Origin of the sequence: Nostoc sp. UHCC 0302 (assembly GCF_038096175.1) — a bacterium.
Lineage (GTDB): Bacteria > Cyanobacteriota > Cyanobacteriia > Cyanobacteriales > Nostocaceae > UHCC-0302.
This window is the reverse complement of the sequence record NZ_CP151099.1, coordinates 4386265-4616950: the sequence shown is the minus strand read 5'-3', so window position 1 is coordinate 4616950 and position 230686 is coordinate 4386265. Positions and strand designations below refer to the sequence as shown.

200 protein-coding genes, 2 tRNA genes and 4 pseudogenes (2 of these 206 running past the window's edge) are annotated in these 230686 nt (G+C 41.3%); 98 read left to right on the top strand and 108 right to left on the bottom strand.

The genetic code is table 11. The annotated features are described in order from the left end of the window. The 3 genes from WKK05_RS20035 to WKK05_RS20025 all read left to right on the top strand — a co-directional run. Positions 1–1284, top strand: the 3' portion of a protein-coding gene (locus tag WKK05_RS20035) for a polysaccharide biosynthesis/export family protein (protein WP_341524852.1). Its footprint begins 267 nt before the window's first position; the window shows 1284 of its 1551 coding nt (coding positions 268–1551); the start codon falls outside the window, past its left edge; its stop codon occupies positions 1282–1284. Between the two features lie 339 nt (positions 1285–1623). Next, entirely contained in the window at positions 1624–3285 is a 1662-nt protein-coding gene (locus WKK05_RS20030; RefSeq protein ID WP_341524851.1) for an alpha/beta hydrolase, read from the top strand. A 473-nt stretch (positions 3286–3758) separates the two neighbouring features. Further along, a complete protein-coding gene (locus tag WKK05_RS20025) occupies positions 3759–4601 on the top strand; it encodes an SPFH domain-containing protein (protein WP_341524850.1) in 843 nt (280 codons plus the stop codon). Here WKK05_RS20025 and folP read toward each other — a convergent pair. Together folP and tpiA are read right to left on the bottom strand one after the other, a co-directional pair. Beyond that, positions 4598–5458 (bottom strand): dihydropteroate synthase, encoded by an 861-nt coding sequence (gene folP / locus WKK05_RS20020; RefSeq protein ID WP_341524849.1) that lies wholly within the window; start codon positions 5456–5458, stop codon positions 4598–4600. The two genes, WKK05_RS20025 and folP, sit on opposite strands and share 4 nt — an antisense overlap. 251 nt (positions 5459–5709) lie before the next feature. After that, entirely contained in the window at positions 5710–6435 is a 726-nt protein-coding gene (gene tpiA, locus WKK05_RS20015; RefSeq protein ID WP_341524848.1) for a triose-phosphate isomerase, read from the bottom strand. A 459-nt stretch (positions 6436–6894) separates the two neighbouring features. Here tpiA and WKK05_RS20010 point away from each other — a divergent pair, with 459 nt between their 5' ends. Together WKK05_RS20010 and WKK05_RS20005 are read left to right on the top strand one after the other, a co-directional pair. Then, positions 6895–8379 (top strand): GTP-binding protein, encoded by a 1485-nt coding sequence (locus WKK05_RS20010; RefSeq protein WP_341524847.1) that lies wholly within the window; start codon positions 6895–6897, stop codon positions 8377–8379. 334 nt (positions 8380–8713) lie between these two features. Further along, positions 8714–8860 carry a hypothetical protein gene (locus WKK05_RS20005; RefSeq protein WP_341524846.1) on the top strand — a complete coding sequence of 49 codons (147 nt, stop codon included), beginning with the start codon at positions 8714–8716 and terminating at the stop codon, positions 8858–8860. Between the two features lie 811 nt (positions 8861–9671). On the opposite strand, the gene WKK05_RS20000 is transcribed toward WKK05_RS20005, so the two are convergent. After that, positions 9672–11336, bottom strand: coding sequence for a mechanosensitive ion channel (locus tag WKK05_RS20000; RefSeq protein ID WP_341524845.1), 1665 nt, complete (start codon positions 11334–11336; stop codon positions 9672–9674). Positions 11337–11688: 352 nt separating this feature from the next. Here WKK05_RS20000 and WKK05_RS19995 point away from each other — a divergent pair, with 352 nt between their 5' ends. Continuing rightward, positions 11689–12141 (top strand): SRPBCC family protein, encoded by a 453-nt coding sequence (locus WKK05_RS19995; RefSeq protein WP_341524844.1) that lies wholly within the window; start codon positions 11689–11691, stop codon positions 12139–12141. A gap of 73 nt (positions 12142–12214) precedes the next feature. On the opposite strand, the gene WKK05_RS19990 is transcribed toward WKK05_RS19995, so the two are convergent. Next, on the bottom strand, positions 12215–13039 hold the full coding sequence (locus WKK05_RS19990; RefSeq protein ID WP_341524843.1) for a SirB1 family protein: 825 nt from the start codon (positions 13037–13039) through the stop codon (positions 12215–12217). Between the two features lie 1010 nt (positions 13040–14049). Here WKK05_RS19990 and atpD point away from each other — a divergent pair. The 4 genes from atpD to WKK05_RS19970 all read left to right on the top strand — a co-directional run bounded on the left by atpD (position 14050) and on the right by WKK05_RS19970 (position 18884). Next, positions 14050–15498, top strand: coding sequence for a F0F1 ATP synthase subunit beta (gene atpD / locus WKK05_RS19985; RefSeq protein WP_341524842.1), 1449 nt, complete (start codon positions 14050–14052; stop codon positions 15496–15498). Between the two features lie 141 nt (positions 15499–15639). Next, positions 15640–16053, top strand: a complete 414-nt coding sequence (atpC, locus tag WKK05_RS19980; RefSeq protein WP_341524841.1) for an ATP synthase F1 subunit epsilon — start codon at positions 15640–15642, stop codon at positions 16051–16053. Between the two features lie 359 nt (positions 16054–16412). Continuing rightward, positions 16413–18521: a flotillin family protein gene (locus WKK05_RS19975; RefSeq protein WP_341524840.1), complete on the top strand. Its 2109-nt coding sequence runs from the start codon at positions 16413–16415 to the stop codon at positions 18519–18521. Positions 18522–18752: 231 nt separating this feature from the next. Further along, on the top strand, positions 18753–18884 hold the full coding sequence (locus WKK05_RS19970) for a hypothetical protein (protein ID WP_341524839.1): 132 nt from the start codon (positions 18753–18755) through the stop codon (positions 18882–18884). Positions 18885–19115: 231 nt separating this feature from the next. Here WKK05_RS19970 and minE read toward each other — a convergent pair whose 3' ends face one another. The 7 genes and pseudogenes from minE to WKK05_RS19935 all read right to left on the bottom strand — a co-directional run bounded on the left by minE (position 19116) and on the right by WKK05_RS19935 (position 25118). Beyond that, positions 19116–19388 carry a cell division topological specificity factor MinE gene (gene minE / locus WKK05_RS19965; protein WP_341524838.1) on the bottom strand — a complete coding sequence of 91 codons (273 nt, stop codon included), beginning with the start codon at positions 19386–19388 and terminating at the stop codon, positions 19116–19118. A gap of 35 nt (positions 19389–19423) precedes the next feature. Continuing rightward, a complete protein-coding gene (gene minD / locus WKK05_RS19960; protein WP_341524837.1) occupies positions 19424–20230 on the bottom strand; it encodes a septum site-determining protein MinD in 807 nt (268 codons plus the stop codon). Positions 20231–20448: 218 nt separating this feature from the next. Beyond that, a complete protein-coding gene (gene minC, locus WKK05_RS19955; RefSeq protein ID WP_341524836.1) occupies positions 20449–21534 on the bottom strand; it encodes a septum site-determining protein MinC in 1086 nt (361 codons plus the stop codon). 50 nt (positions 21535–21584) lie between these two features. Continuing rightward, entirely contained in the window at positions 21585–22928 is a 1344-nt protein-coding gene (locus tag WKK05_RS19950; RefSeq protein WP_341524835.1) for a four-carbon acid sugar kinase family protein, read from the bottom strand. Positions 22929–22968: 40 nt separating this feature from the next. Next, the gene (locus tag WKK05_RS19945; protein WP_341524834.1) at positions 22969–23631 is read right to left on the bottom strand and encodes a hypothetical protein; all 663 of its coding nucleotides are present in this window, start codon (positions 23629–23631) and stop codon (positions 22969–22971) included. 40 nt (positions 23632–23671) lie between these two features. Continuing rightward, the gene (locus WKK05_RS19940) at positions 23672–24169 is read right to left on the bottom strand and encodes a DUF29 domain-containing protein (protein WP_341524833.1); all 498 of its coding nucleotides are present in this window, start codon (positions 24167–24169) and stop codon (positions 23672–23674) included. Positions 24170–24217: 48 nt separating this feature from the next. Beyond that, positions 24218–25118 (bottom strand): annotated as a pseudogene (locus WKK05_RS19935) (IS982 family transposase). Between the two features lie 94 nt (positions 25119–25212). Here WKK05_RS19935 and WKK05_RS19930 point away from each other — a divergent pair. The 4 genes and pseudogenes from WKK05_RS19930 (at position 25213) to WKK05_RS19915 (ending at position 29325) form a co-directional block, all read left to right on the top strand. Beyond that, positions 25213–26363: pseudogene (locus WKK05_RS19930) on the top strand (IS630 family transposase). 482 nt (positions 26364–26845) lie between these two features. Continuing rightward, positions 26846–27808 (top strand): orange carotenoid protein N-terminal domain-containing protein, encoded by a 963-nt coding sequence (locus tag WKK05_RS19925; protein WP_341524832.1) that lies wholly within the window; start codon positions 26846–26848, stop codon positions 27806–27808. Between the two features lie 212 nt (positions 27809–28020). Next, entirely contained in the window at positions 28021–28641 is a 621-nt protein-coding gene (locus WKK05_RS19920) for a pentapeptide repeat-containing protein (protein ID WP_341524831.1), read from the top strand. A 96-nt stretch (positions 28642–28737) separates the two neighbouring features. Next, positions 28738–29325 (top strand): Uma2 family endonuclease, encoded by a 588-nt coding sequence (locus tag WKK05_RS19915; RefSeq protein WP_341524830.1) that lies wholly within the window; start codon positions 28738–28740, stop codon positions 29323–29325. Between the two features lie 43 nt (positions 29326–29368). Here the strand turns inward: WKK05_RS19915 and WKK05_RS19910 are convergent, their stop codons facing one another. From WKK05_RS19910 to purS, 3 genes are all read right to left on the bottom strand, one after another. Further along, positions 29369–31291: a hypothetical protein gene (locus tag WKK05_RS19910; protein WP_341524829.1), complete on the bottom strand. Its 1923-nt coding sequence runs from the start codon at positions 31289–31291 to the stop codon at positions 29369–29371. A 360-nt stretch (positions 31292–31651) separates the two neighbouring features. Beyond that, positions 31652–32329 carry a phosphoribosylformylglycinamidine synthase subunit PurQ gene (gene purQ / locus WKK05_RS19905; RefSeq protein ID WP_341524828.1) on the bottom strand — a complete coding sequence of 226 codons (678 nt, stop codon included), beginning with the start codon at positions 32327–32329 and terminating at the stop codon, positions 31652–31654. 193 nt (positions 32330–32522) lie between these two features. Continuing rightward, entirely contained in the window at positions 32523–32801 is a 279-nt protein-coding gene (gene purS, locus WKK05_RS19900) for a phosphoribosylformylglycinamidine synthase subunit PurS (RefSeq protein ID WP_341524827.1), read from the bottom strand. Positions 32802–32946: 145 nt separating this feature from the next. On the opposite strand from purS, the gene WKK05_RS19895 reads away from it, so the two are divergent. Beyond that, complete coding sequence (locus tag WKK05_RS19895) at positions 32947–33351, top strand: Fur family transcriptional regulator (RefSeq protein ID WP_341524826.1); 405 nt, start codon at positions 32947–32949, stop codon at positions 33349–33351. 39 nt (positions 33352–33390) lie between these two features. Here the strand turns inward: WKK05_RS19895 and WKK05_RS19890 are convergent, their stop codons facing one another. Both WKK05_RS19890 and WKK05_RS19885 read right to left on the bottom strand, forming a co-directional pair. Continuing rightward, entirely contained in the window at positions 33391–34398 is a 1008-nt protein-coding gene (locus WKK05_RS19890) for an SPFH domain-containing protein (protein WP_341524825.1), read from the bottom strand. A gap of 180 nt (positions 34399–34578) precedes the next feature. Further along, positions 34579–35013 (bottom strand): NfeD family protein, encoded by a 435-nt coding sequence (locus tag WKK05_RS19885; RefSeq protein WP_341524824.1) that lies wholly within the window; start codon positions 35011–35013, stop codon positions 34579–34581. A gap of 231 nt (positions 35014–35244) precedes the next feature. On the opposite strand from WKK05_RS19885, the gene WKK05_RS19880 reads away from it, so the two are divergent. Further along, positions 35245–37203, top strand: a complete 1959-nt coding sequence (locus WKK05_RS19880; protein ID WP_341524823.1) for a protein phosphatase 2C domain-containing protein — start codon at positions 35245–35247, stop codon at positions 37201–37203. Between the two features lie 843 nt (positions 37204–38046). Here the strand turns inward: WKK05_RS19880 and WKK05_RS19875 are convergent. Next, the gene (locus tag WKK05_RS19875) at positions 38047–38232 is read right to left on the bottom strand and encodes a hypothetical protein (RefSeq protein WP_341524822.1); all 186 of its coding nucleotides are present in this window, start codon (positions 38230–38232) and stop codon (positions 38047–38049) included. 852 nt (positions 38233–39084) lie between these two features. Between WKK05_RS19875 and WKK05_RS19870 the strand changes: the two genes are divergently transcribed. Further along, positions 39085–39306 carry a ferredoxin-thioredoxin reductase variable chain gene (locus WKK05_RS19870; protein WP_341531131.1) on the top strand — a complete coding sequence of 74 codons (222 nt, stop codon included), beginning with the start codon at positions 39085–39087 and terminating at the stop codon, positions 39304–39306. A 5-nt stretch (positions 39307–39311) separates the two neighbouring features. Here WKK05_RS19870 and WKK05_RS19865 read toward each other — a convergent pair whose 3' ends face one another. The 6 genes from WKK05_RS19865 to WKK05_RS19840 form a co-directional block, all read right to left on the bottom strand. After that, positions 39312–39533, bottom strand: a complete 222-nt coding sequence (locus WKK05_RS19865) for a hypothetical protein (RefSeq protein ID WP_341524821.1) — start codon at positions 39531–39533, stop codon at positions 39312–39314. A gap of 87 nt (positions 39534–39620) precedes the next feature. Next, a complete protein-coding gene (locus WKK05_RS19860; RefSeq protein ID WP_341524820.1) occupies positions 39621–40412 on the bottom strand; it encodes a YdcF family protein in 792 nt (263 codons plus the stop codon). A 374-nt stretch (positions 40413–40786) separates the two neighbouring features. Continuing rightward, positions 40787–41284 (bottom strand): hypothetical protein, encoded by a 498-nt coding sequence (locus tag WKK05_RS19855; RefSeq protein WP_341524819.1) that lies wholly within the window; start codon positions 41282–41284, stop codon positions 40787–40789. A gap of 100 nt (positions 41285–41384) precedes the next feature. Continuing rightward, a complete protein-coding gene (locus WKK05_RS19850; protein WP_341524818.1) occupies positions 41385–42926 on the bottom strand; it encodes an AAA family ATPase in 1542 nt (513 codons plus the stop codon). A 99-nt stretch (positions 42927–43025) separates the two neighbouring features. Continuing rightward, positions 43026–43622, bottom strand: a complete 597-nt coding sequence (locus WKK05_RS19845; protein ID WP_341524817.1) for a 50S ribosomal protein L25/general stress protein Ctc — start codon at positions 43620–43622, stop codon at positions 43026–43028. Positions 43623–43768: 146 nt separating this feature from the next. Then, positions 43769–45112 (bottom strand): adenylosuccinate synthase, encoded by a 1344-nt coding sequence (locus tag WKK05_RS19840; RefSeq protein WP_341524816.1) that lies wholly within the window; start codon positions 45110–45112, stop codon positions 43769–43771. Positions 45113–45350: 238 nt separating this feature from the next. On the opposite strand from WKK05_RS19840, the gene WKK05_RS19835 reads away from it, so the two are divergent. Continuing rightward, positions 45351–46400, top strand: coding sequence for an adenosine deaminase (locus WKK05_RS19835; RefSeq protein WP_341524815.1), 1050 nt, complete (start codon positions 45351–45353; stop codon positions 46398–46400). Positions 46401–46555: 155 nt separating this feature from the next. Here the strand turns inward: WKK05_RS19835 and WKK05_RS19830 are convergent, their stop codons facing one another. Then, on the bottom strand, positions 46556–46891 hold the full coding sequence (locus WKK05_RS19830) for a rhodanese-like domain-containing protein (RefSeq protein ID WP_341524814.1): 336 nt from the start codon (positions 46889–46891) through the stop codon (positions 46556–46558). 227 nt (positions 46892–47118) lie between these two features. Between WKK05_RS19830 and mutL the strand changes: the two genes are divergently transcribed. Next, positions 47119–48828: a DNA mismatch repair endonuclease MutL gene (gene mutL / locus WKK05_RS19825; RefSeq protein ID WP_341524813.1), complete on the top strand. Its 1710-nt coding sequence runs from the start codon at positions 47119–47121 to the stop codon at positions 48826–48828. Between the two features lie 48 nt (positions 48829–48876). Here mutL and nagZ read toward each other — a convergent pair whose 3' ends face one another. Then, positions 48877–49974 carry a beta-N-acetylhexosaminidase gene (gene nagZ / locus WKK05_RS19820; protein ID WP_341524812.1) on the bottom strand — a complete coding sequence of 366 codons (1098 nt, stop codon included), beginning with the start codon at positions 49972–49974 and terminating at the stop codon, positions 48877–48879. A gap of 417 nt (positions 49975–50391) precedes the next feature. Between nagZ and pds the strand changes: the two genes are divergently transcribed. The 4 genes from pds to WKK05_RS19800 all read left to right on the top strand — a co-directional run bounded on the left by pds (position 50392) and on the right by WKK05_RS19800 (position 54410). Next, entirely contained in the window at positions 50392–51831 is a 1440-nt protein-coding gene (gene pds, locus WKK05_RS19815) for a 15-cis-phytoene desaturase (protein WP_341524811.1), read from the top strand. Continuing rightward, positions 51815–52747 (top strand): 15-cis-phytoene synthase CrtB, encoded by a 933-nt coding sequence (gene crtB, locus WKK05_RS19810; protein ID WP_341524810.1) that lies wholly within the window; start codon positions 51815–51817, stop codon positions 52745–52747. The genes pds and crtB overlap by 17 nt, the downstream gene beginning before the upstream one ends. A gap of 106 nt (positions 52748–52853) precedes the next feature. Then, positions 52854–52945, top strand: a tRNA-Ser gene (locus tag WKK05_RS19805). A 196-nt stretch (positions 52946–53141) separates the two neighbouring features. Beyond that, positions 53142–54410, top strand: coding sequence for an ABC transporter substrate-binding protein (locus WKK05_RS19800; protein ID WP_341524809.1), 1269 nt, complete (start codon positions 53142–53144; stop codon positions 54408–54410). A 56-nt stretch (positions 54411–54466) separates the two neighbouring features. Here the strand turns inward: WKK05_RS19800 and WKK05_RS19795 are convergent, their stop codons facing one another. Together WKK05_RS19795 and WKK05_RS19790 are read right to left on the bottom strand one after the other, a co-directional pair. After that, complete coding sequence (locus WKK05_RS19795) at positions 54467–55297, bottom strand: hypothetical protein (protein ID WP_341524808.1); 831 nt, start codon at positions 55295–55297, stop codon at positions 54467–54469. A 500-nt stretch (positions 55298–55797) separates the two neighbouring features. After that, positions 55798–56736 (bottom strand): serine hydrolase, encoded by a 939-nt coding sequence (locus WKK05_RS19790; protein WP_341524807.1) that lies wholly within the window; start codon positions 56734–56736, stop codon positions 55798–55800. Between the two features lie 6 nt (positions 56737–56742). On the opposite strand from WKK05_RS19790, the gene WKK05_RS19785 reads away from it, so the two are divergent. From WKK05_RS19785 to WKK05_RS19775, 3 genes are all read left to right on the top strand, one after another. Beyond that, a complete protein-coding gene (locus tag WKK05_RS19785) occupies positions 56743–57474 on the top strand; it encodes a C40 family peptidase (RefSeq protein WP_341524806.1) in 732 nt (243 codons plus the stop codon). A gap of 78 nt (positions 57475–57552) precedes the next feature. Continuing rightward, a complete protein-coding gene (locus WKK05_RS19780) occupies positions 57553–58566 on the top strand; it encodes a glycosyltransferase family 2 protein (protein WP_341524805.1) in 1014 nt (337 codons plus the stop codon). A 69-nt stretch (positions 58567–58635) separates the two neighbouring features. Further along, the gene (locus WKK05_RS19775; RefSeq protein ID WP_341524804.1) at positions 58636–59865 is read left to right on the top strand and encodes an MFS transporter; all 1230 of its coding nucleotides are present in this window, start codon (positions 58636–58638) and stop codon (positions 59863–59865) included. A 44-nt stretch (positions 59866–59909) separates the two neighbouring features. Here WKK05_RS19775 and WKK05_RS19770 read toward each other — a convergent pair. Next, a tRNA-Arg gene (locus WKK05_RS19770) sits at positions 59910–59983 on the bottom strand. Between the two features lie 37 nt (positions 59984–60020). Between WKK05_RS19770 and moaC the strand changes: the two genes are divergently transcribed. From moaC to WKK05_RS19750, 4 genes are all read left to right on the top strand, one after another. After that, entirely contained in the window at positions 60021–60527 is a 507-nt protein-coding gene (moaC, locus tag WKK05_RS19765; RefSeq protein ID WP_341531130.1) for a cyclic pyranopterin monophosphate synthase MoaC, read from the top strand. A 100-nt stretch (positions 60528–60627) separates the two neighbouring features. Then, positions 60628–60885 carry a hypothetical protein gene (locus WKK05_RS19760; RefSeq protein WP_341524803.1) on the top strand — a complete coding sequence of 86 codons (258 nt, stop codon included), beginning with the start codon at positions 60628–60630 and terminating at the stop codon, positions 60883–60885. Positions 60886–61006: 121 nt separating this feature from the next. Next, a complete protein-coding gene (locus WKK05_RS19755) occupies positions 61007–61315 on the top strand; it encodes a DUF3181 family protein (RefSeq protein ID WP_341524802.1) in 309 nt (102 codons plus the stop codon). A 360-nt stretch (positions 61316–61675) separates the two neighbouring features. Further along, positions 61676–61885: an acetyltransferase gene (locus WKK05_RS19750; protein ID WP_341524801.1), complete on the top strand. Its 210-nt coding sequence runs from the start codon at positions 61676–61678 to the stop codon at positions 61883–61885. A 108-nt stretch (positions 61886–61993) separates the two neighbouring features. On the opposite strand, the gene WKK05_RS19745 is transcribed toward WKK05_RS19750, so the two are convergent. Both WKK05_RS19745 and cobW read right to left on the bottom strand, forming a co-directional pair. After that, positions 61994–62464 carry an ABA4-like family protein gene (locus WKK05_RS19745; RefSeq protein WP_341524800.1) on the bottom strand — a complete coding sequence of 157 codons (471 nt, stop codon included), beginning with the start codon at positions 62462–62464 and terminating at the stop codon, positions 61994–61996. A gap of 133 nt (positions 62465–62597) precedes the next feature. Continuing rightward, positions 62598–63659, bottom strand: a complete 1062-nt coding sequence (cobW, locus tag WKK05_RS19740; protein ID WP_341524799.1) for a cobalamin biosynthesis protein CobW — start codon at positions 63657–63659, stop codon at positions 62598–62600. A gap of 106 nt (positions 63660–63765) precedes the next feature. Between cobW and WKK05_RS19735 the strand changes: the two genes are divergently transcribed. The 3 genes from WKK05_RS19735 to WKK05_RS19725 all read left to right on the top strand — a co-directional run bounded on the left by WKK05_RS19735 (position 63766) and on the right by WKK05_RS19725 (position 66281). After that, entirely contained in the window at positions 63766–64014 is a 249-nt protein-coding gene (locus WKK05_RS19735) for a tetratricopeptide repeat protein (protein WP_341524798.1), read from the top strand. 255 nt (positions 64015–64269) lie between these two features. Then, positions 64270–66105 (top strand): tetratricopeptide repeat protein, encoded by a 1836-nt coding sequence (locus tag WKK05_RS19730; RefSeq protein ID WP_341524797.1) that lies wholly within the window; start codon positions 64270–64272, stop codon positions 66103–66105. Positions 66106–66164: 59 nt separating this feature from the next. Further along, positions 66165–66281, top strand: coding sequence for a hypothetical protein (locus WKK05_RS19725; protein ID WP_341524796.1), 117 nt, complete (start codon positions 66165–66167; stop codon positions 66279–66281). 326 nt (positions 66282–66607) lie between these two features. Here WKK05_RS19725 and WKK05_RS19720 read toward each other — a convergent pair whose 3' ends face one another. Then, a complete protein-coding gene (locus WKK05_RS19720) occupies positions 66608–67324 on the bottom strand; it encodes a heme oxygenase (biliverdin-producing) (RefSeq protein ID WP_341524795.1) in 717 nt (238 codons plus the stop codon). 463 nt (positions 67325–67787) lie between these two features. On the opposite strand from WKK05_RS19720, the gene glmM reads away from it, so the two are divergent. The 9 genes from glmM (at position 67788) to WKK05_RS19675 (ending at position 79073) form a co-directional block, all read left to right on the top strand. Continuing rightward, on the top strand, positions 67788–69260 hold the full coding sequence (gene glmM, locus WKK05_RS19715) for a phosphoglucosamine mutase (protein WP_341524794.1): 1473 nt from the start codon (positions 67788–67790) through the stop codon (positions 69258–69260). A 301-nt stretch (positions 69261–69561) separates the two neighbouring features. Beyond that, positions 69562–70302, top strand: a complete 741-nt coding sequence (locus WKK05_RS19710; RefSeq protein WP_341524793.1) for a glycosyltransferase family 2 protein — start codon at positions 69562–69564, stop codon at positions 70300–70302. 232 nt (positions 70303–70534) lie between these two features. Further along, positions 70535–72181 (top strand): hormogonium polysaccharide biosynthesis protein HpsL, encoded by a 1647-nt coding sequence (gene hpsL, locus WKK05_RS19705; RefSeq protein WP_341524792.1) that lies wholly within the window; start codon positions 70535–70537, stop codon positions 72179–72181. Between the two features lie 10 nt (positions 72182–72191). Beyond that, positions 72192–73343, top strand: a complete 1152-nt coding sequence (locus tag WKK05_RS19700; protein ID WP_341524791.1) for a glycosyltransferase family 4 protein — start codon at positions 72192–72194, stop codon at positions 73341–73343. 39 nt (positions 73344–73382) lie between these two features. Beyond that, the gene (gene hpsN, locus WKK05_RS19695; RefSeq protein WP_341524790.1) at positions 73383–74363 is read left to right on the top strand and encodes a hormogonium polysaccharide biosynthesis glycosyltransferase HpsN; all 981 of its coding nucleotides are present in this window, start codon (positions 73383–73385) and stop codon (positions 74361–74363) included. Between the two features lie 64 nt (positions 74364–74427). Then, a complete protein-coding gene (gene hpsO, locus WKK05_RS19690) occupies positions 74428–75603 on the top strand; it encodes a hormogonium polysaccharide biosynthesis glycosyltransferase HpsO (protein WP_341524789.1) in 1176 nt (391 codons plus the stop codon). A gap of 201 nt (positions 75604–75804) precedes the next feature. Next, positions 75805–76992 (top strand): hormogonium polysaccharide biosynthesis glycosyltransferase HpsP, encoded by a 1188-nt coding sequence (hpsP, locus tag WKK05_RS19685; RefSeq protein WP_341531129.1) that lies wholly within the window; start codon positions 75805–75807, stop codon positions 76990–76992. 172 nt (positions 76993–77164) lie between these two features. Then, positions 77165–77803: a peroxiredoxin gene (locus tag WKK05_RS19680; RefSeq protein ID WP_341531128.1), complete on the top strand. Its 639-nt coding sequence runs from the start codon at positions 77165–77167 to the stop codon at positions 77801–77803. A 274-nt stretch (positions 77804–78077) separates the two neighbouring features. Beyond that, positions 78078–79073: a folate-binding protein gene (locus WKK05_RS19675; RefSeq protein WP_341524788.1), complete on the top strand. Its 996-nt coding sequence runs from the start codon at positions 78078–78080 to the stop codon at positions 79071–79073. Positions 79074–79097: 24 nt separating this feature from the next. On the opposite strand, the gene WKK05_RS19670 is transcribed toward WKK05_RS19675, so the two are convergent. The 6 genes from WKK05_RS19670 to WKK05_RS19645 form a co-directional block, all read right to left on the bottom strand. Continuing rightward, positions 79098–79997 carry a DUF5331 domain-containing protein gene (locus WKK05_RS19670; protein WP_341524787.1) on the bottom strand — a complete coding sequence of 300 codons (900 nt, stop codon included), beginning with the start codon at positions 79995–79997 and terminating at the stop codon, positions 79098–79100. 67 nt (positions 79998–80064) lie between these two features. After that, on the bottom strand, positions 80065–80394 hold the full coding sequence (locus WKK05_RS19665) for a (2Fe-2S) ferredoxin domain-containing protein (RefSeq protein WP_341524786.1): 330 nt from the start codon (positions 80392–80394) through the stop codon (positions 80065–80067). Positions 80395–80589: 195 nt separating this feature from the next. Further along, positions 80590–81564: a cysteine synthase A gene (locus tag WKK05_RS19660; protein ID WP_341524785.1), complete on the bottom strand. Its 975-nt coding sequence runs from the start codon at positions 81562–81564 to the stop codon at positions 80590–80592. 75 nt (positions 81565–81639) lie between these two features. Beyond that, positions 81640–81795 (bottom strand): hypothetical protein, encoded by a 156-nt coding sequence (locus WKK05_RS19655; RefSeq protein ID WP_341524784.1) that lies wholly within the window; start codon positions 81793–81795, stop codon positions 81640–81642. Positions 81796–81911: 116 nt separating this feature from the next. Then, a complete protein-coding gene (locus tag WKK05_RS19650) occupies positions 81912–82532 on the bottom strand; it encodes a transposase (RefSeq protein WP_341524783.1) in 621 nt (206 codons plus the stop codon). 165 nt (positions 82533–82697) lie between these two features. Then, complete coding sequence (locus tag WKK05_RS19645; protein WP_341524782.1) at positions 82698–83051, bottom strand: hypothetical protein; 354 nt, start codon at positions 83049–83051, stop codon at positions 82698–82700. Between the two features lie 169 nt (positions 83052–83220). Here WKK05_RS19645 and WKK05_RS19640 point away from each other — a divergent pair, with 169 nt between their 5' ends. The 3 genes from WKK05_RS19640 to WKK05_RS19630 all read left to right on the top strand — a co-directional run bounded on the left by WKK05_RS19640 (position 83221) and on the right by WKK05_RS19630 (position 88442). Further along, positions 83221–83613 carry a hypothetical protein gene (locus WKK05_RS19640; protein ID WP_341524781.1) on the top strand — a complete coding sequence of 131 codons (393 nt, stop codon included), beginning with the start codon at positions 83221–83223 and terminating at the stop codon, positions 83611–83613. 359 nt (positions 83614–83972) lie between these two features. Beyond that, complete coding sequence (locus WKK05_RS19635; protein WP_341524780.1) at positions 83973–86054, top strand: dynamin family protein; 2082 nt, start codon at positions 83973–83975, stop codon at positions 86052–86054. Between the two features lie 141 nt (positions 86055–86195). Then, a complete protein-coding gene (locus WKK05_RS19630; RefSeq protein WP_341524779.1) occupies positions 86196–88442 on the top strand; it encodes a dynamin family protein in 2247 nt (748 codons plus the stop codon). A 175-nt stretch (positions 88443–88617) separates the two neighbouring features. Here WKK05_RS19630 and WKK05_RS19625 read toward each other — a convergent pair whose 3' ends face one another. Beyond that, entirely contained in the window at positions 88618–89106 is a 489-nt protein-coding gene (locus tag WKK05_RS19625; protein WP_341524778.1) for a hypothetical protein, read from the bottom strand. Between the two features lie 164 nt (positions 89107–89270). On the opposite strand from WKK05_RS19625, the gene WKK05_RS19620 reads away from it, so the two are divergent. Further along, the gene (locus WKK05_RS19620; RefSeq protein ID WP_341524777.1) at positions 89271–91241 is read left to right on the top strand and encodes a serine/threonine protein kinase; all 1971 of its coding nucleotides are present in this window, start codon (positions 89271–89273) and stop codon (positions 91239–91241) included. 563 nt (positions 91242–91804) lie between these two features. Here WKK05_RS19620 and WKK05_RS19615 read toward each other — a convergent pair. From WKK05_RS19615 to WKK05_RS19595, 5 genes are all read right to left on the bottom strand, one after another. Further along, positions 91805–92446 carry a heterocyst differentiation related protein gene (locus WKK05_RS19615; protein ID WP_341524776.1) on the bottom strand — a complete coding sequence of 214 codons (642 nt, stop codon included), beginning with the start codon at positions 92444–92446 and terminating at the stop codon, positions 91805–91807. Positions 92447–92694: 248 nt separating this feature from the next. Continuing rightward, positions 92695–93513 carry a tryptophan synthase subunit alpha gene (gene trpA, locus WKK05_RS19610; RefSeq protein WP_341531127.1) on the bottom strand — a complete coding sequence of 273 codons (819 nt, stop codon included), beginning with the start codon at positions 93511–93513 and terminating at the stop codon, positions 92695–92697. A gap of 278 nt (positions 93514–93791) precedes the next feature. Next, a complete protein-coding gene (locus WKK05_RS19605) occupies positions 93792–94103 on the bottom strand; it encodes a DUF3007 family protein (protein WP_341524775.1) in 312 nt (103 codons plus the stop codon). 24 nt (positions 94104–94127) lie between these two features. Further along, positions 94128–94340, bottom strand: a complete 213-nt coding sequence (gene ndhL / locus WKK05_RS19600; protein WP_341524774.1) for an NAD(P)H-quinone oxidoreductase subunit L — start codon at positions 94338–94340, stop codon at positions 94128–94130. 65 nt (positions 94341–94405) lie between these two features. Then, positions 94406–95704: a DUF1835 domain-containing protein gene (locus WKK05_RS19595; RefSeq protein WP_341524773.1), complete on the bottom strand. Its 1299-nt coding sequence runs from the start codon at positions 95702–95704 to the stop codon at positions 94406–94408. Positions 95705–97219: 1515 nt separating this feature from the next. Here WKK05_RS19595 and WKK05_RS19590 point away from each other — a divergent pair. Together WKK05_RS19590 and WKK05_RS19585 are read left to right on the top strand one after the other, a co-directional pair. Then, positions 97220–97648, top strand: coding sequence for an Rrf2 family transcriptional regulator (locus WKK05_RS19590; protein WP_341524772.1), 429 nt, complete (start codon positions 97220–97222; stop codon positions 97646–97648). A gap of 198 nt (positions 97649–97846) precedes the next feature. Then, on the top strand, positions 97847–100444 hold the full coding sequence (locus WKK05_RS19585) for a chloride channel protein (RefSeq protein ID WP_341531126.1): 2598 nt from the start codon (positions 97847–97849) through the stop codon (positions 100442–100444). A gap of 147 nt (positions 100445–100591) precedes the next feature. Here the strand turns inward: WKK05_RS19585 and WKK05_RS19580 are convergent, their stop codons facing one another. Continuing rightward, positions 100592–101521: a lysylphosphatidylglycerol synthase domain-containing protein gene (locus WKK05_RS19580; RefSeq protein ID WP_341524771.1), complete on the bottom strand. Its 930-nt coding sequence runs from the start codon at positions 101519–101521 to the stop codon at positions 100592–100594. Positions 101522–102178: 657 nt separating this feature from the next. Here WKK05_RS19580 and WKK05_RS19575 point away from each other — a divergent pair. Further along, positions 102179–102736 carry a DUF6658 family protein gene (locus WKK05_RS19575; RefSeq protein WP_341524770.1) on the top strand — a complete coding sequence of 186 codons (558 nt, stop codon included), beginning with the start codon at positions 102179–102181 and terminating at the stop codon, positions 102734–102736. Between the two features lie 98 nt (positions 102737–102834). Continuing rightward, positions 102835–103428: a hypothetical protein gene (locus WKK05_RS19570; RefSeq protein ID WP_341524769.1), complete on the top strand. Its 594-nt coding sequence runs from the start codon at positions 102835–102837 to the stop codon at positions 103426–103428. Between the two features lie 66 nt (positions 103429–103494). On the opposite strand, the gene larC is transcribed toward WKK05_RS19570, so the two are convergent. After that, positions 103495–104775 carry a nickel pincer cofactor biosynthesis protein LarC gene (gene larC, locus WKK05_RS19565; RefSeq protein ID WP_341524768.1) on the bottom strand — a complete coding sequence of 427 codons (1281 nt, stop codon included), beginning with the start codon at positions 104773–104775 and terminating at the stop codon, positions 103495–103497. A gap of 136 nt (positions 104776–104911) precedes the next feature. Between larC and WKK05_RS19560 the strand changes: the two genes are divergently transcribed. The 3 genes from WKK05_RS19560 (at position 104912) to WKK05_RS19550 (ending at position 108086) form a co-directional block, all read left to right on the top strand. After that, positions 104912–105571 carry an L-threonylcarbamoyladenylate synthase gene (locus tag WKK05_RS19560; RefSeq protein ID WP_341524767.1) on the top strand — a complete coding sequence of 220 codons (660 nt, stop codon included), beginning with the start codon at positions 104912–104914 and terminating at the stop codon, positions 105569–105571. 406 nt (positions 105572–105977) lie between these two features. Continuing rightward, entirely contained in the window at positions 105978–107198 is a 1221-nt protein-coding gene (locus WKK05_RS19555) for a HetZ-related protein (RefSeq protein ID WP_341524766.1), read from the top strand. A gap of 411 nt (positions 107199–107609) precedes the next feature. Further along, complete coding sequence (locus WKK05_RS19550) at positions 107610–108086, top strand: PD-(D/E)XK nuclease superfamily protein (RefSeq protein ID WP_341524765.1); 477 nt, start codon at positions 107610–107612, stop codon at positions 108084–108086. On the opposite strand, the gene WKK05_RS19545 is transcribed toward WKK05_RS19550, so the two are convergent. Further along, on the bottom strand, positions 108058–108915 hold the full coding sequence (locus WKK05_RS19545; protein ID WP_341524764.1) for a DNA adenine methylase: 858 nt from the start codon (positions 108913–108915) through the stop codon (positions 108058–108060). The genes WKK05_RS19550 and WKK05_RS19545 overlap by 29 nt on opposite strands. Before the next feature lie 164 nt (positions 108916–109079). Between WKK05_RS19545 and WKK05_RS19540 the strand changes: the two genes are divergently transcribed. The 3 genes from WKK05_RS19540 to WKK05_RS19530 all read left to right on the top strand — a co-directional run bounded on the left by WKK05_RS19540 (position 109080) and on the right by WKK05_RS19530 (position 111145). Beyond that, positions 109080–109286, top strand: a complete 207-nt coding sequence (locus WKK05_RS19540) for a DUF751 family protein (RefSeq protein ID WP_341524763.1) — start codon at positions 109080–109082, stop codon at positions 109284–109286. A gap of 135 nt (positions 109287–109421) precedes the next feature. Continuing rightward, complete coding sequence (gene rbfA, locus WKK05_RS19535; RefSeq protein WP_341524762.1) at positions 109422–109832, top strand: 30S ribosome-binding factor RbfA; 411 nt, start codon at positions 109422–109424, stop codon at positions 109830–109832. Positions 109833–110908: 1076 nt separating this feature from the next. Further along, positions 110909–111145, top strand: coding sequence for a DUF4327 family protein (locus WKK05_RS19530; RefSeq protein WP_069073690.1), 237 nt, complete (start codon positions 110909–110911; stop codon positions 111143–111145). A gap of 453 nt (positions 111146–111598) precedes the next feature. Here WKK05_RS19530 and WKK05_RS19525 read toward each other — a convergent pair whose 3' ends face one another. Continuing rightward, complete coding sequence (locus tag WKK05_RS19525) at positions 111599–111952, bottom strand: hypothetical protein (RefSeq protein ID WP_341524761.1); 354 nt, start codon at positions 111950–111952, stop codon at positions 111599–111601. A gap of 532 nt (positions 111953–112484) precedes the next feature. On the opposite strand from WKK05_RS19525, the gene WKK05_RS19520 reads away from it, so the two are divergent. Beyond that, positions 112485–113387, top strand: coding sequence for a cation diffusion facilitator family transporter (locus WKK05_RS19520; protein WP_341524760.1), 903 nt, complete (start codon positions 112485–112487; stop codon positions 113385–113387). An 80-nt stretch (positions 113388–113467) separates the two neighbouring features. Here WKK05_RS19520 and WKK05_RS19515 read toward each other — a convergent pair whose 3' ends face one another. Further along, positions 113468–113866, bottom strand: a complete 399-nt coding sequence (locus WKK05_RS19515) for a response regulator (protein ID WP_341524759.1) — start codon at positions 113864–113866, stop codon at positions 113468–113470. 385 nt (positions 113867–114251) lie between these two features. Between WKK05_RS19515 and WKK05_RS19510 the strand changes: the two genes are divergently transcribed. Genes WKK05_RS19510 through WKK05_RS19500 form a run of 3 tightly spaced genes read left to right on the top strand, consistent with a single transcriptional unit; the run spans position 114252 to position 120056 of the window. Then, on the top strand, positions 114252–116510 hold the full coding sequence (locus tag WKK05_RS19510) for an ATP-binding protein (RefSeq protein ID WP_341524758.1): 2259 nt from the start codon (positions 114252–114254) through the stop codon (positions 116508–116510). Positions 116511–116514: 4 nt separating this feature from the next. Then, positions 116515–116970, top strand: coding sequence for a response regulator (locus WKK05_RS19505; RefSeq protein WP_341524757.1), 456 nt, complete (start codon positions 116515–116517; stop codon positions 116968–116970). Between the two features lie 2 nt (positions 116971–116972). Further along, entirely contained in the window at positions 116973–120056 is a 3084-nt protein-coding gene (locus WKK05_RS19500) for a PAS domain S-box protein (RefSeq protein WP_341524756.1), read from the top strand. A 9-nt stretch (positions 120057–120065) separates the two neighbouring features. On the opposite strand, the pseudogene WKK05_RS19495 reads toward WKK05_RS19500, so the two are convergent. The 11 genes and pseudogenes from WKK05_RS19495 to WKK05_RS19445 all read right to left on the bottom strand — a co-directional run bounded on the left by WKK05_RS19495 (position 120066) and on the right by WKK05_RS19445 (position 127740). Continuing rightward, positions 120066–120580: pseudogene (locus WKK05_RS19495) on the bottom strand (DUF29 domain-containing protein). A 64-nt stretch (positions 120581–120644) separates the two neighbouring features. After that, positions 120645–120956 (bottom strand): DUF4282 domain-containing protein, encoded by a 312-nt coding sequence (locus WKK05_RS19490; RefSeq protein WP_341524755.1) that lies wholly within the window; start codon positions 120954–120956, stop codon positions 120645–120647. Positions 120957–121222: 266 nt separating this feature from the next. Beyond that, the gene (guaA, locus tag WKK05_RS19485) at positions 121223–122845 is read right to left on the bottom strand and encodes a glutamine-hydrolyzing GMP synthase (RefSeq protein WP_341524754.1); all 1623 of its coding nucleotides are present in this window, start codon (positions 122843–122845) and stop codon (positions 121223–121225) included. Positions 122846–123084: 239 nt separating this feature from the next. Beyond that, the gene (cbiD, locus tag WKK05_RS19480; protein WP_341524753.1) at positions 123085–124200 is read right to left on the bottom strand and encodes a cobalt-precorrin-5B (C(1))-methyltransferase CbiD; all 1116 of its coding nucleotides are present in this window, start codon (positions 124198–124200) and stop codon (positions 123085–123087) included. A 79-nt stretch (positions 124201–124279) separates the two neighbouring features. Further along, complete coding sequence (locus WKK05_RS19475; protein ID WP_341524752.1) at positions 124280–124504, bottom strand: DUF433 domain-containing protein; 225 nt, start codon at positions 124502–124504, stop codon at positions 124280–124282. Next, complete coding sequence (locus WKK05_RS19470) at positions 124476–124973, bottom strand: GNAT family N-acetyltransferase (RefSeq protein ID WP_341524751.1); 498 nt, start codon at positions 124971–124973, stop codon at positions 124476–124478. Before WKK05_RS19470 ends, WKK05_RS19475 begins: the two co-directional genes overlap by 29 nt. 202 nt (positions 124974–125175) lie before the next feature. Next, positions 125176–125427 carry a hypothetical protein gene (locus tag WKK05_RS19465; RefSeq protein WP_341524750.1) on the bottom strand — a complete coding sequence of 84 codons (252 nt, stop codon included), beginning with the start codon at positions 125425–125427 and terminating at the stop codon, positions 125176–125178. After that, positions 125414–125602 (bottom strand): hypothetical protein, encoded by a 189-nt coding sequence (locus WKK05_RS19460; RefSeq protein ID WP_341524749.1) that lies wholly within the window; start codon positions 125600–125602, stop codon positions 125414–125416. Before WKK05_RS19460 ends, WKK05_RS19465 begins: the two co-directional genes overlap by 14 nt. Positions 125603–125695: 93 nt before the next feature. Continuing rightward, positions 125696–125992, bottom strand: coding sequence for a hypothetical protein (locus WKK05_RS19455; protein WP_341524748.1), 297 nt, complete (start codon positions 125990–125992; stop codon positions 125696–125698). Positions 125993–126071: 79 nt separating this feature from the next. After that, positions 126072–126668 carry a DUF3177 family protein gene (locus tag WKK05_RS19450; protein WP_341524747.1) on the bottom strand — a complete coding sequence of 199 codons (597 nt, stop codon included), beginning with the start codon at positions 126666–126668 and terminating at the stop codon, positions 126072–126074. Between the two features lie 826 nt (positions 126669–127494). Next, positions 127495–127740 carry a Calvin cycle protein CP12 gene (locus tag WKK05_RS19445; protein ID WP_341524746.1) on the bottom strand — a complete coding sequence of 82 codons (246 nt, stop codon included), beginning with the start codon at positions 127738–127740 and terminating at the stop codon, positions 127495–127497. 378 nt (positions 127741–128118) lie between these two features. On the opposite strand from WKK05_RS19445, the gene WKK05_RS19440 reads away from it, so the two are divergent. After that, complete coding sequence (locus WKK05_RS19440) at positions 128119–129336, top strand: FIST N-terminal domain-containing protein (RefSeq protein WP_341524745.1); 1218 nt, start codon at positions 128119–128121, stop codon at positions 129334–129336. A gap of 81 nt (positions 129337–129417) precedes the next feature. Here WKK05_RS19440 and WKK05_RS19435 read toward each other — a convergent pair whose 3' ends face one another. After that, positions 129418–130518, bottom strand: coding sequence for a metallophosphoesterase (locus WKK05_RS19435; protein ID WP_341524744.1), 1101 nt, complete (start codon positions 130516–130518; stop codon positions 129418–129420). Between the two features lie 358 nt (positions 130519–130876). Here WKK05_RS19435 and trmB point away from each other — a divergent pair, with 358 nt between their 5' ends. The 3 genes from trmB (at position 130877) to kefC (ending at position 134211) form a co-directional block, all read left to right on the top strand. Beyond that, on the top strand, positions 130877–131530 hold the full coding sequence (trmB, locus tag WKK05_RS19430) for a tRNA (guanosine(46)-N7)-methyltransferase TrmB (protein WP_341524743.1): 654 nt from the start codon (positions 130877–130879) through the stop codon (positions 131528–131530). Between the two features lie 160 nt (positions 131531–131690). Then, complete coding sequence (locus WKK05_RS19425; RefSeq protein ID WP_341524742.1) at positions 131691–132326, top strand: NAD(P)H-dependent oxidoreductase; 636 nt, start codon at positions 131691–131693, stop codon at positions 132324–132326. After that, the gene (kefC, locus tag WKK05_RS19420; protein WP_341524741.1) at positions 132319–134211 is read left to right on the top strand and encodes a glutathione-regulated potassium-efflux system protein KefC; all 1893 of its coding nucleotides are present in this window, start codon (positions 132319–132321) and stop codon (positions 134209–134211) included. Before WKK05_RS19425 ends, kefC begins: the two co-directional genes overlap by 8 nt. 179 nt (positions 134212–134390) lie before the next feature. On the opposite strand, the gene WKK05_RS19415 is transcribed toward kefC, so the two are convergent. The 9 genes from WKK05_RS19415 to WKK05_RS19375 all read right to left on the bottom strand — a co-directional run bounded on the left by WKK05_RS19415 (position 134391) and on the right by WKK05_RS19375 (position 146064). After that, positions 134391–135554, bottom strand: coding sequence for a hybrid sensor histidine kinase/response regulator (locus WKK05_RS19415; protein WP_341531125.1), 1164 nt, complete (start codon positions 135552–135554; stop codon positions 134391–134393). A 208-nt stretch (positions 135555–135762) separates the two neighbouring features. Next, positions 135763–136209: a response regulator gene (locus WKK05_RS19410; RefSeq protein ID WP_341524740.1), complete on the bottom strand. Its 447-nt coding sequence runs from the start codon at positions 136207–136209 to the stop codon at positions 135763–135765. Further along, complete coding sequence (locus WKK05_RS19405) at positions 136163–138460, bottom strand: ATP-binding protein (protein WP_341524739.1); 2298 nt, start codon at positions 138458–138460, stop codon at positions 136163–136165. Before WKK05_RS19405 ends, WKK05_RS19410 begins: the two co-directional genes overlap by 47 nt. Positions 138461–138956: 496 nt before the next feature. Beyond that, positions 138957–140516, bottom strand: coding sequence for a phospholipid carrier-dependent glycosyltransferase (locus tag WKK05_RS19400; protein WP_341524738.1), 1560 nt, complete (start codon positions 140514–140516; stop codon positions 138957–138959). A 103-nt stretch (positions 140517–140619) separates the two neighbouring features. Next, entirely contained in the window at positions 140620–141174 is a 555-nt protein-coding gene (locus WKK05_RS19395; RefSeq protein ID WP_341524737.1) for a GNAT family N-acetyltransferase, read from the bottom strand. A gap of 184 nt (positions 141175–141358) precedes the next feature. Beyond that, positions 141359–143848 carry a phosphoenolpyruvate synthase gene (gene ppsA / locus WKK05_RS19390; protein WP_341524736.1) on the bottom strand — a complete coding sequence of 830 codons (2490 nt, stop codon included), beginning with the start codon at positions 143846–143848 and terminating at the stop codon, positions 141359–141361. Between the two features lie 407 nt (positions 143849–144255). After that, positions 144256–144957, bottom strand: coding sequence for a Uma2 family endonuclease (locus WKK05_RS19385; protein WP_341524735.1), 702 nt, complete (start codon positions 144955–144957; stop codon positions 144256–144258). Between the two features lie 263 nt (positions 144958–145220). Then, positions 145221–145586 (bottom strand): hypothetical protein, encoded by a 366-nt coding sequence (locus tag WKK05_RS19380; protein ID WP_341524734.1) that lies wholly within the window; start codon positions 145584–145586, stop codon positions 145221–145223. 151 nt (positions 145587–145737) lie between these two features. Further along, on the bottom strand, positions 145738–146064 hold the full coding sequence (locus WKK05_RS19375; protein WP_341524733.1) for a hypothetical protein: 327 nt from the start codon (positions 146062–146064) through the stop codon (positions 145738–145740). Positions 146065–146212: 148 nt separating this feature from the next. On the opposite strand from WKK05_RS19375, the gene WKK05_RS19370 reads away from it, so the two are divergent. Next, entirely contained in the window at positions 146213–147238 is a 1026-nt protein-coding gene (locus WKK05_RS19370) for a serine/threonine-protein kinase (RefSeq protein ID WP_341524732.1), read from the top strand. Positions 147239–147350: 112 nt separating this feature from the next. After that, positions 147351–148703 carry a serine/threonine-protein kinase gene (locus WKK05_RS19365; RefSeq protein ID WP_341524731.1) on the top strand — a complete coding sequence of 451 codons (1353 nt, stop codon included), beginning with the start codon at positions 147351–147353 and terminating at the stop codon, positions 148701–148703. A 99-nt stretch (positions 148704–148802) separates the two neighbouring features. Here WKK05_RS19365 and WKK05_RS19360 read toward each other — a convergent pair whose 3' ends face one another. The 3 genes from WKK05_RS19360 to WKK05_RS19350 all read right to left on the bottom strand — a co-directional run bounded on the left by WKK05_RS19360 (position 148803) and on the right by WKK05_RS19350 (position 150077). Beyond that, positions 148803–149273: a type II toxin-antitoxin system VapC family toxin gene (locus tag WKK05_RS19360; protein ID WP_341524730.1), complete on the bottom strand. Its 471-nt coding sequence runs from the start codon at positions 149271–149273 to the stop codon at positions 148803–148805. A 253-nt stretch (positions 149274–149526) separates the two neighbouring features. After that, positions 149527–149724: a hypothetical protein gene (locus WKK05_RS19355; protein WP_341524729.1), complete on the bottom strand. Its 198-nt coding sequence runs from the start codon at positions 149722–149724 to the stop codon at positions 149527–149529. 14 nt (positions 149725–149738) lie between these two features. Next, positions 149739–150077: a hypothetical protein gene (locus tag WKK05_RS19350; protein WP_341524728.1), complete on the bottom strand. Its 339-nt coding sequence runs from the start codon at positions 150075–150077 to the stop codon at positions 149739–149741. A gap of 71 nt (positions 150078–150148) precedes the next feature. On the opposite strand from WKK05_RS19350, the gene WKK05_RS19345 reads away from it, so the two are divergent. Further along, positions 150149–150322: a hypothetical protein gene (locus WKK05_RS19345; RefSeq protein ID WP_341524727.1), complete on the top strand. Its 174-nt coding sequence runs from the start codon at positions 150149–150151 to the stop codon at positions 150320–150322. Here WKK05_RS19345 and WKK05_RS19340 read toward each other — a convergent pair. Together WKK05_RS19340 and trpS are read right to left on the bottom strand one after the other, a co-directional pair. Then, complete coding sequence (locus WKK05_RS19340) at positions 150304–151233, bottom strand: methylenetetrahydrofolate reductase (protein ID WP_341524726.1); 930 nt, start codon at positions 151231–151233, stop codon at positions 150304–150306. The two genes, WKK05_RS19345 and WKK05_RS19340, sit on opposite strands and share 19 nt — an antisense overlap. Before the next feature lie 59 nt (positions 151234–151292). After that, positions 151293–152303: a tryptophan--tRNA ligase gene (gene trpS, locus WKK05_RS19335; protein ID WP_341524725.1), complete on the bottom strand. Its 1011-nt coding sequence runs from the start codon at positions 152301–152303 to the stop codon at positions 151293–151295. A gap of 171 nt (positions 152304–152474) precedes the next feature. Between trpS and WKK05_RS19330 the strand changes: the two genes are divergently transcribed. Further along, on the top strand, positions 152475–153239 hold the full coding sequence (locus tag WKK05_RS19330; protein WP_341524724.1) for a DUF429 domain-containing protein: 765 nt from the start codon (positions 152475–152477) through the stop codon (positions 153237–153239). 43 nt (positions 153240–153282) lie between these two features. On the opposite strand, the gene glgP is transcribed toward WKK05_RS19330, so the two are convergent. Together glgP and WKK05_RS19320 are read right to left on the bottom strand one after the other, a co-directional pair. Continuing rightward, a complete protein-coding gene (gene glgP, locus WKK05_RS19325; RefSeq protein ID WP_341524723.1) occupies positions 153283–155847 on the bottom strand; it encodes an alpha-glucan family phosphorylase in 2565 nt (854 codons plus the stop codon). A 626-nt stretch (positions 155848–156473) separates the two neighbouring features. After that, positions 156474–156800: a hypothetical protein gene (locus tag WKK05_RS19320; protein ID WP_341524722.1), complete on the bottom strand. Its 327-nt coding sequence runs from the start codon at positions 156798–156800 to the stop codon at positions 156474–156476. Positions 156801–157500: 700 nt separating this feature from the next. Here WKK05_RS19320 and WKK05_RS19315 point away from each other — a divergent pair. The 4 genes from WKK05_RS19315 (at position 157501) to WKK05_RS19300 (ending at position 162666) form a co-directional block, all read left to right on the top strand. Beyond that, a complete protein-coding gene (locus tag WKK05_RS19315) occupies positions 157501–157695 on the top strand; it encodes a hypothetical protein (RefSeq protein ID WP_341531291.1) in 195 nt (64 codons plus the stop codon). 462 nt (positions 157696–158157) lie between these two features. After that, on the top strand, positions 158158–158841 hold the full coding sequence (locus WKK05_RS19310) for an acyltransferase (RefSeq protein WP_341524721.1): 684 nt from the start codon (positions 158158–158160) through the stop codon (positions 158839–158841). Positions 158842–159368: 527 nt separating this feature from the next. Next, positions 159369–159485 (top strand): photosystem II reaction center protein I, encoded by a 117-nt coding sequence (locus WKK05_RS19305; RefSeq protein ID WP_190730213.1) that lies wholly within the window; start codon positions 159369–159371, stop codon positions 159483–159485. A gap of 409 nt (positions 159486–159894) precedes the next feature. After that, positions 159895–162666: a DUF3769 domain-containing protein gene (locus WKK05_RS19300; RefSeq protein WP_341524720.1), complete on the top strand. Its 2772-nt coding sequence runs from the start codon at positions 159895–159897 to the stop codon at positions 162664–162666. A gap of 112 nt (positions 162667–162778) precedes the next feature. Here WKK05_RS19300 and WKK05_RS19295 read toward each other — a convergent pair whose 3' ends face one another. Further along, positions 162779–164311 carry a SagB/ThcOx family dehydrogenase gene (locus WKK05_RS19295; RefSeq protein ID WP_341524719.1) on the bottom strand — a complete coding sequence of 511 codons (1533 nt, stop codon included), beginning with the start codon at positions 164309–164311 and terminating at the stop codon, positions 162779–162781. Positions 164312–164597: 286 nt separating this feature from the next. Between WKK05_RS19295 and WKK05_RS19290 the strand changes: the two genes are divergently transcribed. The 4 genes from WKK05_RS19290 to WKK05_RS19275 all read left to right on the top strand — a co-directional run bounded on the left by WKK05_RS19290 (position 164598) and on the right by WKK05_RS19275 (position 168553). After that, a complete protein-coding gene (locus WKK05_RS19290; RefSeq protein WP_341524718.1) occupies positions 164598–165434 on the top strand; it encodes an alpha/beta hydrolase in 837 nt (278 codons plus the stop codon). A gap of 93 nt (positions 165435–165527) precedes the next feature. Next, the gene (locus WKK05_RS19285) at positions 165528–167252 is read left to right on the top strand and encodes a serine/threonine-protein kinase (RefSeq protein ID WP_341524717.1); all 1725 of its coding nucleotides are present in this window, start codon (positions 165528–165530) and stop codon (positions 167250–167252) included. A gap of 231 nt (positions 167253–167483) precedes the next feature. Further along, on the top strand, positions 167484–167984 hold the full coding sequence (locus WKK05_RS19280; RefSeq protein WP_341524716.1) for a helix-turn-helix domain-containing protein: 501 nt from the start codon (positions 167484–167486) through the stop codon (positions 167982–167984). A 2-nt stretch (positions 167985–167986) separates the two neighbouring features. Next, complete coding sequence (locus WKK05_RS19275; protein WP_341524715.1) at positions 167987–168553, top strand: IS630 family transposase; 567 nt, start codon at positions 167987–167989, stop codon at positions 168551–168553. 88 nt (positions 168554–168641) lie between these two features. On the opposite strand, the gene WKK05_RS19270 is transcribed toward WKK05_RS19275, so the two are convergent. Beyond that, entirely contained in the window at positions 168642–168875 is a 234-nt protein-coding gene (locus WKK05_RS19270) for a PIN domain-containing protein (protein ID WP_341524714.1), read from the bottom strand. Positions 168876–169324: 449 nt separating this feature from the next. Here WKK05_RS19270 and WKK05_RS19265 point away from each other — a divergent pair, with 449 nt between their 5' ends. Then, on the top strand, positions 169325–170560 hold the full coding sequence (locus tag WKK05_RS19265) for an MFS transporter (RefSeq protein ID WP_341524713.1): 1236 nt from the start codon (positions 169325–169327) through the stop codon (positions 170558–170560). A gap of 167 nt (positions 170561–170727) precedes the next feature. Here the strand turns inward: WKK05_RS19265 and WKK05_RS19260 are convergent, their stop codons facing one another. Beyond that, entirely contained in the window at positions 170728–171141 is a 414-nt protein-coding gene (locus tag WKK05_RS19260) for a hypothetical protein (protein ID WP_341524712.1), read from the bottom strand. A gap of 493 nt (positions 171142–171634) precedes the next feature. On the opposite strand from WKK05_RS19260, the gene WKK05_RS19255 reads away from it, so the two are divergent. Then, complete coding sequence (locus WKK05_RS19255) at positions 171635–172042, top strand: type I restriction-modification enzyme R subunit C-terminal domain-containing protein (protein ID WP_341524711.1); 408 nt, start codon at positions 171635–171637, stop codon at positions 172040–172042. Between the two features lie 328 nt (positions 172043–172370). Here the strand turns inward: WKK05_RS19255 and WKK05_RS19250 are convergent, their stop codons facing one another. The 4 genes and pseudogenes from WKK05_RS19250 to WKK05_RS19235 form a co-directional block, all read right to left on the bottom strand. Then, positions 172371–172829, bottom strand: a complete 459-nt coding sequence (locus WKK05_RS19250) for a DUF4383 domain-containing protein (protein WP_341524710.1) — start codon at positions 172827–172829, stop codon at positions 172371–172373. 173 nt (positions 172830–173002) lie between these two features. Continuing rightward, the gene (locus WKK05_RS19245; protein ID WP_341524709.1) at positions 173003–173197 is read right to left on the bottom strand and encodes a hypothetical protein; all 195 of its coding nucleotides are present in this window, start codon (positions 173195–173197) and stop codon (positions 173003–173005) included. A 2-nt stretch (positions 173198–173199) separates the two neighbouring features. Beyond that, on the bottom strand, positions 173200–173505 hold the full coding sequence (locus WKK05_RS19240; protein WP_322738879.1) for a helix-turn-helix transcriptional regulator: 306 nt from the start codon (positions 173503–173505) through the stop codon (positions 173200–173202). Beyond that, positions 173502–173708 (bottom strand): annotated as a pseudogene (locus WKK05_RS19235) (type II toxin-antitoxin system RelE/ParE family toxin); the annotation flags it as partial. The pseudogene WKK05_RS19235 and the gene WKK05_RS19240, both read right to left, overlap by 4 nt. 850 nt (positions 173709–174558) lie before the next feature. Between WKK05_RS19235 and WKK05_RS19230 the strand changes: the two are divergent. Beyond that, positions 174559–175965, top strand: a complete 1407-nt coding sequence (locus WKK05_RS19230; protein ID WP_341524708.1) for an APC family permease — start codon at positions 174559–174561, stop codon at positions 175963–175965. 25 nt (positions 175966–175990) lie between these two features. On the opposite strand, the gene WKK05_RS19225 is transcribed toward WKK05_RS19230, so the two are convergent. The 5 genes from WKK05_RS19225 to WKK05_RS19205 all read right to left on the bottom strand — a co-directional run bounded on the left by WKK05_RS19225 (position 175991) and on the right by WKK05_RS19205 (position 185212). Then, positions 175991–179572, bottom strand: coding sequence for an NB-ARC domain-containing protein (locus tag WKK05_RS19225; protein ID WP_341524707.1), 3582 nt, complete (start codon positions 179570–179572; stop codon positions 175991–175993). 484 nt (positions 179573–180056) lie between these two features. Then, on the bottom strand, positions 180057–180845 hold the full coding sequence (locus tag WKK05_RS19220) for an ABC-2 family transporter protein (RefSeq protein WP_341524706.1): 789 nt from the start codon (positions 180843–180845) through the stop codon (positions 180057–180059). A gap of 44 nt (positions 180846–180889) precedes the next feature. Next, positions 180890–181870: an ATP-binding cassette domain-containing protein gene (locus WKK05_RS19215; RefSeq protein WP_341524705.1), complete on the bottom strand. Its 981-nt coding sequence runs from the start codon at positions 181868–181870 to the stop codon at positions 180890–180892. A gap of 421 nt (positions 181871–182291) precedes the next feature. After that, positions 182292–183938, bottom strand: a complete 1647-nt coding sequence (locus WKK05_RS19210; RefSeq protein ID WP_341524704.1) for an AarF/ABC1/UbiB kinase family protein — start codon at positions 183936–183938, stop codon at positions 182292–182294. A 209-nt stretch (positions 183939–184147) separates the two neighbouring features. After that, the gene (locus WKK05_RS19205) at positions 184148–185212 is read right to left on the bottom strand and encodes a mannose-1-phosphate guanylyltransferase (RefSeq protein ID WP_341524703.1); all 1065 of its coding nucleotides are present in this window, start codon (positions 185210–185212) and stop codon (positions 184148–184150) included. 115 nt (positions 185213–185327) lie between these two features. Here WKK05_RS19205 and WKK05_RS19200 point away from each other — a divergent pair, with 115 nt between their 5' ends. Both WKK05_RS19200 and WKK05_RS19195 read left to right on the top strand, forming a co-directional pair. Then, entirely contained in the window at positions 185328–186845 is a 1518-nt protein-coding gene (locus WKK05_RS19200) for an LCP family protein (RefSeq protein ID WP_341524702.1), read from the top strand. Between the two features lie 64 nt (positions 186846–186909). After that, complete coding sequence (locus WKK05_RS19195; protein WP_341531124.1) at positions 186910–187416, top strand: pentapeptide repeat-containing protein; 507 nt, start codon at positions 186910–186912, stop codon at positions 187414–187416. A 17-nt stretch (positions 187417–187433) separates the two neighbouring features. On the opposite strand, the gene WKK05_RS19190 is transcribed toward WKK05_RS19195, so the two are convergent. Then, positions 187434–190979, bottom strand: coding sequence for a GAF domain-containing protein (locus WKK05_RS19190; protein WP_341524701.1), 3546 nt, complete (start codon positions 190977–190979; stop codon positions 187434–187436). 320 nt (positions 190980–191299) lie between these two features. Between WKK05_RS19190 and murJ the strand changes: the two genes are divergently transcribed. Both murJ and WKK05_RS19180 read left to right on the top strand, forming a co-directional pair. Beyond that, complete coding sequence (gene murJ / locus WKK05_RS19185; RefSeq protein WP_341524700.1) at positions 191300–192967, top strand: murein biosynthesis integral membrane protein MurJ; 1668 nt, start codon at positions 191300–191302, stop codon at positions 192965–192967. Between the two features lie 153 nt (positions 192968–193120). Continuing rightward, on the top strand, positions 193121–193642 hold the full coding sequence (locus tag WKK05_RS19180; protein WP_341524699.1) for an outer membrane beta-barrel protein: 522 nt from the start codon (positions 193121–193123) through the stop codon (positions 193640–193642). A gap of 66 nt (positions 193643–193708) precedes the next feature. On the opposite strand, the gene WKK05_RS19175 is transcribed toward WKK05_RS19180, so the two are convergent. From WKK05_RS19175 to WKK05_RS19165, 3 genes are all read right to left on the bottom strand, one after another. Then, entirely contained in the window at positions 193709–194836 is a 1128-nt protein-coding gene (locus tag WKK05_RS19175; protein WP_341524698.1) for an amidohydrolase family protein, read from the bottom strand. Between the two features lie 129 nt (positions 194837–194965). Then, positions 194966–195094: a hypothetical protein gene (locus WKK05_RS19170; protein ID WP_341524697.1), complete on the bottom strand. Its 129-nt coding sequence runs from the start codon at positions 195092–195094 to the stop codon at positions 194966–194968. 155 nt (positions 195095–195249) lie between these two features. Beyond that, on the bottom strand, positions 195250–196599 hold the full coding sequence (locus tag WKK05_RS19165) for a glutamine synthetase family protein (RefSeq protein WP_341524696.1): 1350 nt from the start codon (positions 196597–196599) through the stop codon (positions 195250–195252). Between the two features lie 91 nt (positions 196600–196690). Here WKK05_RS19165 and WKK05_RS19160 point away from each other — a divergent pair, with 91 nt between their 5' ends. Next, positions 196691–197920 carry a damage-control phosphatase ARMT1 family protein gene (locus tag WKK05_RS19160; protein ID WP_341524695.1) on the top strand — a complete coding sequence of 410 codons (1230 nt, stop codon included), beginning with the start codon at positions 196691–196693 and terminating at the stop codon, positions 197918–197920. A gap of 280 nt (positions 197921–198200) precedes the next feature. Here WKK05_RS19160 and WKK05_RS19155 read toward each other — a convergent pair whose 3' ends face one another. Next, entirely contained in the window at positions 198201–198545 is a 345-nt protein-coding gene (locus WKK05_RS19155; RefSeq protein WP_341524694.1) for a hypothetical protein, read from the bottom strand. A 119-nt stretch (positions 198546–198664) separates the two neighbouring features. Between WKK05_RS19155 and WKK05_RS19150 the strand changes: the two genes are divergently transcribed. The 3 genes from WKK05_RS19150 (at position 198665) to WKK05_RS19140 (ending at position 202494) form a co-directional block, all read left to right on the top strand. Next, complete coding sequence (locus tag WKK05_RS19150) at positions 198665–200485, top strand: ABC transporter ATP-binding protein (RefSeq protein WP_341524693.1); 1821 nt, start codon at positions 198665–198667, stop codon at positions 200483–200485. Positions 200486–200568: 83 nt separating this feature from the next. Beyond that, positions 200569–200826 carry a hypothetical protein gene (locus WKK05_RS19145; RefSeq protein WP_341524692.1) on the top strand — a complete coding sequence of 86 codons (258 nt, stop codon included), beginning with the start codon at positions 200569–200571 and terminating at the stop codon, positions 200824–200826. A 99-nt stretch (positions 200827–200925) separates the two neighbouring features. Then, positions 200926–202494: a metallophosphoesterase gene (locus WKK05_RS19140; protein WP_341524691.1), complete on the top strand. Its 1569-nt coding sequence runs from the start codon at positions 200926–200928 to the stop codon at positions 202492–202494. Positions 202495–202542: 48 nt separating this feature from the next. Here WKK05_RS19140 and WKK05_RS19135 read toward each other — a convergent pair whose 3' ends face one another. Beyond that, entirely contained in the window at positions 202543–202980 is a 438-nt protein-coding gene (locus WKK05_RS19135) for a hypothetical protein (RefSeq protein WP_341524690.1), read from the bottom strand. A gap of 122 nt (positions 202981–203102) precedes the next feature. Next, entirely contained in the window at positions 203103–205364 is a 2262-nt protein-coding gene (locus WKK05_RS19130; protein ID WP_341524689.1) for a cation:proton antiporter, read from the bottom strand. 319 nt (positions 205365–205683) lie between these two features. Between WKK05_RS19130 and WKK05_RS19125 the strand changes: the two genes are divergently transcribed. Continuing rightward, on the top strand, positions 205684–206445 hold the full coding sequence (locus WKK05_RS19125; RefSeq protein WP_341524688.1) for a class I SAM-dependent methyltransferase: 762 nt from the start codon (positions 205684–205686) through the stop codon (positions 206443–206445). Between the two features lie 174 nt (positions 206446–206619). Here the strand turns inward: WKK05_RS19125 and WKK05_RS19120 are convergent, their stop codons facing one another. Together WKK05_RS19120 and WKK05_RS19115 are read right to left on the bottom strand one after the other, a co-directional pair. Next, positions 206620–206916 carry a hypothetical protein gene (locus tag WKK05_RS19120; protein ID WP_341524687.1) on the bottom strand — a complete coding sequence of 99 codons (297 nt, stop codon included), beginning with the start codon at positions 206914–206916 and terminating at the stop codon, positions 206620–206622. A gap of 28 nt (positions 206917–206944) precedes the next feature. Continuing rightward, positions 206945–207412: a VOC family protein gene (locus WKK05_RS19115; protein ID WP_341524686.1), complete on the bottom strand. Its 468-nt coding sequence runs from the start codon at positions 207410–207412 to the stop codon at positions 206945–206947. Between the two features lie 77 nt (positions 207413–207489). Here WKK05_RS19115 and WKK05_RS19110 point away from each other — a divergent pair, with 77 nt between their 5' ends. Then, positions 207490–207963, top strand: a complete 474-nt coding sequence (locus WKK05_RS19110) for a DUF4385 domain-containing protein (protein WP_341524685.1) — start codon at positions 207490–207492, stop codon at positions 207961–207963. Positions 207964–208082: 119 nt separating this feature from the next. On the opposite strand, the gene WKK05_RS19105 is transcribed toward WKK05_RS19110, so the two are convergent. From WKK05_RS19105 to WKK05_RS19080, 6 genes are all read right to left on the bottom strand, one after another. Beyond that, complete coding sequence (locus WKK05_RS19105; RefSeq protein ID WP_341524684.1) at positions 208083–208469, bottom strand: DUF5615 family PIN-like protein; 387 nt, start codon at positions 208467–208469, stop codon at positions 208083–208085. After that, on the bottom strand, positions 208453–208674 hold the full coding sequence (locus WKK05_RS19100) for a DUF433 domain-containing protein (protein ID WP_341524683.1): 222 nt from the start codon (positions 208672–208674) through the stop codon (positions 208453–208455). Before WKK05_RS19100 ends, WKK05_RS19105 begins: the two co-directional genes overlap by 17 nt. Before the next feature lie 81 nt (positions 208675–208755). After that, complete coding sequence (locus tag WKK05_RS19095) at positions 208756–212613, bottom strand: tetratricopeptide repeat protein (protein ID WP_341524682.1); 3858 nt, start codon at positions 212611–212613, stop codon at positions 208756–208758. Positions 212614–212655: 42 nt separating this feature from the next. Further along, complete coding sequence (locus WKK05_RS19090) at positions 212656–213675, bottom strand: aldo/keto reductase (RefSeq protein WP_341524681.1); 1020 nt, start codon at positions 213673–213675, stop codon at positions 212656–212658. A gap of 26 nt (positions 213676–213701) precedes the next feature. Next, positions 213702–214043 (bottom strand): c-type cytochrome, encoded by a 342-nt coding sequence (locus tag WKK05_RS19085; RefSeq protein ID WP_341524680.1) that lies wholly within the window; start codon positions 214041–214043, stop codon positions 213702–213704. A 55-nt stretch (positions 214044–214098) separates the two neighbouring features. Then, on the bottom strand, positions 214099–214323 hold the full coding sequence (locus WKK05_RS19080; protein WP_341524679.1) for a hypothetical protein: 225 nt from the start codon (positions 214321–214323) through the stop codon (positions 214099–214101). 225 nt (positions 214324–214548) lie between these two features. Between WKK05_RS19080 and WKK05_RS19075 the strand changes: the two genes are divergently transcribed. Then, positions 214549–215355, top strand: coding sequence for a histidine kinase (locus WKK05_RS19075; protein WP_341524678.1), 807 nt, complete (start codon positions 214549–214551; stop codon positions 215353–215355). 189 nt (positions 215356–215544) lie between these two features. Here the strand turns inward: WKK05_RS19075 and WKK05_RS19070 are convergent, their stop codons facing one another. The 4 genes from WKK05_RS19070 to WKK05_RS19055 form a co-directional block, all read right to left on the bottom strand. After that, complete coding sequence (locus tag WKK05_RS19070) at positions 215545–215736, bottom strand: YqaE/Pmp3 family membrane protein (protein ID WP_341524677.1); 192 nt, start codon at positions 215734–215736, stop codon at positions 215545–215547. Between the two features lie 147 nt (positions 215737–215883). Continuing rightward, positions 215884–216282 carry a phage holin family protein gene (locus WKK05_RS19065; RefSeq protein ID WP_341524676.1) on the bottom strand — a complete coding sequence of 133 codons (399 nt, stop codon included), beginning with the start codon at positions 216280–216282 and terminating at the stop codon, positions 215884–215886. Between the two features lie 252 nt (positions 216283–216534). Next, a complete protein-coding gene (locus WKK05_RS19060) occupies positions 216535–216876 on the bottom strand; it encodes a 2Fe-2S iron-sulfur cluster-binding protein (protein WP_341524675.1) in 342 nt (113 codons plus the stop codon). A 117-nt stretch (positions 216877–216993) separates the two neighbouring features. Next, complete coding sequence (locus WKK05_RS19055; protein WP_341524674.1) at positions 216994–219153, bottom strand: Tex family protein; 2160 nt, start codon at positions 219151–219153, stop codon at positions 216994–216996. Positions 219154–219392: 239 nt separating this feature from the next. On the opposite strand from WKK05_RS19055, the gene WKK05_RS19050 reads away from it, so the two are divergent. Next, positions 219393–219647, top strand: coding sequence for a hypothetical protein (locus WKK05_RS19050; RefSeq protein WP_341524673.1), 255 nt, complete (start codon positions 219393–219395; stop codon positions 219645–219647). A 229-nt stretch (positions 219648–219876) separates the two neighbouring features. On the opposite strand, the gene WKK05_RS19045 is transcribed toward WKK05_RS19050, so the two are convergent. Next, complete coding sequence (locus WKK05_RS19045; RefSeq protein ID WP_341531123.1) at positions 219877–222042, bottom strand: polysaccharide biosynthesis tyrosine autokinase; 2166 nt, start codon at positions 222040–222042, stop codon at positions 219877–219879. Between the two features lie 1796 nt (positions 222043–223838). Here WKK05_RS19045 and WKK05_RS19040 point away from each other — a divergent pair. The 7 genes from WKK05_RS19040 to WKK05_RS19010 all read left to right on the top strand — a co-directional run. Next, a complete protein-coding gene (locus tag WKK05_RS19040) occupies positions 223839–225188 on the top strand; it encodes a glycosyltransferase family 4 protein (RefSeq protein WP_341524672.1) in 1350 nt (449 codons plus the stop codon). Between the two features lie 745 nt (positions 225189–225933). Continuing rightward, on the top strand, positions 225934–226362 hold the full coding sequence (locus WKK05_RS19035) for a hypothetical protein (protein WP_341524671.1): 429 nt from the start codon (positions 225934–225936) through the stop codon (positions 226360–226362). Between the two features lie 41 nt (positions 226363–226403). Next, a complete protein-coding gene (locus WKK05_RS19030) occupies positions 226404–227246 on the top strand; it encodes an ABC transporter permease (protein WP_341524670.1) in 843 nt (280 codons plus the stop codon). Positions 227247–227261: 15 nt separating this feature from the next. Then, positions 227262–228551 carry an ABC transporter ATP-binding protein gene (locus WKK05_RS19025; protein ID WP_341524669.1) on the top strand — a complete coding sequence of 430 codons (1290 nt, stop codon included), beginning with the start codon at positions 227262–227264 and terminating at the stop codon, positions 228549–228551. A gap of 31 nt (positions 228552–228582) precedes the next feature. Beyond that, positions 228583–229095 (top strand): acyltransferase, encoded by a 513-nt coding sequence (locus WKK05_RS19020; RefSeq protein ID WP_341524668.1) that lies wholly within the window; start codon positions 228583–228585, stop codon positions 229093–229095. 346 nt (positions 229096–229441) lie between these two features. Then, positions 229442–230476, top strand: coding sequence for a Gfo/Idh/MocA family oxidoreductase (locus tag WKK05_RS19015; RefSeq protein WP_341524667.1), 1035 nt, complete (start codon positions 229442–229444; stop codon positions 230474–230476). After that, positions 230473–230686, top strand: the 5' end (the start) of a protein-coding gene (locus WKK05_RS19010) for a DegT/DnrJ/EryC1/StrS family aminotransferase (RefSeq protein ID WP_341524666.1). Its footprint extends 896 nt past the window's final position; only the first 214 of its 1110 coding nucleotides appear in the window; its start codon is at positions 230473–230475; its stop codon lies off the right edge, out of view. The genes WKK05_RS19015 and WKK05_RS19010 overlap by 4 nt, the downstream gene beginning before the upstream one ends.

Below are 230686 nucleotides of genomic sequence, written 5' to 3'. Positions count from 1 at the left end.
GGAGGTGGCGATCGCATACGCATAAATGTATTTGAAGTACCAGAATATACGGGTGAATATCAAGTACCTCCTGGGGGAGCAGTCAACTTACCTTTAATTGGCAGTGTATCCGTTTTGGGATTAACAACCGAACAAGCTGCTGATGAAATTGCTAGAAGATACTCTCGCTTTCTCAAGCGTCCTTTAATCTCAGTCAACTTATTATCACCTCGTCCCATAAATGTTTTCGTTGCTGGAGAGATAACACGTCCAGGAGCTTATACTCTGAGTTTAAGCGGAGGCGCAGGAGACAATCCAGGTGTACAATATCCCACTGTCTTAGCTGCGCTCACCGCAGCGCAGGGGACACTTGGAAGCGCGGATATGACTCAAGTCAAATTACGGCGTAAGATAGGACGTTCTTCAGAGCAAGTAGTCACCCTCAACTTGGAGGAACTGATTAAAACAGGCTCATTAACGCAAGATATTACCTTGCGGGATGGTGACACAATAATCGTGCCAACAGCAACTACATTCAACTTGGCGACAGCACGCAATATAGCTGCCGCTAACTTTGCCGCCAGCCCAAGTACACCCCGTACAGTAGCGATTGTGGGTGAAGTTAATCGTCCTGGCTCGTACCTGGTGAGCTCAGGTAGCACAGATGGGCAGGCGGGCGGAGCTACAGGTACTGGACTGCCAACTATTACGCGGGCAATTCAACTAGCTGGGGGAATTACACCACAAGCTGATGTTCGGACTCTCAAACTCCGCCGACCGACAAGAGCCGGTACAGAACAAACTATAGATATCAATCTCTGGCAACTATTGCAGAGTGGTGATATCAATCAAGACTTAATTGTGCAAGACGGAGATACAATTGTTATTCCTACGGCCACTGAGATCAACGTAGCAGAAGCGACTCAATTAGCTACTACTACTTTATCTCCTACACGCATTCAAGTTGGTGTGGTAGGCGAAGTTAAAAAACCAGGAGCTGTAGAGATTCAACCTAATAGTTCTTTAAACCAAGCACTACTGGCTGCGGGCGGATTCAACGATAATAGAGCTAGCAGAGCTACTGTAGATTTAGTTCGGCTCAACCCTAATGGTTCTGTGACTAAACGCGAAGTCAAAGTCGATTTTGCTCAAGGAATTAATGAGCAAACTAATCCCATACTCCGTAATAATGATGTTATTATAGTTAGCCGTAATGGCATAGCTAAAACTAGTGATACTATCAGTCCTATATCAGGGATTTTAGGCACATTTATAAATGTTGTGAGGTTCTTCACAGGATTTTAGATAAGGCTGCAACCTGGGGATGCTGGGCAACACTTCCCGCCCCAGTCTTGCATTATCATTCCATCTCAACGGAAAAAAATGATAATCAAGTTATGAAATACGCAAGTTGAAAATTAGGTCTATTTTTTTAAAAAAGCTATAGCAATCCTGTTTAATTTGTGAGATTTGAAAACCACCGATTCCCAGCTTATTTGATAAGTTGGGAATCTAGTTTTTTATAAATGCTTGAGGATTGCTATATCAATTGTAAAAGAAAAAATGGGTTAACCTAAAATAGATGTCAGCAGTGAATTTTCCCAGGTGCTGATAATCGGTTTTTTCCCAGTAAGGGTAACTTCTATGCAGTTTCAGTTTGGCAAACATCTATTTAAGGCATCTTTATTACAAGGATTACTCTACAGTTTGACCTTGGGTATGAGTTTGAGCGTGGGAATCTCCTCAACTTTAGCAGCAGAAAAAGTTACTATCCGCCTCGGGCCATTTCAGCAATCTCTAGCGATCGCTGATTTAGAAAAATTTGCCAAAACTGGTAAACTCCCAGAAAACCTAGAAATCTATAGCTCTTTATTAACGCCGCAAGTACGAGAATTATTAAATCAGCGGCTGCGAGTAGATCCAGCATTTGCAGACAAATTCGTTGATGAATTGGTGCGATCGCCACAAGGCAAACAATTAATTACATCCTTAGGAGGGGCAATACCTGGGAGTACGGTAGAAAGTCTGCAAACAGCTCTTAACCTTGCTCTGCGTCAATACAATGGTTTGAGTGTAGTTGGTTTCTTGCAAGCTTACCCAGAAGAGAATGTTAACGTCGACGCAACTCAAGCTCTCCAACTTGCAGTGAAATTCAATGCCAATCAATTCCAGAGTCAAGCCCTTGGCAGTTTGTTAGAACGGGAGTTATTAGTAAAAAGTGATACACCCTTTAAACCTGCGTTTGATCCAGCTGCGATGGGTAAACAAGCAGTTGAGCAAAACACACTCACCTTACAAGACAGACAACGCAACCGGAGTATTCCAGTAGAAATTTATTGGAGTAGGGGTGATGATGTGCAAGCACCACTAGTAGTCATCTCCCACGGCTTTGGATCTGACCGCAGATTTATTAGCTATTTAGCGCGTCATTTAGCTTCTCACGGCATCACCGTAGCAGCAATTGAACATCCTGGTAGTAACGCTGTCGCTGTCAATAACGCCTCAGATCAAGTCAACTTGTCGCAACTCCTACCAGCTAGGGAATTTATTGACCGACCAAAAGATATCAGCTTTTTACTTAATGAACTAGCAAAACTAAATATTCAATCAGGGCCACTTCAAGGAAAGTTCAACACTGAGAAAGTAACTGTCATTGGTCATTCTTTAGGAGGTTATACCGCCTTAGCTTTAGTGGGTGGAGAGTTAGACTTAGAAGCATTGCGGCAATTTTGCAAAACTTCTCTTTCGGTTGGCGACTCCCCTGCTGATTGGTTACAGTGTGCCGCAGCTAGTTTAAAAGAGAAAAAATTACAGTTGAAAGATGAGCGAGTCAAAAGTGCGATCGCTCTCAATCCGTTAGTCGGGAAACTGTTTGGTAAAAATGGTCTTACCAAAGTTACCAACCCAGTATTAATCTTAACCGGAACCGAAGACACTCTTACCCCATCCCTGACTCATCAAATAGAACCTTTTACCCAGTTGCGAGGTTCTAAGTATTTATTAACTGCCATTGGTGCTACTCACTTAAGTATTACCGATCCGGCATATCCCGTGAGTGCAGCTACCACCATCGTCCCAGAAAAGCGAGGCGAAGAAACTAATTCTCTGCGCCTATTGATGCGGGGTGTGACTCTCGCATTTATTAAACAACTCACACCAGAAGCTAAGATTTACCAACCATTTCTGACATCAGCTTACGGTCAATCCTTTTCTACACCAGAATTACCCCTACGTTTGAATTCTGATTTACCAGCAAATATCAAACCTTGGTTGAGTTTAGCCATAAAGCGATTTGTCACAGGTTAAAGTTAAATTTCTCCACGGACTATGATTTAATCTGAAGCCTTTAGGTATGGAGTTTCACGTGTTGCACCAAATGTTTTATTGCGATTTGTGTAGGAGGGCAATGCTTCCTCTGCGCTCAAACCCTTATTTTTACGTTGGAGATATTGCCCACCATACGATTTATTGAGAATGGTGCAAGATATTTATAAGTGAAAATTTAATTTTCAGGCATACCGTGTAAATGACAACTAATCATGTAAGTAAAGATAGTGGCAAAAGTACTCCTTGCCAGCTTGTTATCAAGGTGCTTTAATAGCGATCGCATTCCGCTAAACTGTGCTGCTTACATAAGCCTGACAAGACACCCAGGGACTTGTCTACAGACATCACAGCTGGTGTTCATAAAATTACAGATTCAAAACATTAGACTGAAGTAGGACAAGGTAGTACCATGTCCTTTAAATTAAATCTCCAAAAGCTGAATAGGAGCATATATGGAGCCAATCATTGCTATAGTCTTAGCCCTTATAGGTTATGCCTTGGGTTCGGCAAAACTGATTAATCAAGGTAATGAAGCCCTAGTGGAACGTCTGGGACGGTATCATCGGAAACTTAGACCCGGACTCAACTTTATAGTTCCCTTGGTCGATCAGATTGTGATGGAAGATACCACACGCGAGCAGATTTTAGACATTAAGCCTCAGAACGCAATCACTAAAGATAATATCTCCCTCGAAGTTGATGCTGTCGTGTTTTGGCGCATCAGAGATATTGAGAAAAGCTTTTACGCAATTGATAATTTGCAAGAAGCGCTAAAAAATCTGACTACAACTACCCTCCGGGAAATTATTGCTCAGAACTCCTTGGATGAGACCAATATCTCTAGAGCGGAAATGGACAGAGCAATCTTAGACCAACTCAATCAAACCACGGTAGATTGGGGTGTTGAGATTATGCGCTTGGATATTCAGAGTATTACACTCCCTGAAAGTGTGCGGAGGTCAATGGAAGAACAGCGGGCGGCTGAAATTAGAAGCCGCGCTGTGATTGTAGAAGCAGAAGGCGAAAGACAAGCCGCAATTAAGAAAGCTGAAGGAACTATGACTTCAGTGCAAATAATTGCTCAAGCTTTACGTTCCAATCCTGAAAGTAAGGATATTCTGCGATATCTTGTAGCCCAAGATTATGTAGACGCTAGCCAAAAGCTTGGTGAAAGCAATAATGCCAAAATTGTCTTTGTAGACCCAGCCAACTCAACTGAAATGTTTCAGGAATTGATTGCCGATTCGGCAATTGTTGAAGGTAATGGCAAAAAATCCGAAAATGGCAATACCTAAGATTGACGCTGCACTTCTTGTCGGAAGAGAGCATCGGCTACTTGCGACACATCACGCATTTGTGAAACATCGTGAACTCGGAGAATATCAGCGCCATTAAAAATAGCAGCACAACACGCCGCCGCCGTTCCCCAGACTCGTGCTTTCGGATCTGGTTGATTTAAAATCTGACCGATGAAACCTTTACGGGATGGCCCTACTAAGATAGGACAGTTGAGTGGTTGAAGCGATCGCAAGCGGCGAAAAATTTCTAAATTTTGTTCATAGTTCTTAGCAAAGCCAATTCCCGGATCAATAATAATTTTCTTTGAGTCAATGCCCGCATCTGTTGCAGCCCCAATTTGCCTTGCCAAAAAACTATAAATCTCTGGAATCAAATCCTGATAATCAGTTTGTTTTTGCATTGTCTCTGGGGTTCCACGGATATGCATTAAAATAATCGGCACACCCAGATTCGCTACTGTTGACAACATTTCTAAGTCAAAAGTGCCGCCAGAAATATCATTAACTATATCTGCTCCAGCTTCTACAGCAGCCTTTGCCACAGAAGCCCTAGTTGTATCTACAGAAATCGGTATATAAATTTCTGGTCGGATAACCTGCAACACTGTTAATACGCGCTCAAGTTCTTCTGCCAGAGTTATTTGCTTTGCCCCTGGTCGAGTTGACTGACCACCTACATCTATAATGTCAGCACCAGCAGCTACTAGCGCTTGTGCCTGTGCTAAAGCCGCAGAAGTAGTATTAAACTCCCCGCCATCACTAAAGCTATCAGGCGTGACATTTAAAATGCCCATCAGATAAGTCCGCTGTCCCCACTCAAAACAGCGTTGCCGAATTATCAAATTACTTGGCATAAATACTTTCTTACTTGGAAATCAGAACCCAGAATTCAGAATAAATTGATACAGCAAAATTCAGAATTCAGCAGTCAGAAGTAAAAAAGTCTTTATATCTGGGTTTTAGACTCAGATACTGTACTTACTTTACTTGCAAACTGCTGTATTATTCTGACTCCTGATTCCTGTACAGACGCGTAGACGCTCGAAGAGCGGCTTCTCGTAAGAGTATAATCGCGTCTCTACTCCTGACTCCTCATGCATTAAATTTAGTGATAATTGACAATTCGACCGAAACTCGCTGGTTCCAGACTCGCTCCTCCAACTAAGACGCCATCAATTTCTGGTTGAGCCATGATCTCGTCAATATTATTCGGTTTGACTGAGCCACCATATTGAATTGATACATTCGGATTACTCAACAGGCTGCGAATTAAGCTAATTACCCGATTTGCCTCCGTTGCTTCGCAGGTGTCACCAGTACCAATTGCCCAAATCGGTTCATAGGCAATTACCAAATTATCCTGATCAATATCTATTAAGCCTTTTTGTATTTGGCTGGTAATCACTGCTTCCGTCTCTCCTGCATCTCGTTCTTGTTTAGTTTCGCCTACACAGAGAATCGGAGTCAAACCATACCTCTGAGCAGCTTGGAGACGTAGATTGACAGTTGCGTCAGTTTCAGAAAAATATTGCCGTCGTTCGCTATGACCGACAATTACATAACGCACACCGACTTCTGTCAGCATAGGGCCAGAAATTTCCCCTGTGTAGGCTCCATATTCTTCCCAGTGAATATTTTGCGCCCCCAGTTGTATAAGGCTGCCATGCAAACTCTTAGACAAAAGGTTTAAATCAGTGAAAGGAGGACACAATACTACTTCTCGCCCTTGAGGCCTTTCCTCCAAGTAGGGCAGAAATCCTAGTAAAAACTCCTGGGTTTCTGCCTGGGTTTTGTACATTTTCCAGTTACCGGCAATAACGATTTTCCGCACAGGTGATTTAGTCAAGATCCTAACAATACTAGGTGCATTTTTCAGTTTAGGACTTTTTGTTAGCCATTAGTCATTTGTTCAGTGGTCATTTGTCATTTGTTACTTGTACTGAGCGTATCGCTAAAGCGAAAGCTCCGCTAACGCCTCCGGTCTCGTAGATAAGTCGTAAAGCCTGCGGCATAGGTACGCTTAGGGCGCAGCCTCTCGTAGAGAAGTATTGGTCATTGGGCATTGAGAGTGCTGAATTCTGTTAGCGGAAGCGGGGCTTGAGCAGCGTGCTGAATTAGGAGTACAGACGCGATGAATCGCGTTTGTACAAGAATCAAGAGCCAAAAGTCATTGCTCAGTATTTATTCCGTTTGTCTCCCTGCTCCCCGACTCCTCAAACCTTGCCTAAAAATAACTAGGATAGAAAACGGGGCTAATAATAAAATCCCAAATTTAAAATTTCAAATTGATATGACTTCCACATTGCCGTTGCCCGAGCCTCATCACAGCGATTCAGCCAACACTGATGCAGATTCTCTCAAATGGGAAGAAGAACTTGATAGCGCCATTTTCAGTTTTGAAGATATTCAGAGTGAACTCAACTACAAACAAGCACAAACGGCGCTGCGAAACTTAGTTACCAGCCTTGACCTGACTCCCCAAGAAAAAGACGGATTGGAGGCGGAAATTGCTGATTTGGAAACTATGCTGGGAAAGTTAGACCGTATGGTGGTGCAGATAGCTACTTTTGGTATGGTGGGGCGTGGCAAGTCTTCTTTACTCAATGCATTGGTTGGAGAAACGGTATTTGAAACCGGGCCTTTGCATGGTGTGACGCGTACTGCACAACGAGTGAATTGGAGTATTAGTGAAGAGGCAGTTGGAGAAACTGAACGCGCTTTGCGAGTTACTTTACCTGCGGGAGGTCAATCACAGGTGGAATTAATTGATACTCCTGGCTTAGACGAAGTAGATGGTGATACTCGTGCGGCATTAGCAGAACAGGTGGCAAAACAGGCGGATCTAATCTTATTTGTCATTGCTGGCGACATGACGAAGATAGAATACGAGGCCCTTTCTCAGTTGCGGGAAGCTGGTAAACCGATAATTTTAGTGTTTAACAAAGTAGACCAATATCCCGAAGCAGACCGGATGGCAATTTACCAAAAAATCCGGGATGAAAGGGTAAGGGAATTACTCACACCTCTAGAAATTGTCATGGCAGCGGCATCACCATTGGTAAAGACGGCGATACGTCGCCCTGATGGCACTAGGGGTGTGCAATTGCGTACAGGTACAGCCCAAGTCGACGAACTCAAGCTGAAAATTTTGGAGATTTTGCACCGTGAAGGCAAAGCCTTAGTTGCCCTCAACACCATGCTTTATGCCGATAGTGTGAATGAGCAATTGGTGCAGCGAAAACTGATGATTCGAGAACAGAATGCGAATCAGATGATTTGGAAGGCTGTGATGACTAAGGCAGTAGCGATCGCTCTTAATCCTGTTACTGTTGTAGATATCCTTAGCAGCGTAGTAATTGATATTGCTCTAATTTTGGGGTTATCTAAACTCTATGGCATCCCGATGAGTGAAAGTGGTGCTGTACAATTGCTACAAAAAATTGCTTTAAGTATGGGTGGAATTGGTGTTAGTGAACTACTAGCAAACTTGGGATTGAGTGGGTTAAAAACTTTACTTGGCATCTCTGCAACAGCTACAGCTGGGATTGCGATCGGCCCTTATATCTCAGTAGCATTAACTCAAGCAGGCGTAGCTGGTGTTTCTTCTTATGGCATTGGACAAGTTACCAAAGTTTACTTAGCTAATGGCGCAACTTGGGGGTCTGATGGCCCTAAAGCAGTCATCGGGCGCATTTTAGCAACCCTAGATGAAACTTCAATTCTCAACCGCATTAAAGATGAATTGCTTCACAAGTTGAAATATTCTCACCGTTAAGTCATACCTTAGTTCAGGCTAGCTTTTATCACCGATTAGCAATTTATTTTACTTAGTGTCTTGGTATCTTGGGGGTTAATAAAATTATTTTTTAACCACTAATACACAAAGTTTTATTCAAAAACTTATAGTCGTGTAACAAAAGGCACATTTTCTAGAATAAGTTATTTCTTACGATACATCCCAACTCAAATTTGTTTAATATATTCTGGCAATGTGCTTAAGCAAAAGTATTAACTCACATCAAAATAGTGAGTCTTATTCTCGCTCAGATATTGCTTTTATTTTGAACCGAGTTAGTACTAAAAAACAACACACTGCAAAGGAGAAAACCATGACTTCTAATAAGAAACCTTATACTCAGCCACAACTTACCATATATGGCGAAGTTGAAGTTTTAACAAAAGGTCAAAACAATGGTGATGCTTTAGATAAAGACTTTCCAGCAGGAACTCCTAGAGGCAAGCTAACTTTTTCGTAAGAAAGCCTTAGTTTGAAACAATAGATAGATTAGATTACCTAAGTTTATCAAGCCTAGATAATCTTAATTTTCTATCTACAAGAGCGATAAATAGGTTTGTAAATCCATACAATCCTGTTCATCAGCTTACCTCTGTTGAATTTGTAATCGAGGCATCATGTAAAAATAAGTTAAAACTTCAGCCGCAACAATATCATCTTTCAAGACTTCAAGTTAATTGCAACTTTTTTAACCTATTTTTACAAGGTACTTCACAATATTTGGCCATTAGTCTTACATCGTAATGACTAGTGGTCTTAATTCATATTATGTTACAAGTAGTTAATACCTGCTCAATCTATTTTATAATTTATTTTAGTTAGATATCAACCATTCACAATAATCTACAGTCCAATATAAAAGCTTATCTATTAAGGTATAATCTTCTTTCTTCTACAAAAAACATATTTAACCGAAAATTTATTAAACGTAAATGGGTTGAGGCTGCTAATACGCTAAACCAATACCTTGTTTGCCAAATCAAATTTTTTAATTCAGTATTATTTTCTATAAGAATCGGATAGAATTCTATACTTTTAAAGTTGTATACTGTATTTAACATCTTTATTAATTTTTTCTCTTCCTGGCATAATCTACTTTTTGTTAACACTCTACCTAAACACGGGAAAATTGAAGCTTTGAACTTGGAATTTTAAGTTTGATACTCAAAGTTCCAAGTTCAAAGTTTTAATCTTCAAGTTTTAATTCCAAATTGTAGAAAATCTTTCTACACTCCCAATACTTGCGGCTATCTTTCCAAGATGTATAGATTTTATTTTTTAGCTTGGAAAGAATTTAGCCAATCTTGGACTTGCTGACGTGCAATATCACGACCACCTAAACCAAAAGCTAAGGCAATAGCAACAGCGATCGCACCGAGTAAAAGTCCAAAAGCTAAATTTACAATATCACTGGCAACTCCAATCTGTTGCAATGCCATTGCAGAAACTAGGGCAATAATTGCAATCCGCGCTACTTGACCCAAAATTCGGGCTTGAGGATCACCGGAACTGGTAATGATGTTAAAAGCCAGATTTGCTAAAAACAAACCAATGCCAAATACTACCAAACCAGATAATATCCGCCCAAATATTATCAAAATGCCACCTACTAATGCTGTCAGCGCCGGAATATTCAGGATGTTTACCGCTGTCAGCGTTGCAAACAGCAAAATACCAACTAAAACAATAATGCCAACAATTTCTGATGGAGTGCGAGTTGGTATCTCAGGTGACGTTGTTGGTTCTGCTGGAATTACAATTCGTCTGGTAGGAGCTGGTACACCCAGTACAGTGAAAATATTGTTAAAGCCCAAACTGGTAAGGATGCTAGTGACCAGATCCGCTACAAACCGCCCGATGAAATAGGCAACAATCAAAATTGCCACAGCTGTAAAGATTGCTGGCAGGGCGTTGAGAACCTGCTGTAACATTGCGATCGCTGGGACTGATATCGCATCAATTTTTAAAGTATTGAGCGCTGCGATCGCTACAGGAATCAAAATCAAAACATAGACAATTGTGCCGACAATAGTCGATAAAGATTGCGACCCCGCAGATGAGGATAGTCCAAATCGGCTGCCTAAATGATCAATTCCAGTTGTTGCCAACAAGTTTGTCACAATCCGCCGCACCACATTAGCGATAAACCAACCGACTGCGGCAATTAGTCCTGCGGCTAAGATATTAGGCAGAATTGAGAGAATCTGCGTAATCAGAGCTTGTACTGGTTGTAGTGCTTGCTGTAGTCCCAAAGTATCCAGTATCGGGACGAGAAACAGTAAAAAGATGAACCAGTACAGGGCATTACCAATTGTCTGACTCAAAGAGAACTGATCAAGGCTGAGTGTATCGTTTTGCGTTTCTTGATTTAAACGCTCATCTAGCCTCAACACCTGTAGTCCGCTGATTGTCAGCAGCTTAACGATAGTAGCTAATATCCAAGCGACACCCAACCAGATTGCTGCACCTACCAACTTGGGCAAGAAACCAACAAGTTGATCGAGAAAATTATTTAGAGGTCTAGAAGCTACTTCTAGCTGTAGTGTCTGTAATACGGCTACAACCGTTAATAGGATAATGATCCAAAAAACTAAGCTGGAGATTAATTTCTCTACTTGGGGAAGTTGCCCACTATCCCCACGCCCCGTAATCCCTGCGGCAATGCGGTTATCTATATTAGTGCGATTGAGAATTCCCCGCGTCACTGCCGCAGCGATCGCGGCAATCAGCCAACCTACCAACAAAATTGCCACTGCCCCCAGTAAACGGGGTAAAAACGCAACTATCTGCTGGAAAGTTCCTTGTACATAATCGATTCCTTGATTGACTGCTGGTTGGTTCAGTTGCAGATTGGGCGATTGTGCCAAAAATTGCTGCCCCCTGATGGACAAACCAACTACTATCACCTGGGTCATTTCTTGCCAAGTTGCGTTCATGGTTTTCCGAAATTAAGCTGAAGTATTCGCTGTCAACACTTGAGATGCTTTAGGAGCAGATTACTCTAGGTAATCTGACATACCCGTAAGTTCACTAGTGTTTTGTCTATCAATTTAGCAGTAAAAACATATATGGCATTGATATCAAGAGTAATTTTTGACTTTGTTACTTATCTTTTTGTATTACCAAATAAATCGTTGCAAAAAGAGAATTAAAAGCTAATTTCTTGGTAGTATGTGTAAATTTATTTTTGTTCTGCACTCTCGTCTGCTGTAGCATTTATGTAATGTGCAGACAGTACTTGATTTTGCGTTACTCTAATTGCAGCAACAGCATACTTAAAGATGTAGAATGCCTCAAGTTTTGGAACAGTCAATTCAAATTAATGCTACAGCTTCAGTGGTGGAGCGCTGTATCACCGATTTAGCACTTATGCACCGCTGGCTGAACCCTGTTCTCCGTTGCGAACCTGTAAACGAAGCTTGGAGTACGGATGTAGGCAGTCAAAGTCGTTTTATTATTCAAATTCCTTTGATTCAACCCACCCTGAACAGCGTTGTTGTGGAAAGGAAGCCAGGTATAGTAGTCTGGGAATTTAAGGGATTTTTTCAAGGGCGCGATCGCTGGGAATGTCAACCAGTAGAAAAAGGAACGCGCCTAATTAACCGCTTTGAGTTCGATATTCCTAACCCTCTAGTGAGTTGGGGTTTCAACACCTTCGCAGCATCTTGGACAAAAGAAGATATGCAAGCCCAACTGCTTCGCCTCAAACGGATAGCAGAAGAACTAGAAATTGGTTATTAGTCATTTGTCATTAGTCATTAGTCATTAGTCATTTGTTATTCTTCTTTGTCCCCTACTCCCCAATCCCCAGCCCCTAACCATCTCTACCCAACTGGGCAAGCAACTGGCGAATTACAGATGCATCTTGGGCGTCAGGAACCTTTACTAGATAAGTTTGTAAGTCATCTACAGCTTGTGGATAGTAACCAAGTTGATAATACAGAAGACCGCGATCGCGCAGTTCTAATATTGTGTCGGGAAATAACAGTAAAATTCGTTCAATTGCTGCTAGCGTTTTTTCTAACTGTTGCTGTTTGAGGTAAATATATTTCAGATTCGTTAACATCCGTGCCAAAAAGTGGCGATGACTCACTACTGCTAAAAATTCTGGTTGTAGCGTCACAGGTTGTTGATAAAGTTGAGACAACCGTTCTTGGCAGTCTTGTGCAAATATTGTTTCACCGCCATTAAAAGCATCAACGAAAATCTCTATATCTGGAATATCTGGGCGGATCAAAAAATGCCCTGGCATTCCGACACCCACCATCGGAAAGTCAATTCTCCGGGCAACTTCCAGATAAATCAACGCTAAGGTAATAGGAATCCCTAAGCGGCGCTCAATTACATCATTGAAAAAGCTATTTCGCGGATCATAGTAGTCTTTTTCATTACCAGTAAATCCTAAATCATCATAGAGATACTGATTGATACTTTGAATTATCCGCAGAGGATACCGTGAGGAAGGTAAACGTTCTAGAAGCTCACTTGCCATTGTATCGAGGGCATTGAGGTATTCCTCTGGGTCGAGGTTGGGATATTCTTCTTGGGCTATGTATAAAGCTGCCTTTGCCAGATCAATCTGCTCGTCAGGCTGCTGAATCTCTTGGTAAAAATATTGTCGCGCTGACGAGAAATTCATAAGCAATTGCTTGGTAGATAAATGAGGATGAAGTGAGTCAACTTAAACCCGTTTTCTGTACTACCTTTATTTTAGAGATATTAAGAGGATTTGGAAATGTAATTTACACTAAAGTCTTGAAAAATTTTAAATTTAGTTAAATAGATATTTATTATAATAGATTTGATAAATAGCACAATCTTATTAAATTAGAGCTTTATAAATTTCTGAATTCAATATGTACTAAATCTAAATATATTTACTAACATATAATTAATGTTAATATATTTATTTTTAAACAGTTAGTTTATAGAAAATTAGGCTAATATTAAAGTAACTATTTTAATTGAAAGCCATATTAAATTTAGCTGTTAGTTATTATTTGTTGCTCAAATATTAGAACATAGGCCCCGTGACGAAATTACGTCATTGCGTTAAGCAAAGCCATGCCCGTACCCCTATGGGGAAGCAAACTACGCCTTGATCTCTTTCAAGAGAAGGGCTTTACGTAGCCATAGCGAAGTGTTCGCCTTGGTGTCGCAGACAAGCAATCTCAAACCTTGATTTTACGTCGAGAGTGCGTAACTCCTAGTTTATTTACAGTAAGCTCTTTCAGTGCTAGTTCGCTACTCAAGCGCAAACAGCAAAATCACATCGCAGCTAAAGCCTAAATTTATTCTTACGCTATTTTAATATCTGCTGTGTCTTCCGATGGCAGACACGGCCTTTTGTGTTGCCACGCACAGCGCTTGTGTAGTATTGAGGGGAAATTATCGCTATTTGAGGGGCTTAAATGAAAGCGATCGCGGCTGAAAAATGAGCTTAGTGAAAAACTGGGGTGATCACGAAGCATCTGTTCGCCGAAAGAAGCTAGTGAGGATGAGGATTGCGGCTGAAGCTGTAAAGCTACTTTTTAAGGAATTACTAAGGGAGTTCTGTCCCCTTGCGGTGCTACAGTGAAAGATGACATTGCTTAATCTTATGTCTTCTACGACCGTATCTGAAATATAGCTTCAATCTTTAGGCGCAGCATGGTCACAACCGCAGAAAAAACAAACATTGGTTACATTACCCAAATCATTGGTCCAGTTGTAGACGTTAAATTTCCCGGCGGGAAGTTGCCGCAAATCTACAATGCTTTGACCATCAAAGGCACTAACGAAGCTGGACAGGAAATCAACCTTACCGTTGAAGTGCAGCAACTGCTGGGCGACAACCAGGTACGAGCAGTTGCGATGAGTACCACCGATGGCTTAGTCCGTGGTCTGGAAGTCGTGGATACTGGCGCTCCCATCAGCGTGCCAGTTGGTAAAGCCACCTTGGGCCGGATTTTCAACGTCCTTGGCGAACCTGTAGATAATCAGGGGCCTGTAAATGCTGAGGCAACTTTACCCATCCACCGTTCTGCTCCCAAATTCACTGAACTGGAAACTAAACCTTCCGTGTTCGAGACTGGGATTAAAGTTGTTGACCTTCTGACTCCCTACCGACGTGGCGGTAAGATTGGTCTATTCGGCGGTGCGGGTGTTGGCAAAACCGTGATCATGATGGAGTTAATTAACAACATCGCTACTCAACACGGTGGAGTATCCGTATTTGCTGGCGTGGGTGAACGCACCCGTGAGGGAAATGACCTCTATAACGAAATGATTGAATCTGGGGTTATCAACAAAGACAACCTCAACGAATCGAAGATTGCTCTAGTCTATGGTCAAATGAACGAGCCACCCGGAGCCAGAATGCGGGTTGGTCTATCGGGATTGACAGTAGCAGAGTACTTCCGCGATGTGAACAAGCAAGACGTGCTGTTGTTTATTGACAACATCTTCCGGTTTGTACAAGCAGGTTCAGAAGTGTCCGCACTGTTAGGTCGGATGCCCTCAGCGGTTGGATATCAGCCCACACTGGGAACTGACGTAGGTGAACTGCAAGAGCGGATTACCTCTACCACAGAGGGTTCTATTACCTCAATTCAGGCAGTGTACGTACCTGCGGATGACCTCACTGACCCCGCACCTGCTACCACCTTCGCTCACTTAGATGGAACAACAGTACTATCTCGCGGTTTGGCAGCTAAGGGAATTTATCCAGCGGTAGACCCCCTGGGTTCAACTTCCACCATGCTACAGCCCAACATTGTTGGTGATGAACACTACAACACTGCCCGTGCTGTACAGTCAACTCTACAACGTTATAAAGAACTTCAAGATATTATTGCCATTCTCGGTCTAGATGAATTGTCTGAAGAAGACCGTCTAATTGTGGCACGCGCACGTAAGGTTGAGCGCTTCTTGTCCCAGCCGTTCTTTGTAGCAGAAGTGTTTACTGGTTCTCCTGGGAAGTATGTGAAGTTGGAAGATACCATCCAAGGGTTCCAGAAGATTCTATCTGGTGAGTTGGATGATCTGCCAGAGCAGGCTTTCTACTTAGTTGGCGATATTAACGAAGCGATCGCCAAAGCTGAAAAGCTCAAAGGTTAGTCATTGGTCATTAGTCATTAATCATTAGTCATTAGTTCAACTGCTAATGACTAATGGCAATTGCAAAAGACAAAGGACATAGACGCGCCAGCGGCTTCCCGCAGGGTAGGACAAAAGACGAAGGACGAAGGACAAAAGACAATGACATTAACCGTTCGTGTAATTTCCCCAGATAAAACAGTATGGGATGCCCCAGCTGAAGAAGTCGTTCTGCCCAGCACAACTGGTCAATTAGGTATCCTCAGTGGACACGCGCCACTGTTGACAGCTTTGGATACAGGTGTAATGCGTGTACGTGCTGCTAAAAATCAGAATTGGCAAGCGATCGCTCTGTTAGGTGGCTTTGCCGAAGTCGAAGAAAATGAAGTGACAATTCTGGTGAACGGCGCTGAACGTGGTGACAAAATTAACCTGGAAGAAGCCCGTGCTGCTTACAACCAAGCAGAAGCGCGTCTAAATCAGGTGACAGCAGACGATCGCCAAGCACAAATTCAAGCAACTCAAGCCTTTAAACGCGCCCGCGCTCGGTTTCAAGCTGCTGGTGGTTTGCTCTAAAATTTTATTTTCTATTTCAGCTTTTAGGGTGGGCATTGCTAGCCCTGTCAAGGTGAGTGAAAAATCTACTTTTCTCTCACCTCTCCCTGAGTAATTTTGCTTAGTATGATTAGTATTAATTAAGCTTTATTTTTCAACTACAAATGCACAGCAGAAAGTTTGATCTGAGTCTTCTTTAGACAAGAACTTTCCAAGACAAAGAAAACTGAATGTTGAAGATTGCATCTTGACAGAGTTTTCCTAACTTCTGTCTCCCGTTGAATTAATTTTTTTAAACAATTACGTCAAGTTTAAGAAATCGAAGCAAACCTTGGTGAAGTGTTAACTTAACTAATTAGTTGCCCAAAAGGGCACAAATTATGAAAAGTTTTCAATCTTTGCTTGGTACGCATAAACAAAATAAGGTAGCTCGTTTTGCAGCGTCTGTTGTAGCAGCATTGGCGATTGCTGGTAGTATTCATTCTGCCAATGCTACTCCTGTAAAAATAACTACTGCAAAAGAAATAACTTCGGCGACTATCCAGCTAAATCAGACCAAACCAAATATTGCCCAGTTACAAACCGTCAAAGTTCAATATCAAGCTGCTGGAATTGATCCTTTTGTACTCATCCCCATCGTACTTGTTGGCGGTTTTGTCATATTTGTCCCCCTCTTCTTTGGGGGACTGGTGGTTATTGGCGAACGTGAAGTCGGCATTGTAGTGAGAAAGTTTACCCTTTCTGGGCGCGGACTCCCACCGGGACGGTTGATTGCCCTTGACGGCGAAGCTGGCTTACAGGCAGATACTTTAGCCCCTGGTTGGCACTGGGGCTATTGGCCTTGGCAGTATTCTGTAAAGAAAGAATCGGTAATTGTCGTTCCCCAAGGGGAAATCGCCTTGATTGTCGCGGCAGATGGAGCATCCAACCCACCAGAGCGGATTTTAGGTAAAATTGTCAATTGTGACAATTACCAAGATGCCCGCAAATTTCTTACCCAAGGTGGGGAAAAAGGGCGTCAAATGGGATTTCTCACCGCAGGAACTTACCGGATCAACACCGCACTGTTTAAAGTGATTACCGCAGCAAATGCTACTAGTCATGGCATGACTCCACAACAGTTGCACATTCATGAAATAGCAGCAGAAAAAGTTGGTATTGTTACTACTTTAGATGGCTCATCAATTGCAGCAGGTGAAATCGCTGGACGTATAATTAGCGGGCATGATAATTTCCAAAATGGTCAAAAATTTATTGATGCTGGGGGACAAAGAGGTTTACAAGAACAGGTATTATTATCGGGTTCCTGGAACTTAAACCCTTGGTTGGTAAATATTGAACAAGTACCGATGACTGAAATCCCTATCGGTTATGTGGGTGTGGTGATTTCATTTGTAGGTAAAGAACACGAAGATGTGAGCGGAGCAGCTTTTACCCACGGGAATTTAGTAAACCAGGGACATAAGGGCGTTTGGGTTGAGCCGTTGTATCCAGGGAAACACCCGCTCAACACTAAGGTGATGAAAATTGAGCTAGTACCGACAACCAATATAGTCTTAAATTTTACTGAAAGAATCACTGGAAACCACGGTTATGATACCAACTTGCAGGCGCTGAAACTGCTGTCATTTGATGGTTTCAGCTTTAGTTTAGAGATATTCCAAATTATCCACATTGGTGCTTCAGATGCACCGAAAGTGATTTCACGCTTAGGTTCAATGCAAAACGTCATCGATCAGGTTCTGCGGCCAATTGTAGGGAATTATTTCCGCAACTCGGCTCAAGAGTATACTATCTTGGATTTCTTGATTGCACGAAGCGAACGCCAAGTTGAAGCCTCCGAATACGTTAAATCTGCCTTGCGTGCTTATGATGTACAAGCGGTGGATTCCTTGATTGGTTTGATTACCCCGCCACAAGAATTAATGCACACACTGACAGAGCGTAAAATTGCTGAGGAACAGCGCAAAACTTACGAAGTTCAGCAGATGGCGCAAACCCAACGGCAACAACTTGTTCGGGAGACAGCAATGGCTGAAATTCAAGAAGAAATGGTGCAATCAGAGCAGAGTGTGCAAATTGCCGATTTGAAAGCCCAAGCCCAAATCAAGCAGGCTACTGGTGAAGCTGAGGGGACAAAATTGCGGGCAATTGCTGAGGCTGAAGGGATTCGTGCTACGGGTAACGCCAAAGCTGAAACCTACCGCACTGGTGTAGAGGCTTTAGGATCACATGGTTATACTGCAATGCAACTGATGCAGATTATAGGCGATCGCAATGTCCGTTTGATTCCCGATGTTCTGGTTGGCAGCAATGGCAGTAATAACGGTTTAGTAGATGGGCTACTATCCTTAATTTTATGGAATCAAACTGCTAAACCGGGTGAGCTTACACCAACGCCTTTGCGCCCACAACCAGTTGCCAATACACAACCTCCAACAGAAAATGGTCTTCCACCGATAGTTGTTAATTTCCCTATTGATAAGTGATGTTTGCAAATCACTCGTAATATATAGTCGCGAGTGTTTTACTGATTTCTAAGAAATAGCACGAAGTCCAAGACCATGCCTGGATGTGTCTCAATATAGAGACACATCTATACTTGAGGTGGTTGATTTGTTAATGCGAGTGATGAGCGATCGCTTTTTGTCTCAATACTGTTCAATCCTCGAGATTATGTGACTATTTTCTTTAACAGTTCACTAATCTAGAGATTAGCATTGAGTCAGAATATTTGTAATTGCTCAACTAGGGCTACTAACCTTGGTGAAAATACTTCCCAAGCAGCTACCGCAGCTACAGGAGATGTTGCAGCCAACGTAAAACAACTTGCACATCGCGTGAATTTGTAAGTACGGGAGTAATCGCCGCCAACTTAGGGCATAGCCTACGGAAAAAAGGGCATCAGGGAATTTGGTTATGACATTCCCTATACGCCTGAAATTCACCACCTTCAAGTGGTCGGAATGAGCTTAAAAATCAAGAATAGTGTGTTTACTTAAAGTTATCTCACTTTGATTAGTAATAGAGCGGCGTTACCTTCCCAATAAGTAGCGGTACTATTCAGGCTGGTGATACCTTTCTTATTCAGACGTACCTCCTCTGACTCGACGGATAGGCAAATTAGCAATCAAGGCTGTTGTTCTTTGGTTGCTTTCTAGAGAAAACTCTAAGCCCTCCGTCTCAACTTCCACATAGCGACAAACTACATCTAAAATTTCTTGCCGCATTTTTTCTAACGTTTCAGGAGCTATGTCAGCGCGATCATGAGCAATCACCAATTGTAGGCGACGTTTAACTTGAGTGCGACTAGTATCGGGACTGCGAGAAAAAAGTCTTTCTAGAAGTTCAATCATTGCAAATAGGTCTGGGGCGGAGACTGAAAAATGAGTTAAACAATCTTTGTCCACAACAACCTTCGCAATCGGGCGAATATGCTGTCTTGGGACGAGTCGATCTCAAGAAATTCAACCGATTCTCCTTCCAATCTACGAGCAATGTTTTCAAAGGCTGTGGCAGCTAACGAAGGAGTTTCCCCTAGTACTAAAGGTTCGCCGCGATTTGTAGATACAATAACACGCTCGTCATCAGGGATTACCCCTATTAGGGGTATTGCGAGAAGTTCCTGAACATCTTGCACAGACATCATATCATTTGCCTGCACCATTGAGGGTCTGATGCGGTTAATTATTAAATGAACACGTTTGATACCTTGTGCTTCTAGTAATCCAACTACTCGGTCAGCATCACGAACTGAGGAAATTTCTGGGGTGCTGACAATCAAGGCTTCTTTGGCTGGGGCGATCGCATTTTTAAACCCATTTTCAATCCCGGCGGGGCTATCAATGATCACATACTGATACTTTTGTGCCAGTGCATTCACTAGTAACTTCATCTGTTCAGGAGTGACTGCATCTTTAGAGCGATTTTGCGCTGCTGGCAATAGTACCAGGTTGGGTTGTCGCTTGTCTTTGACCAAAGCTTGTTCTAGGCGGCACTCTCTTGCTAGGACTTCCACCGCAGTATAAACGATGCGGTTTTCCAGCCCTAGCAGCAAATCCAAATTTCTCAGACCAAAATCCGCATCAACCAAAGCAACTTGACGGCCTATTTTGGCTAAAGCCATCCCCAGATTTGCTGAAACTGTGGTTTTACCCACTCCTCCTTTGCCGGAGGTAATTACAATAATGCGAGTCATGATAGCAATGCGCTCGATTAGGGTTCAGGAAATATAAAACAGTAAATTGAAGTATAAAGTATGAAGTATCGTATCAAGTATGAAGAAATATCTGGCCTCACTAAATGTGGGCGAGACGTCAGTATTTTTTTTCATCCTACCCTAGCAGAAGCTGCTCCGCGTCTACTGGGCGTCTATAACTTTTATTTTTTAACTAAATTATAAGTAAATATTTATAACTATTGATTGATCCTCGTTAATTGGTTTCTATAAAAATCGCTAGCCCTAGCGATGCGAATTCCTTGGGGCGTAATATGTGCCACTTCTGGAGAAAACTGCATCGGTGTTTTTTCTGGCGCTCTAGCTACAGTATCTGCGATCCGCAATTGGGTAGGTTCCATTTGCAAAGCCATAATTAGACACTCACGATTACCACTAGCACCAGCATGAGCGACACCACGTAGACGACCCCAAACTAAAATATCTCCATCTGCAACTACAATACCACCTGGGTTTAAATCTCCCAAAAGAATTATAGTACCAGGATGACGAATTTCTACTCCAGAACGTACGGTCATTTCTAAATAGAGGGCATCTGCTTGGGCTACACTAGCAGGTTTGGAGTCAGAACTCAAGGAAGCTTTTGGCTGTATTTGTTCTACAGAATAGCCGGATGTGACAGCAGCGATCGCAGTTTGACGACGACTAGTCGTAACTGATGTTAGCTGAAATTGGACTTCGCTAAGAGTCTCAGCAAGTTCTTGAAGTTGTCTGCTATCGACTAGGCGGTCTTGTGCTATCAGGTGTACTGTGGTGTTAGGTGTACGTAGGCGATCGCCTGCATTTAAACGATGCTTTATTTGTTGCCAAATCTCAGACCAACTGAGTTCTGAGGCTGGTACTTGAGATTCTGGGGGCAAAATTAACAATAATCGTCCCTGCTCAGTTTTGAACTGGACTTGAATATTTTGATTTACCCGTTGCTGTGGTGATGGTAACTCACTGATATTTAAATCAGTCAGGATGTAATCTGCTGCTTCAGAAACGGCAGAAACTGGCTCTAAATTAGGTTTAGCAGGATTTGGTTCTACTTCCGGAGGTTTAGCAGGATTTGATTCTACTTCAGGTGGAGGAGTATTTGATTTTAAATACTGAAGGACAGAATTGATCTCAGCATCTGGAAGGATAGAATTTGACTCTGCATCAGCAGAATTTGACTCTAAATCTGGAACTGAAGAATTTACCTCTAGCTCAGAAAGGGTAGAGATAGATTTTGCATTCGCAAATGCAGAATTTGACTCTAAATCGGCAGAATCAGAAGTCATGCAGTACCACCCAAAGCTAATACATCAAGCAATTAATTACCTATACTAGATTAGTCGAATTCTGCACTCAGGACTTTTTTAGTCAACCTTTGATAAATTGTCCCCAGGGCATCAGCATTGCCAACATTACCCGGAAACAGTACCACAGGCAAATTAGGAAACTGTGGATGATCGGATGGTGTTAGTACCATCGAACAACCAGGTAATATTTGACCGAGTAAACGCGCTGAAGTTAAAGCAAGACCTGTACTCAAGACATCATTTGAGGTAATGCCACCCTTGCTGATTAAGAATCCGATATCAGATGGTAAACCGCGCACAATATCCATCAATAAACCTGAAACCTTTGTTCCAAACTCCAAGCGTGTCTTGACATCCTTAAAAGCTAGTTCTTGGCGACTAGTATAAACTACTGGTGTTTTGCCAGCGTCGTGTACCGCCTGTATACTTTTTTGGATCTCGGTTAGCAGTGTAGCAGATTGATTCACCGGATCATCAAGTAATCGCTCTACATTTACTTCAATACCGACAGTTCCCTCAACTTGTAAGAGTGCCTCTAACTGCTGAGTAGTTTTTTTCACATGGGAACCAACGATTACCACGCCTGCTTTGCCTTGCCGCACATACTGCGCCATTTTTTCGGCGGGGCTGGGTTGAGGAGGTAAAGCTGCTAAAGCCGTTAAGATACTGGCTGCACTACGAAACAAAAAACGTTTGCCTTGGCTAGCTGCTGTTAGCACATCTACTGCAAAGGAGTTGAGATCCGCTTGGGTTTCTCCATCCACAACAGCGCACTGATTACCACTAAGTTGTAGCAAGCGTTGCAAACTACCAGCACGAATATCGGCAAGCAGAAACCTTTCTACAGCTTCTTCACTAATACGCCCTTGAGTTTTTTCTTCTACGTACTTGGGCAAGTAGCTGTAATGATAGCCGAAGACTGAATCGCGGGCAAACTCAGTTTCATGTACTGGTGTCGGTACACCATCGATGATCAAGTAATGTACACTGTCGCGGGTGACGCGTCCACCCTCAAAAAAGGCTGGTACAAGAAAATGAGCATCAAATGGGCCGAGTTCTTCAGCGATCGCATCGGTTTCAATTGGGTAATGCCCCCGCAGGGTAGAATCAGAACGGCTGACAATCAGAAAATCGTCGATTCCTTCAGCATTTAAGGCGATTTTCAAGTTTTGGCACACTTCTTTGGTGACAGATGCGGCTGACTCTGGCGGTAGGGATCTTGTATTCGTCAGCACAAAGAAAATTGGTGAATCGTCCTGCAAGCCTGTGCGTAAAGTATCTACATCCCAATGCATTAGCAGCAAGCAGCTGTGGACTGTTTGAGAACCTGTAGGGTCATCATCCAGAACAATTATTTTTGGTTTATTGCTCATTTAAATCAACAGGGCAACTTTTTTTCTGAGAAAATTCGGCTTAGACTTTTTGCAATTTTCTGATTTCTGCTTGGACATCAAAGGCAATCTGCAACGACTGATTGAGTAGTTGAGCATATTCGCCTGCCTGACTACTTACTTGTAAAGCTTGCAGACTGGCTAAATTATTGACAAATAACTCTTGGTTATTAGCAAGCAATTTTTCATTATCTCGCAAAATTCGTTCGGTTTTCAGCGCCCGTACTAAATCTTCTCTAATAAGTTGCAAGGCTGCAATTACTTTGTCTCGGTCATTTATACTACTGTGAGAGTTGCCTGATGCTGCTAATTGGTCATTAATATCTATCGCTTTGATCAGGTCATGATATTTATCAACTTCATCTAGAAGTATTGTTAGTGCTTGGGGACAGGTTAACTGCCGCCAGAGCGATCGCCCGACGATTACAGGAATTGGTACTAAAATTAGTAAGAGAATTCCTAGTCGAATTGAAGAACCAATTGTTGGCAAAATAATAAAGGCATAAATAAAACCTACGATTATTGGGGTTAGTGCCAGTGTCACCAGCATTTCATTTATTAAAAACCCTAATCGCTTCTTGCTATCTTTCAGAATGGAAGGTCGGAAAACGTCTTCTGGATCGAACCCAGTCAAACGTCTCAGTTCCCCCTTGCTAATTTCCAAGCCTATTAAGTCCGGCTGCACAGCTGGATACTCCTATGGAAGCATGAGTTGCGTATTTATTTTAATCGGGTTGACCGTGATAATTGTGGTTATATTCGGGAAACCAGTTTTCATCTAAAATTTGTTCTAAAGAACCGATAGGTATAAAAGGAAATATGTCAATGGGGAGTTGAGAGCGATCGCTTGCTTCTGCCCTAGCGTCTTGATAACATTCATCAAATATTTCTAAAATGTAAGGTTTTAAGCTAGGACTATCTTTCAGAGCTTTTTTAATTTCTCTACGAAAAGTTCTGATTTCCCCTCTCCAATGTCCTTGATTATGTTCTCGTTCATTATCCCAATACTTGAGTTTTAGTAGATGTTCAAGAAGCTTAATTAATAAACTTTCAATTGCTCGCTTCTCCCTTCTACTAATAGTTTCTAATTCTTCTAACAAATTATCTAAATCAACAGCAGAAAACTGTTCAGTGCGAAGTTGGTTTATAGTTGTCCTCAGCCACAAGTAATAATCTTGGTCATATAAGGTTTGAGTTGCTGATTGTATTATTGGTTTCACCATATACTATCCGAACTCCTACTATTTTTTTTAATTTAACCTGAGTTCGGGTTAAGCAGATTGAGGTAAAAGCCATTCCATTTGAAGGCTGGGTTTGTTAGGTTGATGGCAATAAGCGATTAATCCGCACAGAACGTTAACGCAGAAATTAACGGGGCTTCGGTGTCTAGAATGTTCGATTTGAGAAATATTCTTAAGTTGATCGTTAATAGTCTCAATAATGGAGCGTTTACGGGATAAGAGCTTATCATGGAGATGCATCAAATAGTTTTTCATGTTGCGACGGGGTTTGGCAAAAAATTTAATGTCGAACTCTTGCAAAAGTTGAGAAGCCAGTTTTTGAGAGACATATCCGCGATACCTTCGGTAAGCTTCGCTAACGCCAAATATTTTGCCAAACAGATCACTGAGGAAATCGGGAACTGGTTGACGGTCATCAATATTACCAGGAGTAAGAACCACATTTAAGAGTTGACCAAGTTCATTGACGACTTTTATGTTGCTTAAACCCGAAAAACCAATCCACAGAAGTCTTTCCACGAACTGCTAAACCTTCAAAAACCTTATGCCGAGAAATCCGACGATTATGGCAGACCTTCAGACATGTTGAATCGATAAAACCGATACCCGTACACCGTCCAAAACAATGCTTCAGGTAAACGCACAAAGGTATCAAGGTTGATGGTATCCATTCAATGAATCGTTGATAACTCGGCAGTCCCGGAAAAGCACAACTCCATTGCTGTTTGACATGATTCAAATAAAAATGCTTGAAATTCCGGTAGTGATTTTGATGAAATGCAATCAGTATCGTCATTATTTCACTCAAACACAGACTTCTAGCCCGAATCCGTCTTATTCCTCGATGTACCAACAGCTTTTTGTGCCATTGGCTTTCAAACGCCTTACAAAAATCATCTACATGGCAGAACAAAAATTCTAAACTAAACATAGGACAGGTGCTGGATTTGACGTTATTTTCAGCTTACTAAGCTAATCGGCACGTAAGTTGCATAATAGAAAGATGAAGACGTTTCAAAGCAAAGATGCCACCACCAGCCAAGAACTTTTTAACGCCGTCACAAGTTAGTAAGCTACAACAAGCTCTGAAAGAGAGCGAGCAGCCACACGTCAGGGAAAGAATTCTCATTATTCTGCTACAGAATGATGGGAAACCACAATACGAGATTGCTAAATTTTTAGGTTGTTCGCATAGAACAGTAGCATATTGGTGTATGCACGGTGATCCTGATAATTTGGAAACTCTACATAATAAAAGAGAGGACGAATATTACCGAAAAGCTACGCCTGAATATATTGAACTGTTATTAAAAACTGTTGACCAAGAACCCTCAGATTTAGGGTATGAATTTGGAAAATGGACAGCAGAGCGACTAGCTACATATTTAACCGAAAAAACAGGAATTGATTTAAGTAGCTCTCAAGTAAGGAGGATATTAAAGCGAAAAAAGTATAGCTATATCTGGGCTAAGTATAACCTGGAAGATAAACAAAACCCAATAGAGAGAGCGAAGTTTAAAGAAAAACTTGCTCAATATTTATCAATAGCGCGAGAACAGCCAGAGCGTTTGCAGGTATGGTTTTGGACGTTAGCGTAGCGGACGCGCGTACCCGCGCGACGAGTGGTTTTAGTTTACGCGTGATTCGTCGCAAGGGTTGGGGTAAAAAAGGAAAACGCAAGAATATTCCAGGACAACGACGTTGTGGTCGAGTAAACGTCATGGGAGCAATTCGAGAATTAGACCGGAAACGCGTATGCTTTTTTGTAAAAAAGGGAAATGCAGATATTTTTTATGAGCAATTACAACAATTAAATGAACTAATAAAACAAGAGTGGGTAAGTAAAGGAAATGTGGGTAAAGATTTCTCGAAGTATGGGCCAAAGATAATTTTAATTTTAGACAATGCTAGTTTTCATAAACGCAAAGATATTCTAGCTAAAATATCCCAAGAGTTCCCGAATTTTATTTTAGAGTTCTTGCCTGCTTATAGCCCTGACTATAACATTATCGAATTAGTTTGGCATTCATGTAAAGAATATATTGCTCATCGCTTATTTAAATCAGTAGATGAATTACAAACACTGCTAGATAAGTTGTTGAATCAAGGCGAGTTAGTGATTAAGTGGCATCGGAAAATCAAACATAAAACTAATTTCAGCTATGTTGCAGCTTAAATGCTGATTAGCTTACCTGTCCCTTTCCTTATCCCGAACTCAGGTTAACTACAGCCTTTAGCTGTGTCGCTCCACTACCAAAACACTGGCTGTATAAGTATTTGAGCTTAAGGCGCTTCTTATAACTTAAGCAAATATCATATTTTATATAAATAAATTTTATCAATAAATTCCTGAGAAAATAATTGCTTGTTTGTAACAAATCCGTTATATTTCTTAATGTAAAGATACAAATAGCAATACGACTGCATTAAAACACTGTTCACTAAGTGTTCTAAATATGCGGTTGTTTGGAATGTACTTTGTCAACTATCCAATTTAAGAGCAACAGGCTCACGATGTATTGGATGGAGCAAAAGCAACTGTACTTTCTCTCTACTTATTGATTGCTTTTGCTGGCATTTGAGCGCATTTATCTTTGTTTTGCACATTCGATTTTTCAAATTTGACAGTACTGTAGTTTTCTTTTTGAAATTTTTGCCATGCCATTTACCATCCAGTCAGCTCAAAGTATTTTTCCCGGAACTCTAATTGCTGATGTTGTTCCAAAGACCATCGAAGCATTCTCTGAACTCAATGCTGAAGATCAACTAGCATTACTTTGGTTTGCCTATACCGAGATGGGTAAATCTATTACAGTTGCTGCACCTGGAGCAGCCAACATGATCCTCGCGCAAGGCTTACTTGAGCAAATCAAGCAGATGCCTTTTGAAACTCAAACGCAAGTCATGTACGATTTGGCCAACAGTGCTGATACTCCTCTGTGCCGTTCCTATGCGTCCTTCACGGTGAACATCAAGTTGGGCTTCTGGTTTCAGTTAGGTGAATGGATGGCGCAAGGAATTGTCGCTCCTATCCCAGAGAGCTATAAGCTTTCTCCTAAAGCTGCTAAGGTGCTACAAGCAATCCGAGATGCTGATTCAGGTCAACAAATCACAATTCTACGCAACATTGTAGTTAGCATGGGATTTGATCCAAATGCTCCTGGTAGTTACAAAAAAGTTTCAGAGCCTGTCGCTCCTCCCATTGCACCCGCATTCCGTAGCAAGGTCACAATTGAAGGCATTAGCAATCCTACGGTGTTGGGCTACATCAATAATATGAATGCCAATGACTTTGACGCTGCGGTGGCTTTATTTACTTCCGAAGGTGCTTTGCAACCCCCATTTGAGAGACCAATTGTGGGTCAGGAAGCAATTCGCGCTTATATGCGGGAACAATGCCAAGGACTGAAGATGATACCAGAGCGTGGTGTATCCGAACCGGTAGAAGATGGCTATACCCAAGTTAAAGTTACGGGCAAAGTCCAAACCCCGTGGTTTGGAGCGAGTGTTGGCATGAATATTGCGTGGCGATTCTTGATAGATCCCCAAGGCAAAATCTTCTTTGTGGCAATTGACTTGCTGGCTTCTCCTAAAGAATTGCTCAACCTAGTGCGTAAATAGAGTATTGAGTTAGTCACTGCTAAAGTGTGGAGCGATCGCTTCACACTTTAGTAAAAGAAACTTTCCATTTTATTGAGCATATTGTGAAGCTTAACAAAATGATCTTAAGGTTCTTGCAAGTTTAAAAGTGTTTTAAGAAAGGTTATTTCTCGCAATTGGCAATTGAGAACTGCAATTTATAGTGATAAATAAGGATTTAGAAGATTAGCTGTATGAATGCTGATGAACTTATCAAAAGCTATTGTGCAGGAGAGAGAAATTTTGCTCAGGTAAGCCTGCACTTAGCCAACCTAAATGAGGCGTGTCTAGCTGGAATCAATTTGGATGGAGCTAAATTGGCTAATGCAACTTTATCTCAGTCCAACCTATGTGCGGCGAACTTAATTGAAGCAAATTTGGCTGGGGCGACTCTCTGGAGAACCAACCTCAGTAGAGCGATTCTAATTTGGGCGAATCTAGAGGATGCTAACCTGATTCGGGCAACTGTTAGTAAAGCGGACTTGCATAAAGCTTCTCTTGTGAGGGCAGACCTGCGCTTAGCAGACCTACGTGATGCCGACCTCAGTGGTGCAGACTTGACTGGGGCAGACTTACGCTACGCTAACCTCAGCGGTGCTTTTCTGGCTGGGGCAAATCTCAGGGGTGCAAATTTGACTGAGGCAAACTTGAGTAAGACAGACTTGAGCCATGCCAATCTTACCAAAGCGATTTTGTTCAAGACTGATCTAAGTTACGTTGATTTAACAGAAGTAGACTTGAGTGAAGAGAATCTGCGCCAATGCATCCTTAAAGGAGTAACCTTGCCAAAACGAGACTTAATTGAAGTGTATTAGTTCTGATACCTTGGGCTTCATTATATAAGTTGAATTAGAAGTGCGATCGCACCTTACACGCCACTAAACTAGAAAGTAAGATGCTCAGGATAGCTTATGAATGCTGTTACAACCACTTTACCTTCTACACTTAAATTGAAAATCGACTTGACTGACGAGCAATTTTTCAAAATGTGTCAGAAAAACCGCGATTATCGATTTGAGCGTACAGCATCAGGGGAAATATTAATTATGCCGCCTACAGGTAGTGATACTGGCAGACGTAATGTTAAAATTACCACTCAATTAGATATTTGGAACTCGGAGAATAATTTAGGCAAAGGTTTTGACTCTTCAACTGGGTTCACCCTACCCAATGGTGCAGAACGTTCTCCTGATGTTTCTTGGGTAAAAATTGAGCGGTGGAATGCTTTAACCCCAGAACAACAAGAAAAATTTGCTCCGATTTGCCCTGATTTTGTAGTAGAGTTACGTTCTCCTAGTGATTCTATAAAAGATTTGCAGGATAAAATGCAGGAGTATATCGAAAATGGCGCTCAATTAGGCTGGCTAATCGACCGAAAAAACAAGCGAGTAGAAATTTATCGTCCAAGTCAAGATATAGAGATTTTAGAAAATCCAACTAGTTTATCAGGAGAAGATATTTTACCTGGATTTGTGTTGGATTTAAAACAGATTATGTAATGTGTTCAAAATGCGATCGCCTAATTTATATGGTTTTTCATCTTCAACGATTAGGAAACACATGGCGCATTTCAAAACGGCTATGTGTCCATAGTGGTAGCAGCGCTTGTTTAGCAGCATTTAACTGAGATTGAGAAAAACTGATGTTTCTATTTTCTATAATCCAAATAAATATTCGAGTTATTAAATCAGCTTTAAAACTATTTTCATAATTACAATTATTTATTCTTATTACTTGCTCATCTAAGCAACGCATAACATATTTAAAATTCCAATTTTTCCTGTCTACAGAATTGCTATAAATTTCTTCTTGTGTATTCTTCCACTCAATTCTTTGCAAATTTCTTATAATATAATCTATACCTATTGTGGAAGAATCAGCATTTCGCACCAAATCTGTGAATGCTTGGTAATATAGCCGCAATAGGGAAGCAGCAATATTTTCCATATAGATATTTAGCCAGGACTGTATATCACGAAGATAAGGTACTAAATCTCTGATATCATTTATAGGCGATCGCTCACATTGATTATTAATTATTTTTGATAAAAATTCAGCTTCAGATAATTGCGATTTACCTAAGTAATAATTAATAACTTTGGGAATATATTTCTCTAATAACCATTTTTTAGTATATCTAGCTGTCCAAGTTCCTCGTAACCCAATATCTTGCTGCCATGAAGTAACTTTGCCTTTTACAAGAGATTGTAAATGTACATCATTTATCTCATAGATTATGTTAACTTTATCGTTTGGCAATAAAGATAAATAACTACTAGATTGGGGCACAATAAATGCATGATCTCTAATTCCGCGACTCACGCGAATTGAGAGATCATCTCTATGAAATAGATGCCACTCTGATTTGCCTTTAGTATATTCAAACTCGTTAGCAAACTGCTGCATTAAATTCCACAAGTTTTGTTCTACAGAAAAAAGCTTAAAACCTCGGCTATCTAAAAATTCTAAGAATTCAAAATCCCATGTTTCCAAGGCATTCTCAAATTCGATAATTGAATTTTTGTACTCTTGGCAAACTCTATCAACACATAAACACAAATCTACTGCTTCTAACTCTGATAAAATAACTGTTGATTTTCCTAAAAATACCTCAAAAGTATTTTTATCTAACTGTTTTAAAAAGCGGCGACATCCCCAATCTACCTGGGTATTCAGTCCTTTCATTAATTGTCCCAAAATCTCTTGATGATTTAAGCTAATTTTGAGACCTCTTAAAATGATGCTGCTGAACTCAATTTTACAATTACCTTCTCTAAATGCTTTAGGTAAATTGCAGTCAATTGCTATTTTAGGTTTTACAACAACTAAATGGTAGTCTTCTTGTGTAATAGAAGGCTCAAAATCACATTTTTCTAAGATATCCAGGTAATCTTGATGGCGACGAAAAAACTTTTCTACTAAGTAATATCTATTATGTAAATTAGGTGAGTTGTTTTTATCTAAATTTTTAATAAAATTAAAATTGAGTTGATTATAAAACTCTGATGCTATGGCAATATTTTTAAGTTTATCTATATTTAGGTCGAATAGAAATTCTTCTCTATAGTAACGAAGACGTTTAAAAACCTTAATTTTATATCCATTAGTAACAATAAAAAAAATTGGTTTTAGATGATTACTATAATATTTAGCTTGTTCAATATCTTTATTTAATTGAGTTTGATACGGTTCTGTAAATTTAATCAGAACAAGTGATGTATCGGAATTTTGTTGTTTAATATTATCTGTTGAAAAGTAAATATAAGTATTTTCTGGATCGCTGCCATGTTTTTCTGCTTTATGTTTTATGAAAGGGTATTTATTATGACATTTATCTGGGTAGCAGAGATACTGAAACATTGGTAAAATAAACTTTTTTTCAATATCCTCTTTGCTTTCCAAAAGACGATAGTCGAAATCTTGTATCCATTTTATAAATTGTTTAAGTGGCTCTGAAATAGACATCAAATAATCTACCTGCTGGAATAAATTCGCTGGCTTCTATGTTGTTCTTATAATTAGCAATTTATCAAGCTAGTTTAGATAGTATGGTGATTGTTGATACTTTAACGTGAGTTCGATAGCTCATGTAGTAAGCGCTTAATTAGCTTAATAAAGAAACCTCTCCCTGGTTTTACTACGCAAAACCGTCCCTCTCCGAGTCGGAGAGGGACAGACTTGAACTTTATTTCAAAGCAGGGAGAGATTTGTCGAACTCACGTTACTTTACCAAATTAGAAATTCTATATAAAGAATGTAGGGACACAGCATTGCTGAATCCCTACTTTTGTTGGCTATTAAAAGTGCTATAAGCAATGGTCAACTTTACGCCAATGCAGCTACTTTCTCTAACAATCCCTGAAACAACTTCAACCCATCGCTACCTCCCAATATCGCGTCTGATGCCCTTTCTGGGTGTGGCATCATTCCCAAAACATTACCTTGGCGATCGCAAATCCCGGCAATGTTGTTCAGTGAACCGTTGGGATTCTCTCCTTGATAACGGAACAATACTTGGCCGTTATCTTCAATTGCTGCGAGAGTTGCTTGATCGGCATAGAATCGCCCTTCACCGTGGGCAACAGGTAAAGTGATAATTTCAGAGGCGGTATAAGCTTGCGTCCAAGGAAGATTGGTACGCTCAACTTTTAACGGAACCCGATCGCAGATAAAATGCAAATCGCGATTTCTAGTTAACACACCCGGTAAAAGTCCGGCTTCAGTTAATACTTGAAAACCGTTGCAAATACCCAAGACAAACTTACCTTTTTGGGCGTGTTCCACCACCTGCTGCATTACAGGTGAAAATCGCGCGATCGCACCGCAACGTAGATAATCCCCGTAACTAAAGCCACCAGGGATTACAACCACATCTAAATCTGCAATATCTGTTTCTTGATGCCAAACCATGCGAGTCGGTTGCCCTAGTAAGTCTCTAGTTACATAAGCAACATCGCGATCGCAATTAGAACCCGGAAAAACAACAACGCCGAATTTAGTCATTTGTCACTTGTACTGAGCGAAGTCGAAGTATTTGTCATTTGTCATTTGTTATGGGGGACTGGTCGTGGGGTACAGGTATTGAGGACTGGGGACAGGAGAGAGAATAATAACTCTAAATTCCTAACTTCTAACTCAAGACGGGCTAAACGCCCCGCTTCCGCTAACAGCACTCTCTATGCCCTATACCCAGTCCCTAAAACACTCCCGTTTGTGTTTCGACCTCAATCAACTCATAGCGATAATTTTCAATCACGGGATTTGCTAGCATCTGGTTACAGATGTTTTCGAGGTCTTGACGCGCTTTCTTCTCTTCAGTTGAGGTGATGGTGAGTTCAATATACTTACCAATCCGCACTTGTTCAACGTTATCGTATCCCAACTGCTTAAGACTGGATTGTACAGCTACACCAGCAGGATCTAAGACTGAAGGACGAAGCGTCACGAAAATTTTGGCTAAATACTTGCTTTGCACGGGCTTTTGCTGAATGCTGCGATCGCTATACTATAACTTTCTGCTCCAACTGAGTGAAAATAAGATTATGAAGCAGTTAGAGTTAACTTAATCAGTTAGCCAATCCCACAGCTTCTACTAAAGCGGCAAATTTAAACTATTGTCTATGAGAGCCATACGCACCCGCAGTCAAGAGCGTATTTTGAACCTGCTGAAATCCATTAAACAAGGCATTTCCGCGCAAGATATTTACGTCGAGCTACGTAATAACAATCAGAGTATGGGTTTAGCGACAGTTTACCGCTCCCTAGAAGCCTTAAAACTGGAAGGCATGGTACAAGTGCGGACTTTGGCTAACGGTGAAGCCCTCTACAGTCTAGCGCAGCAAGATAAACACCACTTAACTTGCCTGCAATGTGGTGTTTCCATTCCGATTAATCAATGTCCTGTACATGACTTAGAAGAGCAATTAGAATCTAGCCAGAAGTTTAAAATTTTTTACCACACCCTAGAGTTTTTTGGTTTGTGCAGTCAATGCCAAATTAATCAAGCTGCTGAAGTTAGCCATTAGTCATTTGTCATTGGTTATTTCTCCCTCACTCCTCCATTGTCAACTAGCCCGATTATTATTCCCCCCTGGTATTTCACCTCTGAGCAGTGAATTAGAGTCAACCTGACCATCTGAGACAATAGAGCGTATGCCTTCTAAGGTGGCGGGAATACTACGCGGATCTATAAACATCACCTTACTGCTATCGCTCTTACCAATTGTTGCGCCCATATCTAGATAGCCCAAGGCAATTAGAACTTCTAAGGCTTGATAAGCAGTGGAATTTGAGTTGATTTTTTGGGCAATAATTTCTGCTGACTCAGCAATCGCTTGGGCTTTGAGAACCTGTTGCTGACGTTCCGCTTGGGCTTTGAGAACGATCGCTTTTTGTTCTGCTTCTGCACGTAAAACTACTGACTTTTGACTAGCTTCTGCTTCTAAAATTTGAGCATCAGCTTTACCTCTAGCACTATTAACAGCAGCTTCGCGATCGCCTTCTGAAGTTAAAATTGCCGCCCGTCTACGCCGTTCTGCTGACATTTGCAATTCCATCGACTCCCGCACAGCCTGAGAGGGGATAATATCTCGCAGTTCTACACGCGTCACTTTCACACCCCAAGGATCGGTAGCTACGTCCAAATCCTGTAACAAAAGCTCATTGATTTGAGAACGGGCAGTAAAAGTTTGATCTAACTCCAGTTGTCCCATTTCCGAGCGAATTTGAGTTAACACCAAATTCACCATTGCTGACTGGAGATTTTCTACTTTGTACCAAGCTTTTTCCATATCCACAATGCGCCAGTAAACTACCGCATCCACCTCAATACCAACGTTGTCGCGAGTGATGCATTTTTGCGGAGGAATATCTAAAACCTTTTCCCGGATAGTTTCTTGGTAGACAGTTTTATCAAGGAAAGGGATGACAAAGCTTAGCCCTGGTTCTAGTTTTTTGTTATAACTACCCAATCTTTCCACTAAAGCTTCATTACCTTGACTAACGACTCTAACAGACCCTGCTACAGCAGAACCACCAAGAGCTAAAAAGATTAGCAAAAATAACTGTTCCATCGTAAATCTCCTGAATTTTGAGTATTAAATATAACTTAAGATTAAGAGGATGAGGGGGCAAGGGAGTGGGCAGTGTAGAGACAAGGGATAGAATAACTCATGTACAGACGCCTAGACGCTCGAAGAGCGGCTTTTCGTAAGAGTATAATCGCGTCTCTACTCCTAACTCTTGACTCTTGATTAAGAATGCAAAAGCGTTTCCGGCATCACAATCAAAGTTGTGCCTTCTCTTCCCACCACATAAACTCTTTCGTTGGGTGCTATGCCGAGTTTGTCATCATCACATCTTGCTTGCCAAGAATTTCCCTCGTATAACACCCGGCCTGTTTTCCCTACCGGAATTTCTGTTAAAGTTTCAGCTGTAACTGCATCCCGAAGTTTCGACTTGCGTTGTCGCGGTTGTAAAAATCGGCGGGAAAGTACAACTAGTGCTACACAAAGCAACAGCCATATCACAACTTGCAACCATACATTTCCTAAACCCGCCACAGATAGCAGTGCGACCACAAAAGCGCTGATTCCCATCATGAAAGCGACAAACGCCGATGGTAAAAACAATTCCATTAAACATAGAACTGCTCCTGCCAAAAGCCAGATTAAGGTATAACTTGGCATAGCGCCATCCTGTCTCTACATTGACTTAAATGCATTTCTCCGACTAGATACACCCAGACTTAGGCTATTTACAGAAAGCAAAATTCGTCTTTTTGTCAAAAATTTTGATTAATTTCAGTAACAAGGTGTAGCCAGAAGTACACAACTCTAGTTTATCCTGAGCTTCAAGTCGTTGACATTTAAATATAATCAAAATTCATAAGTTGATTTGTCTCTTTAATTTATACCTTTATGATTTCTACTCAACGGATAATTTATTGTATAAATCCAAGCTGTAATAACCCTATTAATCCTGTGGGAGATGATGTTTGTGCTAGTTGTCAAACTCCTCTAGTTCACCGCTATCTCTGGGCTAGTGGCTCGTTAGCAGCTAAAATCTCTGCTGGTAGCAAGGTAGCAGATAGATATGAGGTAATTAGGCATCAAATTTGGCTGGATACTCAACCGGGGCTATCGCCAGATATACCAGCATCATTGCCAAAAGAAGTAATTCCTTACCTACGGTTATATCAAGAGCGGTTGCACTTGCCCCACGCTTACGGGTTTACGCATTCCCATGAAGAAGGTACAAGTGATGTCCTCTTACTGGAAAATGTGCCGATAGATGACACAGGACATCTCTACCCGACTATTGCTGATGCTTGGGAACAAGCAACAGCAGTACGACAAGTTTATTGGCTGTGGCAAATTCTTCAACTTTGGACACCTTTATCAGAATTTGGAGTTGCCCGCAGTTTGTTATTTCCAGACAACTTGAGAGTTCAAGGTTGGTGTATACGGCTGTTAGAACTTTATCCAATACAAACAGCTGAGCAACCAACTTTACAGGAGCTAGGGAAATTTTGGCTGCCTTGGGTAGCAGTTGCAAACACGTCACTAGCCAAAGACTTACAGAATATAGTCCAGCAGATGTGTAAACCAGCAGTAGAGTTAGAGGCTGTTGTCACTCAACTCAATAGGTTACTCCTAGCATCTGCGGCAGAATTGCCATTAAGCATAAAGGTTGCAGGGAATACTGATATTGGGCTAGTAATGACGCAAAATGAAGACAGCTGCTACCCTACAGCCTCTAGTAACTTAGATGACCCTGTACTGCCACGTTTGTCAATTGTTTGTGATGGCATTGGTGGACACGAAGGCGGCGAGGTTGCTAGTCAATTAGCAGTACAGTCTTTGAAGTTGCAAATCCGTGCTTTATTAACAGAAGTTGCAGAACAAACTGAACTTGTACCACCAGATTTATTACAGGAACAACTAGAGGCAAGCTTGCGGGTGGTAAATAACGTAATTTCCGCCCGCAATAACGAACAAAAACGCCAAGGCAGAGAACGCATGGCAACAACTCTTGTAATGGCAGTACAAGTACCGCAAAGAGTACAGACGACTGCTGGCTGGCGTTCAGAAAACGGCCATGAAGTTTACTTAGCTAATATTGGCGATAGCCGCGCTTATTGGATTACTCGCAACTATTGTCAATTACTCACAGTAGATGATGATGTGGTAACCAGGGAAGTACGCCATGCTCGGAGTTTATATCGCCAAGCACTTAATAGGCAAGATGCTAGTGCCTTGACTCAAGCATTGGGAACAAAAGATGCAGAATCCTTGCGTCTTAAGGTTCAGCGATTCATTGTAGAAGAAGATGGCATCTTGCTGTTGTGTTCTGATGGTTTAAGTGATAATAACTGGGTGGAACAATCTTGGCGAGATTACGCTGTACCAGTGTTAACAGGTAAACTTGCAGTTGAAGATGCTGTCGGGAACTGGATTAATCTAGCAAATGCGAAAAACGGTCATGATAATACATCGGTTGTTGTGAGTTATTATCGTGTCTCTCCAGAATACTTAGTGCCTGTTACTCCTGTGCAACCTCTAGTAGAGATTACCGAAGCAGAAGCACAAGAACAAGAAGAAGTAAATTCCTTCACAGAAAGTTCGCAAACCTTGCTAGATTTGGATTTGGATTTAGATATCACAGAAGAACCAGTTATAATTCCAAAAACTGTAACCCCAGTCAAAAAACCAAGCCGGAGTAACCGATGGGTAAGGCTAGGGGGAGTGTTGGCGTTGATTGTGGGAGGTACAAGTTTGGGATTATTTGCTTGGTCGCAAATTAATCCTAGAGGATTTGAGCAGACGTGTCAGCAACTTCCCGAAAGTGTGCAGCAACTTTGTCCGCCTGAAAAGTAGGGACTGGGAACTAGTACAGCTATACAGAATTTGGAACTCGTAATGGCGCTCGTTCGCTAATTACGTTTTCACAAGTATTTCAGGCATTCTTAATATGTGGTTTATTTACTGCTGTACTAGGGGTTAGATTGTGCCGAAATTTTGTAATTTTAACGTGAGTTCGACAAACCTCTCCCTGCCTTGAACTTTTGTTCAAGTCTGTCCCTCTCCGACTCGGAGCTACCGTGTACACACAAGTCTGAAGTTGCTCAAGAATCTGGGTTTTACCCCACCCTAACCACTGCTTGAATTCAATAAACAACCACCCGAATTCAATAAACGACTACCCGAATTCAATAAACGACTACCTGAATTCAATAAACAACTACCCGAATTCAATAAATGACCACCCGAATTCAATAAATGACTACCCGAATTCAATAAACAACCACCCGAATTTAATAAACAACCACCCGAATTTAATAAACGACCACCCGAATTCAATATTTCGACTTGCGTGTCACGGCAGCCCTTGATAAGGGGGGTAATTCGACTTGTGTGTACACTGTAGCCGACTCGGAGAGGGACGGTTTTGCGTAGTAAAACCTCTTAGAGGTCTTTTATAGCAAAGTGCTGAGTGCTGTTAGCGGAAGCGGGGCGTTGAGCAGCGTGCTGAGTAAAAACCTAGTTACTTCAAGGCTTTGATCAATAAACACTGTCCTAACCTATATAACTACGGCTATATATTCAGCTATTAAGCGGACACCACATGAGCTATCGAGCTCACGTCAATTTGAAGATAAGTATCGTGGTATTGATAATGAAAGTCACGATGTTGATGAGAGATATCGTGATATTGATAATCTAAGTCGCGATGTAGGTGGGAACAGCTTTTACATTTAGGTGACAGCTAATGAAGTTGTAATTACTGATGAGTTGATATGTTATGGCGATCGCCTCCGCCACTGGACTAAGAGCAAAGTTTTTGGGATTATGTACCTTTAGCAGGCTAGCGCCAAAGGTCGCAATGATGGTTATGTAAACCAACATGAGATGAAACAGGGCGTTTGCGATGCGTAAGAATTGGTGAAAAAGTTGACCTGGGGAACATCCTAGAGTGAAGATAAAAAGGTCAGACCATTTGCAAAAATCTTTGTAACAAACGAATCGCTATTTAGGGTATCACAGTTATGCGCCCCTACTTAGAAATGTGTAGTAGATATATAGCTTTAAAAAGCTACATGATGGCCAAGCTTTATTTGTCTGGTAAATAAAGATGCTTCCAACAATGCGTCTGTATAAACTAAGAGCCAGCAGTAACTTTTGTAAATAATCTATTTTTCAAAAAAGCAATTTAAATGATAGATAGGTATCAAGTTTTTAATAGATAGCCAAAACTTAGCCTAAGTCTAGTTAAATATTACAAAATCTAACTTACTTTGTAACTGAAAAACTACAACTACTTTATTGTATGATATTAGTGATTTTCTGGAGGTATCAGGCTTGTATACGTCAATTAAGACTGAAACAAAGCTAAGCATAGACCAAGACAGATTGATGGCTAAATACTTTGTTGACGCCAGAGATACTTCTGATTGTAGATTGGCGACAAGCAGTCAATTTCACAAATATAGAGTACAAACCTAATGACTGTTAATTAAAGAAATTTTCAATAATCAAGTAGAGCCTAATACTTAATTGATGCAAGAAAAAGACCCCAGTAAAAAGCTAAAAAAAAGTCAGCAGAGATGCCTAAAACGTGTCTGTATACGAGGGTTAAATGCGTCTTAGCGCCCAATGAAGCGTTCAGAAAAGGCTAATTAAATCAACTGTTAGGCCGTTCAAATGTTTAGTTAATGGCAGAGACTTGTGGAACAGCAAACGTTAGGTGTGAATGTAGCTATGAAAGTTGGCGATCGCGTCCGTGTTAAAGATTCAGTAGTAGTTTACCATCATCCTGAACATCGAAGTCAGGCTTTTGACCTTAAAGGCACAGAAGGCGAAGTTATAGGTATTGCTACAGAATGGCAAGGTAGACCTGTAAGCGCTAACTTGCCGATTTTAGTTCAATTTAGTAAAAAATTTAAAGCCCATTTACGAGAAACCGAGTTAGAAATCATTTAAATAACTCATCGGCGGCGAAACCATCGGAAAATATTCAGTTCGCCGCGCATTCTTTTGAGTTCTTGACGGTGCTGTTCTGCTGTTTCGTAATACCATTCACAGTAACGTTGCAGCTCTAACCGCGTCTGAACTTCTTGATAAAATTGGTGAGTTGTTTGGTAAGCAGCAAAGCTTTCCTCAACTTCGGGTTGAGGCGATGGAATAATATAAGGTAAATCTTTAGACATAATATTAATTTATATTAGGAGTACAGACGCGATTAATCGCGTCTCTATTCTTAACTCCTGTACAGACGCGATTAATCGCGTCTCCAATTAAAGCCAACCTCGTAAGCGATATATAAAAGTACCAAGGTACTCTTTTAAAGCGCTAGTAGACTGATTTAGATTTGCAGTATCAGGTAACAAATTCAGTATAGCGGCTTTGGGTGTGTTGCCGAGTTCTTCGAGTTCACGTTCGCTGATTAAAAAATCAGTAGGCGTAGGAATAGCATTAATTCCTTGACGTTGAAAAATCTTTAGCGATCGCGGCATATGCATTGCCGAAGTCACAAGCAAGACTTGGCGAATTCCACGAGATTCCAAGATTTTTCGGACATTTACGGCATTTTGATATGTATTGAGAGAGTCAGGTTCTTCGACAATTGCCTCAGATGGGATACCAATAGATGTTAGGACATTTGCCATATCCGCCGATTCTGGTGAACCGCTACCGCGCCAATCAATGCGTCCGCCACTGAGAATAATGATCGGAGCTTTTTTTTGGCGATATAGCTGTGCTGCGTAAATTACGCGATCGCCCGATTCACTCAAATCAACAGTAGGTCTGGGAGGAAAAGCTGATTTAGTTGCGCCACCCAAAACCACAATTGCTTCTGCATTAGGTATTTGAGCAGATGGGATATTTTGCCATTCTAGCGATCGCACTAAATAATGAGAAACCCAAGCATTACTGCTAAACAGTAATAAAGTTAGCGCTAAAGCGATTGCGATCGCCGCAGTACGCGGTCGTTTCCATAATGTTACCAAAGCCACTAACAAACTTACGCAAGCTAGTCCTAATGGATAAAAAAACAGTGGCAATAATTTTGAGAGATATAAAAACATATTGGGGACTGGGAACTGGGGATTGGGGACTGGTGGCTTGGGACTGGGGATTTGGGGCTGGTGACTTGGACTAGAGAAAAGTTTTCCAAATTATCTAATATGTAATACCTAATTTCTTACTTCACTAAAACCTATCCAATCCTCCTCTCCAGCAGTATCAGAAAATTAAATGCCTCACAGCTTAATTCCATGTGAATTCGACAAACCTTTCCCTGCCTTGAACTAAAGTTCAAGTCTGTCCCTCTCCGAGTCGGAGGGGGACGGTTTTGCGTAGTAAAATCTCTTGTCTTTTTATTCAGGACATTATAGAGCTATCGAACTCACGTTAATCTCCAGCCCCCAGTCCCCAGTCCCCAGTACCCAATCCCCAATCCCTACCTTTCCCAAAACCGGAAATTGAAACTTCCAGCAGTGCGACGGTAACGGCGGCTGGCTTTTCTTTGCTGTCTGGTAGTTCTCTGGTTGGGTTGTGTAACTTCGTCTTCTGACTCTTCTATTGGCAATTGAGTTCTAGTTTCTTCCTTGCTACCCCACCAAGCAGTAATCCAGCCTCCACCTAAAGCTGCTATTCCACCAAGTAAGATACTCATGGGTGCTGGATAACCCAAATATACAAAACCAAGCATGAAAAATAACCAATATTTTAGCCCCGTATCGACGCCATCCGAGGAGGCTACAGTTGGAGGCTGGGGACTATTATTGGTTGCGCTTGTGACCCAGCCGAGGATGAAACCTCCCATAATTCCTAAGAATATGCTCAAGGCTGGTGCAGAGCCTGTCATCATTAATATAAATGTTAAAAATGCCCCAAATAATAGTTGAGAAAAGAAACTGGGAGAAATATTTAGAAAGTTGTTATTTTTTTGTGCCATAAGTATCGGAAATATAGAGATTTAGGAGTGTAAAGGTTTAGGGAAAAGGGGAATAAATTAATTTTTTATCACCTACACCCTTACACCTTTTTTAATACTGTTAGCGAATTACTTCTTTTAATTGTGATTCTAGGGCTTGAGTTGTGTCCAAAATCTTGACGTAGGGTTGTTCTTCCTCAGTAAAGGGTTCGGCTTGCTTTAGTTGTGAGGTTAACAAATCAGCAGTAGCATCAGCAATATCACCAGTGCGGTTGACAAGACGATTTTGTAAAACTTCTAGCGGTGCTGTGCAGTGGATAATCTGGAGGGAAAGCTGATGTTTTTTAGCTTGGGCGATCGCTTCTTGTCGTAACTGCTGACGGTCATACTTAGCATCTAAAATCACCGTAAAACCTTCATTAGCTAGCAGAATTCCCAATGCTAATAACCGTGTATAAGTTTTTTCGGTCATCTCAGGTGTATACAAATCATCGCCACCCTTCTGCCACAAAGGAATTCTCCCTAAATGTTTCCGCACTGCATCTGAACGAATCTGAATTGCTCCTAGTTGACGGGCTAAATAGCGTGCTGTAGTACTTTTACCAGAACCCGACAATCCGGACATCAAAATTAGCTGTCCAAGCTTGGGTTTAGTGTACTCCCAAGCCTGTTTATAATAGTCAGCAGCAGTTTTTGTCGCCTCTTCTTTTGCCGTTACAGGTACATTAGCATCGTCTAGTAAAAACGAAGTTACTTTTGCCCGGACATAAGCCTGACGACTTAAATATAAAGGTAATACCTGCAAACCTTCCCAGTCTCCAGTTTGCTCTATATAAGCATTTAAAAAAGCATTAGCCAAGTCTTTACGCGATCGCGCTTCCAAATCCATTACTGTGAACGCGACATCGTACATTACATCGACAAAGCGAAACGGCTCATTAAACTCAATGCAATCGAATAGCGTGATTTTGTCCTGCCACAGAGCAATATTTCCCAGGTGTAAATCCCCGTGACATTCGCGAATGTAATTATTTTGAATTCTACTAGCAAATAATTCTGGACGTTCTGCAAAAAACTTATCTGTATATTGCTTTGTTTCTGTAAACTGCGTCTGCGTCTGAGGCCCACCGATATAATTTTCTGTTTGCTCATAATTTTCGTCAAAAGCAGCCCGAACTTTTGCTACTTCACCAAAACTGCGAATGTAATCATTTGTCTGTGCTTCTGCATGGTATTGAGCAACCACCCGTCCCAAGTCCTCTAGGTCTGTCTCATTTAACTTACCCTGTTCAAAAAGTTTGCTAAACAAGAACTTTTGGGGAAACTGGCGCATTTTCAGCACGTACTCTACAACTTCACCAGTTCCCCCTAAATTGTATTGCTCCTCAACCAAAGTTATAGGTAACACTTCCAAATACAGTTGAGCGGCTCCCCGTTGATTCAACCGCAACTCTTCCTGACAAAAATGTTGCCGCTTCTCTAAAGTAGAAAAGTCTAAAAAACCAAAATTCACTGGTTTCTTCAGTTTATAAGCGTAATCTCCAGTCAGCAACACATAAGAAATATGGGTTTGAATAAGTTGAATAGGTTCTGTTACTGCATGGGGATAAAATCCAGGCTGTAACATTTGCTGAATTAAGACTGGAAGAGTCGCTTCTGTCATCTCTTTCCTCTGCGCTCTCTGCGCCTCTGCGGTTCAAATACAAAAAAACCAGGAGTTCCCCCCTGGTATTATCAAAAATTATTACACAGTTTACTTAGCTTAAGAAGCTGTTTCAGCCTCTATCTCAGCATCAGCGTCGATTTGCGGTGGCAAAACACTAACAACAAGTCGCTCTAATTCAGCTAGAGGTGTTACACCTTCAGGAAAAGGTATATCACTGATATGCAAGCTGTCTCCAATTTGCAGGTTAGAGACATCGATTTCAATTACATCTGGGATATTCTCAGGCGCACAACTGACTTGCAATTCGGTAACTACGGTGTCTAACACACCACCATCTTGTTTAACACCAACAGCATTTCCTACAAAACGCAGGCGTACTTCTACAGTGGTATCGCCATGTCCCGCAACCGCAAAAAAGCTGAGGTGATAAGGTGTACCTTTTGCTGGATGTATTTGAAGTTCTCGCAGCAAGGCTTTACCTCGCCAAGGTATATCAGTAATGTTTAAATCAATCAAGGTGTTATTGACTGAAGCTTTTTTGAGCAAACGCTCAACAGTTTTGGCATTAATCGCCAAAGAAATTGACTCTGTACCTTTATGACCGTACAAATTTGCAGGTATTAACCCAGAACGGCGCAAAGCTTTCGGCTTGCTGCCTTCGGGTCGCTTTTGAGATTCGACTGTAATAGCCATAGCAGTTGTTAGTTGTTAATCGTCATTTATCATTTGTCACTTGTACTGAGCGAAGTCGAAGTATTTGTCATTTGTCATTTGTTTTTTTCTTTGCCAATGACTTTTGACTTTTGACTTTTGACTGATAACTTAGAACTCAGCACTGATTACGCACTTAGCAGATCGGCAGGTGTGCCGTCGGCGTGCAATAAAGCGCGTTTGGGGCCGTGGATGGGGTCTTCTACAATTATGGTTTGATCGCGGCTAGCTCCTAAAGAGACGATCGCGATCGGGACTTCCATCAATTCTGCTAAGAATTTGAGATAGTCCAATGCTTGCTGTGGCAAGTCTTCCAAGGCGCGGCAATGAGTTGTTGACACTTGCCATCCTGGTAAAGTTTTGTAGATGGGGCGACATCTGGCAAACTGACGCGCACTCGTGGGGAAGTGTTCGCTGCGTTCGCCATCGATTTCATAAGCGACACAAACTTGGATTTCCTCTAGTTCATCGAGAACATCTAGTTTAGTAATCGCCATACAATCCATGCCATTAATCCGCACAGCATAGCGACCGATGACGGCATCAAACCAACCACAGCGCCGTTTACGTCCGGTGGTTGTGCCAAATTCGGCTCCGCGATCGCATAATAGTTCTCCCACTTCCCCATCTTGTTCTGTGGGAAATGGGCCTTCTCCGACTCGTGTGGTATACGCTTTCGACACTCCAATGACTCGGTCAATCATTGTCGGGCCTAGCCCTGTACCGACGCAAGCCCCCCCAGCAACTGGATTGGAGGAGGTAACATAAGGATAAGTTCCATGATCGAGGTCGAGAAGTGTGCCTTGTGCGCCTTCAAACAAAATATTGCGCCGCCGCAGAATAGCGTCGTATATTTTCAGCGATGTATCCACAACATAAGGACGTAGCCGTTCTGCGTATCCCAGATATTCGTCAATCACCGCTTTCACATCTAGAGGCGGCAAGTTGTACAGCTTTTCTAAAATGACGTTTTTATAATTAATCGTCCACTCCAACTGCTCACGTAGCCCCTCAGAGTCCATCAAGTCTAGAACTCGGATGCCTGTGCGTTCAGATTTGTCAGCATAAGTCGGACCAATACCCCGACCGGTTGTGCCAATTTTATGGCTTCCCCGTCGCTCCTCTGATGCCTGGTCAATCAACCGATGATAAGGCATCGTTACATGAGCTGTCTCTGATATTAGGAGATTGTCAGTGGAAATATTTAAGTTTTTTAATTGGTCGAGTTCTGCTATCAAAATCTGTGGATCTATGACCGTTCCACAACCGATAATGCATTTGGTGTCTGGATACAAAATACCGGAGGGAATCAAGTGCAGCTTAAAGGTCTGACCCTTTACTACAATAGTGTGTCCAGCATTGACACCCCCTTGGTAGCGCACCACAACATCTGCGGAACGGCTAAGTAAGTCAGTTATTTTACCTTTTCCTTCATCGCCCCATTGGGCCCCTATGACAATAACGTTAGCCAAGCGTTTATATTATGAGGTAAAGTTTCCACAAACTATAATTATCAACATATTTTGTGCATTATGTCAATAAAAATGCACAACTTGAGGCATTGGGCATGAGGCATTGGTAATTTCTTTCCCATGCCCAAAAACTCCACTCACAAGGGTAAGAATTTTTTTATACAAGGCTAATTTCAGTAAAAGTTTTTTCTCTATATTTTTGTTACAATCGATAAAATTTTTACCTAAAAATACCATTATGAGTTTATATGCTGAATTACATAGACATTTAGGCGGCTCGGTTGTACCGCGAGTTCTATGGCGATATTTCGAGCGACATTCTTCGGAGTTGATTTCTCGCTTTGCTGACTATTCAGAATTTGAAGATTTTTACACTAGGCCTCGCAATACTTTAGATGAGTATCTGGAATTGCATACTCTGGTAGAAAGTGTGCAAACCGTGGAAACATTGCCTTACTTTATCTACCGCTTAGTGCGTGGTGCTTATATTTTTGAAAATTTGGCTTATCTGGAACTACGCTATACTCCCTATTTGCGAACTCCTGAGCATCTGAGTCAAGTTGAAAGAATTGACAAGATGGCAGAAATTGTAGAAGTTGTAGGAAAAGCTAGTCACCTGCCAGAATATCCAATTGTCACTAGACAAATTCTCTGTATGCACACACGTTTACCTTATGAGGTAAACAAGGCGATTATTGATTTGGCAGCACAGAACAAGCACTATGTGTGTGCGATAGATGTAGCAGGAGGTGATAGCTATTATGCCGATCGCCTACAAGAATGGATTAGTCTATATGATTATGCGCGATCGCTCGGCGTAAACACCACGGGACATCTGTATGAAACCACCGCTGGTTGTTACCCACAACTGTTACCCTATCTCATGCGGATTGGTCATGGTATTCAAATTCCCTTACTGTATCCAGAGTTACTCCCAGATTTAGCTAACCGCGGACAATGTTTAGAGGTTTGTCCGACAACTTACTTACAAACTGGTACTTTACAGGATATACGTCAACTCAAGTTAGTCTTTGACCGTTGTTTTGATGCTGGGGTAGATATCGCCATTTGTACTGATAATGCCGGATTACATAATGTACGTTTGCCGTTTGAGTATGAAAACTTATTGACTTACGACATTATTAGTTTTGAACAACTACAAGCTTGTCAAGAAGCAGCTTTTCGTCATGCTTTTGCTTGGCCTTATAGTCAACGTCCCGCATCCTTATTAAATGGATTGCTCAAACCTGAATCCCCTAAAGTTTTGGCGATGACAGATGTTAATTGACGAGTAGTGGTCAGAATGCAAAGTAATTTAATGTTAATTAATGTTGCTGTGAGTAATTTTTCTGACGCCTTAGAAAAAACTGTACTGCACACTGTGCAGTACAAAAAACAGTAGTAATTGGCATAAATAAACTTGGATTGATATCCAGTTTAAGTTTATGCGCCAATACCTTCTGTAGCACCGCCGATTGATTTCCACGCCGAAAAACCACCTGGGATTTCAGCTACCTCAGCAAACCCAGCTTGTCGCAATAATGTGGCAGCATGGGTTGTTTGTTCGTCATTTTCGCCATAAATATAGATATGGCGTTCTGTATGTAGAGAAGATTTGGCGCGGGATGCCAAACCGTCCAATGCAATGGGTATTGCGCCAGTAATATGACCGTGATTGTAGGTGTGGCGATCGCGCACATCAATAATTGTAAAAGCTGGTTGACCCCATTGCAAACGAGACTTTAAATCGTGAACATCAACTGCTAAATTGCTACTCATAAGCATTTCTCGCTTATAACCTCAAGAGCAATCTATCAAAAAAGCCTTTACAATCGAGCTTTCTTTACAATTAATAAAACTTTTTGGGGCATGGGGCATGAGGCATGGGGCATAGTAAATAATAACTATTAACTCCTAACTCCTGTAGAGACGCGATGAATCGCGTCTCTACTCCCTACTCCCTACCTCCCTACTTCTTCAAGACCAGAAGTTGTAGACTATGTTTTATGGCATCTACTATTCAGGTTTTACCAACAGAAGTCGTATATCTCATTACAGCTGGAGAGGTAATCGACTGTTTTGCTTCTGTGGTGCGGGAATTGGTAGAAAATTCCCTTGATGCTGGTGCAACGCGCGTTGTGGTTTCTTTATGGCCGCAGCAGTGGCGAATCCGCGTCGCTGATAATGGTTGTGGAATGAATCTAGATGATTTGCAACAAGCAGCCACAGCCCACAGTACCAGTAAAATTCGCTCTAGTGCTGATTTGTGGAAAATTAATAGTTTAGGGTTTCGTGGTGAGGCGTTGCACAGCTTAACGACTCTAGCGGATTTGGAGATTTTGAGTCGTCCAGCAGGTGGGAATTTGGGATGGCGGGTTAATTATGGCAATAGCGGGGAAGTTGTTCAAGTCGAAGTAACAGCGATCGCTCCTGGTACAGTTGTAACAGTTTCTAATCTTTTCGGAAATTGCTCCAGTCGTCGTCAAGGCTTACCCTCAGCAGCACAGCAAATGAAAGCCGTGCAAGCGGCGATTCAACAAATTGCTTTGTGTCATCCTCACATCACTTGGCAAGTTTGGCAAAATGACCGTCAATGGTTCACCATCTGTCCCGCCACTACAGTAGGAAAACTGTTGCCACAAATTCTGCCTACTGTAAGACAAGGTGATTTGCAAGAGGTGAAACTGGAAGTACCCAACCCTCCCAACTCAGAACTCACTTGTACAGACGCGGTTAATCGCGTCTGTACTCAGCACTCAACACTCAATTTAGTAGTAGGATTACCTGACCGCTGTCATCGTCATCGTCCAGATTGGGTGCGTGTAGCTATCAACGGACGGATGGTAAAATCACAGGAACTAGAGCAAACAATTTTGGGTGCATTTCACAAAACATTACCACGCGATCGCTATCCAATTTGTTTTTTGCATCTTGCCATTTCCCCCGACCAAATTAATTGGAACCGCAACCCAGCAAAAACCGAAATTTACCTCAATGAACTGAGTTACTGGCAAGAGCAAATTACCCAAGCAATTAACCAAGCACTCTGCATATCTGCTAGCAATCTTAAAGAATCTGTCCACACAACACGAGTTAGTAAATTACTCAAAGCCGCAGAAGCCAAAGGCGGTTATAACTTTAATTCTAAAAATCCAAACGAAGATAATAAAACTCCTAACTCCCTCAAAGCTGTCGCTCAAGTTAGCAATACCTATATTGTGGCAGAACATCCTGCTGGTCTATGGTTGGTAGAACAACACATTGCCCATGAGCGAGTTTTGTATGAGCAATTGTGCGATAACTGGCAACTTATCCCCGTCGAACCTGCAATAATTCTTTATCAGTTATCACCAGCACAAGTAGGGCAATTGCAACGCATTGGTTTAGATATAGAATCCTTTGGTGAACAACTCTGGGCTGTCCGAAACTTACCCGCAATTTTGCAGCAGCGAGAAGATTGTCCACAAGCAATTTTAGAACTTAGTTTGGGAGGTGACTTACAAACAGCTCAAGTAGCAGTCGCCTGTCGTAGTGCTATTCGTAATGGTACACCAATGAATCTGCAAGAAATGCAGACACTATTAGATAATTGGCAACGCACTCGTAACCCCCGTACTTGTCCTCACGGCCGCCCAATTTATTTATCGTTAGAAGAATCAGCTTTAGCAAGGTTTTTCCGGCGTAATTGGGTGATTGGTAAAAGTCATGGAATATAATTTTTAAATCGAGAACTCTTTGCTGATTTACTAATGTATAAGATATATCTATTTATCAGTTTGAAAAGAACAAGCGATCGCTAATTCTGCATTTCGGACTAATGTATCTTTATCAAGTGCATAAATAGGATATTGGGGAGTCACCGCCAGTAGCTTTTCAATTCTACTTTTAGCGGCTTCCACCACTGATTCATCAAGGCTACCGTTGCTGAGGGAATCGGCAAAATCTTCAGCAATTTTATAAGTACGCTCAATAGATGATGAATTGATATTACGCGAGACAATAAATAAATCACAGCCAGCATGAAATGACCGCACCACAGTACCAGCTTGAATAAATAAATCGGAGATAGCTTTCATATCCAAATCATCAGATACAACCACTCCCTCAAAGCCAAGTTCTTCACGGAGTATGCTTTTGAGGATAGGTTGAGAAAGTGTTGCTGGCACATCAGCATCTATCTTAGGAAACAAGATATGGGCTGTCATAATCAAAGGAATTTGTGCTTCAATCAATGCTTTGAAGGGTATAAGTTCTCGAAGCCGCAAGTCTTCTCTAGTCAAATTGAGTATTGGTAACTCAATGTGAGAGTCTTTGCTAGTATCTCCATGTCCAGGGAAATGCTTGGCGCATCCTAAAATTCCTGACTCTTGTAGCCCCAGATAATATTCATAAGCGCCTTGAGCCGCGGTTTCGGGAGTGTTGCCAAAGGCACGAGGGCCAATCACAGGGTTATTGGGGTGAGAAAAAATATCGGCAACAGGTGCAAAGGATAAATTAATTCCTAATGATTTTAATTCTACTGCTGTGGCTTTTGCTACTTCACGTGAGTGCGATCGCAACAGTGAAGCATAAGGAAATCGCGTTATCGGTAGCGGTGTACGAACAACACGACCCCCTTCATGGTCGAGAGTTATGAACATGGAGTCACGTTCAGCATAATTTCGTATTTGGTTGTTCAATTCCTTAAAACTATCCAACCAAACTTCATAGGGGTTGCCATCGAGAAAGTTTTTACCGAAAAAGATGACTCCAATCGGTTTCAATTCATTGAGTGCGCGTTTATCATCATCACTTAATGTCGTGCCGGAAACGCCTAGAATTAGGTGATGTCCAAAGCGCTCTAGCCCTTGCGTTTCTGCCATAATCTTTTACCTATACTTGTTTAGCAACTAACTGAGCCTTGATCCTACATCTTGAATGAAATCAACGACCGGAATTTTCAGATAGAAACAAAACTGCATACAAAAATACTACCGAGTAAATAAATTATTTATTCAGAGATCACAATTTTGACTTTGATAAAGAATAAATTTGCCATTTCAGCAATTACTCTTGCTTATATTTTCTATCTGTAAATCTCTATAACTCAAATGGAGACCGCAAACCCATTGCTAACAATGAGTTTGACAATTTGCTTAAGTAGGTGCGTATAAGCAAATTTTCCTTCAGCAGAAGTTTTTTAGATCAGCGATTGCACAATAACTGCCAAATGTAACGGATTGCAACGTATAATGAGAACGGCAAAACGATTAAGAAATATTGAAGAATAGTAGGGGTAAATGCGAGTAGCGATCGCTGGTGCTGGTCTAGCAGGACTTTCCTGCGCGAAATATCTCACAGACGCGGGTCACACTCCCATTGTCTTGGAAAGCCGGGACGTATTGGGGGGTCTTGTTGCAGCGTGGAAAGACTCTGACGGCGACTGGTACGAAACTGGATTACACGCCTTCTTTGGGGCATACCCGAATATGCTCCAGTTACTCAAGGAGTTGGGTATCGAAGACCGACTCCAATGGAAAGAGCATACACTGATTTTTAATCAGCCGGAGAAGCCTGGAACATACTCACGTTTTGATGTTCCAGATATTCCATCTCCTTTCAACGTAATTGCGTCCATTCTTCGCAACAACGATATGTTGACTTGGGAGCAGAAGATTAGGTTCGCTGTTGGCCTACTTCCAGCCGTAGTTCGAGGGCAGAAGTATGTCGAGGATATGGATAAATACAGCTTCTTAGAGTGGTTGAAAAGGCAAGGTGTTGATGAGCGGGTAACAAGTGACGTTTTTATCGCTGCGTGTAAAGCGCTTACCTTTATCAATCCTGAAGAAGTTTCGGCAACAATTCTTTTAACTGCCCTAAATCGCTTTCTGCAAGAAAGATATGGCTCCAAAATTGCATTTTTGGATGGTTCTCCCACAGAACGGCTATGTCAACCCATCGTCGATTACATCACAGAACGCGGTGGCGAAGTCCGTCTGAATGCGCCTATCAAAGAAATCGTCCTGAATGACGATGGTACAGTTAAACACTTTACGATTAGAGGATTGAATGGCGCTGAAGACTATATTGAAACTGCCGACTTATACGTTTCGGCAATGTCAGTAGACGTTCTCAAAGCGATATTGCCAAAACCTTGGCAGCAAATAGAGTTCTTCCAAAAGCTAGAAGGTTTGGAAGGCGTACCTGTGATTAACTTGCATTTGTGGTTTGATCGGAAACTTACCCAAATTGATCATCTGCTGTTTTCGCGATCGCCCCTCCTCAGCGTTTATGCTGATATGAGCAATACTTGCCGCGAGTATGCTAATCCCAACCGCTCAATGCTGGAATTAGTTCTAGCTCCAGCAAAAGATTGGATTAGCAAATCTGACGAGGAAATTATTGCCGCAACACTTTCCGAACTGGAAAAACTTTTCCCAGATCACTTTGGAGGAGATAATCCAGCAAAATTGCTGAAATATCACGTGGTAAAAACACCGCGTTCAGTTTACAAAGCTACCCCTGGTCGTCAACAATACCGTCCCGCACAAGTTACGCCTATTGCCAACTTCCTTCTGGCTGGGAGTTACACCATGCAACGCTACTTAGGAAGTATGGAAGGTGCCGTACTTTCTGGTAAGCTAACAGCGCAGGCGATTTCTGAAGCACTCCCGGTAGCAAATTCTTCAAACCTGCAAATGCCAACCCGACCGCCTGCAACGAATGCTGCAACTGCCTGATTCCAAAGCGCGCATGAAAACGCTGGTCTCTGTGGACGAGTCTTATAAACTTTGTCGGCATCTCACAGCAAAGTATTCCACGACTTTTTACCTGGGTACTTTGCTCATGAGTAAGATAAAACGTCCCCCTATATGGGCAATTTATGCTTGGTGTCGCCGTACAGATGAATTAGTGGATGGGCCCGCGTCTGCTCTTACCACGCCAGAAACACTAGACATTTGGGAGCAGCAACTGGAATCGATTTTTGCGGGACACCCCGTAGAAAATTACGATGTTGCTTTAGTAGATACTCTCCAACGCTTTTTGATGGACATTCAACCCTTTCGGGATATGATTGCCGGCCAGCGTATGGACTTATATCGTAGTCGCTATGAAACCTTTGAAGAGTTATATCTCTACTGTTACCGTGTTGCTGGCACTGTCGGCTTGATGTCAATGGCAGTAATGGGGGTTGATATATCCACAGACACAACTCCGTGGAACCAGAGCAAACAGCCCTATGTTCCCACGGAAGAAGCGATCGCTTTAGGAATCGCCATGCAACTTACTAATATCTTGCGGGATGTTGGAGAAGATGCACGGCGAGGGCGAATATACATTCCCCAAGAAGACTTAGCAAGGTTCAACTACACCGAACAAGACTGCTTTCAAGGCGTGATAGATGAACGCTGGCGCTCTCTGATGCGTTTTCAAATTGACCGCGCCCGTGAATTCTATATAAAAGCACAAAGAGGAATTACTTATCTAACACCCGATGCCCGTTGGCCTGTATGGGCAGCATTAACTCATTATGGGCAGATTCTGAATGCGATTGAGCGCAACGAATATGATGTGTTTAATCAGCGTGCCTACGTCCCCCAGTGGAAAAAGTTACGTACTTTGCCTTTGGCCTGGATGCGATCGCAAGTACTTTAAGAAATTAGTCAAGGGTCAACAGTCAATATTTGGACTCTTGGCTCTGACTTGACAAATTTATTGACTCCCCTTAATAAATCTGCTAATATTAGTAATTGTGACCACTGGAGAGGTGGCTGAGTGGTCGAAAGCGGCAGATTGCTAATCTGTTGATGGAATCGTAAGACCCATCCGAGGGTTCGAATCCCTCCCTCTCCGTTTTCCAGGCTTAAAGATACAAAGGATATATTAAATATCCACTAACAAATTCTCATGTAAGAGTAAACACGTTTATTCCTTACGGCGGATGTTATTATTTATCCTTTGGAGTCTTTATTAAGATATAAGCTAACCTAAAAATTTAGTTTGAATCTTACTTTCAGGCTCCTGAAAATTTGAGGAGTGAAAGTAACTTATGCCAAGAATTAGTATAGCTTTAGCCCTGAGTGCAACTACCATAGCAACTGGTTTTCTAGTTGGTGCTTGTAGCACTACCGGAGGAAGTAGTAGCACAGCCAGCGGATTAAAAATTGGTTCCCTGCTGCCAGCAACAGGCGATTTAGCATCTATCGGACAGCAGATGTCAGCTTCTGTTCCCTTGCTAGTTGAAACCGTTAACGCTTGTGGTGGCGTGAATGGTCAACCTGTTACTCTTGTGGCTGTAGACGACCAAACAGACCCCAAAGCAGGCGCGGCTGGCATGACTAAACTGGCAACCGTAGATAAGGTTGCAGGTGTAGTTGGCTCTTTTGCTAGCAGCGTTTCTACAGCAGCTGTCTCAATTGCTGCTCAAAATAAAGTTATGTTGATTTCTCCGGGTAGCACTAGCCCTGTGTTTACCCAAAAAGCGAAAAATGGCGATTTTAAAGGCTTTTGGGCGCGTACAGTTCCCCCTGATAGCTACCAAGGCCCAGCCTTAGCTGAACTCGCCAAAAAAAGAGGTTACAAGCGAGTATCTACAGTCGTGATTAACAACGACTATGGTGTGGGCTTTGAAAAAGCATTTGTCCAAGGGTTTGAAAAATTAGGGGGAACGGTAGTTAATAAAAATAATCCCGTCCGTTACGACCCCAAAGCCACTACCTTTGAAACTGAAGCCACTACTGCCTTTGCTGGCAAGCCAGATGCAGTGCTTGGGGTTTTTTACGTAGAAACAGGTAGCTTGCTGCTCAAATCGGCATATCAGCAAGGTGTGAGTAAAGGGGTGCAGGTCATGCTAACAGATGGCATGAAGTCAGATGAATTCCCTGGTCAAGTTGGCAAAGGTAATGACGGTAAATTCATTGCTGCGGGAGTGATTGGCACAGTACCTGGTTCTGATGGGAAAGCATTAGAAGCTTTGAAAAAACTCTGGCAATCTAAAAAGGGTAGTTCACCAGGGGAATTTGCGCCCCAATCTTGGGATGCTACTGCTTTATTGGTGTTGGCAGCACAAGCTGCAAAGGAAAACACAGGCGTTGGTATTGCCAATAAAATCCGTGAAGTTGCCAATGCTCCTGGTACAGAAGTTACCGATGTCTGCGAGGGACTGAAATTACTTAAAGAAGGTAAAGATATTAACTACCAAGGGGCTAGTGGCAATGTAGATGTTGATGCTAACGGTGATGTGATTGGGGTTTACGATGTTTGGGAAGTAGGAGACGATGGCAAAATCAAAGTGATTGATAAAGTCACTCCTAAGTAGAAATTTAGAAGTTAGGAGTTAAATTTTACTAACTCCTAACTACCAACTTTTAACTTTTAAAAGCCAGTGAAGTTGTAACCAACTCCTAACAACAAGCCCACATCAGTTTCATCAAAAAATCCAGCATTCACAGCAGCTGTTGCCGTAAATTGAGTACTTAGAGGCACATCAATGCCACCAGATGCTAATAAGCCAACTTGCGAGTCATCGCCAACTTTAATGGCTGCACCTACTCCTACATAAGGTGCGATCGCTAACGGTTCGTTAAATGGATCTGCTGACTGCAAGGTAAAATCGTAGGTGATGGGAACTAAAATTGTGGTATTGTCCCCAAATATTGCTGACGGTCGCACTGAGAAAGCATTTGTTAAACCAATCTTACTGACAACCCCAAAGTTGCCGTCGCCCAAAGATGATTCACCACCATTCAAACCAATGTTGCCAGCAACACCAATATAGCTTCTGCCACCACGAGTAGGTCTACCGATATCAATATCTGATTGTGCCACCTTGTTATCAGATGGTTCAGAGGTTGGTTTTGCAGACTCTGTGGTGAGTGATGCAGATGAAGTCGCCACGGTTCCAGGAACAGGTGTGAGAATTTGACCAGCGGTTTCTGGTGCCACAGCATTAGGAAACTTTTGCACTTCAGTCAAATTAGTTACTGTAGATTCTGTGGCTGCTTGCGTAGACAAGTTTTGATTTTCATTCTCTGGTTCAGCCGTAAACTGGTTGGGAGACGCTACAGTTACTGAAGGTTCAGTTGATGGCTGACTGTTTACCATATCGACAGTTTCAGCTACTGCTGAGAAACCGCTACCTAAAACTGCGATCGCAGCTATACTTAGTAACCAAAAAACACCTTTACTAGAAAAAATAGTATTCACGTTCACTCCTTCAAAGAACATTGCCACAACAAATCTAAGTTTGTTGATTTTATTCAACAAATTCGGGCAATATTCAAAATCTAGCACCAAAAAATCGATTTTTACATTTTGGCCTTGACTTAATCTACTTTAGATTTATTAGCTAAAAACTAGATGCAATATCCTAAATTTGATAGATGACAAAATTGTTATCCTTCTGCTATTTTTAAGGTTTTTTCTAATTGAGAGCCAAGCCCTGTTTATTAAGGAGCTAATGAAGAGTTTCTGTAACCATTTATCATGGTAATACAGATTTAATTAATAATTACGAAGTAGAGACGTTGCATTGCAACGTCTCTACAATGGGTTATGTATCAAATTCTTTTTTCAAACTGATATAACCCCAGCTTACTCAGTCTTAAACAGGAACAAAATTTCTCTAATGTAAAAGGATTGGGAGCTGGGGACTAGAGATTGGGGATACAGAGATTTATATTCACTCACTCCTCCACCAAAGTCACTCATAGACTGGCAATTGCTTCAGCAAATAGCTTAGAAACAAAGGGCAAGAGAGTCTGGCTTTTGGCGTGTTCTTTACCTTCAGTAAATAGTACTAACAGATAAGGGCGCTGATCTGGTAATTCAATATATGCTGCATCATGGCGAACTTGGCTAGTCCAGCCTGCTTTTGACCAAATTTGAGCATTTTGGGGAAGACCACCACCTAAAAAACCCGTAACTTGATTTTCCTCCACGTCAGTGGGTAAATCATCGGGTTTGAGGCTACGTTTGAGCAAAGCCATCATTGCTTGCGATCGCCCGCTAGAAACTGCCACTCCACCAACTATACTGTGCAGTAATCTAGCGATCGCATTTGTTGTTAGCATATTGCGATTTTCCAGCATCTCCCCATAAAATGCCCGCTCTCGTCCATAAGGGCCATCACCCCAAGTTTTTTGGCAGACGTTAATTGTCTGTATTTCCTCCCAACCCAAAGATTGGTAATAGCGGTTAATAATATTACGCTGATATTTCCAAGTTTCAAACGGCCCAGTGGGTAACTCTGGCCCTGAAGTTGTGCCACTCAAGATATCTACAACAAAACTGGTAGCATCATTGCTAGAATCTACAATCATATCGCGCATGGCTCGCTCCAACTCCTTGGAAGTTTGGCTCATGCCTTTTTCCAGCCATTCGTTGACAGCCACTAAGTAAAATAGCTTAACTACACTTGCAGGATAAATACGCTCAACACCGCGATACGTGAAACCACGGACAGAGTGGTTCCAAAAAGCGTTGGGAGTCAAAGCGCCACCAGTATTTACTGGGACTGGGGGATCGTAAACAATCCAAGTCAGAGCAATTTGGTTACGAGCTAAAGTCGGAAATGCTGTCCAAGTTGCTTCTAAAATGCCATTACCAAGATTTTCGAGTTGTTCGTCTTTACTAAAAAAAATCATTCTCGAATGAAGTCCTTTAATCTAAAATCCCAAATCCCAAATCCCAAATCGGGAGAGTACCAGTGCCTAAGCGACTTAAATTTATATGATTCTCCTGAATGTAAGAGTTTAGCAACTCAAGCCGCATCTGGGCGACATTTACAGGTAACATCAAATCATCAAGATTCAGCGGTTGAGGTCTATTTACGTGAGGATGACTATCCAGGGTGGATATCTCTTTCAGATTTGGGTTTATTACAACCTGCCACTGTACCTTATCAAGCTGCCATATTTTCAGAATCTGAAATTAAAAAACTCATAGTAGAGGTCATCGACTTTACCCAAAAAGCGATGCAACAATCAAATTATTATCTTTGGGGTGGTACAGTCGGCCCAAATTACGACTGTTCTGGGTTGATGCAAGCAGCTTTTGCTTCGGTGGGTATTTGGTTACCCAGAGATGCTTATCAGCAAGAAGCATTCACCCAACCAATCACCATTGCAGAATTAGCAGCAGGTGATCTGGTATTTTTTGGAAATACTCAAAAAGCAACTCATGTAGGACTTTATTTGGCAGATGGTTATTACATCCATAGTTCTGGCAAAGACCAGGGACGGAATGGTATTGGAATTGATATTCTTTCGGAACAGGGAGATGCGGTAAGCCAGTCATACTATCAGCAATTACGAGGTGCTGGCAGAGTTGTCAGGAGTTACGAACCACAAAGACAAGGCAGCGCATTGCACAAAGAAGTCTGAGCAGAGGAAGCCTCCGCTGAAAACTTCAGGGGGTTCCCTCCGTTGTAGCGACTGCCGTAGCGAAGGATGCGAAGAAAAATGAGGAGTGGGTTAATTTCCGAAAGGAATAGTGAGGAGAATGGGGCGATTTTAGCAATTACCCCTGATGTATCGGTGGTTGTACCAGTGCATAACGAAGTAGAAAGTTTGCCGCTTTTGCTAGAAGCGATCGCATCTAGTTTATCTGCGAGTCAGTTAAGTTATGAAATAATTTGTGTGGATGATGGTTCTACAGATGGTTCCGCAGCACTGCTCAAAGAACAAGCGCAAATCCGTAGTGATTTAAAAGCGGTAATTTTGCGTCGTAATTACGGACAAACTGCGGCAATGGCAGCTGGGTTTAATTATGCATTAGGTAAAGCGATCGTTACTTTAGATGCTGACCTGCAAAATGACCCCCTGGATATCCCTATGTTATTGGCAAAACTGGAGGAAGGTTACGATTTAGTAAGTGGTTGGCGGCAAAAACGGCAAGATGGTGCTGTGAATCGCTTACTTCCTTCCAAAATTGCTAACTGGCTGATTCGACGCACCACTAGCGTCAATATCCACGACTATGGCTGTTCCCTGAAAGCCTATCGTACGGAACTAGTGGCAGATATGAACCTCTACGGGGAACTACATCGATTTTTACCAGCCTTAGCTTATATTGAAGGGGCCAGAATTACAGAGATGCCTGTACGACATCACGCCCGGCGCTTTGGCCGCAGTAAGTATGGTATCTGGCGAACATTCCGGGTATTAATGGATTTGTTAACTATTTTGTTTATGAAGAAGTTCCTGACACGTCCAATGCACGTTTTTGGGCTGTTGGGTTTAACTTCAATGGTTGCGGGGTCACTGATTGGAATTTACTTGACTTTCGTTAAATTGGCTTTTCATGAAGATATTGGTAATCGCCCTTTGCTGATTTTGGCGGTTCTCCTGCTAGTAACTGGAGTACAGTTATTTTGCTTCGGTCTCTTGGCAGAATTACTCATGCGTACATACCATGAATCCCAAGGACGCCCCATCTATCGCGTGCGAGAGGTAGTAGCAAAAAATATTAAGTAAGGTAACAATATTAACAGTTATCAATACAACTGATAACTGTTAACTGATAACTGAGAAATTACATCTGCTTTGAAAGCTTTTAATACCTTCGATGCGCACCTGCGACGCAACCTGCTGATTTTATTCACAGCAGGTTTATTATTCTGGTCAAGTTTGTCATCTTTCTTGCCAACTCTACCTCTGTACATCGAAGATGTAGGGGCAACCAAGCAACAAATTGGGATTGTGATGGGCAGTTTCGCCATTGGGTTATTGCTATTTCGCCCAATGCTGGGACGACTAGCGGATGAACGCGGTCGAAAAATTGTTTTGTTGATTGGCACAATAGTAGCCGCGATCGCTCCTTTTGGTTACATAATATTCACATCAATTCCGCTGTTAATCCTGGTGCGGATTTTTCATGGCATTAGCATCGCCGCTTTTACCACTGGATATAGTGCATTAATAGCAGATTTAGCTCCTGCGGAAACTCGTGGGGAAATCTTTAGTTATATGAGTTTGACGGCTCCCATTGGTTTAGCCATTGGCCCTGCTGTGGGAGGGTATTTACAAAGTACAACTGGTTATTCATTCTTATTTTTGTTATCCGCAGAAATAGCTTTCCTGGCGTTCTTAGGGATTTTACAAGTCACTAATCCACCAATACACACAAAGTTGTCAGATGAGAAGAGTAGCAACTTTTGGCAAATTTTGAGCAGTCCACGGGTGAGAGTTCCGGCTGTGGTCATGTTGCTAGTTGGTCTGTCCGTCGGTACTATGCATACCTTTGTATCATTGTTCATCAAATCAACTGGGGTAGATTTGAACGCTGGATTATTTTTCACCGCCGCAGCCATTTCCAGTTTTGCAATCAGGGTGTTTGCTGGTCGGGCAAGCGATCGCTTAGGTCGTGGCCTATTTATTACTATTGGTATAGTCTGCTACACTTTATCTTCATTATTTCTATGGCAAGCCAATAGTAAAACTGCCTTCTTACTCGCTGCGATCCTTGAGGGCTGTGGTGGTGGTACGCTAATCTCCATGATCACTACGATGATGGCAGACCGCTCATTCCCACAAGAACGAGGGCGAATTTTTGCTCTGTGCATAGCCGGCTTTGACTTAGGGATTGCGATCGCAGCTCCTATTCTCGGTTCAATTGCAGAACAAGTTGGCTACAACAATATGTTTGGCTACGGCGCAGCTTTAACTTTTCTGGCACTAATCATCTTCCTGACTCAATCCAGCAAAGATTTAGGCAATTCTCTGCGCTTTGCTTTGGGTCGCGCTCCAGATGCTTACGCCTTAGAGAAAACCTAAAATAAAAAGACGCTGTTTACAGCGCCTTTACTATTTTTAACTAACGGGCGAGGAGGGATTCGAACCCCCGACACCGTGGTCCGTAGCCACGTGCTCTAGTCCACTGAGCTACACGCCCCTGCCAGGAAATTATATTAACACGTTTTCACCCAATGATGCAAGATAATTTTTTCTCTAATTCTGCCAACTTAACTCATCTCGATCAGCAAGGAGAAGCGCAAATGGTGGATGTGTCTGCCAAAGCAGCTACAGTCCGCCAAGCAATAGCAGTTGCCAAGGTGCGAATGCTACCAGACACCTTCGCCACGATACAAGCCGGAAATGCTCCAAAAGGGGATGTGCTAGCAACTGCAAGATTAGCTGGGATTATGGCAGCCAAACAAACGGCGGCTTTAATTCCCTTATGTCATCCACTGCCCTTACAAAAAATTACCGTAGAGATTACACCTGATCCACAACTACCTGGATACCATATTCGTGCCACAGTTAAAACCAAAGCTGAAACTGGTGTGGAAATGGAAGCTTTGACTGCCGTTTCTATTGCAGCCTTGACTCTGTACGATATGGCGAAAGCCTTAGAAAAGTCCATTCAAATTGAATCGATTCGATTATTAAGTAAAAGTGGCGGAAAATCAGGAGATTATTCCTTAGCAGACTCATAAGCAATTCAAAGGTGATGATTAGCTTTAGAGGTCTAATAGCAACCGCATCCCCAAAAACTTTAGAATAATTAGGGTGTATTCAAGCTGGTAACAAATATTTATGCCTCCTCGTTGGCCTCGCAAACCCGATCGCAAAGATCCAGAGTTCCGCAAATTAGATGACCGCATGAATTTTGCCATCCATGTGGCGATCGCCGCTACTATTAATTCTGGGTTGTGGTTTTTCCACAACTTAAAAGCAGCAACCTGGGAGTGGCTGCCCTGGTTGACGGTAAGTTGGCTAGTACTATTGTTGGTACATCTGATTTATATTGCGGCGATCGCTAACTACACCGAGTCGCCACCAAAATCCACCTGAAGATGGAATACTGATGCTAGGGCGATTGTAACCTCTGGCAGTGGGTAAGCTGAATTAATTGAGCGATAATGTAAAACGAAGCCTGATAGTTCACTATTTTTCTGAATATAAGGTTGTTTTTATGGCTAAAACTAACACAGCAGAACTACTCGAAGCCCTAGCATCTGAAATTGGCGAAAATGTCTACATAGACATAGCAAAGTGGCATCTTTATTTATCAGATGCCAAACTACATACTGTTGTCGCTGAACAGCTATATCCCTTAATTACTTCCAATTCTGTAACAGAAGACCGAGTTATAAAAGTTCTGGAATCGATTTCTGTAAAAATTGGTGGCGGAAGACGAGAACTTCCTTTAATCGATTTACTACCTCTGCAAGGGCAGGTTAACTTAGTAGATATTTTGGAGAAATATCAACGCGAGATATAATTTCTGCCCTAATTAAGTAGAGATTTTAACTGAACAATTTTGTCAGGAAGCATTTCCTTGCACAATTTTGAATTAGGGAATTGTTCGATTACATTAAATATCTTGTACTTAGTCAATTTTATAAAAAAGACACCACTAAATAACAACTAATCTAGTGGCAGTTTTGTATACCCTATTTTAGCCTTTCACGATAGCTTTGTAATACAAAAGCTGATCTACATCTAGCGTGATAAATATTATCCCCAACAATTAAGGATAAGCAGTTTCTGCGATCGCAACAAGTTGGCGCAGATATAGTGCTAGTTTCAAACTGACTTAGCACTCGACTTTCACAAACTTACACTTACTGAGGTTTATTCTATGCTTTTGCAACTCAAAGATTCTGGGGAATTGGTAAAAATTACAGAAATTCAAGAATTGCTTGACCCCAATAATGATACAGTTCACGCTAAAGACCAAGAGGGACAGGAAGAACAGCAAACCGATTCTTTTAAAAAAGAAAACCTGATTTTTCCTTCTGGTGAAGACTTACCACGCTGTTGGTTAGATGCCAACTATAGAAACGGTTAAAGCTTAATGATTTGAAAATAGCAGCAATTTTCAATTGAGTAGCATACAAATCATAGTAGAGGCGCACAGTTAGCTGTGCGCCTCTACTGTATGTTATTATGTACCAGTTTATGAGGCAGTTTTTTCTGTTACAGTAGCCGCTTCATTTGATTGAAACTGCGGGAAAAATGTCTTAGAAATCCAGACAGTCAAGATATGGGACAGTAATCCTAAAGGCCCAGCAAACAAACATAAAGCTAGGGAGTGAATTGTCCAAATACCTGTTTTCTGTCCTTCCCAATATATCCAACGACCAACGAATAAATCCATTACTAGAAAATGAATCCAACCCGTAGCAGCGACTTTCTCATCTGCAAAAAGCCGGGCAATATCAGCTAATTGAGGATTCGAGAAATCTTGAGCGGTTTCTGGGGTAATACTGCTAATAAATAAATACAAATATACCCCAGCTAATAGCACAAATGGCAAATATGATTCCATTATTCGCCGCGTCACTTTCCAATTGGGTAAGAAAATCATCAATGCCCAAAAGGGCAAAACGAAAAGATTAGCAACGTTAAACAGTTGAGAGATATCCATACTTTTTTAAAGTGAATAATTAGGGTTAGGTATTTCAAGTGATTAGTATTGTTTGTTGATTTTACATTAACAGACGCGTAGACGCTCGAAGAGCGGCTTCTCGTAAGAGTATAATCGCGTCTCTACTCCTAACTTATAAAGCTACAAGTTGTGCTTCTATTTCTGAGGATTTCAAATCACGACCGATAAAAACTAAGCGGGTTTGTCTTGCTTCTTCTGGCTGCCAAGGGCGATCATAAAACTTATCAAATCGTGTTCCCACACCTTGCATTACTAAACGCATAGGTTTGTTTGGTACTGCCACAAAGCCTTTAATTCGATAAATTTCTTGTTGCTGTGCCAATATTTCTAACTGTTGTTGCAGCTTTTCTGGGTCAAAAGCACGATCCAAAATTAAATTAGCTGAGGTAATTTCTTCGTCGTGTTCGTGTTCTTCTTCGGTATCGTGATGACTGGGACGGCTATCTAAATTGTCTTCAACTGCGGCTTTAAATCCTAATAATATAGATGGGTCTAGTTGAGAGCGTAGGCGTAGCCCGCCGGAGGCATCGCTTTCAACAATCTTCACAACTCTCGGCAATTCTCGTTTAATCAACTCCTCAACTTGCGCTTTCGTTTTTGCATCAACTAAATCAGTTTTATTCAAAACTACTAAGTCTGCACAAGCAAGTTGGTCTTCAAACAATTCTTGCAAAGGTGTCTCGTGTTCTAGACTATCATCAGCTTGCCGCTGGGCTGCCACTGCCTCCGGATCACTGGCAAATGTCCCTGCTGCTACCGCCGCACAATCTACTACAGTAATTACGGCGTCGACAGTAGCCGCGTTACGAATTTCCTGCCAGCGAAAAGCCTTTACCAGAGGTTTTGGTAAAGCTAAACCAGAGGTTTCAATTAAAATGCAATCAATGCTATCTCGCCGCTTAATTAACTGTTGCATTGTGGGAAAAAATTCTTCTTGAACCGTGCAACATAAGCAGCCATTTGTTAATTCAAAAATATTACTCTCGCCATCGCCATCTTCGGGGCAAATTTGACAAGATTTCAACAATTCACCATCAATACCAAGTTCGCCAAATTCGTTGACTAAAACAGCAATGCGGCGTCCTTGGTTGTTTTGTAGCAGGTGGCGAATTAAGCTGGTTTTACCACTACCTAAGAAGCCTGTGATTACTGTGACAGGAATTTTTGTAGCCATCTTTTTGCCTGATTTTCTCAGTGTATAAGTCTCACGGGTTACAAACTTAGATACGGAGGTTAAGCTAGGTTTGAAAATTGACTTAGTTATTCTAAACTGAAATTCTGTGCATAGCCTAAAAATATTGCCATTGCTTGTAACTTTATCTCTGGTGATAGTACCGCAAATTAGTTTTGCCCAGATTGTAGATTTAGTGGAACAGGCACAAACTGCCCTACAAGAGGAAAAATATCAGCAAGCAGAAGCTCTTTGGCAACGCATAATTCAAAAAGAACCTAATGATGCTACTGCGTATGTGCGGTTAGGCACAGTGTTATTTGTGCAGAACAAAACAGAAGCAGCGATCGCTTTGTAGTCAGAATATCAAACACCAGCGCGACTACTGTCAGTTAACTGTTAATATTTGCGCTCATTTTGGATATTATCCAAAGTCCCCAGTGGGCTATGTGATCGCTAATCAACAGGCTTTTATAATGCTAAATAACTTAATTAATTTTGACTGACTTTTTTGTGATTAATTACGGTATTTTATTAAAGTCATCTTATTTAAGGAATTTTACTAACTCTTGCTGTATCCTTTGCTCGGATTTGCTCCCTCATCATAAATTAAATGAAATTTTATTATTCACTCGTACCAGCATTAATTGGTGTATCAATTGCCTTTGTGCAACCCCAAAACGCTCTTGCACTTGACTCATCTGAGGTTGCGAAAGTTGCCAAAGCTATTACTGTAGAAATTGAGAATCACGATGGCTCTGGGAGTGGAATCATTATTAAACGAGAGGGTAATACTTACACTGTCCTTACTGCCAAACACGTTGTCGAAGCTCAAGCTCAATACGAAATTGTAACTCCAGAGGGAACGCATTACTCACTTAACTACAGCACTGTTAAAAAGCTTCCTTCAGTTGATTTAGCTGTTGTGCAATTTACTAGCAATCAAAATTATCCTGTTGCCAAAATCGGTAACTCAGACTTGTCAACTGAAGGAACAACCGCCTATGTGGCTGGTTTTCCACAAATAAGTGCAGCCATTTCCAGTTCCATTTACAATTTCACTGATGGGCGAATTACAGCTAATGCCTCAAAACCTCTGCGTGATGGCTATGCATTGGTTTACAGCAATGAGACGTTGGCAGGGATGAGTGGTGGCCCAGTGTTGAATGACAAAGGCGAAGTTATAGGAATTCATGGTCGAAGCGATACAACTGAGAACTTTAAAATCTCTGATAAAAATCCTAACGTGATTATTAAGACTGGCTTTAATTTGGGCATTCCGATTAATACCTTTTTGAAACTCTCTGCCCAAACTGGAGTTGATGTAGGCGTTAGTTCTCCTAGTACATCCATCGCTACAGTTCCGAAAGCAGATGACTTCTTTATTCAGGGTGGGGATAAGTACCATAAAGGAGATTATAAAGGTGCGATCGCTGATTACAACCAAGCCATCAAGATTAATCCTAATTATGCCGATGCCTACTATAAACTAGGATTAGCTCACAGAGATTCTGGAGACAATCAGAAAGCTGTTGAAGATTTACAGAAAGCAACAGAATTATTTGCTGTACAAGGAAAGAAAGCTGATGCCAAACGTAGTCAAGGGGTTATTCGTTATTTATTAAAAGACTATAAAGGAGCAATCACAGCTTCCACAGAAGCAATTCGCCTCAATCCCAATGATGCTCAAGCCTACAACATCCGAGGAACTGCCCGCTATTATTTGGGAGACAAGCAAGGGGCTATAGCTGATTTCAACTTTGTCCTCAAGATTAATCCCAACTTTGCCCCAGCCTACAGCAATCGAGGATTAGCCCGCTATGATTTGGGAGACAAACAAGGGGCTATAGCAGATCACAACCTTGCCCTCAAGATTAATCCCAATTATGCCTTTGCCTACTACAATCGAGGATTAGCCCACTATGAGCTAGGCGACAAGCAAGGAGCTATAGCAGATTACAACCTTGCCCTCAAGATTAATCCCAATATTGCCCCAGCCTACGTCAACCGAGGACTAGCACGCTATGATTTGGGAGACAAGCAAGGGGCTATAGCAGATTTCAACCTTGCCCTCAAGATTAATCCTAACTTTGTCGAAGCCTACTACAGCCGGGGAATTGTCCGCTATAAGTTAGGTGACAAGCAAGGGGCTATAGCAGATTACAACCTTGCCCTCAAGATTAATCCTAACTTTGTCGAAGCCTACAGTGACCGGGGACTAGCCCACTATGAGTTAGGTGACAAGCAAGGAGCTATAGCAGATTTCAACCTTGCCCTCAAGATTAATCCTAATTATGCCAAAGCCTATGCAGGTCGAGGACTTACCCGGTATGCCTTGGAAGACAAGAAAGGGGGGATCGCGGATTTACAAAAAGCAGCCAACCTCTTTCAAGAACAAGGGGACACAGATTCCTATCAAACACTGATGGAATTAATTAAAAAGCTTTAGCGATAGTTGCTTATCGCCAAGCCATTAAAATTAAACTGAGTGTTTTTAGCTACAGCCAATTGGTTGTAGCTTTAATAGAACAGGAAAAACTTGAAGAAGCGATCGCTGCTTTTCGTCAAGCTATTGCCATTCAACCCGTGATACAGAATACAGTAACTTGGCTACAACGCTTCTGAAACAAGAAAAACTAGATGAAAAATTACAAAAATTTACTCAACGTTAGCAAGTTCACTACTCCCGCAGAATTCACACGCTGATTAATCATAATTGAGGGGCAATCTCCCCATGCTTGCTTTCATCTATCTAAAGCAGTCACAAGGCTATTGCCCCTAAATATTTTGAGCGTTTTTAGCGCTTAATTTTTCCCAGATACACTTATGAACTCACATTCACAAAGTTGTCTAAACTGATGACTCTACACACCACACTCCGCACTCTTAGACTTTTAAGACGAACTCCCATGCACTGCTGTTCATAACAAAACATGAAAATCTTTCTTCTTTTACTCGGCAGTGGCAAGTTCAGTGCTACCGCGTGTACGACGCCGGGTGAGGCTGTTGAACAGCATTACACCGATCGCTTTAATTAAATTGCCTTCTAATTCTTGGAACATCTTCATGTTCATGCCAAACGCGTCGTTAGCTTCCTCAACTATGCGATCGCCTGTAGCATCATCAAGGGGTAGTTCATCCAAAGCTTGACGATATTTGGCTTTGAATGCTTTTTCGTCAGAAATGTCTGCAAATTCGTAGAAGGCAGTACCTTGCCCATCAGAGAGGTTCATCGCCGTTTGGGCAATGTTTTTGAGAATCTGTCCCCCAGATAAATCGCCTAAGTAACGGGTGTAAGAATGGGCGATTAATAGTTCCGGCTCTTTTTCAGATATTTCTCTGATACGTTTTACATAAGCTTCTCCTGCTGAAGATAGTTGGATTTGCTCCCGCCAGTTGTTACCAAAGTAATAACTCAAGTCTTTCTCTAAGGTATACTTGCGGTTTAGCTGGGGAAAGTAAATTTTAGAAATAATTGGATGCTGGCGGTGCTTTTCCATCTCCTCTTCCATCGCTGAGTAGATGAAGTAGAAGTTAGCAACTAGTTTCCGGTAGGAGTTCTTCTCGACTACTCCTTTTAAAAAGCACTTGACAAAACCTACATTTTCTGCCATCGTATGGGCTTTTTTAGTGCCTACACGTAATTTGGTTGCTAAATTGCTGCTCATGCTAAATTTCTCAACTTTAAAAATCAATTGTTGGAGTTTTTGATTTACGAACGGCTAAAAAAGCCATTAAAACGTTACATTAGAACTTTTTGATGAGAATTTATATTAAAATTCTTTAAGTTTTAGTTTTTTGTATTAATTTACACAGCATTTAGCGACAATATGGCTCAGGAAATACAAGTTGTATTGCAATAGTCTAACTTTTTCTAACAGGGCTGAAGTCGAGACATAATAGCAATAGTTAGCTACAACCTAGAGACTTCATATCTCAGTAAAAGCTAATAATATTATTGTCACAATACTGACGTACAAATAAAAATCAATTTAAATAAATATACGTAAAAAAACTTCATAAAAATAAATTTTGCCAAAGAAAAACAATTATAGATAAGTTATTCTGTCGGAATTGTTGAACAAAGTGTCAAGTATATTTTTGGTGTGATTGTGTGGAGTGTTTAAACTTATGGTTTCATCTATAACTCGGACTTCAGGTATTGCTGGTGATTCTGCTTCAGAAGCTGATGGAGTGGGTAAAGCTAGTGAGAGCAGTTTTGCACTAAATTTAATTCCATTACCAGCGACTTCCCTTTTTGGTACAGATGGTATTCGCGGACGAGTGGGAGAATTGCTGAGTGCGCCCTTAGCATTGCAAGTTGGTTTTTGGGCGGGTATTGTTTTGCGTACCCATGCGAGTCAAACAGGGCCAGTGATTCTCGGACAGGATTCCAGAAACTCCAGCGATATGTTAGCTATGGCCTTGAGTGCAGGGTTAACAGCAGCGGGATTAGAGGTTTGGTATCTAGGGTTATGTCCCACTCCTTGCGTTGCCTATCTCACCAGCATCACTGACGCCATCGGCGGAGTCATGATTTCTGCCAGCCATAACCCCCCAGAGGACAATGGGATTAAAATTTTTGGTGCGGGTGGTGCGAAGTTACCCCAACTATTACAGGCAGAAATTGAGGCAGGACTACGCGGCAACATATCATCGACTGCTAGCAGCAATAAGTGGGGACGGCATTACTCACGCCTTGAGTTATTGCGGCATTATAGCGAGACATTGAAAACCCCCTTAAACGCTGCTGTAAATCTTCAGGGAATGAAAATTGTTTTGGACTTAGCCTGGGGTGCAGCTGTTGGATTAGCACCTTCAGTATTTACAGAAATGGGGGCAGAAGTCATTTCCTTGCATAACGAAGCAGATGGCGATCGCATCAACGTCAACTGCGGTTCTACTCACCTAGATATTCTGCAAGCAACTGTACAAGAACACAACGCCGACTTAGGCTTTGCCTTTGATGGCGATGCCGATCGCGTTTTAGCTGTAGACAATACTGGACGGCAAGTAAACGGTGATTACATTCTCTACCTGTGGGGAAGCCACTTACAACAAAAGCAACAACTCCCAGACAACCTGATTGTATCCACAGTCATGGCTAACTTAGGCTTTGAGAGGGCTTGGAAGCAACAAGGTGGTAACTTAATTCGCACCGCAGTCGGTGACCAATATGTACAAGCAGAAATGTTGCGGACTGGGGGAATGCTAGGCGGTGAACAATCAGGTCATATTCTTTGCCGTCATTACGGCATTACTGGCGATGGCTTATTAACAGCATTGCATTTAGCAGCTTTAGTTAAAGAGGCGGGTGTTTCCTTAGCAGAATTAGTAGACCAAAGCTTTCAGACCTATCCACAGCTATTGCGGAACGTGCGAGTAGTAGACCGCGATCGCCGTCTAGCATGGCAAGATTGTGAACCTTTGCAACAAGCGATCGCCCTTGCCGAAGCAGCAATGGGTGATTCTGGCAGAATTTTGGTTCGCGCCTCTGGTACAGAACCAGTCATCAGGGTTATGGTAGAAGCCGCTAATGCCGAACTTACTAACTACTGGACAAACGAATTAGTCTCACAAGTTCAGCAACACATAGCGGTCTAAATTCGCCCCTATCTCACCATTCAAATAGTGCAACTTTTTCGTCACAGCTTCTGCAAATTAACCAGCCTTGGTGATCTGTGGAAGCTTTGACATTTGTATTAATTAATATATTGAATAATTTAGAATTCTGATAGGATATCTGATTTAACAAACCGCATTCGCCTCCGGTCTCACAGAGAAGGACGCATTCGCATAGCATCTCCGATAGGAGAAGAAAAAAGAAAAAGTAGATAGTAATCTTACATCGTAGAGGGAGTAATATAAATTCTGACTCCTGACTCCTCATTTCTTTCTTAATAAAATGCTTGTTTTTATTATCCCACTCAGAAGTCCCCAAGCTTCCAATTCTTGGGAGCGTGTTACACAATTATTTGAAAGATGTATTAAATCAATTTGCAACCAAACATCACCTGACTTTCAAGCTATTGTCGTTTGCCATGAACAGCCAAAAATAGAATTTTATCATCCTAAAATTACATACATTACAGTTGATTTCCCACCTGCTAATGAGACAAACCCTATAACTAGAGGAGACACAGATAAAGGGCGAAAAATCTTGAAAGGATTAATGTATGCTAGCCGATTTTCCCCAACTCACACTATGACAGTAGATGCAGACGATTGCATCAGCAAAAACTTAGCCGCATTTATTAAGCAACATCCCAAATGTAATGGATGGTTTATCAACAAAGGTTATAAATATAAAGAAGCTAGTAAATATATATATATTAAAAGAAAAAATTTCTATTTAATGTGCGGTACATCAAACATTATCCGCTATGACTTAAATTTTTTACCAGAAAATGCAGAATATAATCGCGGTTATGGATACTACAAATATTATATAGACCACGGTAAAGTCAGAGGCGTATTAGAAAATAAGGCAAAACCTATTAAACCATTGCCATTTCTTGGGGCAATTTACATTGTAGAAACAGGCGAAAATCTTTTCTATGGTTCAATGAAACTAAACTTCAATATTTTTGACCGTAAATCATTAACTAAATCAATTAGAGATGAATTTGGTTTGTATACGCTATAGCTATTCTGATGCATTTGTATGTAAGCTATAGATATTTTTTGAGGTTGAGAGGATGTTTGAAAAGTATTGTGATTAACATTAAGAACTCCCAAACCTAACTCCCCTAGCCTCCCTTATCTACAAATGAATGGAGGTTTCAAAGCCTCTTTCCCTGTGGGGGAGAAGTTTGAAGAGGGTTTTTCAGTAAACTTTACGATTTTCCAAGCATCCTCTGATAGGCTACAGCGCCACTATGCCAAAATTCAAGTCAAAATCTCAGAAATCAAAAAAGCAGGCTGAAAAAGAAACTCCTACTCTTAGCCTCAAAGAACGGTTAGCTCAAAAGCGCAAAACAGCCCAATCACGCAAAGAACTCATTAGTTTGCTTACCACCGCTACCTTTGGCGGTTTATTCGTTGGCATTGTGCTTTTTTTCATAGCTGGATTTAAAGCAGCAGCTCCTTCCGTCTTAGGGATAATCGTTATGTCCCTTTCCTATAAGTATCCGCGGATAGCGCTATATGCCTTCATCATTTATGTGCCTGTTGGCGGTACTATCACCTACTACTTGGGTAATAGCCCGATACTTCAATTAGCTAAAGACTCCTTTTATGTACCAGCGCTAATTGGGCTTTGGCAAACTTGCCGTAAGCAGGGGCTACCGATAATTATTCCCCAAGGCATTAAGATCCCACTGTATATTGTTTTGGCTTGCAGTCTGTTAACGCTCGTGTTTGTCAACGGAGGACAGCAGTTCAACCCGCCAAGCGTCGGACTTTTGGAAAAAGCACCCAACGAAATACCTTTAGGCATGGGTATTTTAGGACTGAAAGTACTTTTGGGCTACGTACCCTTAATTACTTGCGCTTACTATTTAATTCGCAATAAGCAGGATTTTCTATTTTTATCGCGCCTCCAGATTGTTCTCACACTAATTTGTTGTGTGCTGGGATTTATTCAATACTTTTTTTTACTAACTGGTGTATGTCAAGGTACTAGAGGTCTTGAAGGAGATGCCTTATTTAGAGCAACACTCGAAGCCCGATGTTATTTTGGTGGGGCGTTAGTATATAGCCCTGAAGAAGGGGTTATTCGCTTACCTGGAACCTTTGTAGCCCCTTGGCAGTGGGCATGGTTCTTAATTGCCAGCACCTTTTTTACCTTTGCTACAGGCTTCACTGATCCTTCTATATTTTGGCGGCTAATGGGTTTAGGTTCTTTGGCATCGGTATTTATCAATGCTGTCATCTCTGGACAGAGAATTGCCTTAGCCTTAGTACCAACCTGCTTCGTAATTTTACTACTGCTCACTGGTCAAATTGCCAACCTCAAACGATTTATCCCTATAGGAGTAGGACTGGCCATAATTCTGGGAATAGCGATGGTGACTAACCCTGCTATTGTCCAAGAAAGAACTGAGAGTTTTACCAGCCGCTGGGATGCTTCACCACCTCAAGATTTTATCGTCCAGCAATTTGAGGAAAACTGGAAAAACGTAGACGGGCCACTAGGAACTGGCTTAGGTCGAGCAACTAACTCTGCCCGTGCGATGGGTTCAACTAAATTGGTGGAAACCTATTACCCCAAAGTACTTTATGAAGTTGGAATAGTGGGATTGCTAGCCTTTTTGGGTTTAGTCACTAGTTTAACAATTATTGCCTTCAAAACATATCGTTCGATAAAAAACCGTAATTTCCGCAGTTACGGAGCTGCTTTATGGGTGTTTATATTGTTTATAAGTTACAACACTTACTACTACCCTCTGGATGTCGATCCAGTTGCTGTCTACTACTGGTTTTTTGCGGGAGTTCTTTTTAAATTGCCAGTCTTGGATAAACAAGAGAAGGAAGATGCTGACCCTCAGAACAAAAACAAGAAAAAACCTCTAAAAACAATTTAAAGAGATAAAAATGGTAAAAGTTATCATAGGAGGTCAACAACACCTCAGCATTCCTAATCTACCTCGTAATTCTCAACATACACTTATCCGGCCTAAGCCTTTTCCTGCTGGCAGATATCCTATAGAAAAAGTTTGGTATCCTTTAGGCAGCTTTATTCCCTGGCAACCTTTGTGGGGAAGATACCAAACCATTCATTCTTTCAATAGAATTTTATATACAAATAAACCTTGGTTTCTCACATTTGAAGATCATCGTGTTCTATATAGAAATCCTCAAAATAAGCAAGAAGCTAGAATTTATGATTTATTAAATAATCGGTTATCACTAGAAAATTGCCAAAAAATTATAGCAATTTCAGATTATGCAAAACTAAGATTCGGCAAGCGGATAGAAGGATGGACACTTGCAGAGAAAGTTAATAATAAACTACTGGTAATACATCCTAACTTTCCTGTAAGAGTTAGCCAACCTAAAATTTATCAAGAACATCCAAGTTTACAGCTTGTCTTTGTTGGTAACCACTTTGCTAGAAAAGGTGGAATTGTTGCTTTAAGATTAGCAAAAAAAGCTGAAAAACTAGGTTTGCCTATCACTATACATATTATATCTGGGCTTGAATATGGTTCAGGAGTACCGACCGATTTTCCCGATCGCACCAAATATACAGAAGATTTAAAGTTACTTAATTTAAGTAACATTGTCTTCCATAAAAATATTCCGAATGCCAAAGTTCTTGAGTTATTCTCACAAAGTCATTTTCAATTAATGGCAACATTACATGATACTTACGGATATAGTATTGTCGAAGGTTTTACAGTTGCTACACCCGCGATTACAACGAATGTATGTGCATTACCAGAGTTTATTCGTCATGGGGAAAATGGATATATTTTAGAATTACCAATTAATGAAATTAAGCATTGGAGTAATTGGTTGCACGGAGAAAAAACTAAAACTGATGAATATTGGGATATTGTGAATAGCACTTATGACTATCTAGCAGATCAAGCATTACAGCAAATTTTACATTTTCTGGATAGAGGAGATAAAAGAGAACATTATGAATCCTTAAGTGCAGGAGCATTAGCTCAAGCCCAAAATGTACATAACTCCGAAAAACAAAATGATTTATTGGACAATCTTTATGCAGCAGCAGTATGAATAATTAAAAATGAAAAAGCAAAACTACCTCAGAAAATTATGAACAATTGTCCTTTGATTTCCGTAGTGATTCCAACCTACAGCCGAGAGGAACCACTACGGGATAGTATTGTAGATGTCCTCAAACAGGACTATCCGAACTTTGAAGTTTTGGTAGTAGATCAAACAGACAAACACCAACCAGAAACTCAAGCGTACTTAGAAGAACAGGCGGCAGCAGGTAAAATTAAATGGTTGCGCTTAGGTTGGGCAAGTTTGCCAGGAGCGCGAAATTATGCTGTGCGGCGATCGCTTGGTGAAATAATACTGTTTATTGATGATGATGTTCAGTTAACACCTGGATTTTTGGCAGCTCATGTGAAGAACTATTTGCAAAACCCAGAGGTGGGGGCTGTTGCTGGGCGAGTCTTTGACAGAATGAAATTAGGTGATTCTGGAGGAGAGATGCAGATTGAATATCTACCTCCCCAAGCTATGGATCCTGGAATTGCTTGGTATCATATTGATTTAGTACACACAACTAAACCCCAGCAAGTATTAACAGCTAGGGGTTGCAATATGTCTTTTCGCCGCGAAATTTTTACTAAGCACGGACTGAGGTTTGATGAGAGGTTTTGCGGTAGTGCAGTGCGGGAAGAATCAGATTTTTGTTTGCGAGTGCGGCAAACGGGATATAAAATTTGGTACGACCCAGAAGCCCATTTAGTGCATTTAGGCGAAGAAACTGGAGGTTGCCATGATATTAGTATGCGATCGCTCAAATATCAAATAACCTTCTACCACAATCATTTCTTAATGGGGCTAAAAAACCTCACTGTTACCCAAGCTTTACGCCTATACGCCCGTTTATTTGACTGTCACGTTTTAGGACGCCCACCTTGCCATAAAAGCGGTTCTCCCATCAAAATCGCTACTCGCTCCGTTTTCTACACTTTGGGTTTTCTTAAAGCCTTGGGTACTGTCATCCAAGCAATATGGAATGATGGGCAAATTTATAGTCGCCTTGATAAACAAGTTTAGTAATTAGTCATTGGTCGTTATAAACAACAAATGGCTATTAACAAATAAAAACTATTAAATATAAATGAAAATTTTAGTTGCTAGCCACACTTATATTGTAGACCTCAACTGTGAAAAATTACGCCAATTATCTCAACTAGAGCCGGAAGTTGAAGTCACAGTCATAGTTCCAAAGCGCTGGAAACCAGGTGGTGTACAAAATAAAATTATTGAAACTGAATACCGCGATGAAGGCAGATTTAAAATTGTTCCAATATCTAATTTTAGTCAAAATCATCAGGGACTTCTCACTTTTGGTGCTGATTTAATATCTTTGTTGCGGGAATTTCGCCCTCAAGTTATTCAGGTAGAGCAAGGCTCTAGAGGCTTATCTTATACTCAAACGATTGTCTTAAATCAGTTATTAGGACTAAAAGCAAAAAATGTTTTCTTCACTTGGTGGAATCTACCTTATGAACTGAAATTACCAATTGCTTTACTAGAAAAGTATAACCTCAACCATAGCCACGGCATCATTTCTGGTAACCAAGATGGAGCAGATATTTTAAGACAGCGGGGATATCAAGGCCCAATTAAAGTCATGCCGCAACTTGGTGTGGATGAAAAGCTATTTACTCCCAAATTCCAACCAGATTTAGCTACTAAATTGGGTATTGAAGAAGGAAGTTTTGTGGTAGGTTTTGTGGGACGCTTTGTGCAAGAAAAGGGTTTATTAACTCTTTTGCAAGCATTAGTTACATTAAAAAATAAACCTTGGAAGCTACTGTTGCTAGGGCGCGGAGAATTACAAGCAGAATTAATTAAAATTGCTGCAAAAAATAACATTCAAGAACGATTAATTTTGGTAGAAAGTGTTTCCCATGATGAAGTTGCTAATTATATAAACTTAATGAGTACTTTAGTACTCCCTTCTGAAACAACTTACAAATTTAAAACCTTAACTTCTGCTGGCTGGAAAGAGCAATTTGGTCATGTGTTAATTGAGGCTATGGCTTGCCAAGTACCTGTTATAGGTTCTAATTCTGGTGAGATTCCTCATGTAATTGGTGATGCTGGTTTAGTTTTTCCTGAAGGTGATTTCCAAGCTTTAGCTAATTGTTTAGTTCAATTAATGGAAAAACCTGAGCTAGCCCAGAGTCTTGGTGAGATGGGTTATCAAAAAGCAATAGTTAAATATACAAATAAAGCTTTAGCTAAACAACAATTAGAGTTTTATAGAGAACTTATTATTAGTCATTAGTTATTCAAATTATTACAAATTTTAATTGTAGGGGATAAGAGTTTTTATGTTCACGCAGAGACGCATTCGCGTAGCATCTGTCTGCGACACGCTGCGCGAACGCAGAGAAGACGCAGAGAGTAAGAGGAGGTTTATCTATTTTGTAGTTTATATTTTGTTTAATGTAAGAGGTTTATTAGTTAAGTGAAAAATCACAGAAAATTGAAAATTCTGCAAATTGTCCCCTCAATTTCTCTGATTTATGGTGGCCCTAGTCAAATGGTATTAGGGCTAGCCCCAGCATTGAAAAAAGAGGGAGTAGAAGTTACAATTCTCACGACTGACAGTAATGGCGATACTGGGCAGAAACCTTTAGATGTTCCCTTAAATCACCCAATCAAACAAGATGGCTATGAAATAATTTACTTTCGTTGCGCCCCATTTAGACGTTACAAATTTTCGTTGGACTTATTACGGTGGCTAAAGCGTCATGCTCACGAGTTTGACATAGCACATATCCATGCTTTATTCTCCCCTATAAGTAGTGCTGCTGCAATTGTGTGCCGTCAGCAAAATCTACCTTACATTTTGCGTCCTTTGGGTACTCTCGATCCGGCTGATTTACGCAAGAAAAAACAATTAAAACGGCTTTATGTTGCTCTTTTAGAACGTCAAAATTTAGCTGGTGCAGCAGCAATTCACTTTACCAGCTATCAAGAAGCCAAAATATCAGAAAGATTTGGAGTATCAACCTCAGATTTGGTAATTCCCTTGGGGGTTAAAGAACATGGGGGGAGAGGAAGAGGGGGAGAGAAGAAAAATATTGTGCGTCAGCAATTCAATATTTCGGCTGATATTCCTTTGGTGCTGTTTATGTCGCGAATTGACCCGAAAAAAGGGTTGAATCTGTTGATTCCAGCGCTAGAAAAGCTATTAGTAATGGGTGAAAAATTTCACTTTATTTTAGCTGGGACAAATCCCCAAGATCCAGATTATGAACAAAAAATAATATCGCAGATACACAATTCACCATTGCGATCGCACACTACAATCACTGGCTTTGTGACTGGTGAATTAAAAGTTAGTTTACTGCAAGCTGCTGATTTATTTGTCTTGCCTTCTTACTATGAAAATTTTGGGATTGCTGTAGCTGAAGCAATGGTAGCAGGAACACCTGTAATCATTTCCGACCAAGTGCATATTTGCCAGCAGGTGGTTGATAGTCAATCGGGCTGGGTGGGTGCAACAGATGTACAAGCACTTGTAGAGTTACTACAAGAAGCTTTGCAAAATCCCGCCGAACGTCAACGTAGAGGATTAAACGCCCAACAATACGCATTACAGCATTTTAGTTGGGATGCGATCGCTAAGCAAACAATCCAAGCTTACCAGGAAATTTTGACAAACTAAGTTTAAAAAATGAGAACTTTCTCATCAATTTGTATCCTCTGTCTCCCTGTCTGAAAGTACTGACAACTTAAAATTTTGTTTCAAACAGCTAATGCCCGATTGGAAAACGGGTGTTTTATGTCATGATGGCAAAGTAGAACACATACGCCTTTTTAACTACAGGGAATCTCGCATGGCTCTCCGTCTAGGTGATACAGTACCCAACTTTACGCAAGCCTCTACACACGGCGACATAAATTTTTACGAATGGGCAGGTGACAGCTGGGTTGTGCTGTTCTCTCACCCTGCTGATTTTACACCTGTTTGTACTACAGAGTTAGGCACAGTTGCCAAGCTAAAACCAGAATTTGACAAGCGCAACGTGAAAGCGATCGCTCTGAGCGTTGATAATGTAGAATCTCACAAGGGATGGGTGGGAGATATCGAAGAAACTCAAAGCACCTCCCTCAATTACCCAATTTTGGCAGACGCAGATCGTAAGGTTTCTGACCTTTATGACATGATCCATCCTAATGCCAATGCAGCTGTGACAGTGCGATCGGTTTTCGTTATTGACCCCAATAAAAAACTTCGTCTTAGTTTCACCTACCCTCCCAGCACTGGACGCAACTTTGACGAACTTTTGCGGGTGATTGATTCTTTACAACTGACTGATAATTACAGCGTCGCAACGCCAGCTGACTGGAAAGACGGCGATGATGTTGTAATCGTCCCCTCACTCAAAGATCCAGAAGTACTCAAACAGAAATTTCCCAAAGGCTATGAGGAAGTTAAACCCTACCTGCGGATAACTCCTCAGCCTAACAAGTAAGTTTGGTAAGCTGATCCAATTTATTTCGCACATGAGGCGCAAAGGCACAAAGTTAGAATTGCGTGCTTTTGCGTCTTTACGTGAAGAAAAATAATCGAAATTAAAAACCTTTAAGATTAACTCTTAGCCAAAGATCATGTTTGACGACAAGCTGCCACAAGTTTAAACACCAAATTACCGTTTCCTCTTCTATCCCTACGCCATTGAAGCTGTAAAACTTTATTTGCTAAGATTCCAGTGCGAAAACATTGAAACAGGGCAACTCATCATCACCATGCCAACATCTACACTTGACGGTAAAGACGCAGCAGCAATCCAAGCCGCAACAGATGGGGTTGCTGTATGCGATCGCTCCCATTGGGGACGCATCAAAGTCTCTGGCGATGATCGACTCCGCTTCTTACACAACCAAAGTACTAGTGATTTCCAAATACTTAAGCCAGGACAAGGATGCGATACGGTTTTCGTCACTTCTACAGCTAGGACAATTGACTTAGTAACCGCTTACGTAAGAGAAGACGCGGTAATCCTGTTAGTCTCACCCAACCGCTGCCAATTTTTGATGGAATGGCTGGATAAATATATTTTCTTCGCCGACAAGGTGGAATTATCTGACATTACTACTTACACCAACACCTTCAGTCTCATAGGGCCAGGAAGCGATGCAGTGATAGAAAAGTTGGGTGCTAGTGAACTAATCGGACAGCCTTACGGTAATCACCAAGTATACACAATTGCTCCTGCTGAGGGTGTGCGGATTGCTGTGGGTAGTGGGTTAGCTTCTCCTGGATACACCTTGACTTTTCCTTATACTGACAAAGCAACAGTCTGGAACAAAATTTTAGAGGCTGGGGCAGTCGAGATGAGCGATCGCGCTTGGGATGTGTTGCGAATTTTACAAGGACGCCCCGCCCCAGATGCCGAACTGACAGATGATTACAATCCCCTGGAAGTAGGTTTGTGGCAGACTATTTCTTTGAGCAAAGGCTGTTATATCGGGCAAGAAACTATTGCTAGATTAAACACATATAAAGGTGTAAAACAATACCTTTGGGGAATTAAACTAAATGATTATGCGGAAGTAGGAAGTGCGATCGCGATCGGAGAGGAAAAAGTTGGCAAACTTACCAGTTTTACAGAAACTGCTGATGGCTACTTTGGACTGGGTTATATCCGCACTAAAGCTGGTGGCGTTGGTTTGAAAGTCCAAGTAGGAGAAACAGAGGGAGAAATAGTAGAAATTCCCTTTGTTTCTCATGAATACCCCTAATTCTGTGTAGTTGACATTCGAGATTTAAATAAAAATATTGTCCTCTCGCTCTCCTTTAGTACCCTGACAAAATTCATCCACCCAAGAAGCTAAACTGCGGGCATTAGTGCTATGTGATAACTTTACTTTGCTCTTAATGTCCTGGGGTTGGGTGTTTAAAGGTTTGTGTTCGCGGGAAATCTCACTAGTTAATACTGATGATGGGACTGTCTTGGCTTTGCTATTAACTTGAGTAGTAATAACCAGTGATGCTCCCATAGGTAACCGCCCAAAGGATAGTGGTAAAGCCAATCGCATATTATTACCGTTACTCTTAACGTCAGTATTAATTACCAACGACCTGACTGGTTTGTTTTGGTGGACTAAACCAGAGTCTGGCTTGGTGGAATTTGGCATCTTTTGAGGATACCCAGGAGAAGTCTTAGTCGCAACTGCTACCAATAGCCCTGGTTTGGGTGTGTCACTAACTTCAGCAGTAGCTGTTAATGATGACACAGGTTGGTAAGCTAACTTTGGAGTGTCTAGCGTCTTGACAGCAGACTGGCGAGTTACCTGAGTTGCAATCGCGACTGATGGTACAAGTTCCTTCTGAAAACTTTTATCTTGTGTAGACTCGCTTTCTACTTGGTTTGCAACAGTAGAATGCTCTGATTTGATTAAACGTAACTCTTCACCAGGATTAAAGTTGAGGCCTAAAGCTGCGACTATCTTATCTGGATTGTTATTTAGCTCCAGGAGAAAAGGAAGTAGCTGCTCAAACTGCGGCTCTAAAACAGACAGCGTTGTCACAATTAAACCAGACGAAGGACGCCGCACTCCATCGTAAGTAGCCCAAATTTGGATTTTGTCAAGCCAAGAACTATTTTGCTCATAGTAACTCAGCCACTTCAGTTTCAAGGATTGACGCAGCTCCTGGATATTCATTAGATGCCTCACTTCAGTCAACAAGAGTGCAGACTTTTAAATTGTTAATTAGCTTTTTTAATTCGCTTTATCCCTGGGGATGAAACCGATAATAGAGCATTTTTTTGACACTTTCACCACCTAGTAGATGTTGTTCTAGCAGTAGAGGTACTTCATTAGGTCGAACAGCGTTATACCAAACCATATCGGGTAATACTAAAACCATAGGGCCATTGCCACATTGCCCCAAACAACTGCTAGCAGTTATTGTCACTCCAGGGATTGGCAAAGCTTTAAAAGCTTCTAGTATCTTGGCTGCGCCTTGCTTTTTACAAGTACGATTTTGACACACCCTTACACATTTAGAAGAGGGTTCATCTGTTTTTGGGGAGTGTGATGGTTGAGTTGTGTATGACATTTTTTAACAAAGCATTTCAGACACAAAAAATTCAGAAGAGGGGAAAATAAATCAATTAAAAAGTACCGGAGTTATGAACGCCAAAAGACACCGCTCAGACTTTTCTACAAGCGGAGCATCTCCAACTCCACTCAAAATGCAAAATTCAAAAATAGGACTCTTGATTTTGAGTTTTGAATTGGAGCGCAACACTGATTAATCTATCGACAATCCTTTTGAGGCTAGCCACTCGCGGTTGAATATCCGTGACTGATACCGAGAGCCACTATCACATAAAATAGTGACAATCGTATGTCCTGGGCCCAGTTGCTTGGCTAGGGCAACAGCTGCGGCAACATTAATACCAGTGGAACCACCCATTAATAGCCCATCTTTCCTTAGCAGTTGGTAAACTACCCGTAAAGCTTCTGTGTCATCTACCTGGATGGCATCATCAGCAGGTGCGCCTTCCATATTGGCAGTGACGCGACTGTTACCAATGCCTTCAGTAATAGAACTTCCTTCTATCTTGATTTCGCCAGTTTTAACATAGCTATAAAGTCCGCTACCCAACGGATCGGCAACAACGCATTTTATCGCCGGATTTTGTTCTTTTAGGTACATCGCTACACCAGCAAAAGTACCGCCAGTACCAGTTGAGGTTGTCCATGCATCTATTTTACCATCTGTCTGCGTCCAAATTTCTGGGCCTGTGGTTTCGTAGTGAGCGCGGCGGTTGGCTAAATTATCAAACTGATTTGCCCAAATAGCATTTTCTAACTCAGCAGCTATTCTGCCAGATAGCTTGACGTAATTATTCGGATCTTTGTAAGGTACAGCTGGCACAGGACGAACTTCTGCCCCCAGTGCTGTGAGTGCATCTATCTTTTCTTGAGACTGGGTATTGGGAATAATAATGAGGCATTTGTAGCCTTTAGCATTGCAAATATGTGCCAGCCCAATGCCAGTATTACCAGCGGTTCCTTCGACAACAGTACCACCGGGTTTGAGCAAACCTTGCTCTTCTGCCTCTTTGATAATGTAAAGTGCGGCGCGATCTTTAACAGAACCGCCTGGATTAAGAAATTCTGCTTTAGCGAGGATTTCACAACCTGTTTCTTCACTGAAACTATTTAACCGAATCAGCGGTGTGTTGCCAATAGTGCCAACAAATCCATCTTTGATATCCATGTTGAATTTAGTTAAGTCAGGTGCATATAAAAATTTTGGCTTATAGTGGTGGCAGGATATACGCTTTATTAAACTTCAACAGTAACGCGATCGCTCCCACACTTTACCTAAATTCAGCATAAACCCAGGCAATACGCGATCGCCTCTAACACTGGCAGTATTTGCTGGATATTTTTCTAGTAGACCAGGACAATAAATATAGACTCGGCGATGCTTGCGGTTAATTAGCAAGCCTAGTTGTACTCCTGGTTACCTCATATATTCCTTTATTTTCTCCTTTAACAAGGTAAGAGACGCGATGAATCGCCATCTCTACAAGGGGTAATGGGGTGGTTGTTCGCGATGGGCTATGCCCCGCCGTAGGCATCGCGTTCCCAATTGATTGGGTTATTGATAATATATTCTCTAATTTTCTCAAGGGCGAATTCATCACGAATTATGTTGTCATGAAACCTTTCTTGCCATCCAAAACCTTCATAGATTTGATTAATTTCAAATGTACATCGTCCTTTGTACCATCTAACAATTTTAGAAAGGGAATTTTTAGACAACATCGGATTAAATAACCCAGTAATCCCACCCCGTTGGCCATCCCCCTTTGTAGAGACGCGATTCATCGCGTCTTCTTCCTGTGTTCGTGGATTCATCACGCCCTCTTCTCGTATTTGATTAATAACCAAAATCCCATGAATATGATTAGGCATGACGCAAAATGAATCTATCTGGCAATTAGAAAAATGATTAGGAATCTCGTCCCACAATTTCTGAACAATTTCTCCAATTGGTGATAACTGCATTTCACCCTGTACAACCTCACCAAAAAAGCATTTTTTACTGTCGGTGCAAATAGTAACGAAATATCCGGCATTGCTAGCATAACTCCATGCTGGTAAACGGGTTGCATCAATGCGATATTTACCTTTGTATTTAGGTTTGTTGTTTTCTGGTTGAGAATCGTAATGATTCATGGTTACATCTTTGATTGATACAAAAATTTATGCAATTATTGCCTTGCATTGATGTAATTGCCAATCCAGAAAACTCGGAATTATTTGCGCTATGTAAATGATGGGAAGGAAGAAGACGCGATTCATCGCGTCTCTACAATATGGTCTATTTGTTACATTCTCTTTTCAAATTGGTATAAATGTGGTGTTTATCGATTGTATGGAATACGGTTCGGGTTTTTTGATAAAAATCATACATGACAAAAACGCTTTGTAGAGACGGCGATTTATCGCGTCTCTCTTGTTCGTCCACAACACAAGTCCATTCATCCACAAAACAAGTCCATTCATCCACAAAACAAGTCTATTCATCCACAAAACAAGTCCATTCGTCCACAACACAAGTCCATTCGTCCACAACACAAGTCCATTCGTCCACAACACAAGTCCATTCGTCCACAACACAAGTCCATTCGTCCACAACACAAGTCCATTCGTCCACAACACAAGTCCATTCGTCCACAACACAAGTCTATTCATCCACAACACAAGTCCGTTCTCAACAATTTTTTGTCTAGCGGCGTGTAATTACTGAGATAGCAGATCAACTTAATTAAAAAAAATACTTTTTTTCGCAAGTTTTACTGAACCGCTACATTATCCTATTGAGACACTCTAGAAAGATAAAGTTTAGTAAAAGGTGTGATTGATGCCACGCAAAAAAAGAAGCTCTCCCGTGCTAGAAAAAACTGAGCAGAAAGTAATCGGATTTAAATCGATTGATTCTAGCCTTGACTTTGGTGATTCCATCAGTTTAAAGCATTTAACCCAGTTAACTGGGCAACTCCGCAACCAGATTGACCAGTATAATATGATGCTAACTGCTCTTGACACAGCAAAGGCAGAAATAGAAACCCTTGAAAAGGCCATTCGGGAAACCTCAGAACGCTTAGTCAGTGGTGTGGTGTCGAAGTATGGCAAAGACAGCCGGGAATACGAGATGACAGGCGGGGTACGCAAAAGCGACCGCATTCGTAAAGCCACCATCACCCGGTTAAAATCGGCCGCAGACTTAAAAGCGACTTCTACACAGACGGCGTAATGAGCAACAAGTAGGCATCATTCACCGTGAATGATGCTGCACCTTAGCTTCGCTTTGGTTCTGGGAAGCAGCACTAACGCAATTTGTGATTAACCCACCGACTGAAGCGATCGCACTAAAGCTTAACACCAAAAAGTCAACATTTTTCTGGAAAGCAGGTACATTTTGTAGTAGTTAGCTCCAGCTTAAATTTAAGAGGAAATGAAAATTAAAATAGTAATTTTACTGGGGTTGTTAAATATTTACATAAGTTACTATACAGCATGATTCATGAGTGAATACTATTGCAGTACTAGCATAGGTGTCTTACAAACTATTTTTTGAATCACAAAAAAGTAAACACTAATTAAGGTGTAATTATGAGTGATCAAGCAGCTACTGACAGATTCATTAAAGATTTAGAGCGTGTTGCTCAAGTACGCTTAGAAATTTCTGGATGTTTAGAGAAACTCGCTCAAACAATAAATAAAGCTGAATTAGCTGGTGAAATCTCATCAGGAAAGCTGAGTTTAGAACGCAACATAGAAGATATTACAGTAGCTAGTAAAAACCTTAAGCAAGGTGTGTTTCGCCTATTAGTATTGGGCGATATGAAAAGGGGAAAAAGCACTTTTTTAAATGCCTTAATTGGCGAAAACTTATTACCGAGTGACGTTAACCCTTGTACAGCAGTGTTAACAGTTTTACGTTATGGGTTAGAAAAGAAAGTCACAATTCATTTTAATGATGGAAAAAGACCTCAACAGCTAGATTTTCAAAGCTTTAAATATAAATACACTATAGATCCAACTGAAGCTAAAAAACTAGAACAAGAGAAAAAACAAGCATTTCCTAATGTTAATTATGCAGTAGTTGAGTATCCCTTAACACTGCTAGAAAATGGCATTGAAATCGTCGATAGTCCAGGGTTGAATGATACAGAAGCACGTAACGAATTATCTTTAGGCTATGTAAATAATTGCCATGCAATTCTGTTTGTGATGAGAGCCTCTCAACCTTGTACTTTGGGTGAGCGTCGCTACCTAGAAAATTACATTAAAGATAGAGGATTAACGGTTTTCTTCTTAGTCAACGCCTGGGATCAAGTGCGAGAATCATTAATTGATCCAGATGATGTAGAAGAATTAAAAACATCTGAAGATAGATTGCGGCAAGTATTCCAAGCGAATTTGGCAGAATATTGTTATGTAGATGGTCAAGATATTTATGACGAACGTGTGTTTGAGCTTTCGTCAATTCAAGCACTCAGGCGACGGCTGAAAAATCCCCAAGCTGACTTAGATGGTACTGGCTTTCCTAAGTTTATGGAAGCGCTAAATACTTTTCTAACTAGAGAAAGAGCGATCGCAGAACTTCGTCAAGCCAGAACCTTAGCTAGACAAACTTGCAACCATACCATTGAAGCAGTTGCCAGAAGACTACCACTACTTGACCAAGATGTAAATGAATTGAAAAAACGAATTGATTCTGTAGAACCTGAGTTTAACAAACTCACAAATATCTGCAATCAATTTCAAAAAGAAATTCTCAACACAAGAGATACGCAAGCACGAAAAATTTCTGAATCTTTTCGCAGTTATGTTTTAAACTTAGGTGATACCTTTGAAACTGATTTCTTGCGCTATCAACCAGAATTAAATCTGTTTGATTTCCTGAGTAGTGGCAAACGCGAAGCTTTTAATGCCGCACTTCAAAAAGCCTTTGAACAATATATCACTGATAAACTTGCTGCTTGGACTTTAACGGCTGAAAAAGGTATCAATACAGCTTTTAAAGAACTTTCTCGTAGTGCTGCACAGTATGGCGCGTCTTACATTCAAGTCACAGACCAAATTACCGAAAAACTCACAGGACAACAAGTCAAAGTTGACGCTGACCCTAGTACAGAAGATTATAACTCTCCTGGATGGGCAAAATGGGCAATGGGATTGTTATCTTTGACAAATGGTAATATTGCCGGTGTTGCAATGGCTAGTGCAGGGTTTGATTGGAAAAATATCTTGCTGAATTACTTTACAGTACTTGGTATTAGCGCCCTAATAGGAACAATATTTAGCCCTATCTTAGCTCCTCTTTACATTCCTTTGCTAGGGTTAGGTGTCGGTTTTTTACAAGCAGATCAAGCTCGAAAACAGTTAGTTAAAAGTGCAAAAAAAGAATTAGTTAAACATCTCCCACAAGTTGCACAAGAACAATCGCAGATTGTGTATGATGCAGTCAAAGAGTGTTTTGACTCTTACGAGAAAGAAGTCAGTAAACGGATAGATGATGATATTGTATCTCGTAAATCTGAATTAGATAATTTGGTTAAGCAGAAAGGAACACGGGAAATTAACCGTGAGGCTGAGTTAAAAAGGTTAAAAACTTTACAAGAAGATGTGATAGCCCAGTTGCAAAAAATTGAAGCGTCCTATAGTAATTTATTAGCTTACTATAGTTGAAAAATTATCTTTAATTCGCTAATAAGCTTAATTAAGAGAAAATGACAACACAGATAAACACAGATATTAATCTATCTGTGTTTATCTGCAATTATAAATCTGCTTATACCAGAATTTTGTAATAAAAGCTTATATAAAACTATGTACCAAAAGGATGAAGGTTATAAAAATTTAGTAGATTCTCTTAAATCTGCGTCTACATTACTAAATTTAGAGCGGAAATCGCAACTGCACCAAGATATAATTACCATCTGCAATCATCTAGCTAACCCCAGCTTTCGGATTGCGGTATTTGGCCCCTTTAATTATGGCAAGTCTACTTTACTCAACGCCATATTGGGAAATCGCACGTTACCGATTGATTTAATTCCGACAACAGGTGCAGCAATTACTGTCAAATATGGTACTGATGTACGAACTCGGATCATGTTGCGAGACGGTACAGAAGTTTACCGCAGTGGTACAGAAGTTTTAAAACAATTTGCTATTCTAGGCGGCAACAGACAGATGCGAAAAGATGTAGCGTCTATAGAAGTATTTTGTCCGCATCCCTTCTTAGAAACGGGTGTAGAATTGCTCGATTTACCTGGAACCAATGACAGAGAAGATCAAGATAATTTAGTCCGGGAACAACTTTTAAGTGCAGATTTAGTAGTGCAATTATTAGATGCTCGTAAGTTAATGACACTAGGTGAACGGGAAAACTTGCGAGATTGGCTATTAGATAGAGGCATTAAAACAGTTATATTTGTTGCTAATTTTATTAACTTGCTTGAGCCTGAAGAACAAAAACAAGTCAAAAATCGTTTGTTGTTCGTTGCAGAAAGTTTTCGAGCAGAATTACCCCCAGGTTTTAGTAATTTATATCGCGTTGATGCCTTACCTGCTTTAAGAGCTAGATTAAAAGGGGATGTTGCAGAAGCAAGTAGTAGCGGTTTGGCAGCTTTTGAAACCGCTTTGCAAAATATAGTGAGTATTTTACAACAAAATCGTGGGGGTGTGCGCTTGCCAAGAGTGCAGGCGATCGCATCTCAAATATTACAATTATTAAAAGCTAAAATTGACCCTATTCTTAATGAAATCAAATCATTTGATGATAAAGAAAATGCCAAAATTGAAATTAAACAAAAAGCCGCCAACCTAATTAGTAAAGGTTTTGCTACAAATGTAGGAGAGTTACGTGATTGGCTAAGTTTACCGAAACTGCTTACAAAATATCAGGCTGAGGCTGCGATCGCATTAGCAGAAAATAACTTTGAAACTTGGCAAACAAACACTCTTAGAAAAGACTTGATAGAGCTACAGCTAGCTGTAGTTAAATGGCTCTATCAAGCTTACAATTTTTTCCAAGAAGAACGACCAGAAGACTTATTAATTCCCTTTCCTAGCGAACCGCAAGTAAACCTACCCCCAAAACCAAGTAACATTGATGATTTGAGTGAAACTGGTGCAGTAGCAGTTGGTAGTGGTATTGGTTGGTTGTTGGGTGGGCCTGTAGGAGCGGCTGTAGTTGGTAGTATTTCATATTTATTAAATAAGAATATTCAAAAACAAGATGATAAACAAGCAAAAGAATCTTATCATCAGCAGATCGCTCAACTTTGTATAGCAGCAACTGAAGATTATTTATCTCATTTTAGTAGTAAAGGTTTAGCAATTTTAGCTGATTATGAACAGAGAGCTAAAAAAATAATTCGTTTTAAAGTCAGTGAAGAACCCCAAGAAATAAAGAATAAACGTGAATATTTACAGCAGTTACAAAATAGTTTTAATTTTTTGTTGCAAGAATTGGGAAATGGAAGTCTAAACATGAATCATCAACCTTATAGAGAAATATTAAAACGTAGTAATACTAATAGAGAATATTTTCCCCAAGTGGAGACAGTTCAATCTTCCTCATCGCAAAATACTTTTAACAAACAACGGCAAGAAACTACTGTTAATCATAAGACTGAAAAAAAAATAGAATCTCCACGTCAGCAAGTTTCCTCACCTCCACCACCACCAAAAGCTGTTCCTTCACCAAGCCGAGAAGAGGTAGAGGCGAAGTTTTTTGCTTGGGAACTCGATGAAGAAATAGCACAGATGAAATCAGAAATGCGCTTTCCTGGTTCTCAGGCTGGAAAAACACAAGAAACAAATCAAAGTAACAAAGTACCTAATCAACCTAAAAACCAAGCTGAAAAAGATAAAATTACTCGCGCTTATAGCATTTTAGGATTGCAATCAAGTTCTTCTTTGGCTGAGGTAAAACAAGCTTATCGTAGCTTAGTTAAAAAATGGCATCCAGATTTATTTGTCAATCAGCCACAACTGCAAAAACAAGCTCAAGAGAAAATGCACTTATTTAATGAAGCTTATACACTTTTATCTGATAAATTGAATTAATTAAATAGTTCTTAACTTTAACTGAAGAAATAAGCGATCGCTCTTTTTCAAGCTTGTTTAATCGGCTAGAAATATTAACAGTCCAAATAAGTTGAAAAAGCGATCGCCCCTCTTCCTACATAAATAAGCATTGTTTATATAGCCCCAGAATTTTATTCTGAGGGCATTTTTTTTACTAACCCTCTGCTAAATTTGCAAACGCCTGTACAACTAACTCCTTTGCCTTAGCATCTAAACGTAGCCAATCCACTTCACCTACTTCATCAATTAAACTAGTATCAATAGCAACTTCTTCCTCATCTGGGCTGTAATTAAGAAAACATACTTGATAACACAAATCCCATAAATCGATACTCGCTTGTTGCTGTTGACGCTGCAAAAGCAGATGATATCCTGGATGGGGCATTGGGAGACGAGTAAGAGTCTTTCTGATTTCATCTGCTTCTTGTGGTGTTGCAGTTTCCATTTCTTCCAATAGCCGAGTCACCAGTGCTTTGATTTCATTAGTAGTATCAGCCGGCCAAATTAATACATCGTGGTAAGTTCCCGTCCAGTTAGATTCGTCCAACTGCTTACGAATATTATCAACAACGCGAATGAAAGCAGGTTGCATGAGGAGTTCAGCCTGCTGCCATGCAACTGAGTCAGTTATTTTAGGTAGCATTTTTCGTCAAAAAAGATACTTAAAGAAATTTAACGAACAGAATTTATTAAAAAACTGCGTTTTTACTCTAAATATTTTCTCAAAATAGCGGATTTCATTGAAGAAAATTTGGAGATATTTATTACCATCAGGGAAATTAGGTGTGAAAAACTGGGAAGGGAAATATGATAGGTAAGCTATTAGACCATCGTTATCAAGTAATTAGAGTCCTGGCGACGGGAGGATTTGGACAAACCTACATTGCCCAAGATACTAGGCGGCCAGGTAACCCCATCTGCGTTGTTAAGCACCTCAAACCCGCAAGTTCTGACCCTAAAGTTTTTGACACCGCCAAGCGCTTGTTCAATAGCGAAGCTGAAACTCTAGAACATTTGGGCAACCATGATCGCATACCCCGTTTGCTAGCTTACTTTGACGAGAACCAAGAATTCTATTTAGTACAAGAATTTATAGACGGACATACTTTAACAGAGGAACTAATCCCTGGTAGATGCTGGAGTGAAAGCCAGGTAATTCAACTATTACAGGAAGTTCTGAGTATTCTGGAATTTGTTCACCATCAAGGCGTGATTCACCGCGACATCAAACCGGATAATATCATCCGTCGCGCCTCCGACAGTAAATTAGTTTTAGTAGATTTTGGCGCAGTCAAGCAATTGCGAAACCCAATAGTCACAGTTGGCGGTCAACCTACAGCCACTGTAATTATTGGCACACCTGGCTATATGCCTACAGAACAAGGGCAAGGCAAACCCCGCCCCAACAGTGATATTTATTCTCTAGGAATCATTGCTATTCAAGCATTAACGGGAGTATCGGCAACAGAATTACAAGAAGACCCAGAGACGGGGGAAATCCTCTGGCAGCATTTAGTAACGGTGAATCCCCGATTGGCATCAGTGTTAACTAAGATGGTGCGTTATCACTTTAAAGACCGTTACCAAAACGCAACGGAAGCACTGCAAGCAACTCAAGAAGTGAATAATCCTGTTCCTGCACTTTCAATCAGTCAAGAATCCTCAAAAAATTCTAGCTATCAAGGAACTAAATCCCAACCTGAAGTATCTCGACAGCAAACCATTGCACTTGCACCAGCTAATCCTACACCTGCAAAACCTATTAGTAAAGACTCTAACAAACCCGACCCTTGGCCACTATTAATTGGCTTGGCATTAGCAGGTAGTGCTGCTGCTTTAGTAGCAAATGTCTATCCAAATATCAAAAATTTAGCTGCAAATTTTACAGGCGATGATACGGCCTTAGCCAAAAATTGCTTGGCTGTTATTGCTGGTAATTCTAATATTCGTTCGGAACCTAGTGCGATTAATTCTGACAATATTGTCAAAACTGTTGGCGATAACACCAAGTTTGAGGTTACTGGTAAACGAACAAAGCGGGGTTGGATAGAAGTTAAACTTAATTCTGGACGTTTGGCTTGGGTTTACTCAGATGTAATAGTCAATAATGAACAATGGGTTTCTTGCCTACGCGATAAAGGAATTGCAATTAAGACAGTAGATGATAACAGGCTGATTGCTACTAGACCGATTCCCAAGCCAAGAGCAAAATCTCCTAATGTAGAAATTCCCCTATTTGAGAAATCAGAGGGGTTTACTTCCGACTCTGAGAAATCAGAAGAATCACAGCCTAATGATCATAGTGCCAAGATTGTAGAACAAGCAAGACAGAAGTATGAATCAGGAGATTTGCAGGGTGCGATCGCACTACTAAGGTCTATTCCTGCAAATGCTGCTTCTGGTATCAAAGAAACAGGTGCAATGATTGCCCAGTGGCAGCAAGATTGGGCTAAGGCTGACGCGCTATTTAATGATATCAATAAAGCCATTGATAACGGTAAATGGGATAAAGTTTTAGATTATAAAAACCATCCAGAAAAGTTGCCTGATACTAAATACTGGCGCAATAAAATAGAACCATTGTTTAAACAAGCAGCCGAAAATATTGTAAAACAAGCACTACCCAAAACAGACGATCAAGGTAATCAAAATAATTCTCTAAGAGAAAGACTTAAAAGAAACAAGCAAAATAACTCTCAACAGGAAATTCCTAATACTGACCAACCCCAGATAATAGAAAGTCCTGATACTGTAGAAACTCCTAACAGTAGTTTTTAATATCAAGGTTGTTTAACTACAAGCTGTTTAGGAATCTATTGGTAATAGTTAATAGTTAAATTCATTACCCTTACCTACTGGGCTTTAAACTAATCTTGTGTTTTATTGATGTTAGTAAAATGTGGCGATCACCAAGGTTCTAACTTTCATCTACTTTTTTAAACTTTATATAAAGTTAATTAATAAAATAATTGAGAGTATGGCAAAAACATACAGCAGTTTGCAAGTAAATTAAGTACAGTGTGTGAGTTTAAAAGCTAGATATAAAGCTTTTTTTACTTCTGACTCACCTCGGCTAAGCTCGGTGATCGCCGAGCGCAGTCGAGGTGCGACCACCTGAATTCTGAATTCTGCTGTATTAATAGATAGATTATGTCCAAAAACACAAAAATACCGTCCGCTTTGAACTTAGGACAGTTAAATCTGTAAAATAATTACTGATTTTTGACGTAAGCATTTAGGTAAGCGCTTAATAGCTAATATATTTTTTACCTAAATGCTTTATTTGACATTTTTATTTACAATTACAGTGGTTGCTAGCCTTGCTAACAAATGTTTCACTATCAGTGCATTTCGTCATACTCTGGGGCTTCAACTCGTCTTGCTTCCATCCGCGAAGCAGGTAAAAACTCTGCACGACGTACAGGAACTAAAGGCGGTGTAGACCCTTGGTAGGGGTGAATCACTTGTACAGTACGAGTTTGACGCGGCCGTGGTGAGAATAAAGCTAATACACCAGCTACTACAACGCCACCACCAATAGTTAGGCTCATGCCCCCCACTGCCCAAACTATAGGTGAAGACCACCAGCGATTTTGTGTCTGGGGTTCTGCTACTTTCAGTTGGGTGTTCTGCTGAGCTAATTGCAACTGCTGAGTGTTGTAATTATCGAGAAGGCGTTGATTTTGTGTTTTGAGCTGTTCGTTGTCGATTTTTAAACGCTCAAATTCCGCTTTCATCCGTTCTAAATCAACACGCTGGTCAGAACTAGGAGCAGACGGGGGTTGATTGGGATATACTGGCTGCCCATAAGGATTATAAGGATATTGCCCTGGCGGTACTGGTTGGGGTGCCACTAGATTAGAGGGCATTTGTTGGGGAACAGCGAAGTTAGATTGGATGGGAATATTTGTCCCTTTGAGTAATACGAGAGCCGCCAGCCCAGCTACGGCGACCCCGCCGATAAATGCCATACTCTCACTCATCGCCTTTGCTCCCCAACTGCGGCGTAACTATAATCATTTTTGACTGACTCACTCTCACACTCATAATTTTTTCTCTACTTAACTTGACATAATACTCAGACTATAAGCGACTGTATCAGCTAGTTTTTTTACATCCAGATATCTGATGTTAATATTCAAGACCATAACCGTCAAATTGTCCACTAAACTAAGGACAAAAAAACTACGCTGTTATACTTTTTAATCTACTTTCCCAGTCTAATCAAGTTTTAAGTATTTGTACCGCTGTTAGCGGTTTTGATGGCTGTCTTGAGACTTTGACAAAAATCCGCGATCGCACTCAATCCCTGCTCTGGTGTGCCTTCTGCCAACCGTTTGACAAAAGCACTGCCCACAATTACCGCATCTGCGCCCCAATCCCTTACCTGACGGGCGTGTGCGGCTTGGGATATGCCAAAACCTACACCAATGGGTTTATCAGTAACACCACGAATTTGTTTGAGTAAATCTGGCACTCGCGCTTCCATTTGCGATCGCATCCCTGTCACCCCGGTGAGACTGACTAAATAAATAAATCCTTGCGAGGAGCGAGCGATCGCTTCTATACGTTCGGTTGAAGTTGTGGGAGCCACAAATAAGGTTAAGTCAATACCCAACTCACTTGCTGGTTTGAGTAACCCGGCAGCTTCCTCTAAGGGTAAATCAGGTACTACCAGTCCTGCCACCCCAGCAGCGGCAATTTGCCCAAGAAATTTATCAACACCGCGGTGCAAAATTGGGTTGTAATAAGTAAATAAAACGATGGGCGATCGCAACTTGGGAGTAGTTGCTTGCAACATTTCCAGCACTTGATCCAAACTTGTACCCCTTTGCAAGGAGCGGGTAGCAGCAGCTTGAATGACTGGCCCATCTGCCAGAGGATCGGAGTAGGGTACACCTAGTTCAATAATGTCTGCCCCATTTTGATCCAGAATCTGCAACGCAGCGGCTGTTGTTTCTAAATCAGGATCACCAGCAGTAATAAACGGAACTAGAGCGCATTCTCGATTCTGTGCAAGAGTTTCAAAGCGATCGGAAATCTTAGTCATTGGGCATTCGGCATTGGGCATTGGACATTGGGCATTGGTGAGCCAGTGCAGGCTTCCTTCATTAGCAAAGCTTTTCATTCGGAGGCTCAGAACTTCGGAGTATTCCCCTTAGAATGAACTGGCGTGATTTTTCCCATAAGCAACTAGTGTAAAACCCTTTGGGCATAACTGTACTTACGCTTTGCGTCCGCTTTGCAATCACTCGAAGGGTCATTAGGCATTAGTTCTTCACAAATAACAAATGTCTAATGCCCCATGCCCTATACCCCATGATCACTTTACACCTGAGTTTGTTCTTCTTGTTCTATTTCGGCTTGAATTCGTGCTAGTTCTTCGGGAGTCAGTTCATCTAGCCGTTTTTGTAAAAAGGCTTGTTCATACTGTTCCCGCTGTTGATGGTAGGTCATTTTTTGCCCCACCGCACGGAAAAGATAGGTAGCTAACCAGCCAACTAATCCACCGACTAGTAAGACTTGGCTCCATATACCAGCTGATTGATTATCTAAACCGACAAACTGCAACATGATGTATGCCAAGCCGCCAGCTACAAAAACACCTAAGCTAATTCCAATAGCGTCAAAGCGTCGCATGAGAGTTATAACCTACCAATCTCGTTAAACTTCGATTTGTCGCCGTTGGGGTCGAAAATTTACAAACGGCGATAGAACCAATAAACCCGGAAAGAAGAAAAACACCAGAAAGTACATGAAGGCACGCTCAATGGAGCTAGCCACGTACCAACGCCACTTTAGGTAGAACAATATAGCAACAGGTACTACCAAAAGATAGGCTCCAGCCAAAATCAGATACAGTAGGGCGACAATCATATTTTATTTGTCTGAGCATCTATTTCTCATCATAGGCTGAATGCCTGAACAGAGGGAAGTACTGCCTACTGCAAAATCAACCTATTTTGCAGATTATCCCACATCCACAGAGGCCGACCACTTACCAAACGGATCGCACCGACCCAGCGATCGCTATTACTTATCTCCAGCCAATTCAACTCTCCTTTCACTAAAGCGCGTCCTGTATCTGTTAGCTGAAGTATCCGTTTATGCCAGGGTTCCTCCCTTGATTCGCTCGTAATTTCAAATGGGGGATAGCTACTTTGAAGCATTTCACCCAGCACATACCAGTACATCATGTCTCCCAAATAGGGAAGCGGTTCTTTTTCAACAACTAGAGTTCTAAAGAGTTGATCAGCAGCCATAGTTGGTTTCTCTGCGAGAATTGAGAGTGTTAGCTGTTGTGTCAAGCCCAGTCCATTGTTTATCCAAGGGAGTTCTTGGAGATGTCGCTGTAACGCCCTTGCCATTGGGGGAATTTCAGGAGTTTTGCTATTCACAATCTCGATTAGCCCTTGGGGAGATTCATTTGTCAAAGCTTGCCAAACCCGATGCCCTAATTGCAGATCCTGCCGAGTGATAGTACGCCGCTGTTGCCAAAGTGTGCGGAGTGCTTCTGATGAAAGTTGTCCCAACCCAACAAAGCGTTCAACACCAGGGAAAGCTTTGATGCAAATTAGCTCTAGGTGTTTGGGAAATGACTGAGTTTGCCAAAAGTGATGCAAGACATAAGCTAGAACTAGTTGATCGTAGGAATCATGCTCAAACCACAGCACCACTCGCTCATATTCATAGCTGCTATGCAATTGGCTGTATTCTCGTTCCAGGCGCTTGCGGGCGTCATTGAAGGTAATACCGTAGGCTTGTGAAATGAAAGCTGCTCTTGTGTTCAAAAATTGAGACATTTCCGAATCTGGAGGAACAGGGCCTTGGCAGTAGGGATCGGCAAATTCTAAAAAATCACCTTGGAAACCTGCAATCGCCAGTTTTTGTTGAATATCCGCTCCACACCGTAGATGCAGCGTCTTTAGATCAATATCGAAAGTTATATTCACACCGCTAGCGATATCCAAGCTAGCTTGATTGATACGTTGGATATGTTCCTTGAGCTTTGCCCAACTCGATAACCCATTTTCCCTAGCAATAACCAGTTGAGTATCGCTCAGTTTAGGTTGAAATGCCAGGAAATTTTTAATATCTTTAGCCTTGGGATGATACTGCTGAAAACGCCTCAGCGCTGACTCTTTGCTATTTCTGTACTCAAAGAGCAAGTCTTTTGCACGTTTTTTCTGTTGTTCAAGATTTAAGCGCTCCTCTTTCAGGGGCTGGAGCAAATTAGACATACGATCTCCTTCGATTACCGCCTGTGTCCGCTAGTCAGGCAAAGGAAAGCGTATTGTGGAAACTTTTTGTCGTGGGCGCAGCCCTTTCCGCGGACGTGGTAGCGCATTTACGCATAAACTCATGCTAACATACGTTATCTAGCTACTAGATATTGCATTTAAATGAGAACTGCAATATATTTCTAGCTGGGGAATTTGCTCAAAAAGTCAAGAATCAGATGAACAAAAATGCTGCTTATGGAGAAAACTTTTTAAATTTAGTTGCACAAAAGACGCAATTGATGGTGGAATAGATGAGGAGGTAATTGCTGCCTCTGCAAAACAAATAGAATAGTTGCCAAACATCTAAAGGGGGCGTGGCGGAATGGTAGACGCTACGGACTTAGATAACTGAGCCTTGAAGGAGAAATCCCTCAAGTGGAAGCTCTCAAACTCAGGGAAACCTAAATCTGGTAACAGACATGGCAATCCTGAGCCAAGCCCAGTAAGTTGAGATTCTAAATTTTAGATTTACGGTTAGTTTTTAATCCAATATCTAAAACTCAAAATCGAAAATTGAGGGAAGGTGCAGAGACCCGACGGGAGCTACCCTAACGTTAAGTCGAGGGTAAAGGGAGAGTCCAATTCTCAAAACCTAAAGCTGCTTAAAGCTATTAGGCAGTAGCGAAAGCTGCGAGAGAATGAAAATCCGTTGACCGTAAAAGGTCGTGAGGGTTCAAGTCCCTCCGCCCCCATTTAAAAATTAAAATCCCAAAATTATGGGTAAGGTCACAATCAAGACCGCTGTCGTGCTTCGGGAGGGTCTAGATTAAGGCTAATATTGGTCTGTGCGATCGCTAGCTTTCATCAAGTTAGTATTCAAGCGCAGAGTTAGCTAAATCAACGTGAGTTCGACGAGTGCTATGTTGACCTCTCCCCCAGCCCCTCTCCTACAAGGAGAGGGGAATAAAACGATGATTTTTTCGTTGCTCCTCCCTCTCCGAAGCGGAAAGGGAGGTTGGGAGGGAGAGGTTCATCGAACATCGAACTCACGTTAAATCAAGGCAGTATGTTTCCAGTCAAAATTCCTTTACAGCACTTAACTATAGCGGTTATTTTTGGTGTAAAGTATATTTCTCTAATCTCAAATCTGCCCCTTTCCTTAGTTACGACAGGGTAGCATTTGCTTTGCTCGAATGCTCTATGAGGTTGTGACTGTATTGCAACGAAGTCAGAAAAGCTATAGTCTCAACTCCAAAATAGTATGTCTTACTAATAAATTTAATTTATCGATTTGACAAATAAAAATATTTGCTTCTATAAGTAAAAGCTTCTAAAATCCAGTTGGTAAAGTTAGCAGCAAAAATCTAAGTTTCACTTTTTAGTCTCAACTTAAAAAGTTTGTGGCGGTGGAAAGGACTTGAACATCCTAAATTTTTTGTGTTGGTCTAGCTAGGATATTTGAGTGCCAGATTTTTGCGATCGCTAATGCGGTGGAGTAGTAATTAATAGGTGTCAATTAGTTAATTCTTGCCTATGGAACTCTTGCATAAATTTGAATACACGCTTGTTGCCCTATTAGAATTAGCGTCAAGCTACAACAGTGGAGAATCGTTGCAAATTAAAGAGATAGCGGCACTTCAAAATATACCAGTTAGGTATTTGGAACAGCTACTGCGGACATTGAGATGCGGTGGTTTAATTAAGAGTATACGTGGCACTAAAGGCGGTTATGTACTGGCACGAGAACCGCAAAAGATTACAATTCTGGATGCTTACAGATGCATTGAAGGGTTAGATGCTGTTGATACCACCCAGAAAACGGCAGAAGGTGATGTGGTAGAGGAAATATGGCAGGAAGCATCGATTGCATCTGACTCCATTTTGCAAAAATATACACTGTTTGACCTTTGTGAGCGGCGGCGAGTAAGGCAAAAACAGATGGCACTTATGTACTATATATAAGATTACAAACAAATATTTTGATTCACGAATGTCTATTAGAACAAATAGATTTTTCTGTTTGTACTATTGCATTTATCTATCTTTTGACATATAAAAATTTAATTTTATAATAACAAGCTATATATACATATAGACTATAGACAAAAATATTTTTTATATCTACGGCACTCTCACTTATGACAAGTGATTGTTAGAAATATGTTTGTCAAGGGTAAGATTTTTTGGTTGAGACTTTCCCGTCAGTTACTTCGACCGAAACGCTTGGCTTTCGTTGAAGCTTGCCTGATTGGTCTAGTTTCTGGGTTAGCAGCAGTATTGTTAGGACAAGCAGTAGACTGGGCAGGAGCGCTAAGAGTGCATATCTCTTATCGGTGGCCTGCCTATTTGGTGTTACCTGGGATTGGATTAGTAGGGGGAATCTTAGCTGGTTGGCTAGTTGAGCGTTTCGCACCTGAAGCATCAGGTAGTGGGATGTCTGAAGTAAAGGCAGTATTGGCTCGTGTGCCGATGCCGTTAAATCTGCGGATTGCTTTGGTTAAGCTGGTGAGTGCTACGCTAGTGCTGGGTTCTGGGATGCCCTTGGGACGGGAAGGGCCAACGGTGCAAATTGGGGCAGCTTTAGCAAATCAACTAAGTAACTGGGCCCCCACTTCACCAGAGCATCGTCGTCAACTGATTGCCGCCGGAGCAGGAGCAGGGTTAGCTGCGGCTTTTAATGCACCTATTGCTGGTGTACTCTTTGTCGTTGAAGAATTACTGCAAGATGTGTCAGGTATCACTCTTGGTACAGCTATTTTGGCTTCTTTTATCGCTTCAGTCATCTCCCGACTCTATGGCACTCATAGTCTGGATCTGAATCTAAATTTAGCAGTTACCCATACAACTTTCTTCGCTCAAGAAATTCCTTTTTACTTGATTTTAGGAGTGCTGGCTGGGCTACTTGGGATTCTATTTAATAAAAGTGTGCTTGCGAGTTTAGCACTTAATCGCCGCTTGCTAAGTCTGAGTTTACCCAGGCGAATTGGAATTGTTGGGTTAGTCAGCGGTGGTGTGATAGCTCTGTTGCCTGTAGCTTTTCGCAATAATGCTGGACTTAGAGAGATTTTACTTACAGGTGATGCTGACTGGCTATTTGCAGCGATCGCTTTTTTGGTTCAATTCACCCTAATTATTTTAACCTACGGCTCTGGAGCGCCAGGAGGTTTACTAGTTCCCACCTTGGGCTTGGGAGCTGCTCTTGGTTACTTAGTGGGTGCTACCGAACATAGTTTGCTGGGAATGAGTGCGGCAACAACCTATGCTCATGTAGGCATGGCTGCGTTTTTTAGCGCCGTTTCTAAAGTACCAATTACAGCAGTTGTCATTGTGTTTGAGATGACAACAGATTTTAATTTGGTGTTACCACTAATGATTGTGTCTGTGGTTGCCTATTTAGTTGCGGAAAAGATTGACCATCGGTCGCTCTATGATCTTTTATTGGAGTGGAAAGGTATTCACATCACAAAAGAACCAAGCACAGAGGGGCTGTTAGCGCAACTGAGTGCCGCAGATGTGATGCAGGCGCGTGTTGAAACTCTTTCTAGCCAGATGAGCATTGATGAAGCTGTAAAGGCGTTTTCGGACTCTCACCATCGCAACTTCCCAGTTTTAGAAAAGGGTAGAGTTGTGGGCATTGTGACTCAGAAAGATTTAGTTAGTATTGCCGCACAACACTTAGATACGGATACAGCTATTAGTCAGATTATGACACCAGAGCCTGTAACAGTAAGCCCAACAGCTACGCTGGCTTATGTGCTACAGCTACTCAATCGTTATAACCTGAGCTGCTTGCCTGTTACAGAAGGACGAAAGCTAGTAGGAATTATTACTCGCAGTGACATTATCCGCGTAGAAGCAGAGCGGCTCAGTGGCAATACACAGCAGGTAGAACCAAAATCAGCACCTTCTTATGTAATTTACCAAACTCGCGCTCCGGCTACAGGCAAAGGACGGTTGCTAGTGCCGCTTTCACATCCACAGACAGCCCAAACTTTACTGGATATGGCAGTTGCGATCGCTAAGGCTCGCAATTACGAAATAGAATGTCTCCAAGTAATTATCGTTCCACCTAACCGCGTCCCCTCTGAAACACCAGTGCAAATCAGCAAAAGCCTTCAACTTTTGCAGCGGGCAGTTTTATTAGGAGAAGATTGGCGGATTCCTGTTCACACACAGATTAGAGTTGCCCATAATGTCGCTGGGGCAATTTTGGAAACTGTGAAAGACCGACACATTGACTTGGTGTTGATGGGTTGGAAAGGGACTACATTAACTCCTGGTAAAGTTTTCAGTCGGGTGGTAGATACTGTAATTCGACAGGCGGCTTGCGATGTTGTCTTGGCTAAATTAGATGAGAAAAGAGCTTTTGACCGTTGGTTGCTACCAATGGCAGGTGGCCCAAACTCCAGCCAAGCAATTCAGTTATTACCTGCTCTTGCTTCTCTGAGCAAATCGCCCCAAATCAAGCTATGTCAAGTATTTCAACCTAATGAATCTATTCCTGATACAGGATTACTAGAAAACTCTGTTAATTTTCTCCAACGCCGAGTTAAAGGTAACGTAATGGCTACTCCAGTTCATGCTAATTCTGTTGCTGAAGCTGTACTTGACTGTGCCAAACAAAACAACAGTGATGTGATTATTCTGGGTGCTAGCCGTGAAAGTTTACTGCAACAAGTGATTCAAGGAAATATTCCAGAGAATATTTATCGTAAAAGTAATTGCACAGTTATTATGGTACGGAGTGCAACAGCATAATTCGTAATTCGTAATTAACAATTACCCAAAAAGGCTTGATACAGGAGGCTTTTAAACCTCGAACTCACATTAAAATAAGGCTATAGATTCAATCCTAGACCTTCAGATTTAGTCTAGCTTTCTTAATTACGAATTACGAATTACGAATTACGAATTACGAATTAGTATAAGGCGTTCGTCGAGCCAAGCTAAGGCAGCACCAGCGGTTTCAGCTAAAATACTAATCAGGCGGTATAGAGCGATCGCACTAATTACCAAAGCAGGAGGAAAGTGGTGCTGCAAAAGTGCGATAGCAGTTGCTTCAAACACACCTAGCCCACCGGGCGCACCAGGAACAACAAATCCTAGCAACCAAGCGCAACTAAAAGCCCCCACTAACAAAGGAATTTGACTCATATTTAGTGAACCAAGGGCAAACATAGTTAATATAAAACCTATACTACGTAGTCCTAAAAATCCTAATTCTCCTAATAAAGGGCGTAGGGGATAGCGTTCAACAGTAAAAGCAACTATTGGCTGAGCGCTAGTAGCAGATTTTTTGGCTTTCAATTTATATAAAAAGCGAATAACTGGATTTAGAAACCAAGGGTGAATTGCACAAAGTACTATAGCTAAACTCAGTAATTGTAGTATTTGGAGAACGAGGCTAGTATTAGTTGCGGCAAATTGACTCCCGAATAAGACAATGATGATTAAAGCAGCTGCTGCCATGAGTAGCGGTTCTAGCAAAACGCTTAAAGTTGCAGCACCAGCAGAAATATTGGCATTTTTTGCTGCGACAATTCGCCCGTAGTGATGCCAAATATTACCGGGCAAATATTTAGCAACGTTCGTTTTTAGGTAAACTTGAATAAACTCCGTAACTGTTACGGATTGATTTAAATCTTTTAGAACCCAAGTCCAAATCCAGCCCGCCCAAGTATGTGCTAATAAAGTCACTCCTGTGGCGATCGCCATAACTGCCCATCCTACACCATCAATGCGGATGGAAGTAACTTCTAGCCAGTTGTCCTTCAGAGCCTTACCTATAAAAAACAGTGTTCCACCTAAAATTATCCAGCGTAAAAATTGCTTCATAAATATAGTAATTTGAAGTTAGAACCAGCAGCAATGAATACTTTAAAATTAAATATTATGGTATAACAGCTACAAATTAAAAGCTTTTGAAAAAATTGTGATTTAGAAAAGTTTACGTAGCTGCTATTACTATTTTTTTACGATAAGCATCATCAATTAGGCTCGTTAAATAATATTATTCTGTTTTGATTAAGCTTTGTATAAGCTAAAATTTTAGAGTTAAATATTCTTATTTATATTTAAATTAGTATACATATGTTAAAAATTTGACTATATAACTATATCTATTTAAATTAATTTCTGGTATTGTACCTCTACATTGAGTTTATTTCTTAAGGATGATTTCAATAAATCTAAACTGTCCTCTAAAGTGAAAGTCAATTTGGATACTACTCATAAATTAAAATAGGTTCAATTTCTGCAACCAAAACCAAAACACATTATATTATTTTATATCTCTCTAAAGTTAGATCGCAAAAGTTCTTTGGTAATAAATAAAATGTGACCTACGCTAGATGTAAATAATGTTTTATCCTCCTTACTCTGGAAGAAGGGTTATTAAAAGATTCACGAACTAAAAAAAGTAGAAATGAATCCTGAATGCTAACCTAAATTCAGCAAAATCATAAGCTGATTTTTAATTGAAAGGAGGACTAGGTGAATAACGTGATTGATTTTTGGAAAAAACTGCGACTGCGCCAGATTTTAACTATATTTTTGGCTGGACTATTGTTGATAGTTAGCACTGCTTGTAGTGGAGCAAATGCTCAAGGAGCAAATCCACAAAATCCTGCTGTACAAGCTGGTGGAGCTAACAATCCTTATAAGAACGGAGGAGACAAATATACTAATTACAGAATGTCTACCGATCCGAAAGTAATAAACAAAAAAGGAGATGACCAAGCTAACTTACAGCCAAGCTCACAATTATTGATTGCCACAAATCAAGACTCAGAGATACTTTATCCAGGTGCTGAAACTCCTGAAGGTAGAGTTGAAAAAGAAGCAGAACTGCCATTTATCACTAAGGAAAACTTCCAACAGCCTGAACCAGGCGGTTTGGTTCAGAACCAATCAAGCGTAGGGGAGCGAGCCAAAGATAGACTTGGGATTGTGAAAGACACCTTTGGAAAAGCTTCAGAATTTTTGAACGACAAGGCAGATGAAGCAGCTGCCAGACCAGAATTACAAAAAAATCCAGCAGTCGGCAAGTAGAAATCTGATTTTGTCTCAATGACTGAGATGAAAAATTTGCTCGAAATTCTACTTGGTTAACGTTTAAGTTGAACACAAAAACGCAAGGGTTATAGACTATGAAAAAAGTAATTGCTTGGCTGAAAAACATTCGTCCCGTAAAAATTTTAACGGTGCTTGTGGCAGGAATGTTCCTATTTTTGACACAGGCTTGTAATCGCCCAGATATTGCAGCACAACCACCACAACCCTCTGCCCAACCCCCACAAACTTCTACCCAATCATCTTATAGCCAACAAAGATACGATCCCACAAAAGATTATCCTCTATCTTCTCCTCGTGGTGGGATGAATAACTTTAGTGATGTAGACCCCAGAGGGGGAGCAGATGAAAAGGCATCAAATGATAGAGCTGGTGCGCTGGCAAAAAATGCTAAGAAGAATGTTGATGAGAAGGGTATTGATTCTCCAGGGCAGTATGTTGAAAACTATCGCAAAGGTACACCGTTTGGTCAAAGGGTGAAGAACCTGAGTGATGATATTGGGAGTTCTGCTGAGGAATTAGGCGAAGGTGTAGCTAAAGGGACTAAGAGAGGAATTGAAAATATCAAGAGCAATACCCAGAATGCTACCGAAGACGTAACCACAAGTGTTAAGCGTGGAGCTGAAGACGCAGGCTCAGCAGTGAACAATACAATTAAAAACGCTAGCTGATGTTAGTCAAGAGCCAATTGCTATAAGTTCTCCAGTTCCCAGGCGATCGCCTGGGAATATTTTTACCTAAGTTTGATTTTCTAAATACCACCTTTGTAGCGCCAGCCGTTGAATTTCGCGCCAGGGAATATTATATTTTCGCGCTAAGTCTGCACAATCTTCATATTCTGGCTGCACATTAGCAATAACTTTTTCTGGTGATTGTCCTTTCCATGCTACTTTGACGCGCACCTTACCATATTCAGTTTCCACTTGTTGAATTTCTCGTTCCAAGATGGCGCGTTGTCCAGTCGTTCGGCGGATTCCCAAAGTGGTGGTTTCGCGAAATAAAACCGCTTCACAACTGAGCAACTTTTCTGGATGACAGATCACAGTCAGCAAAATCCCTGGACGAGACTTTTTCATTCCTATCGGCTGGGTGAAGACATCCACAGCACCAGCCGCAAACAACGCCTCAAACACATAGCCGATCGCTTGCGGATTTAAGTCATCAACTTGGGTTTCTAGTACTGTTATGGTTTCTAAATTTGGGCTAGTATCTGCAAAATTAGCCAATTCTGGCTGTAAACTTGTGCTTTCACCCAACCATAGCCGTAGTATATTGGGAATGGGTAAATTTATCGTTCCTGCTCCCAAACCTACCTGTTTAATAGAAATAGGAGGTGGCGCACCAAAATCTGTTGCCAAAGTAGTGGCGATCGCGGCTCCTGTCGGTGTCACCAGTTCTCGTTCAATGCCGTTGCTATAAACTGGACAACCCCGCATTTCCCACAGCTTTAATACTGCTGGTACTGGTACTGCCATTTGACCATGTGCTGCCCGCACAGTGCCGCCCCCAGTCGGAAACGGCGAGCAGTATAGTAAAGGCAATCCCTCCTTATTGCTCTCAATCCCCAACCAATCCAAACCTAGACAAGTGCCAACAATATCCGCGATCGCATCCACAGCCCCTACTTCATGGAAATGAACTTTTTCTGGGGCAATGCCATGTACTGCACCTTCTGCAATTGCTAGCCGTCGAAATACCGCCAAACTCCAAGCTTCTGCCCGTGATGGTAACCCCGCTTTGAGAATCATCCGCTCTATTTCTGGCAGATGTCGTCCATGATGATGAGTGTGTTCGTGGTCATGGTCATGATGATGCTCTACTAAATCTACATGAACTTTAGTCGCCTGTTGACCATTACGTTGAACAAGTTCTGCTCTTAACTTATACTCCTGTTCAATACCCAAGCCATTGAGTTTTTCAATTAAATACTCCACAGGAACACCAAGACTAACTAAGGCTCCCAGGCACATATCACCAGAAATCCCCGTCGGACATTGAAGATAAGCTATTTTACTCATATAGATAAGTTAGTTAATAATCAAGAGTAGAAACGCGATTAATCGCGTCTGTACAACGGTCAAGAGTTATTTAGTTATTCTCCTCTGCTCCCCTGCTCCCCTGCTTTCACTCCCCCACTCCCTTCCCTTCTGTGCTATGGCAAAACTTTTCCCAGTTCATCCGGATAATCCTCAAATTCGTCGAATAGAGGAAATAAAGTCGGCGCTCTTAAGTGGCGCGGTTATGCTTTACCCTACTGATACAGTCTATGCGATCGGTTGTGATTTGAATGCCAAGTCGGCGGTAGAAAGAGTGCGGCAAATTAAGCAGCTTGCGAATGATAAACCACTGACATTTTTATGTCCCTCGCTTTCAAATGTGGCAACTTATGCCTTCGTAAGTGACACAGCCTATCGGATTATGAAGCGCCTGATACCAGGCCCATACACGTTTCTCCTACCAGCTACCAAATTAGTACCGCGGTTGGTGCAAAGCCCTAAGCGAAAAACTACTGGGATTAGAGTACCAAACCATACTGTTTGTTTGGCTCTGCTGGAAGCTTTGAGCAATCCGATTATTTCGACTTCAGCACATCTGCCACCAGATGAGGCAAATGATGGAACGGATGGAGTAGCTCCAGAACCTATTCTGTCAAGAGTAGAGCTATTTGACCGTTTAGACAACTTGGTAGATGTAATTGTAGATACTGGCGAGGAACCTACATCTGAAGTGTCTACCATCTTGGACTTAACGGGAGATGAAGCATTAATTACACGGAGGGGTTTAGGTTGGGAAGCAGCAGCAGCATGGGTATAAAAGTTAGTCTTCACAGGCACATCCCTCAGTTTCGGAAAATGTGATTTTAATGACTCCAGTTTTGAGATTGTCATAATTAAAAGCGATGTCTATGAGGGGTAACGCCTATACCCTGGGTAGAACAGATTAGCGGTAAAATTCGGCATAACAAGGCATTCGATAACTTTGAGTAAATTCTGGATATCTATGTGCCAGCGTCGATGTGGTGGCTTGTGAAAAAACCGACACATTGATATCCCTGTAACTATTTCGTATTTACTACAGTCTTAATATATGAACTTTATGTGTGAGCAATACACGCGATATTTCTTGATGGATGAATGTTACAAAATTCTCCAGCCAAGTCCAGCCTCTATTGCTGTGTCTGCGTTGTAATTACGGTGCAATACTACTCTTAGGAAAAGTTATGAAAGCTAATGTAGCCAATCTACCAAACTCTACACCCGTTTTTCAAAACCACATTTCGAGCGAAGAATTCTCAACCAGCAGCACTGATACTTTAATTCAATTGCTGTCTGAGGAAATGCAACCACAAGTGAAAGCAGCAGCAAAGTGTGTGGAAGCTTTAGCAAAACGCATAGCCAAAGAAGTAGAACGTATTTGCGATAAAAGTTCCCGTATCCAAACATCTGGGCAAATCCAGTCTTGGCAGCTGACGTTAGGAAGGCATCGTTTACAGAAGTGTCTGCGTTACTATCAATTGGGTTCAAAACAAGGACGAGTGGAATTACATAGCAATTTAGGTGCTATGGTGTATCGCCATGTGACTATATCTGGCTCAGAGTTGGGGTTTGAAGCGCGTTACAGCTTAATTGAAGATTTCCTCCAAGCATTTTATATCGAAGCGATCAAAGCTTTCCGCAGAGAAAACGAACTACCAGAAGATCACACGCCGCGTACTCAATTGCAACTAGCTGAATACATGGCGTTTACTGAGCAATATGCCAAACGTCGCATCAATTTACCTGGTGGTGCAAATCAGCAATTAATTATCCTCCGCGCTCAAGGTTTTGCTCGGCGTCAGCCCCAAGAAACTACTGTAGATATTGAAATGGCGGTGGAGTCTGCTAAGGGTGAAGAAGCAGAATCTTATCAACGTAACTCGGCAGTACAACAGTTGCGATCGCAAATGATTGCCAAAGCTAATTTTGACCCATCTGAAGAGTCAGAACGCGATCGCGTCATTTCGGAATTGATGAAATACCTAGAGGCTCAAGGTCAATCTGACTGTATGAACTACCTCACCCTCAAACTCCAAGACCTTTCAGCACCAGAAATTGACCAAATTCTCGGTTTAACAAGCCGTCAGCGCGACTATTTGCAACAGCGGTTTAAGTATCATGTAGAAAAGTTTGCCAAACAACACCATTGGCAATTAGTACATCAATGGTTGGGCGCGGGTTTAGAGCAAAAATTAGGATTGTCTTCCCAGCAGTGGCAAGTCTTTTTGAATCAACTCACAGAACAACAGCAGCAAATCTTACAATTGAAAACTGCACGAGAGAGTGATCAAGCGATCGCTAAAGTCATTAAATGCACTCCCAAACAGCTACAAAAACGCTGGACTCAACTTTTAGAAATAGCATGGTCTATTCGCAACGGTAATACTGAAGTACAAGCGGGCTAAGTACCTTTGCATTAATTTATAGCCAATAGACTTAAACAAACTTTGCGCTCCTTTGCGCTATACTCTGCGCCTCTATCTTGGGGGAAGGCGAAGCGCCTATGCGTTTAAACTTAAACCCTCAATTGACCATGAATTTACGGAACCGTGTACTAAGGCAAAAGCAAAATGATTGAATTTATGTAAGCTCAATTTTATTTACTACTCCTTGAGCCATTACCTGAATTAGTAGCCTTTTCCTTGTCCAATTTATTAATACATTTGTATTTATTTAGTACAAATTTACCAGATTTATCCTTCTATTTATCTTGTTTGCTATAGCCAAAATCAAAAATTCATATTAAGTAACAGAGTATTTGTTACCGCTTCCGTGGAATCCTAGAATAAGCGGGACTTTTGGCAGAGGAGTTGAGAATGGCTCTGACTCAAGGCGGACGGGCAAATAAGGCTGGTAAAATTTTAGAAATTAATGTAGAAGCAATTTTAAATGGACATAATTATTTCCAAGTAGGAAATTATGTCCCGAAAGAATTGATATTAAATGCAGCTTTGTTACCAAAACGCTATGGAAAAGAGGTTTATATTGGCACTGGAATTTATCATACTGATTTGAAAGCTGACTTTTATGTTATTGGCTCATCAGCAATGCCATCTGGTTTAATTATTGAGTGTAAATGGCAAGAAAGTCCTGGTTCAGTTGATGAAAAGTTCCCTTATTTAAATATGAATATCCAGCACTATTATCCTGCACCAACTATTGTGATTTTAGGTGGTGAAGGGATGCGAGAAGGTGCAAGCAAATGGCTAAAAGCAAGAGTTAACGATAACCACAATTTACTAGCAGTTTATAGCTTAGATAGATTTATTGCTTGGGCAAATAAAAATCTTTAAAAGATGTGATTAATAATTCATAAATCATGCCTCTATTTTTTGTATTAGAGTTAATTGTTCGCGCTGCTTTTATTCTATGTACTTCAAAATTAATATCTATATAAATTTTTCTAATAAATTCGCAATCAGAGTTACAAATCATAACTTTTACACCACGATTTGCTAACTCTGCACAAGTATCTCTCAAACGTTCTTGGTCTTTTTTGTTAAAAGAATTTGGACTATAAGCAGTAAAATAGCTGGTTTCACTTATCGGATGGTAAGGTGGATCAAAAAAAACAAAGTCATCACTGCTAGTTGCATAATTTAGTACTTTTATAAAATCTTCGTGTTGAATTTGGGTCTGAGAAAGTGCTACTGAGTCTGCTCGCAGCAAATCTTCAGGACAAATATTAGGATTATCATATCTGCCTAATGGTACATTGAATTTACCTTGTGAGTTTACCCGGTAAAGACCATTAAAACAGGTCTTATTAAGATAAATTAGACGAGCAGCTTTTTCTAAATCAGTAGACCCAGGATTATCACGTACATTATAGTAGTAATCTTTTGAATGTTTATCTTGATGCTCTTTTAAAAGCCAGATTAAGTCTTCAACGTTATCTCTAACACAGCGATAAGTAGTAACTAATTCGGCGTTAATGTCAGTTAAGGCTGCGGCAGTTGGTTGTAGGTAGAAAAAAACAGCACCGCCACCAAGAAATGGCTCATAGTAAGTCTTGTAATTCTTAGGAAAATAAGGAATATATTGTTGGATTAACCTACCTTTACCCCCTGCCCACTTCAAAAATGGACGCGGGCAAGTTTCCTTAGAGATTTGAATTACCATTTACTTACGATTTAACTAAAATAATCATGACTAAATATAGTTAATATAACTGACGAAGCATATTTTATCTTAACTGACTAATTTTCCAGCCTCATAGATTACAATTAAGTAGATTAAGCACAGCAAAACAAACGTAAGTCTATAACAAGGTAGTTTACATTCAAATGTTTGACGGATTTTGGGATAACGTCTTTCGCTACCCCCGCTATTTCATTACTGTCCTCTTAGGCGTGTTGCTGAACACTTTTGCGCCATTAGTGCCATTGTTCAAACGCCCAGTCACCTTAATTGCCATTTTAGGTTTATTTGTAAGTAGCTTGGTCTTTGTGACTCTCACCCTACGTGCAATGCTGGGCTTGAGTACAATCTAGACTAAGGCTAGAACAGATAGTTGCTCTTAGCTTTGCGTAGGCTTTGCCCGCCGTTGGCATCGCTAAGTACTGTCTATCTAAATTTGCTCCTAATTTATTTACGTCGTACAACCTCTGTGAGGAGGCTAAATTTTTATGGCTACAAATCGCCGCGTTTCCCGCGTTGCTGAATTGATCAAACGGGAAGTTAGCCAAATGCTGCTCAACGGCATTAAAGATGACCGTGTAGGTACAGGAATGGTAAGTGTTACTGATGTTGATGTTTCTGGCGATCTGCAACACGCCAAAATCTACGTCAGCATCTATGGTACAGAAGAAGCTAAAGCAGAAACAATGGCAGGCTTAAAATCGGCCACGGGTTACGTCCGTAGCGAACTTGGTGCGCGGGTAAGGCTACGCCGTACACCAGAGGTACTGTTTATCGAAGACCGCTCTATAGAACGAGGTACTAAGGTACTGACGCTGTTGAACCAACTTAAACATGAGCGTCCGTTAGAAGATGAGGCAGTCGTCGAGGATGGCATAAATCAAGATGATGAGGAATAAGTCAAAGAAGAAGGGTATAAGGGTGTAAGCGTGTAGGGGTCTAAGGGTGAAGATTTTTATAAATTTTTTCCTTCTGCGTTTCTTGTTTGCTTACGCCCTGACACGTATTCTAAAGGAACTTTAGTGACTTAAAGAACAATGTAACTTCAGAACAATTAACCTCTGGAAATTCGCCAAACACTTTACAGACGTAACTAGGTTGCGTCTGTTTCAATATGACTATACCTGGTTCAGAGATTGTTAGTTGCATAAATGCTGAGACGCGATTAATCTCAGAGACTCAGAGACGCGATTAATCGCGTCTGTACAAGAGGCAAAAGTCATTAGATTAGTTATTTATTCTGCTTGTCCCCCTGCTCCCCTGCCACCTTTGACTTATTTAGCCAATGTTGAGATTTTGCAACAAAGTCAAATATCAATAGTAAAAGTCATAACTTCAAGCAAAATTATTAATTTTGTTGCTAGTGATTTACACAACCTGATTAAGAATCACTTATTCTCCTAGAGGGATTGGTTTAAGTAAAATTATGTTACAAAAGTGCCAGAATTTACTAGACTATTACTGATTTATTGAAGAAATCGTTTACAGATGCTAGGCTAAGAGCTTTAATAGTGGATGTATTCAATTATAACTAGTAAGGGATTATACACTATATATTTGACACATTTTCTAGTTTGTTTTCCTTTTGGATAAATACTACTAGCCTCATCAAATACTTTGTGGTGATTATTGTGATAAGCAGCGATCGCTATATGAACTACTCCCGTGCGCCAAATTTGGTTTTAAGGCAGTTCCTGCATAGCTTTCAGTCCTTTTGACTAGAGGCAACCTAGCTAGCCCAGCAAGTTAAACTAACTACTGTGACATTCTTGGATAATGCGTATTATTGGACTAATGTCAGGAAACTTTGACAATCTTAATATATCTTTAAATTATTTTAGGGTGTGTAGCGTCAAAATTAAAATAGTTCCGTATAGCAAACTACAAAACCCTAGCCACAAGTGTAATCCTTGCTATGTTTGTTCTCAGCAAATAATGGGAACGCTATCTACGTATAAATTTGTGAGTAAAAACAATGAGTGTGAATACGGTGCCTTCTATCAATTACTACTCTCTAGATGTGATTCAGGACGAAGCACGCCGACTGGTGCAAAAGGGAATGATCAGTCGACAACAGCCAATATATACACTTTGCCAATATATCCCTGCGAGAGAGTGGGTTTGTGTTGAATGCGAATTAGAGAAATGTGACTTTCTGTTGCGCGATCGGATTGGCGACCTAATTGGTCGTGAACAATGGGACAACGACTAATCAACGTTTAATTTTGGATATTGGATTAGGAGTTTATTTTTGATGTGTGGATTTCGCACTAAACTATTCAAACCCTAATCTGAGGGATAATCTCTGGTTTTGATTGGCATTGCTAAATCCAGGGTCTTCCAATTTTCATTAACACAGAAGCATTAGAGTCGGATTTATAGAATTTTTCAACTTAGCTACAACTATTCAAGTTAGCGATGCCTACGGCGATGCTCCGCCTACGCATCTGAACCAGTTGTCTATATGCGGTGCTACAGCTTGAAGATAGTATGTAGATACCATTACCGGGGTGGTTTCCATGTGGAACTACTCCGGTAATTTTTATGAGAGCATTTTGGGGAGAACAAGGGAGCGAGAGAGACGAACAATAATTGTTTCCTTGCTCCCCTGCCCCCTCACCTCGGCTATGCTCGGCTACCACCTGCCTTCTGCCCTCTGCCTCCCTCATCCCACTTGCTCTAAATACTGGCTAATATCTTCAATGACGCGGGTAAGTTCAGCTTCTGTAGTTAATCGGATACCGACAGTGCGGACAGTGATCAGAACTTTCGCAGCGAAGGGAGTCGGCCAGATATTAGGATTACAGAAAATTTCTAAAAATACCTCACCAGTGTGACGATATTCGAGAGGAGGTTGGGGTATGACTTTACCGCCGCCTGGGGTAGGTTTAGCAGCGATAGCTTTCAGGCGTTCCATCAATTGATCAATCGCTGCTTTTAATTCTCGTGCAGCTTGGGGTGAAAAACTAAAACTCACTGAACCTTCAACTAGATTCAATGTCAGAGGAGTAGAAGACATGAGCTTTTTTATTAAAACTTTTTGATAATTACTTATGTTACCGGAATAGGTGGTCAAGGTTGGTGTTTGGATGCCAGAAGTAAAGATGTTGCTGGAAACTGCTGGTGAGGGAACTGCCTTGTATGGTATTGATTTTGTATTGATTTTAGTGTTCTGCACGGAGGCATAAATGCTTTAATCGAGCGGAGCGATAGTTTTTTTAGGCAGCTATGATTTTGACAAAACTTTGTAGACGGAGCTTATTTTAAAGCGGTGATGCCAACTTACTAGCGCATTAAGAGACAAACTAAATTAATTAAAATTACTCTACTATTAATGCTAAAAATACGCTTTTATTATTCAAAAGGTTACTAATACCTGTCAGGGTTGTAGCTCTTATTAATTAAAAATAATCTCAATAATTAAGATAAAAAATAGAAGCTATAGCAATATGTAATCCTTACAGCGTAAGACTTTGATACATTTTATATGTGTTTATTTCTATCTTGGGTTTTACATTAGGAGTCATAGAACTATATGTTAAAAATTTTCTATGGCTTACGATAACCGCGCGGCTGTGCGAAAGGTTTTAATCATTACCCTACTGCTCAACCTGTTTGTAATGGGTTTAAAAGCTGTAGTTGCTTCATGGACAGGTTCTTTGAGCTTGCTAGCTGATTCCTTGCATAGTGTTACAGACAGCGCCAACAACGTTTTAGGATTAATTGCGAGTAAATTTTCTTCTCCACAACCCGATCGCGAACATCCTTACGGACACACTAAGTTTGAAGCGGTGGGAGCTTTGGGAATTGCTGCCTTTTTAGGCATAGCCTGTTTTGAAATTCTCCAAGGAGCAATTGAGCGAATTCTTAAAGGTGGTGAACCAGTAAAAATATCGCCACCTGAGTTGTGGTTATTACTGGTTGTCTTGGGCATAAATATTTTTGTGGCGTTTTACGAACGCAGGGAAGGAAGGCGAGTAAATAGCTCAATTCTCATAGCTGACGCGACACATACCATGAGCGATATTTGGGTGACAATTTCTGTCATTGGCGGTTTGATAGGGGTTTGGCTAGGATATCAGTGGCTAGATGTGGTGTTAGCTTTTCCTGTCGCTTTGTTGGTGTTTTGGAGTGGTTGGTCGGTTTTAAAAGAAAATTTACCTTGGCTTGTAGATCAAATTGCGATCGCACCAGAAGCCATTCATGCGATCGCTACTTCTGTCCCTGGTGTGATTAACTGTCATGACATTGCCTCTCGTGGTGTTCTGGGTCGTCAAGTATTCATTGAAATGCATTTAATAGTTGATGCACCAGATGTAGAAACCGCTCACCGCATCACTGAAGAAGTAGAAAGTCGACTAGAAGAACATTTCAGACCAGTGAGGATTTTAATTCACGTCGAGCCACCTGCATACCAATCTGAACAAATTAGCTTTGAAACTGGAGCGAAATAGACTTTTGTAGAGACGCGTAGACGCTTGAAGAGCGGCTTCTCGTAAGAGTATAATTGCGTCTCTACTTCCACAAATACCAATTACTGCGCCTTAAAAGAGGCAACCACATTAGCGACAATCTCTACTAATTCCCCTGGATCAACAGGTTTACCCACATGATCCTGAAAACCGGCTGCTAAGGCGCGGTTACGATCCTCGGTATCGGCGTAGGCGGTTAAAGCAATAGCCGGGAAAATATCTGGCTTTAGCGCCCGGATTTTGCGGATCAAAGTGTACCCATCTTCATTAGGCATAGCTATATCACAAATCAAGACATCGGGTTGTAGCTGAGGTATCACTTTGAGCGCTGCTGCTGCTGATGCAACTGCCGTAGCGATCGCTCCATCTGCTTCTAAAACGACAGTAATGTAAAAACGACTGTCGTCATCATCATCAACTACAAGAATCTTCAAACCAGCAAGAGGTAGAGGAGGTTGCATAATATCTCGATTAACGTTGGAAAAAAATATTCCTAATGTTCTGCTTATTTTTTATCTATAACTACACCATTGGCAATTTTACTGCGAACCTGCCAATTTTTCCGATAAAATAACTCGTTTTATCTAGCCATAATCCCATTTACGACTAATTATTAGCTGGTATTTGTAACTTTTACTTGTGTAAAAAATTGTTTATATCTAATTTTCCTTACATTTACAAAAATTACTTTAATCAATAGTATTTTAGTGAGAAAATTTTATTTACTTAGATTTATATTCAAACTTTTGAGCTACTCCTTTAGATATATAACGACCCACAAAACTATAGAACTAAATTTGAGACTGAATTAAGCTCAGGTACACTTGTAATCATTAGTACTAAAACGTGAATACTAACGATATTACCATTCCCTTCCAAGTTGACCTCACAAACTGTGAGCAGGAGCCAATTCATCTTCCTGGTTCAATTCAGTCTCATGGTGTTCTTTTAGTATTAAAAGAACCAGATTTAACTATCTTGCAAGTTAGTAACAATACCTACGAAGTATTAGGAATCAATCCCGAACATTTACTAAATCAGCCTTTGAACAAGTTACTGGAATCTGAGCAGATTCATTTTTTGAGAGATTGCCTTTCTCAAGAAGATATACATTTTGCTAATCCGCTGGAATTGACGATTGTTAGAGACGACAAACCTCTTAATTTTGATGGGATTATTCATCGGTCTAATCAAGCTTTAATTTTAGAATTAGAGCCTAGATTGTCTGAAAGAAATAACGCTTTTTTTAGATTTTACCATTCAGTAAAACAGGCTATCTCTAAATTACAAGGTACATCAACTACCATAGAGCTTAGCCAGATTCTTGTCAAAGAAGTTAAAAAAATTACAGGATTTGATCGGGTATTGCTCTATAGATTTGATGAGAACTGGGACGGCTTAGTTATTGCTGAAGAAAAGCCAGAATATCTCACTTCTTATTTAGGCTTACACTATCCTGCTTCTGATATTCCTGTCCAAGCGAGGCAACTTTATAGTCAAAACTGGCTGAGGCTGATCCCTGATGCTAACTATCAAAGCGCGGCAATTTTACCTGCAAATAACCCATTAACTGAGCAGCCGTTAGATTTGAGTATGTCGGTGCTACGGAGTGTGTCGCCTTTACACATTGAGTATTTACACAATATGGGTGTAAGAGCATCAATGTCAATTTCCATTATGAAAAATAAAAAACTGTGGGGACTAATTGCTTGTCATCATCAATCACCTAAAAAAATTCCTTATGAAATTCGCAACGCGTGTGAATTTTTAGGACAAATGACATCTCTAGAGCTAGGTGCAAAAGAGGATAATGAAGATACTGAATACAAGATGCTGTTAAAGTCTGTCAATAGCAAGTTAGTGGAGTACATGACAGCAGAAGAAAACTTTATTCAGGGTTTAATAAACTACCAACCTAATCTACTTAATCTTGGGAATGCTCAAGGAGCAGCAGTTTGTTTTGAAGGAGAATATCTTACTGTTGGTAACATTCCAGAAAAACAGAATATTCAATATTTAATAGAATGGATTCATCAAAATCTGCATGAGGAGATTTTTTATACTGATTCTTTATCACAAGTTTGTCCACAAGCAGAAAAGTTTAGCGATGTAGCTAGCGGTTTGATGGCGTTTTCTTTTTCTAAAACTCAGAAAAACTATGTTTTGTGGTTTCGTCCAGAGGTAGTGCGAACTGTAAATTGGGGAGGGAATCCCAATAAACCTGTAGAAGTCAAGAAAAACGGCAGTTTGCGCTTATCACCCCGTAGCTCTTTTGAGTTATGGAAAGAAACAGTGCGGTTAAAGTCTGTTCCTTGGAAATCTTGTGAGGTGAGTGCAGCACTGGAGTTAAGAAGCGCAATTATTGGCGTGGTGCTGCGGAAGGCAGATGAACTAGCGCAGTTGAATATCGAACTGGAACGCAGTAATAACGAATTGGATGCTTTTGCTTATATTGCTTCCCATGATTTGAAAGAACCGTTGCGTGGAATTCACAATTATTCTAATTTCTTAATAGAAGATTACGGTGAAACCCTGAACGAAGAAGGCAAGGAAAAGTTAAGAACCCTGATTCGTCTTACCCAGCGGATGGAAGATTTGATAGATTCGCTGCTGCATTTTTCCCGTTTGGGAAGGGTAGATTTATCTATGCAGCACACTGACATTAATGGTGTAGTATATCGAAGTTTAGATTTGTTGAGCGCTCGAGTTGAAGAGATGAGCGTAGAGATTTGCATTCCCAAACCGCTACCAACAATGTACTGCGATCGCATCCAAGTCGGTGAAGTTTTCAACAATTTAATAGCTAATGCCATCAAATACAACGACAAAGCCCAAAAATGGATTGAAATTGGCTATATTGACGCTTCACCTGCACCAGTTACATTCTACGTGCGTGATAACGGCATTGGGATTCGCGAAAAACACTTTGAAGCAATTTTCCGCATCTTCAAACGACTGCACGGCCCAAGCAAATATGGCGGTGGAACAGGGGCAGGACTGACGATCACCAAAAAAATTGTGGAACGTCATGGCGGTAAAATCTGGGTGGAATCAACTTACGGCGAAGGTAGTACCTTCTATTTCACGTTGCAGGGAGTAGACTGAAGCCATGATTGGTAATATTGCCCAAACTTTGCTGGTGATTGAAGACAGCGACGAAGATTTTGAAGCTTTCTGTCGAGTCATGCGGCGACAAGCCGTTGTTAGTCCTGTCTTTCGCTGCACTGATGGCGATGAGGCGCTAGACTTCCTTTATCACAATGGCCCCTACAGCGACCCCAAAACTGCCCCCCGTCCTGCAATTATTTTGCTCGACCTAAACTTACCAGGAACGGATGGACGAGAAGTTTTAGAGCAAATTAAGCAAGATTCAGACCTCAGAAATATTCCTGTGGTTGTATTTACCACTTCTTGTAATCCTAGAGATATTGAAGTATGCTACCGATACTCTATCGCTAGTTATATTTTGAAACCAATCGACATCAACCGATTGGTACAAACTATTCAAGTCTTCATCACTTACTGGTTGGATATTGTGATTCTCCCTGATGCTGTTAACAAGTAGTCATGGTGAAACCGCTAACCGTTTTAATCATCGACGATTGTCTGGAAGACCGCCAGACTTATCGTCGCTATCTACTGCAAGACCAAGAACACAGCTATACAATTCTCGAAGAAGAATCGGGAGAAGGAGCGTTGACATTATGTCAGCAGTTTCAGCCTGACGGGATTTTATTAGACTTTTTGCTGCCAGATTTGGATGGATTGGAATTTCTAGACCAATTAAAGCAGCAGTCGCAGGGAGCTATGCCAGCTGTAATTATGTTGACAGGGTATGGCAACGAAACTGTGGCTGTCCAAGCGATGAAAAGTGGTGTGCAAGATTATCTAGTCAAAGGGCAAACTACAGCAGAGCGTTTGCGCTCTACAATTCGCTCAGCAATCAAAAATGCTCAACTACGTCAGCAACTGCAACAGAGCGAGGAGCGTTTCCACACATCGGTTGAGAATATGCTGGACTGCTTTGGCATTTACTCAGCCATTCGCAATCAAATAGGTGAAATAATAGACTTTCGCGTTGATTATGTCAATGCCGCAGCTTGTGAATTTACCGGGATGAGTAAAGAGGAACAGCAAAGTCAAGGACTGTGCAACATCCTACCTAATTTTCGAGCAAGTGGCTTGTTTGATGAGTGTTGCCGAGTTGTAGAAACGGGTCAGCCTTTAGTGAAAGAATCACGGATCTACACTTCCTCTGATAGTAAACAAGGGTTAACTAAAGCCATTGATATTAGCATCACCCAGATGGGGGATGGCTTTGTTGCTTCCTGGCGGGATGTGACTGAAAAAAAGCTCGCAGAAGAACGATTGCGGCAGAGTAAACAGTTCATCGAACGCATTGCCAATACAATCCCTGGAATTTTGTACGTTTACGATTTAGCCGAACAGCGGAATGTTTATCTCAATCATCAGGTTGTCGAACTGCTGGGCTACACTCAAGAGCAAATTCAAGATATGGGAAGCCAGTTTCTTCCCAATTTGATGCATCCTGACGATTTAGCGCGATTTTCTGTGCTGTGCCAAAGATTCAACTCAGCTCAGGATGGTGAGGTTATAGAAAATGAGTATCGGATGCAACACGCTAATGGTGAATGGCAGTGGTTTTGTAGTCGAGATACTGTATTTACCAGAAATGTTGGAGGTTCACCGCGCCAAATCGTTGGTACAACCTTTGATATCACAGAACGCAAGCAGACGGAAGAACAGTTGCGTTTAAGCAATGAGCGTTTTCAACTAGCGGCGGCGGCTGTTAACTGTCTAATTTATGACTGGGATATAGAAAAAAATACTGTAATCAGAACTGAGAGGTTAAGCCAACTTTTGGGCTACTCCCCAGAAGAGATACAAGCAACTCATCAATGGTGGAGAGAACAGATCCATCCTGAAGATCGGGAGCGCATAGGCAACCACTTCCGAACTATGTCAGATGAGCAAAACCATTATGCTGTGGAATACAGGACGCGTCACAAAGATCAGCAATATCGGTATATTCTCGATCAGGGAGTGATTACACGAGATGCTAATGGGCAGCCAGTCAGAGCAGTAGGTAGCACGACAGATATTAGCGATCGCAAACACGCTGAAGTCGCCTTACGTCAAAGCGAAGCCAAGTTCCGACGCATTGTGGAATCGAATATAATTGGCATCTATTTTGGTGACTACAGTGGTCGCATCTATGAGGCGAACGATGCTTTTCTAGAAATGATTGGCTACAACCGCACAGAATTGGAAGCTGGCATCATGCGCTGGGATAACATCTCACCACCCGAATATCAAGCCCTCGACCAGCAAAAAATTCAAGAACTGCAAACCTCTGGAGTTTGTACCCCCTTTGAAAAGGAATATTTTCACAAAGATGGGACTCGTATCCCGATTCTTTTGGGAATTGCTCGTATCGACGGCATAGAAGAGAACGGCTATAGTGTTTGCTTCGTTCTTGATTTGACCGAACGCAAACGTGCTGAAGTAGCTTTACGCCAAAGCGAGGAACGCTACCGTTATCTATCTGATGCTATTCCACAACTCGTCTGGATTTGCAACGCTAGCGGTGAATGCGAACACGTTAATCAACGTTGGTATGAATTTACTGGGCAAACACCTGAGCAGGCGATAGGGTTCAAGTGGACACAAGTTTTGCATCCAGACGACATCCAAACAACTCTCCAGACATGGAAAGATGCCTTACAGAGAGGGGAACCTTATGAAGAAGAAATGCGCTATCGCAGGAGTGACGGTACTTATTGCTGGCATTTAGCACGAGGGTTGCCAATCAAGGATGAGCAAGGGCGTATCCTCAAGTGGTTTGGTACAAGTACAGATATAAACGATCGCAAACAGTTGGAAGCAGAACGCGCTCAGCTTTTGCAACTTGAGCAAGCGGCCCGTGCTGAAGCGGAAGCTGCTAACCGCACCAAAGATGAGTTTGTCGCAATGGTATCCCATGACCTGCGCTCTCCGCTGAATGCGATTTTGGGCTGGTCAAAATTGCTACGTACTCGACGTTTTGATCAAGCCACCTTCACCAGCGCTTTGGAAACCATCGAAAGTAATGCTAAGTCTCAAGCAAAACTTTTAGAAGACCTGCTGGATATGTCTCGCATTATCCGTGGTCAGCTACAGCTTGACGTCAGGCAAGTTAATCTGGCGGCAATTGTAGGCGTAGCAATTGAGACTGCTTATCCATCGGCAAATGCTAAGAACATTCATTTGGAATCCAGGCTTGATAAGTCAATTCCAGCAATTTCCGGTGATACCAACCGCTTATTGCAAATTTTGGGTAATTTACTCTCCAACGCCATTAAGTTTACCCCGTCATGGGGACGGGTAGAAGTGCAGTTGTCAACCATTACTGAATCAAATTCCCACTCAGCACTCATCCAGGTGAGTGATACAGGTATTGGCATCAACCCAGAGTTTTTGCCCTACGTCTTTGAACGCTATCGTCAGGGACATTCTACTCACAAACAAGGTGGTTTAGGGCTAGGTTTAGCGATCGCTTCTCATCTTGTAGAATTGCATGGTGGCACTATTCAAGCAACTAGTCCAGGTGTTGGACAAGGAGCTACTTTCAGCATTAAGCTACCGTTGTAGCAATTATGATTATTCCATTATTTCATCTGTTACAGCTTCACCTGGATAAAAGCGATCGCTTAAAATATTCTCGGAAGAATATAAACATTGCTGGGGAAAAGTGGAGAATGGTAAGTTTGTTTCTCCTGACGCTAGATCCCTACTATTTTGATATGCTTCTTTGAGTACTTCTTCCAAGTAAGTTTTAAGGCTAGGATTTTCACTAAGTAACTTTAGAGTTTCTCGCCGTTGTACACGAATTGTTGCCAACCCTTCGGGTTCGCCAGTCGCTACAACGGGGGGAACCCCCGCAACGCGCTGGCTCACCAACTACGGCTGCGTTTCTCAGGTTGATATTCCCACTTCAGTAAATGTCCAATTAATACACTGAGGCGATTTCTTAATTCTTGGCGTTCTTTTCTGCCCAAGGATTCAATCTCCTCAATTAAATTGGATAAATCAACCTGACTCCATTGCTGATGACGAAGTAAGTTAACCTGTTCTTGAGTCCAGGCATAAAAATCAGTTTCATAGAGATTTGGCATCAGGTTTTCTGTTGTCTACATCGTCAGTAGAGACGTTGCATTGCAACGTCTCTACAATTGTATTTTATGGATTTCTCAGACTTTCTGTATTATCGGCAGTACGACCTGTATTAGCTGCCGTGCGAAATGCCACCATCAAACCTTCTAAGCCAACTCTAATCAATATTGTGTACAACAAGAAAGCCAGCGGTGCAAGCAACAAGCTACCAATACCAGGTAAAAATCCACCACGAAAACCACCTGCTATAATGCCGAGTGTTCCCAAGCCAACAAAAAATATAGCAATTCCGTAAAGAACACCCACAACTCTGGGGGTTATAAATTCCGAAAACGAGAAGTCAAAAAGTACTGTAAAAAAATTTCTGGAGCTAGCCATGCTACACCTATCTCTCTAATCGATTAAATTTAAAGCCTTAAATTCTTATAGTCTTAAGTTCAACAAAATTTGCATAAGCAACACGATTATTCGTATTTATTTTTATAATCTTAGTATTAATTAACACTACTTATTTATCGTTAATTCTCTGCAAAAAAATAGACAATGCTGAGACTGAAAACGAGTTCAATCGGCATTGCCATTTTGTGTAAATCTAAACTACTGTAAATGCTCCAAAAGCAGCAAAGAGGCTCAAAACTCAATTATTATTCCCATTCTATGGTTCCAGGCGGCTTAGAGGTGATGTCATAAACCACGCGGTTAACACCTTTCACCTCATTCACAATCCGCGTAGAAATGACTTCCAAGACATCGTAAGGCACACGCGCCCAGTCAGCAGTCATACCATCTTCACTAGTGACAATCCGCAAGACAATCGGGTAAGCGTAGGTGCGTTGATCCCCCATCACCCCAACACTGCGAATTGGCAGCAATACAGCAAAAGCTTGCCAGAAATCATGATATAATCCGCGTTGGTTAATTTCTTGCCGCACAATCAAATCGGCATCACGCAAGATGTTTAACCGTTCGGCGGTGACTTCACCCAAAATGCGAATCGCCAAACCGGGGCCAGGGAAAGGTTGCCGTTGAACAATTTCTTCTGGCAAACCGATAGAACGTCCAACTTTGCGGACTTCATCCTTAAACAGTTTCCGCAACGGTTCTACTAGTTTAAATCGCAGGTCTTTAGGCAAGCCGCCAACATTGTGATGACTCTTAATTTTCACTGCTACCCTTTCACCAGTTTGGGGATCAACGTTGGTATCAGCAGATTCAATCACATCTGGATAAAGTGTACCTTGAGCCAGATAGTCAAAGTGTCCAAGGCGTTTGGATGTTTCTTCAAATACACGAATGAATTCGTGTCCGATGCGACGGCGTTTTTCTTCGGGATCTGTGATACCTTCAACTATAGTTAGGAAGCGATCGCGAGCATTCACATACTCCACAGGAATATGAAACTGTTCTTGGAATAGCTTCAGTAACCTTTCTGGCTCTAATTTACGCATAAAGCCTTGGTCAATAAACACACACGTCAGCTGATCTCCAATCGCTTTATGTAGTAAGAAAGCCAAAGTAGAAGAATCCACTCCTCCAGACAATGCCAACAATACCCGCTTCTCGCCAACTCTGCCGCGAATTTCGCGAATCGCTTCCTCGACAAAAGCTGCTGTTGTCCAAGTAGGTTCACAGTCGCAGATATGGTAAACAAAATTGCGGATTAATGGCAACCCACCAATAGAATGTACTACCTCTGGATGGAACTGCACACCGTAAAGTTTTCTTTCATGGTCGGCGATGGCAGCACAGGGGGTATTTTCTGTATGTGCCAGTAATTCAAACCCTGGTGGCATTTGCGTAACTGAGTCGCCGTGGCTCATCCACATCGTAGTGCCATCTTCGACATTAGTCAGCAAATCTGTGGGATCATCTATATATAATGATGCTTTGCCGTACTCACCTCGGTCAGCTTTTGCCACTTCTCCACCGAGTTGGTTCACCATCAGCTGCATCCCATAGCAAACACCTAAAATGGGTATTCCCAAATTCCAGATTTCTGGATCACAATGGGGAGCTTTTTCACCATAAACCGAACTCGGCCCACCAGAGAGAATAATTCCCTTCGGATTGAGTTGGCGCAAATGTGCAGCTGTAGTACGATAGGACAGGACTTCCGAATATACTTGAGTTTCGCGGATGCGACGGGCAATCAGTTCAGAATATTGCGAACCGAAATCCAAAATTACAATCAATTGGCGATCAAGCCGCGCTAAACTTTCTAATGGTTGAGGCGCTTGTTCTGTTAGTAGAGTCACCGCTGTATTCATGACCGGGAGAGTTATGTCTGTTAAGGAAAATAGATAAATCGTCGCTCTGTAGTCTAAGTGATACCATTTCGCTGCCTAGTCAGGCTGATAATGGTAAAGGAAACCCGTACAAACGCAGTTAAGCTTGCGTTTGTCTGTTTAGTCTATGAATCTAACATGGTATGAAAACGATAAAGTTACCCTAGAGTGGTTACTTAAAAAATTGTTTATTGGGATTATTTACGATTATTCATATTAAATTAACATAGTTTTCCCATTAACTGGCCGGCTGTTTTGCTCTTCACGATAATTTTGCGATCGCGGTCAAAGAGGATAGAGCCACATACTGTTACATCTATACTCAGCTCACTATGGCTTTGGATGTATTCTTTAGAACGAGTATCGATAGTTTCGGCGATCGCGTTATAAACTTGATTTACCCAATCATTGCCAGATAAAGCATCTAGCGATCGGAGATATGACAGTGCCGCTTCAGCGGTAGGACTATTAAATACTGCTTGTATATCTAGTGACTTTAAACCCACGATAGCACAGTGGGCTGCCAAAATTTCCCGGCGTCCATCAGCAAGGTGATGATGAGTGTGAAAAATGCCACCTGCCAGTTTCATCAACTTGCCGTGGTAACCAAAAAGTAATATTTCTTTAACACCTTGGATATTAGCTTCTACCAACATTGGCCCAAGCCAATTAGCAGTTTTTACTAATTTTTCAGGATTGATACCTAGTTTCCGCGCTAAATCTAGGCCGTTCTCGCCAATACAAAATACTAAACTTTCAAAACGACTAGCTTTTTCTTGTAATTCGGCGCGAAAAGCTGCAAGCTGATCAGGTGTACTCAAAGGTTGAGAAATCCCAGTTGTTCCTAATAGAGAAAGACCTTCAACAACACCAAAAGCAGCATTTGAAGTCCGAACAGCAAGCGATCGCCCTTCCGGTAGAATAATCGTCACCGTAATTTTTTCTCCCGGTGCTAGTATTCGGCGCAAATTTTCCTGCAAAAGCCGTTGAGCATAAGCATAAATAGCCGGCGCATCTCCAGCATTCATCTGCCTACCAATTCCTTCTCCCCCTTGAATAATCACTGCCTCATCACCCTCTTTTCGCCATTCCACCATTGCCCAAATCGGTGTATCTTTAGTCAGATCAAGATTATCACCAGGGTCACTGCGAGTGATTGCCAAAGCTATATTCTCAGATAGTCCTGCTACCTGTTCAATTGGGATTTCTGCTATTTGAGCTGGTTCAATCAAATCTACAGAGGCTATGCTTAATGGTTGGCGATCGCGTAACCAGTTTAAAGCTGCAACAGCAGAAGCACAGGCAAATACAGGGAGTGTGTATCCAGAACGAGACATTTTGTAAAGTTAAAAGTCAAAATAATTCTTCAATCTGTGAAAGAATCCGATTCAGACAGATTTTCGTCTAGAGGGAGTTTTACAGGGATAACACAAATAACTTCTTCTCACGATCCGCAGCAAAAGCTAGACACGCTTTGATGTCTTCGGAAGTTAATTCAGAAAAATCCTCTAGGATTTCTGCTTCAGTCATTCCGCCCGCAATATACTCAAAAATATCATAAACAGTGATTCGCATTCCCCGGATACAGGGCTTACCACTGCGTTTTCCAGGTTCAATCGTCATAATATCGTGATAATTCATAACTAACCATATTGGTACTTTCTGGTGCAAGAACTTGTTGTGGGGCTGGCGATCGGCACATTAGAACGACGTTCATTCCACTAGAAATATAGTTATCAAATCGCTCACGCAAGATGTCTGGAACTCCAACTGGTACAACTTCTTGAAACCCTGTTTGTTGATAGAACGATTGCAGATGCTGCCACGGAATACAGTAACAGACTTGATCGACAAGTTGCTCAGTACATACTTGAAGTAGCCGTGTACCAATGCCTTGCTGCTGAAACTTAGCTAGAACCTGCATCCCTCGAAGTACAAAGAACCCAGTATCTGAACACAAACGTACTGCACCAACAATTTTGGTCTCTAGTTGAGCAATAAATATTAAATCTTCTTCCAGTGTGTTCAAATCGCCTCCATAACCACACTCGCTGTAAAAAACTTTAATTGCTTTAGTATTCTGCGGCTTTGCTTGGCTAATTTTCACCATATTGCTCTACAAATGGGTTAACTTCCCACTTGCTCTTATTACTTTGGCAGTGAGGATAAACTCAAAATATTGCTTTATCAACAATTTCAAACTATTTTAACTTTGAACACGAAAAGACAGATTATTAAATACGTCATCACCAAAAGACGAAGCCGCAAAACTTACAGTTTAGCTGCTGCAGATAACATTTAGCTCTCACAGCTCACTCTTGGTCAGTCTGCTCCAATGCAGTGTTAGCCTGCTGACTACTGCTTCTCGCTGCTTCTAGCTTTTGGCGAATCACTGCTTGAACCTTCTCATCAAAATCGGGATCGTCGGGGCTTGCAATAATTCTGCGTGGACGCTGATTAATTCTGTCCAAATATGCTTGAAAAGCAGTTTGATCACCGCGATGCTTAAGAAAATACTGTTTCAATTCAACATCAGACATTGAATCGTAATTAATTCGGCTCATCAGACAACTCTCCAGTGGGTAAAATTTGGAATTCAATCTCTTCGTCATACCCAGCAAGGATGTATATATTACGAGTCCGATTATCAACGCAAATGAGGTATATGGGCTGAAGCATGATATACGTCAGTTGATAGCTAATACGATACAAACTTGCTAGTTGAGCAGCAGTAGGCATTACAATTCCCCATGTAGGGTAATTATACAGAGTAGATATCACTCCATCAACAATCTCAAAGTCAGCTTTGGCGCAAAATTACGAATTAATTCTTTAAACACCTACTTCCGATAATAAAGTTTGCATAACTTCCCAAGAGATTCCTTGCTGAATATATCGGGGTGATTCAGGATTATAAGGACTGGCTACTCGGTCAATATTAAGTATGTTTGCCCCATTTGGTAGGACAGGCACATCTGGATCAAATGCTGTTGGGCGCATCAAAGAACTAGAAAAGCCTTTGAAAATAGCAATTGTATCTTGCTCATCAGCTATTTCTACCGTTACAAGTAAGACTTCTTGGGGGCGTTTAGTAGTGTATTGTTCCAGCCGCTTGCCAATGGAATCCATTTTTTGAATTTTGAATTTGAGAAAAGTCTTTTGCTAGGTTTTCTTAGAGCTTAACTTTGGTGGCACAGCAAGATGAGAGTTAGTGTTGTATGGCTGAACGTCCTCGCTTGCCTAGTTTGATTAAGACAAAGTAGCTTAAGTAAACCAGATAAATTACTAAACAGATTACGGCAAGAAAGCCGAGGAATCCAGCCTTGGTATTATGATGAAAATATTCTTTGAATAGTAATGGAACCTCAAACCAAACGCGACAATAGGGAGTTTTGAGTGTATTTCCAGAAAAAGCGCAACCCAAAAAAGGTATAAAGGCTAGTGCGCTCAAAACAGAATAAACACTGACAGCCCAACGCCAAGAGGTAAAAATCAGTTTTAATACTCCACTGTTTTGAAACTCAATCTCATCGTTTAGATCCACCCAGAACCAGAGTGAAACGGGAATCAGTATCAGAGCCATCAACCCAGAGATAAAGCTAATTGGGTACTGAGCTATCATTAAGTAAATCGTAATTGCCAAAAGGCTTGATACTCGCCAGTAAATAGTTAACAAGCGTTGTATTGCTTCCGCTTTCTGCACATACGCCCAAATCAACAGAATTAGGGGAATAATCACCATAAATAATGCTGCTAGGCGATAATCAATCCAGACGAAAGGACGAAACCAAATATCATAGTCCATAATTTTTCTCAGACGATAGATAAAACACTAACAGGACTTACGCAAAGTTATAGAAAAAACGCAGACGCCCAGCAGTGAAGCAGCGCGATCTTCTCCCAAAGGGAGAGGCTAGCGCCTGCCGTAGGATGCCCGTTCGCCTTGGTCTCCTTTAGGAGAAGGGCTGTAGGGGGTTTCCCTCATGAGCAACTGCTGTTAGCGCAGCGTTAGCGACGCAGGAGCGTCACCCGAAGGGCTTGTCGCAGGCTACCATAAAGGATGTAAAGGCCGCAAAGGACACGTAGATACCAAGTGACTACTGGCAGCGTAGAAACCTGAATTTTAGAGAGTTCTTGCGTAAGTCCTAACTAATTAAGAACCAGTATCTCTAATTGAGAGACTTGTCAGCTATCTGCTAGCTAGTAATTTATATCTATTAATATCTATTACATAACAGTTTAATTTAAGTAAAAAGCGTAGGTGTTAACCTCTGCACTCTGGCTATGTCCATGTTATGCCTAGAGAGAGGCATCATAGTAATTCGTAATTACTACTTTTGGGCTGAAAAATACTTAATTTTTTAAGGAGCTGCACAGAGAAGTTTTAACTAAGGTTTCTGGCGTTAGCGATCGCTCTCCCATAGCCTAAGCTTTGCGCGATAACGTCTCTGTTTAGCTGCTACAAAAACGAAGTCCGCCTGCGCGGACTTCGGAAGATATAGCTTTTTAGCAGCTTGGGTTGGCAGCCTTTGTTCGTGTAGCCTTTATTAAAACCAATGCGTGCAAAATATCAGTTAATAAATCCTGATTGATTGCTATCAAACGAACAATAAAGTTCACCAACTCAACTTTTAGTCTTCGTAAATACGGCACTCATCTGCTTCTGGATTATCATCACAGTACTTTTCTAGAGAGTTCTTTTGCTTTTTATTGCGCTGGTGGGAGGCTTCTGCTTGTAATTCTTCTACTGCATCCCAAGCCGCAGCACATTCGGCAGAGTTGCTACCTGATATATCACAGACAGCGCGTGCTTGTTCCACTTCTTCTTGGATTTTTCCTTGGATATCGCTGTTTGCTTTTTCTTGGATATTGGTCATTGGTTTAGTCTCGTTGTGTGTTGTTAATAGTGACTACTAGTATAGAAAAACTTCAAAAATGGCGGCATTAGACTGGATATCCTAACCATTCTAACCTTTAAGCGCTCAGTTAGTATTTCAGCCGATTGATTCATTACTTAGTACAGTAAACTGCCGCATCTATTTTAGATTAACCTTTATCTTTTAAGATTTTGCTGAATCAGTACTATAGATAAACAATCATACAATATATTTAGATGGATGTATTAAGGGATAAACGCCTCAGCTTTCTGAGATGGGGGATACAAAGGGCTGGGGTCAACTCTTGTAGGACGCAATTCCTCCGAAAATAAAAAATCAAAAACTATTAGCCTAGAAAGAGAAAGAAGCCCAAAACTCATGGCAGACCAAATGCAGTGGACAAACGCCCTATCAACCCATCATTCTTTGGAAGCAGCTGTTACAGATGTAGTACAACGAGCTGTCTCATCCTTAACAGCACCTGCGGATTTAGGGCTAGTGTTCATCTCTTCTGCTTTTACGAGTGAGTATTCCCGACTCTTACCTCTGTTAGCTGAGAAACTTTCAGTACCAGTGCTTATTGGTTGTAGTGGTGGAGGCGTGATTGGAACGACAATTAGTGGACAAACCCAAGAACTGGAAGCTGAACCAGCTATCAGCCTGACTTTAGCTCACCTGCCAGGGGTGAAAGTTCAAGTATTTCATATTGTTGCTGAAGAATTACCCGACTTGGATAGTTCGCCTGATGCTTGGCTAGATTTGATAGGTGTACCAGCATCACCAACACCGCAGTTTATTTTGCTGTCTAGTTCCTTCTCGTCTGGAATTAATGATTTGTTACAGGGGCTGGATTTTGCTTATCCTGGCTCGGTAATCGTAGGAGGACAGGCCAGTGGTGGGGGTATGGGTGGTCGTGTAGCCCTATTTTGCAACGATCGCCTTTATCGTGAAGGTACGGTCGGCATAGCTTTGACAGGTAATATTGTTTTAGAAACAATTGTGGCACAAGGATGCCGACCCATCGGCGAACCGTTGCAAGTTACCAAAGCCGATCGCAATATCATTCTAGAGTTGGATGAAAAAGTACCTTTAATGGTATTGAGAGATTTGATTGCCAGTCTCAGCGAAAAAGAACGGATACTCGCACAGCACTCTCTGTTTGTTGGTGTGGCAATGGATGAATTTAAGCTGTCTTTGCAGCAAGGAGACTTTTTAATTCGCGGCATACTTGGAGTAGATCCAACAGCAGGAGCAATTGCAATTGGCGATCGCGTCCGCCCTGGTCAACGCCTGCAATTCCACCTCCGAGATGCCCAAGCTTCTGCTGAAGACCTAGAATTACTCTTACAAAGTTATCAAGACCAAAAAGACTCTGAACCCTCTGCTGTAGCTGCTTTAATGTTTGCCTGTCTGGGACGAGGTGAAGGACTTTATGGCAAACCCAATTTTGATTCTGAGTTATTTAGACGCTACCTTCAGGATATCCCTGTAAGCGGATTTTTCTGTGGCGGTGAAATTGGCCCTGTTGGTGGCAGAACCTTCCTCCACGCCTATACTTCAGCATTTGGGATTTGCCGAGCAATTGGTCTTGGATAAGGGGGATGAGGGGACAGGGGACAGGAGGACAAGGGACAAAGAGAGAATAAATACTGACTCTTGACTCTTTACTTCTGCCTCCTAAAGCAAGAGTGTGCTGTTGTTATCAATTAGATTAGCCTTGCCTGTAGGGGCGATCGCACCATAACTCTGAATGTAGCGACGAACTTCTAAGGGAAACTGGGGATAGTCTAACAAAGCATCTCCATCGGCAATGGTGGCCCAAAAGTCACGCAAACCAGGAGCTAGTTCTTTTGCCTGCGATAATGGAAGGTTTAAGGGAGCCTGAGTTAGTATCTTCATTACGAAGGGGAAAGAGCGATCGCCCATCCACTGCCGCGATGAGTGTTGCAATTCGGGAAAATCGGGTACTGATTCTACTCTATGAGATAAAATCTGTAACCATTCTCTACCGTAATTATCCCGATGGAACTCTAGCACTCGATATGGATGAGGATAGCTGACTAAAGAACCAGTAGTAATTTCATATACACCTTCTGAATAGGCTACATCCTGGACGTGCAAATGCCCAGTCAACACTAGCTTGACCCCATAACGGCGTAGCAACTGCAACAGTTCTGGAGCATTTTCCAACATATAGCGATGTGCCAATGGGTGGCGCAATTGATCGGGCAAATGCTCAACCACATTGTGATGCACCATTACTAAGACTAATTCATCACCAGCCGCCGCTAGCACCTCTTCTAACCACCTAAGCTGTTTGGTATCTAAACGCCCTATCTGCTCACCTTGCTCATTAAAAGAGTTAGAATTCAGTCCAATTAACCTCACTCCAGGTAATAACTGACGAGTATAGTAAATTTGCTGTGGGTCGTCGTAGCCAAACTTAGAGTAATACTGAGGGAAATCAGCAAAAGCAATTGATTGTTGATCTGCCAACAGCACAGGAACATCATGATTACCAGGAACAACATAAACGGGAAAAGGTAGTTGGGCTAACCGTTGTTGCAACCAAGCGTGGTTTTCCGGTTCACCGTGCTGAGTTAAATCTCCTGGAAGCAAGACGAAATCTAAATTGAGTTGTGTTAAATGCTCTAATACACTTTCAAATGCCGGGATACTGACTTCCACTAGGTGAAAACGGCTAGGATGATTCCAGATTGTATGAGGAAGTGCTAGGTGTAAGTCGCTAACTATTGCAAAGCGGAAATTGAGAGTCATTGATTTAATAAAATGTTAAAAGTACGGGTTAAAACAACTCTTTTCCCAAAAGTATAACGCTTGCTTTGTCTGTCTGCGTATAAATGCGTATAGTTAATATTTGTACACATTAAGCATCAATTACACGGTACTGTTCAACTTTTCTAATTCTAAATTTAAAATGAATAATCTAATTTTTGAAATGACGCCTGATATGAATTAAAAATATCTTCTATTCTATAAAGATTTCTCAAATTACCAAAATTATTTTTTGGGAAAATAGACAGAATGTCAAACTAGGAATCGAGAAAATCAGCAGCTAAAACTCAAATTAGTTTCAAGTCACAATAGGATATTTTTACGTAAAGGAGAGAAAATTTTGGCAGTTGTCAGAGTCCGCCAGCACGTTAATCCACTTGCCCAAAAGTATCTAACGCCAGCAAGTCCCCTTGAATGGGAAAAAATTTATGCAGAGCTAAATCAACCGCTACATTTAGATATTGGCTGTGCTAAGGGCCGATTTTTGTTGAATATGGCAGAGATAGAACCTAACTGGAATTTTTTGGGTTTAGAAATTCGGGAACCGTTAGTGGTGGAGGCAAATAAGTTGCGATCGCAGTTAAATTTGACAAATCTCCACTATTTATTTTGTAATGTGAATAACTCATTACCAACGCTTTTATCTTCTATTCCGCCAGGGACTTTGCAACGCGTTACAATTCAATTTCCTGATCCTTGGTTTAAAAACCGCCATGCTAAACGCCGTGTAGTACAACCAGAATTAGTGGAGATTTTAGCTAATTATCTTGCTGTTGATGGGGTAGTGTTTCTGCAATCGGATATGGAATTTATCGCTGTGGAAATGCGCGATCGCTTTACGGCTCATCCAGCTTTTAAAAGTGTTGGTGCTGGCAAATGGCTAACAGAAAATCCGCTACCAGTCCCCACAGAACGGGAAGTAACTACCCAAAAAAAGAGTGAGCCTGTTTATCGTGCCTTATTTGTCAAACGAGAAGTTGTGAATGGCGAGTAGTAACAGAGCGATATTCTATTGAATCCCCAACTAAAAGATTGCTGAATTCTTCTTTAATCTCACTTTGTTACTACCAATAGAGAATAATCTCAAATCCCTATAAACTTAGGATGCTATTCTTTGCAAAGAGCAGCCACTTAACTCTTCTTATGCAAAACCAATGGGCAGTTCCAACCAAATATTGATTTTATTTGCTCACCCTGCACTTGAAAAGTCACGGGTGAATCGACCTCTGATTCAAGCCGTTCAGGGGTTAGCTTCAGTAACTGTTCATGACCTTTATGAGGCGTATCCTAACTTCCATATTGATGTGAAATTTGAGCAGGATTTACTCGTTGCTCATAATATTATCGTTTTCCAGCATCCTTTCTACTGGTATAGTAGCCCAGCCATTTTGAAGGAGTGGCTAGATTTAGTGTTACAGCATGGATTTGCCTACGGACACAGAGGAACAGCGCTACATGGCAAAAAACTACTCTCAGCAATTACAACAGGAGGAAGCAAGCAAGCTTACTGTCGAGAGGGATATAACTACTTTTCGATCCAAGAACTACTAGTGCCATTTGAGCAAACAGCGCGTCTTTGTGGCATGGAATATCTACCGCCCTTTGTTGTGCATGAAACACATCAGCTACAGGAACAGCACCAAATTGCTAAACACGCAGACGATTACCGGACTGCGATCATCGGTCTGCGTGATAACACCATAAACTGGGAACTTCTTAAGCAATTCAAACAGCTAAACCAAAACTTGGCTGAAGTTATCAAGATACAAGAGGCCCCGCACCATGCATAATAAAGATTTTTTCTTTCAGGCATTTGTTTACCTGATGGCGGCGGTGCTGTCGGTACCAATCGCTAAAAGATTAGGACTTGGTTCAGTTCTGGGGTATCTAATTGCTGGAGTAATAATTGGCCCCTTTGTACTGGGCTTTGTGGGGAATGAGGGAAGCGATGATGTGATGCACTTCGCTGAGTTTGGTGTGGTGATGATGCTGTTTCTAATTGGGTTAGAACTGCAACCATTCCTGCTGTGGCGATTACGCGTTCCGATTCTCGGATTAGGAGGTTTACAGGTTTTAGTTACGACTTTGCTTGTCACTGTCCTGAGTTTAGTTTTTGGGCTTTCCTGGCAAATCGGTTTAGCTATCGGCATGATTTTATCATTGTCTTCAACGGCGATCGTTCTCCAAACCCTCAACGAAAAGGGATTAATGAAGACGGAAGGCGGACAATCGTCTTTTTCAGTACTGCTGTTTCAAGACATCGCAGTCATCCCAATGTTCGCTCTGTTACCGTTACTGGCAATGAAAAACGGCACGACAGCGAGTTTGGTTGCCAATGGGGTAATCTTTGTTGCCGCTGAACAACAAAAGGCGTCTGTACCAGGTTGGCAACAAGCTTTGCTGGTGATGGTAACGGTGGGTGGCATTATTGTTGCAGGACGGTTTCTGATGCGTCCAGTTTTCCGCTTTATTGCTGCTACCCGGTTGCAAGAAATTTTTACAGCCACAGCTCTACTACTGGTAATTGCAATTGCTCTGGCGATGCAGCAGGTTGGTCTTTCTCCGGCTTTGGGTACGTTTGTTGCCGGTGTTGTTTTAGCGGATAACGAATACCGTCACGAACTGGAAACTAATATTGAACCCTTCAAAGGCTTATTGTTGGGTCTATTTTTTATTTCCGTTGGGGCTAGTATCAACTTTGATTTGCTAATTCAACAGCCCTTGTTAATTTTAGGATTAGTCATTGGACTAGCAATCATTAAGTTTGCAGTGCTGTTTGGGTTGGGTTGGTTGTTCAAGTTGGAAGCCAGCCAAAATCTACTTTTCGCTTTCGCCCTCGCCCAAGGAGGTGAATTTGCCTTTGTGCTGTTCTCGTTTGCTACTAAAAATAACGTCCTAACTACATCTGTAGGCGGTATTTTGGTTGCCGTTGTGGCATTGTCGATGGTACTGACACCATTAATCATGCTGATTAATGAGAAGTTCGTGCAATCTCGTTTCGTAACCACAACAGTTGAGCGGGAAGCAGATACCATTCATGACAATGAAAATCCAGTTATCATCGCAGGCTTTGGCCGCTTTGGACAGATTGTCGGCCGTTTACTTATTGCTAATGGTTTTAAAGCCACAGTTTTGGATCACAACCCGACTCAAATTGATATGCTGCGGCGTTTTGGTTTCAAAGTCTATTACGGGGATGCATCCCGGATTGACTTGCTGCATACAGCAGGAGCAAGGCAGGCGAAGCTATTTGTTTTAGCTATAGATGACCGCGAAAAAACCATAGAAACTGTTGATCGGGTTCGTAAGCATTTTCCTCACCTGAAAATTTTAGCGCGAGCTATTGATCGCAATCATGCTTACGAGTTAATTCGACGAGGGGTAGAAGTAGTTGAGCGAGAAACCTTTGGTTCGGCTCTGGATATGGGAGTCGAAGCACTAAAATTATTAGGTTTGCGCTCCTATAGGGCGCATCGAGCGGGCAACACCTTCAAAAATCATGATGAAGAAGCTTTGCGGGAACTAGCAGATATAGAGGGAGATCACACCTTATGGGTGGCGCGATCGCGTCAACTCGCTAAACAATTGGAGCAGTTGTTGAGGTCAGACGATGAAGACCTCACTCATGAAGTTGACCGAGCCTGGGACATTTCAGATTTACAGAAGAATTCTTAAAAGAAATATGGTCAAGTGGAAGAGATAGGTGAATTAAAGAGTTATATTACAGCGATTTCCTGATGGCGATCGCTGTAATAACTCAAGTTGAAAAACGCATAATTACGGATAATCTCTTCTGACAAATGTGAGTTAATTCACACCTTGGAAATTTCATATCCCTCACACTAATTCTTTAGTTAAATTCTCAGCAAAGGGAGGGTCACAGTAAACGTTGTGCCTACTTCAACGTCACTATTGACTACAATCTCGCCCCCATATGCTTCGACACACTTTTTGACAATCGCTAGCCCTAATCCAGTACCAGGTATAGTTCCGACATTATCTGCACGATGGAAAGGCTGAAACAGTTGCTTTTGGTCTTCTTGAGGAATGCCAATTCCCCAATCTTGAATTTGGAAAATTACTGTTTTTTCTTGAGCAATTAATTCAAAACGTATCATCTCACTCGGTTTGGAATACTTAATAGCATTGTTGAGCAAATTGCCCAAAATGTGCCGTAGCAGGCTTTCATCCCATACGTATTCGCTTAATTTTCCATGACTGGCGAACACCAAATTTAGATGCTTCTCTGTGGCAGTCAATTGAGCTTCTTCGACCAGTTGGCGGCAGAAAGCTTCTAAATCCAGTGAAATGAATTCACACCCAAGTTTACCAGAATCGGCTTTACCTATTAATGAAACTTCATCTAATAACTGCGCCATGTTTTTAATCGCTGAGCGAATTATCTGTAAATGCTTCAGCTTTCTCTCTTTGCTTAATTGGTCATCATTGTTTTGCAACAGTCCCGCAGCCAAAAGAATAGTATTTAGAGGATTGCGGATGTCATGAGAAAGCATTGAGACAAATTCAGATTTAAACTGGTTGAGTTCATGAGCTTTCACCAATTCAGCAGTTCGTTCTTCAACCCGGTTTTGCAAGGTCTCATTGACGGTGCGTAATGATTCTAAAACCTGCTTACGCTCGATCGCGTAGCGCAGCGATCGCACCAATGCATCTACACTTACCTGTCGCTTGACCAGATAATCTTGCGCACCTTGCCGTACCGCCTCAATTGCCAGTTCCTCATCGTTCGTATTTGTTAATACAACAATTGGGACATTTGGTGCTTGGCTGATCAAAGGGGGCAGAGAAGACAATCCTTGGCTATCAGGTAAAGTTAAATCTAACAAAATAACATCGTATGTACATTCATTTAGTTTCTTGAGCGCTTCCCCCAATCGCTTCACATGAAGCAGAGCAAACTCCTGGGACTGGGCTTGCTTGAGAAACTCTTGTAACAACCTAGCTTCTGCTAAACTGTCCTCAATTAACAAGATTTTTACTAAGTAGCTCCCAGCCATAATCTTCGGGTTATAGTCAAAAGTCAAAAGTCAAAAGTCAAAAGATGAAGGGGTGACAGAGAAGCTACAAAGCAGATCATTTCAGCCACTTTTTCACCCCTTCAGAGTCAAGAGTCAAGAGTTATTCTGCTTGTTCTTCTTGTCCCCTTGTCACCCCTGTCCACTGCCAACTGTCAACTGTCCACTACCCCCTTGTCCCCCACTCCTCCTACTCAGATGGTAGCGTCACAGTACAGAGCCAAAAGTCTTCAATACTCTTAACAATTTGGAATAGCTGGGTGAGATTGCGGGATTTAGTGATATAGCAATTCACGTGCAAATCGTAGCTGTAAAAAATGTCATCCTCATTTTTTGAGGTTGTTAAAACTACTACTGGAATACGTTTCAGTATTGGATCAGCTTTTATTTCCGCGAGTACCTCTCGACCATCTTTCTTAGGCAAGTTTAAATCCAGTAGGATCAGGTCAGGGCGGGATGCATTGGCATATTCGCCTTCTTGACGCAAATAAGCCATTGCGTCTATACCATCCCTGACCGTCACTACTTCGTGTGGTACTAAGCTATTTTTCAACGCTTCTTGAATTAAGCGAATATCGGCTTTATTGTCCTCAACCAAAAAGATGGTTTTGTGTTTTCCTTCCATTTCTACGCTCACGCTCGCGTCCTCCGACTGGAATCGTAAAGTAGAAGGTTGCACCCTGATCGAGTTGCGATTCTACCCAAATCCTTCCTCGGTGGCATTCAATAATCTTTTTACAGATGGCTAAACCCATACCTGTACCAGTATATTCGTCTCGCGTGTGCAAGCGCTGAAAGATTACAAAAATGCGATCGCTAAATTGTGGATCAATGCCGATACCATTATCCCGCACTGAGAACAGCCATGCATCTTCTAGCCTCTCTGCTCCTATATGGATTTGTGGTGGTTGCTCACTGTGGAATTTAATGGCGTTACCGATGAGGTTCTGAAATAGCTGCATTAGTTGCGTGCTGTCAGCTATGACTGTTGGTAAAGCGTCGTGGGTAATGGTAGCGCCAGTTTCGTTGATGCGTTGACGCAAATTACCTTTGGCACGATTTAAGGCTGTTTCTACCTCGGTCATTTGATATGCGATCGCTTGCATATCCACTTTAGAATACGCCAGTACGTCATCAATCAGCGTCTGCATCAAGCTAACACCCTGCACGGCGTAGCTGATGAATTCCTGGGCATCTTCGTCGAGTTCTTCGCTATAACGCATCTCTAACAACTGCACATAATTCACCACCTGATTGAGTGGTTCTTGCAAGTCATGAGAAGCAACGTAAGCAAACTTTTTCAATTCCGCATTAGAACGTTCTAAATCTTGAGCTAACTGAGCAAGTTCATCTGCTTGTCGCAGCACAATATTAACAATTGCTTTTCGCAATTCGAGTGCTGCTTTAACTTCTACATATTTCCAGGGTAAAGAAGTTAAGCGAACTGTTTCTTTCCACAGTTCAAACGATTTTCGCGGACACAGGCGGACATTTCCCTCTGACTGGCTGACTTCAAATGCTTTATTAGGATCACCACCCCAATTTACAGTTTGAATTACTTCTGGTCGAAACCACAAAACATAATTTCGCTTAGAAATGGGAATAGCTAACAAACCGCTGGCGACGTTTTTAAAACTTTCAGCATCTGGATAAATATTTGGCAAAGAATCTGTATAAAATACTTCTTCTTCAACGTTATTCTTCAACCACTGAACTAAATAATTCAGGTCTTCTTCTTTAGGAGTTTCACCAACTACGGTGCAATTTCCGCCAAAACAAACAGCTGCTCCTTGAGCGCTGGTTAAATTTAGCAGAGTTTGAGGGTTTTTAACTAAACCATCAATAAAGTTTTCTTCTTGAGACATATACTCAATCAATACCGATTGAATATGTGTCAAATTAATGCGGTAATAGTAGTCTTCTGTTTCTTCTCTAGCTGATATTTCAGAAAATATGACTCGCCCTAAGAATTCACAAGCTTTACGCAGTTCATAAGAAACATACTTAGGTGACTGATGATGGCAAGCAATTAGTCCCCAGAGTTTTTGGTCTTTAATTAAAGAGATAGTCAAAGAAGCACCAACACCCATATTATGCAAGTACTCCATATGACAAGGAGCAGCATTTCTGAGAATAGAATTGGTTAAATCAATCGGCCGCTCACTCACCGGATGACTGTGAGGAAAAAGTTTGACTGGCTGAGAATAGGAATCTGGAATAATTCTGATTGAATTAGCAGCGAATAATTTTCTTGCTGGTTTAGGAATATCTGACTCTGGGTAATGCAATCCTAAGTATGGTTCGAGACTTTCTAATTTTTCTTCAGCAACGACTGAACCATGCCCATCATCATCAAATTTGTATAACATCACCCGATCAAATTCAGTGATTTTCCGTACTTCTTGCACAATGATTTGACAGAAGTCTCGTAGATTCGCTGTTTTTTCTAGTTGATTGATAGATGCTTTAGCTAGATGATAAAAGCTTAAAAAGGGAATATTTTCTTGGGAAATAGCTGGTTCTAACTCCAGAATCAGAAATCCATCTGGATTGCGGTGAAATACTGCATCAAATACTATGTACTCATCACCTTTTTTTCTTACCCAAACTTTGGTGGGATTGATAAAATCAAAATTTGCTTGTGCTAAACCTGTTTTAATTCTCTCTATTTGAAAAGGATCTAGTAAATCTTCTAATTTTTTTTGTAACATCTTTTCGGGAGTAATCCCAAAAATCTTTAGTGTATTAGTACTAGTTTGTAATATTTTTAACTCAGGCTCTTCTAAAACCAACAGGACGCCATGCGGCTGAATTTGACTAGAAACATGAATTGGAGCCTCTTTCAAGCTAATTATATTAATACCTGGCAATTGTAAGTTTGTTTCCATAACGATCCTCCTGTGTTGTCCGGGAGCATCAAAATTAGAATAGCTATTAAAAACTAAAAATGATGATTGTTGAAAACTTTATACTTCTTCATTCATCATTTTTATTTAGTATCTAATTTTATATCCCTAAAGTTGCGCTAGGCATAATTTTACTTATCCACTTGCGCTTTCACAGTCTAGCAGCCAGCTAAGTGAGATAGGGATAAGATATATGAAAAGTATGTGATTGAAAAAATCTATATATATGTAGCTGTGTTAAGTAGAGGAGGCAGCTAAGAGTTAATAGAAAATTCCATTTTTTACTTTAAAAATTAATTTTTGTCATTTGTTATTTGTAATTCTTCATTTTTCGATAAAATCTGATATCTTATGACTTGCATCAAAAACTGATTCTTTACAAATAACTCAATATAAAAACATTTATTCTGTTGAAAAATCCGCTTTTTTAGAGATAGTTATGCTAAGGATAAAGAATTATCTTACTTCCTGCCTTCAATCAAATCCAAGAGTTAAACCACATTCGTAAAGGTTTATAACCTCCCGGAGAAAGGGGTAAACCCAAATAAATGGGCATCCAGAAAACAAAAGCGGCGAAAATAATAAAGGTAATAGTGACACCGATCGCGCGGATTTGTCGATAATAACTACGAAGGCACTGATCTACAAACCAGGCGATCGCTAAAAATACAAATATCACAGCACTCATATAGTGGTAAATGAAAACGCATCTTGTCACCTTTACCCAAGGTAGTAAATTTGCGGCATAATTTATTACCAAATATAGAGCAATCCAAGTATCAACACTAAGAGTTTCAGGCGCAGAAAAATGCTTCTGTTTCACCCAAGGAATCACGAGTTGCAACAACAACATCCCTACTAAAAACACTATGGCGGCGATACCAAACCACCACAAAAAGGGATTACCCATCGCATGGACATCATAAATTACTTTCCCCACACCAGAAGGCAACGGCGGCCCCATTACAGGTAAAGGGTCGGTCACTTTCTGGGCTGTTTGATAATAATATGCCATTGGTCGAGTCATCAAAGGCCATTTGTACCATGCAGCACAATAAGGATGCACTTTGGGACTATTACCACCCATCTGGAGGTGAAACCTCAAAATTTCTTGATGTACTGAGATAAATCCGTATCTTTTATCTAGCTCAAGGTGAGGAATCCAGATGAGGCTATAGACAACACCTGGGATAATTCCCATATAAAATAGCATCTGGAAAACATTTATCTGAGTTAGATTTTGGAGCGGCGTCTTAATTTCATTTGATTGGGTTTGCTGAGTGAAATTTTGATTAACCTCACTCCAACGGCGATACCATTTAGTGAAAAAATTTATTAATTGTCTTTCTATTGATAAGGGAAATGAGGGAGATTGAAAAGATAATTGCGGGTAAGGAGAAGAGTGAAGTGAACGAATTAGCCAACCTGTTATCCAAATAAGATAAGCACCGAACAAAAACCATAAACCATTCCATTTAGTGCCAACTGACGCACCAAAACTAATGCCAGCAATCACTAACCAAAAAGAGCGTCGCTGATTTTGGTTTTCTAGTGCTAATAATAAAAATAACTGCCCTAACAAACCAAATATAACAATATAAATATTGTTCAAGGCATAGCGAGATTCAACAAGAAATAAACCATCACAAGCCGTAAAAAAACCTGCCAGCAGAGCAAAGCTACGACGATAACTCAAATGATAGGCAATTGCGGCGACAACTAGAGGAATAAATGAACCAGTGAGCGCATTTAACCAACGATAAGTCCAAGGCGATCGCATTGAACCTGTTAGTCCATTTTGCGTATCGTGCCAAAAAGGAACATGACTACCAATCCAAATGCCAATACCAATAATATATTGACTCAGCGGCGGATGAGCATTAAAAAATGGCGTGTGGGTAAGATAGTTATTACCAAATTTAGCAAAGTAAACTTCATCAAATACTAGGGTATTGAATCGCTCCAGCCCCCAAAACCGTAAGGCGAGTGAGAAAATAAATATACCCGCCATCCCAATTCGGAACCATTTTTTAGTCATTGGTCATTAGTCATTAGTCATTGGGCATTGGTCATTAGTCATTGGTTATTGGGCATTGGGCATTACAGTATTTATTCTCCCTGCTCCCTTACTTCCCCACTCCCTACTCCCCGCTCCCCTTTTCAGGCGCATCATGTTGAAACAGGAGTAGTTCAATACCGTAATACTTTTTTGTTCGCCCCATTGGTTTCATACTTAGTCTTTGGGTGACACGAATTGAGGCATGATTTTCTGGTTTCACCACAGCATAAATCACTGGCAAGTTCAGGATACTAAAGCCATAATTGAGCATACCTCGTCCTGCTTCTGTCGCATACCCTTTACCCCAATAAGTTCGGCGCAAGTGCCAACCAACTTCATAATCTTGAGTGGCTAAGCCATCTTTATCAGGCAGTGGTTTCAGAAGGATAGTTCCCACAATTGTTATAGTTTCTTTTTCTAAAATTGCCCAAGAACCAGTACCATTTTTGCGTCGGCGCGAGCGCTCAATGTTTTCAATCAAGCGCTGACGTTGTGATTCAATAGTAGTAACGCGAGAAGCGTTACCCAAAAAGTGTGTAACTTCTGGGTCACTATAAATTTCAAACGCTTGTTCAGCATCAAGTTCAGGTATCCAACTGCGAACTATTAAGCGCTCGGTTTCAAAAAGGGGTGTCATCTTAACCTTTGACTAAACTAGCAGCTAGGAGCGATGTCTAACGACAAGTGAGTGCGTGTATAGGCTACCATAAGGTTTCACCTTGTCACTCCTGCTGACTTTACAAAATTCCCCTAACTCCTAACTCTTGTAGAGACGCGTAGACGCTCGAAGAGCGGTTTCTCGTAAGAGTATAATCGCGTCTCTACTCAGTACCCTCAACTTTTGCCACTTCCAGCATTGTCTTTAAAACCGAATCTGGATTTAGACTAATCGAGTCAATTCCTTGTTCAACCAAAAACTTAGCAAATTCTGGGTAATCACTGGGCGCTTGGCCACAAATACCGATTTTACGGTTGTGTTTTTTCGCAGCTTGGATAGCCATTTTCACCATTTGTTTCACACCTTGACTACGCTCATCAAATAAGTGTGCGACTAACGCCGAATCTCTGTCTATTCCCAGTGTCAGCTGAGTTAGGTCATTAGAACCAATCGAGAATCCATCAAATACCTCAGCAAACTCCTCTGCCAGAATTACATTATTGGGCAACTCGCACATCACATAAACCTGCAAGTCGTTAACACCTTGCTTTAAACCATTTTTTGCCATTTCTGCCAAGACCAAACGTCCCTCATCTGGAGTGCGACAAAAGGGAATCATCGGCGTAACATTTGTTAAACCCATCTCTTCCCGTACCCGTTTGATAGCATGACACTCTAGGGCAAAAGCTTCTTTATAGCCTTGATCATAATAACGCGCCGCTCCTCGCCAGCCTAACATCGGGTTTTCTTCATGAGGTTCAAACTGTTGACCACCTAACAAATTGGCATATTCATTACTTTTGAAATCAGACATCCGCACAATCACTACTTTGGGATAAAATGCCGCTGCGATTCGACCGATACCTTGGGCTAATTTATCTACAAAATACTGAGGTTTGTCATCATAAAGGGCGGTGATTTCAGCAATTTTAGCTTTGACAAATTCATCTTTTAGTAAGTCAAAATGGATCAACGCCATTGGATGAATTTGAATTTGGTTAGCGATGATAAACTCTGTCCGCGCTAAACCCACTCCATCGTTAGGAATTGCAGATAAACTCAATGCTTCTTGAGGATTACCCACATTCATTAAAATTTGAGTACGGGTACGGGGCAAGTTTTCTAAGGGAACTTCTTCAACTTCAAATGGTAATAAGCCTGCATAAACATTTCCTTCTTCCCCTTCAGCACAAGAAACTGTGATCTCTTGACCATTTTTTAAGACTTCCGTAGCATTCCCGCATCCAACGATCGCAGGTACACCTAATTCGCGTGCAATAATTGCTGCATGACAGGTGCGTCCACCAGCGTTGGTAATAATCGCACTAGCACGTTTCATAATTGGTTCCCAGTCGGGGTCAGTTCTCTCTGTTACCAGCACTTCCCCAGCTTTGAATTGTTCAATTCTGTGTGCATCTAGAATTAAGTGCGCTTTCCCCTGACTAATTGCTTCCCCAATTGCACGTCCCGTTACAAGAGGTACTGGTGATTGGGTTGGGGATTGGGAAGATTTTTCCCCAGTTCCCAGTCCCCAGTCGCCAGTCCCCAGTAACAAGCGATAACTCCTTAGCACATTCCCTGTCTTCTGAGACTGGACGGTTTCAGGACGTGCTTGCACAACAAAAAGTTCATTAGTAATCCCATCTTTTGCCCACTCGATATCCATTGGGGTGTAAACGCCGTGGACTTGAGAATAATGGTCTTCTATTAAAGCTGCCCAACGTGCTAGTTGTAAAATCTCTTCATCAGTAATCGCAAATTTACTCCGTTCTGCGATCGCTACAGATATATTTTTCGTAAATTTCGAGCCGTCATCGTAGACCATTTTGAGTTCTTTACTACCCAATTTTTTATTAATAATTGGGCGAAAACCCGTTTTTAATGTTGGTTTAAAAACATAATATTCATCTGGGTTTACAGTCCCTTGGACAACGTTTTCCCCTAAACCGTAAGCTGCTGTAATTAATGCAGCATCTTTAAAGCCGGTTTCTGTGTCAATGGAGAACATCACCCCAGAAGTTGCTAAGTCAGAGCGCACCATTTTTTGCACACCTACAGCGAGGGCAATGCTAAAGTGGTCAAATCCTTTGGTGTGGCGATAAGAAATAGCGCGATCAGTAAATAGAGAAGCAAAGCATTTATGACAAGCTGCTAAAACTCCTTCGACACCGACGACGTTTAAATAAGTTTCCTGTTGTCCGGCAAAACTAGCATCGGGGAGGTCTTCTGCGGTGGCACTAGAACGTACTGCAACATCTGTTTGTGCATTATATCGTTCACAAAGAGTCTGGTATGCTGTGGCGATCGCTTTTCGCAATTCTACAGGAAATGGTGTGTGCATTAATAGCGATCGCGCTTTTGTCCCCCGTTCTCGTAAATTTTTGACATCTTCAACATCCAAGTCAGCAAAGAGTTGACGCAGTTTTGCTTCTAACCCAGCTGACTCTATAAAATGGCGATAAGCATAAGCAGTGGTGGCAAATCCAGTGGGAACATTAATACCTTTGGAAGTTAGCTGTTGAATCATTTCCCCTAGTGATGCATTCTTACCACCAACTACAGGTATATCAGCAATGCTAACTTCATCAAACCAGAGGATGAGCGATTGTTCTTTGGAAGATTGAGATACAGCGCTTTTAGATACTATCGCCATCAGTGTTACCTCTTAAGGTGATACTTAAATTATCTGTGCGTAATCGTTAATATATTTTTCCCTTGTTTAATTTTAGATTTTGCAGCCACTGTGTTGCAGGGTAGAGCGAACGTATCTCAATTGTGACTTTTTACAGCAGTGTTTAGCAAAAGAGTTTACATGGACTGGAAATTGAGCGACTTACCCGCTGAATCTCTGTAGTTGGCTCAATTGGCTGTGCTGAACTCAACAGGGACAATTATTGATTACTATTCCCACTTGAAAGTTTTGAGAATTTATGCCAAAAATGCTTAGATACGAGCTATCGAACTCACGTTAAATTGAATACAAGAGTAGGGACACGACAGTGCCGTGTCCCTATAATGGGTGTATTCTGGGCGATTTAAAATAGCTGTTGAGCTAAAATCCTAAACTTCTGGTTCAACACCGAGCGATCGCAATTGAGCAGTTAAGCGATCAGCTCTTTCCTCGCCAGTCAATAACAAATTACCTTGTAAGTCCCACCAGCGTAGCCAAGGTAATTCCATATTGTGATATTCTCCCTGCCAGAGACCTAATTCAACTCCTAAAGGATGTATAGGATAATGTCCACGTTCATTTGCTGTTAATAACTGATATTGTCCACCAATTAATTCATAAACTTCCACGCTGGCTTTATTCACTTCATAAATGCCGTAGAAAGGAGGACGAATCACCTGTTCATAAATCCAAAATTTCCCCTTCCAAGGTGTTTTATCTCGCTCCTCACTACCATCCCCAGATACAAATTCCAATGCAATCAATGGGGCAATAAACTCTCGCCATAATACATAAGACCTACGCGTTTGTCCATCCAGAGTAGGCGGTACATTCCCTACATAAAACCAGTCTGGTGCTTCTGCGCCTTTTTCTGGGGGTTCAGTGATGCGCCAGTAGATACCACTATCTTGACCAATACAGTATTGCCCATCAGGATGACGTTTTTGTAATATCGGTTTAATCGAGTCTGTTAGGAGAATGCTTTGGGGATGTTCCTGAAAGTTTTTCACGAAAGTACCATCAGACTCTGGTAACTGCGTATGGTCTGGGAACGGGGTGAGGGCGGTGGCTGGATCGGTTGCAGAGGTCATAAAACTACCTTTGCAGGAGTAAAGGTTGTTTTTTAGTTTAGCAATAGACCTTTGAATTCCCCATTGATATTTATCGAAGAAGACGCAAAGATGCAAGGACGTAAGTCCCAAGGGTCTCTTGCCCCGCCTGAAATCGTTCGCCTTGGTCTTTGGCAGGAGAAGGAGAAGATTTCAGTTGCTCGAATTCAGGCTCTTTTTCAATCCCTGTCTGAATTCTTTCTTTGCGCCTCCCATTCTTTGCGTCCCCGTGTCCTTGAACGTTTTTATAAAGCAATAACCTCTTGCTTAGGCTTCCGCAGCGGACGCTTGCGATCGCTGCGACGAACACCCCCTGCCATTTTGTACTCATCGCTATTTTTGCCATACTTTGCCGCTACGCTGACTAACATATGTTCGCTTAGTTCCATCAGGGACTTTTCGGCTAATTCTAAGGCTTCCTGAGTTAGATCCACGGTGGAGAGGCTGGAGTTATAAACTTCTAGCTTGTCTTGCGTTGTTTTGATAGCCGTTGCAAAGGATTCAATTGTAACCCCATTACCTAAGTCTAAGGTAGGACTGATCGATTTTAAAGCTGCAATCCGACGCTGCGCTCTATCTAGTGCTTTAGACCCACGTTTGGGACGTGACATAAATAACTTTCCTCTTATTAATAATGTACCAGGATAAAAAATGACTTTTAACCTGATGTTTACATCACCAGGATAGACAGAATCGGGATTGTTTGACACCCGCATTATTCAGTATATTTTAAATTATTTATTACAAATATAGAAATAAAGTTTATGTAAATTCTCGCAGGTTGACCGGAATCAATAAACGATCGCCCGGAATCAATAAACGACTGCCCGGAATCAATAAACGATCGCCCGGAATCAATAAACGACTGCCCGGAATCAATAAACGACTGCCCGGAATCAATAAACGACTGCCCGGAATCAATAAACGATCGCCCGGAATCAATAAACGACTGCCCGGAATCAATAAACGACTGCCCGGAATCAATAAACGACTGCCCGGAATCAATAAACGATCGCCCGGAATCAATAAACGACTGCCCGGAATCAATAAACGACTGCCCGGAATCAATAAACGATTGCCCGGAATCAATAAACGACTGCTTGCAAAAGTCGAAGAGTTATGGATTTCATTTTGAGCGAAGCAGGTGAGGCGGTCACACTATTTCCACAAAGTTAAGCTCAATTTGTCAACTCTCTGTTGTGTGACAATCAATTTATGTATTTTGGGAGTTGCAAAGATGGCTTGGGTAGCAGGTGATCAATTGCAAGGTGGCAAATACACTGTGGAAAGGGAATTGGGAAGGGGACGGTTTGGTATTACTTATTTGGTAAGAAACAGGAATGGCGATCGCTTTGTCATTAAAACTTTAAATGATAACTTGCTAACGTCTTTAAGCCAGTCGGAACGCGGGCGATTAGAAACCATGTTTTGGCAGGAGGCGGTAAAACTTACTCGGTGTAAGCATAAGCATATTGTCGAAGTTGCAGAACCCTTTAAGGAAGGAGAGCATTGGTGTCTGCTAATGGAATATGTAGATGGGGTGAGTTTAGCTGATCGTCGCCAACAAATACTTTCGGAATCAGAGGCACTACGTTACATTCAGCAAATTGGTGAAGCCCTAACAGTAGTGCATAATAATCGATTGATTCATCGAGATGTGCATCCAGGAAATATCTTTTTGCGAGTGCGAAATGGACAGCCTGAAGCAGTGTTAATCGATTTTGGTTTAGCTTTGGATTTCGACCATATTTTAACTACAAACCGAACTAAGGAAACTTCTGAGGGATTTACACCCCCTGAGCTTTACGCTCAAAGTATACCAACTGGGGCTTATAGCGATATTTATTCACTAGCAGCTACTTTATATGTGCTTTTAACTGGAAAAACACCTGTGAGTGCACTGAAACGTAAGATTGACAACGCTCGTTTAGTGGAACCGAAAGACTTGAATAATCTGGTTAGCGATCGCACAAACCGCACAATTTTAACAGGTATGAACCTAGATCCTAAACAGCGATCGCAGTCAATGCGCGAATGGCTTGACTCTCTGGGGTTGACTGGAGAAGCTCCTATACCTGTCTCAACTTTACCCTCTAAACCTAACTCAAATTGGGATAAAAAAATTCAGTTTTGGACAGTGGTGATAGCTGCGATCGCTGCTCTTGGAGCCTTACTAGCAGGCATAGCTCCTTTCTTAAATCAATCTCCACCTCCTAGCCCATCATTAATATCTCCTAGCCCATCATCTAGTAAAACTCCGTAGATTTAGGTACACTGTCATTGAAGTGCTGATATTATTTTTGAGCGTGCCTTAATTACGAATTACGAACTTGTACTGAGCAAAGTCGAAGTATTACGAACTACTAAAGGTATTTATGCCCTGGACAGCAGGACAACGATTACAAGGCGGCAAGTATGTAATTGATAAAGTCCTGGGACAGGGGGGATTCGGAATTACTTACAAGGCTTTGCATATTGAACTAAACCAGACAATTGTAATTAAGACACCTAATGAATACCTCAGCCACGATCCAGAGTATGACAAGTATATAGAGCGATTTATTGCAGAAGGGCGGATACTTGCACGCTTATCAAAAGACTCCCATCCTCACATTGTGGGAGTGATTGATTTGTTTCGGGAAGGTGCTACCCACTGTTTAGTGATGGACTTTGTTGAGGGAGAAAATTTGTTTGAAGCGGTGAGGCGTAGGGGAGCTTTACCAGAAGCGGAGATTCTACCCTGCATCTGCCAGATTGGGGAAGCTTTGATAGTAGTGCATCAAGCAGGGCTAGTACACCGAGATGCCCACCCCGGAAATATTATGTTGCGGAGCAATGGCAGAGCGGTTTTAATTGATTTTGGCATTGCTAAAGAACTTGTGCCTAAAACTTTAAGTTCAAAGGGTATTGCAGGTAATGAAGGGTTTGCGCCCTATGAGCAGATGAGCAGGGGCAGTCGGGAGCCAACAGTAGATGTTTACTGTTTGGCTGCTACACTTTATTTTGCGGTGACAGGTCAACGCCCTACAACCTCTTTGGCTCGCAAGCTCGACAATGCTTCTTTGAAGCCACCCAAACTAATCGATCCAAGGATCAGCCATCAATTAAATCAAGCAATTCTCAAGGGTATGGCACTGGAGGCAAAAGACCGCCCTCAGTCAATGCAGGCATGGTTGGCAATGTTAGAAGCGCCAAAAGCGACACCTCCACCTCAAATTAAGCCAGTTTATAGAATAGAAGTTGTTCGATCCGAAACCAAGCCAAACTCAGAGGTAATTCCAGTTAAACCAGTAACGCAATCACCTAGAATCATTCCCTGGGGCGGGTTGGTTGGTCTATTATTAAGCTACCTATTGATAGGCTACTTATTTGCCGCGTATAACGCTCCGTACATATTTTGGGCTGGGGCTTGGGCTGGGGCTTGGGCTTGGGCTGTGGCTTGGGCTGTGGCTGGGGCTGTGGCTGGGGCTGTGGCTGGGGCTGGGGCTGGGGCTGTGGCTTGGGCTGGGGCTGTGGCTTGGGCTGTGGCTTGGGCTGTGGCTTGGGCTGTGGCCGGGGCTGGGGCTGTGGCTTGGGCTGTGGCTTGGGCTGTGGCTGGGGCTGTGGCTGGAGATGAATTACAAAAATCTTTTAGCAAGGTTAATACTTTTCTAATTTTAGCTAGCACATCTAGTCTAGGCTTGGGTTTGGGATGGTTAGGACATAGGATTTTTAATACAGGTTCATAGCTTTATCGTCTGAAGCTAACTGGCAAAAGATTTTGTAGCTGTTGTAGCGAGTGGAAAAGCGATTAATACTCGGCTAGCAATTTACTATAAGATTCTGGGTTAAAAGTATGGGTCATTTTTCCATTTATCTTTATCATCTAGCGATCGCAGCTTTCTAAATATTCTCCACCCATAGAAGATTATTTGCGTAGCGATTTTAAGAGCATTGTAAAATTTTTCATCTGCTGTCACTATCTGGCATTGTTGCGTAATAGCCAGTGCGAAGTATAAACTGTCATACACTGCGCGATCAGTCTCAAGAGCAATATCTAAAGCAATTAGCATCAATGGTTGAGATAAGCAAACTTCTACAGGAATTGCATTTAAATCTGCTAAAGTTTGCCTTGCATTATCAGCCGTATCTTCGGTACGACGTACTCGTTTCCACAAGACATTTGCCACTTCTGCAAAGAAAAAGTCTGGCACTAAAAAAGTATGGTTACTTGCTAGTAAACGCCTAGCTGCATCAGAGTGAACTTCTGGCACAAACCATTTTATGGCAATACTGGCATCTAAAACATATCGGCTCACCGTTCTCTATCCTCGCGGATTAGTTCAGTACTGTCACCTAAAGTTTTGCCTACATATCTTATCTGAGCGCGTGCTACTGCTTCTCTAGCTTTTTCCATATCGCTGCCAGTGTTGTTTATATTTGCAATTTTAAGGTAGTTTAGCAGGCAATGTCTGAAGACAAGTCTCTACACGTCTACGCACCTTTTAACTAAATACCTAAACTTCTGATTCAACGCCCAGCGATTGATTGCTATTTTGCCCATTAAGTAAGTTAAAAAACGGGTGGCGCAATTGTTGAGAGTGCCTTTTTTAACTCTTGCAACAACGATTCCAAAAACATCATGTCATTGGTGATGTCTGAAACTTCATCTTCGTTTAAATTCTCTATCTCTAATTGCTTTTGATAAGCCTCAATCCTGTATTCTAGTGCTTCAACAATAAATCGAATTGCTTTAGGAGAAAAATTCACGTTCAACAACTCCCTTAATTGACTTTGTAAAATGCCTCACCAACTAACCGCAATGCAGTCTTATAGTCTTCTATTTGCATAGTGTAGCTTGGTTCCCATAGCCAATGATTGCCGTAATCATTTACCAAGCGGAGTCCGTTTGGAATCTCAGTTACTCTATCCAACTTCCACCAATTTTTTCCAACCCCCTGAACTGCAAACGTTGAAATTCCGCCTGAACCTGCGACAACCCAAATATCACTATCTTCTTCGTAAGTTTCAATGTCTTTTGAACGAATATTATCTATTCTCGAAGAAGTCGCATTTCCCATACAGTACAAATCAACGGGGTTTTTCTCATACCAATCAGCCAAAGACTTATGCTTCTGGTTAAACGCCAAGCGATGTCTGACGACAAGCCGTTAAGAGCGTCTACGCATTCCCAATGGATGTAAAGAAACAGAAATGTTTCTTAGAAGCTGTTCATGAGCGATCGCCCACTATGGATGAAAGAAACCATTCTGTTTTCTTAGGAGAAGGAGGAAAAGAGCGATCGCCTACGGCACTGGCAAAGCCCGTCGTAGACATCGCTTTTTTAGACTATTTCATTACCATCTGATCAATTGGCGCTACTCCAGCCAAATCCAAAATTGGCGCAATCAAATCTTCTCGCTTCACAGCCATCATGTGGACACCCTGACATAATTGCTGTGCAACTTGTACTTGCTCGGCAGCAATTTTCATGCCTTCTTCAAGCGGTTTTTTCGCTTTCGCTAATCTATCAATAATGTGCTGAGGTATATTTACACCCGGAACGCACCTATTAATAAATTGGGCATTTTTTGCCGATTTCAACAGAAAAATTCCTGCCAAAATTGGTTTTTTATAGCCAGCAGCAATTTTGTCCATAAACTTTTCTAGTCGCTCAAAATCAGTAATTAATTGACTTTGAAAAAACTGCGCTCCAGCTTCGATTTTGCGTTCAAATCGACTCTGCAAACCTGACCAACTCGCACATTGCGGATCTACTGCTGCACCAGTAAATAAATCTAGTACACCATCAGTTAAAGGTTGCTCGTTGCTATCAAAACCCTGATTCATCTTCCGAATTAGTTGCAGCAATCGCACAGCTTCCAAGTCAAAGACGGCTTTAGCATCTGGGTGATCGCCTGCTTTAACTGGGTCACCAGTCAAAGCTAAAATATTGCGAATACCCAAGGCATGAGCGCCCATGAGGTCAGCTTGTAAACCAATGCGGTTGCGATCGCGGCAAGCAACTTGACAAATTGGTTCTATACCGTTTTGCAACAAAATTGCAGACGCCACCAACGAAGACATCCTTAGCACTGCTCGGCTACCATCGGTAACATTGACGGCATGAACCCTCCCCTTAAGGGTCGCCGCCATTTGGAGCATATGCGCTGGATCTCCGCCTTTAGGAGGTGCAACTTCAGCAGTAACTAGAAATTCGCCTGCTTGCGCGGCTCTACGGAAGTTATTCAAGGCAGTTGGGCTATGGGTATGATGCATAAAGTTAATATTTCGGTTCTCTTCCAAGGTATAACAAATGACACCTCAAAGGGAAAACCTTATAAAGGTTGAGTATAGCCCAAAGCAGCTTTCACTTGTGCCAGAGTTTGATTAGCGATCGCTTGAGCTTTTTTCCGTCCATCCCGCAAGACAGACTCCAAATAGCTTTTGTCTTCTGTTATTGCTTGATATTTTTCTTGTATTGGCTTGAGGGCGTTAATTGTCGTTTCTGTTAATAATGGCTTAAATTGTCCCCAGCCCATATCTTGGCACTCAACCGCTACCTCTTCCTTCGTCTTTCCAGAGAGCAAGGTATACAGCGTTAATAAATTATTACACTCTGGACGCTCTGGATCGTCAAAAGTCAGACCACGAACTGGATCAGTTTTACAACGCTTAATCTTACGTTGAATCTCTTCTGGTGGATCTAGCAAATTGATTCGGCTTAACTCTGAAGGATCTGACTTGGACATTTTGCGTGTACCATCCGCCAAACTCATCACCCTTGCCCCTTCCTTGCGAATCAAAGGGTCTGGTAACTTTAATACTGGCTGGTCTGGTTTACCAAATTGGTGGTTAAACCGAGCAGCAATATCTCGTGTCAATTCTAAGTGTTGCTTTTGGTCTTCACCTACAGGCACTTTATCAGCTTGGTAAAGCAGAATATCAGCTGCCATAAGCACTGGGTAATCCAACAAGCCTGCACTAACATTTTCTCCCTGCTTCACAGCCTTTTCCTTAAACTGGATCATATCTTCTAGCCAGTTTAGGGGCGTGATGCAGTTGAGCAACCAAGTGAGTTCACTGTGAGCAGAAACGTGAGATTGCACAAAAATTGTAGAGTGATTTAAATCCAGTCCACAAGCTAGATAGAGAGCAACGAGGGTATACGTATCGGATGCCAACTGTGTTGGCTGGTGTGGCACTGTAATCGCGTGCAAATCAGCCACGAAGAGGTAATTTTCGTATTCACTCTGACCTTCTACCCAGTTGCGAATTGCTCCTAAGTAGTTGCCTAGATGGTAATTGCCTGTTGGTTGAACTCCAGAAAGAACTCGTTGCTTGCCCATAAATTCCAACTTAGTTATCTCAAATCTGCGCTATATAAATTGGCGCTCTTAAAACTCATTTAATTTTGACATTTTCTATGGCAACTCGCTGTTGAGAAATTAGATATTGATTAAATACTGCTTTTTTCACGCAACAACTGAAATAATAAGCACACGTTTAAAATTAAGGTAATGAAATTTATTGGTATTGATTTAGGCTGGAAGTCGCAACCAAGCGGACTGTGCTGCTTAGAATGGACAGATGAACAACTGCAACTACTTGATTTAGACCGCAAAGAAGCGATCGCAGATATCCTCACCTGGATTGATACCTGGGTACAAACGGATGAACCAGCCATCATTGGCGTAGATGCACCCACCCTGATCCCCAACGCTACAGGAAGTCGCCTACCCGACAAACTTACTCACAAGTACTTTGGCAAATATCACGCTGGATGCTACCCAGCTAACCAAAACTTACCATTTGCCGATCGCACCATTAACTTTGGCTTAGAATTAGAATCTCGTGGTTTTGCACACGCACCAACCATCGAACCACAAAAACCCGGCAGATATCAAATAGAAGTCTTTCCCCATCCAGCCATAGTTCATCTATTTGGCTTAGAACGCATCCTCAAATATAAAAAAGGACGCCTCAGTGAGCGTCGCGTAGAATTAATTAAACTCTACAATTACGTTATTGACATCCTCCCCTCTATCTCTCCTCCTCTGCGCCTCTGCGGTAGCCTACGGCAAGCCGCTGGTGCGTCTACGTTTATTTCCGAAATTCCTTACACAGGAGCATCCCTAAAAGCAGTTGAAGATAAATTAGATAGCTTAGTTTGTGCTTATGTAGCAGCACATTGGTGGTATTGGGGTGAGCAACGTAACTTAGTGCTAGGCGATCGCACTACTGGTTACATTGTCATCCCCAAACCAGTCTTGAGTGCTGAGTAAAAAAAGCCAAAATATATAACTCATAACTCAGCACTCAGCACTGTTATTCTGCCCAAGCAATCAACCTTGGTTCATAAGGATTAGACAAGTTTTGATTTTTCGGTAATACGCGTAAAGACAAGCCTTGCAAACCAGAGGCAGTATAGGTGATGTTACCTGTGTAAATACTTAATCCTTGTGTATCTTCTCCTTGATAATCCATCACTACTGGCACAGCATTGACAATATCACCATTGGCATCGAGCGCACCCTGATATAGCTCCACCTGTACATCATCATTTGTTAAAGTTGCCAAGTCAACTTTGGCTTTGACAGCAACAGTTTGGTTAACCTCAATGTCCGCACCTGCTGATACATCAATATCTTTGATTTTGATATTAAACCAGTGTTCGCTGAGTTTTGCTTTCCAAGCAGCTAGTTCTTGAGCTGGAGCATAGTTATCGACAGTCAGCGTATGATAGCGATCGCTTGCCGGGAAATAAGCCCTTTGGGCATATTCTCCCACCATCCGCGCTGTATTAAAAAACGGACAATTCAACCGGATTGCATCTTTCATTTTGGCTACCCACGGACGAGGTAAGCCATCACTATCCCGGTGGTCATAAAACAGCGGTACAACTTCTTTCTCCAGTAGATCATAGAGAGCGTTGGCTTCTACTTCATCCTGGTAATTAGGATCTTCGTAATTCTCTCCGTGTCCAATTGCCCAACCTGTGCGGACGTAATCAGCTTCATCCCACCAGCCATCTAGTACACTTAAATTTGGTAATCCGTTCATGGCTGCTTTCATGCCACTTGTACCAGAAGCTTCTCTGGGACGACGCGGTGTGTTTAACCAAATATCGCAACCCGCTACCATCAACCGGGATATGTAAATGTCGTAGTTGGGAACAAACACCACTTGTTTTTCTAAGTGCTGTTCGCGGATAAAGTGATTGATTTCGCGGATAAGTTCTTTCCCTGGAATATCTTTCGGGTGTGCCTTACCAGCAATCACAAATTGCACTTTCCGATCTTTGTTAGCCAGTAAAATCCGCCTGATGCGGTCTAAATCGCGCATCCAGAGAGTGGCGCGTTTGTAAGTGGCAAAGCGACGGGCAAAACCTATAGTTAAAGCGTAAGGATCTAAAACTTCTTGCGCTTGGGCTATTTCTGAGGTGGAAGCGCCGCGATCGCGCAGATGTTTTACCAAATGCTCTCGCACATACAATATCATGTCTAAGCGACAGCGTTCGTGATTACGCCACAGTTCTTCGTCGGGAATGGCATCCATCCGCTCCCACAGTTGGCTATCTGGTGGTGCTGATGACCAGTTTGGCCCTAAATAGCGATCGTACAACTCCTGAGTTGATTTAGCGACACAACTCCGAGCATGAACACCGTTGGTAATTGCGGCAATTGGTACTTCTTCTACTGGTACTTTCTTCCACAAACCTTGAAACATCTGGCGCGATACTACACCGTGCAGTTGTGCTACACCGTTAGAAAATGTTGCCATCTTCAACGCCAGCACTGCCATACTAAAAGGCCCAGATAAATCACCAGTATTCTCACGCCCCAAGCCTAAAAATTGCTCTTTAGGCAAGTCGAAGATGTCTGCATAGTAACCGAGGTAGTACAAGATTTTGTCGGGAGCAAACAAGTCGATTCCCGCAGGTACTGGTGTGTGAGTAGTAAAGATATTGCTAGAAGCTACTACCTGTTTGGCTTGGGCATAGTCTAACCCCTCTTCTTGAATGAGGATGCGGATGCGCTCTAGAGCAGAGAATGCCGCGTGACCTTCATTCATGTGGTAGGCTGTGACTTTATAACCCAAAGCTTTCAGCATTTGCACACCACCAATACCCAACATAATTTCTTGGTGGATACGCATATCAATGTCGCCACCATACAGCTGATCTGTGATGTCGTGGTCGTAAGCATTGTTGGGTTCAATGTTGGTGTCCAGCAAATATAGTGGCACTGTTCCCACCTGTACGCGCCAAACTCTGGCGTACACCTTGCGCCCTGGATATTCTACGGCAATCCGCAACTCTGAACCATCAGTATTGCGCTCCAGATGTAAGGGCATATTATAGAAATCGTTAATCGGATAACGTTCCTGTTGCCAGCCATCGGCGTTTAGATACTGAGCAAAGTAGCCTTGCTGATAAAGTAAACCTATACCGACCAGTGGTAGCCCTAAATCACTAGCTGATTTAAGATGATCGCCTGCTAGAACACCTAAGCCGCCAGAATATACAGGTAAACAATCTACTAGCCCAAATTCAGCTGAAAAATAGGCATAGCACTCTTTTGGTTTTTGTCCCCGCTGTTTCTGATACCAAGTGCGTTCTTGTAAATAATCTTCTAACTGGCGATTGGCTCGATCTAATTGCGCTAGAAAGCCTTCATCTTCGACAACTTCCAAAAGTCGCGATTGAGAGATATTACCCAGCATCAACACTGGGTTATGGTGGCTAGACTCCCAGAGATCGGGATCTAAACGTCGAAATAAATCTTTGGTGTCAACGTTCCAATCCCAATGCAAGTTATATGCCAGCCGCCGCAGCGATTCGAGTTGCGGCGGTAGTGAAGGGGATACGTTGAATGTACGAATTGGCTGCATAGGTTGACAAAACTCCAAGTTTAGCTATGGTTATTGTTTACTGTCTTTAGCCAATGTTGCCAATTGTTTATACTCTGTTTGTGATGATGTGATGACTTTGTTAAGCATTGAGAATTATTCTTACCCTCACTGCTAAAGTTTACACTAAGGAGCTTTTTAAGTCTAAGCATTCCTCTTAGCCATCTGCCCAGTATATTAAAATTTCATTATTGGCTTGAGGTGGCATTTAATACATAAAAAATATAGCTTTGATTTTACAAACATAAATATAAATATTTATATTTATTTTATATTTAGATAGCCAATTCCGACAAAAACACGGCTAGCTCATCAGTCTAACCTCAGAATCTTGGTTGAGGTAAAGAGCAGTTGATTAACGCTTTCAGCAATAATTAAATTTTTAATTATTTTTTAATAAATTGGATTGATAATATTATTGATTCAATGCTATGCATGAGCTTTAGCAGTGACTCTTGGGCGATCGCCCAAATTGGCTACAAATACAGGCAAATTAAGAAATCGAAGAAATTTCCCAAGCAATTGACTTAGAATAGCGATCGCCAACTGCTTGGTATCGAAAAAGGTAATGTTAGGGCAAGGAAATAACGCAACAGTCTAGTGTATTATTATGCACCCAAAGAAGCCTGATCTTTGGCATTCTTTGATGGCATTGTCAGCGCCATAGCTGCTGCAAAAGCCATCTCTGCTGCTACTTGATAAGCAAGTTTAATATTTGCTGAAGCCTCTTTGCTTTTAGAAGAGAGGGAAGCTTTTTTTCGGCGCGATTCTTGCTTAACATCACCTGCAACAATAGACCGCTGCAAGATAATCCAGGCATCTAAGTCGTCTGAATCGTAATTAGTTTGAATAAGCATCCGTATCTGGTCTTCGGCTACAACACTCAAATAGCCGGTGTTCAAAGCTTCTTGGACGATTTCTTTAATTAAAGCCATAATTTACACCAAGTGTGTGAGTCAAAACCGATACTTTGATTTGTTGAAATGTGTCTTGTGGACTTTTCCAAAAAACTGAAATGTATCTGGATATCCCTAACAATAAAATTTATAACGACTAGAACCAAGTATGCATCACCCGCTTGGCTCACCCAATCGGGTGATTTACAAATTTTCAGATATGAGTATGTGGAAAGAGGAAACTCTTATCTTGTTGGTTATTTGAGAATGATAGTAAAAATGTAGCGTATATACCATTTTGATGATAGCACAGAATCGAAGAGAAAGTCGCCTAAAAAATGTTTATTACTCTGTCAAATATTTAACAGTTGTATGAATTATGTGGATATTAGAGAAAACATCACTAAGTAGGTCATCAAAATAGGTAATGACAAGAGAAGTTATTCTGTTAATAAAGAGAATATCATGAATTGGGGTTTGAAAGTTGACATTAGGTTACCTGATAAACTAGTTTTTTAACTTTTATTTAATGGAAACGCAATAGCTATATATGTTAGCTGCAACAATAGCTAAACTAAAATATACACATTTTTATCTGTTGGTATAAAAATAGTTTATTTATTCGTGATCGCCTAAGTAAAAAAGTTAACAAGCTATCAACTTTCTCCTAATTTTAAAATCTAGTTATTTCATAAAGGCTTACACTAAAAATAAAATGTGTTATCGTTAAAAACAACTATTGTTAGAAGCAATTCATGCCATTACAAGCGAGACTTGGTTAGTTTGTAAATCATCTGTGTGCAACATGATTGAAGCAGCATACTCTATAAACTCGTTGCAAGAAAGCCGTCATAATAGTCGGGGTAGCGCTTACTTGTTCGCACCGATGGTTAACTTCAATGTGATGGCTGAAGTGGGAGATACTCCACCCTAATTGAATTTTGTTTAGACATAAACACTCAAAAAATCAACAATAATTACATTGTCTTACTAGACAGAAACTTTTTCTATTTTTTGAAACAGTCTAGACAGATGTAGTTCTGTTGGAAAATAGATTGTTTAACTGAATCATAGTAAAAGACTAAAAGAGCTTAATATAAACTAGCGTAAAGTAAAATTATTTTATTCTTATTTGCTTAATAAGCTTGCCAAAATTGCCCGATAAAACTCAGCTATTTTTACTAATTCGAAATTTCATATTTGAGATTTTTATTGTAATTTGCTGGTATTGTCTTATTAAACTAATTAGCATTAAAATTTAGTTAAGACTAACGCTTATTTATAGGCGTCGGGTAATTCAACAACATCTAAGTTAAATCATTACTTCTAGGACAAAACCAATAATATAGTTTTTCAACATTTACAAAGCTATCATTGAAGCAAGAATTTTGTAGCCATGAATAAAAAGCAATACTCTGCAAGATTGCAGCGCCTACAAGAAATTTTACTAACTACTTTATTAGGAGATATTCCTACAATTGCTCTGGGAGTAAAATTGCGAAACTTCGGATATCGTAGGATTTTAGCGCAAATAGGGAACTCAGTTTATATTCAAGATGGAGTTGAATTTATTGGAACTTCTTGTATTGAGATTGGCACAGATGTATATATTTTCAAAGGTGTGCGAATAGATGGCAGAGGACACCGAAATAATAAAATTTATTTAGGAAATAAAGTGGCAATTGAACGTAACGTTGATATTGGTTCTTTGAAAGATACATGTATACATATCGATGATGATACCTTCATCGGGACTGATGTCTGTATTGAAGGGCCAGGTGATATTAAAATCGGTAAAAAGTGTATTATTGCTGCTCACTCAGGAATATATGCCAACAATCATAATTTTGCAGATCCAATAGAGCCAATTAAAGAGCAAGGTGTTACTTCTAAGGGAATTGTGATTGAAGATGACTGTTGGCTAGGGCATGGAGTAACGGTATTAGATGGCGTCACAATTGGTAAAGGAAGTGTCATCGGTGCAGGAGCCGTCGTCAATAAAGATATTCCTCCCTTTTCCGTTGCTGTGGGTGTACCTGCACGAGTTGTTAAAAGCCGTATTAGTCAAGATTTGATATAACTACAGACAGAGAAACTCTAATACTCAACTAACTCAAAATTACTGGGTGAGGGCGGGGAATAAGGAGCCAGGAAAGGTTTTTCACTTAACCAAATTGGTATAGCAGGTTACTATAACTAATTCTTTATTCGCTAGCGATCGCCACAACGTGTCAAAACCTAATTTTATGCAAATTAAATTAAATGTGTTATCGTCTAGCAACGATGTTTGATCAGAAGCTAATTTGTTTTTAAACTAGGAAACTTCTGCCGTCAGTCAACGTCAAAATATTACCTAGTCGTAACTTCTTTATCAGGCATCAACAAATCAAACAAACCAGAGCGCTAGATAAGAGCCAAGCACGGAAACCCCAGGTTTGACTGCAATGTAGCTACCCTAGCTCACTCTTAGGCGCGATGAAAGGTTCTCCATTCTCATCAGAGTCCTCCAAAAAAGGGACAAGATTTGGGTAATATAAAGGAGCTATCTTTTCTGCATGGCAGATACCGAGAGAAAGCTTTTTTGTCATACCCCTTGGAGATATTTCTATGGTGACTTTAAAAATCGCTGTTTATATTGTTGTTGCCTTTTTTGTGACTATCTTCGTCTTCGGATTTTTGTCGAACGATCCAGCTCGTAACCCAGGCCGTCGGGATTTAGAGTAAAAAAACGACAAATAATCCGCGACTGCCGGAAGGCGGAAGATTCTAGACGCCTCGGACACTGCGTTACAGGGTAAAATCTCCGAAGTTCTGATGCCCTTAAAAAGCTGCTTACTCCGCGAGCAGTCCTTACCCTATTGAAGACACTACGCGAACGGATTCAACAGTCCCCTACGAAAGCAAACCTTTCTAGAGGAACGTTTTACCGCTCTGCGTCTACCGAACGACTACCTCGGAAGTGTCCGCAGTTTGTGGTAAGTGGCAGAAGTATTGATAGACTTCTCTATGCAACGCAGTGTTCTCCTTCGGGTAGCTTGCTGTAGCTAAGCAGAAGGCGAAAGTCGGAAGGCAAAATGTGAATTAATCCTTCCGGCTAATATTTGGCTCTTTGTTAGCTCGATTGTGCTAAAGTATGCTCCATCCAGTTCTGCCACCCGATCCGCCTCTTATCCTCGAACCTTTAGAACCTGCAAGTCATACATCAACTGCCAGTGATCCTAAGTTTTCTTCAGTTGTAGAGACTCAAACCCAAACTCAGGGAAACAAAGACAAATCCAAGCCGCAAAAAGATTTGCCTCAGTTAGCGAATGCAGGTAACACAGAAAGTTATCGACATTTGTCGACTCCTATCAACGCAACTCAAAATGATTTGGTAGTTGCCGAAACCCTATCTAAACCTAATACACCAGAAACCTTCCCACCAGAATTTTCTCCGATTAATGCTCCAAGCAATGCCGCCCTTTTAGGTCAACCGCAGGCAGTTGGTTATCCAATGCAGGAGGTTGCAGCCTCTAATTCCTATGAAGTCAGAAGCAGGGGAGCAGAAAGAAGTCTCGGCGGAGAGAGCAAGAAAGCGGAAGCGCCAGAACCCATAGATTCTATTACTCTCAAATCTCCATCACCTCAAGCCTCTACTTCCTTTCCTCTGCCTCTAGTTGACGCTAGTAACCCAGAAGCGCCTCAAGTGAATCCAAAGGTTACAAGCAGCAAGAATTTACTTCAGCCGCAGCCGCCACTCATACCTGAAAAATTACCTGAAAAATTAACTCAACAACCGCAAAGTGATAGTACGGCACAGCAGTCTCAGGGACAAATCAATTTCCCGGAATCTTCTAATGAGAACACACCAAGTTCTCAACCAGTACAAAATATTATAGAATTCAAGTCTCGCAGCCCGACAACCCAGCCGACAACGCCCAGGACGATAGAATTTCAGTCGGAAACCCAACAAAACCAACCACTAACGCCTGTAACGCCTGGAAATCCTACAAATCAGCCACAAGCTCAACCATCTGGTCAAACTCCGCCAGCTAACACACAGCCAGCAACACCGAGAGTTGTGGAAGTAACCTCAGATAGGCAAGAGTATGACGAGCAGCGACGAATCATTACTGCTATAGGGAAAGTAGTGGTGCGATTTGATGGGGCGGTGGTTAATGCTGATCGCTTACAAGTAAATTTAGATAACTTGATAGCTGCGGGCGAAGGTAACGTTGTCTTAACAAGAGGCGATCAGATACTTCAGGGACAACGCTTTACTTATAACTTTGTTCAAGATAGTGGCGAACTGTACAATGGCGGTGGCGAAATTTACGTACCGACAACACAAACAGATTTTGCTTTTTCATCCCCAGATGTAACGCCGAACAATGTACCAAGGCGATCGCCAAGCGAGACTATTAGAGCCAATCAGCCCCTTTCTGGTGTCAGTAGTTCTGGGGCTTTGAATCTTGCATTTGGTAGCCGGACGAACGCTAGCAACTTTCCGACACCAAAAACGGGGGGTATAATTAAGCGACTACGCTTTGAAGCTCAACGCATCGACTTCTATCCGCGAGGTTGGCAAGCCAGAAATGCGCGAATCACCAATGACCCTTTTTCGCCCCCTGAATTAGAAATACGTGCTGATAAAGTAACTCTGACGCGGGAAGCACCGTTGATCGACCGGATCACCACACAGCGACAGCGTTTGGTATTCGATCAAAATTTGACTATCCCAATTCCAGTCGATCAGCAGACGATTGACCGTCGGGAGCAGGAAGTTTCACCCGCGATCGTATCCCCTGGTTTTGATGGAGACGATCGCGGTGGTTTGTATATTGAGCGTGGCTTTAAACCGTTCAATACAGACCAAGTAAAATTTACTATTACACCCCAGTTTTTTATACAAAAAGCTGCCTTGGGAGGTGGGACGAGTGACTTAGCCTCACTCTTTGGTGTGACGTCGAAGTTGAATGCTATTTTGAGTCCAACGGCTGTAATCCAGGGTTCCGGGGAGTTAACCAGTTTTGACTTAAACAAAGTAGACGAGAACCTGCGGGGAAGTTTACGGTTGCGCCAGATATTAGGCGATCGCAATCCCCATATATTGAATCTGGAATATAGCTACCGCGATCGTCTTTATAATGGTACTCTTGGTTTTCAAACCGTCCAAAGTAGTCTTGGCGGCGTGATCACCTCTCCAGTGATTCCTTTAGGGCAGAGTGGCATTAACCTTACCTATCAAGCTGGCGCTCAATATATCAACGCCAACACTGATCGTCTAGACTTGCTAGAACCAATTCGCGAAAACAATCGCATCTCACTGGGCCGCTTCCAAGCCAGCGCCACTCTTGGTAAAGGCTTCTTGCTATGGCAGGGAAAACCATTAGCAGCAACTGCTACTGAGGGTTTACGATACACGCCAAACCCTGTAGTTCCTTACTTACAAGCATTCACTAGCCTTACGGGTACTAGCAATTATTACACCAATGGTGATAACCAAAGCACTTTAACTGCTACTGTTGGTTTGCTAGGACAGATTGGACATTTCTCTCGACCCTATTTTGACTACACCGCATTTAATGTGAGTTATTCCCAAGGTTTAAACAGTGGATTATCGCCCTTTCTATTTGATCGCTCTGTTGATAACAGAGTACTGAGTGCTGGAATTTCGCAACAAATCTACGGCCCGTTTCGCTTAGGTTTTCAAACCTCAGTTAACTTAGATACAGGCGAACAAAGTAGCACCGACTACTTTTTAGAATATAGCCGCCGCACCTATGGCATCACGTTGCGTTACAATCCAGTACTTGAATTAGGTGGTATCAGCATCCGAATTAGTGACTTTAACTGGAGTGGTGGTACTGATCCATTTTCTCAAGTTAAGCCAGTTGTGGGTGGTGTCGTAGAACAGGGAAATTAATGGAGGGCATGGGGCAGGGAGCAGGGGGCAGAGGGCAGTCATTAATTATTCTCCTTCATCCCTCTCATCTTCCCCACTCCTCCACTCCCCCACTCCCCCACTCTTCCATTTCTCATCTCGGCCGCCCCAAAGTAGTGATATAGAGAACAGCTTCATCACCAGGAATACCCAAAATTTCATTTACTTGATCATCAAAGAAGCCACCGATACCGCTGACGCCTAAATTCAGGCGAATTGCAGCTAAATTTAGCCGTTGCCCCAAATGACCTGAATCCATATGTAAATAACGGTAAACACGATCGCCATACTGTGCGATCGCTGATTTGAGATTGGCTGTATGAAACAGCACTGCTGCGGCATCCCGCCCTAATTCCTGTCCCAAGCAGAGAAAGTGTAACTCTCGCCGGAAATTTTTAAACCGAATTTGCCGCAATTCTTGAGCTTTGGGGGCGTAATAATAACAGCCTGCCTCCAATCCTTTGACCCCAGAGACAGCAATAAATGTTTCAATTAAATTCAAGTCAAAGTAGTCTGGAGAAATATCTAAACTTTGATCGATGTAATTTTGCGGTTGGTAGGTGAAATCGAGTAAGGCTTTGAGTTCATCGAAGGTTAAATCATCACCACTGTAGGCGCGGGTAGAACGTCGCTTGTAGATAGTGGTTTCCAGTTCTGACAAATTTTCTCCCCAGTACATAGGGGTTGTCGCGGTGGGAATTTTCAGACAGAAAGGAAAATTGTATTTATCCTCCAAAGATTTTTCTTGTTTGACAGTCGGTAAATTGAGCTTGCCAGTTACACCTACTTGAATTTGGGTGTGCTGATGAAAATACGTCAGCAGTTCCCCATCCGGGATTTGTGGATAATTAGTTTCAGTGGTAGAAGGTAAAGCAGTACATCCCAGCGGCAAATTTTGATTGATATCTAACAAGTCTGCCAAAGGTAAAATTGCGATCGCACCTTCTTGTTGTGGATCGACATAAAGCAAATCGTTTACCGCTTCATCAACAAAGCCGCCAATCAAATGTGGGCGATAATCAGTAATCGCCCCAGCTAATTCGATATTACCCAGCAGGTGTCCTGTATCTAGAAAAATCCGGCGATAAGCTCTATCTTCATAGCGCCATGCCGAACGATAGAAAACCGCAGTAATAATAATCGCTACTTGGGTATTTTCCAAAGCGGGATGCCAGAAACAGGCAGCTTGCAAACTTTGCCAAACATCACTTTCCCAAAAATGCATTAGGGAATGAGTCCGACATTGGTAGTTATATAGTCCAGGTGGTAATGACGATGTACCACGGGAAACTAGATATACCTCCGCAGGGTACAATCCACCCGCACTAGGAGCAGCTCTAAGATACACCGCACTACCCATAGAAGGCATTCTCGCCGTCATTCCATAGCTACGAAACAGCAACCGCGATAGTCTTTGCCACCATTGAGCATCTGGTTGATTAACAAATGCCTCTGGTTTTTCTTGAATGTAAGGTTTGAGATCAAAAGTAGAACCAATTTTGTACTCTTTGAAAGGCACTGGCTGCTTGGCCCAGTCTAACCTCTGATTTTTCGAGGCAAGGGTCTCAGGGTCATATTTAGTGCGCTCGTGGTAATGCTGAGCAATTGATTGGTGTAATTCTGGCATAGTACTTTCAATACTCGTGGGGCATTCTTTCTATGATCTTGGCATTCATTAGGGTCATTGTTTCGTGTTAATTAGTACAATCCTCAGACTAGCAAATTGGTAATGAGTAACTGAATAGGGGGAGGGGAAGAGTGGGGGAGTGGGGGAGTGGGAGAGTAGAAGATATCAAGTTTGAGCTTTAGAAGGCGAACTTTAAATTCTAACTGCCTCATCTTCCCTATCTCCCCCTCCCCCACTCCTCCTTTCGCAGTACCATATAATCGCCAAGCTATCTTTTCGTGGAATAATGCCTGTACGTCAAATATTATCAACGCCTGATATCCAACTTTCTTATTTAGAGTGGAACCAAGGTCAAAAGCCGCTACTCCTGTTACATGGCTTAGGTGACCACGCTCTTGTTTGGTCTAGCTTAGGAGATTACTTGGCGGCAGACTATCATATAGTTGCCCCGGATATGCGTGGACATGGCGAAAGTAGTAAACCCCAGAAGGATTATAGTTTTGCAAGTGCGATCGCAGACCTTGAATTACTCATGGAACATCTGGGATGGACTTTTGCTCATGTTGTGAGTCACTCGTGGACAGGCAAATTAGTTGCCATTTGGGCAAGACAAAACCCAAAGCTTTTGCGGAGCATGATTTTAATAGATCCGATATTCATTTGGAAAATGCCCAGCGTCTTCAGGCTAACTTTCCCGATGTTGTATCGCTTTTTACCTTTTCTCAAAAGCATGGGCCCCTTTGCCAGTTATGAAGAAGCCGAACAACAAGCACGGCAGTTAAAGCAATATCAAGGATGGAGTTCCTTGCAACAGCAAGTTTTCCAAGCAGGAATTGAACAAAAAGCTGATGGTAGTTGGGGTAGCAAATTTACTATTGCCGCCCGCGATGGAATTTTTGAAGAAGTAATGCAAGTACCTGGTTTTACCATCCCCCTTGAAACTCCTGCCCTTTTCATCCAGCCAGAACAAGGACTCAACCGCCAAGATTGGCAAATCCAACCTTACAAAACCTATCTCAAAAACTTACGTGTTTGCCAAGCTCCTGGCAATCACTGGCCCTTTTTGACGCAACCAGACGCATTTAACCAGACTGTAGCAGCTTTTTTAGTAGAACACAGTTGAGAAAAATCTCATGATTATTTAGACGGGATTATTAAATAGGAACAGAAGAATTAAGATGAGCGATGTTCCCTCTCGAGTACAGATAAACCGGTCATGAGTCTTTGTATCAATCCCGTTTGCCCTAAACCAAACAACCCCGATAATTATGAAAACCGCTTTTGTCAAAGTTGTGGTTCCCAGTTGGAATTGCTAGGAAGCTATCGAGTCATGCATTTGTTGAGTGACAAAACGGGGTTTAGCAAAGTTTATGAAGCATACGAGCAAGATACGCCTAAAGTCCTCAAAGTTCTGCAAGAGGATTTATCAAGCGACACTGAAGCTGTAGAACTATTTCAGCAAGAGGTAAGTATACTGGGACATCTAAACCATCCCGGAATTCCGAAAGCGGATAATTACTTTCAGTACCAAACCAGAAATGGTTTAGTGTTGCACTGCATGGTAATGGAAAAAATTGAGGGGCTTAACTTAGAGCAGTGGCTACAGCAGAATCATCCTATTTCCCAAGAAATGGCGATCGCGTGGTTGAGACAGTTGACAGAAATCTTAGATGTAGTGCATGGCAAAAAGTATATGCATCGAGATATTAAGCCATCTAACATCATCATCCGCTCTCCTCTTGCCAAAGTGCGTCAAATTGAGACAACTGACATGGCTTGGAGCGATATAGTATTAATTGACTTTGGTACTGCCAGAAAAATAACCAGAACCTGCGACGGAATGACAGCAATGATGTCATCTGGTTACAGCGCCCCCGAACAAATGAATGGTCAAGCTGTACCACAATCAGATTTGTTTGCTTTGGGACGCACCTTTGTATTTTTGTTGACGGGAAATCATCCCTTAGATATGTACAACATCCCCCGCAATTTGTTGGACTGGCACAATCATGCTACTCACATCTCACCCTTACTGTTGCATTTAATTGATAGGCTAATGGCTCCAGAGGTAGAAAAACGCCCTGCCAATGCCCACGAGATTTTGCAAGAGTTAGAAGAAATTGAACGCGAGCTAACAGGAAGTACCGCTGTAAATCTCAATAAAATTGAAATTTATAAACCTGAAAATTTAGCTTTATCTACAAGTGATAAAAAGGTTTTACCTGAACCTAAACAAGAAAAAGTACCAATTTTGGCATTTTTTACAGTAGTTTTAATATCATTAGGATTACTTGCTGTATTTGCTTTAGCAACGAGACCATCAAAATCTACTGTTATACCCAATTACGGACAGTCTCCAAACAGAAAAGGTAAAATTGATTATTTTGCTTATAAAGAAGGTAAAGATAGTCAAGGTAGGACAGCTAAATTTAATATTGCTGTTTTATCAGTAGAATATAAATGGCTTGTAAGCAGTAATTTTCAAATTCAATATAATGATCAAGTTATCAGTGTTGGCCTTTTAAAGTTAAATCTGGAGGAAGAAGGTATAGAGAAGTTAATGGATGAATCAAGTGAAATTATTTCTGTAGGCACAGCTTCTTGTAAAGGAAATTCAGAAGTTGAAGAACGTAAAGCACTTGAACGTTCTCAAGAAATACAAATTTTAGCAAAGAAATTATTTAGTAATACAGCCAGAATCAAAGGTTTTCGCTTATTAAATTTAGGTCAATTTCTGCGGAGTGATTGCCAAGCACCGCAGGATTTAACTGCATACCAGAGAAGTATTATAATTATTGGCGTTAAACAAAAAACAGCAGGTGTAATTCTCGATGAAGCTTTAAGAGATAGATTAGAGAATAAACCATTTGCTGATTTTAAGTTAAAAGATTATTCTTTAGGTTCAGTGGAAAATTTTAAAACAATTCCTAGCAACTTGTAGTATTTTACTATTTTTATCCTGAAGTTTATTAGCTTTTCCTGCCAAATAAAAGATAATTGGCGATGTCTACGACGGGCTACGCCTACGCACTCTGAGCAACTGTGTAAAATCAGCGATGTCTGGCTACAAGAAGCAGAGCTTCTACACACTTGTGATGATGGGGTAATACCAATTCTCTGAAATAAGGCTACAGATGAGATAATAAGATGAAACTAGATACAAAGATGAACAATGTCAGGGGTATATCAACTAGAAATTAAAGAGACTGTCGCAGAACTCAAAGATTTACTGGCAATACAAAAAACTGCGACGGCTAAAGAAAGAGTGCAGCTACTATATTTACTCAAAACAGGGCATGGTCAAACAATTTCTCAAACCGCAGAAATTATTGGTCGAAATCGAGTGACCCTACACAAGTGGATTCGACAGTACAAAGCAGGCGGTATTGAAGGACTATTAAAACAAAAATCTTCGCCAGGAAGACCAAGAACCATCCCAAACTGGGCAGAAAAAGCATTAGAGAAAAGATTGCAAGAACCACTTGGATTTAATGGTTATCAAGAAATTGTAGAGTGGCTAGAACAAAACTTGGGAGTCAATTCTTGCTACAAGACAGTTCACAAACTGGTTTATTACCGTTTGGAGTCATCGCCAAAAGTACCACGCCCCAAAAGCGTTGAACAAAAACAACCACAAGTAGAGGCATTTAAAAAAACCTTGCACACAACTTAGCAATGCTGTCTTGGTTTTGCTTAACAGTTTTATGCACAACGAAAACGATTCGTTTTTGGTGCGAGGACGAAACTCGAATTGGATTGAAAACAATCACAGGACGGAAAATCACAGGCAAGGGTGTCAAACCCGTTGGTGTACACCAGTGGCAGTTCAAAGCAACATATTTATATGGAATCATCGAACCACTGACTGGCGAAAGCTTTTTTTGGGAATTTTCACATCTTAATACTGACTGTTTTCAGATATTCCTCAATCTAATTTCTCAACATTTTACTGATTCAGTACTAATTATTCAACTGGATAATGGTGCCTTTCATAAAGCCAAACGTCTTCAAGTACCAGATAACATCATTTTATTATTTCAGCCTGCACATTCTCCCGAGTTAAACCCAATTGAGCAGGTTTGGCAATATATTAAGCGCCGACTGCGTTGGTTATTACCTAAAAAACTTGATGATTTACGTACTGCTCTCTACGCTGAAATTGGGAAATTAACCAAACAAATTATTGTATCTATTGCCCGAAGACAATATATTTTAGAGGCACTATCTGTAGCTAGCTTTTAGAGAATTGGTATAATTTATCAATAATATGCGATCAGAATTTCTCATCTGTGATAAATTGCTATAGCTAGAATATTTAAACCACTTGCTGCTACCAGTTAATGATTGTCAAAGTTGTTACCTTTGTTAATTCGCGATCGGTAGTTACTAAACTAGCTCCAACTTGAAGCGCAGTTGAAGCAATAATCGCATCTGGGAGTTTTAACCGATATTGCAACCGGATTTGAATAATCTGTTCGATTAATAAATTATTACTACCTACTAAGTTAATTACTTCTATACGCTTGAGAAATTGCTCAAATAGCTGGCGATCGCTTTCACTCAACTCAGAAAACGCTCACCTTTGATGATGAGGTTGATGTCGGCAATGTCTACGACGAGCAACTGTGTGAAATAAGCGATAAGCCTCCGGCTTAACGATACGCGTATCGCACTGTTGGTGATGGGTTAATGTGGCGATCGCACTCTTACCAAGTGTACCTAATCAGCGATGTCTACGACGGGCTATGCCTACGCATTTCTGATGGTGAGGTTAATTTAAATGATCGCTCTTGGAAAGTTTAAGAAAGGGTTAAGTTGAAATTAACTTGCTAAAGTTGCCTGGTGTAAGCACTCGAAAGTAAGCAAACTAAGGCTTAATACTGAAGCTGTCATGCATTCAAAAATGCAGTATTTAGGACATTTTCCAAAATACTGCATACAAGATTACGCATAGCGTCGGAGGCATTTGTGCCTGCATAGTAAGGAATTTTACTTATCTGTCAAGATAAATTAATGACAAAAAAATTGCTCTCTGCCAAGATAATTCCAGCCGTATTAAACTCAAGAAACTATCGTCTTTTTTTTATAGGACAAGGAATATCCAGAATTGGTACTTGGATGACGAATCTTGCTACTGTTTGGCTAGTTTATCAGTTAACACATTCAGCATTGATGCTAGGAATAGTAGGATTTATTAGTCAAATTCCTTGCTTTTTTTTGACTCCCTTTGCTGGGGTTATACTTGACCGATGCAATATTCATAAGCTTTTAATTCTAACTCAAAAACTAGCAATGTTTCAATCACTAATGCTAGCTACATTAACTCTAAGCAACTCAATTAATATTTGGTATATTATTGGTTTGAGTTTATTTCAAGGTTTAATTGACGCTTTTGATTCACCTGCTAGGGATACATTTATCAAAGATGTAGTAGATAAACAAGAAGATTTAACTAATGCAATTGCACTAAATTTTGTCCTTGTAACTGGGGCGCGATTAATTGGCCCTGCTGTTGCCGGTATTATTATTGTGAGTTTAGGAAGTGGTTACTGTTTTTTGGTTGATGGTATTAGTTACGTGGCTGTCATTCTTGCCTTATCAAACATAAAGCTTCAGACTCAGATGTTAGCTATCCAAAAGACTAATTTTTGGAAGCAATTTAAAGAAGGATTTTCATACACCTTCGCCAATGTTCATATTCGATCCATATTACAGATGTTGGCATTATTTAGTCTCTTTGCAATGCCTTATCCCACAATCGTGCCAATTTTTGCTAGTGAAATTTTACATGGTGATGCCAGCACTCTTGGTTTCCTAACAGCAGCAGCAGGTCTCGGAGCGCTATTTGGTGGAATTTATCTGAACATTCGTCCAATTGAACTTCATTCAGAAAAATTGATGGTGTTTGCTACGGCAATTTGTGGTATTGCGCTAATTGCTTTTGGTATATCTAATATACTCTGGTTTTCGCTGTTAATGTCATTAACTATTGGTTTTAGTGGCATTCTAGAAATTGCTTCTAGCAATACAACACTACAAACAATTGTTGAGAATGACAAACGTGGACGGGTAATGAGTTTATTTACAGTAACATTTGTAGGCATTCAACCTTTTGGTGATTTATTGACAGGTAGTTTAGCTCATAAAATTGGCGCTCCTAATACTTTAATTATCTGTGGTAGCTTTTGTCTTATGGGAGCATTTCTGTTTGCAAAACACTTTCCTATATCTAGCGAACTGCAAACATAGTGACTTGCTAGTATTACCCTGATAATTCATACCTTCATATCTCAAACTGTTGGTTGTAAAATTAAGCGATGTCTACGACGGGCTACGCCTACGCACTCTAAGCGCCTAATGCACCGGCTCATAAGATGGTGCGTTAGGCGAAAGCCGTAACACAGGCTATGCTTTAACTACGCTTTTACTTTGCCATTGCTATTCACACCAACAATCATTGACGGTGGCTCATTACTAACAATTGGCGATTCACCTCGCAATCCCTTGCGGCGTTGGTTTTTAGGAACTCCTCCCGCCATACCATACTCTACACTGCTTTTGCCATATTTAGCCCCAATGCCCATGAGTATGTGTTCTGTCATGTCTGCCAACTGCTGCTCTGTTTCTAACATTTCACGGTATATCTTATCTAGGTTAGAAAGCGCAGCGTTGTAGATATTTTCTTTATTTCGCATTGTCTCAATTAGGCTTGAGTAGGCAAATAAAGTGAGTCCATTACTCACATCTAAGTTTGGATCAATTGAACTGATACTGGCTGCACGACGTGCTGCTTTTTCTAGCACTTGGGAAGTTCTTTTTAGTCTAGCCATAAAATGTACCTTTTAATGCAGTTATTGATTTGATTATCAGTTCTCGAATTTACTGATTTAAGCTTCTTTACTTTAAAAAACTTCCGTATTGATCAGCCTGAGGAAATTCCTGCAAATCTCCATTAACTTTTATTACACTGGAAATCACTAATAAATCAGTAAATTACGCAAAAAAGAACCTAAACCCCAGTTTGAGAACGCAATATTAGCTTTTGCGTACTAAATATACTTAAATGAGAACTCAAACCCCAGTTTGAGAACTCAATATTAGCTTTTGCATACTAAATATACTCAAATGAGAACTCAAACCCCAGTTTGAGAACTCGATATTAGCTTTTGCATACTAAATATACTCAAATGAGAACTCAAACCCCAGTTTGAGAACTCGATATTAGCTTTTGCATACTAAATATACTCAAATGAGAACTCAAACCCCAGTTTGAGAACGTAAATCGCGTTATAAGAAGTTTTCAATTTATTACCCCTCGTGGGTATGGAAAAATTGAGCGCAGTTGGCAGTGCGATATCTTCTCTACGAGACGCTACGCGTAGCTTGCTTCCCCAAAAGGGTACGATGAGCTTCTCTACGAGACGCTGCGCGAACACCTACGCATCAGCTAGTTTACTACGAGCGATGTCTACGATGGGCTACGCCTACGCACTTCTGTTTAATGCAGAAGCAGTTGAGAGCCGTGAAAAGTTTGAGGAAGTTACTGGAAAAAATTTCAGCTTGAAGCGGTTCATTCGTCAACTCGTTGGGTTAGACAGAAATGCAGCAAAACAGGCATTTTCTCGATACCTTGAGGGCAATAATTTTAACGCCAATCAAATCCGATTCGTAGAATATATTGTAGATCACCTGACCCAAAATGGTGTGATTGATATAGGATTACTCTATTAACAACCCTTTACAGATTTGCATTACGAGGGATTAGATGGAGCTTTCGCCGCTGACGATGCTGATCAAATTGTCTCAATAGTACGTTCTTTCAATGAAACTATAGGAGATGAGTTTGGGGTTGCGTAAGTAGAGACTTGGCATTTTTGCCACAAATTGCTCAAATTTTAGAAGATATAGATGAAGTAGAAACTGAATATTAAAGGATATTAGCGTAGATTGAGATCCTTGTTTTATCAAAAATCGTACACCAAATCAAGCATACGATTTTTGATAAAATCAACTCAATTAGATAACTAGTTCGCTGGTGTAATGTTGATACAACTTCTATTTATTTCTGGCTAAGACTGTGGCTTTCCCCAGAACTCAGTTCTAATAAATCTGGTGTGGCAATAAAACCAAAGTAAATGGCGATCGCAGCAGTAATACCATGAAGCCAAATATCATTGCCAAAAATGGGGATAAGACCTAAAGTAGCCTGGGTAGGAGGAAAAAGCCCCATGAGGGTAAGCAACCCGTAGAATATGGCTAGCATTCCACTATAAAGACGGGCGCTACTTAATGAAACGGATGCCACTATACCCAAAACGCCTACAACAAGGTGAACAATATTGTGTAAGACGTTGACGGGGAACAATCCCAGCAGATCACCGTAGCCAGTTGTGAATGAAAGCCCAGCCACATCAGGTGTAGTTGCAGGCGCTGTTTTAAAAGCTGCAATAAATCCCATGACACCAACCACGGTAAAGATGATGCCAATAATGCGAGTAAAGTACTGTACTGGTTTCATAATTTAACTTCCTTATTCTTTAGAAGAAGAGACAATTTTTCAATCCCAAGGATTGACTAGCAATTTCTTTAAATTGCCAAGGCTATCTCTATACAACTTGAAATTTGCGGCTGTTTACTCCTACTAGAGTTCTATTTTGCTTCTACTTCCATCTTTAAACTGGGCGTGTAAACTTAGTATTGGTTAATACAATCCTCATTAACAATAGCTCCAGAAAAATCAAGTATTTTAATATGGGCGATCGCACTTCTGGTGATGGGGTTAATGTGAGCGATCGCACTGCTGATGATGAGGTGATATAGGCGATGTCTATGACGAGCTACCGCAGTTTTGATGATGGGGTTGATGTGGCGACGATCACCAGTCAATATCAATCAAACTGAGAAATAACAACCTCTTGATCGGGAAAACGCGCTATGATTGTCAGACTTCCGCCAAGAGATTTAATGTATCGAGAGAGCGTAGATATTTGAATATCTTCTTGATGCTCAATTTTTGAAAGCGCCGATTGTACCACTCCCATATTTTTCGCAACATCGCTTTGAGTATGTCCAAGGGACTCTCGAAGTTCAGAAAGTGTCAATTTGAGCAATGCAAGGTTTGCTTGCATCTCACTTTCTACTTGTTGTTCAGGAGTCATTTTTTTGCGAAGTTCATTAAATGGCTTGGTTTTCATAGGAACCCTTCTGTTTTTAATTCCTCTAAATGTTCGTCATACAACGTATCTACTTTTGGCACATTTTCCTCATACCAGCGATCGTCTCCTCCCTTGTTTCCTCCAAGAAGAAGAATGGCAACTCTCCTTGGATCAAAGGCATAGAGTATTCGGTAAGGTTCTCCTCTGTGCTGCACCCTAAACTCTCTCATGTGGGAATGACGATATCTTAACGGAAATATCACCTTTAACTCATATTATGGCTATATATGTGCATAGGCAAGTAAAGAAAGAATATTCTTAAACTTGGCGATCGCACTCTGAACAACTGTGTCAAAGATGTGGGTGATCGCACTTTTGGTGATGGGGTTGATGTGGGCGATGGCGTTCCGCCCAGCGTAGCTGATCGCCCTTGTTTATTTACGAAAGCCTTAAGTTGAAATTAACTTGCTAAAGTTGCCTTGTGTCAATAAGGGAAAGTACGCAAACTGGAATATGTAACAACTATTAAGCAAAGAAAAATGCTCATGAAGAAAGTAATTCTAGTTTGTTCTCTATTTACTGCTCAGATAATGTTTGCTCCAGCTTTTGCTGCTCCAGCAGGAAGCTACACTCAGACTTGCAACAATATTAAAACTCAAGTTTTTCCTGACAGGAGTTCCATTTTGACAGCAGATTGCCTAAATCTAGGTCGTAAACGAGTAAGTACAAAATTAGTAAATTATCATACTTGTAAACCGGGTACAATTTCTAATAAGAACGGGAGATTAGTTTGTCAGAGCCTCTTCTTCTAGCTAAGTAGGTAATGGCAAACTGAACGTGAGTGATCGCACCCCTAATATTCATATTCTTATAAATGCGATCGCACTTTTCGCAACTGTCTCAAATCAGCGATCGCACTTGTGGTGATGGGGTTGTGAGAGCGATCGCGTTAAAGAGGCAAGTGCTTCTCTAGTGAATGCTTTCATTGATGCGTATCCCCCATCTCCCTCAAAAAAATCACGCATTGATTTACATGAGCATAACTTGGTGGGAAAGTATTTAAGAATAAATACTTCGTTGGCTAAAAAACCGATGAATCAGGATTCGCATCTCAGAGTGCCTACCAATGCTTCCCGCACCCCAACACTAGAACGCAATACGTTGAAATTGCAGCACGCGATCGCCATGTCTATTGCCGCAATGTCTCCAGTCGGTTCCATCTTTATTAACACCATCCCTCAAGCTGGACTTGTCGGAGCAGCGATACCCTTGTGTTATGTTATTGGGTTTGGAATTGCTTTGCTAATTGCTAACCAAATCAGCTTGATGGCAGCCGAGTTTCCCACGAGCGGATCGCTGTATACTTTTGTCACTCAGGGATTGGGCGTGCGTTGGGGCTTTCTTGTGGGTTGGTTTAGTTTAATTTCCTCTGGCGTGACGATTCCGGTTGTCGTGCTGTTAATGAGCGCATCTCTTCAAGATTTATTTCTGCGTTGGTTTAGCGTACACCTAGACTGGACAATTTGGTATGGCATTTTTAGCGCGATTGTATTTGTAGTTTGTTACCGAGGCATTCGCTTCTCGCTACAGTTAGATTTTACACTCTTGATATTTGAAATCGGTGTTTGTTTATTACTCGCACTCATCGTGCTGGTGCAAGCGGGTAAAACTGGACAAATTGCGATCGCACCGTTCACGCTACAAAAACTACCTCCAAACAGCAATTTGGTTCTCGGTATAGTTTTATCAATCCTGAGTTTTGTTGGATTTGAATCAGCAACGACGCTGGGAGAAGAAGTGCAAAAGCCTCGGCAGACCATTCCCAGAGCCATGACGATCTCGCTTGTTTTCGTCGGTGCGTTTTATATACTGATGGCATATGTAGCGACAATTGGCTATGGCATTAGTCAGATGGCGAGCTTTGCCCAAGATACGATACCGTTTGATACGATCGCGCGTCGGGCTTGGGGCAATGGCTTGGCGTTAGTGATTGATTTTGCGGGTATTATGGCGGGCTATGCTTGTGCTGTTGCTTTTCTCAACGGAGCTGCTCGAATTGTGTATGCAATGAGCCGGGAGGCACTGTTTCCCGCTTGGTTCGCTCAGATTCATCCCACATACCGCACACCTGCGAATGCAATTTGGGGATTAAGCGGCATGTCGTTAGTTGTAGGGCTGGGTTTGGGAATGCTGTGGACACCGATCGCGACATATGGGTTTCTTGGAACCCTGTTGACGCTGGCTGTCTTGATCATTTACGGATTAGTCAGTCTTGCGTGTTGGCGATATTTTTCCATCCAACGCCGCACACGCCACTCCTTGCATCATCATGTGCTACCTTGGCTCTCGATAATCGTTATTCTGGGTATTTTAGTTGGCACAGTTTATCCCTCTCCACCAGCACCGCTTAGCTTAGCGCCTTACATCATCCTCGTTTGGCTGTTGCTTGGAATGATCGTGTTTTGGTTTCTCGACAAGAAGCATATTCAAAAGGCATAAAGGATGGTGAGCGATCGCCCACCATCTAAGAACCTACACCTTCCACCGCCCCCAAAGCCAAAAGCGCCGATCGCTGTGCTGCTGTTAACCCAGTCACTCCTCTGATGTTCATCCCTTCACAAAGGCGATCTACCTTCAGGGTTTTCATGCACTCACCTGTTTCCACATCCCAAAGCTTTATTACTTCATCTTGACTAGTATTAGCCAAGATATTACCAACAGAATTAAAGCAAACAAAGCATAATCCACTACTATGACGATGTAACACTTTGACACAGGTAAAATTATTTATATCCCATAAGCGAATTGTTTGGTCAAAACTAGCGGATGCCAAGGTGTAACCATCACGACTGAAACTGACTGACCATATACCAGCAGTATGTTCTTGCAACACATTTATGCAAGTAAAGTTAGTGATATCCCATAATCGAATTAAGCCATCAAAACTAGCACTTGCAAGCATTTTACCATCTGGACTAAAACTCACTGACCAGACTGCATCAGCGTGACCAGGCAAAGTTGTTATGGATTTACCTTCACGCACATCCCATAACTTAATTAAGTAATCCTCACCACCTGTAGCTAAAGTATTGCCATCTGGACTAAAGCTAACTGACCAGACTGCATCCGTGTGACCTTCTAATGTTTTTATACATTTACGCTCATTAATATCCCACAACTTCACGCTCGTGTCCTGACTAGCACTAACCAAGGTTTGACCATCAGGACTAAAGCTAACTGATGTTACTGCACTGCTATGACCGTTAATGGTTGTAATACAATGACCAGAGATTACATCCCATAGCTTAATGCTTTTGTCATCACTGCCACTCGCTAATATGGAACCATCTGGACTAAAGCTAATTGACCATACCCAACCTGTGTGACCTTGTAAAATTTTAGTACAGTACCCAGACGCAACATCCCATAGCTGAACTGAACCATCTAAACTACCTGTTGCCAATATACAATCATCAGGGTTAAAGCTGACCGAATTCGCCCCATTGGAATGACCCTGTAATGTTCTCACGTACACACCTTTATTTACATCCCATAAACGCACGCTGGAATCCCTACTAGCACTAACTAAGGTTTGACCATCTAAATTAAGCATGACTGAGTGTACTTCACTGGTATGCCCGCGTAGAATTTTTACACAAGTACCTTGCTTCACATTCCACAACCTCACAGTAGAGTCAAAACTACCCGTGGCTGAGGTTTGACCATCTGAACTAAAGCAAACTGACCATACCCAATCTTTATGACCGTGGAATATTTTGATGCAAGTACCTTTACACACATCCCATAACCGAGCCGAGTGGTCACTACTCCCACTGGCAAGAGTTTTACCATCTGGACTGAAGCAAACTGAGCATATCCTGCCAACATGGCCTTGCAAAGTTTTGATACATATACCTGTACTGATATCCCACAAGCGAATTTCGCAATCTAGACTACCACTTGCTAAAGTAGAACCATCAGGATTAAACGTCACTGAAAAGACTTCAGTACTATGACTACGCAACACTTTGAGACACTTACCTAAGCGAATATCCCACAATCTAATTGAAGCATCACTACTACCACTTGCTAAAATTTGACCATCTGGACTGAAGCTGACAGACCAAACAACATCTGTGTGTTCATCTAAAGTTTTTAAGCAATCTCCCGTTTGTACATCCCACAATTTGACTAATTTATCTAGACCACAACTTGCCAGAGTTTGCCCATCTGGACTAAAGGCGACTGTCCAAACTACGCCTTCATGCCCTTTAAATATCAACAAGTTTTTTCCATCCGCCACTTGCCATAAATGAATTTGTCCATTTATATCGCCTGTAGCCAGCAGTTTTCCATCTGGACTTAAGGCAACTGCATAATTACTCTTCAAGCTTGTAGCAAATACAGATTGATAAAAAGCAGTATTTTGAAAATTAACTCCAGCTAAATTGACACGCTGTAAGTCTGCTTGTCTAATGCTCAAATTTGATAAATCATACCCCTGTAAATTTACTTGCAAATGCGCTAACAAGTTGAGGACATTGCCCCCTGCATACCCACTTAATATTGCAGCTTGATGTCTTTGCTGCTCCAATACATCCTGCAATAAAATTACCAGCTTTTGTTGACTGCCCATTTCTAGCAACAATTGCTCAAGCAAGGGTTGCACAATTAATTGCTTTTGTGTTTCTCGGATGTAATCTTTGGCTGTTGCCTTAATCAAAGCATAGGTTTGGAATAAGCCTAAACGGACAGACTTTTCTTCTACTAATTCTTGACAAACTTGTTCAACCAATCGCTGTGTCGTATATTCCATCAGCACTGGTTGCAAAAAGAAATACTCGCCGCTTTTTTCAATTAATGACCGTTGCAATAGAGATTTAATTACTCGCGGTAATTGACGCTGGGAAGCAGATGTCACTATATCAGCAGCTAATTCGGCAAGGGTTACTGGCTCTCGATTAATTGCCAGCCAGTACATCACCTCTTCTTCTATCAACGACAAACGCTGGAACTGCCGTTCTAACAAGTCGCGGATGTCATCAAAAATGACTAGCCCCTGTTCTACATACTGCAAAACAGGGGCAATCTTACCGTTGAAAAGCTCTTGAGTTCCAGCTGCGACCATTTTTAGCGCGAGGGGATTACCGCCAAAATGCTTGATGAGTACTTGCCATTCTCGTTCTGTACCTGTGAATTGCCCTTTTTGCTGGAATAATTGTTGTCCCTCGGTAGGATTTAATCCCTTTAATGGCAGCGATTTTACTCCTGTTCTGTCTCCTTCCAGCGGTACCATTTCTCTGGGTTTTTCTCTAGAAGTGAACAGAACGCAACTTTTATGAGGTACTTCGCCAACGCGCTTGAATAATTGACCATATGCCTCATAGCCAAGACGACATTGCCCTACTTGACCACCAGAGAGAATTGTCTCAACATTGTCTAAAATCAGCAAACATCGGTTTGTTTGCAAACATTCCATCAACTTTGCTAGTTTGCTATCAAAGCTTTCGGGTATCACCATCTCCTTTCGCAACGCCCACAGCAAAAATTGCAGGATACTTGTTATTTGCTCCTCTACTGGCGGTGCATTTTGCAGGCTTCGCCACACCACTACCTCAAATTCAGCTTGAACTTGCAATCCCAACTTGACTGCTAAAGTGCTTTTGCCAATGCCACCAATTCCCAGCAGTCCAACTAAACGACACCGTTCTTCTAAGATCCAGTGTCGTAGTTGCGATAATTCTTCACTGCGACCATAAAACACAGATACATCTGGTGCTTCTTGCCAGTCATACTGTGGGTTTGCTTGTCGAGTTTTTAGTTCTTCTAAGGTCGAGGTAGGGCGGGTATAATCGCTTTGAGATAACTCCAAATTAAGGGCAGCAAAGGCAGACTGTAAGGAACTTTTATCTACAGGTTCCAAGCGTGCCAAAATTCTAGATATAGTGTGTAGAGCTAAACGGGTGCGATCGCTCAATTCTTCTAAAGAAAAGCTATCTCCAGCATTCTCATCAAATTCGGCTTGAGTTTTGGCAGCTTGAAATTTATCCCAGCCTTTTAGAGTAAGGATTACACCCCGCCTGCGTCTGCTTGATTGTTGTTTCATCAACGTCACCTAAAACTAAGTAGATGTATCTCCATAGAGGAAATTCTCAAAGGACAATAGAAGGAGATAGTTGTGGAACAGCACTTCAAGGTTGACTAATTAAATAAAATATGGAAAAATGCAACATATTTTATTTAACTTGATCGGCATCTCCAAAAAATGCCAATACTTCTCTAGAACTGGCTTTCAAAAAGCGATATTGCTCTGTGAAAAATTAGCCAATTTCAACGCTAAATCAGGGTTTTATACAGTTATTGTTGATAATAAGGCAAAACTAAGTATCTGTAAACGTAAATTTTATCCCTAGTCAAACCGAGCCATTTTATATTAGTCAAACTAATGTTACTATTGGAAATCTTACAAGTCAGCGTTTTGGTAGCGATCGCGTCTCTCAAATTTCGGATTTAGATAGATTAAAAGCAATTCAGCAGGAAATTAAAAGCGTTAATACTCTAGATAAATTGCGACAAATAATCGGAGTTATTCAGGCTCCCATCCCAGAATACCGCTTTAATCCCGCACGCCACAGCAGCCGATTCGCACCCAAAAACAGCAAAATCCAACCCACTATTGACAAAAACCCCCGTGCTATATCCACTGGTAGCCCTACCAAAAGGCTGGCAGGGAAATCAATCAAATAGGGAAAAGGGGTAAACAAAACTATCGTTCGCACAGATTCAGGAAACACATCTAAAGGTGCGATCGTACCCGATAAAAATAAGTAAAAAAGTAACCAAAAATTTTCTAAAGCGGTAGCTCGTTCTGTCCAAAAGGCGAACATGGCAATAGTGTACTGAATCACAAACCGCAAAATCAAAGCTAGCGATACCGCTAATATAAACAGCAACAATTTATTTAAACTCGGCAACCAAAAAGCGTGGGGATATAATAAAAAAAATAACAGAATTAGTAACAATACAAACGGTATGCGGGCAACTCTTTCAGAAAGATGAGACGCAACGTGATGCCATACCGGATCAAGAGGTTGTAGCAACTTAGGAGAAAGTTGGCCTTCCACTACTTCCCTTTCAAAATCCCAAATTACCCAAACAGCTGTGATTTGTCTGACAAGAAAAACCGTCAAAAAGTAACGAGCAAAATCTACAGGTGTTAAACCAAACCTTCCGCTTTGTGCAGCTTGTATCCAAACACCCATAAGGATAATTGGTAAAGATCCAGACAAAACCCATAAAATAAGTTCTGCCCGGTACTCAACCGTCTTAGCGTAGTATACTGACAGTAAAGTTAAAGCTTTTCTTATAATTCGCTTCATTTATTCACTTCGCGCTAAAATACTACCCACCTATTCAGTAATAACTATACAACTCCCGCCTGAAAAACTCGTCCAATTACTTCTTCTACAGGTGGTTCGGTTACAGTTAAATCCACTACATCCAAATCCGCTAAAAGCTGAGATACGGTGTGAGTAAGTGTCTCTCGCGATACCATAAAACGTACTGACCGACCTTCTAAGAGTTGCACATCACCATAAAACATAAGTTTGTCTTTCGGTAAAGGTTGGGCTAATTCGATATAAATTTCCCGATAAGGAGCAAATTGTTCCAACAATCCATCCAAGCTACCGTCATACATCAGCTTCCCTTGGTGAATTAACAGCACTCTTTGACACAAAGCTGTGATGTCAGCCATGTAATGACTTGTCAACAGCACTGTTGCTTGATAACGCTGATTGTATTCGCGCAAGAAATCACGCACCCCAACCTGAGCATTCACATCCAGCCCCAACGTTGGTTCATCAAGAAACAGTACATGAGGACGGTGCAGAAGTGCTGCCAACAGTTCTGCCTTCATCCGCTCACCCAAAGACAATTTCCGTACTGGTTGGGTAAGTTTGCTTTCTAAGGAAAGCATCTCTGTTAATTCTCCTACCCGCCGTTGAAACTCTTTCTCAGAGATATCGTAGACAGCAGCGTTAATTTTCAAAGAATCCAGTGCTGGCAAATCCCAAATTAACTGCTGTTTTTGCCCCATCACCAAAGTGATTTTTTGCAAAAATGCTTCATTGCGACGAAACGGAACCTGTCCAGCTACTCTGACTGTACCGCTAGAGGGATGAATTAGCCCTGTAAGCATTTTAAGTGTGGTAGTTTTACCAGCACCATTTGGCCCTAAAAATCCAACTACTTCTCCAGGTTCAATTTCAAAGGAAACATCTTGAACTGCGTTAATTGAGCGGTAGGTGCGCCGGAAAAAGTGACTAATTGTGCCTTTAATACCTGGTTCTTTAACCGCTACTGGATAAGATTTACTCAGCTTTTCAGCAATGATGATTGACATATTTTTTATATTAGAATCACAGACATACACTATATTGATTGAAAAGTTTTTAACTTCTGTTTTAAGTGCTTAACGCCAGTTCGTCCAAACAGGCAAATCCTTTGAGCAGTTTCTGCTGGGAAAAACTCCTTTATCTACGAGACGGCGAACGCAAAGCTTCTCGTAGGCGCTAGCCTCTCCCTTTGGGAGAAGATCCGACTGCCTCAACTTTCTGTAGATAAAGACACATAAATCGTGAGTGTTTATCTGCGGTTCTAAATCCTAAAGCAGTGATTTCGACCAGCGTCAGCTCTTATAATTACTCATATAGCAATCCAATTCTCCGCAGATTTGTGAAAATTACAAAGCTCAGATCCCCAACTTTTCTAAAAAGTCGGGGATCTTGTTGTTCACGAATGATTTAGGATTGCTATACTGGGTTTTACCGTAAACGTCCCGATCGCAAAGTACTAACAATTAACCACAACCCCAATAAACTAGCAACTGCAAATAGAACTGTGCTTAAAAAAGATAGCTCAGATGTTTGGGCTTTGGTAGAAATAATTGCTGCACCCATAATTAGCGAACCCACCAAAATGCTGTAAGACAGTCTATTAGCTGCATCATCCATTGTGCGCCGCACGCCATCCAAACCTCGTAGCGACAGATTCCATTGCAAGGTTTCTGAGGTAACTCGGTCTAACAAAAGTTCAATTTGGCGGGGAGATTGTAAAGAGAGACTTTTAATATCTAGAGCTGTACGTAATAGCGATCGCACAGGATTATCGCCTAATAACTGACGACGAAACAAGTCTGTGATTAATGGCTTGACTTCATCAAAAAAATTAAGCTCCGGGTTGAATGTCCGTGCTACCCCTTCTAAGTTAGCTAGGGTTTTGGCATACAAACCCATATTACTAGGCAGCCTAATTTTATTATTGCGAGCGACCTGCAAAATTTCATAAATTATCTGACTAAAATTTATGTCAGTCAAACTGACGTTATGATACTTTCGGAGCATCCGGTCATAATCGTTTTCTAACCGCGACAAAATTACTGGCTGACCAGAATCAGCTAACTGCAAAGTTAACTGAGCGCATCTTCCTGCATCTAAATCTACGATCGCCAACAACATTTCTGTTAATATCTGCTGTGTGCGAGGATCAAGCCGTCCCACCATACCACAGTCTAAAAGCGCAACACGACCATCTTTGAGATAAAACAAGTTTCCCGGATGGGGATCAGCATGAAAAAATCCATCTATATATAATTGCTGGAAAAATGCTCGAAACAGCAAAGTCGTTATTTCTTTGCGCTTTTCGGTGGGGTCTTTACCATTGGCATCGTTGTCTAAATCCGCCGCTAGGAATGGCACACCATCTAGCCACTCCATTACGAGTAATTTTTCGGTCGTCAAATCCCAGTTAATTTCTGCAACCACTAATTGGGTAGGATCAAACCAGCGACTGCGAGATAAGTTACGCCGCAATTGGTCTGTAAAACCCGCTTCCCGTTTAAAATCTAACTCAGCTTCTAGGGCTTTAGTAAACTCTTCAGCGATAGATTTGATTTCGTAGGTTTGCCCAAAATCGGTACGTGCCACTAAATCAGCAATACCTTGAATTAAAGCAATATCTTGAGCAATAGTAGTATCAATTCCCGGACGTTGCACTTTGAGGGCAACTTCTCGACCGTCTATTAATGTGGCTCGATGTGTCTGAGCAATTGATCCCGCAGCTACTGGGACAGGATTAATAGTACTGAAGGTTTCTGATAAGGGGCGTTTTAACTGTTTACGGATAATTACTTCGATCTCTGACCAGGGAACCGGGGGTACTTCATCTTGCAAAGTTGACAGTTCTTCAATGTAAGCTGCGTTAAGTAAATCTGGACGGGTAGAGAGCAGCTGACCAAGTTTTACATAGACTGGCCCCAAATCCACCAGAATATTTTTTAAAACCGCAGGTGGAGGTAGCTGAGGTTCGTCAGCTTTGCCACCAGTGAGTAACCTTCGCATATAGTCCCAGCCATTGCGAAGGAAGACTTCAAGGATTTCTCTTTGACGAGGAACAGTTTGGGTGAGGAACATTTTGGGGAGTGGGGAGTGGGGAGTGGGAAATAGGGAGCGGGAAGTGGGGAGCGGGGAGTGGGGAGTAAGGAGTAGGGAGTGGGAAAGTAATAGTTGTTCACTTGCTCCCTGCTCCCCTGCCCCCTGCCTCTCCTTGATCCCCTTTTCGACATTCAAGTTATAATAAGAAAATCAACTTTTAAGCCTCTGCCAAGGGTTTTAACTTTGATCTACAGCAGGTCAGTAAATCGAGAATCATTTTGGAGGGTTTTGAGGATCTGCTTAATTTCCTGGGTACGTTCTTTTTTGACAATAAGGGTAACATTGCGATCGCGCACAATCACCACATCCTCTAAACCAATTGTAACAACTACATCTTCAGGATTTGAGGCATAAACAATAGACCCCTGCGTATCCAACCCCACATGGGTAGCAAGTTCTATATTTGGAGTCCCTTCTTTCTTAAGTAAGCGTTCGATCGCATTCCAGTCTCCTAAATCATCCCAACCAAATGCCACTGGCAATACATATGCTAGACTTGTTTTTTCCATGAGTGCATAGTCTATACTCTTCTTAGGCAACTGGGGATAGATATCAGGCCCCTGTTGTTCCAAAGGTTCGATAATTTCTGGAGCATGGGTATGTAGTTCCTTGAGAACAATCCCAGCTCGGAAAACGAACATTCCACTATTCCAGCTAAAACGCCCCGTAGATAAAAAAGTTTCTGCTGTTTCACGGCTGGGCTTTTCAGTAAAGCGGTTAACGTGATAAGCTGGCAACTCATTAAAGCTACCTATTTTTTCACCTTGCTCAATGTAGCCGTAACCGGTTGATGGAAAAGTAGGCTTAATTCCCAGCGTAACGATCGCTGCTGTGCTTGCCGCCAGTTGTGTAGCTGCATTTAATGTATCTGCGAACGCCTTTTGGTCAGCAATCCAGTGGTCAGCAGGGAAAAAGCCGATAACAGCGTCTTCTCCATAACGCTGTTTAATTTTTAAACTTGTCCAAGCAACCGCTGCGGCAGTGTCCCTTCCTTCTGACTCAATCAGTAAATTCTCAAGTGGTAGATCAGGTAATTGTTGTCTTACCCCTTCAGCTATCTGACTAGAAGTAATCACCCACAAGGAATCCCACCCTCCGGCAAGTTCAATCAATCGATCGGCGGTTGCTTGTAGTAGGCTTCTAGAGCTACCATCAAGACTTAAAAATTGCTTGGGTCGGTCTCGACGACTTAAAGGCCAAAAACGTTCACCTTTACCACCAGCAAGGATTACGGGGAACAATAAAGTATTCATGTTGTCATACACATCTACTGAAGAACATTACAAGTTTACAGTGAGCTTTTCCACTGGCAATATTTGTAGCTTGCATTAACATACTTTTAGGGAGTGGTCGTGTGGGGAAATAATTGTGATTAAACAAGTCAAATGGTCGGAAAATCCGGTTACATCTCAGCAAGTAGCAGGCTTGGAAAATGAGGTGAGACCGCAACAAATTCAACGGACGGAAAATCAGGAAACGGCTGAGCTAGTAACAGACTCAGAGGCGGAGGTGACAGCAGACGAGCCAGGATATACAAACCGAAGTGTCGTCGAATCTGTGGGCGCGATTCCTAACCAGCTTTATGAGAGGCTGGGCTTGACCATGCCTCGATGGCTATTGTGGATATTAACAATTGTTATAGGAATCATTTTATCTGGGCTACTGGTCTCGACTTTAGCGTTGTGGACTCCGTTGTGGAGCAATCTAGATCAAACAGATGAAGATTTAGGAATTGCTGGTAAAGATGAGCAAAAAATGCCACTACCTGGGGAGTTATGGAGCAAACTCTCTCAGTACCAGCTATCAAGACCAATGAATATTTTAATTATGGGGATTGAGCCAGTCAGGGGTACTGTTGATGGCTCACCAGAAAGTTTTGCTGGTAAAAGCGACACTATGCTGCTGGCACGGCTCAACCCCGGTGAAAAATCTGTACGGGTGCTTTCAATTCCTAGAGATACGATGATCGCGATCCCAGAAAAGGGAGAAAAGGGATTAACTAAGGTATCTGATGCTAATGCCCGTGGCGGGCCTGTTTTGGCCGCGCGGGTAGTCAGCCGTACCTTAAATAATGCCCCCATTGACCGCTATATCCGCATCTCTACCAGTGGCTTACGGCAGTTAGTTGATCAGTTAGGTGGTGTAGAGGTCTTTGTTCCGAAATCAATGGAATATAAAGACAGCACTAATCGACAGTCAATTAACTTAGTCAGCGGTTGGCAAACCCTCAACGGCGAACAGGCAGAACAATTTGCGCGGTTCCGCGAACCAGGACTGGGGGATCTGCCGAGAGTGCAGCGGCAGCAAGCACTCGTGGCGGCGTTGCTGCGACGCCTAAATAGTCCCACTGTTTTACCGAGGTTGCCCCAATTAACCCGCCTAATGCGAAAATACTTCGACACCAACCTGAAAATGGAAGAAATGATGGCGTTGGTGAACTTTGGGATCAACCTGGATCGAGATAACTTCCAAATGACCGTGTTGCCTGGTACATTCAGCCGTTTTAGCCAAGACCCCAATAGCTATTGGCTGAACATGACTGGACAACAAAGCTTGTTGAATGATTATGTTGGGGTCAATGTACCCGGTCTTAAGCAAGATTTGCGACCAGTTCCTAACCTCAAAATTGCTATTCAAAATGCTTCTAATCAACCTCAGCTAACTGAAAAAGTTATTACCTATCTCAAACGCAAAGGCTTTAAAAATGTTTATGCGGTGTCTGATTGGCCTGATACCCAACGCCAAACTCAGATTATTGTTGAGAAAGGAAATAGACAACCAGGAGTTGACTTGAAAAAAGTTTTAGGCTTGGGTCAAATAGAAGTTTCAGCAACGGGAGATTTGGAATCTGACCTGACAATTCGGATTGGTAAAGATTGGAAATAGTCATTAGTCATTAGTCATTAGTCAAATGACAAAGGACAAATGACTAATGACAAATAATAAAGTTATGAAAAAGATTTTACTGCGATTGTTCAGTTGCATTGTAATTTTAATTCTAGCTGGCTTGTGGATAGTACTTAATCCCCAGCCAGCTTTTGCTCAAATAAACACAATTAACTACAGCAATATCAATTTAGAAAACCGTGATTTTTCTAATGCTGATTTGGTAGGCGGGACTTTTGTTGCTGCGGAAATGCGGGGTACAAATTTCCAAAGAGCAAATTTAACAAATGCAATTTTGACTAAGGGAGTTTTATTAAAAGCAAATTTAGAAGGTGCGAACCTTACAGGTGCTTTAGTTGATCGCGTGACTTTAGATGGTGCTAACCTCAAAAATGCAATTCTTAAAGAAGCAACTTTGACACGTAGCCGTTTTTATGACGCTGAAATTACAGGTGCTGATTTTACAGACGCCTTGATTGACCGTTATCAAATGTCGTTGCTCTGTGAAAGAGCAGATGGAATAAATCCCGTGACTGGTGTTTCTACACGGGATAGTTTGGGGTGTCGCTAGTCAAAACTTTAGGAAATTTAATTTCTCGGTACGCTGGGAATTTCAATTAAAAACTCTGTTCCCTCTCCAGGTTTTGAGGAACATTTTAATTGACCGTGATGTTTTTCAGCTACTATTTGATGACTAATAGATAACCCTAATCCTGTACCTTTACCTGGGGCTTTGGTGGTGAAGAACGGGTCAAAAATGTGCGATCGCACCTCTTCCGGAATCCCTAAACCATTATCAGCTATTCTAATTACAATTTGTTTATTGACAATTTGTGTACTAATCCAGATAATCAAGGGAACTTTCGGAAAGTTTTTTGATGATTTTAAACGCTTCTCTTGTATAGTTATAAATTTTTGCTCTAATGCATCAATGCTATTACTCAAAAGATTCATAAATACCTGATTTAGTTGAGCGGGATAGCATTCAAGTAAGGGTAAAGTAGCATAGTCTTTGACAATCTCAATTGCTGAGCGCTCACCACTGCTTTTAAGCCGATGCCCTAAAATAAGCAAAGTACTATCTAATCCCTCATGAATGTCTATAGGCTTCAATTCAGCCTCATCTGTACGAGAGAAGTTTCGTAGTGACAGTACAATTTGGCTAATACGTTCTGTTCCTATTTTCATCGATTCAAGCGTTTTGGGTAAATCTTCGATGATAAAATCCAAATCACTTTTGTCGATTTTTTCTTTAATTGATGGGGATAAAAAGTCATTTTGACGGTAAATTTTCAAGATATTCAAAAGTTCTTGATTATATTCATTTAAATGTATGAGATTGCCAGAAATAAAACTGACAGGATTGTTAATTTCATGAGCAACTCCCGCAAGTAATTGTCCTAAGCCTGCCATTTTCTCACCCTGAATTAACCGAGACTGAGTTTGTTTTAATTCTTGCAAAGCTTGGGTAAGTTCTAGAGTTTGACGTTTTGTTTGTTCTAATAACTCCGCTTGCTGAATTGCAACTCCTAATTGCACTGCTACTTGGGCTAGTAAATTAATTTCCTCTTCTTTCCAATAACGCGGTTGCGAATTTTGATAAGCAACTAGCAATCCCCATAATTTTTCACCCTCACGAATAGGAACAAAAGTTTCGTTGCGCGGAAGTTCGTTATCATCATCTGTATCTTCGAAGGTTTCTGGAATCATGGATTTGGCTTGGGCCACAGGTTTCCAACCATCTTTGAATGAATCGGCTACAAATTTACCGCTCCAATCTGAGTTAAATCGGTAGATTGCAACTCGCTCTACTTCGAGCAACTCTCTAACAGCTTGAGTAGTAGTTCTAAAAATAGTTTTAATATCAAGCGACTGACGGATTTTATCAATGGTTGCAGCTAGAAGTTTTTGCCGTTCCATCGCTTTATCGCGTTCGGTAGCTTCTGCTAGCTGGACAGCCTGCGTTTGAACTTGTTTTAAATAGGAATCTTGTTTTAATGCAACTCCCAGTTGCTCGGCTATTTGACTGGCAAATTCGACTTCTGAAGATTGCCATTGGCGAGGAGCATTACATTGGTGAATACATAGCAGTCCCCACAGCTCACCTTCTTGCAATAGAGGTGCGACCATATTCGCACGCACTTGAAATCTTGCCAGTATTTGGACGTAGCAAGCTTGAAAATCTGCTTGATAAATGTCAGCGATCGCATTTACCCGACCTTGAGCATAAAGCTGTGCAAACCTTTCACTAAAGCAGTAATCATAAACTTTTTCTGCGATGGCTGAATTCCAACCGTGAGCTACATTCTCGTAAATAAATTTTCCTTCCCAGTCTTGTTGAGGGTCAAAGCGGAAAACCCCCACTCGGTCGGCTTTTAGTAGTTGCCGCACTTCAGTCACAGAAGTTTGAAATATTGTGTCTAAATCCCAAGACTCACGAATGCGGGCAATGACAGCAGTTAATGTTTTTTGTTGTTCTGCTTGATATCGAGCTTCTAACAACAGCTTGTTATGTTCTAGAGCAACACCTAAGTTTTCTGCTATTTGGCTGACAAATTCCATTTCAGAAGGCTGCCAAGTTCGGGGATTGCCACATTGGTGTACACACAACAAACCCCATAGATTTCCTTGCTTCAACAAAGGAACCACTAAATTAGCACGCACTTGAAATTTGCCCAGAATCTCAGTGTGACATTCACTTAATCCAGCATCGTAGATATCTGCCACTGCTTGCACCCGACCTTTTTGATAATGAACAACAAATTGTTCCCCAAAACAGTGGTCGTAAACTTTAGCTGTGATAACTGAGTTCCATCCAGGTGTAACATCCTCAGAAATAAATTCTCCTTCCCAGTCTTTTTGAGGGTCAAACTGAAAGATTGCCACTCGGTCTGCTTGCAGCATTTGCCGCACTTCGTTAACGGTAGTTTGAAAAATTATATTTAAATCTAACGACTCTCGAATGCGAGTAATAACACTAGTCAGCGTCTTTTGTTGTTCTGCTTGGTATTGAGCTTGTGCTAACAACTGATGGTGTCGCAGTACCACACCAATTTGTGTACCAATTTTGCTTAATGATTCGACTTCATAAGATTGCCACTGTCTAGGTGAGCTATTTTGGTAAGCAGCGATAACTCCCCAAAGTTTATCTCCTTGAAGAATGGGGGCAGTTGCAAAAGCTTTTGCCTGGAATTGTTCTAATAGAGTTACATGGCAGTCTTTTAATCCGGCTTGATAAATGTCATTGGCTGTAAATGTCTCGTTGTCAACGTAACGTCCCCCTTGCGTTTGTTGTAAATAAGTATCCGCGATCGCAGGCTGAACACCAACCAAAGGAACCCAGCCTTCGGTACATGATTCTGCAACAAAATTACCACTCCAATCAGCATTAAAGCGAAAGATTGCTACTCGGTCAGCTTGCAATAATTCGCGTATTTCTTGAGTTGTTGTTTTGAAAATGGTGTCAACATCAAGCGGTGAACGAATTTTATCGACCAACTGAGCAATTACTTGATCGCGCTGGGCTGCTTGCGCCAATTTTGCAGATTGTAATTCGACTTCATGCAGATGATTTACTTGTTGAATAGCAACTGTTAAATGGTCAGAAATTTGGCGAATAAATTCAATTTCGGATTCTTTCCAGTCACGAGCCTCACTGCACTGATGGATGCAAAGCAGTCCCCACAAATCTTTCTTGCGTAAAAGAGGAACAATTAGATTGGCACGTACCTGAAACTTACTCAAAATTTCTATATGGCAATCACTCAATCCGGCCTCGTAAATATCAGCTACTGCTTGCATCCGTCCTTGTTGATAATTAACAGCAAACTGTTCACCAAAGCAATGATCATGGACTTTTACTGCTTTTGCTGAAATCAAACCAGGTGCAACATCTTCAGAAACAAATTCTCCTTCCCAATCCTGATCAAAATTAAACTGAAAGACCGCTACTCGGTCAGCTTTGAGCAAGCGACGTATTTCTGTAACAGTAGTTTGAAAGATTGTTTCTAAGTCAAGAGATTCTCGAATTCGGATAATCACACTCGCCAGAGCTTTCTGTTGCTCTAGTTGCTCTTGCAGTTGAGTGCTTGACAATAAAAGTTGATTTTCGGTGAAATTTGAATTGAGTTCCATTGCTCTGGATTAGGGAATTTTATCTTAATATTTCTTATACCCAGCTTCATTTGGTTAAACAGCGTCAACCTGAGTTTGACAAACTTCAAATTTTTAAAGTGTCGAAATATTTCTTAGAAGATGGTTATTGTTATAGTTCCCCGTTCTTTCGCTATCTTCATAAAAGGGTAAAAATAATTTTGGCTTGTACGCAACACCGGACAATTGAGGAGGCAGGGGAGCAGGCAGACAACAAGAATAACTTCTACCTCTGCCTCCTGTTTCCGAAACCACGCCCATTTGTCAAAAATTGCCTGACAGACTGCGTGATTTCAGGTTAAATGTTCAAAAGGTATGCACTCTTCAAGAGTTGTCGGGTAATATTCGTGATTCAAAACAATCAAAAACCTTCTCGTTCTTTCGCTGGGATTGCTGGCATTGTTGCTGTTGCCACATTAATTAGTAAAGTCTTTGGTTTGGTTCGGCAGCAAGCGATCGCGGCCGCTTTCGGCTTAGGGGCGGCGGCTGATGCTTTTAACTACGCCTACACAATCCCTGGATTTCTGCTGATATTGCTAGGCGGGATTAACGGCCCCTTCTACAGTGCGATCGTTAGTGTCTTATCTAAGCGCAAACAAGAAGAAGCGGCTCCCTTAGTGGAAACTATTACCACACTAATCGGCGGAGTTCTGCTTGTTGCCACAATTTTTATCGTATTTTTTGCCCCTAATTTCATTGACTTATTTGCACCTGGTTTAAGACTCGGTAACAAAGATTTAGTTAGGGAAATTGCGATCGTGCAACTCCAAATTATGGCTCCGATCGCAGTCTTAGCAGGACTCATTGGTATCGGTTTTGGAGTTCTCAATGCGGCTAATCAGTTTTGGCTACCCTCCATCAGCCCTTTGTTTTCTAGCATTACAGTGATTGTTGGTTTGGGCGCTCTCTATTTACAACTAGGTAGCAAAATTAGCACTCTGGAATATGCCAAATTAGGCGGCATGGTTTTAGCAGGAGGAGTTTTAGCTGGGGCAGTTTTGCAATGGTTAGTGCAGGTAATTGCTCAAACTCGGTCTGGTTTAGGTAGATTACGGTTGCGATTTGATTTTAATCAACAAGGAGTGCGCGATGTTCTCAAAATTATGGGGCCAGCGACCTTCTCTTCTGGGATGCTGCAAATCAACCTTTACACAGATTTGTTTTTTGCTTCTTTAATTCCGATTACAGGAGTTGCTGCTGCGTTGTTTAATGCGTCAATACTGGTACAAACTCCTTTAGGTATTATTTCCAATGTAATTTTGGTTCCTTTATTACCAATCTTTTCCAGGCTTACTGACCCTAATGACTGGCAAGAATTAAAAGCACGCATTCGCCAAGGGCTGATACTTTCAGCTTTTACAATGTTACCTTTGGGTGCGTTGATGATTACTTTGTCTGTGCCAATAGTACGCGTGGTTTATGAACGTGGAGCTTTTAAGGGCATAGATTCAATGCTGGTATCCTCACTGTTAATTGCTAACGGGATTGGGATGTTTGCTTATTTGAGTCGTGATGTCTTAGTACGAGTATTTTATGCGTTAGGTGATGGCGATACACCCTTTCGTATCAGTATGATTAATATCTTTTTCAACGCCCTATTTGATTACATTTTAATCAAACCTCTTGGCGCTCAGGGTTTAGTTTTAGCCACTGTTAGCGTGAATTGTAGCTCAGTATTAATGTTGTTATTCTTACTGAATCGAAGGCTAAATGGTTTGCCTTTACTTGAGTGGAGTGTGCCAATTCTGAGTTTGACTGTAGGTAGCGTTATAGCTGGAATTGCCAGCTATGGGACTTTAGTTGGTTGTCAGCAGGTGTTAGGCAAAGAAGGTTTACTGATTCAACTATTACAGTTGTGCGTATCTGGCTTAGTGGGGATTATAGTATTTGGTGCGATCGCTTCCTGGATGAAAATACCAGAGGTAAATTCTTTTATATCTCGTCTGCGTCAGCGCTTTTTGAAAAATTAACTGTCAACAGAATTATTAAATTGGTTCACCCAAGTGGGTGAAAAACAATTCAACCGCTTGGATGACCAGAGTGTGCGAGGTTGAATTTTCTTAAAAAGGTGATTCTAGTACTAGAAAGTATTAATTCTACTTAAATCTAGTCAAAAGAAACCTATGAACCTTAAAACTTTAACCGCTTCTGCACTTACTGTTGCTTCTATTATCTTTTCTGCTGGTATTGCATCTGCTCAACCAGTAGGTACTAACGGTACTAACGGCAACTACATCGGTGTTGGTTTAGCTGCTGGTGCAACTAGTGGTGGGCAAGGAAACGATGAGGCTCAACTTGGTGGAAATGTTCAAGGACGTTACGCCGTGCCTAATGCGCCTGTTTCACTGCGGGGTTCCCTGCTGTATGGTGGTGATGCTGCGGCAATTATGCCCATAGTCACTTATGATGCACCTATCGCAAGAAACACTAACGTTTACTTCGGTGGTGGTTATTCCTTTGTCACCGAAGAAGGTCAAAACACCCCATTGGGCAATCGGAATTCACCTGTAGTAACTCTTGGTGCTGAATCAGAAGTTAGCAAAAATGTGATTGCTTACGGTGATGCTAAATGGGGCATTGACGCTTACAAAAACAGTGATGCTGATGCTGTTAGCTTCCAAGCTGGTTTAGGCTATCGCTTCTAATGATTGAGTAGGAGGCAGAATGAATTCTTAATTTTAAATTTTAAATTTTGAATTGATTTGCCTCCCCTACTCCCTACTCCCTTGTTGATACAAAGCGATCGCATTTTCCCGTAAGATGGCAATGGCGATCGCTTCTGCTTCACTCGCTGTGATATCCGAATCCTTAATTGCCTGCTCTAGTACTTCCCCCAACGCTTGACGACCCCATTTTGCCCCCAAGTAATACAACTCTGGAATTGAGTGTGCATCAGACGAATACATCAATTTACTAGTAGGAGTTAGTTCCAACAATTGCCGAATTGTCTCTCGCATCCCGGAGACGCTTAAAAAAGGTACTGCCAAACCAAAATCCAAATAAACTTGAGGGTAGACAGAAGCAAGATATCCAGCTTCTTGCATATAAGGATAGGAAGCGTGTAACAGTACTAGGGGTGCATTGCGGTACTCGGATGACTCCAACAAAGAACGTAGGTACAGAGGATTTGCTAATCGCAAGTCTAAGTCAGGGTCGCCATAACCAGTGTGCAATTGCACTGGTAGACGATATTTAGCTGCAATTAATAGTGCTTGTTGTAAGAGAAAATCAATTAAGGGCTTGTTTGCTAAACGCAAGGGCTGATTTTGCAGTTCTTGCTTGAGGTTATAAAACTGAGCAACAGCCACCTCCACAGCAACAGGTTGGATATTCAAACCGCTACGGTAACAGGCAATACTTTTAAAAGCTATAACCCCTGGTGGTGGTGGGTCAAGTTGGCTATTGAATGTTTCGAGGAAAGTCTCAAAATCTCCTATTTGAGGAATCAGCTCTTCTGCTAATACCTCTAACCGTAAAATTCTTTGTACAGGAATAAATCTTTGATGCCATGATAGCGGCAAGATAGTTTCTGGCTGTAATCCATCATCTAAGTAAATCGCTTCCAGATTAGCAGCACTGAAATATAGTTGTGTTAGATGTTCGATTCCTAAACTGTTTCGACGCGCTAAAATTGCTTCTTCCTGCGCCTCACAATCTAATACAGCAGCAATTTCTCTGAGGCTACGCCGATAGAATAATGTGTGGCGGGTATGGTAATTTATTATCTCTGGATCATAACCTTCAGTGAATGCAGCAGCATAAGGATAACGATCAGCTACTTCAGGTCGTAGGATGTTGTGGGCGTGTTGGTCAATTAGAGGAATATCAGCAAGATTCATTGTTAATACAGCAGAATATACTGTGTTGCGTGAGTTAAGTGCTGTAGTTTTATTCCCACGTTATTATAGCGGTTCTGATTTGCATGAAATACAAAAAACCTCACCCCATCATCTTAGAATTTATATGTTTTAAATTGAGGTAATACCAATTTGAAAAAAGAATGTGACAAATAGACCATTTGTAGAGACGCGATGAATCGCGTCTTCATGGAAGGATGTGTTGTAATCATTAATTGAATTGGTGTTATGCCAATGCATCGCTGTGTTATGCCAATGCAACACTGTGTTATGCCAATGCAGCTTAATGCATTATTCTTTTAACATTTGCGCTAGACAAAAGCAGTCTTATATAGGGGAAGCGGTTGAAAATTAAGTTTCTTTGCCACTTCACACAATTGAAAATCCCTATAACTTTAGTATTTCTCTAATAAAAGCTTGAGTTCTGCTTCTAATTCCCAATCTTTCATTGCTTGCCACTCGGCTTGACGTACTGCCAAAAAAGCTTGCGACAACTGTGGGTTTAAAGCATTTAAAAGAATATTGTTCTGTTTGAGGTGGTCTATAGCTTCACCAAGATTTTGTGGTAAAAGGTCAATACCATTGGCTGTGCGCTCCTCAATGGGCAAATATCCGGGGTCTTGTGTGACTGGATTGTTTGGTTCTAAACCCCGTTGTATACCATCGATGCCTGCAGCAATTACTGCACCTAAAGCTAAGTAAGGATTGGCTGATGCATCCACAGTTTTTAGCTCGAAATGACTGGGACTAGACAATCCAGGGGCGCTTGGCACTCTCACCGCCGCTTCACGGTTGTCTAGTCCCCAACAACGGAAAGCACCACTCCAACTATGAGGACGAATACGGCGGTAAGAATTGACACTTGGGGTAGTTAATGCCATCAGTGCAGGTAGATGTTCTAGTATGCCAGCGATAAATGCTCGCGCTACCGGAGAAAGACCGCAGATACCTTCTGAATCTGGTAGCAGGTTTTGTCCGTCACGCCAGAGGCTAAGATGGATGTGGCAACCGCTACCAGCAGCATCTGGGAAAATTTTAGGTAAGAAAGAAGTTGTCAGGTTGTGACGATGTGCGATCGCTCTGACTGTTTCTCTAAAAGCAATCTGCCAATCAGCTGCACGTAAAGCATCAGTATACCGCATCGAAATTTCCTGTTGACCAGGGCCAGATTCTGGATAATACTGTTCTACAGGAATTCCTTGGGTAATAAGTGCATCAGCAATCTCATCAATTACTTCTCGATTAATATCCATTGCCTGAGTAGAGGCAAAGACTGTGGAGTCTGCGGATACAATTCCCTCAGATGTTTGCCGTAACAAGTAAAACTCATTTTCAAATGCTGCCTTAATTTCTAATCCCTCGCGTCTGGCTGCTTCAATCATCCGCGTTAGAAAATTACGGGGACACAGCGCCCAAGGGTTACCATTAAATACCATGTTTCCCATGACACGGGCATGACCCGGAGCATAAGGTAAACGAGTTAGGCTAGACCAATCTGGTACTAAGCGAATTTCGCCTACTGGCCCTAGACCAGTTTCGGGAATCACCGCATCATACATTACAGGTATTCCCTGTTGCCCAGCAGAGATTCCCACACCATACTCAAAATAGTGGGCTAACATTCCCACATGAACAGCTTTGCCACGAATGATGTTGGCGTTATCGCACCAGATGATCCGAAAAAACTTGCTCCCAGCGTCTTGAAGGGATTTTTTGACTTGCTTAAATGTGATTTTTTTTGCCATTAGTCAAATTATCTCGTTTTTGAGTTTATTTGACAATTTTCCCATTCATGCACAAGGTAGAATAACTAAAAACACGAGGGCAGAAAAGTTTGTGGTGAATACATCTAACATCCCCAAATTACCCTTACCACCGCCACTTGTGGGTTCAGAAGTCGGTTCTTTTACTGAGTATACTGTGACTCAACGGATGCCTGCGATCGCCCGCCGAGTCATTGCCGAAAATAATTTTCCACCCGATATTAATGCTAGCTTAGAAAGCCTAGCCGCAGAACTGCCAACGGGATATTTGCGACCCTTATTAAATGATACTAGTGCAGACTTTACCAACTGGAACACATATCTAGAATCATACAAGGAGCAGCGTTGGGTAGATATTCCCTGGTTCTTTGCAGAAACTTATTTTTATCGCCTGATTTTAGAAATTACTAATTACTTCCGCCCTGGTATGTCGCAAGGTGTTGACCCATTTGAATTGCAAAAAGCTCAAGGTTTAGAAGCATCTCTTGATTCGATTATCTCTTTGTGTAATCAGGTAAATCAATGGTTGAATGATTCGCAAGAAGAGAAATTACAAGAAACCGCTTTTATTGCACTGTTACATTTTGCTCTGTGGGGAAATCGAGTTGACTTGAGCTTGTGGTCAGTATTTGAAGGTGACCGAAGTAGCTTTGATATTCAAAGTCAACTAGCCCACATCTTAGTAGATGATGCCTTGCAAGTCGTCGAGTTGTTAACTAGTTCTCCAGGTCGACGCGTTGATTTCGTTGTAGATAACGCTGGTTTTGAACTTGTCTGTGACTTATGCTTAGTAGATTTTTTATTAACCAGTGGTTTGGCTAACCAGGTTTATCTACATTTAAAGCCACATCCGACTTTTGTATCTGATGCCATGATTAAGGATGTACATGAAACAACAAAGTTTTTAGCTAATACTAGCTATGAAAAAGTAAAATTTATTGCTCAAAGATTACAAGAAAACATTGCATCAGGTCGTTTAGTACTTTCTGAAAATTACTTTTGGACATCTCCTTTAGCATTTTGGGAAATACCTGAGCCACTCAAAAATGAGTTAGCTAATTCGAGTTTGATTATAGTTAAAGGAGATGCGAATTATCGGCGATTATTAGGCGATCGCTACTGGGATTTTACCACTAACATTGCAGATATAGTCAGCTACTTACCCGCACCAATGGTAGCCCTACGCACTCTCAAATCAGAAGTGGCAGCAGGTTTAAATTCTGAAGTGATTGCAGAAGTAGCAAAATCTGATCCTTCCTGGCTGACAAATGGACAGTGGGGTGTAGTCCAGTTAGTGTCTTAAGACTAGCCCTTTCAAGGTGGGTAAAAATACGGCTCAAAAAATCCTCTTTTAATTTCTGATCTCTGTGTTCTCTGCGGTTAAATAAATTACTTTTAAACCGCAGAGGCACAGAGAACACAGAGAAAAAACAATCTTATTTTACGAGTCACCTTGAAAGGGCTAGTATCTTAAGACAAACTCTGTTGCTATGACGCCAGTTCCTAAAGCTTTGGGAACCAAAGCAATGCAGTGGTTCCCCTATATCCTATTTTAAAGATAGGTCTGATGATTGCAGACTAATTTAATTGTTACAAGCAACCCTAGCAATATTTCCTACTATCGTTCCTTCAGGATATCCACCACCATTGGGTAACCAATCCCATTCATAATACTCAGATTGAATATCATAGGGTGAACACGAGGCGATCGCACTATGTTTTTTTGGGTCGCCTTTGGTAGAAAGCCAGAACTTCACGTGTCTCCATCCTGAAGTACTTTCGTACTCAGAGCGGCTATCTAAGTCTACCTGATAAACTGTTCCTGAGTCGTCAATAGCCGCTGTGACAAGATTTTCAGCAGAAGCAGTGCTGGCAATTCCTAAAACGGTGGACGCCACAAACAAAGTACTAATTACAATATGCCTCATAATTGTGAGTTCTATTTCCTGTATTAATTAATTATTCAAGCAAAATAAGAACTATTCCAGAAAATACGCAGAACTTTTAGTAGAGCGAAAATTTGTGTCGGCGCGTTATAAAAAGAATAATGAAGACTCAAAAGAAACGAAACGCACTGCGCCAATCACTGACAGTTTTCCGGTACAGTGGACGGGCTGTAAGCTTGGTGTGGACTACTAACCGCACCTTGACCATTCTTCTGGCTACTTTAACTTTAGTGGCTGGTCTTTTACCAGCTGCGATCGCCTACATCGGTAAGTTAATTGTTGATGCGGTAGTTTTGTCGTCGCAAGTTGGCGCAAACAGTAATATTTCTCGACCTTTATTGTATGTGGGCTTGGAAGCGATCGCTGTAATTTTACTGGCTGGCAGTCAGCGGGGACTAACCATTTGTCAGTCGTTATTGCGGGTACTACTTGGACAGCGGGTGAATGTACTCATATTAGAAAAGGCGCTGAAACTGGATCTTCGCCAGTTTGAAGACTCAGAATTCTATGACAAATTGAGTAATGCTAGGCGAGAAGCATCAACTCGCCCCCTTTCTTTAGTAAACCGCACCTTTGGCTTGGTGCAAAGCGCCCTTTCTCTTGCCACCTATGGCTTTTTGTTGGTAAATTTCTCGCTTTGGGCAGTACTAGTACTGATTTTGGCAGCAATGCCTGCATTCTTTGCAGAAACAAAATTTGCCGGAGAAGCCTTTCGCCTGTTTAGTTGGCGTGCGCCTGAAACCCGTCAACAGCACTATATAGAAAATTTGCTGGCGAGAGAAGACTTTGTTACAGAAGTCAAACTCTACCAGTTGGGAGAGATGCTATTAGGACGTTATCGCAACCTTTTTGATCAACTCTATGGCGAAGACCGGGACTTAACTCTGCGTCGGGGATTATGGGGATATCTGCTGAGTTTAGTTAGTAGCGTTGCTTTTTACATCGCTTATGCTTGGATTGTCTTGGAAACAGTGGCAGGTAAAATTTCTCTGGGTGATATGACGATGTACCTCACTGTGTTCCGCCAAGGACAGTCTACTTTTTCTGGTGTCCTGACTTCTATCGGCGGAATGTACGAGGACAACTTATATCTCTCAAATCTCTACGACTTCTTAGAAGAAAAAGTACCCAAGTCTTGGGGTAAAGCAACCAAAGGTTTAAATCCTCAAGATGGTATCCGCTTTGAGAATGTATCGTTTACTTATCCAGGAAGTTCAAAGCTAGCTTTGAATAACATTTCGCTACATCTAAAACCCGGAGAAAAACTCGCAATTGTCGGTGAAAACGGTTCTGGTAAAACTACTTTAATTAAACTACTCACTCGACTTTATACCCCAGACTCTGGACGTATTTTACTAGAGGGTTTGGATTTGCAAGAATGGGATGTAGATGTGTTGCGGCGTCGCATTGGTGTGATTTTCCAAAACTTTGTCCGCTACCAGTTTACCGTTGGGGAGAATATCGGCGTGGGTGATGTGGAACACCTAGAAGATAACAAGCGCTGGCAAGTTGCTGCCCAAAAAGGCATGGCACAACCTTTTATTGAGGAATTGCCTCAAAGTTTTCAAACCCAGCTTGGTCGTTGGTTCAAAGGAGGACAGGAACTTTCTGGGGGACAGTGGCAGAAAATTGCCCTAGCCCGTGCTTTTATGCGAACCCAAGCAGATATCTTAGTTTTGGATGAACCGACATCTGCAATGGATGCCCAAGCGGAGTTTGAGATTTTCAATCATTTTCGCGCCCTTACCAAAAATCAGATGGTATTGTTGATTTCTCACCGCTTTTCAACAGTACGTATGGCTGACAAAATTGTCGTGATAGAAGGCGGTAAAGTTTTGGAACAGGGAACTCACGAGGAATTGTTAAAGACTGGGGGTCGTTATGCCAAGCTTTTCTTGTTACAAGCGGCGGGGTATCAGTAGGGATGGGGACTGGGAATTGGGGATTGGGGACTGGGGATTGGGAAATGGAAGAAGACGTTTATTTTCTGTTATGAAAGCAATTGATGGTATCTGTTGAGCCTTTGAACTCGGAAGTTGGTGTTCAGAACTCGGAAATTGGTGTTCGGAACTCGAAAGTTGGTGTTCAGAACTCGAAAGTTGGTGTTCGGAACTCGGAAGTTGATGTTCGGAACTCAAAAGTTGGTGTTCGGAACTCGGAAGTTGGTGTTCGGAACTCGAAAGTTGGAGTTTGGAACTTGGAAGTTGATGTTCGGAACTCGAAAGTTGGTGTTCGGAACTCGGAAGTTGAAGTTAAAGCTTGATTGACCCTTTATCCTTGTACAGACGCGATTAATCGCGTTTTGTACAAAACCGATTAATCGCGTCTCTACTACCCTTGACTGTAATTTGGAGCAGCTACGATGAAATTGATTTCTGATCCACCGATTCCTGTAAGAATTCAAAAGATGAAAGAACGGGTGAGGTGGAGGCATCCAAGTATTTTACAACGCGGAATTGACCAAACTTGCATGGTTTTAGACGATCGCAAGGAAGATAGCCCCGAATTTTCGTTTATGGTAATTGGTGATAGTGGCAGTAAGCCCCATTTCAAGCAACATCCCCAACGAAAAGTTGCGGAACTCATGCTTCCTCACCGCGATGATTGTCGTTTTGTGTTGCACACTGGGGATGTAATCTATGTGGTGGGTTCCCACGAGTATTACCCAACAAACTTTATCGAACCTTACCGAGAGTTTCTCGTAGGTGGCGACAATCCTAAAAATATTCCTTACAATCGCATGGTGTTTAATCTGCCGTTTCTGCCAGTGCTAGGAAATCACGATTATTACGATGTGCCGTTCATGTACCGTTTGCTCACAGGAAGCACGCTGCGCCTACGTCGGATGTTGCGCTATAAAGATTTTGAGATTGGCTGGCATGGATCAAATCAAGGTGATGCATACTCCCGGGCGTTCCTAGACTATATGGCAGCCATCTCTCCAAAAGAATTGGAACGTCATTTAGATCAGCACTACACTGCTAAAACTGACATGGGGCGCTGTCTGCGTTACCAACCGGGACATTTTACTCGTATCCCTAACCGTTATTACACTTTTCGCTACGGTGGTATCGATTTTTTCGCCCTAGATTCTAATACCTTTAATACACCATCTCCTCTGCCTGCGACTCAAGCAGGGGATATCAGCCGCCGCGAATTACAAAAGCGCCGCCAGGAGATAGATGAAGAAGAATTACAGATTTTGGCAATGAGCGATCGCCTCAATCCCGATAACCCCGCCGATGCCGAACAACTCGATTCGCTGAGTGCCAAATTAGACCAAATCAACGAAATAAAAATCGATATCGAGAAGCAGCTAGCATCCAACAAAATGTCTGCTATTGATTTTGAACAACTTGACTGGTTAAAAAACAGGCTGATTGAATCTTGGAATACCGCAGAGGTACGCGGACGCATCATCTTTTTCCATCATCCCCCCTACGTCACGGAGGCGACGAAGTGGCATCAAGCGCAAACCTTAGCAGTTCGCCACCGCTTGCGCTGGGTATTTGAAGCAGTAGCGGAAACTGTTGGTTTAATTGCCAAAGAGCGTCCAATAGTCGATTTGATTTTAAACGGTCACGCTCACTGTCTAGAATATCTCCGCACGGCTGATACTGGCTTCGCTGACTCCAATATCAACTGTATTATCTCTGGTGGTAGTGGGCATCGTCCCCGCCGTCAGCGAGAAGAAGGAACAGAATTAATGGAGACTTTTACAGAAATTGCAGGTCAACCCACCCGTAAAGTTGCGGATTCACATCTTTATATCGGTCGTTATGATTACAATTCGCAAAAGCATTTGCCTTACTCAGCCGTGCGGATTGATGTTCAAGACGGTCGCCCACCTAAGTTTATTGTCAGACCTTTAGTAGCAGAGCGTGTTGACCAACAGTGGTATAACCGCGAGCTTGAACCGTTTGTGATTTAAACAGCTAAGCTGAGTAGTGAGTAAATAGGCTTGGATAATGACGCTAAATCATTTAGAAACTGGGTCTAAGAAAGCAGTACCTGGTTTTCTTAGCTGAAACAATACCACTGTAGCAGGCTCTGTTGAGCTAGAATTCCTAGCCCGCACAACAGTATTAATCGGCTCCATAATCGCTTTGCCTGCTGGTACTGAAATTGAAGGCTGACCAGACTTAAAATCAACGATATACTCGCCACTTATAGTGTAAGCAAACACAGGCGACCCATGTGTATGCCAGATACTTACATCTCCTGGTGCTATAGTCGCCGTCAGCATTTCACCTTCTAACACCGATTCTTTTGGTAATTCGCTAGTTTTAACACTGAGAACTCTAGTAGGCTCTGGTGTAACTTGCTTTGCAGGAGTCTGTGCCAACGAGATACCCCAATACCCTACTCCGAGTATGACAACCAGCAAAACCACAAGAATAGCCTGTTTGACTTTCATCGCTCACACCTCAAGTGAAGACACATACGATATTTGAGAGGTTGAACCCAAAGTTTTTGGATATTTCCTCAGTAAGTCTTTGCAATACAGCTATCAATACAATACATTACCACTAAAAATGACTATGGCACAGTAATCACAGCCACTGGACAATGTGCTTTACTCAAAATTGCATCCACTCTGTGACCGAAGAAAACCCGACCTGTGACCATGCGGATACTACTTCCTAAAATAATTAAGTCAACCTCCTGCTTTTGGGCAAAGTTGAGGATTTCTCTTTCTGGACTGGTTCCTTGAAGAACATAAGTTTTGACATCAGCACCCAAATTGCGTCCAATTGCTGCTTGCCGTTCGAGTAAATCATGGGCCATTTCTCTGACTGGACTGAGCGATCGCTGTTCGTAGAGAATGTACTCAACTTGTGGCAAATTAATTACATTCACCATCATTACTAAGGCTCCTGTTTGAGCAGCGATCGTACTTGCCACTTCTACAGCATTTTTGCTATATTCTGTCCCCACCGTTGGCACGAGAATGTTTTTCAGCTGTTGTTGAGCGATTCTGCATGACTCGCCTTGGGGTTGAGGTAAGTGCGACTTCACCACCATCGTTGCACAAGGAGCTTCTTGGACTACTCGGTCAACAAGCAAATTAAACAATGCTTTTTGGGGGCGCGTCTGTTCAGATGCTCCCAGGACGATCAAGTTATAGTTTTTGTTGGCTTCATTCAGAATTACTTCCGCTTTATTACGCCCAGACTCGGTTTTTGTTTGTAGGGTAGTACTATCAGGTAGCTGCATTTCCTCAACAACAGAAGTAAGTGCTTCCTCGGCGGCGTTATCTTTAACCTGAGTTGCCGTCCGACGTGCTTTTTTTTGAGGTTGCTTATCACTGAGAGCATACAAAGCTGTAACCTCTACCGAGTTTTGGTGAGCTATATGACCGACTAACTGCGCCGCAAGCTGGATATTGGGGCCACCGCTTGTTGGTACTAGGATACGGTGAATCTGTTTAACAAAGCTACGGCTTGCTTGTTCTTCTTGCTCTAAGCGTTGAGCTTCTTCTTCACCTATGACTACCTTCGACAGGCATAAGCGTAAAAGAGGGGGAGCCATGAGAGAAGTTGCGATCGCTACCATCACAATTATCGAGTACATCTGAGGATTCAGGACTCCCAAAGATAAACCGATTGTGGCGACAACAATTTCCATTGCTCCGCGTGCGTTCATCCCGGAACCCATTGCTAAACCTTCCCAATGGCTCAAACCGCCGACGCGAGAACCAATGTAAGCACCTGTAAATTTACCAACACAGGCCACAGTCAGCACAATCAATCCAAATAATAAAGTCTGGGGAACAAGTAGAGTGACTAAGTTAACTTTCAACCCAGCACTAGCAAAGAAAATTGGTGCGAGAAAGGCTGCTGTGAATACTTCTAGGGTATGTCCCGCTTCATTGCTAAAGCGGCGAGATTGACCTGCGAGAATCCCCAGCACAAAAGCACCTAATGCTGCTTCTAGACCCAAGGCGTGGGTTAGTGCTGCTGCTGAGAGCGATAAAATCAGCACAACCGATATACTGGCGGCGACTCCACCAACGTAGTCATCAACCCACCGCAAAATCTGGTCTACGATGGTACGCCCAATTGTGAAGGCAATGGCTAGAAATAATACAGCCGCGCTGACTGAGTGAAAAATTGTTCCAAAGTCAAATTTCCCGCTGCTAGCTAGCCCTGAAACCACGGAAAGTAAAATCCAGCCGATGGTGTCGTCGGTCATGCCAGCTGCTAAGGTAACTTGACCAATGTCACGGCGAATTAGATTCAAGTCCATCAGCACTTTAGCAATCACTGGGACTGCCGAAATACTCATTGCTGTGGCGATAAAGAGACTGAATACCAGTCGCTTGTCTGGCTCAGCCAAAAAATCATCTGGCAATAGCCAGCCCAATCCGAATCCTGTAAGAAAAGGGATAATAATTCCGCCCAGTGAAATGAGCAGAGCCGTTTTTCCTTTACGCAGAATCAGCTTTAGATCCGTCTCCAGCCCAGTCACAATTAGCAAAAATAACACACCCAACCAAGAAATTACCGAAAGTAAATTAGACTGTTCTTGGCTTTGGGGAAAGATTTGCGCCTGTATATCTGGAAGGAGCAAACCAAATAAAGAAGGGCCAAGCAGCACACCTGCAAGTAATTCCCCAACAACAGGAGGTTGGCTAATCCGACGCATGAACTCGCCTAATCCCCGCGCTACCAAAAGCAACAGCGACAGTTGAAGCAGCACTAACAGCAGTTCATGATGACCGAGAGGTTTAATCACACCGTCACCTGCTGCTTTCTGTGCAGCCAGTAGAGGCAGAAACATCAAGGGCAGGTTTTCCATATAGAAGTTCAAGGGTTGGATGACGAAGTTTTTTAAAAACGCTTTTTCAAGTAAATCCTGAAAATGCTTACTTCCACATCGGTCTAACGGCAAAATTACAGTAGAATTCAGAATTCAGTCGCCAGAATTCAGAAGAGAAGGGAAACAAGCTTTCTACGTGGCTTTACTTCGACTACGCTCAGTAACCATAAGACCTATATTGTGTATTCGAGCAACTTTAAATCTGCTGTCGCTATGTGTGGAAATTTGGTAATGGGTATTTGGCAAAACCTGTTGCAAGAAGTGGCAAACTATCAACTAAGTAATTAACCGCACAAAGATGAGCCGAACTCGTAAGTTGGATTTTTTACTTTTTCTATTAATTTTCCTAGTGATGCTGGGTGGTTCACTGCTTGAGTTAGCTGGCAATGTAGCAAGAGCAGATTCTTTATCTACCACTGTTTACGAACAGCGGGTAATCCATAACCTAGATGGTATTGGCAAATATTACATGGGGCGAGAAATCGCCAAAGTTATGGGATACACAGGTGCAGACTGGCTAGAACGACCAAGCCGGGAGAGGGAGGAACAGCCGAGTAAAATAATCAGCGTTCTTAGCTTGGAACCTGATGATGTCGTGGCAGACATTGGCGCTGGTACAGGTTACTTGAGCTTTCGCATCGCGCCGCTATTAACAAAAGGAAAGGTGCTGGCTGTAGATGTTCAGCCACAAATGCTCGATATTATTGAATTGTTAAAACAAGAAAACAATATCACCAACGTTGAGCCTGTTTTGGCAACTCTTACCGACCCCAACCTAGCACCTGTAAGTATTGATTTAGCGCTGATGGTTGATGCCTACCATGAACTTGAATATCCCCAAGAAGTGATGCAGGGGATTGTAAAAGCACTTAAACCAGGCGGTAGGGTAGTTTTGGTTGAGTACCGGGGCGAAAATCCTTTTATTATGATTAAGCGTGTACACAAGATGACGCAGAAGCAAGTACGCAAGGAGATGCAAGCTGTGGGTTTAGTTTGGCGTGAAACTAAAAATTTGTTACCGCAGCAGCATTTAATGGTATTTGAAAAACCAGACTCATAATAACTCGTAATTCTTAATGACGCTCTCTACGAGACCAAGGCGTTAGCGGAGCTTTCGCTTTAGCGATACGCGAACTCGATACGCTAACGTAATTCGTAATTACCTGATGAAGGACAGCTAGTTGCTCTACATCTTTATTAACTATGAATTATTCGGTTACAGCGATTTTTAGTGTCAGTCTATTTTTTTTTGAATGAAACTAGCGATTTTAGTTGTACTATCCCAAACTATCCAGCTAATAGAATTATCTAAATCCTCAGGGCTATTTGAAACTTTAAAATATAGCTTTTCTTCACCTTTTCTTTCAATAGCAAAGTCGGCGTTTTGGGCATAAACTACTATAAAACCTTTGTCTCGTAAACAATACATTGCCCAGGCTTTCAATGATTGCTTGTATGGTTCGTGTGGAATTGGCGGTTTTGTGATTGTGTCTTCAATTAATTTAAATATTTGTGTGAGTTTCGCAGTCATAGTAGATACTTTTGTTATTACCCCTAAGTTAACTAGCTTCTGGATCGCAACGAATTTCAATCATAAAGCCATCAGGATCGTAGAAATACACACCTCTACCAGTAGGACGGGTGACTGGGCCATGAGCGATCGCTATTTCATTTTCTCTGATTACTGCCACTGCTTGCTCAAATAACTGCGGCTCTATATCAAAGGCTAAATGGTATGCTCTGGTAAAACTCTTTTCTGGATCTGGATTCGGTGGTGTTAAATCAGGTGTCCAAAATAAATCTAGAATTGTACCGTCGGGTGTAACAAAATTCGCTACTTTACCAGATGCGACGAGTTCAATCAAAGTCGCTGGTACTTCATCACCTGTGAGTTCATGCAAACCCAAGACATTACCATAAAAGTACCGCGAAGCTTGCATATCCTTGACATTGAGCGCAATATGATGCACTTTCCGCAGATTGCCTGGAGCAAGGACAGTGTTCCCGAATTTGGTGCTAGATAGCATAGCAGAACAAAATTTCCCTACTTGGATAGAAGTTTAACTTTTATTTGAAAGTTTACTATTCCTAATAAAAATCTATCATGCCATTTGATTATTCTTTAGACTTTAAAAATATTGATTTTCGACAACATCCTGAACTATATCGTGTTGGCAAGGGTGAGCAGGGTGTACTTATGGTTGAACCATACAAATCAGAAATTCTTCCCTACTGGCGGTTCAAAACTCCTGATATTGCTAGAGAGTCAAGTGAAAAAATCTACGAGATGTTTCTTGTTTACCTAGAACAAGATGATTTTGTCGGCGCAGACATGGCACGGAAGTTTATCCAAATGGGTTATACTCGCTCTCGCCGTTATGCTAATCATAAAAGCGGCAGAAAATATAAACAAAATTCGGAAGCATCAAGCTCCACAAAAGAAATTCTTCCTTATGAAGTAGACCCAGTTAAAGCGGAGTCAGCAGCAATATTTAAAGCCAAGTGGTTACAAGCAAAGACAAATGAGAAATATCAAGAGCTTTTAGCCAAGCATAAACAGATGTATGAGCTAGAGTAAAACACTATTAACTTTCGATGGAGCGACTTTCGGAGAGTGCGTTACGCGAATGAACCTTTGAGCTTTGTGAATGAACCTTTGAGCTTCGTGAATGAAGATTGAGGCTAATTAATTTAAGATTAATGCGATCGCATTTCCCCACTTAGCAATCCAATAATAATCATAGTTGCCTGAGCGATCGCATCTGGCAGTCTGATAGTAACCACATCACCTGCTTGAATCGTTGCTAAAGCTTCTTGAACTTCAGGCATCAGAGGTTTCAGAACTTCTAAACGATTGCTGGGAGATGCGAGAACGATTATAGCTAAGTTGATATTATTCAAATTTTGTTGAGCTGTTAAGTTTTGATCAATGGTGATGAATACATCAAACTCTGTCTTCGCTAGTCCCAGTAACTCACCATTCTTTTTACTTGCCCATCCTTGCTCTGGTACAGTCACAACCTCATGACCTGTGATTTCTCGCTTTAATTTCTTAGGCAGGCATTCATCAAACAGCACTTTCATAAGAAGATAATACCTTTTTCAGGGCTAGCTTGAGAAACGCTGTTGCCTGTGCGCGGCTCACAGTGGGAAAATCTTCTAGAAAGTCATCAAGGCGGTCGCCTGCTTCAAGATAATCAACCAATGTTTGTACTGGTACGCGAGTTCCATAGAAAACTGGTGTACCAGAAAGGATGTCGGGAGAACTCTGTATTAGTTGAGGTTCCATATTGCATCTGGCAGAGTAATATTGAGCGATTAATTTAAGATTAACGCGATCGCATCTCCCTTATTTTCATCGCATCTCTCCTTATTCACCCATTGAAACTTGACTGCGGTCAAACAACCACTCATCGCCAACTATTTCCTCTAGGCGTTGATTGAGTCGGGGAAGGAAATAATCTGGATCATTTAGCCGTTGCTGGACAAACCAGGAAGCAAATTCCTGTGGCGTTTCAATTTCATTAACATTTGCCACTACTGATATCATCCAATCAATTAAATTCTGAAATTCTGCTAATTGTGGGTGATCTTTATCTATTTGCTTGCATAAACATGCTGCAACTGACACTAGTAAAGCTTGCAGTTCATCAGTTTGAGATATGGTTTGATATAGATTAACAATAAATTGAATGGTATTTGTTACAGGAGCCTCAATTTTTAGCGAAAGCCAGATTGCTTGAGCTAAGTAAACTAAACCGTTGCTTTCATCCGCTACACCTAAATTATTCAGAACCGTAAGCAAATCACCATAAGCATGAACCCTTACAAGTGACTGAGCAGCTTGTAAATTTAGGTCTAGCTGCTTGGCTGTATCACCAATTTGCCATGATACATAAGCTATATTTGCCAGTGTAGTGGCTTTGCTTTTTACATCTCCAATACACTCATCAAGTTCCAAGGTTTGTTGCCACAAAGAAAGCGCTTGTTCAGTGTTCCCTTCTTGAAGACTCACCCATGCCATGTTGGATAGCGTTGCAGCTTTTCCTTTAATATCCCCAATACGCTCTGAGATGTTAAAGTCTTGTTGCCACAGTTGCATTGCTGTTTCGATGTTGCCTTGTTTAGCTAATGCCCATGCTATGTTAGATAACGTTGCAGCTTTTCCTTGGATATCACCAATACTCTGTTTTATTTTCAAAGATTGCTGCCAAAGAGAAAGTGCTTGTTCGATATCTCCTTGAATATGTATCGCCCCTGCCATGTTGTGCAGGGTTTGAGCTTTGCCTCTGATATCCCCAATATGCTCAAATATTTCTAAGGATTGCTGCCACAAGGCAAGAGCTTGTTTGATATCCCCTTGTTCAACAATTAAGCTTGCCATACTACTAAGTATCGCTGCTTTACCTGGGAAGTTTCCAATGTACTCTACAATTTCTAATGATTGATGCCATAAAGAAAATGCCCTTTCGATGTCACCTTGAGTAGCAATTGCATCTGCCATATTGCTGAGGCTGCTAGCCTTACCGTTAAAATTGCCAATACGCTCATCAATTTCCAATGATTTTTGCCACAAATAGAGCGCTCGTTCGAGGTTCCCTTGTTGGCATATTGCCAATGCTATATTGTTGAGAAAGGTGGCTTTGCGGATTTCGTCATCTTCAGGGCAAAAGTCTAAAGCTTGCTGATAATGATCAACAGCTTCTTGCACCAAACCCAAAACTACTTCCGCACGGGCGATGGTTCCTAAGATGCGGTAGTCTTGAAAAACTGCCAGAACTTGCTCACAGAAATCAAAAGCTTCCACAAAGCGGGAACTGTTCACCCAATTGCTTGCAATCATATCCCCAATACTGACAGCAATTTCTTGCTCTTTTGCCAGCAGCCCTAACCGCACAATTTCCAATGCTTCTGCTTCCGTGAAGTTTTCATTCTTCTCGCACCAAACTTGATGGATTTTCCTCACCGCTTGCTGTCGTGTTACTTGCCATTCTTCCTTACTCAACACTGGTTTTAACAACGGTTCTAAAATTGTCGTCACCCGATAATTAGCTGGCTGGTTAGGGTGAGTCGTGGCTGACTCAACTAAGCTCAGGCTGGTTAACTTGCCCAAAACTGCCAATTCTCCAGTGCTAGAAATTGCCCCTACAATATCCTCTGTCACGGGCAAATTAAACACACTCAACCGTGCAAGCAACTTTTTTTCTTCCATTTCCAAAGCATCCAGCAGAGTTTGTGCCAAGATATCTTCGCGGAATTTCTGCTCAGTCGCCTCCAGCCGATTCAGTAATTCATCCACCGCTATTCCTGGTTGCTGAATCACCTCTAACAACCACTTCAGCAACCGGGGATTACCATCGGCAATGTGGATAATCCTCTGAGTTCTTAACTGTTGCCTAACTTCTGTATCTAAAGGAAAACAGATTTTATCAATATCACTACTACTCATCCCTGCCAAAGATTCTAAATGCAGGCAATGATCATCTGGCAAGGTATCTTTTTTCAAATAACGACAGGTGATAATCAGCCGACTTTGTACCCCGGTTTCCTTCAATGCCGCACAAATCGCCTCTAAAATTTTGTAAGCCTCTGCCGTCATCCGCAGCGAACCGTCTTTAACGTTAGTATCGGGAATGTTTTGCTCAAAGTCATCCAGTACCAGCAGCAAGGGTTGGTCAATTTTTTCTACTGCTTCAAAAAAGTTTTGCAACCGCCCTTCAAGAGACACAACATTTGGATCATTCAACAGTGCGGGGACATCTGCAAACCGCTCATACTTATTAGAAAGCTTATTCAACAAACCTATCTCATCCAGAGGGCCAATCAACACAACCCGCGCAAAATTAGGACGCTGCGCCTGTACCCGCATACATAACCGCGCTGCCAAGCTACTCTTTCCCAGTCCACCCATCCCCGCAATCAACACGCCGATTTGGTCGCTGGTTTCCCGCAACGCCTTAAGACACCGTTGCAAAGGTCGCCTGCGTCCCACAAATTCAAACCGACTGGCAACTTTAACTTGATTATTCTCATCCAGAAATTCTTGCTCTGGCACTGTAAACTTCAGCCTTTCCCGGTTCTTTGTTCTCAGCGGTGTCACCAGTTTTGCAATCGGGCGCGTATCCCGATATATCCGCAACAGATGCCAGTCGCTGCATTTTTCGTCAATCATTTTCTGCTGTGCTGCTTTGACTGCTTCTTCAACAGTTGCCCCCGTCGCCAAAGCTAAATAAAGTGCCTGTGCTGCTACAATACCCGTGCGGTCATACACCGGACGCGCCCAGCCTAACACTATACCCGCCCCCGCCTTCACCAAAGCCTGCGCCATTGAGGGAACTGTCCCTTTGTTAGAAACCTGTCCCGTATGACAACCAGAGAGAAAAGTTACACGCGACCAGCGTCCGCGAAAGGCTTTAGCTAAATCATTAACGGTAGTAAGTTGCATATTCCCCACCTCATCTTCAGTAATGAAGCAGGGGGTATTGTCTAGCAGCGTTGCACCTATTGACAGCAAATAGCCGTAATCTTCTTGCGTATAAATTATGCCGTGTCCTGTGAGGTGAAAGACATCAAAATAGTCTTCGGGGTAGGATTTCACCAAATTGGCTAACTCTGCAACCGAGCCACTTTCCTCAACAATCAACGCCAAAGGCTGATCCTTGGTTGCTTGCAGAATGTTCGCTTCTTCCTGCTCAAAGCCTAGTGGTGGAACCCTGGGATCTTCAGGAGAAGTCGCCATAAACAGCAACCGCAACGGGCGATTCTGCACCCCAATCAATGGGGTTTGACGTTGCTGCACAGAACGCACTGGTAAAACAGAAATATCTCGACGTTCTATTAGAAATCCACTGCCATCATGTAACAGTTCCCAAGGCAGATGTGCCAATCCCAATGCCACCCGTTCTGTTTCCGGGTTCAACCCCTGCGCTTCGCTGGTTTGAATCAAATCTAGATAAATCGTTTGCTCATCCGCCTTATCCAGCGGCTTTCTCAGCCATCCTTCTTTACCATCCAGCCATTGATAAAGTTGCCGTCCCAACTGGGTGAGATAGGGTAGGTGATCTTCCTCTTGAGCATAATAATTTTGCTCAGATAAATTAATCAGCGCTGCTAACTCCGTTTTATCCAGGCGACGTGAGCCATAATCACAGCGCAGTTCAAAAGTTTGCTGTTGACTGAGGGCGAAGGCAAAGTTTAGGGTCATGGCTTGCAGCAGTAGTTTCCACAATCACCTTCACCGTATTATCACCCAATTCCTAATAATTTGTTGTCATCGTCGATATTCATCGCCACAATCGCCGATTAGTTGATACAAATCTCGTGAATTGTCAGATATAGTATCTATTAAATTCAAATCTTCAACATCTAAACTTAAATTAAAGACTTTAGCATTATCTTCAATATGTTCAGATACACCAAGCCTTGCACCAACTATCACACCTCCAACGGTTGGTTTATCTAAAATGTAACGTACTGCCACGTTAGAGATAGTCACTTTATGTTTATCAGCAATTTCCTTGAGGGTAGCAAGCAACTCTTGAAATAATCGCCAACCACCCCAACCATCAACTATATTTTTATATTTTCTCAAGCTAGCAGTAGTCAAATCAAAACTTCGCGGTTCTGGTTTTCCCAAATACTTTTCTGATAACAACCCACCACAAACTGTTCCATAAGTAAAAAGTTTGATGTCGTGCTGTTGACAAAATTGCACCATATTAACTTCAGGACGGCGGTCAACGAGCGAAAACTGTACTTGGTTGGAAACGATTTTAATTCCTGCTTCTGTAATTATTTTCAGGTGTTCAGTATCAAAGTTAGTTAAAGCTAAATACTTAATTTTTCCTTCAGTCTGAAGTTCCGCCATATACTTGAGTGCATCAAGATAGTTTTTATCTTGGTATTCCCACCAATGGAATTGCATCAAGTCTAAAGACTCGACATCCATTCTTCTCAAGGAAATATTAATGTTTTCCTCTACCAGTTTTTTTGTCATTTTACCTGGACGAGGAACCCATTTTGTGAAGGCTTGTACGTTAGTTAAAGCCTCTTGTCCACGAGTTGCAATCAGTTGACGGCGAAATTCACCAATCAAGTCTTCAGCGGGGCCATAATGGTCTGCTAAATCCCAAGTAGTGAAGCCTGCATCTAGATATTTAAACATATCTTGAATGGCAGATTGGGGATTAATGCGTCCATGTGCGCCAGAGACTTGCCACATCCCATTTAAGATTCGGCAAATGTTTAAATCGTGGGTAAATTGGAGACGGCTAGATGCAGGTAAGTTCATTTTAAAAATAACTATTCACTACTAACTTAATTTTGACGCCAGTTTTTTTCAGCTTGTTCAATAACGTAGGTAGCAACTTCTTTGATTTGCTGTTCGCTGAGGCGGTCTTTATAGGCTGACATATTATTTTTACCATTAGTGACGATTGAAGTGATCGCCTCTATTGAATCCATGCCATATTTCTTCAGCGCTTGCTTTTTGAGATTCTTACCTCGCCTGACTATATTACCACCGTTGATATGACAACCAGCACAGTTAAGCTCAAAAATTTGTGCACCATTAGCTATATCTGCTGCATAAGTTGGCAAAGTAAATGTAATTGTCAATAATAAAACTGCTACTAATACTAACGTTAGGAGTTTTTTCACTCAGATTCTCCCGATTCTGACTAAGATTTATACACAAATCAATCCAGTATTAATGCTACAAGGATTCAAAGTCAGTTGTAAATCCAGTGAAACTTGCACAATTTTCCTGAAATTCTTCTGCATCGTTAACATCTTCAATTTTATATGCCATGATGCGTGTACCATCAGGCATTTTTTTAGAAGAAATACAATCGCCATGATATTTATCTGCTAGCGCTTTAAATTCAGTACCATAGCGCTTCCAGGCATCACCTGAACAAGTAATGTTTACTTTCCACATACTTTCTTCTCAATTATTACTAGTAAATATTAATCATCTCACAAATGGGCAATATGGTACGCAACACTTGTTGTAGCAGACAGATAAGTACAAAAGAGAATAAGCCCAATTGTGTGATTTTCTATCTAAAGGATGTACCTGGCTCAATAGGACTACGCCACAATGTAAGGGTAGGAACATATCTAAAAATTTTTATCCAAATTAACTAAATCCATAGGGTTGAAAATGGCTAACAACATCAAAGAACAAATTCAAGCAGATTTGCAACAAGCTAAAGAAACCGGACAGTTAAGAACTGACCGGATTCGAGAAATTGTGAAAGCCGCAGTTTCTCAGGTTGCTTCTGAATTTAAGGAAGGTTCCACTGAAATTCGTACCCTTGTTAAAGATGCTGTCTCGGCGGTAGTTGAAAACTTTCAAGAAAAAGGTAGCGAACTCAAAGAAGAAGTGACAGCTTCAATTGAAGGTGCGCTGGAAGGGATTAATAGTAAAAGACACGAAAATATTGTGAAAACTCAGTCAGAACTGACGCGGCTACAAGCTCAACTGGATAATGAAGAAGAACAACTCCAGCAAGACGTTGATGTAATTTTGGCAGAAATTGAAGAGACAGGGAAAGAAAAACCTGCTAGTACAAAAACTGCAATTGATTCTGCTGTAAGTGGCATTAAAAACAGTGAGGAAGTGAGTTTATTAAAGAAACGTTACGCGCAACTGCAAGCACAGCTAGCGATTGTGAGAGCTAATTTAGCTGCACGCTATGGTGGACGTTCTGGCGAAGTCAAAGAATATCTAGACGAAGCTAAAAAATGGTATGATCAGGCTCGTCCGCAAGCTGAAACTTTGGCCGTACAGGTAGAACAAAAGCGATCGCAGGTAGAAAGGCAACTTGGTGAAGCAGGTACAGCAATAGCAAGAAAAGAGCGTCAGATTAAACAAACATTGAGAGAGTTGCTTTTAGCAACTGCTGATTTATTCAAAGATAAGGAACACGCTAATAAAGAGAAAGAGCAGGATATTATACGTAAATAGACTGCTGTTCCGCTTTTATAAAATTGGCTTAGTAAAGTAAAAAAGTAGGGTGGTTAATCTCCACCCTACTTTTTTATTTATATTATAGAAACTGATTCAACCTTTGAATCAGTATGTTTGGGATCATAAAATTTGCACTACCAATAACCTTTGTAGAGACGTTGTATTGCAGCGTCTCTACTCTTGATATTAGTAAATACCTTCCTGTCTATTAAGCTGTTCTTCATGCTTGGCGATAACCCAAATTGCATGAATACTACCGGGAAGCCAGCCTAGAAGAGTAAGCAAAACGTTAATTATTAATGTTGGTCCTACTCCAACGGACAAGAAAACGCCTAAAGGAGGCACTAATAAACCTAGAAGAAAGCGAACTAATTTCATGATGTTGTTAAGATTATGTGTTCTTGTTTAATTACATTTTCTGGAAAATAGCGAATTAGGAAATCCACCCAATGAATTATCTTAGATTCAGAGATATGATGCGGAGCAGAAACGGAATTTAACTAGCATTTCTACTCTCGCTGATACTTATCTTGAGGGTAATTCACCTTTGGTGTTTATATCTCCACCGCTAGTCAAAAGGTTTCTTTCGACAAAGTAGTTATTAATGAAGGTATTAGCGAAAGATAGAATCACTGGCCCGAGAAGAAAACCGATAATTCCTCGAACTGAGAATCCAGGAACTAGCACTGCTGCTAACCAGAAACACAAACCGTTAATGATTAGCGAAAATGCTCCAAATGAGAGAAAGTTAAGTGGTAGAGAAAGAGTAGAAAGGACTGGTTTAACTGAACCGTTAATGAAACCGATTCCTAAAGCAGCAATCAAAGCCGCTGGAAAATTAGCAATATCAACGCCTGGTACTACTAAGTCAACAATTAGCAGGCTTAAAGCTGTAGCTAGGGCGGTTAAAAATGGTGTCAACATTGTTTTCACCTAAAAACTAAATAGATGGACTGTGTTAAGTTCTTCTCTAATATTTAACTATATGCTAGGCTTTTACATCTTTTGTAAGGTAGAATTTGCTTCTACCATTTGGCTGATAATTGAAAACACATAATCATCTGTTTGGCTAATCACATATTTTAGAAGTATCATAATGCTATGTTTTAAAGTGCGTTAAATGAATTTAACGCACTTTAAAAAACTTAAGTTAAATTTAACAATTTAGTGCAAAAGTCACTCAGCTTTTTCGGCTTCAGGTTTATAGTAAAGGGCTGATTTATACAAGACTTGTTCTTGATGGGTTTCTAAAGTGCAATCAGACAAAGGGTAAGTTACACAAGTCACAACATAACCAGCCTGTATTTCACTTGCGTGCAGAAATTTTTGCTCACTTTGATCCACTTCACCGTTAATCAGTTTCGCGATACAAGCAGAACATTCGCCTTGTTTACATCCTGATGGAATGCGAATACCAGCTTCTTCTGCCATATCGAGAATATATTGATCATCTGGTACTTGAATAACGCAATCCAATCCAAGTGTAGGATTTATGAGTCGAACTTGATAAAGTGTCATAAATGGGGCATGGAAAGAAAGGTTTTTATGCCCTTGTTATATTTAATTGGGCATAGGTATCTGACTTGAAAAATTAGATAAATTTTCTCTTCTCTCTAGAGTAGAGAGTTGAACATTCTATTGCTTGATTGCTTTCATTGACAAACTAATCCGCTTCAATTTCTCCTGAACTTCTAGCACCCGGACTTTGACAACTTGTCCGACTTTAACAACTTTATTGGGATCATCTATAAATCTGTCGGCAAGTTGGGAGATATGCACTAACCCATCTTGATGTACACCGATATCGACGAACGCGCCAAAGTTAGCAACATTTGTGACGATTCCTTCTAGTTCCATCCCCACCTGTAAATGGCTAATTTCCTTAATGCCTTCTTTGAAGGTGGCATATTTAAACTCAGCGCGAGGATCTCTACCGGGTTTTTCTAGTTCGCTAAGAATATCGCGCAGTGTCGGTTCGCCGATGGTATCGGTAACGTACTTCTTGAGGTTAGTCTTTTTGAGTTTTTCGGCAATCTGTGTCACCTGATTTAATGGCACGTTCAGATCAGATGCGATCGCTTCTACTACAGAATAACTCTCTGGATGCACTGCTGTATTATCTAACGGATTTTCACCACCCCGAATCCGTAAAAAACCTGCTGCTTGTTCAAAAGCTTTTGGCCCCAACTTGGGAACTTTCAACAGTTGTCGGCGATTTTTAAAGACTCCATTTTGGTTACGATAGGCGACAATATTATTAGCGATCGTTCCTGTAATCCCAGAGACGGAAGTCAAAAGTTCTTTGGAGGCGGTATTTAAGTCTACGCCAACATAGTTAACGCAGCTTTCTACAGTTTCATCCAATTTCTTTTTCAACAACTTCTGATCAACATCGTGCTGGTATTGTCCCACCCCAATCGATTTGGGATCGATTTTCACCAGTTCCGCCAAGGGATCTTGCAAACGGCGACCGATGCTAATAGCACCGCGCACAGTAATATCTAAATCGGGAAACTCTTCTAATGCTACTTTACTGGCAGAATATATAGATGCACCCGACTCATTCACCATCACTTTCACTGGTTTACGGTCTATTGCTTGCAATACTTCCAAGACAAATTCATCTGTCTCACGCGAAGCTGTACCATTACCAATGGCAATTAACTCAATTTTGTACTTTTCAATTAAATTTTTGATAGTTTGCGCTGCTTTTTTGCGTTGTTCAGCCGCTTGATGGGGAAACACTGCTTGATATTCTAAGAATTTCCCTGTTTGATCGAGTACAGCAACTTTACACCCAGTTCTAAAGCCGGGATCAATTGCCAGAGTAGGTTTCATCCCCGCTGGTGCAGATAGCAGTAACTCTCGCAGATTAGTTTCAAATGTCTTGATTGACTCAATATCTGCATAGGTTTTCTTCTCAGAAATCACTTCTCCCGCCAGGGAAGTTTTCATCAGGCGGTTGAATGCGTCTTTCAGCATCGCCTGATAAAAATCTCGAACTGCACGCACTTTAGTTTTAATTTCTTGTGATTCTAGATACGAAAGTACGACATCTTCATCGAAGGCAATTTCAAAGTTTAATATTTTCTCAGTTTCACCTCGACACAACGCCAGCATATTGTGTGGTGCTATATTTTTTACTTTAATTTGATAGTTACGGTACATCTCAAATTTGGTTGTACCTTCGGGATGATCATCTTTGATGCGGGAGACGAATACGCCTTCTTCTAGAAGATAGTCGCGGATGTATGCGCGTAACTCAGCTTTTTCCGCCACTTCTTCCGCTAAGATATCAGCAGCACCTTTTAACGCCTCTTCTGTTGTTTTTACTCCCTGAGTTTCAGAAATATATTTTGCTGCTTCTTCTTGAAATGATGCCGTTATCGGATTTTTCACATTTAGCGACTTGATGAACTGTGCCAGTGGTTCGAGTCCTTTTTCTCTGGCGATAGTGGCGCGGGTGCGTCGCTTTGGACGATAGGGTAAATATAAATCCTCAAGCTCAGTTTTTTGTAAACAAGACGTGATTTTGGCTTTGAGTTCGTCTGTGAGTTTACCTTGTTCAGCGATCGCATTTAAAATCGCCTTTTTCCGTTCTTCTAGTTCTGTTAAATAGCTATATCTATCAGCGAGATCACGCAGTTGCACCTCGTTCATCTCGTCGGTGCGCTCTTTACGGTAACGTGCAATAAAAGGAATTGTCGCACCCTCCGCTAAAAGTTCCAGCGCGTTTTGCACCTGATAAGGTTTGAGGTCTAGTTCAGTTGCCAGTAGTTGAGGAATGTTCAGCATTGGATGTCTATTTTGAAAATGTTGCTCCTAGAGGTACTATCCTAGACTCTCTCAAGAGATGTAGCCTCAAGTTTCCAGCTAATTTCCGGATAATTGCACAATCATTCAGATAATAACTATGTTAATTCAAATGGAGGATGTATCTAAAACCTGCTTCAAGGTAACATAAGCAATTGTGCTAAAAACACTTACAACCCGCTTAATAAAACCTTCGGCCTTTAGTTCAGAGGTTAGTAAAGATGCCTTTGTTTTTCTTAATACCACTATGTACTGGTTTAGTAACTGGCTATCTATTCAAGAAAAGTAGTGATGAAATTTCATATCTAGCTGGTGTATTTGCAGCAATTAGCTTAATCTTGAGTCTGATTTTAGCGCCTTGGCAGATACAGTTGGGATTATTGATTCTTGTTCTTGTCACAACTAACAAACTCTTGCAGAAGAATAAGTACCAACAAACTGAACCCAGAGAAAGACAATCAAGAGCAACTGATTAAATGAGCAATCACTGCGTTTCTCATAGTAATGGGAACACAGTGAGCATCATCGTACTTCAGTAAAGAAAATTATGTGTGTAAAAACTAACTAAATAAAATTGGAGAGTTTAGCGATCGCCTCTTTATCAAATACTGAGCCAGGCAGAAATAACTACTAAGTTATAACCTGACAAAGAGACAAGTGGTTTTATTAGTATCATAGCCTCTTGTCTCCTAACTTCTCCCCTTCTTAATAGCCATTAATGTCGCTTTTTTGACCATTACTAATCATCCCAAGAACATTCATCCGGGAGATTTTCAGCTTATCTATAGCTCGGTCTAAAAGAGAGGAGTTTGTTTTATCAATCCTGACTACTAGCAAAATCCCATCAGTATGGGGAGCCAGCAAGCTTGCATCAGCTAGACCCAGTAAAGGGGGAGCGTCATAAATCACTAAGTCAAAGCTGTTTTGGAAATCTGTCATCAGTCGCTTCATCTTTTCAGAAGAAAGCAACTTTGTAGGATCAGGTGGTATGGGGCCAGCAGTGATTACAGACAACTGGCTCATAGAAGGTAGTTGCCGAATTACTTCCCCCGTTGGCAAGTTTGTAGAAATTAAATTACTCAATCCCCAAAGGTTATTTAACTCTGATAGAGTGTGAATCTTAGGTTGGCGTAAATCGGCATCCACAAGTAACACTTTTTGCCCCATTGCTGTAGCTACCTGAGCTAAATGGAAAGCGATCGTTGACTTACCGTCACCTGGCATAGCTGAACTAATAATAATAGAGCTAATAGGGCGATCGGAACTAAGCAGTTGAATATTTGTAGACAGTACTCTTAGAGCTTCTAAGAATTGAGACGAGTGGTTACTATAGTCTTGATCTGAGACAATAGCCAAGCCAGGAATGCTTTCGACCAGAGAATTTGGTAACCTGACTATAGGAAGTTTTGACGAGGGAGTCCGGTCTTGAATTGTTTGAACTTGCTTTTCAAATGGAATATTTCCTAACAAAGGCAGTTTTACCTTCTCCTTGAGGAGATTGGCGCTATGGTAGGTCTTGTCAAGCTTTTCCATCAGTAAAGCGACGCCAATCCCTAAGGCTATACTCGCAATTAATCCTGGTATTAAATAACGTTTAATATCGGAATCAGATATCGGCTCTTGCGGCTGAGTTGGTGCTTGAATTAACTGCCAACCCAGTTCTGTCTGAGATCTCTGAATTTGGAGGGTTTCACGGGTAGATAGAAAACGATTTAAGCTCTCAGTTGCTACCTGTAACTTCCGCTGTAGTTCTGTGTATTGACGTGATAAAATCGGCCATTGTTTGCGTTTTTCTTCAAGTTTCTGTTCTGCTTTGGCAAGCTCTTGACTTTGCGCTTCTAAAGTCTGAAGCTGAGTCGCTACTTCTGCAACTTTTACACCCTGAATCCGCTTTGCCTCTTGTTGTAGCAAAGGCAAAAGACTAGCCCGTTTCTCCTTCAATACTTGAATAGTTGGGTTATTATCTTGCAAACGAGTCGATTCTGTAGCAATCTGAACATCCAATTGGCGTAACTGACTAATTAACTGCTGATATAAAGGAGCATTATTTAGCAGCGCCAGTTTTCCATTGCTTTCTTGTAGGCTTGCTAAATTGGCGCGAGTTTGTGCCAATTGTTGATCAATTGATTGTCGTTGACCCAACAATGAAGAGACTTGAGTGGTAACTTGTTGTACTTGTTGTTCTGGGTCGGTAAAGTCGTACCTTTGCCGAAAAATTTGTAGTTCTTTTTGGAGCTGATCAACTCGATTCTGTATAAATGGCAGTTGTCTATCAACAAACTGAATTCCCTGACGTAATTTAGTCTGCCGTTTTTCTTGGCTGTAGTTTAAGTAATCGTGCGAAATGTGGGCGAGTACGAAGTAAGTCTGATTTGGATCGTTACTTCGGTACCGAACTTCTATAATCTTGGTTTCACCTACCTGAACCACCGTCAGAGAATTGAGTAGAGAAGCATAAGTGATATCCGGATACTTAGTTTGTAACTGCTTAATAATACCTCCCATCAGTTGAGGACTTTTGAGAACCTGAATTTGACTTTGATAATCTAGACCAGTCTGGCTTACGTTAGTAGTATCTTTAACAACATCTACTTTGGTATCATCATTTAGAGGTTCCACTAACATCTGAAAGCTACCTTCGTATTGTGGTTGCTTCTGGTTTAGCATCAAGTTAGCAACCACGGTTGCCATTACAGTAATAGATACCCCTGCAATGACTAGCGCTCGCCGTCGTACAAGACTCAGAAATTCTTGAAAATTCCAGCTGTCCCCTTGTCCTTCAGTCCAGGGAAAAGATTGGGCCTGAAGAAATTGAGGTGCGGAGTTACTACTGCGATCAGAACTTGAGGAGTGAGAAGAAGGATTCTCCATCATTATATTAATACTTGGTAATAAACTAGGTAAGATTTGTATAACAGCTTTATCAATCTAAGGCAGAGTAGCAAATAAAATAGGGTTTATTGTTAGTTGGAGGAGTGACTTGAACCTTAAAATCCCTATATAGCTTTATATACGGATAATTATAGGTCAATTTAGAGAATTGATACATAGCTGTTCTTAAGCCTGATAGAATCAAGTATCGACAAGCTTAAGTTAAAAGTTTAACAAGAATTTTAAAAGTTATCAGTGATCTGCTCCTATAGTTTCAGTATTACCTGCTGCAAACCACTTGTTCTATAAGCTATCTAGATATGCTCTACCTTCGGAAGATGTTCAGTTTTTCAGTTGATTGTAGATTCTAGCTTATAGTGTATATTTCAATAAGCTATAAGCCATTTAAGAAGCAAAATTATTTTATACCTTGTAGAACAGATAATCTTTATGCAAAATCTCAATAGATTTACTCTAGTTGAGTGAGGAACTATAATTTATATTAAGTTTTAAAATATACAATAAATTTAAAAAATTATTCTCTAAGCGAGATTAGCTTTAACTTCCACTTACAACTGTAAATAGGGCTAAAAACATGAGATAAAAATTACATCTATTTTTAGTAACCTTTAATTTAAAATAAGTACTAAGTATAAATCTACATAACTAATAAAAATCAAAGATTTTAGGAACCATACAGCAGTTTGCAAGTCAATAAAGTACACGATCTTAAGTTTAAAAGCTATATAAAAGCTTCTTTCAGTTATGGATACTGAACTACTCACACCTAAATTATACTTTAGCTAAACCTCAGTAAGTTCTATAGAAACGAAAGTTATAGCAACTACTGTTTATATGTATCTTAATTTACTACTAGTTTATTCCAGAACTATGTTTTATGTTGAACACCCTTTTAGGATGTAGATGTTAAATTTTTAGCTTTACGTAGCTTAGGATTTCAATAAAATGCTACCTTTTATTATAGTGAAACATAATATTTAAACATATTAAAGGATTGCTCGCCTAGACGAACTTAATACTTACAATTCAATAGAAGAAATATATAAAAGCTACTTATTATAATTAATAAATGTAATAAGTAATCATACATAAAAATTAATACAAAAGAGTAAATCTATTTTATGAAGATTTTGTTTAAGTATATTTTCAGTAAATAAATTTTTGATGAAGTATAGAAGTTAATTTGAAACATACTTTTCTCGTGGTATTCTAGTAAGTAATTCAGATGTAAGACCTTGACTTTGAACATCAGTACTCTAGTAAAAAATCATAGTATGATAAAAAAGCTAAAACACAAGTTATCCAGAATGAGGTGGAAACATCCCAAAGCACATACTAATTACTTAAACCCAGAATTCGCTAGACTAAGCCAGTGTTAAACAGCCTTTGCTACTGTTGAGAGATGGCTTTGGATAAAAAGTAAAGTTCCCTGTAAAACTGTTTAGTGTGTGTAGAATATGCGCCTACTAAGTGCATAGCTGCTCAGACTTCAATACCCCTAGTTGTGTTCCCCAATTCCGAAGAATCTCGTGTAAAAGCTGTAACCAATAGAAATTTCTATTAGTCAGCAGTGTTACTAGCGGAACTAGCAGATGTTTCTGTAACCCTGGTAAAACTCATATATTCAGTAGATTAATAAATGTCAGGTACAAATTAAAAATGTACGTATTAAAAATATTATTAATCCTGGCAAGACAATTTATTTATATACGAATTAATGGCTTGAGCAGTTCAGTGGTGTCTTTAACAAAATTTTTACATTTAGGATACAACTGATGAGACTCAATGAATGGATTAATCAAAAATTTTTGCAATCCATTTCTACTCGGTTAGACGTTGACGATGAGTATTCTCTAAAAGCTCAGCAATCCATCAAATTGTCTGTAATCACCCAGTTTTTTCCTCCAGACTTTGCTCCTACAGGGCAGTTGATTGAGGAACTAGTGAAGCAGTTAGGGCAGCAAGGAGTGGATATTGAGGTTTTTACGAGTCAACCAGGATATGCATTTCAGTCTCAGACTGCTCCAGCAGTTGAACGTGTTGGACAAATTCGAATTCAGCGATCGCGCACTGCCCAACTCTGGCCGGGACGGATTCGTGGCAAAGCCATCAATGGTGTTTTGTACACCTTACGTGCTGCACTACACATACTCAGAGCGTGGCAACGCCGAAATGTATTGTTGATAACTACGGCACCACCATTTTTGCCAGTCATTGGATATCTGGCTTATTTGTTGTTCCGACTTCCTTATGTCTGCATACTCTATGATCTCTATCCCGATATTGCGATCGCTCTGGGAGTAATCTCAAAAGATAGCTGGGTAGCACGTTTGTGGCGTGGCATCAATAGACAGATTTGGCTAAATGCTAAAGGGATTGTAGTTCTCAGTCCAGCAATGAAGCAGGAGATTACAGCCTATTGTCCACAGATAGCGGACAAGATTACTGTAATTCACAGTTGGGCAAATCCTGAATTGATTGTACCAATTGCCAAACAAGAAAATTGGTTTGCTAGAAAGCATGACTTAGTGAAAAAATTTACCGTACTTTACTCCGGTAATATGGGCCGCTGTCATGATATGTCTACTATCTTGGAAGCTGCCAAGGAACTGCAAGATGAGCCAATTCAGTTTGTGTGCATTGGCGGTGGAGCTAAACGGGATGATTTGATTGAAGAAGTCAACCAATTAGGGCTGAGAAATTTTACATTCTTACCATATCAAGACAAGCAGGTGCTGCCCTATTCTCTAACAGCTTGCGATTTGTCACTAGTTAGTGTAGATGCATCAACCGAGAGCTTGGTTGTACCTAGCAAACTTTACTCAGCTTTAGCATCAGGACGGCCGATAGCAGTAATTTGTTCAGAGTATTCGTACTTGAGACAACTAATCGCAGAAGCTAGCTGTGGCGGCACATTTGACAATGGTGACTCTCATGCCCTAGCTCAATTTATCCGGTTGCTTAGTCGGGATCAACAACTGGGTGAAAGGATGGGCAATGCAGGTCGTCAATATTTGCGATCGCACTTTACGCCTAAAATTATCTCTCAACAATACCTAGAAGTTTTGCAGCAGGCGGTATTGACTGATAGTGTAGTAAATGTTCCACAAAGCTCTCCAAAATAAGCTTTTGGTGGATTTCGCTTTGATAGTGTTAAGAAAAGATTAGTGGTGGATTCCAACAGTCCTAGTCTTTGGTACTAAACTCTGTTGAAAATAAACTCGATTAGAGTCAAAATCACCATTTATCTTTTCAAAACATATCAGTTGTCCCTTAGAGCATAAGGATTGACAACGACGTGCTTGTATCCGCCATAAGAACAAGCGCTATATCATCAATAATTAAGTATTCGTTACCATCAATGGTAGTTTTAATTACTTGTTTTGATTTTGGTATAGCTTCTTCAATACTGAAATACAATAGCAATAGCAAAAAGTTAGACTGACGACTTATTTTTGAGATATGAGTCTTCTTATTGCATTGCTTAAAACTAGGACAGCTAGATATAAATAAAAGTTTGTTTAAACTTTCATGTTTATTTAAATTAAAAAAGCTTAAATAGTTCAAAGACTGTTACTATAATCTAAAATGGATTCACAACAGAAAATAATAGTTAAGTTAAAAAATAGTTAAGTTAAAAAATTTTCTATCTAAATTATTGATTGCTAAAAATGTCAAAGATTTTAGTAATACTTAAACAAGAAGTAAATTTTTATTTTTAAAATTTTGCTAATCATCTTAACTCTAACTGAATAGTATTAAATTGTTAATTTAGGTAGGAGATGGGCTTCGATGGTCTTTATGATCTCAGTCCCTCCAAACGTAGCCTTCCTTATTTTTGGTTTTTATTTACTGACATGGGAGGTCGAATTGCAGAGAAGGTGTGATCGAAATCGGAAACGTTCAAAACGACGGGCTATCTACTGTCCAATTCATGGCTGCTATATCGATAGCGTAAGTCAGAAATATCAAATATTTGCCGATCAACCAGGCCAGTTGCAGCAACGCGGAATGAGTCGGCGAAATGCATTAATGTTGGTAGCAACCAAGACTACAGTTTCTATTAAAGGAGAGTGGCTAGAAGCTTTCTGGTGTGAAGAATGTCAACAAAAGAAATGGTATCACGTTTGTAAATCTGACGAACGCACCTATGAACTATCGTTAGCACCACAAGAGCTTTGGCAGCAAGTAACAGGAGTAATTGATCCTCAAGGTAACCCTTCTGTTGGAGAATTTACTCGCAGGCACTCAAGGCTAGTTGGCTATCATGGCATGAAAGATTTCCAGTTTGTAGTTTAAGTGTTAAAGACAATAGTCTTAAATCGCCTTTAATTAATACTATGAGTAGTCAAGGTATGACGTCTAAGCAGGAGTTAGTAATTGAAGCTGGGCGTGCTGAACGCCAGTATTGGCAAGACCTATGGCGCTACCGGGAGTTATTTTATTTTCTGGCTTGGCGTGACATTTTGGTGCGTTACAAGCAAACGGCAATTGGCATAACTTGGGCGTTAATTCGACCATTTTTGACGATGGTAGTATTTACTCTAGTGTTTGGAAAGTTAGCAAAATTACCTTCCGAAGGTGCACCTTATCCAATTCTAGTGTTTGCAGCCATGCTACCCTGGCAATTCTTCTCTAATGCCTTGGGTGAGTGTAGTAATAGTCTAATTAGTAATTCTAATCTTATATCCAAAGTCTATTTTCCTCGTCTGATTGTGCCAATCAGCGCTGTAATTGTCAGCTTTGTAGATTTTATGATTTCTGGCATAATTCTGTTGGGCTTGATGGCTTGGTATAATTTTGTTCCTGATTGGCGAATACTAACACTACCCTTATTTATTGGCGTTGCTTTTGCTGCTTCTATGGGAGTGGGGTTGTGGTTAGCAGCATTAAATGTAGAATACCGAGACTTTCGCTACATTGTGCCATTTATTATGCAGTTTGGGTTATACATATCACCAGTAGGGTTTAGTAGCAGTATTGTGCCAGAGCAGTGGCGTTTACTTTATTCTTTGAATCCAATGGTGGGAGTAATTGATGGTTTTCGCTGGGCTATTTTAGGCGGAGATTCAAAAATTTACTGGCCGGGATTCACACTATCTTTAGCATTAGTTGTTCTTTTGCTAGTCAGTGGTATCTGGTACTTTCGCAAAATGGAACGAACTTTTGCTGATGTAATTTAGGCTGGATTTGAACAGATGTCTAATAATGTAATTCGAGTAGATAATCTCTGTAAAAAATATATCATTTCTCACCAGCAGGAGGATACTGGCGGACGTTATCGCTACAAGGCTTTGCGAGATGTAATTGCTCAGGGAACCAAGTCTTTAGGAAAGAAATTCCTCCAGCCAACTGGTAAAAAAATGCCTAATCCATCTCGTGAAGAATTCTGGGCATTGAATGATGTTTCTTTTGAGATTCAGCAAGGTGAAGCTATTGGTATTATTGGGCGCAACGGTGCAGGGAAATCGACTTTATTAAAAATTTTGAGTCGAATTACTGAACCGACAAAAGGACAAATCGTTATCCAAGGTCGGGTGGCAAGCCTATTAGAAGTGGGTACAGGATTTCACCCGGAATTAACTGGGAGAGAGAATATCTACCTCAACGGTTCTATTCTGGGAATGAGTAGAATTGAAATTAAGAAAAAGTTTGATGAAATTGTTGACTTTGCCGAAGTCGAGAAATTTTTAGATACGCCTGTCAAACGTTACTCTTCTGGAATGTATGTGCGCCTTGCTTTTGCCGTAGCAGCCCACTTAGAGCCAGAAATTTTGATTGTGGATGAAGTTTTGGCAGTAGGCGATTCGACTTTTCAAAAGAAGTGCTTGGGGAAAATGGGTGATGTGGCTACCAAAGAAGGACGAACAGTCTTGTTTGTGAGCCATAGTATGCAGGCGATCGCCCAGCTGACCAAGCGTTGTATACTGCTGTCTAAAGGTAATGTTCAGTTTGATGGTAATACCAGCAAAGCAGTACAACTATACAGTGCTGGACAAAAAGCCTCTAACGAAGAGCCTGCCTACTATCAAGCTCCTTTGACCAAAACTGGTAACCATGTAGCTTGGGCACGAGTACATACTTCTGAGGGAGAAGGGATTCACTCTTGGGGACAGCCTATTACTTTTGAGTTTGCTCTACACGTTACTAAACCCCATGAAAGTCTTTGGTTCTCTTTCCAAATAATAAGCGCCTTACAGCAACCTATTTCTATTTTCTGGTTCTACGAACCAGAAGCACCATTTCGCAGAGAAGCGGGGACATTTATTCTGCGATGTGAAATCCCAAAACTCAGGCTGTACATGGGTTCATACACTTTAACAACATGGTTTTCTGAGCGTCGTAGTGAAACACTGCTAGAAAACCTTCGAGATATTTGTTCTTTTGACGTCACCATGCACAAAATTGAGCGTCCAGAGTATCAATGGGAATCTGATGAGTGTACTTATTTAGAAGATGCAGTTTGGCAATCTGTTGAAAAGTATTAATTTCAATTTTAGTTAAATAGGCAGATAAATAATGGCAATCAATGATGACGTTAAATTGGGCAGCAACGTGAAGATTTTCCATCCCACTCTCGTGAACCTCTACGGTTGCATGATTGGTGATGACACAAAAATTGGTACCTTTGTGGAAATCCAGAAAGATGTTACGGTAGGAAATCGGTGCAAAATTTCATCACATAGCTTTCTCTGTGAGGGAGTCATTATCGAAGATGAAGTGTTTATTGGTCATGGAGTTATGTTTACTAATGACCTTTATCCACGTGCAACAAACGAAGATGGCAGTTTGAAAACTGATGATGACTGGTATACAGTCAAGACTTTAGTCAAGCGCTCTGCATCGATTGGTAGTAACGCTACTATCTTGCCAGGGGTAACGATTGGGGAAAAAGCCATAGTTGGCGCTGGGGCTGTAGTGACTCGTGATGTTCCTGACAATGCAATTGTAGTAGGAGTGCCAGCTAGAGAGGTTGGTGATGTACGCGATCGCAGCCAAAATTTAGAAATGACCGCTAGCAGTTTAAGCTAATTTACAGTATTGTTTCTGATTCAACGATAGATGTCTGAAAGATAATTATTTCAGCATTCAAAAATTTCTAATTTAATTAACTTCAAAATTTAAATTTTTATTTATGAAAATATAGACTTATGTAATTTTTTCCTAGTTTTCTGTATAAATATCCTCTTCAATTCCCTTGATTTTAGGAAAGATTATTCAGTGAATTGAATTTATGTTGCGATCATCAAAAGAATTGCTATTTGAATTGGTAATTTTTTTGTTGTAATCAATTGCACACAAACATAAGCGGTGTCTATTAAGGACAGTGCCTAGTCTTACAAATTTAATGAAAATAGATTTTGATTAGTTAGAAACAATGGTAAATATTAATATCGGTGTCATTGGCTATGGTTATTGGGGCCCTAACCTAGTAAGGAATTTTGCTGAAATTCCAGGCGCACAAGTTACTAAGGTCAGCGATTTTAAACCAGAACTCCTAGCGAAGGTGCAGGCTCGTTATCCCAGCATCCAAGTAACGACAGATTGTCAAGACATATTTACAGATCCTAAAATTAACGCTGTTGTCATAGCCACACCAGTTTCCACTCACTTCGATTTGGCTCTAGCAGCATTACAGGCTGGCAAGCACGTACTAGTAGAAAAACCAATGACAGCCTCATCTGAGCAGGCAAGGCGACTGATTGAAGAGGCAGAAAAACGCAAGCTAGTACTAATGGTGGATCACACCTTTGTCTATACAGGCGCTGTACGCAAGATGCATGATTTGATTGCCACCAATCAGTTAGGAGATATTTACTACTACGATTCTGTGCGCGTCAACCTGGGGCTTTTTCAGCATGATGTTAATGTCATCTGGGACTTAGCAGTTCATGACCTCTCAATCATGAATTATGTATTACCATCCCAGCCTTATGCTGTATCTGCGACAGGAATCAGCCATGTTCCGGGAGAACCAGAAAATATTGCATACTTGACATGCTTCTTTGAAAGCAACTTGATTGCTCACTTCCATGTTAACTGGCTAGCACCTGTAAAAGTTCGTCGCACTCTGATTGGTGGTAGTCAACGCATGATTGTCTATGACGACTTGGAACCCAGCGAAAAAGTCAAGATTTACGACAAGGGAATTACCGTAAATGGTAATTCTGAAAGTCTGTACCAGATGCTGATTGGTTATCGCACTGGGGATATGTGGTCTCCGAAGTTGGATATGACAGAAGCACTGCGGACAGAAGGATTGCACTTCATTGATTGTATTAACCAAGGCAATCGTCCCATTACCGATGGGGAAGCAGGACTACAGACAGTAAAGATTTTGGAAGCTGCTACCCAATCTATAAAGCAGCGTGGTCAATTAGTTGAACTGAATTTAGCAGAGGTAGCAGTATGATTCCATTTTTAGACCTGAAAACTCAGTATCTTAGTATCAAGGATGAAATTGATACCGCGGTTTTAAAAGTACTAGAAAGTACACAATTTGTTTTGGGGAATGAAGTTACTGCTCTAGAACAAGAGTTTGCCAATTACTGTAGCGCTGAACATGGTATTGCTGTCAATACAGGTACAAGTGCCCTTCACCTGGCGTTATTAGCAGCTGGCA

Coding starts and splice junctions, on each gene's coding strand:
- trpA (WP_341531127.1), bottom strand. CDS start 93,513: ATGACTAAGATTTCCGATCGCTTTGAAACTCTTGCACAGAATCGAGAA.
- WKK05_RS19845 (WP_341524817.1), bottom strand. CDS start 43,622: ATGGCTATTACAGTCGAATCTCAAAAGCGACCCGAAGGCAGCAAGCCG.
- WKK05_RS19490 (WP_341524755.1), bottom strand. CDS start 120,956: ATGGCTAGCTCCAGAAATTTTTTTACAGTACTTTTTGACTTCTCGTTT.
- murJ (WP_341524700.1), top strand. CDS start 191,300: ATGTTCAAAAGGTATGCACTCTTCAAGAGTTGTCGGGTAATATTCGTG.
- WKK05_RS19165 (WP_341524696.1), bottom strand. CDS start 196,599: ATGGCAAAAAAAATCACATTTAAGCAAGTCAAAAAATCCCTTCAAGAC.
- WKK05_RS19875 (WP_341524822.1), bottom strand. CDS start 38,232: ATGTTGGTTTACATAACCATCATTGCGACCTTTGGCGCTAGCCTGCTA.
- WKK05_RS19460 (WP_341524749.1), bottom strand. CDS start 125,602: ATGCCTACTGCTGCTCAACTAGCAAGTTTGTATCGTATTAGCTATCAA.
- guaA (WP_341524754.1), bottom strand. CDS start 122,845: ATGAATACAGCGGTGACTCTACTAACAGAACAAGCGCCTCAACCATTA.
- cbiD (WP_341524753.1), bottom strand. CDS start 124,200: ATGTCTCGTTCTGGATACACACTCCCTGTATTTGCCTGTGCTTCTGCT.
- WKK05_RS19790 (WP_341524807.1), bottom strand. CDS start 56,736: ATGATTTTTTTTAGTAAAGACGAACAACTCGAAAATCTTGGTAATGGC.
- WKK05_RS19835 (WP_341524815.1), top strand. CDS start 45,351: ATGAGTTTATATGCTGAATTACATAGACATTTAGGCGGCTCGGTTGTA.
- WKK05_RS19260 (WP_341524712.1), bottom strand. CDS start 171,141: ATGGCTAGACTAAAAAGAACTTCCCAAGTGCTAGAAAAAGCAGCACGT.
- WKK05_RS19660 (WP_341524785.1), bottom strand. CDS start 81,564: ATGGATATCAAAGATGGATTTGTTGGCACTATTGGCAACACACCGCTG.
- WKK05_RS19615 (WP_341524776.1), bottom strand. CDS start 92,446: ATGAGTGAGAGTATGGCATTTATCGGCGGGGTCGCCGTAGCTGGGCTG.
- WKK05_RS19110 (WP_341524685.1), top strand. CDS start 207,490: ATGCCATTTGATTATTCTTTAGACTTTAAAAATATTGATTTTCGACAA.
- WKK05_RS19585 (WP_341531126.1), top strand. CDS start 97,847: ATGTTTGTCAAGGGTAAGATTTTTTGGTTGAGACTTTCCCGTCAGTTA.
- WKK05_RS19250 (WP_341524710.1), bottom strand. CDS start 172,829: ATGAAACCAGTACAGTACTTTACTCGCATTATTGGCATCATCTTTACC.
- WKK05_RS19240 (WP_322738879.1), bottom strand. CDS start 173,505: ATGAAAACCAAGCCATTTAATGAACTTCGCAAAAAAATGACTCCTGAA.
- mutL (WP_341524813.1), top strand. CDS start 47,119: ATGGCATCTACTATTCAGGTTTTACCAACAGAAGTCGTATATCTCATT.
- WKK05_RS19630 (WP_341524779.1), top strand. CDS start 86,196: ATGTACCAAAAGGATGAAGGTTATAAAAATTTAGTAGATTCTCTTAAA.
- ppsA (WP_341524736.1), bottom strand. CDS start 143,848: ATGGCGATAGTATCTAAAAGCGCTGTATCTCAATCTTCCAAAGAACAA.
- purQ (WP_341524828.1), bottom strand. CDS start 32,329: ATGACTAAATTCGGCGTTGTTGTTTTTCCGGGTTCTAATTGCGATCGC.
- nagZ (WP_341524812.1), bottom strand. CDS start 49,974: ATGGCAGAAACGCAAGGGCTAGAGCGCTTTGGACATCACCTAATTCTA.
- atpD (WP_341524842.1), top strand. CDS start 14,050: ATGGTCACAACCGCAGAAAAAACAAACATTGGTTACATTACCCAAATC.
- rbfA (WP_341524762.1), top strand. CDS start 109,422: ATGGCTACAAATCGCCGCGTTTCCCGCGTTGCTGAATTGATCAAACGG.
- WKK05_RS19640 (WP_341524781.1), top strand. CDS start 83,221: ATGCCACGCAAAAAAAGAAGCTCTCCCGTGCTAGAAAAAACTGAGCAG.
- WKK05_RS19220 (WP_341524706.1), bottom strand. CDS start 180,845: ATGAAGCGAATTATAAGAAAAGCTTTAACTTTACTGTCAGTATACTAC.
- WKK05_RS19870 (WP_341531131.1), top strand. CDS start 39,085: ATGAAAGTTGGCGATCGCGTCCGTGTTAAAGATTCAGTAGTAGTTTAC.
- WKK05_RS19520 (WP_341524760.1), top strand. CDS start 112,485: ATGGCTTACGATAACCGCGCGGCTGTGCGAAAGGTTTTAATCATTACC.
- WKK05_RS19750 (WP_341524801.1), top strand. CDS start 61,676: ATGCTTTTGCAACTCAAAGATTCTGGGGAATTGGTAAAAATTACAGAA.
- moaC (WP_341531130.1), top strand. CDS start 60,021: ATGCAAGATAATTTTTTCTCTAATTCTGCCAACTTAACTCATCTCGAT.
- WKK05_RS19885 (WP_341524824.1), bottom strand. CDS start 35,013: ATGCCAAGTTATACCTTAATCTGGCTTTTGGCAGGAGCAGTTCTATGT.
- glgP (WP_341524723.1), bottom strand. CDS start 155,847: ATGCAGCCAATTCGTACATTCAACGTATCCCCTTCACTACCGCCGCAA.
- WKK05_RS19470 (WP_341524751.1), bottom strand. CDS start 124,973: ATGGTGAAAATTAGCCAAGCAAAGCCGCAGAATACTAAAGCAATTAAA.
- WKK05_RS19055 (WP_341524674.1), bottom strand. CDS start 219,153: ATGCTGAACATTCCTCAACTACTGGCAACTGAACTAGACCTCAAACCT.
- WKK05_RS19385 (WP_341524735.1), bottom strand. CDS start 144,957: ATGACCTCTGCAACCGATCCAGCCACCGCCCTCACCCCGTTCCCAGAC.
- WKK05_RS19305 (WP_190730213.1), top strand. CDS start 159,369: ATGGTGACTTTAAAAATCGCTGTTTATATTGTTGTTGCCTTTTTTGTG.
- WKK05_RS19590 (WP_341524772.1), top strand. CDS start 97,220: ATGGAACTCTTGCATAAATTTGAATACACGCTTGTTGCCCTATTAGAA.
- WKK05_RS20025 (WP_341524850.1), top strand. CDS start 3,759: ATGGAGCCAATCATTGCTATAGTCTTAGCCCTTATAGGTTATGCCTTG.
- folP (WP_341524849.1), bottom strand. CDS start 5,458: ATGCCAAGTAATTTGATAATTCGGCAACGCTGTTTTGAGTGGGGACAG.
- hpsN (WP_341524790.1), top strand. CDS start 73,383: ATGAACAATTGTCCTTTGATTTCCGTAGTGATTCCAACCTACAGCCGA.
- WKK05_RS19135 (WP_341524690.1), bottom strand. CDS start 202,980: ATGAAAGTCAAACAGGCTATTCTTGTGGTTTTGCTGGTTGTCATACTC.
- WKK05_RS19100 (WP_341524683.1), bottom strand. CDS start 208,674: ATGGAACCTCAACTAATACAGAGTTCTCCCGACATCCTTTCTGGTACA.
- WKK05_RS20005 (WP_341524846.1), top strand. CDS start 8,714: ATGACTTCTAATAAGAAACCTTATACTCAGCCACAACTTACCATATAT.
- WKK05_RS20000 (WP_341524845.1), bottom strand. CDS start 11,336: ATGAACGCAACTTGGCAAGAAATGACCCAGGTGATAGTAGTTGGTTTG.
- WKK05_RS19020 (WP_341524668.1), top strand. CDS start 228,583: ATGGCAATCAATGATGACGTTAAATTGGGCAGCAACGTGAAGATTTTC.
- WKK05_RS19105 (WP_341524684.1), bottom strand. CDS start 208,469: ATGAAAGTGCTGTTTGATGAATGCCTGCCTAAGAAATTAAAGCGAGAA.
- WKK05_RS19650 (WP_341524783.1), bottom strand. CDS start 82,532: ATGAATCATTACGATTCTCAACCAGAAAACAACAAACCTAAATACAAA.
- ndhL (WP_341524774.1), bottom strand. CDS start 94,340: ATGATTGTCGCCCTACTGTATCTGATTTTGGCTGGAGCCTATCTTTTG.
- WKK05_RS19380 (WP_341524734.1), bottom strand. CDS start 145,586: ATGTCACGTCCCAAACGTGGGTCTAAAGCACTAGATAGAGCGCAGCGT.
- WKK05_RS19545 (WP_341524764.1), bottom strand. CDS start 108,915: ATGGTAATTCAAATCTCTAAGGAAACTTGCCCGCGTCCATTTTTGAAG.
- WKK05_RS19730 (WP_341524797.1), top strand. CDS start 64,270: ATGAAATTTTATTATTCACTCGTACCAGCATTAATTGGTGTATCAATT.
- WKK05_RS19205 (WP_341524703.1), bottom strand. CDS start 185,212: ATGAATACTTTATTGTTCCCCGTAATCCTTGCTGGTGGTAAAGGTGAA.
- WKK05_RS19525 (WP_341524761.1), bottom strand. CDS start 111,952: ATGTCTTCTACTCCTCTGACATTGAATCTAGTTGAAGGTTCAGTGAGT.
- WKK05_RS19175 (WP_341524698.1), bottom strand. CDS start 194,836: ATGAATCTTGCTGATATTCCTCTAATTGACCAACACGCCCACAACATC.
- WKK05_RS19320 (WP_341524722.1), bottom strand. CDS start 156,800: ATGGCTTTAATTAAAGAAATCGTCCAAGAAGCTTTGAACACCGGCTAT.
- WKK05_RS19710 (WP_341524793.1), top strand. CDS start 69,562: ATGCTTGTTTTTATTATCCCACTCAGAAGTCCCCAAGCTTCCAATTCT.
- WKK05_RS19285 (WP_341524717.1), top strand. CDS start 165,528: ATGAGTCTTTGTATCAATCCCGTTTGCCCTAAACCAAACAACCCCGAT.
- WKK05_RS19180 (WP_341524699.1), top strand. CDS start 193,121: ATGAACCTTAAAACTTTAACCGCTTCTGCACTTACTGTTGCTTCTATT.
- minD (WP_341524837.1), bottom strand. CDS start 20,230: ATGACTCGCATTATTGTAATTACCTCCGGCAAAGGAGGAGTGGGTAAA.
- WKK05_RS19855 (WP_341524819.1), bottom strand. CDS start 41,284: ATGGCACAAAAAAATAACAACTTTCTAAATATTTCTCCCAGTTTCTTT.
- WKK05_RS19150 (WP_341524693.1), top strand. CDS start 198,665: ATGAAGACTCAAAAGAAACGAAACGCACTGCGCCAATCACTGACAGTT.
- WKK05_RS20010 (WP_341524847.1), top strand. CDS start 6,895: ATGACTTCCACATTGCCGTTGCCCGAGCCTCATCACAGCGATTCAGCC.
- WKK05_RS19210 (WP_341524704.1), bottom strand. CDS start 183,938: ATGTTCCTCACCCAAACTGTTCCTCGTCAAAGAGAAATCCTTGAAGTC.
- WKK05_RS19340 (WP_341524726.1), bottom strand. CDS start 151,233: ATGCATCATACCCATAGCCCAACTGCCTTGAATAACTTCCGTAGAGCC.
- WKK05_RS19225 (WP_341524707.1), bottom strand. CDS start 179,572: ATGAAACAACAATCAAGCAGACGCAGGCGGGGTGTAATCCTTACTCTA.
- WKK05_RS19450 (WP_341524747.1), bottom strand. CDS start 126,668: ATGGACTATGATATTTGGTTTCGTCCTTTCGTCTGGATTGATTATCGC.
- WKK05_RS19275 (WP_341524715.1), top strand. CDS start 167,987: ATGCTGTCTTGGTTTTGCTTAACAGTTTTATGCACAACGAAAACGATT.
- WKK05_RS19915 (WP_341524830.1), top strand. CDS start 28,738: ATGAATGCTGTTACAACCACTTTACCTTCTACACTTAAATTGAAAATC.
- WKK05_RS19125 (WP_341524688.1), top strand. CDS start 205,684: ATGAGCCGAACTCGTAAGTTGGATTTTTTACTTTTTCTATTAATTTTC.
- WKK05_RS19950 (WP_341524835.1), bottom strand. CDS start 22,928: ATGAGCAATAAACCAAAAATAATTGTTCTGGATGATGACCCTACAGGT.
- WKK05_RS19075 (WP_341524678.1), top strand. CDS start 214,549: ATGGCTAACAACATCAAAGAACAAATTCAAGCAGATTTGCAACAAGCT.
- WKK05_RS19195 (WP_341531124.1), top strand. CDS start 186,910: ATGAAAAAGATTTTACTGCGATTGTTCAGTTGCATTGTAATTTTAATT.
- WKK05_RS19365 (WP_341524731.1), top strand. CDS start 147,351: ATGCCCTGGACAGCAGGACAACGATTACAAGGCGGCAAGTATGTAATT.
- WKK05_RS19330 (WP_341524724.1), top strand. CDS start 152,475: ATGAAATTTATTGGTATTGATTTAGGCTGGAAGTCGCAACCAAGCGGA.
- WKK05_RS19830 (WP_341524814.1), bottom strand. CDS start 46,891: ATGAGTAGCAATTTAGCAGTTGATGTTCACGATTTAAAGTCTCGTTTG.
- WKK05_RS19580 (WP_341524771.1), bottom strand. CDS start 101,521: ATGAAGCAATTTTTACGCTGGATAATTTTAGGTGGAACACTGTTTTTT.
- WKK05_RS19995 (WP_341524844.1), top strand. CDS start 11,689: ATGCCTCAAGTTTTGGAACAGTCAATTCAAATTAATGCTACAGCTTCA.
- WKK05_RS19605 (WP_341524775.1), bottom strand. CDS start 94,103: ATGCGACGCTTTGACGCTATTGGAATTAGCTTAGGTGTTTTTGTAGCT.
- WKK05_RS19700 (WP_341524791.1), top strand. CDS start 72,192: ATGGTAAAAGTTATCATAGGAGGTCAACAACACCTCAGCATTCCTAAT.
- WKK05_RS19665 (WP_341524786.1), bottom strand. CDS start 80,394: ATGTCATACACAACTCAACCATCACACTCCCCAAAAACAGATGAACCC.
- minE (WP_341524838.1), bottom strand. CDS start 19,388: ATGATTGAACTTCTAGAAAGACTTTTTTCTCGCAGTCCCGATACTAGT.
- WKK05_RS19345 (WP_341524727.1), top strand. CDS start 150,149: ATGGATGTAAAGAAACAGAAATGTTTCTTAGAAGCTGTTCATGAGCGA.
- WKK05_RS20030 (WP_341524851.1), top strand. CDS start 1,624: ATGCAGTTTCAGTTTGGCAAACATCTATTTAAGGCATCTTTATTACAA.
- WKK05_RS19435 (WP_341524744.1), bottom strand. CDS start 130,518: ATGACTCTCAATTTCCGCTTTGCAATAGTTAGCGACTTACACCTAGCA.
- WKK05_RS19555 (WP_341524766.1), top strand. CDS start 105,978: ATGAAAGCTAATGTAGCCAATCTACCAAACTCTACACCCGTTTTTCAA.
- trpS (WP_341524725.1), bottom strand. CDS start 152,303: ATGGGCAAGCAACGAGTTCTTTCTGGAGTTCAACCAACAGGCAATTAC.
- WKK05_RS19670 (WP_341524787.1), bottom strand. CDS start 79,997: ATGAATATCCAGGAGCTGCGTCAATCCTTGAAACTGAAGTGGCTGAGT.
- WKK05_RS19120 (WP_341524687.1), bottom strand. CDS start 206,916: ATGACTGCGAAACTCACACAAATATTTAAATTAATTGAAGACACAATC.
- WKK05_RS19300 (WP_341524720.1), top strand. CDS start 159,895: ATGCTCCATCCAGTTCTGCCACCCGATCCGCCTCTTATCCTCGAACCT.
- WKK05_RS19550 (WP_341524765.1), top strand. CDS start 107,610: ATGGCTCTGACTCAAGGCGGACGGGCAAATAAGGCTGGTAAAATTTTA.
- WKK05_RS19675 (WP_341524788.1), top strand. CDS start 78,078: ATGCCAACATCTACACTTGACGGTAAAGACGCAGCAGCAATCCAAGCC.
- WKK05_RS19255 (WP_341524711.1), top strand. CDS start 171,635: ATGGAAAAATTGAGCGCAGTTGGCAGTGCGATATCTTCTCTACGAGAC.
- WKK05_RS19895 (WP_341524826.1), top strand. CDS start 32,947: ATGAGAGCCATACGCACCCGCAGTCAAGAGCGTATTTTGAACCTGCTG.
- WKK05_RS19860 (WP_341524820.1), bottom strand. CDS start 40,412: ATGTTTTTATATCTCTCAAAATTATTGCCACTGTTTTTTTATCCATTA.
- WKK05_RS19145 (WP_341524692.1), top strand. CDS start 200,569: ATGGTATCTGTTGAGCCTTTGAACTCGGAAGTTGGTGTTCAGAACTCG.
- larC (WP_341524768.1), bottom strand. CDS start 104,775: ATGAGTAAAATAGCTTATCTTCAATGTCCGACGGGGATTTCTGGTGAT.
- WKK05_RS19190 (WP_341524701.1), bottom strand. CDS start 190,979: ATGGAACTCAATTCAAATTTCACCGAAAATCAACTTTTATTGTCAAGC.
- pds (WP_341524811.1), top strand. CDS start 50,392: ATGCGAGTAGCGATCGCTGGTGCTGGTCTAGCAGGACTTTCCTGCGCG.
- WKK05_RS19070 (WP_341524677.1), bottom strand. CDS start 215,736: ATGAAATTAGTTCGCTTTCTTCTAGGTTTATTAGTGCCTCCTTTAGGC.
- WKK05_RS19155 (WP_341524694.1), bottom strand. CDS start 198,545: ATGAGGCATATTGTAATTAGTACTTTGTTTGTGGCGTCCACCGTTTTA.
- WKK05_RS19400 (WP_341524738.1), bottom strand. CDS start 140,516: ATGACTAAAAAATGGTTCCGAATTGGGATGGCGGGTATATTTATTTTC.
- WKK05_RS19780 (WP_341524805.1), top strand. CDS start 57,553: ATGAGGAGTGGGTTAATTTCCGAAAGGAATAGTGAGGAGAATGGGGCG.
- WKK05_RS19170 (WP_341524697.1), bottom strand. CDS start 195,094: ATGCATTGGCATAACACCAATTCAATTAATGATTACAACACATCCTTC.
- WKK05_RS19060 (WP_341524675.1), bottom strand. CDS start 216,876: ATGACACTTTATCAAGTTCGACTCATAAATCCTACACTTGGATTGGAT.
- WKK05_RS19880 (WP_341524823.1), top strand. CDS start 35,245: ATGATTTCTACTCAACGGATAATTTATTGTATAAATCCAAGCTGTAAT.
- WKK05_RS19475 (WP_341524752.1), bottom strand. CDS start 124,504: ATGAATTATCACGATATTATGACGATTGAACCTGGAAAACGCAGTGGT.
- WKK05_RS19635 (WP_341524780.1), top strand. CDS start 83,973: ATGAGTGATCAAGCAGCTACTGACAGATTCATTAAAGATTTAGAGCGT.
- WKK05_RS19920 (WP_341524831.1), top strand. CDS start 28,021: ATGAATGCTGATGAACTTATCAAAAGCTATTGTGCAGGAGAGAGAAAT.
- WKK05_RS19050 (WP_341524673.1), top strand. CDS start 219,393: ATGCCTTTGTTTTTCTTAATACCACTATGTACTGGTTTAGTAACTGGC.
- WKK05_RS19785 (WP_341524806.1), top strand. CDS start 56,743: ATGAAGTCCTTTAATCTAAAATCCCAAATCCCAAATCCCAAATCGGGA.
- WKK05_RS19505 (WP_341524757.1), top strand. CDS start 116,515: ATGATTGGTAATATTGCCCAAACTTTGCTGGTGATTGAAGACAGCGAC.
- WKK05_RS19745 (WP_341524800.1), bottom strand. CDS start 62,464: ATGGATATCTCTCAACTGTTTAACGTTGCTAATCTTTTCGTTTTGCCC.
- WKK05_RS19295 (WP_341524719.1), bottom strand. CDS start 164,311: ATGCCAGAATTACACCAATCAATTGCTCAGCATTACCACGAGCGCACT.
- WKK05_RS19310 (WP_341524721.1), top strand. CDS start 158,158: ATGAATAAAAAGCAATACTCTGCAAGATTGCAGCGCCTACAAGAAATT.
- WKK05_RS19910 (WP_341524829.1), bottom strand. CDS start 31,291: ATGTCTATTTCAGAGCCACTTAAACAATTTATAAAATGGATACAAGAT.
- WKK05_RS19445 (WP_341524746.1), bottom strand. CDS start 127,740: ATGACCAATATCCAAGAAAAAGCAAACAGCGATATCCAAGGAAAAATC.
- WKK05_RS19645 (WP_341524782.1), bottom strand. CDS start 83,051: ATGAATAGACTTGTGTTGTGGACGAATGGACTTGTGTTGTGGACGAAT.
- WKK05_RS19560 (WP_341524767.1), top strand. CDS start 104,912: ATGGCAAAACTTTTCCCAGTTCATCCGGATAATCCTCAAATTCGTCGA.
- WKK05_RS19595 (WP_341524773.1), bottom strand. CDS start 95,704: ATGTCTAATTTGCTCCAGCCCCTGAAAGAGGAGCGCTTAAATCTTGAA.
- cobW (WP_341524799.1), bottom strand. CDS start 63,659: ATGGCTACAAAAATTCCTGTCACAGTAATCACAGGCTTCTTAGGTAGT.
- WKK05_RS19755 (WP_341524802.1), top strand. CDS start 61,007: ATGGCTAAAACTAACACAGCAGAACTACTCGAAGCCCTAGCATCTGAA.
- WKK05_RS19405 (WP_341524739.1), bottom strand. CDS start 138,460: ATGGAAACAAACTTACAATTGCCAGGTATTAATATAATTAGCTTGAAA.
- WKK05_RS19465 (WP_341524750.1), bottom strand. CDS start 125,427: ATGAGCCGAATTAATTACGATTCAATGTCTGATGTTGAATTGAAACAG.
- hpsL (WP_341524792.1), top strand. CDS start 70,535: ATGCCAAAATTCAAGTCAAAATCTCAGAAATCAAAAAAGCAGGCTGAA.
- WKK05_RS19975 (WP_341524840.1), top strand. CDS start 16,413: ATGAAAAGTTTTCAATCTTTGCTTGGTACGCATAAACAAAATAAGGTA.
- WKK05_RS19030 (WP_341524670.1), top strand. CDS start 226,404: ATGAGTAGTCAAGGTATGACGTCTAAGCAGGAGTTAGTAATTGAAGCT.
- atpC (WP_341524841.1), top strand. CDS start 15,640: ATGACATTAACCGTTCGTGTAATTTCCCCAGATAAAACAGTATGGGAT.
- WKK05_RS19570 (WP_341524769.1), top strand. CDS start 102,835: ATGAAAAAAGTAATTGCTTGGCTGAAAAACATTCGTCCCGTAAAAATT.
- WKK05_RS19280 (WP_341524716.1), top strand. CDS start 167,484: ATGTCAGGGGTATATCAACTAGAAATTAAAGAGACTGTCGCAGAACTC.
- kefC (WP_341524741.1), top strand. CDS start 132,319: ATGCATAATAAAGATTTTTTCTTTCAGGCATTTGTTTACCTGATGGCG.
- hpsO (WP_341524789.1), top strand. CDS start 74,428: ATGAAAATTTTAGTTGCTAGCCACACTTATATTGTAGACCTCAACTGT.
- WKK05_RS19290 (WP_341524718.1), top strand. CDS start 164,598: ATGCCTGTACGTCAAATATTATCAACGCCTGATATCCAACTTTCTTAT.
- WKK05_RS19115 (WP_341524686.1), bottom strand. CDS start 207,412: ATGCTATCTAGCACCAAATTCGGGAACACTGTCCTTGCTCCAGGCAAT.
- WKK05_RS19395 (WP_341524737.1), bottom strand. CDS start 141,174: ATGACACCCCTTTTTGAAACCGAGCGCTTAATAGTTCGCAGTTGGATA.
- WKK05_RS19370 (WP_341524732.1), top strand. CDS start 146,213: ATGGCTTGGGTAGCAGGTGATCAATTGCAAGGTGGCAAATACACTGTG.
- WKK05_RS19215 (WP_341524705.1), bottom strand. CDS start 181,870: ATGTCAATCATCATTGCTGAAAAGCTGAGTAAATCTTATCCAGTAGCG.
- WKK05_RS19065 (WP_341524676.1), bottom strand. CDS start 216,282: ATGTTGACACCATTTTTAACCGCCCTAGCTACAGCTTTAAGCCTGCTA.
- WKK05_RS19625 (WP_341524778.1), bottom strand. CDS start 89,106: ATGCTACCTAAAATAACTGACTCAGTTGCATGGCAGCAGGCTGAACTC.
- WKK05_RS19515 (WP_341524759.1), bottom strand. CDS start 113,866: ATGCAACCTCCTCTACCTCTTGCTGGTTTGAAGATTCTTGTAGTTGAT.
- glmM (WP_341524794.1), top strand. CDS start 67,788: ATGGTTTCATCTATAACTCGGACTTCAGGTATTGCTGGTGATTCTGCT.
- WKK05_RS19015 (WP_341524667.1), top strand. CDS start 229,442: ATGGTAAATATTAATATCGGTGTCATTGGCTATGGTTATTGGGGCCCT.
- WKK05_RS19940 (WP_341524833.1), bottom strand. CDS start 24,169: ATGGTGAAACCAATAATACAATCAGCAACTCAAACCTTATATGACCAA.
- WKK05_RS19530 (WP_069073690.1), top strand. CDS start 110,909: ATGAGTGTGAATACGGTGCCTTCTATCAATTACTACTCTCTAGATGTG.
- WKK05_RS19800 (WP_341524809.1), top strand. CDS start 53,142: ATGCCAAGAATTAGTATAGCTTTAGCCCTGAGTGCAACTACCATAGCA.
- WKK05_RS19925 (WP_341524832.1), top strand. CDS start 26,846: ATGCCATTTACCATCCAGTCAGCTCAAAGTATTTTTCCCGGAACTCTA.
- minC (WP_341524836.1), bottom strand. CDS start 21,534: ATGACTTCTGATTCTGCCGATTTAGAGTCAAATTCTGCATTTGCGAAT.
- WKK05_RS19500 (WP_341524756.1), top strand. CDS start 116,973: ATGGTGAAACCGCTAACCGTTTTAATCATCGACGATTGTCTGGAAGAC.
- WKK05_RS19045 (WP_341531123.1), bottom strand. CDS start 222,042: ATGGAGAATCCTTCTTCTCACTCCTCAAGTTCTGATCGCAGTAGTAAC.
- WKK05_RS19230 (WP_341524708.1), top strand. CDS start 174,559: ATGAATCAGGATTCGCATCTCAGAGTGCCTACCAATGCTTCCCGCACC.
- WKK05_RS19080 (WP_341524679.1), bottom strand. CDS start 214,323: ATGTGGAAAGTAAACATTACTTGTTCAGGTGATGCCTGGAAGCGCTAT.
- crtB (WP_341524810.1), top strand. CDS start 51,815: ATGCTGCAACTGCCTGATTCCAAAGCGCGCATGAAAACGCTGGTCTCT.
- WKK05_RS19760 (WP_341524803.1), top strand. CDS start 60,628: ATGCCTCCTCGTTGGCCTCGCAAACCCGATCGCAAAGATCCAGAGTTC.
- WKK05_RS19990 (WP_341524843.1), bottom strand. CDS start 13,039: ATGAATTTCTCGTCAGCGCGACAATATTTTTACCAAGAGATTCAGCAG.
- WKK05_RS19265 (WP_341524713.1), top strand. CDS start 169,325: ATGACAAAAAAATTGCTCTCTGCCAAGATAATTCCAGCCGTATTAAAC.
- WKK05_RS19620 (WP_341524777.1), top strand. CDS start 89,271: ATGATAGGTAAGCTATTAGACCATCGTTATCAAGTAATTAGAGTCCTG.
- WKK05_RS19425 (WP_341524742.1), top strand. CDS start 131,691: ATGGGCAGTTCCAACCAAATATTGATTTTATTTGCTCACCCTGCACTT.
- WKK05_RS19850 (WP_341524818.1), bottom strand. CDS start 42,926: ATGACAGAAGCGACTCTTCCAGTCTTAATTCAGCAAATGTTACAGCCT.
- WKK05_RS19720 (WP_341524795.1), bottom strand. CDS start 67,324: ATGAGCAGCAATTTAGCAACCAAATTACGTGTAGGCACTAAAAAAGCC.
- WKK05_RS19415 (WP_341531125.1), bottom strand. CDS start 135,554: ATGGCTGGGAGCTACTTAGTAAAAATCTTGTTAATTGAGGACAGTTTA.
- WKK05_RS19130 (WP_341524689.1), bottom strand. CDS start 205,364: ATGGAAAACCTGCCCTTGATGTTTCTGCCTCTACTGGCTGCACAGAAA.
- WKK05_RS19040 (WP_341524672.1), top strand. CDS start 223,839: ATGAGACTCAATGAATGGATTAATCAAAAATTTTTGCAATCCATTTCT.
- WKK05_RS19865 (WP_341524821.1), bottom strand. CDS start 39,533: ATGTCTAAAGATTTACCTTATATTATTCCATCGCCTCAACCCGAAGTT.
- WKK05_RS19890 (WP_341524825.1), bottom strand. CDS start 34,398: ATGGAACAGTTATTTTTGCTAATCTTTTTAGCTCTTGGTGGTTCTGCT.
- WKK05_RS19025 (WP_341524669.1), top strand. CDS start 227,262: ATGTCTAATAATGTAATTCGAGTAGATAATCTCTGTAAAAAATATATC.
- WKK05_RS19540 (WP_341524763.1), top strand. CDS start 109,080: ATGTTTGACGGATTTTGGGATAACGTCTTTCGCTACCCCCGCTATTTC.
- WKK05_RS19680 (WP_341531128.1), top strand. CDS start 77,165: ATGGCTCTCCGTCTAGGTGATACAGTACCCAACTTTACGCAAGCCTCT.
- WKK05_RS19440 (WP_341524745.1), top strand. CDS start 128,119: ATGGCAGACCAAATGCAGTGGACAAACGCCCTATCAACCCATCATTCT.
- WKK05_RS19140 (WP_341524691.1), top strand. CDS start 200,926: ATGAAATTGATTTCTGATCCACCGATTCCTGTAAGAATTCAAAAGATG.
- WKK05_RS19090 (WP_341524681.1), bottom strand. CDS start 213,675: ATGAACTTACCTGCATCTAGCCGTCTCCAATTTACCCACGATTTAAAC.
- WKK05_RS19455 (WP_341524748.1), bottom strand. CDS start 125,992: ATGGATTCCATTGGCAAGCGGCTGGAACAATACACTACTAAACGCCCC.